Source organism: Amycolatopsis sp. PS_44_ISF1 (assembly GCF_032335455.1).
In the GTDB taxonomy this organism is placed as follows: Bacteria; Actinomycetota; Actinomycetes; order Mycobacteriales; family Pseudonocardiaceae; genus Amycolatopsis.
The window spans coordinates 740,458-970,224 of record NZ_JANUXO010000002.1 but is presented as its reverse complement, the minus strand read 5'-3'; the positions used below and the strand labels follow the sequence as shown (position 1 = coordinate 970,224).

Sequence of the window (229,767 nt, the reverse complement as noted above, 5' to 3'; positions counted from 1 at the left end):
TGGCCGTACCCCTCGGCCACGGCGGGCTGCCCCTGGCCGCGGCGCGCAACGCGGGCGCGCGCGCCGCCATCGACCAGGGGGCCGAACTGCTGGTCTTCCTCGACGTCGACTGCATACCCGGCCCAGGTTGCCTGGCCCGGTACGTCGCCGCGGCGGGCCGGGTCCCGCCGGCCACGCTGCTGTGCGGGCCGGTGGCCTACCTTCCCCCACCCCCGTCCGGTGGGTACCCGGAGCCGGGCGGGCTCGCCCGGCTCGCCCGTCCGCACGAGGGCCGACCGGCACCCGAACCGGGCGAGATCACGCTGGAGGAGCAGCGCTTCGAACTGTTCTGGTCGTTGTCCTTCGCGCTCACGCGCGAAGACTGGGCCCGCTTCGGCGGGTTCTGCGAAGAATTCGTCGGCTACGGCGCCGAAGACACCGACTTCGCGCTCCGAGCGGCCGAGCGCGGTGCGCGGCTCGCCTGGGTCGGCGGCGCCACCGCCTACCACCAGCACCACCCACCCAGCCGGCACGAACCGCGGCACGTCCGCGAGCTGGTGGCCAACGCCCACCGGTTCCGCCGCCGGCACGGGTTCTGGCCCATGGCCGACTGGCTGGCCGAACTGGACCGGGCGGGCGCCGTCCGGTTCGACCGCGCCCGCGACACCCTCCGCCTGCTCCCCGGGTCCGGCGCCCGGCTCGCCATCCGCCAAGCCTTGTGAGGAAACACCATGCGCGCTCGACACGTCGCCGTCATCGGCACCGGATACGTCGGACTCACCACCGGGGCCTGCCTGGCCTCACTCGGCCACACCGTGGTCTGCGCCGACACCGACCGGGCCAAGATCCAGCGGCTGCGTGAGGGCCGGGTCGGGATCCTCGAACCGGGGCTGGCCGACCTGGTCGCCGACGGCACCGCCGCGGGCCGGCTCACCTGGGCCACCGGCACCGGGGCGGTGTTCGCTCCGGCGGCCCGCCCGGTGGAGCTGGTCTTCCTCTGCGTCCCGACCCCGATGGGGGCCGGTGGCCTGGCCGACCTCGGCATCCTCGAAGCGGTGGTGGACGAGATCCGGCTCCTGGTGCCCGCCGGGTGCGTCGTGGTGACCAAGTCCACCGTGCCGGTGGGCACCGCGGAGCGGCTGACGCAACTGCTGGACCGGCCGGACGTGGCGGTGGTGTCGAACCCGGAGTTCCTGCGCGAAGGCACGGCCGTGCAGGACTTCCTGCACCCGGACCGCATCGTGGTCGGCTCGGACCGGCGCGAGGCGGCCGAGCAGGTCGCCGGGCTCTACGCGCGGCTGGGCGCGCCGACCGTGCTGACCGACAGCGCCTCGGCCGAGCTCGTCAAGTACGCGGCCAACTGCTTTCTGGCGATGAAGCTGTCCTACGTCAACGCCGTCGCCGAACTCTGTGACCGCGTCGGAGCCGACATCGTCGACGTCACCGAGGGAATGGGGCACGACCGCCGCATCGGCCAGGAGTTCCTGTCACCCGGTCCGGGCTGGGGCGGTTCGTGCCTGCCCAAGGACACCTCGGCGCTGCTGCAACTGGCCGACTCCGCCGATTTCGAGTTCCGGCTCGTCCGGGCGGCCATCGACACCAACATCCGGCAGCACAAGCGGATGGTCGACAAGATCCGCGTCGCGGTCACCGGGCGCCAGGCCGGATCGCTCAGCAAGGTGCGCCTGGCGCTGCTGGGCCTGACCTTCAAGGCCGGCACCGACGACCTGCGGGACTCGCCGGCCCTGGCGGTCGCGGCGCTGCTGCGCCAGGCCGGAGCCGAGGTGATCGCCTTCGACCCCGCGGTGCCCCCGGCCGGTGAGCAGGCAGCGCGGCTCCCGTTCGCCGTGGCCGGTGACGCCTACCAGGCCGCGGACGGCGCCGACGCCGTGGTCGTCCTCACCGAATGGCCCGAGTTCCGGCACCTGGACTGGGCCCGCCTGGCCGGGACGCTGCGCACCCGGGCCGTCGTCGACACCCGCAACCTGCTCGACCCCGCCGTCCTGGTCCGAGCGGGTCTCACCTGGACCGGCCTGGGCCGTCCGGTCCGCTCCGCGCTCCCGGAGGAGGAAGCACCGGAGGCCGTTTCGTCGCCGGCGCCGGTGGGTGCGCATCCGTGACTCGCCCGCTGCCTGAAGGGTTAGCAGGTCCAGCAGGTCCAGCAGGTCACTGAGCCACGAGGCCGGTGACGGGATCGCCGAGACCGGATCGGGCGGCTGCGATCACCCGGGCGGACACTCGGCCGTGGTCGCGGCCCTGCCATTCGGTGATTCTATGGCAGCGGCCCGAAACCTTCATGGCGCGACGGGATTAGCCGGGGAGCTCCCCGCGCTGAACCCGGTGACACCACATCGTCAGGAGGTACTCATGACAGTCTCGATCACCGGGAAGAAGCTGCTGATCGTCGGCGGCAGCTCGGGCATCGCGCGACAGCTGGCCGAGGACGCGTCCGGTCAGGGCGCGAGCGTCGTCCTGGCCGGACGGCGGCCGGTCGACGTCCCGGGAGTCACCGCCGCCCGCGTCGACCTCGCCGACGAGTCGTCGATCCGGGAGCTGGCGGCCGAGGTCGGCCCGCTGGACTACTTGGTCTCGCTCGCCGCCGACCACGCCAACGGCCCGGTCGGCGAACTCGATCGCGACGCCGTCCACCGCGCGTTCGACGCCAAGGTCGTCGGCCCGATCCTGCTGGCCAAGCATCTCGCACCGCAGTTGCGCGAGGGCGGCGCGATCCTGCTGTTCTCCGGCGTCGCGGCCTGGCGCCCCAGCCCGGGGCTGGCCGTCATGGCCACCACCAACGGGGCGGTCAGCTTCCTCGCGCGGGCCCTGGCGGTGGAGCTGGCACCGATCCGGGTCAACGCGTTGTCGCCGGGCATCGTCGACTCCGGCTCCTGGGACCGGATGGGCGCCGACCGGGACGGATTCTTCGAGGAGGTCGCCACCGGCAACCCCGCCCGGCGGGTGGGCCGGCCCGAGGACATCGCCTCGGCCGCGCTGCTGGCCCTGACCAATCCCTTCCTCACCGGCACCACCCTGCACGTCGACGGCGGGGGCCGGATCGCCTGATCCCCCCACGCCGCATCGAGACCCGGAGCGAGCGGCGGCCCGGGTCTGGGGCTCGATGCGGTGAGCCGCGCGGGATGGAGGGTGCCGGCCGTGTCGTGGAGGGGCCGCGACCCGGCCGGCACCCCCAGGGTGTCCCGTGGGGTGCCGCGGTAAACCGGCGGGACCGGCCGGGTTCGGGCGGCCGGTCCGTCCGAGCCGGTCCCGCGAGCCGGTCCGCGAAGGCGGATCCACGGTCGGCGGGCTCCGCCGTCCCGGTCCGGGCCACCGCGGGCCCGGCGGTTCCCCGGACCCGGACGGAGACCGGTCAGCGGGTGGTGTAGCCGCCGTTGGCGAAGATCGTCTGCCCGGTGATCCACCAGCCTTCGGTGGCCAGGAAGGTCACGATCGGGGCGATGTCCTCGATCCGGGTGAGCTGACCGCCCATGGCCTGCGACTTGTGGAACTCGACCCGCTCGGGGGTTTCCTGCCCGTAGAAGAACGGCGTGTCCATCGGGCCGGGGGCGACGGCGTTCACCGAGATCCGCCGCTCGGCGAATTCCTTGGCCGCGGCCCGGGTGAAGTGCTCCACCGGGCTCTTGCCGCCGGCGTAGGTGGAGTAGCCGTCGGTGAAGGCGGCCAGCAGCGCGGTCACGATGGTGATGATCTTGCCGCCGTCGTTGAGCTGCCGGCCGGCCTCCTTGATGAAGAAGTAGGCCGCTTTGGCGTTGATGTCGAACATCGAGTCGTACTCGTCCTCGGTGGTCTCGACGATCGGCTTGCGCAGCACCTTTCCGATGGTGTTGACGGCGATGTCGATCCGGCCGAGCGCGGCGGCGGCGTCGGTGAACAGGGCGGCCATGGCCTCCGGCGAGGTCAGGTCGCCGGTGAGCAGCACCCCTCGGCCCCCGGCGGACTCGACCGCGGCCAGGGTCTCCTCGGCCTGGGGCCGGGTGGAGCCGGAGTTGTAGTGGATCGCCACGTTGGCGCCGGCTTCGGCGGCGCGGCGGCTGATCAGGCCGCCCAGGTTCTTGGCTCCCGCCGCCACCAGCACGTTCTTGCCCTCGAGGGACTGGCCCGTCATCGGTGCTCCTAACAAAGATATATGTACATGTATCACTTGTCAGGATCTACTATAGCGGTGTGATGGCCAAAACGCACATCGATACACGGACGAGGCTGGTCGACGCCGCCGCCGAGCTGATCGCGGCCTCCCCGGGCGAGGACTTCTCCTTGCGCGCGGTGTGCGAACAGGTCGGGGTCAAGATGCCGACGCTCTACCACTTCTTCGGCAGCAAGCAGGGGCTGGTCGACGCGGTCGTCGAGCGCGGCTTCGAGCTGTACCTGGCCCGAAAGGACGCGCAAGAGAGCACCGGCGACCCGATCCAGGACCTGCGCGAAGGGTGGGACGCCCACGTCGCGTTCGGGATCGGGTTCCCCGGCTTCTACGCGCTCATGTACGGCAGCGTCCGGCCCGGCCACTCACCGGCCGCGCAGGCGCGGCCGAGCGAAGCCCTCCGGGCGCTCACCCGGGCCGCGGCCGACCAGGGACGCCTGGTGGTGCCCCCGGACCAGGCCGCCGCGCACGTCCTCGCCGCCAACATCGGCGTCACGCTGCGGCAGATCGTGCTCGCCGCCGAGGACCGGCCGCTGTCGGAAGCGGTCCGGGAGGGTGTGATCGCCGCGATCACCGGGACCGCGGGCGATTCCGGCGCCGGCCACTCGCCCCGCGCCGACCTGCGCCGCGTCCTCGAACACGCGGCGGCGCACCCCGGCATCCTCGGGGTGACCGAGACGCAGCTGCTCGGCGAATGGCTGCGGAAGCTGGCCGGGCACCCCTGACTCCTCCCGGGCCGCGGGGGAGCCAGGGGTGCGGGCCGATCAGCGGCCGGACGGGCTCACCGGCCGGCCGAAGCGCTCGTGGGACGGGGACCGGTGGCTCCGCGGACCAGCATGGACAGGTCGACCGCCCGGGCCATCGCCCGGTAGCCGGCGTCGCCGGGGTGGAGGTGGTCGCCGCTGTCGTACTGGGGGTCGTACACCTGCGGGTCCGCCGGGTTCGCCACGGCCGCGGCGAAGTCGGCCGTGCCGTCGAACTCGCCGCCGTGCCGGATCCAGTCGTTCACGGCCGCGCGGGTGCGCTCGCCGTCCTCCGACCAGTAGAAGGCGCCCTTGAACGGCAGCAGGGTCGCGCCGTAGACCCGCACCCCGGCGGCGTGCGCCCGGGCGATCAGCTGCCGGTAGGCGGCGATCAGCTCGTCCGGTGCGAGGTGCGGCCGGGTACCGAGATCGCTGGCGCCGATGTCGTTGACGCCTTCGAGCACGATGACCGCCCGCACCCCCGGCTGGCCCAGCACGTCGCGGTCGAACCTCGCCAGCGCGCTCACCCCGGACAGTCCCGAGTCCTGCAGCACCTGGTTGCCGCCGATGCCCTCGTTCACCACCGACAGCGTCCGGCCCGGGCGTTCGTGCAGCCGCCGGCCCAGCTCGTCCGGCCACCGGTCGTTGGCGTTCACCGCCGAGTTCGCGCCGTCGGTGATCGAATCGCCGAACCCGACGACCGAACCGGCCACAGTGGACTCCGGCTGCACGTCGACCCCGCTGGCGAACAGCCAGCACGGGATGGTGGCCGGATAACCGCCGGAGTCCTCGGCCGCGGACCAGTCGCCGGTCTTGGACACGAAGTTGTCCTGCTGCGCCGACGGGTGCTCGGTGGCCGGGCCGTGCAACTGCGGCACGTACACGCTCACGGCGAGCTCCTGGTGGGCCTGGACCGGCAGGTCCAGCCAATCGCTGAGCACCGAGGAGCCGGGCACGACCGTCACCGCCTTGCTGCCGCCGAAGGTGAGGGGGTGGCTGGACCCGGGCACCAGCCGCGCGCCGGAGAGGACCACGCCGACCGAAGCGGCGGGGACGACGAGCGGCGCGGTGCCGAACTGGTTGCTCAGCCGTACCCGGACCTTCGACCCGCCGACGCTCGGGTAGACGATGTTGCGCACCGTCTGGTCCTGCAGCCCGCCGTCGCCGCCCGGGCAGCCGAACAGGGTCTGCCCGGCGACCGGGGCCGCCGCCCAGGCACCCGTCGCCGCCACCGCGGGCCGGGCGTCAGCCGGACCGGCGACCGCCAAGGACAACGCGGTGACGCCGGCGGTCACGGCCGCGAACGCTCTTCTGCTCATGGTGTTCCTTCGGGTCGTCGAGGACTTCCGGACGGTGGAGCGGGGGTTCAGCTCGTGCGACGCGGGAGGTTGAGACCTTCCGCCACCCAGCGCGGCCGCCCGGAGGCCAGGGCCCGGCCGGGCCACGAGACCGTGACCGCGGCGGTCTCGCCCGGGAGCAGCCACAGGTAGTTTTCGCTGCAGCGCAACGGAAGCACCCGGTGATCGGTGCGCGGGTCGCGCGCCGAGAGCCGGACGCCCGCGGTGACCGCGCGGCCGGTGTTGCGCACGGTGACCACCGCTTCGCAGCGGTCGCCGGTGCGGCGGACCGGGCCGGCGTGCAGGTCGACGTCGGTGGTCGCCCGGGCCAGTTCCCGTGCGTCGGCCGGGGTCCGGTAGCGCCAGTAGGTGTTGCGCGAGAGTTCGGCGCCGTCCGGGCCGGTCAGGCGCAGCCGAAGCAGGTGCAGGGCCGGCAGCGCCGGGGTGAACGGCACGGTGAAGGCGGCCGAGACCGAGGAGGCCGGGACCGCCACCGGCGCGGTCAGCGGAGCCCCCAGCGGCCGGCCGCGCAGGTCGAACAGCTCGGCGTGCACCGTGGCCCCGTCGAGGGGCCGCGCGGTCTGGTTGACCGCGTGGACCTGCCAGTCCGACAGGCGGGCCTGCACGTGCCGGGGTTCGCAGCCCTTGCGGGCGCCGTGGAAGCTGCCGTTGGTGTCGAGGTCGTAGTCGTAGGTCTGCCAGACCGTGCTGTGGTGCGCCGGGTGGGACATCCACAGCAGCACGCCCGACGCGTCGTCCCACAGGGCCGCGTTGTAGGCCTCGAAGATGGCGCGCATGCTCTCGTAGTTGACCAGCTGGGCCTTGGCGCAGAAGTCCTCGAGCGAGGACGCGGGCCCGAACCGGTCTTCGATCGCGGCGCGGTAGGTTTCGGGGTTCTGGCCGCCGCGGGTGCACCAGTCGTGGTGGAACCACACCGGGCCGATCGGCCAGGCCGGCTGGTCACCGGCGAGCCGCCGCAGGCTCTCCGCGACCGGCACGGTCGGCAGGCCGATCTCGGTGTGGAAGCCGTAGCTGCCGATCGAATAGGTGTCGCCGTCGAAGTAGCGGGCCGGGTCGATCCACGAGTACGGGCCGTGCCCGGTGACCACGCCGCCGGCGGAATTGCCCTGGTACCACAGCTCCGGCTGGGCCCGGGCGAGCAGGGCCCGGAGGCCGGTGTCCATGGCCGCCGGCGGGTCGCTTTCGTTGGTGGCGCACCACACCGCGATCGAGGGGTGGTGCCGGTAGCGCACGACGGTGTCCTCGGCGATGGCCAGGAAGACGCCGGTGTCGGGCGGGAAGATCGCGTCGCCGGCCCAGAAGTCGTTCCACACCAGGATGCCGTTCTCGTCGCAGGCGGCGAAGAACTCCTCCCGGTTGCTGGAGCCGACCCAGTTGCGGATCATGGTGAAGTTCATGTCGCGGTGCAGCTCGACGGTGTCGGCCATGCGGTGGGGGAGCACGCGGCGCAGCAGCTCGTCGAAGCCCCAGTTGCCGCCCTTGGCGAACACGCGCACCCCGTTGACGCTGATCTGCAACGGGGTCCCGGCGTTGCTGACCGGCTTGACCTCGCGCCAGGTGGCGCCGTCGTCGGACACCTGCACGGCGAAGGTCAGCGCGTAGGCCGCCTCCCAGGTGAGCACGACCCGGTCGAACGCCGCCGGCCCGCCCAGGTCGACCTGGATCCACTGGCCGTCGGAGTACCCCGAAGACCAGCGCGTGTCGTCGCGGCCGTCCACGGCGTTCGAAGCGGTGTCGTTCGCGTTGTCCTCCGACGACGCGGTCGCGGTGCCGCCCCGGGCCAGATCCGGCCCGGAACCATCCACAACGGACAGTGTCCACAGGGAGATCCCGTACCCGGTGGCGCGTTTGCCGCCGTGGATCCGCACGTACCGGGCGGTGACCCGGTCGAATGCGACCGTCTGCGGCGGCGAGTGGTCGGTGGCCGGGTCGACCACGACCGGCTGGGTCGCGGCGTAGCCGAACTGCCGCAGTCCGGTGCGCACCGCGCGGCGGTCGCTGACCCGGCCGTCCACGGTGGCGGTCATGGTCAGCGGGTGCAGTTTCGCTTCGCCGTAACCGTTGGGCCACCACAGTTCCGGCCGGTGCAGGCGCAGCGACGGCTCGGTCGCCGGGCTGAACGTGACGTCGGCCGAAGCACCCGCCGCCAGTTCCACCCGGCGTCCGGCCCGTGCGCCCGCCAGCTCGATGGCGACGGTCACCGAAAGCGGGCCGGGCGAGGCGTTGCGCACCGGGACGACCACCGTCACCTCGGCCACCGTGGTGTCGGGCAGGCCCGGCAGCCTGGTGTCGACGCGGGGTTCGCCGAGCACGGCGTCGCCGGTCGAGCGCAGCCGGACGTGGTTCCAGATCCCGGCGCCGCGGTCGCGGACCCCGGGCATCCAGTCCCAGCCGCTGATCGAGATGTAGCCGGGCAGGTCCTTCTGCCCGGCGTTGGAGTTCAGCGTCGAGATCCCGTCCGGGCCCTTGTCGCCGGGGTTGCCCGGGTGCGGCATCGGGTCGATCCGCACGGCGAGGGCGTGCGGTCCGTGGCCGCGCAGGGCGGTGGTGACGTCGAAGGCCGCCCGGGCGACGGGGTGGGTCAGCTCGCCGGCGGCGGCCCCGTTCACCCAGACCTGCGCGTGGTGGTCGACGCCGTCGAACTCCAGCCAGACGCGGCGGCTGGTGTCGAACCCGCGGGGGAGCGTGAACTCCCGGCGGTACCACCAGCGGTGCCGCGAGAGCGCCTCCGGAGCGCGCAGGTTGCCGAACCCGCTGGTCGGCTCGGGCAGCTTGCCCTGCTCGACCAGGCTGGCGTGCACGGTGCCGGGCACGGTCGCGGGCAGCCAGTCCGAGGTGTCCGCACCGGCGCGGGCCAGCGCGGGCCCGTCGGCGCTCACGCGGGAGTCCATGGTCAGGGCCCAGCCCGACTCCAGCGGGACGGTGCCGTCGTCGGCGGTGCCCAGCGCGGGCGGGCGGCCGGGGTCGGTCCCCCAGTCGGTCCACCCGGTGACGGCCGGCCGAGGGCGGCCGGAGTGCCCGTAGACCTCGAACGCGTTGACCCCGAGCGGGTTGGCGTTCGCCTGCTCCGTGGCCGAGAGCCGGACCCAGCGGGCGGTGACCGGCCGATCGAGGCCGATCGCCACGCGGCCGCCGGGGCTGCCGGTGGCCGTGTGGACGGTCTGCCAGGTGCGTCCGTCGGCGGAGACGTCGAGGGTGAACGCGGTCGCGGAGCTGGACAGCACCTCCCAGCCGGTGGTGTCGAGGAACGGGTTGATGCCCGAAGCGGGCGTGAAGGGCGGGTCGGTGGCGGTCGCCTCGAACACCAGGACCACCGACTCGATCGTGCAAGGCGCCTGCAGGTCGACCGCGAGCCACTGCGGGTCGCCGGCGCCGGCGCGCCAGCCGGAGCCGCGGACACCGGTCTCGGCCAGCCCGTCCACGGCGAACCACGCCGGGGTCGGCGCGTACGCGGTGGACGAGGCCGACACCGGCCGGTAGCGCGCGAGATCGGTGGCCGGCGGCCGGGCTTCGGCGGGGTCCGCCAGCGCGGCCGGCAGCCCCAGTCCGGCCAGCAGGACGGCGTGGGACTGGAGGAACCGGCGGCGGGAAACGTCGCTCACGGGCGGGGCTCCTTATCGGGAGAGCTGGAGGTCGACGAACCGGGGCCGGTTGTGGTCGATGTCGGCGTAGAGGTCGGCGAGTCGTTCGCTGTTGGTGTTGTAGGAGACGACCAGGTGCCCGGGGCGGCTGATCTCCGGGTGCGCGGCGACGTTGTAGGTGTAGCGGCCGGGCCCGGCTTCGGGCGCGGTGTAGACCGTCTCACCGCCGGTGAACGGCCCGGCCGGGCTGGCGGCGTGGTAGGCGTGGATGGTGTTGCCCAGGCCCGAGCCGAACGTGGTGAGCAGGTACTCGCCGCCGATCGGGGTCACGCCGAAGGAGCTGCCGACGTCGCCGAGCAGCCGTACCGACCCGGCCGGATCGCCGGTCCAGCCGGTCGCGGTGCGGAACTGCCAGGGCCCGTCGAGCCGGCCGAGCGGAGCGCGGGCGAGGTGCAGGTACTTGGTGGGGCCGTCGCCTTCGACGCCGTAGACGAAGGTCCACGCCCCGTCTCGCATCAGCTCGGTGCCCCACTGGACACCGCCGGCGGAAGGCACCTCGGTCAGCTTCTCCACCCGGAACGTGAACGGGTCGAGGGTCGCGAGCTTCGTGCGGGTCCAGGCGAAGTTGAACGGTGGCGGGCCGTCGGTCGGCTCCTGCTCGAACTCGATCACGCGCAGCTTGCCCCCGTCGACCGTGCCGTCGCCGTTCCAGTACCAGTGGTCGTTGGGCCGGTCCGGGCTCTGCGGGGTCGGCCCGACGAGCGACCGCGGGTGCCCGGCCGGGCCCGGCGCGATGGTGGCCAGCGGGTGCCGGCCGTCCACTGTGGACAGCACGGCCGAGTTGTGGGTGAACGCCGCCGACCCCGGCAGGCTGTCGTCGGCGCGCACCGGCCCGAAGAACGTGTCGTTGAACAGCCACACCACCGGCCCGGAAGGCAGCCGGGTCGAGTAGGTGCCGTCCGCGGCCGCCCAGCCGGCCCCGGGGCGGCGCCCGAACTCCTGCCAGCTCCGGGTGAGCGCGGTGTCGGCCCGCGCGCCGGTGATCCTCAGGGGACGACCGGTCGCGGCGGCCGGCCCGGCCAGGGCGAGCGAAGCGGTGAGGACGGTGCACAGCGCCAAGGCGCGGCGGGCGATCATGGGCCGGTCCCTTCCGTGGTCAGCGGTGCCCGAGCAGTTCGAGTTCGGCGATCGAGGTCTTCGCCGCGCCCGGTGCGGCGGCGACGTCGAGCCGGTAGTACCGGTAGGCGCCGGTCCGGGACGGGGTGAACACGCGGGTCTGGCTGCGCCAGGCGAACTCCTGGTCCTGCCGCCGGTCGAGCGTCGTCCAGTGGGTGCCGTCCGCGGAGCCCGACAGCGTCCACGCCGCCGGATCGGTCCCGCCGGCCGGGCCCGCGGTGACCGTGTACTGCTCGACCTGGTGCGCGGCCGGGAGCGTGAAGCCCACGCTCCCGCCCGTCGCGGGTAGATCGGCCACGGTGGCGGAGGTGTTGTCCGTGACCGCAGCGACCGGCGTGGTGCCCGGCGCGGCGAAGTCCTGCTGCGCGGCGCCGCCCGCGGACGGCGGAGCGTCCTGCGGCCCGGTGCCCCACCGCGACGGCCGCGGGCCCATCAGGAAGTCGATCCGGCCGCCGTTCGCGAGGTCGTCGTGGTTCACCCAGGTGCGGCTGCTCGGGCGGCCGTCGACGAACAGGGCCTGCACGTAGACGTTGCGCGCGGAGTTGCCGAACGCGGTGATGGTGAGGGTGCGGCCGTTCTCCAGGTGCAGGGTCGCCCGGTCGTAGAGCGGCGAGCCGATCGCGAAGGTCGGCGCACCGCTTTGCAGCGGGTAGAACCCGAGGGCGTTCATCACGTAGAACGCCGACATCGAGCCGTTGTCCTCGTCGCCGGGGTAGCCCTGCCCGATGCCGCTGCCGGTGAACGACCGCGCGAGCATCGACCGCACGAGCCCGGCGGTCTTCGACGGCTGCCCGGCGTAGTCGTAGACGTAGGGCACGTGCATGGCCGGCTGGTCGTTGTAGGCCCACTGGCCGAACTGGTCGTCCCGGCCTTCGAACATCTCGTGGTAGGGCCCGCCCCAGCCGCCGCCGTACTGCGCGGTCTCCGGCGTGGCGAAGAACTGGTCGAGCTTCTTCGCCAGCCCCGCCCGGCCGCCGTAGAGCCCGGCCAGCCCGGCACCGTCCTGCGGCACGGAGAAGGCGTAGGTCCAGCCGTTGCCCTCGGTGTAGTCACCGGCGTTCCAGTCGAGCGGGTTGTAGGTCCCGGGCGCGTGCGCCCACTCGCCGGCGGTGTTCTTGGGTTGGAAGAAGCCGGTCTTCGGTTCGAAGATCTTCGCGTAGCCGGAGGAACGGTCGAGGAAGTAGTGGTAGTTGGTCAGGTACTCCTCGCGTTTGGGGTCGCCCGGCGCGGCGGTGTCGTAGAGCTTCCGCGACATCTGCGCGATGCCGTAGTCGGCGATCCAGTCCTCCAGCGACGCCGACGCGCTCGATCCCGTTTCCGACGGGGTGTAGCCGAAGAACGTCGTGTGCTGGACGTCCGGCCGGCCGGTCAGCCCGGAGGAGGGCACCATTGCGTCCTTCACCGCGGCTTCGTAGGCCGACGCGACGTCGAAGTCCGTGACCCCGCGCAGGTAGGCGTCGGCGATGGCGACGTCGGAGCTGGTGCCGCTGAAGCCCAGGTAGCCGGGCGCGGTCCACTGGCCGACCCAGCCGCCGTCGCGGTACTGCTGCACGAACCCGTCGATCATCCGCCCGGTCAGTCCCGGGTAGAGCAGCGAGTCGAGCGACCACGCGCTGCGGTAGGTGTCCCAGAACCCTTCGTTGGCGTAGGGCCGCCCGCTCTTGATCGCGGACCCCGTCGCGACCGGGGTGTTCGGCCCGGCGCTGCCGGAATACGGGCTGGCGTAACGGTAATCGGGCCGCCGCGCGTCACCGGTGTTCTCGGCCAGCTCGTTCGGGTACAGGTTGAGGCGGTAAAGGCTCGAGTAGAGCGTGGTGAGCTGGTCCTCGCTGGCGCCCTCGACGGTGATCACGCCGAGCTGCCGGTCCCAGGTCCGCTGGGCGTCGGCGCGGACCTGGTCGAAACCGCGGGCGCCGACCTCCAGCTCCAGGTTGTGCCGGGCCTGCTCGACGCTGAGGAACGACGTCGCGATCCGCATGGTCAGGGTGCGGTCGGCGCCGAGCCCGAAGCCCGCGTAGGCCGCGGGGCCGCCACCGCCGGTCAGCGAGCCGGTGGTGGTCATCGGCCGGTCGAAGGTGGCGTAGACGAACATCCGCGGGGCGCCCCAGAAACCGCTGACGTCGGAGAACCCGCTGACCACCCCGGCCGCGCGGTCGACGGTGATCCCGGAGCGGCCGTCGACGTTGTCGAAGATGAGGCTGTCGCCCCCGGCGGGGAAGCGGAAGCGGAAGACGGCGGCGTGGTCGGTCGGCGTCATCTCAGTGCTCAGGCCGTTGTCGAAGGTCACCCCGTACCGGTCCGGGCGCGCGGATTCGTGGTCGTGGGCGAAGGTGAGGGCCCGCTTCGCGCGGTCGGCGGTCGCGGGACTGTCCGAAGTGGAGGGCATGACCTGGAACGTCTGGTGGTCCCCGACCCACGGACTGGGCTCGTGACTGACCGAGAAGGCCTGCAGGGCCGGGCGTCCGGCCGGGGTGTTGTCGCGGGAGTACTGGTAGAGGGTGCCGGTGGAGGACGCGTCGGTCATCGGCGTCCAGAAGTTGAAGCCGTGCGGCAGCGAGGTGGCCGGGATGGTGGCGCCCCGGGAGTAGTCGCCGGAGGAGTTGGTGCCGCGGGTGGTCACGGCGCACTCGGTGACGTGCCGGGCGGCGCACGAACCGGCGGGGCCGTCCGCGATGACCAGGTCGTCGGCCCAGCCGGCGAAGTGGGCGCGATCGCCCGGCCCGGCCCAGGTGAGCTGGACCCGGGCGACGGTCTTGCCGGCCGCGAAGGCGCCGAGGTCGGCGGTGACCTGGTTCCACTGCCCGGCGTGCAGGGTCTTCGCCGCCCCCTGGGCCTGCGCGGTGAGCCGGACGCCGTTCTGATCGGTGACGGGCAGCCCGCTGAGCCGGGAGCCGTCGGTGAACTGGAGGTCCACGGCCGCGTAGGTGCTGGGGAAGGTGGTGTCGTTCCCGGTGAACTCGGGGAAGAGGACGTACGACAGCCGCGTGGTGCGTCCCACCGGCACGCGGACGTCGTAGAGCCGATCGGTGACGGTCCCGCGGGCGCCGGTCTGCCAGCCCTCGTAGTGCAGGGAGTGCGTGCCGCTGAACCCCTGGTGCGGCCGGACGGCCGGCCCGGCCGCGGGCCCGTCGCCGACCGCCGCGGTCATCCCGGGGGCGCCGCCCCGGCCGCCCAGCGCGAGCTCGGCCAGCTGGAGGTGCGCGTCGCCGTGGTTCGCGGTGACGGCGAGCCGGTAGCGCCGGTAGGCCCCGGGCTGCGCGACGGCGAACGCGCGGGTCTGGCCGCGCTGGGTGAAGTCCTGCTCGCGCCGTTCGTCGACGGTCTGCCAGCGGTTCCCGTCGGCCGAGCCCTGCAGGGTCCAGGTCTTCGGGTCGCGCGCCGGGGTGTCCCCGGCCGAGGTCAGGGTGTAGGTGACGACCGGCGTCGCGGCGCCGAGCGTCAGGGCCAGGCTGCCGTGCCCGGCGGGGACCTGCCAGCTGGTGGCGGGGTCGTGGTCGATCGCGGATCCGGGCGCGGTCCCGTCTCCGCTCACCTCGACGGGCGTGGCCGCCGCGGGCAGCGCCGCGCCCGGGACCACGTCGTGCGCCCCCGGTTCGGGAGTGCTTTCCCAGGACAGCGCCGGATCTCCGGCCTCGAACGAGGACCGGAAGGCAGGGCCGGCCGGGCCGGCCGCGCCGGCCGGGGCCGCGGCGAGCAGGCTCGCGACGATCACGACGGCCAGGGTGAGGACCGGGGTTCGGTGGGGGACAACGGCCACGGCGGGCTCCCTCGTGCGTCAGCCGGGCTGTTCGGCCCGCTGGCTTGACAACGTTGGCATCTCGGCGCCCAGTGTCGGCGCCGGTTGTCAGCGTTGTCAACGCGCTGAACAGGACAGAATCCCGGTCAACCGCCCGGTCCCGAATCCCGGACCGAGCGGATCAGCGCAGGAGGGTGCCGCGGCCTTCCCCCGAGCCGCGGGGGACGAGCGTGGTCGGCAGGACCACGCGCCGCGGCCGCGACCGGTCGCCGTCCAGCCGCGCGAACAGCAGCCGCGCGGCCTGTCCGCCCAACTCCCGGACGTCCTGGGCGACCACCGTCACGCCCAGGACCTCGGCCAGCTCGGAGTCGTCGAAGGCGACGAGCGCCGTCTCCGGCGCCCGGGACGCCGCGATGGCCCGGGCCACGCCGCCGATGATCCCGGGGTTGTCGGCGAAGATCGCGGTCGGGGCGGGGCGGCCGGCGAGCAGTCCGGTGGTCACCCGCAACGCCGCCGCCGAGTCGATCGCGTCGGTGTGGACGGCGTGCGGCTCGAGCCCGGCCCCGCCCAGCGCGGCGCGGAAGCCCCGCAGGCGTTCGGCCGCGGTGTGGACCGCGGGGGAGTGCCCCACGTAGGCGACGGCCGTGTGCCCCTGCCCGAGCAGGTGCCCCACCGCCTGCGCGGCTCCGGCCGCGTGCCCGGTGAGGACGCAGTCCACCGGCAGCCGGCGCGGGGGCCGGTCGGCGAACACGATCCGGGTCCCGACGTCGAGGTAGGGGCGCAGGTGCTCGTGGGCGCGGTCGGCCGAGACGACCACGAGCCCGTCGAGCCGGCGTTCGACGAAGGAGGCCAGCAACGCCCGTTCCCGCGCGGGATCCTCCCCCGAGCCGGCCACCAGCGTGGTGAACGACCGGCCGGTGCTGACTTCCTCCACGGCGCTGACCATCGCCGCGTAGAACGGATCGGCGAGGTCCGCGGCGAGCACGCCGATCCCGCCGCCGATCCGGTCGGTGCGGCGCAGGCCCACCGCGTACCCGTTGGGCCGGAACCCGAGACGGCGGATCTCGGCTTGGACCCGGCCCCGGACGTCGTCGCTGATGAAGGGGTAGTTGTGCACGACCCGGGAGACGGTCTTCACGCTGACCGACGCCGCGCTCGCGACGTCACGCATCGTCGGCCGCCCCGTGGGCGCGGGGCCCCGGCGGCCGGTCTCCTTCGCCGCGTCGGCCATGGCCGGACGGTACCGCAGCGGGACCGATCAGGACTCTTCATCCCCGGCTGGTGATTCTCGGCTGTGCCCCTCGTCCCGCACGAGTGCGCTGAGGCGGCCGTGGGCGGCGACGAGGTCCGAGCGGGCGGCGTCGTCGCGGAGCTCGACGGCGTGCCGCTGGGCCTGGTCCAGGAGATCGAGGACGTGCGGGGCGTGGTCGAGCAGGTGGGGACGCGCCGAGCCGGTCGTGTGCGCGAGCACGCTCATCATGGTGGCCACTTCGGCCGAGCCCGCGGCGCACGTCATCGTGACCGCGGCGATCTTCACCTGGGTCATCAACGTGCGCAGCGCTTGGTCCGACATGCATGCTCCCCGCTCGGTGGAGGGAAGACGGCCGGCAGCGAACCACCGTCGGCCGTTTCCCGTCCGGCCCCGACCGATATCACCTGGGCCGTTTCCTCGTGCCACCGAAACGCCGGGGCGAAGCCGTTCTTACGCGATCGCCGTGCATTTCCCCCGCCCGGGTGGTTTGCCCGTGGTTTGGAGCTATTCGAGGCCGGAACGCGAATTCGTCGTTTCCGGTGCATCCGGCCACGCGATCCGGCCGTCCGGCCGGGCGGGGAATGGTTTTCCGTCCGGGCCCGGCCGTTCGGGGGCCCGGTGGCCCAGCCGGGACAGGTCGAGCGGTGCTCCGCGCCGGCCGCCGAAGTGCTCGACCCAGGACCGGTCCATCCGGTGGGGACGGTTGCCCTGGAGGGCCAGGTACGGCGCGAACAGGGGGCCGGAGCGGCGATCGAGCCACGCCGGGGGGTCCGGCAGCCGGTGCACCCGGCGCAGGGGCCGGTCCAGCAGCAGCAGGAGCGCGGGATCGGCGAACCGGCCCAGCGGACCGGGAAACCACCGGGTCCGCCAGTCCCCGAACAGCGCGGCCACCACCGCGCACCCGCCCTCGGTGGTGGCCGAGTGGCGGCGTTCGTAGTCCAGGGTCCAGGCCCGGAACGCCTCGGCGGTGGTGGGTACCGGCAGCCCCATGTACTCGCCCACGCCGCGCCAGAAGTGGTAGTGCGCGACCTTTTCCGCGTGCGTGAACAGCCGCAGGCCGAGGTGGTCCAGGATGCGGGTGGGCTCGAAGGCCAGTGACGCCAGGGTGTAGAGCTTGTCCTCGTCGGTGATGCCGAAGCGGGAATGGATCCGCTCCATCCGCTCGATCGCGGCGCGGCCGGCCTCACCGCTGTGGCCGCTGCGGATCATCTCGCCGAAGAACAGAAGGGTGTGATCGTTGCGCCGCCGTGCGTCCACCACCAGGTCGCCGGTCCCGCGCCGGTGCACCACCCGGGAGATCGACGGGATGGACATCTGCCGGGCGAAGGCGACGGTGTAGGCGGCGTGCACGAAGAACGCGTCCGCGTAGAGGACCCCGAAGCTCAACCGGGTCACTTCCTCGTTGTCCCGCACCGGATCCAGGTCGGCGATGCGCCGGCGGATCGACCACGCCGTGCGCACCCCGCGCTCCCCGGGGCCGGTCCGGGGCATCCGGTGCGCGGCCGGTCCGGGTGCCGCTGCCGTCGTGTCTCGTCGCATGGGCCGGCCCTCCGGAGCGGGAACAGAGTAGGAACGCTGCCGTGTCAGAAGCGACTATGAATCGGGAACGGTGGTGTGTCAAGATCTCGGGGTGGCCGAGGTGGTTCGCCCCTATCGGGGAGTCGGGGCCCGGCAGCGCCAGGAGCAGCGGCGGGCCCGGCTGCTTTCGGCCTGCCGCGAAGTCGTCGGGTCCGCCGGAGTGGAGGGCGTGACCGTCGAAGCGGTCTGCGCCGAGGCCGGTCTGACCAAGCGCTACTTCTACGAGAGCTTCACCGACCGGGACCTGCTGCTGACCGCGGTCTACGACGAGATGGCCGGTGGTCTCCGCGAAGCACTCGTCGCCGCGGCGGCGACCGCGCCCGCGGACACCGCCGCACGGGTCGAGGCCGGTGCGGCCGCGCTCACCGACACCCTCACCGCCGATCGTCACGCGGCCCGGGTGTTCGCCGAGGCGGCGCGCAACCCGGCGCTCGCACGGCGGCAGACCGCCGCGTACGACGAGTTCGCGCGGGTGGTCGACCACCACCTCCTCGGCCAGGACGCCGGCCGCCCGGCCGGGCACGTCGCCGCGGTGCTGGTCGTGGCCGGCGCCACCGAGGTGCTCGGCCGCTGGCTGCGCGGCGATCTGGGCCTGACCCGCGACGAACTGGTGCCCATTCTCGCGAAGCAGGTCCTCGCTTTGCGGCGAAGCTCCTAGTCCGCGCCGGAGGCCGGCCGCGGCGAAGCGGTCCGATGACGGGCCTCGCCGGCCGGACGCGCCGATGGGTCCCAACCCGCAGGGCGTCGGCTCCGAAGGACTTCATGCGGACCGGGAGACCCGGTGCGCCCGGGCGGCGGCCCCGGACCGGCGAGAGAGCAGGCGGCGATGACCAGCGACGATCCGATCGACCCGGCTTCGCCGCACCGGCGGGTTCTGGCGCGGTGCTCGCTGGTCCCGCCGGACGGCCCGGACGGTCTGCGGCAGGCTCGGGCCTGGATGCGCCGGACCGTGCACCGCCTGGTGCCCGGGGCCGGTCTGAGCTGGATCTGCGACGTGGTGATGGTGCTCGACGAGCTGGTCTCCAACGCCCTGCTGCACGGCCGCGGCTGCCGCGGGGTGCTGGTCACCCTGGACGACTGGTGCCTCGTGGTGCAGGTCACCGACGCCACCACCACCCCGGCCCGGCTGCTCGACACCGCGACGCGCGCGGTCAGCGGACTGCGGCTGATCGAGCGGGCCTCCACCCGCTGGGGCCAGAGCGCCACCGCGGGGGGCAAGACCGTGTGGGCCGAGGTGCCGCGCCCCCGAACGGCCGTTCCGGTGGCCCGCCCGATTTAGTCAGCCAAGACTTGCAAGTTGAGGCTGCGTATATCTAGAGTGGCGGGCATGCCCCCGAAGCCCCCGCCGGACGCCGCCGCCGTTTCCCGTGAGTTGCGCAGCCTGGTCGGCCGGCTGCGGCGCCGGCTGCGGGAGTTGCACGGGCCGGAGGACCTGGCCCCGGGGTTGCTGTCGGTGCTGCTGCGCCTGGAGCAGGACGGCCCGGCCACGGCGTCGGTACTGGCCGCCGCGGAGAAGGTGCGGACGCAGTCGATGGCGGCCAAGCTCGCCGAGCTGGAGCAGCGGGGGCTCATCGTGCGCCGCCCGCACCCTTCGGACGGGCGGCAGCGGGTCGTCGACCTGACCGCGCCGGGCCGGGCCCGGGTCGAAGGTGATCGTTTCGCGCGGCGCGAGTGGCTGGCGCAGGCGCTGCAGGACCGCTACAGCGAGGCCGAACGCGCCCGCCTGATGGCAGCGTTCGCCTTGCTGGAGCGTCTCTTCGAGGACTGAATCCCGGAATTCTGCCGTCGTACGGGAAAGGCCAGGGGGAAAGGAGGCGGGATCGGTGAACTCCGCTGCCACGGCACCGGAAGCGCGGTCCGGGGAGGCGCGTTTCGACCGTCGCCTGTACGCGCCGCTGGTGCTCGGTTCGGTGCTCAACCCGATCACCTCGACGATGATCGCGGTGACGCTGGCCCCGATCGGCCGCTCCTTCGGGGTCGGGCCCGCGGACACGGCCTGGCTGGTCTCCGGGCTGTACCTGGCCACGGCGATCGGGCAGCCCGTGGTGGGCCGGCTGGTCGACGCCTTCGGTGCCCGCCGGGTCTTCCTGATCGCGACCTCGGTCGCGGGACTGGCCGGGCTCGCGGGTGCGTTCGCGCCCGACCTCGGCCCGCTGATCGCGGTCCGGATCGGGCTGGGCCTGGCCACGTGCGCGGGCTATCCGGCCTCCATGCACCTGATCCGCCGCGAAGCCGACCGCCAGGGCCTGGGCACCCCCGCCACCGCCCTGTCGGTGCTGTCGCTGGCCGGGCAGGCCACCGTCGTGCTCGGCCCCACCATCGGCGGTCTCCTGGTCGGCCTCGGCGGCTGGCGGGCGGTGTTCGCCGTCAGCGTTCCCCTGGCGCTGGCCGCCCTGGTCCTGGGCGCGCTGATCCTGCCCCGGGAGCACCCCGTCCGCTCCGGACCGCTGAACCTGGACGTGGCGGGCATGGCGGCCTTCGCCGCCACGATCGTGACCCTGCTGCTGTTCTTCGTCCGGCCCGCCCCCGGCCGGGTCTTCCTGCTGGTCATCGCCGCCGTCGCCGCCGTCGCGTTCGTCCTGCGGGAGGTGCGGGCCGATGATCCGTTCATCGACCTGCGGCTGCTGCGGGCCACCCCGGCCCTGTCGCTGGTCTACGCCCGCGCGCTCATTTCCGGGGTGTTCCAGTACTCGTTCCTCTACGGCTTCACCCAGTGGCTCCAGGACGGCGCGCACCTGTCCGCCTCGCACGCCGGGCTGCTGCTCCTGCCGATGTCGATCCTGGCCCTGGTCCTCACCCTGGTCACCGGCCGCTCCCCGCGGATCCGCGGGAAGCTCGTGCTCGGCGGCCTGACCCAGCTCCTGGCCGCCGGACTGATGCTGCTGTGCACCCCCGCCGGCCCGGTCTGGCTGTTCCTCGCGGTCTCCCTGGCCGCCGGGGTCCCCAACGGGCTGATCAGCCTGGCGAACCAGAACGCCCTGTACCGGGTCGCGCCCGCCGGCCGCACCGCCAGCTCGGCCGGTCTGCTGCGGACCTTCCTCTACGTCGGCGCGATCGTCTCCTCCACCACCAACGGAGCCCTCCTCGGCGCCGGTGCCACCGGCCCGCACGACACCGGCCTGCACGACATCGCCGTGCTCCTGCTGGTTCTGGCCGGGGTGTTCGCCGCCCTCACCCTGCTCGACCGCACCCTGCGCACCGGCACGAAGGAAACCCGACCGGCATGAGCATCACCACCCTCGACGCCCGCACCACCCTGATCGTCGTCGACCTCCAGCGGCTGGTCATGGGCATCGGCACCCGGCCCCACACCGCCGCCGACGTCCTCGGCCGCACCGTCGCCCTCGCCGGGGCCTTCCGCGCCCGCGAACTGCCGGTCATCCTGGTGCGCACCACCGGCCGGCCACCGGGCCGCTGCGAGCACCCGCACCCGCGCACCACCCCGCCCGAAGGCGGGGACACCCTGGACCCGGCCCTGACCGAGGGCCGTCACCACGTGGTCACCAAGCAGTCCTGGGACGCCTTCGCCGGCACCGGGTTGCAGGCCCTCCTGCGCGAACTCGCCGTCACCCAGGTCGTGGTCACCGGGATCGCCACCACCATGGGCGTGGAATCCACCGCCCGCACCGCCCACGCCCACGGCTACCACGTCACCCTCGTCACCGACGCCATGGCCGACCGGGACCCGGCGCACCACCACCACAGCCTCACCCACGTCTTCCCCCACCTCGGCGAAACCGGCTCCACGGCCCAGCTCCTCGCCCGGCTCGGCTGAGCCACCCGGGCCCACCCCGCCGGAAATTCCTGCCACGAAAGGGAAAACGACTTTCAGGCGTCGGCCCCGGAGCGCGCCGAGCGAGTGCGGGTGCGGCGGAACAGCGCTGCTTCGAGCGCGCGGGCAACCTCGCGGCGGGTGTCGCGGGCGAAGGTGGTGGCGACGTCGCCGGGACGGTTGCGTGGATCGCGCAGGGCCGCAGCCGTCCACCGCAAGGCGTTGCGGGCGTTGAACACCTCGGCGGGCCGGTCGACGCGCGCGAAGATCCGGGACAGTTCGGTCGCGCCGGAGCCGTCGGGCTTGCGCTGCAACCACCGGTAGGCCGCCTGCTCGATCGGGGAGACCGGGTCGGCGCGGCCGAGGAGGTTGGCCCACTGGTACATCGGCAGGCACTGGGCGTCGCGATCGTCCTCCCACCGGGCCAGGGCGGCGTCGAGGCCGGCGGGCCGGTCCAGGTGGGCGGCGACGGCTTCGCCGAGCAGCCGGCCGAAGCGCAGCGCGTCGCGGATGCCCTGCGCGGTCACCGGGTCCTTGAAGTGCCCGGCGTCCCCGGCCAGGGCCCAGCCGGGACCGTGGGAGTGCCGGAAGTAGGACGGGTGCTCGTAGGAGGCGCGCAGGCGCGAGACCCGGGTGCCGCCGTCCAGCCGCTGCCGCACTTGAGCGAACCGGTCGAGGGTCGCCTCGAACTGCCCTTCCGGATCGGCGCGGAAGGCGGCGGCCCGGGCGGCCGGTGGCATCAGCAGCACCAACGCCTGACCGCCATCGCAGGGGAAGACCGAGACCAGGTCGTCCTCCCGGCGCGATTGCACGGCGAGGTGCCGGGCCTCGGGTCGGGGGTCGGCGTAGTAGGCCCACACCATCGCGCGCTGGTTGTCCCGGTGGTGGTGCCGCCGGGCGCCGACCAGCTTGGCCACCGTCGATCGGCGTCCGTCCGCGCCGATCACCAGGGCCGCGTGCAGCTCGCCCTCGGTCCCGTCCCGGCCTCGGTGGCGCACGCCGTGCACCCGCCCGGCCCGGTCGCGCAGCAGGCCGGTGACGCGGACCCGCTCCCGCACCTCGGCGCCGGCCGCTCGCGCGGTCTCGACCAGGGCGAGGTCCAAGCCGGGGCGCCGCACGCAGCTTCCGGCCGCGATGCCCTCGTAGTCGCACATCCGCCCGGCGATCTCGGTGTCCGGCGTCCCGATGACCCCGTGGGTGTGCAGGGGCGGATCGAGCCGCAGCACGCGCTCACGGGCCCCCAGCCGCTCCAGCTCGGCCCAGTGGTGCGGGAAGAACAGGTGGGTCGAGAGCGTGTCGGACGGGAACGCCGCCGAGTCGAGCGCGATGACCTTCCGGCCCCGCCGGGCGAGGGTGATGGCGGCGGCCGATCCGGCACACCGGCTGCCGACCACGACGACGTCTGCGCTTTCGGTCATCGCTTCAGCGTGCCCCGCCGCGGAGTGTTTTACAAGTCCGTTCATTTTGTTCCGGGGCGGGGGGTAGGCTGCGGTGGTGCCGGTCGACACCAGCGACACCACCGCCGCCGCGCGCGGGGAGCGCCGCCGGGCTCGCACCCGCGAATCGCTGCTGGACGCGGCCGAGTCCGCGTTGCTCCGGCACGGTTACGACGCCGCGCGGGTCGACGACATCGCCGCCGAGGCCGGGGTGTCGGTCGGCTCGATCTACGTGCACTTCGGCGGAAAGCGCGGCTTGCACGCCGCGGTCGTCGAGCGCGTGCTCGAGCTGTTCGCGGCTTATGCCCGCCGCGCCGAGGATCCCGAGCTGACGCCGCTGCAAAGGGTGCTCGCCGGGGGCGAGGCCTATCTGCGTTTCCACCTCGAGCACCCGGGCGCCTTCCAGTTCCTCGCCCGCCACGACGATCCGGGCTGGGACGACGAGACCGAGGCGCGCATCCGCGACCGGGTCGGCCGGCTGCTGGACGGCTTCGCCGGCACCATCGAGGAAGCGGTGGCGTGCGGTGAAGCACGCCCCGTCGACGCGAGGCGGCTGACGCACTTCCTCTGGGGTTCGTGGAACGGCGTGATCGCGCTGCGCCGGCAGCCGGAGGGAATCCGGTTGTCCGAGCGGGAAATCGCCGAAACCCTCGAACTCGGCCGGTGGCTGCTGCGCGAGGCGCTGGCCGCGCCCGGCCTGCGCGACGAAAACGGTGAGGTCGGCGATCGGGTACCGCTGCCCCCGCCAGCCCCGCCAGCCCCGCCCGGCTGACCGCGCTGGTAGGAACGGCGGGGCCCGGCCCGGGGCTCCACGGCAGTGCGCGGCGACCAGGCCGCCGGGGCTCACCCGCGCGACGATGCGAGCGCCTGGTCCACGGCCGAATCGACCAGCCGGGCCAGGCGTCGCCCGGACAGCCGCCGCGGTTCGGTGATCGCCCCCAGGGCCAGCCCGTCCAGGGTCGCGAGCAGCAGCGCCGAGTTCGCTCGATCACCCGCTCCGGCGGCGGTCCGGCCCGACGCCCGGGCCAGCAGATCGGCGACGTGCGCTTCCAGCAGCCCGCCGGTCTTGCGGTGCTCGGCGGCGAGGTCCTCCTCGACCGCCGCCCGGGCCGTGAACGCCAGCCAGACCCGGACCTCCTCGGTGCCGGCCTCGGTGAGCGGAACGATCTTGCGGGCGGTCTTGCGCACCGCCACCTCCGGCGGCAGGTCCCGGTGGTAGGCGCGGACGGTGGTGGTGACCCGCGCGGTCACCTCGGCCATGGCGGCCCGGAGCATCGCCTGCTTCGTGGGGAAGTAGTACTGGACGGTGCCGGCGCTGACCCCGGCCCGCGTGGCCACCTGGCGGACGCTGACCGCTTCGAAACCCAGTTCGGCGACCAGGCCGACCACGGCGCCCACCAGCCGTTCGCGCGCTTCGGCGGCATCGGATGCTCGAACCATGGCCTCATCATACGTCTGTATGAGACAGTGGGTGGGTGAGACCGCGAACTCTTCGGGTAATTTTCGTCCTGGTGGGCCTGCTGGCCACCGCTGCCTGCGCTCCGGACCCCGCGAAACCGGGGGAGCCCGTGGCCCGGAACGTCCTGGTGCACGTCGAGGACGTGGCCACCCCCGCCGGTCTGCCGGCCGGTAGCCGGGTTCACCGGGTGACCTACCGGTCGGCGAACGCCGGGGGAGCCGCGATCGAGGTGACCGGGCTCGTCCTGCGGCCCGCCCGGCCGGACCCGGGCAAGCCCCTGCTCGCCTGGGCGCACGGGACCACCGGGCTCGACGACCGGTGTGCCCCGTCCACCGATCCCGGACTGGCCGGATACACGCCGCTGCTCCGCGGCTTCCTCGAAGCCGGGTACCCGATCGCCGCCACGGATTACGAAGGACTCGGCACGCCCGGCGACCACCCCTACCTCGTCCCCGGCTCCGAGGCCCGGTCGGTGCTCGACTCGGTCCGGGCCGCCCGGGCGCTGGACCCCGCCCTGGGCCCGGACTGGGTCGCCGTCGGCCATTCCCAGGGCGGCCAAGCCGCGCTGGCCGCCGCCGAGCTCGATCCCGAAGCACCGCGGGAGACCAGGCTGCTCGGCGCGGTGGCTTACGCCCCGGCGCCGAACATGACCGGCGAAGTCGCGCAACTGGGCCAGGCCGCCGCCCCGGCCGAGCAGGCGCTGTACACCATGATGCTGATCGGACTGCGGACCCAGCACCCCGAGCTGGACTACTCCGATTTCCTCACGCCCCGCGCCCGCGAACTGGTGAGCGCGGCCCGCACCGAGTGCATCGACGACCTCATCGAACGCTTCCGCTCGGCCGGGCTCGCGGGTTCCGACTTCGTCCCGCGCGACCCCGCCTCCGCGGACCGGCTGCGCCGGTGGTTCGCCGCCAACGAGCTCGGCCACCGGCCGATCCGGGTGCCGGTGCTCGTCGCCCAGGGCGACGCCGATCCGGTCGTCCGACCGGAACTCACCAACATGACCGTGGCGGCTCTGCGCTCCCACGGCGGCACGGTCGAATTGCGCAGCTACCCCGGCGCCGACCACGGGAAGGTGCTCACCGCTTCGCGCGACGAGGTCTCACGGTTCCTCGGTGGGCTTCGCTGACGCGCCGGTGAGGGTGGAAACGGCGGGTCCCCGGCGAGGTCTGCGGCCGGGGGCCCGCCGCTGCTCAGGCGCCGGGCGGACGGCGATGGGGTTCGGCGGGCGGGTAGGTGGCGACCGGCGGGGCGTCGGCCGGGTACCCCGCCATGGCGCCGGGCTTGGGGCCACGGCGCACGAGACCGGCCAAGCCGACCAGACCCAGGAGGCCGAGCAGACCCCACAGCCCGTTGTCCCCGTTGCCGTCCCTGCTGTTGCCGCCGTTCGTGCCGTCGCCCTGGTCCTGGGCCACCGGGATGACAGGGGAAGGTGCGGCCTGGGCGGAACCGGCCGCGGCCAGCGGGATGACAGCGGCGGCGAAGAGGGCACCCACGGTTCGACGAATTCCTTGCTTCACTTCGTGTTCTCCTTCCGGGACTTCAACGGGGTCCAGCGAGGACGCCGCTGGGCCAGCCGGGTGGCCGAAGCGCTCAGGCTCCGGACGGTCTCCCGCGCCCGGCGAATCGGGTTCGGCGGGGTGGGTTCGCCTGGTCCGGCGGCGCTTCGAGGGGCTGCTTCGCGGACTTCCGTGTCGACGGAAGGCATCGGGGCGAGGTCGTCCAGACCGGACCGAGACTCCGGGACGTCGTGGTCGGCGGCGACCGGCGCGCGCTCAGTGACCTCGGTGACCGGTGCGGCCGACCGCATTCGTGGGGTCGAGGCGGGATGCCGGACGACCGCTGGTGGCGCGGCCACCGGCGCGGCCAGGGCGGGGGCCGCTTCGGGCGGCGCTGCGGCCGGTCCGGTGGGCACCGGCTCGTCGTGGTCGCTGCGGCGGGCCCGGGGCACGGCGACGAGATCCGCTTGCTGCCAGCCTTCGCCGTCGTTGTGCAGCATTTCCGGGGTGATCCGGGGCAGCATGAGCGGGGTGTGCGCCGCGTCGGCGTTGGGACGCGCGGGTTCGCGCGCTTCGGGGTAACGGGCCAGCGGGTCACCCAGCACTCGCGCTTCCGGACGGCGGAGCCGTGACAGACCGAGGACGCCGATGAGGCCCAAGAGGCCGGCCAATCCCCACCACGCTGTCATGGCGACCTTCTTTCCTCGTCCCGGGCTCGTGGGCACTGGATAACCGGTGCCGTGGCGGGTAACCGCGATGGCACCCGCGTGAGTGACGCACCGAAGTGGAGTGGCCGCAGCGCTGCGCCGGAACCGCGGCTTCCGGAACGGGTGAACGGGTGCGGGCCGCGATTGCCCCCGCACCCACGGGGTAGCCGGGGAACACTCGAAGCGGAAGAGGAGCGGGCTATGACCACATCACGGGCCTTGGTGACCGGCGCATCGCAGGGGGTCGGGCTGGAGGTGGCCCGCCAACTCGCCAAGCGTGGTTACGACGTGGTGCTGACCGCGGAGGACGACGCCCTGGAATCCGCGGCCGCCCGGACGCGCGCTTATGGCACCCGGGTCAAGTCCGTGCGGCTCGACCTGCGCCGCGAGGAGGGCGTGGAGGAGCTTCTCCATCGCGTGCCCGAAGATCTGGTCGATGTGCTGGTGGGTACCGCCACCGCCTTCGACGCGACCCCGGCGGGGGCGGGCGGGCCCGCTGCGGTGGACCCGGGCGTCCGCTCGGCGGTGCGGCTGGCCGAGCGGGTGTTGCTGTCGATGCTGGCCCGCGGTTCGGGGAAGGTCCTGTTCGCCCTGCCGGTCGCGGAAGCCGTGCCGGAATCCCGCCGGGGCGACCACCGGGCCACGGAAGCCTTCCTCCTCGCTTCGGCCGACCGTCTGCGCGCGGCGGCCGGGGAACAGGGTGTGTCGGTGACGGTGGTGCGACCGGAGCCGCAGGACACCGCGCTGGCCGTCGCGAGGCGCGGTTGCGAAGCGCTGGTCCGGGGAGAGGCCGAGGTCCTACCGGGGTGACCGGGCCGGCCGGGAGGTCCGGATCCGCTCGCGCGGAAGCATCACGGCGCGGCGTTCAGTAGGCGAGGGCTTGGCTGGTGAGGTCTGGGGCGAGGGTGGTTTCCGAGCGGGGGTAGGTGATGGTGGTGGGGTCGCCGTCGGAGGTGTAGAGGTGGCTTCCGGGTTGGGCGAGGAGGTCGAGCCAGTGGGTGGAGCCGTATTGGGATTCTTTGCCGGTGGTTTGGGAGCGGATGCGGGGGATGGATTGGGGGGTGAAGCGGGTGGAGTAGGGGGAGGGTGCGGGGCCGGCGCCGACGAGGAGGGCTCCGGTGTAGGTGTAGGTGCTGCCGTGGAGGGTGAGGTTTTCCTGGTGGGGGTGGGCGCCGTAGGGGAGGGCGAGGGTGGTGGGTTGGTAGCCGGGGATGGCGTGGCGGATGAGGGTGTCGCCGTCGCTGATGGCGGTGTCGGCGGCGGCAGGGGTGACGGTGCGGAGGTTGGTGTGGGTTTTGGTGTGGTTGCCGATTTCGAATCCGTGGTGGTGGAGCCAGGCGAGTGCGGGTCCGCCGTCGGGTTCGCCGTAGGGGTGCTGGTTGACGTAGAGGCTGGCGGTGGGGGTGAAGCCGGGGTGGGTGGCGGCGGTGTCGAGGAGGATGCGGATGGCGGTGCCGGGGGCAGGGTCGCCGTGGGGGGTGAGGGTGAAGATGGAGGGGTCGCCGTCGTCGAAGGTGAGGACGACGGGGTGGGTGCCGGGGGGGAGGTCGAGGTGGCGGGTGGTGAGGGCGGCGGTGGTGGTGGGGATGTAGTGCTCGTTGGCGAGGCGGGTGAGTTCTGCGGTGAAGTCGGCGGGGGTGCGTTCGTAGACGGAGGTGGGGTGGGGGGTGAGGCGGTGGTACATGAGGATGGGGATGTGGCCGAGTTCGTTGGCGTGGAGGGCGCGGGCGGTGTCGGCGGTGATGCGGGCACGGGTGGTGGTGGGGTGTGGGGGTGTGGTGCCGGGGCTCGCAGCGGTGGAACTCGCCGGAGTCGCCGGGCCGGGACGCGCCGGGGGCGCTGCCGGAGTGCTGCAAGCCGTTGCGGTGAAAGCGATCGCGGCCGCGAGGGCGAGGCGGGAGGGTAGGCGCATGGCGGTGATCCTGGGGCCGGGTTGGACGGGGCGACGCCGGAATGCGCCACTTCGCGTGAACAGTCTGCCGTGGACGGTGGCGGGAAAACCGGAGTTCGCCCTGGCCGGACGGCCGCCTGCCCACGATACGGTGATCGTCGCAGATCGCGTTTGCCGGTGATCTTCCGGGGTAACTCCGGGCCAGATCCCCGGAATCGCCCCCTGGCAGCGAGGCGGGGCGCAGTTCAGGAGGAGCCTCGGTGCGAGAAATCCAGACCCTGACCCGTCGTGTGGCGTTGCTCGTCGCGTTGGTCGGGTTGTCCGTGAGTGCGTGCGGGGTGTCGGCGGGGGAGACGCCGGTGGCCGCGCCCGTACGCCCGGCGCCGCGGCCGGTGGTCACCGCCCCGCCGAGCCCGCCGCCGAGCCCGCCGCCGAGCCCGCTGGCCACCAGCCTGCTGGTCGGGTTCTCCGGCGCCCCGGGCACCCAGGCCCTCGGGGAGATGACCGGCGACCTGGACGCGGCCGGGCAGAAGCTACGCCGGCAGATCGCGGACTTCCCCCACGACCGGGCCGTCACCCCCGTCGTGGAACTGATCGCCACCACCGCCCACCGCGAACCGGGCGCGGACGGGATGTACCGCAGCCGCGCCTCGGACACCACCATCCGCGCCTACCTCGCCCAGGCCCGGGCCCTGCACGGGCTGCTGCTGCTCAACATCCAGCCCGGCCGGGCCGACTTCCTGCCCGAGGTCCAGGCCTACCGGCAGTGGCTGACCCAGCCCGACGTCGGCGTCGCGCTGGACCCCGAATGGGCCGTGGACCCCGGAGTCGTACCCGGCCGCACATTCGGCCACACCACCGGCGCCGAACTCGACACGGTCGCCACCTACCTCGGCGACCTCGCCCAGCACGCCCACCTCCCGGACAAAGTCATGGTCTACCACCAGGTCGCGGCCACCGTCGTCCGGGACGAAACCGGCCTCACCCCCCACCCCGGGGTCTCGGCCGTGAAAGTCGTCGACGGCATCGGCAGCCCCGCCGCCAAAACCGCCACCTGGAAAACCCTGATGACCACCAAACCACCCGCCGTGCTCCCCGGCTTCAAACTGTTCTTCCACGAAGACACCCGCCACTCCGCCCCCCTCATGACCCCCACCCAAGTCCTCGACCTCACCCCCCACCCGGCCTACATCCTCTACGAATAAACCACCGCCCCACGCCGGACCACCCGGGCGGTCGAGGCTCGGGTGGGTCCGGCTCGTGGTGCCCGGGCGTGTGATGGCGGCCCAGGTGAACCCCCGGATCCGTCCCACGGAAGGGGCACTCCGGCTCCGCCGGGCCCGCCCAGGTGTTACCAAGGTCGTTCACGACCGCACTCCGGGACCGCCGTGCTGCGGGCGGAGCAGGTGGCTGCCGCAGCGCGGATCCGGAGCCGTTCCGCGGCTCCGGACCCGGAGCCGCCTCCGCGGCTTCACCGACAGAAAAGGGAAACCAGTCCGGTGTCCAAACGTCTCGCCACCCTCGCCACGATCCTCGCCACGACGGGCCTGCTCGCGGCCCCGCCCGCCCTGGCCGACACCAGCACGATCACCATCGACGCTTCGGGTCCGCTGACCGTCGCCTCGGCCAAGGTCTCCGGTACCTACCGGTGCGACCGGCCGGTGACCCCGCAGACGGTCTTCGTGAGCACCAGCCTCGGGCAGAACGGCATCTCCCGGACGATCGGCCACGGGACGTTCGCGAACTGCGACGGGCAGCCGCACAGCTACACCGCCTCCGGGACCTTCACCGAGCCACCTTTCGTCAGCGGTCCGGTGAAGGCGACGTCGCTGCTGATGTCGCTGGCCGCCACGGGCCTGCCCCTGCCGAATTTCCTCGCCACGGCCACCCGGGACCTTTCCTGGCAGCAGTGAGGGCCGCCTCGCCGCACCACCGCCTGGCCACCACCTGAGCGACCCGATCAGGTGGTAGTCCGGCCGGGTCCGCTTCGACGGGTCCGCTGCGGGTATGCGCAGGAGGACGACGAGGAGATCAGTATGTCCAATGAGCAATACACCACCTTCCTGCTGATCGGGGTCCTGGCGGTGCTGGTCGACGGGCAGATCCTGTACCGCGGTGGCCGGCGGTACCTCAGCGGGGCCAGGGGCGACTCCGAGGCCGACGGCTCCATGGGGCGCATGGTCGCCGTGGTGTTCCACCTGGTCTGCCTGGGCCTGCTGGCGCTGCTGTCCGTGGTGAACCTCGGGGGCAGCGGCACCGCCGCCGTGGTCGCCAAGATCGGGCTCTTCCTGCTGCTGATGGCCGTGGCGCACGCGATCACCCTGTCGGTGCTGGGCCGCCAGCGGGAGAGCACCGCGCTCGAGTCCCGCATCGGCCGCCAGCGGCCCGCTCCCGTGGACGAACGCCTGCAGCAGCCGGGGCCGGGCGTCCGCGTGTCGCCGGTGCAGCCGGACGGCTCGTACCCCGGCGCGCCGGTCGACCCCGTTCCGGGACAGCCGGGCGTGGCCCCGCAGGTGAGCCCCGATCTGGAACAGCGCGGCCCGTACACCACCTGAGACGGCGGTGGCGGGGGCCGCTCGCGCACCGGGTGGCCATTCCAGGGCGGGGGTGGCTTGCCCGGCCGGGTAGCCCGGTGGTGTGGCGGAGGTCCGGCCGCGCGCGGGAGATCCTCTGCGGCGCGATGGTCTCGGGTGTGGTGGTTCAGGGTGAGGGCGGGGACCAGACCAGCCGCGGGTCGGTCTGGATGAAGCTGCCGAGCAGCTCGTCCACCTGGGTGAGGGTGTCGTAGCCGAGCACGGTCCCGCCGGCTTTCGCGTTCTCCCGGATCTGGTCCGGGGTCCGTGCTCCAGTGACCGTGGCCGAGACGCTCGGGTTCTGCAGGGTCCAGGCCAGCGCCAGCTGCGCCATGGTGACGCCCGCTCCATCCGCGACCCCGCGCAGCAGGCCGACGCGTTCGAGCAGGTCCGGCCGCAGCACCGGGGCGACCGGACCCGGCCGTTCGGCGCGGGAGCCGGGCGGGACGGCGGCGCCGGCGTACTTGCCGGTGAGGACTCCCTGGGCGAGCGGGATCGAGGCGAACTGCCCGAGGCCGATCCGGTCGCAGGTGGGCAGCACCTGCGCCTCGGGCACCCGCCAGAGCATCGAGTAGTGCGGCTGGTTCGAGACGAGCGGCACGTCGAACCGCGTGGCTTCGGTGTGCGCGTCGAGCAACTGGGTGGCGGTCCACTCCGCGGTGCCGGTGTAGCGGATCTTGCCCTGGCGCACCAGGTCGGACAGGGCCAGGAAGGTTTCGGCCAGCGGGGTGCGGTGGTCGTAGCGCATGAGCTGGTACACGTCGATGTGGTCGGTGCGCAGCCGCCGCAGCGACGATTCCACCGAGGCGTAGAGGTGCTTGCGGCTCAGGCCGGCGTCGTTGGGGCCGGGGCCGTCGGGCCAGAACACGCCGGTGCACAGGACCAGGTCGTCGCGGCGGAGACCGGAGAAGGCCCGGCCGTAGGCTTCCTCGGCCGCGCCGCCGCCCCAGGCCGCGGCGGTGTGGAAGGTCGTGATCCCGGCGTCGAGCGCGGCCGTGACGCAGCCGGGCTCCTGGTGGGTCAGCCAGTTGCCGTAGGCGATCTCGCTCACCGCGAGACCGCTGGCCCCGAGCCTGCGGTACTCCATGGTTCAGCCCTTCCGGTTCGCCGCGTGCGCGATCCACGCGTCGGGTGCGGCCGCCTTGCGGGCGAAGTCGTGACGCACCGATTCGTGCGGCAGGATCAGGAACTCGTCCGCGGCCAGGCCCCGGACCACGGCGGCGGCGATCTCCTCGGGCTCCAGCAGCGGGGCGGCCCCGGCGATGGCCAGCGCGGTCGGGTGCCGGGCGGCGATCCCCGGTTCGAGCATCGCGGTCCGGACCCCGAGCGGGCACAGGGCGCTGACCCGGATCCCGCGCGTCCGGTAGGTGGTGGCGAGCCACTCGGCCAGCCCGATCACCGCGTGCTTGGTGACGGTGTAGGGCGCGTCCCCGGGTGCGCCGACCAGCCCGGCGCCGGACGCGGTGATCAGCAGGTGGCCGTCACCGCGGGCGAGCATCTCCGGGAGCACGGCCTGCGCCGCGTGCACGTGCTGCATCACGTTGACCGCCCAGGACTGCTCCCACTGCGTGTCGGCCGCGTGGACGCCGGTGCCGAAGGCCACGCCGGCGTTGGCGCAGAACAGGTCCACCGGGCCGAACGCCTCCCGGGCCAGGTCGACGACCATTCGTATGTCCTTTTTGGACGCCGCGTTCGCGGTGACCGCGATCGCCCGGCCACCGCGCCCGGTGATCTCCTCCGCCACCCGCCGCGCGCCCTCGCCGTCGAGATCGGACACCACGATCCCGGCGGTCCGCTCCAGGGCGAACCGGCGCGCCATGGCGGCCCCGATCCCGTGCGCGGCCCCGGTCAGGGCGACCACCCGTCCGGTCAGTTCCATAAGGTCCTCCACTGTTTTCCCGGCCATTGTCACGCCGGTGACCAAAACCTTTTCCGCGACTGCGACGAGCGTGACAAAACTACTGGTAGGGACGGTATCCGTTGCTGCTCAAGGCTTTCCGACCCTAGCATCGATCCGGCAGTTCGAGTCCCCGGTATTGCTTTTCCCGCCGCGGATGCGTTATTCCTGGGAAACCGGTCGGCGTTGCAGGAGGTCGTTGATGAACATGCTGGTTCCCCCGCCGCACGCCCGGCGGGCGCGGTGCCTGGCCGTCGGCGATCCCGGCACCGTCGCCGCGGCCGCTCGCGGCGGCGGGCTCGGCGTCCTCGACGGAGCCGGCCCGGCGGCGCTGCGCGTGGTCGCGGCCCGGGTGAAGGTGCCCTACGGGGTGCGCACGGACGCCGAGCTGCCCTCCGGGACCGGGGCGGCCTTCGTGGTGCGCACCCAGGCTCCGTGGTGGGGCGACCGGCCGGTGCTGGCCGAAGTGGACGATCCGCGGGTCGCGGCCGAAGCCGTGGCGGGCGGGGCGGCCGGACTGGTGGCCCGGGGCGCCGGGGAGATCAGCGGTTTCGTTCTGCTGCAAAAGCTTCTGGAGATGTTCGAGGTGCCGGTGTGGGGCTGGGTGCCGGGGGTGCGGACCGCGGTGGGCGCGCTCGCCGGCGGCGCGGCCGGGGTGGTCCTGGCGGCCGAGCCGGCGCAGCGGGTGCCCGGGACGCAGGCGCCGCCGGGGCCGGTGACCGGCGCGGGCGGGACCGAGGCGCTGGTGCGGCGGGTGCTCGGCGCCGGGCGGCCCGAGGTCCGGCCGGGCGGGCCGGGCGGCCCGCTGCTCCGGACGTTCGGGTGCGCGCTCCCGGTGGCCCAGGGACCGATGACCCGGGTGAGCGACCAGCCCGGTTTCGCCGCGGCCGTCGCGGCCGAGGGCGGGTTCCCGTTCGTCGCGGTCGCCATGGCGACCGGGACCGGGACGGCGGACCTGCTGGCGCGCACCGCGACCCGGCTCGGTGACCGGCCCTGGGGCGCCGGGCTGCTGGGGTTCGTCCCGGACGAATTGCGGACCGAGCAGCTCGAGGCCGTGCGGCGGGCGCGGCCGCGGTGCGTGCTGGTGGCCGGTGGCCGTCCGGGGCAGGCGAAATCGCTCGAGGCCGAGGGGCTGGCGACCTTCCTGCACGTGCCCTCGCCGATCCTGCTGCGGCAGTACCTCGACGCCGGGGTGCGGCGGTTCGTGTTCGAGGGCGCGGAATGCGGCGGCCACGTCGGCCCGTCCTCCAGCTTCGCCCTGTGGGAACGCCAGCTGGAGGTGCTCGGCGACGCCGGTGACGTGGAGGTGCTGTTCGCCGGCGGGGTGCACGACGCGCGCTCGGCCGCCATGGTCGCCGCGATGGCGCAGCCGCTCGCCGCGGCCGGTTCCGGGGTGGGGGTGCTGATGGGGACCGCCTACCTGTTCACCCGGGAGGCGGTCGAGCACGGGGCGATCACCGGTCTGTTCCAGGACCAGGCCCTCGCCGCGTCGAGCACGGTGACGCTGGAGACCGCGCCCGGGCACGTGACCCGGTGCCTGCCGAGTCCCTACGCCGCGGAGTTCGCATCGGTCAAGGCGGGCCTGTCGGGGATCGCGCCGCAGGAAGCCTGGTCACGGCTGGAAGAACTCAACACCGGGCGGCTGCGGATCGCCAGCAAGGGGCTCCGCCGCGAAGGCGCGCACCTGGCCGAGGTGGACGCGGACGGCCAGCTCGCGCAGGGGCTGTTCATGGCGGGCCAGGTCGCGGTCCTGCGCTCCGAGCGCACGACGATCGCCGCGTTGCACCGGGCGGTCACCGAGGAGGCGGCGGGGTTCGCGCGGGCGGTGGGGCCCGACGGGGCGGAGCGCGGTGGCTCGGCCGCCGCCACGGGCACCGGTGACGGGGAATCCGGGGCCGCGGCGGCGGATCCGGACCGCGACGTGGCCATCATCGGCATGGCCGGCGCCTTCCCCGGGGCCCCGGACCTGGCCGCGTTCTGGTCGAACGTGCTGCGCGGGGAGGACTCCGTCACCGAGGTCCCGCCCGGGCGGTGGGATCCGGAGGTCTACTTCGGACAGTCGGCGTCGAAGTGGGGCGGATTCCTGCCCGGGCTCGCGGTCGACCCGCTGGCCTTCGGCATCCCTCCGAAGGCGATGGGCAGCATCGATCCCGCCCAGCTGGTCTCCCTGGAGGTCGCCACCCGCGCGCTGGCCGACGCCGGCTACGCCGACCGGCCGTTCGACCGGGCGGGCACCAGCGTGGTGTTCGGCGCGGAGGCCGGCGGGGACCTGGCCAACGCCGGCACCCTGCGTTCCCTGCTGGCCGGGTACTTCGAGGAGGTACCGGCCGAACTGCTGGACCAGCTCCCGGCCCCGACCGAGGACACCTTCCCGGGTACGCTGGCCAACGTCATCTCCGGCCGGATCGCCAACCGCCTCGACCTCGGCGGCGCGAATTTCACCGTGGACGCGGCCTGCGGTTCGTCACTGGCCGCGCTGGACGCCGCGGTCAAGGAGTTGCGCGCGGGGACCAGCTCGCTGGTGCTGTGCGGGGCGGTCGACCTGCACAACGGCGTCCACGACTACCTGATGTTCACCTCGGCGGGCGCGCTCTCGCCGACCGGGAAGTGCCGCCCGTTCGACTCGGCGGCCGACGGCATCGCGCTCGGCGAGGGCGTGGCGTGCCTGGTCCTCAAGCGGCTGTCCGACGCCGAGCGTGACGGTGACCGGATCTACGCCGTGGTGAAGGGAGTGGGCGCGGCCAGCGACGGGCGCGCGCTCGGCCTCACCGCGCCCCGGCCCGACGGCCAGCACCGCGCCCTGGCGCGCGCCTACCACGACGCCCGGGTTTCCCCCGCCGACGTCGGCCTGGTCGAAGCGCACGGAACCGGCACGGCCGTCGGCGACGCGACCGAACTGCGCACCCTGACCGGCTTCTTCACCGGCGCGGGAGCCGAGCCCGGGGCGTGCGCGCTCGGTTCGGTCAAGAGCCAGATCGGGCACACCAAGTGCGCCGCCGGGCTGGCCGGGCTGATCAAGGCGGCGCTGGCGCTGTGGCACGAAGCGCTCCCGCCGACCCTGCACCTGACCCGCCCGAACGCCGAATGGGACGCGGCCACCAGCCCGTTCTCCTTCACCACCGCCGCCCGGCCGTGGCCCTCGCCCGCCCGGTTCGCCGGGGTGAGCGCCTTCGGCTTCGGCGGCACGAATTACCACGCCGTGCTCGCGGCGGGCCCGGTCGCCCCCGACCGCGCCCACGGACTGCGCGACTGGCCGCCGGAGGCGGAGGAACTGGTCGCCGCCATCCGCCACGCCCGGGCGGAGACCGGCCCACGGGCTTCGGCCGGAGAACCGGGGGAGGGCCCCGGCCGGGTGGCGTTCCTGTTCCCCGGCCAGGGCAGCCAGCGGCCCGGCATGCTCGGGGAGCTGATGGTCTGCTTCCCGGAGCTGGCCGAGGTGCTGCGCCTGGCCCCGGAGGTGGCGGCGGTGGCGTTCCCGCCCCACGCGTTCAGCCCGGAAGCCGGGCAGCGGCAGGAGGACGAGCTGACCGACACCCGGTTCGCGCAGCCCGCGCTCGGCCTGGTCGAGTTCGCCCTCACGAGGTTGCTGGAGCGCTTCGGCGTCCGCCCGGACCTGCTGGCCGGGCACAGTTACGGGGAGCTGGCCGCGCTGGCGGCCGGCGGGGCGTTCGGCCTCGACGCCCTGCTCCGGCTGAGCCGGGCCCGCGGCCGGCTGATGGCCGAGGCGGCCGGGCTGTCCGAACCGGGCGGGATGGCCGCGGTGGCGGCGGCGCCGGCGGCGCTCACCCCGGACCTGCTCGGCCCGGACGTGGTGGTGGCCAACGACAACGGGCCCCACCAGGTGGTCCTCTCCGGCCCGGTGAGCGCCCTGGAGGACACCGTGCGACGGGTGCGCGAGCACGGCTTCTCCGCCCGGCGCCTGCCGGTGGCCTGCGCGTTCCACAGCCCGCTGGTCGCCGGGGCGGCCGGGCAGTTCGCCCTCCGGCTGGCCGAGGAGTCCATTGTGGACCCGCAGCGGCCGGTGTGGGCGAACCGCACCGCGCGGCCCTACGACGGGGACGTCCGCGCCGAACTGGCCGCGCAGCTCGTGTCGCCGGTGCGGTTCGCCGACCAGATCGAGGACATGTACGCGGCCGGGGCCCGCACGTTCGTGGAGGTCGGCCCCGGCCGGGTCCTGACCGGGCTGACCGGGCAGATCCTGGACGGGCGCCCGCACACCGCCGTGGCGTGCGGTCCGGACCTGCGGGGGTTCCTGACCGCGTTGCGCGCACTGGCCGAGGCCGGGGTGCCGGTCGAGGACGCCGAACTGACCCGCGGCCGGGAGCGTCCGGTGGTCTCGGCCACGGCCTGGACGGTGGACGGGCGTTCGGTGCGGGCTCCCGGGGCCGCCGAGCCCGCGCTGCCGGTGGCCCGGCGGATCCGGACCGCCCGGCCCCCCGGCTCCGCGCCGGCGACCCCGCCGCTGCTTTCCGCCCCGGGCGCGCTCGCGGCTCAGGCGGGCGGGCCCGAGGCCGGTCCGGTGCCGCCGTCCGACCGCCGGACCGGCGCGGTCGCCGACTTCCTGCGCACCACCCGCGAACTGGTCGCGGCCCAGCGCGAGGTGCTGCTGGGCTACCTCGGGGCGACGGTCCCCGCCGCCCCGCCCGCCCCGGTGCCCCTCGGGGTGGCGGAACCCGCCCCGGCGCCGGCGAAACCGCGGGCCGCCGCCGCGGAACCGCAGCCCGTGCTGTCCACCGTGCTGGGGGTGATCAGCGACCGCACCGGCTACCCGCGGGCGATGATCACCGCCGACCTCGACCTCGAGGCCGACCTGTCCATCGATTCGATCAAGCGCACCGAGATCGCCGGCACCCTGCTGTCCGCACTCGGCTTGCCCGCCGACGACCGGACCGACCGGCTCAGCCGGGACCGCACCGCCCAGGCCCTCGCCTCCCACCTGGAAGAACTGCTCACCCCCGCCGCCGCCGCACCGGTGCGGTACCGGATCGGCCGCACGCCCGTGCCGCTGGAACCCGGCACCGACGGGGTGCGCGGCAAGACCGTGGCCATCCGGTCCGAGCCCGGTCAGGAGGAACTGGCCGCGGCCGTGCGGACCCTGTTCGCCGAGGCCGGCGGCGAGGTACTGGACCTCGGGCCCGATGACCAGGCCGCCGCCGGTGGACCGGGGGCCGGTCCGGCGCCCGGCCACCCGGGCACCGATCCGGACGGCACCGATCCGGACGGCACCGATCCGGACAGCACTGACCCGGACGGCGCTGATCCAGACGGCACCGACACGGGCGGCATCGGCGCGGGCGGCATCGGCGCCGAGGGCACCGATGCGGAGGACGCCGACGCGGATGGCACTGAGCCGGAAGGCATCGACACGAGCGGCGCTGATCCGGATGACACCGATTCGGCCGGGACCGATCCGGAGGGCACCGGTACGGCTGCGGCCGGGCCGGACCTGACCGTTTCCCTGTCCGCTCTCCGGGGGCCCGGCCGGTCCCTCGCCCCCGAGCTGTTCGAGCTGCTGAAGACCACCCCCGGAGCGGTGGTGATCGCCGCGGCGCCCGGGACGACTTCGGCCGCCGGGCTGCGGGGGCTGGTCCGGGCCGCCGCCCTCGAACGGACCGTGACGACCCGGCTGGTCGAGGTGACCCAGGACGTGCCCAAGACCCTGCTCGACGAAGCGCTCAGCGCCGGGCCCGCGGTGGTCGCGCACGAACGGGACGGTCGCTACACCTTCGTCCCCCGGCCCGAAGAACTCGGCCCCCTGGCGTTTTCCGGGGCCGGGCCGGGCGGGGGCGAGCTGGCCGCACTGGGCCTCGGTCCGGACTCGGTGGTGCTCATGATCGGCGGCGCGCGGGGGGTGGCCGCGCACACCGCGGTCGCGCTGGCCGCTTCGGGCTGCCGGGTGGAGCTGGCCGGGCGCACGCCGTGGCCCGCCGAACCCGGCGACCCGGACGAGTCCGCCGACCCGGCCGGGCTGCGGACCGCCCTGGCCGGGCAGGGTCTCCCGATCCGCGAGATCGAGCACCGCGTCCGCGCGGCGGCCGCGCGGAAGGAGATCGGCCGGACCCTGGACGCCGTCCGCGCCGCCGGGGGACAGCCGGGCTACCACGCCCTCGACGTCCGTGACCCCGCGGCCGTGCGGGCTCTCGTCCGCCGGCTCGCCGAGCACCACGGCCGTCTCGACGGGGTGGTCCACGCCGCCGGGGTCCTCGACGACAAACTCATGCGGGAAAAGGACAAAGCCGCGTTCGCCACGGTGTTCGAGACCAAAGTGGACGGGGCGGAGGCCGTGCTCGACGCGCTCACCGAGGCCGGGGTGGAACCGGGTTTCGTGGTGTTCTTCGGCAGTGTCGCGGGCGTGCTCGGCAACCGCGGGCAGACCGACTACGCCGCGGCGAACGACGCCCTCGAAACGCTCTCCGGCCGGTGGCCCGGACGGGCCCTGACCGTCCACTGGGGACCCTGGGCGCCGCTCGGCGACCACCCCGGCATGGTGACCCCGGAGCTGGCGCGCCACTACCGGGAGCGGGAGATCGGGCTGCTGGACCCGGCGGAAGCGACCGCTGCGTTGCTGCGCGAACTCGCGTACGGCACCGCCGGCGTGGTGGTCTACACGGCGTCACTGTGGTGAACCGGCCGGCGGTGCCTCGGCCGGGGACGGACCAGGCGGGCGTCGCGATCGTCGGCATGGGGGTGCTGCTGCCCGGGGCGGCCACGCTGGGGCAGTTCTGGCACAACCTCGAGACCGGCGCCGACACCATCACCGAGATCCCGGAGCACCGCCGCGACCCCGGTTTCCACGGCCGGCCCGGGACCGCGCCCGACCGGACGCACGGGCGGCGGGGCGGGTTCGTCGGCGAACGCCTGGAACTCGACGCGACCGGGCTCGGCGTGCTGCCCGCGGCGCTGCCCGGCACCGAGCCCGACCAGATCGCCGCGCTCGCCGTGGCTTCGGCCGCGATCGACGACCTCGGTGGTCCGGGGCGGCTCGGGGACCGGGAGCGAGTGGGTGTGGTGCTGGGGCGCGGTGGGTACCTCTCGCCCGGGCTGCGCGCGTTCGACCAGCGGGTGCGCACCGTCCGGGAGGTCACCGGCGTGCTCGCGGACCTGGCCCCCTCGGCCGGGCCGGAGCTGGTGGCTGAGGTCCGGCGGGCGCTGCTGGAACCGCTCGGCCCGTTCCGGCCCGAGGCCGCGGCCGGGCTGGTGCCCAACCTGGCCGCCTCCCGCGTGGCGAACCGGCTGGACCTGGGCGGCCCGGCGTACACCGTGGACGCGGCGTGCGCCTCGTCGCTGCTCGCGGTGGACCAGGCGATCGGCGAACTGGCGCGCGGCCGCTGCGACGCGGTGCTCGCCGGCGGCGTCCACCACACCCACGACGACACGCTGTGGTCGCTGTTCACCCAGCTCGGCGCGTTGTCCCCGAGCCAGCGGATCAGCCCGTTCTCCCGCCACGCCGACGGGATGCTGATCGGCGAGGGGACCGCGATCGTGGTGCTGAAACGGCTCGAGGACGCCCGTCGCGACGGCGACCGGGTGTACGCGGTGGTGTGCGGCAGCGGCACGTCCAGCGACGGCCGGGCCGCCGGCCTGCTCAGCCCCGCCTCCGCCGGTCAGGTCCGGGCCCTGCGGCGGGCCTGGCGCGGCGCGGACCCGGCGCGGATCGGACTGGTGGAGGCCCACGGCACGGCCACGCCGGCCGGCGACGCGGCGGAGCTGGCCACCCTGGCCGAGGTGTTCGGCCCCGCCGCCGGGCCGAGGGCGGTGCTCGGCTCGGTCAAGTCCATGATCGGGCACACCCTGCCGACGGCCGGGGCCGCCGGGCTGGTCAAGGCGGCTTTGGCGCTGCACCACGGAGTTCTGCCCCCCAGCCTGCACTGCGAAGAGCCGAACCCGCTGCTGGCCGGCACCCGGTTCGAGGTGCTGGCCGAAGCCCGGCCGTGGACGGGGCTGCCCCGGGTGGCGGCGGTGAACGCGTTCGGCTTCGGCGGGGTCAACGCGCACGTCGTCCTCACCGGTGCCGACCGGTCCGCCCGCCGCCGCGCCCGGGTCGAGGAGCCGGAACGGGTGCTGCGGCTGGCCGCGGCCTCACCGCGGGAACTGCTGGACCGGCTCGAGGACCGGGACGGGGAACCGGGGGCGGGGCCCTGCCGGATCGCCGTGGCCGGGCCGGGGGAGCGGAAGCTGGGGCTGGCGCGGCGGGTGGTGGCCGAGGCCGCGCGGACCGGACGGCCGTGGCACGGCGCCGGCGACGTCTGGTGCAGCGTGGACCCGCTGCTGCCGGGCGGCCGGACCGTGTTCCTCTACCCCGGCCTCGAAGACACCGCCGAACCGCGCTGCGACGACGTCGCGCGCCGCTTCGGCCTGGACCGGCCCCGCTGGTCGGCCGGCACGGTGCTGGAACGGGCGGCCGCGGTGACCGCCACCGGGCGGGTGCTGGGCGCGGCCCTGCGCCGGATCGCGGTCCGGCCCGACGCGCTGGCCGGGCACAGCGTCGGCGAGTGGACCGCGATGCAGGAGGCCGGGATGTACCCCGGCGCCCCGCTGAGCGAGCTGCTGGGCCGGTACTGGCCGGACGGGTTCGAGCTGCCGGAGGTGGACTACCTGGTGCTCGGCTGCCCGGCGGCGCGGCTGGCCGAGGCGCTCCCGGCGGAACTGGTGATCTCCCACGAGAACGCGCCCCGGCAGACGGTGGTGTGCGGGCCGCCTCCGGCGGTGGCCGGGTTCGCCGAATCCTGCCGGGCCGACGGGATCGTCACCCGGGCGCTGTCCTTCCGGTCCGGGTTCCACTCGCCGTTCCTGCTGGCCCACCTGGAACCGTTCGCCCGGTTCGTCGGCGAGCTCCCGCTGGTGGCGCCCAGCGTCCCGGTGTGGTCGGCGACCACCGCGCGGCCCTACCCGGCGGACCCCGATGGCGTGCGCGAGCTGTACCTGGCCCACCTGCTCGAACGGGTCCGGTTCCGCCAGCTCGCCGAACAGCTGCACGAGGCCGGGTTCCGGGCGTTCGTCCAGGTCGGGGCCGGGCAGCTCGGTTCGTTCGTGGCCGACACGCTGGGGCAGCGGCCCCACCTGGCGGTCGCGGCCGCGTCGACGACCCGGGCCGGGCTCGCCCAGCTGCGGCGGGCCGCGGCCGCCCTCTGGGCCGAGGGCGCGGAACCCGACTTCGCCGCGCTGGAGCCGGAGCGGGTCCGGCTGAACCCCGGCCCCGGACTGCTGCGGCTCGGCGACGCGGCCCGGGGACTGCTCGACCGCCCGGCCCCGGCCGCCCTACCGGTGGTGTCCGCCGGAGTTCCGGCGGTGGTGCCGGAGGGAGGTCCGTCGGTGGTGTCCGCCGGAGTTCCGGCGGTGGTGCCGGAGGGAGGTCCGTCGGTGGTGTCCGCCGGAGTTCCGGCGGTGGTGCCGGAGGGAGGTCCGTCGGTGGTGTCCGCCGGAGTTCCGGCGGCGTTGTCCGAGGGAGGCTCGCCGGTGCTGCCTGCCGGAGTTCCGGCGGTGGTGCCGGAAGGAGGTCCGCTGGTGGTGCCTGCCGGAGTTCCGGCGGTGGTGCCCGCCGGAGGCCCGCCGGTGGTGCTCGAAGGAGGCCCGGCGGCGTTGCCCGAGGGAGTCCCGGCGGCCGTCGTGGCCGAGTTCACCGCGTTGCTGGAGGAGATCCGGCGGGCCGCGGCGGAGGTGGCCGCCGCGGCCGCATCGGGGTCCACTGTGGAGGTCTCGCTGGAGGCCATGCCGCACCTGCGCGACCACCGGTTCTTCCGCCAGCGCGAGGGCTGGCCCGACGAGTCCGACTTCCGCCCGGTCGTGCCGGCCACGGCCCTGGTCGGGCTGGCCTGCCGGGCGGCCGAACGCCACGCCCCGGGCACTCGGGCGATCGAGGTGCGCGACGCCGTGTTCTCCCGGTGGCTGATCGCCGAACCGGCCCGGCGGGTGCCGGTCACCACCAGCCGGTCCGGGGCGCTGGTCAGTGTCCACATCGGAGCTTTCGCCCGGATGGACGTGCGGCTGGGACCGGGTTTCCCGGCCGCGCCCGAACCGTTCCCGCCGCCGGGGGAGGAGGGGCCGCCGCCGCTGGCGGCGGCCGAGGTCTACCGGCAGCGGGAGATGTTCCACGGACCGGCCTACCAGGGGCTGGCCCGGATCGACGCGCTGGGGGCGCGCCACATCCGCGGGGAGCTGGTGGTGCCCCCGGCCCCCGGCGGGCTGCTCGACAACGTGGGGCAGCTGCTCGGCTGCTGGCTGATGGCCGGGGAGTCCGACGGCCTGCTGGCCTTCCCCCGCTCGATCGGCCGGATCACCTGGTACGGGCCGGAGCCCGGTCCGGGCACCCGGGTCGGCTGCCTGGTGCGGATCCGCCACCTCGATCCCGACCTGGTGGAGATGGACGCCGAACTGCGGCACGAGGGCCGGGTCCTGGCCCGGATCGGCCGGTGGGCCGACGTGCGGTTCCCGTGCGACCGGGCCGCGCACCGGGTGCACGCCTTCCCCGAGCGGAACCTGCTCTCGCGGCGGCACGAGGAGGGCTGGGTCTGGGTGGCCGACCGCTGGCCCACGGTGGCGGCCCGGGACCTCTACGCCGGCATGTACCTCGACGCCGAGGAGCGGGCGGCGTTCGAGGCGTGCGAAACCCGGCGCCGCGGGGCGTGGCTGCTGGAGCGGATCGCGGTCAAGGACGCGGTGCGCGCCCGGCTGGACGAGCCGGTGTTCCCGGCCGAGATCCACGTGCACGAAGACGGCTCGGTCTCCGGGCGGCACGGCCGGGTGCTGCCGGAGCTGGAGGTCGCGCTGGCGCGGGACGGCAACGTCGCGGCCGCGCTCGCGCTGGAGCGGGCCGAGGGCTGCCCGTCGATCACCCTGCGCCGGGACGGCCCCGGCGCCCCCATCTCGGGCCACGTCGTGGCCTGGCACGTCAAGGACAGGAGCACGTCATGACCCTCGACCGCGCCGCCGCCGGAACGGTCTTCGAGGTGGTCGCCGGGCTGCTCGGCGAACTGGCCGGCGACCCGCGGGTACTCGGCTTCGCCATCACCCCGGAGACGACCTTCCACGAGGACCTCGGCCTGGAGAGCATCGACCTGGTCACCTTCGCCGGCATCCTGGCCGAGCACTTCGGGCCGGGGGTGAACCTGGCCGAGTACCTGGCCGAGCAGGAGCTCGACGAGGTGATCGGCCTGACCGTGGGCGAGCTGGCCCGGTTCGTGGCGCAGCGGAGCGGCCCGTGCCCACGCTGACCGTCAACGGACTGCGCACCAACGTGCAGCTGCTCACCCCGGGGGGCAGCGAGACCGTGGTGTTCCTGCACGGGATGGGCACCGACAGCCTGGCCAGCTTCCACCTGACCCTGGCCCCGCCGGTCGCGGCGGCGGGCGTCGACGTGGTCAGCTACGACCTGCGCGGCCACGGCCGCACCGACCGGCCCGCGACCGGCTACCGGCTGTCCGACTTCGTGGCCGATCTGCGCGGGCTGCTCGACGCGCTGCGGATCGACCGGCCGGTGCACCTGGTGGGCAACAGCTTCGGCGGCACGCTGGCCTACAGCTTCGCCGCGGCGGCGCCGGAGCGCGTGCGCAGCATCGTGTGCATCGAGTCGGAGCCCGCCACCGAGGACTGGGCGGCGAAGATGGGCAGCATCCTCGGGTACACCATGGACTTCTTCCGCCGCGAGGAGAGCTTCGCCTGGATCGAGGCGAACTTCGGCGCCCACCACCGTCGGCTCGCCCGGATGGCGGCCGAGCGGATGACGGCCACCACCATGGCCGAGGAGGTGCCGCTCGGGCCGTGGCTGACCCGGGCGCAGGTGGCCGCGATCGAGTGCCCGGTGCTGTCCATCCTCGGCAGCCGGGGCTACCAGGCCGACGATCTGGAGGCGCTGACGTCGGTGCTGCCCCGGGGCGAGCTGCACGTGTTCGAGGGCCAGGGGCATTCGGTGCTGGTCGAGCGCCACCGCGCGGTCCGCGCGCTGGTACTGGACTGGATCGGCCGGCACGCGGGATGAGGTTCCTGCTGGTGGTGCCGCCGCTGGCCGGGCACGTGGCGCCCCTGCGGGGAGTCGCGGCCGAACTGACCGCCCGGGGGCACGCGGTGGCCTGGTGCGGGGCCGAGCCCGGGGTGTCGAGGCTGGTCGGTGCAGGTCCGGCCGTGGCAGCGGTCCCGGCGGTTCAGGCGGTCCCGGCAGTCCCGGCGGGTCCGGGGCGGCCCGGATCCCCGCCGGAACCCGCCGCGCCGGTGTGGGCCGCCGGGGACTCGGCCCCGTTCGAGGTGGGGCTGAGGCCACCCGGGTTGCGCGGGTTCGCGGCCCTCAAGCACCTGTGGGAGCAGTACCTGGTGCCGCTGGCCGAAGCGATGGTGCCGGGCGTCGCCCAGGCGGTCGCGGAGTTCGGGCCCGACGTGGTGGTGGCCGACCAGCAGGCTTTCGCGGGCGCGCTGGTGGCGGCCCGGACCGGGGTGCCGTGGGCCACCTCGGCCTCCACCTCGGCCGAGCTCGGCGACCCGCTCGCGGTGCTGCCGAAGATCGCGAGCTGGGCCGACGGGCTGCAGGACGGGCTTCGCCGGCGGCACGGCGTCGAATCGGGGGACCTGCGGTTCTCGCCCCGGCTGGTGCTGGCGTTCACCACGCGGGCGTTGGCGGGGCCGCCGGCGGCGAAGGCGGGCCCGGCGGTGCGGTACGTCGGTCCGGTCCCGGCCGCGGCGCCGCCCTGGCCCTTCCCCTGGTCCCGGCTGGACGGCCGCCCGCTGGTGCTGGTCACCCTCGGCACGGCGAACGCCCCGGCGGGGCGCCGGTTCCTCCGCGAGAGCGCGGTGGCCCTCTCGGCGCTGCCCGGGGTCCAGGGACTGGTGGTGGACCCGGGCGGCACCGTGGCGGTGGAAGGAATCCTCACCCGGGCCCGGATTCCGCAGACCGAGGTGCTGCGGAACGCGGCGGCGGTGGTGTGCCACGGTGGCCACAACACGGTGTGCGAAACGCTTTCCGCGGGCCTGCCGCTGGTCGTCGCCCCGATCCGTGACGACCAGTCCATCCTGGCCGGCCAGGTGGTCGACGCGGGGGCCGGGCTCCGGCTCCGGTTCGACCGGGCGACGGCCGCCGACCTCGCCGTGGCGGTGCGGACCGTGCTCGACCGGCCCCGCTACCGCGCCGCGGCCCGGGGCATCGCCGAGTCCTTCCGCGCCGCCGGTGGCGCCGGACCGGCGGCCGACCGGCTCGAGGCGCTCGGCGGCCGCTGATCGACGGGAAGGGGTGCGGGGGCGAGCGACGCGCGTCCCCGCTACCCGCCGCGCGCCGGAACAGTGGCCGGGACCCGGGTCCCGTCGATCCGGACCCGTACGAGTGCGTCCCGGCTTTTCCCCGCCGCCAAGGAAAATCTCGGCGAACGGGTCTACGGCACCCGCCCCCGGGTCCGAGGATCCCGGAACCGGCACTGGCCCGGATGACACTTTCCCCGCCCGGCCCGCTGGCGCGCGTGACAAAGAACCGCCGGGCGTCGCGCCGGACCGGTTTTTCCCTGTCCTGAAGGGAAAACGCTCGGTAGCTTGGCGGGACCGAAGCGAAACGAGGCCCGCACATGCTCAGGCGATCACGAGTGCCGCTGGCGCTGCTGCTGCCGGTGGCCGCGACCGCGTTCGCGCTGGGCCCGGCCGCCGCCACGCCGGGCCCGCCGACCACGCCGACCACACCGGCGATACCGGTCCCGCCGGCCCGGCCGGTCGCGGCCGGGGGGATCAGCTTTCCCTTCGGCTTCGTCGTCGGGGACAGCGCGCATCCGACCACCAGCCGGGTCGCCAAGCTCGGCTCCGAGCTGGCTTTCCCGCCCGGCCGGTTCGACGGCGCGCTGCTGGGGCTGAACGGCACGGTGCCGATCACCGGCAAGCTCGCCGTCCCGGCGGCGTCGAGCTACTTCGTCACCTTCCGCTTCATGCCGGCCACGGCCACCGTGGCGCTGATCCCCAGCGGCGACGCGACCGGCGCAGTCACCGTCCACACCGGACGGAACGGCGACTGCGCCGCGGTGGGCACCGACATCTGCGCCGACACCGACGTGGTCAACTCGGTCTCGGTGAAGCTCTCCGACGCGCGCGTCGACGGGCGCGCGCTCGACGTCGGTCCGGACTGCCGCACCGCCGAACCGGCCCGGGTCGAGATCAAGGGCCTGCTGCCGCTGGCGTTCCCGGCCCAGCCGCGGAAGGTGTCCACCACCTTCACCCTGCCCGCGTTCACCGGGTGCACCGGGCACGAGGACTTCAGCCGGCTGTTCAGCGGCCTGGTCTCCGGACCGGGCAACACCCTGGTGACCGACCTGGTGCTGCGCTGCGTCGGCAACGGCGCGCCGCCCAACGGCTGCGGGGCCCCGTGACCACGCTGCTGGCCGAGGTCCCGCGCCGGGCGGTGAACGGGCTGCGCGAATTCGGCCGGATGTGCGCGCTGGCCCTGGACATCCTGGTCGCCATGGGCCGGCGGCCCTACCAGGTCCGCGAATTCGTCCTGCAGTTCTGGTTCATCGCCAGTGTCTCCATCTCCCCGGCGATCCTCGTCGCGATCCCGTTCGGCGCGGTCATCTCGCTCCAGCTGGGCTCGCTGACCAGCCAGATCGGCGCGCAGCAGTTCAACGGCGCGGCCAGCGTGCTCGCGGTGGTGCAGCAGGCCAGCCCCATCGTGACCACGCTGATCATCGCCGGAGCTGGCGGCAGTGCGATCTGCGCCGACCTCGGCGCCCGCACCATCCGCGAGGAGATCGACGCGATGGAAGTGCTCGGGGTCTCGCCGGTGCAGCGGCTGCTGGTCCCGCGGGTGCAGGCGGCGGTGGGCGTTTCGGTGCTGCTCAACGGCTTGGTCAGCGTCGTCGGCGTGCTCGGCGGCTACTTCTTCGCCGTGATCGTGCAGGGCGGCACCCCGGGCGCGTACCTGGCCAGCTTCAACGCCCTGGCCCAGCTGCCGGACCTGGTGGTCAGCTCGATCAAGGCGGTCGTCTTCGGCTACCTGGCCGGGGTGGTCGCCGCCTACCGCGGACTGCACCCCCGGGGCGGGCCGAAGGGCGTCGGCGACGTGGTCAACCAGTCCGTGGTCGTCACCTTCCTGCTGCTGTTCTTCGTCAACACCGTGCTGACCGCGCTGTACCTGCAGCTCGTCCCGGCGAAGGGAACCTGAATGAGCCACCTGCGCAGCGTGGCCGCCAAACCGGGGGACCGGCTGTTCGCGCTCGGCGATCAGCTGCTGTTCTACGTCCGCGCGCTGGCCGCGGTGCCCACGGCCCTGACCCGCTACTCCCGCGAGGTGCTCCGGCTGCTGGCCGAGGTCACCTTCGGCAGCGGGGCGCTCGCGGTGATCGGCGGGACGATCGGCGTGATGGTCGGGATGTGCGTGTTCACCGGCGTGACCGTCGGCCTGCAGGGGTTCAGCGCGCTGAACCAGATCAACATCTCGGCCATGACCGGCTTCCTCACCGCCTACTTCAACACCCGGGAGATCGCGCCGCTGGTGGCCGGGCTCGCCCTCTCGGCCACGGTGGGCAGCGGGTTCACCGCACAGCTGGGGGCGATGCGGATCTCCGAGGAGATCGACGCGCTCGAGGTGATGGCCGTGCGGAGCCTGCCCTACCTGGTGACCACCCGGATCGTGGCCGGGTTCGCCGCGATCATCCCGCTGTACGTGATCGGGCTGCTCATCTCCTACCTCGGCTCGCGGGTGACCACGGTGGTCTTCTTCGGCCAGTCCGGCGGCACCTACGACCACTACTTCACCCTGTTCCTGCCGCCCGGGGACGTGCTGTGGTCCTTCGGGAAGGTGCTGGTGTTCAGCGTCGCGGTGATCCTCACCCACTGCTTCTACGGCTACCGCGCCGGTGGCGGCCCGGCCGGGGTCGGCGTCGCGGTGGGGCGCGCGGTGCGCACCTCGATCGTGCTGATCAGCGTGCTGGACCTGTTCCTGTCGCTGGCCATCTGGGGCGCCACCACCACGGTGAAGGTGTCCGGGTGAGCCGGCTCGGCACCCAGCTGGCCGGGGTGGCGTTCCTGGTCGTGCTCGTCCTGCTGGGCCGGCTGGCCGTGGCCGTCTACGACCAGGACTTCGACCACTCCGCCCTGGTGCGCCTGGAAACCGGCCGGGCCGGCAGCCAGCTCGCGCGCTCGGCCGAGGTCAAGGTCCGCGGCGTGCCGTTCGGCGAGGTCCGCGAGGTGCGCGGCACCCCCGGCGGCGCCGAACTCGAACTGGCGCTGGACCCGGCGAAGATCGGCGCGCTGCCCCGGAACGTCTCGGCCCGGCTGCTGCCGAAGACGCTGTTCGGTGAGCGCTACGTCGATCTCCGGCTGCCCGCGGTGGGCCGGGGGAGCCTGCGTGCGGGCGACGTGATCGCCCAGGACGACTCCGCCGGCGCGATCGAGGTGGAGCGGGTGCTCGACGACCTGCTGCCGCTGCTGCGCGCGGTGCAGCCGCAGAAGCTCAACAGCTCGCTCGGTGCCATCTCCCAGGCACTGGACCACCGCGGCCGGCCCCTCGGCGACAGCATCGTGCAACTGCAGGACCTGCTCGCCCGGGTGAACCCGCTGCTGCCGGAGCTGCGCCAGGACCTCACCGGGCTGGCCGGGGCCGCCGATCTCTACACCACGGCCGCGCCGGACATCCTGCGCGCGCTGGCCGACCTGGCCACGACCTCGAAGACCGTCACCGACGAGCAGGACGGGTTGCGCGCGCTGTTCGCCACCGTCACCGGCGCTTCGCAGGACCTGGGCGACTTCCTGCGGAAGAACAAGGACAACCTGATCGGCGTGTCCGCGGAAAGCCGCTCTTCGCTGGAGCTGCTTTCCCGCTACTCCCCGGAGTTCCCCTGCCTGTTCGACGCGGTGAACCGGCTGAAGCCGCTGATGGAGAAGGCCCTCGGGGCCGGGACCGGCGAGCCCGGGCTGCACGTGGTGCTCTCGGTGCAGGACCCGCGCGAGAAGTACGTGCCCGGGCGGGACACCCCGGCCTTCACCGCGACCGGCGGCCCGAGGTGCTACGGCGGCGGGGGCGGCGGCGCGCCCGCCGGGGACGACCTGGGCCCGGCGAACTCGCCCGGGGAGCGGGCGCTGGTGGCCGAACTGCTCCGGCCCCGGCTGGGCGAGGTACCCGGCTGGAGCAGCGTGCTGATCGGGCCCGCGTTGCGGGGCAAGGAGGTCACTGTCCGATGAGGAGCGTTCTCGCGCCGGCGGTGAAGGGCCTGGTCTTCTTCGTCGTGACGGCACTGGCGACGGCGATGCTGGCGCTCACCATCGCCAACACCGGGACCCCGGACACCGTGGGCTACACCGCGCGGTTCACCGACGCGACTTCGGTCAACTCCGGCGACGAGGTGCGCATGGCCGGGGTCCGGATCGGCCAGGTCGACTCCGTCCGGGTCGTCGACCACCGGGTGGCGGAGGTGGGTTTCTCGGTCGATCGAGCCCACCGCCCGAGCGCCGCGACCACGATCGCCATCCGGTACCGCAACCTGGTCGGCGGGCGGTACCTCGCCGTCGATCCCGGTCCGGCCGGGGCCCCGCTGCCCGGCGGGGCCGGGATCCCGCTGGCGCGGACCACCCCGGCGCTGGACCTGACCACGTTGTTCAACGGCTTCAAGCCCCTGTTCCAGGCCCTCTCGCCGAACGACGTGAACCAGCTCTCGTTCGAGCTGGTGCAGGTGCTGCAGGGGGAGGGCGGCACGGTCGAGAGCCTGGTGCGGCACACCGCTTCGCTCACCTCGACCCTGGCCGGCCGGGACCGGGTGATCGGGCAGGTGATCGGCAACCTCAACTCGGTGCTGGACACGGTGAACGCCCAGGGCGACCAGTTCGACGCACTGGTCGCCACCACTTCCCGGCTGGTCGGCGGGCTCGCCGCGGACGCGGTCCCGATCGGCCGCGCGACCGCGGGCCTGGGCGAGGTGGCCACCGCGACCGCCGGGCTGCTGGAGCAGGGCCGCAAACCGTTGTCCGACAGCATTTCCGCGCTCGGCGACCTGTCGCGCAACCTGGCCGACAACACCCCGGTGTTCCAGCGGTTCCTCGACCACCTCCCGGCCAAGTTCGACCGCATCGGCACGGTGTTCTCCTACGGCTCGTGGGCGAACTTCTACCTCTGCGCGGTCCGGACCGACGCCAAGCCCGCGCCGGGCGGCCCGCCGCCCGGCATCCCCGTGACCGCCGAGAGGTGCCGATGAACCCGCGACTGCCCCGGGCCCGCGGCGGCCACCGCCGCTCCCGGGCGCCACGGCTCAAGCCGTTCCGCTCCCGCAACCCGATGGCGGTCGGCCTGGTCACCGCGGCGGTGATGCTCGCGTTCGGCCTGCTCACCTTCTTCTCCGGCGAGCTGCCCCTGATCGGCGGCGGCACCGCCTACCGGGCGGAATTCCGCGAGGCGGCCGGGCTCCGGTCCGGGGACGAGGTCCGCGTCGCCGGGGTGAAGGTGGGCGAGGTGACCGGCGTCGACCTGGCCGGGGACCACGTGGAGGTGCGCTTCCGGGTCCGGGACACCTGGGTCGGCGACCGCACCACCGCCGCGATCAAGATCAAGACCCTGCTCGGGCAGAAGAACCTGGTGCTCGACCCGGTCGGCGGCGGCGAGCTGGACCCGGACCAGCCGATCCCGCTGCCGCGCACCAGCTCGCCCTACGACGTCACCACCGTGTTCAACGATCTGGCCGGCACCGTCGGCGCGATCGACACCGACCAGCTGGCCCGGGCCTTCCGCGCGCTCTCGGGCACGCTGGGCGCCTCGGCCCCGCAGGACGTGCGCGCGGCCTTCACCGGTGTCGCGGCCCTTTCGCAGACCTTGGCCTCGCGCGACGAGGAGCTGGTGAAGCTGTTCCAGAACACCCGGGCGGTGTCGGGCACGCTCGCGGACCGGTCGGGGCAGATCCAGTCCCTGATCCGCGACGGCAACACCCTGCTCACCCAGCTCAACGCGCGCAAGGACGCGATCGCGAAGCTGTTCGCCGGGATCCGGAGCCTGTCGGTGCAGCTGCGGGGCCTGGTGGCGGACAACGGCAAGACGCTGGGCCCGGCCCTGGAGCAGCTCGACCGCGTCGCCGGGGTGCTGCAGCAGAACCAGGCGAAGCTCGCGGACAGCCTGCGCCTGGCCGGGCCGTTCTACCGGCTGCTCGGCAATGCGGTCGGCAACGGCCACTGGATCGACACCTATCTGTGCGGGCTCGTCCCGGACGGATCCACCCCGGGCCGCTGCGCGCCGCCCCCGAACGGAGGCCGCTGATGTCCCCCGACCTCGCCGATTTCACCGACTTCACCGGACCGGGGGACCGCGTCCGGCGGCGGGCCCGCCTGCGCCGCCTCGCCCTGGGCGTGGCCGCCGCGCTGGTGCTGTGCGCGGTGTGGCCGCTGGCCACCGCCCCGTCCGACCGGATCGTGACGGCGTACTTCGCCGCCGCGGTCGGCATCTACCCGAACTCCGACGTGCGGGTGCTCGGGGTGCCGGTCGGCTCGGTGACCGCGGTGCAGCCGCAGGGCACCGAGGTGAAGGTGACCATGCAGGTGCGGCCCGGACTGCGGCTGCCCGCCGACGCCGGGGCGGCGGTGATCACGCCGAGCCTGGTCGCCGACCGGTACGTGCAGCTCACCCCGCCCTACACCGGCGGCCCGGAGTTCACCGGCGGGCCGATCCCGCGGCAGCGGACCGTCACCCCGGTCGAGGTGGACCAGCTGCTGGCCAGCCTGAAGCAGCTGATGGGCGCGCTCGGGCCGAACGGGGCGAACAAGGACGGCGCGGTCAGCGAACTGCTCACCACCTCGGCCACCGCCCTGGACGGCAACGGCCGGCTGGCCGGGCAGGCGATCCGGAACCTCGGCGAGCTGGCGCGCACCGCGGGCGATTCGAAGGACGACCTGTTCTCCACGGTGGACGACACTGGCCGGTTCACCGCCATGCTGGCCGCGAACGACGACCAGGTGAAGCAGGCGGCCGGGCAGCTCGCCTCGATCAGCCAGGTGCTGGCGGGCCAGCGGGACCAGTTCCCGGCCGCGCTCGACGAGCTGACCCAGGCCCTCGGCGTGGTGCAGGGGTTCATCAAGGACAACCGGGGCCGGGTCCGGTCCGATGTGGACAAGCTGGCCGAGGTGACCAGGACACTGGCCGCCCAGAAGCAGTCGCTGTCCGAAGCGCTGAGCGCCGCGCCGAACGCGCTGACCAACCTGCTCGGCGCCTACGACCCGGCGGCCGGGACCCTCGACGGCCGCGGCAACCTCCTCGAATTCCCGGGGCCGAAATGAGCGGGCGCACCGGAATGACCAGGCGTACGGCCACGATCAGGCGTACGACCCAGTGGCTCGCCGTCCTCTCACTGGTGCTCGCGACCACGGGGTGCGGCGGCGGGTTCTCCGTCTACGACCTCCCGCTGCCCGGCGGCGCGGCGCTGGGCCCGCACCCGATCCGCGTGACCGCGAGCTTCGCCGACGTGCTGGACCTGGTCCCGCAGTCCGGGGTCGAGGTCAACGACGTCGCCGTCGGCCGGGTGACCCGGATCGACCTGGCGCCGGACGGGCGCACCGCGGTGGCCACCCTCGCGGTCGACGGGGACGTGGTGCTGCCCGCGAACGCCGTCGCCCGGCTGCGGCAGGCCAGCATCCTCGGCGAGAAGTTCGTCGAGCTGGCCGCACCCCCCGACGCCGCCCCGGCCGGGCGGCTGGCCGACGGGGCGGTCATCCCGCTGGACCGCTCCAGCCTGACCCCGCAGATCGAGGAGGTCTTCGGCGCCCTGTCCCTGCTGCTCAACGGCGGCGGGGTGGCCCAGGTGCAGAACATCAGCCACCAGCTCAACCTGGCGCTGGGCGGCAAGGAGTCCGCCGCCCGCAGCCTGCTCTCCAGCCTGGACACCCTGATGACCGGGCTCGACCAGCAGCGCGGCGAGATCACCCGGGCGCTCGATTCCGTGCAGAAGCTTTCGGCCACCCTCGACGCCCATCGCGCGGACATCACCACCACGCTCACCGGACTCACCCCCGGGATCAAGGTGCTCGACGACCAGAAGGCCGCGCTGACCGGCCTGCTCGACTCCCTCGACGGGCTGAGCTCGGTGGCCGTCGGCACGGTCGAAAAGAGCCAGGACGACCTCGTCGCCGACCTGAAGGCGCTGGCCCCGCTGCTGCGGCGGCTCGCCGATTCCGGCGCCGCGCTGCCCCAGGCGATGGAGCTGCTGTTCACCTTCCCGTTCCCCGACGCCGCGCTGGACACCATCCGGGGCGACTACCTCAACACCTTCGTCCGGAAGGGGAACTGATGCTCTCCCGGCTGGTCCGGGCCCAGGTGGTGGCCTTCGGGGTGCTGGCGGTGACCGGCACCGCCTACGTCGGTGCCACCTACGCGGGCCTGGACAAGGTGTTCTTCGACCGCGGGTACACCGTGACCGCGCAGTTCGCCTCCGGGGGCGGGATCTTCACCAACGCGGAGGTGACCTACCGCGGGGTGCCGGTGGGCCGGGTCGGGGCCCTGCGGCTGACCGCCGCGGGCATGGAGGCCGAGCTGCGCATCGACTCCGGCACGGCGCCGGTCCCGGCGGACACCGAGGCGGTGGTCGCCGACCGGTCGGCGGTCGGCGAGCAGTACGTCGACCTCCGGCCCCGGGTCGACGGCGGAGCGGTGCTGCACGAGGGCTCGGTCATCGACCGGCGCGACACCGACATCCCGCTGCCGATCGACGCGGTACTGTCCACAGTAGACGATTTCGCCGATTCGGTGCCGAAACCGGCGCTGCGCACCGTGGTCAACGAGCTCTACGACGCCACCTCCGGCGCCGGACCGGCCCTGGACGAGCTGGTCGGGCGGGGCATCGAGTTCGTCCAGGCGGCGAGCGCGCACGTCGGGCCGCTGACCCGGCTGGTCACCGACGCCGGCACGGTGCTCGACACCCAGGTCGGGCAGGCCGACGCGATCCGCGCGTTCGGCGCGAACGCGCGGCTGCTGGCCGCGACGCTGAAGCAGTCGGACGGCGACCTGCGCCGGCTCATCCCGGCCGTGCCCGCGGCGGCGGAGCAGGTCGCGGAGCTGATCCGGGAATCCGGGCCGGGGCTCGGGATCACCCTGGCGAACCTGCTCACCACCGCGCAAGTCCTCGACCACCGTCAGGACGGCTTGCGGCAGCTGCTGATCACCACGCCGCAGGCGGTCCGGGCCGCCGGTTCGATCGTGCGCCCGGACGGCGTGCACGTGGGGCTGTCGCTGAACTTCTTCGACCCGCCGCCGTGCACCACCGGCTACCGGGCCACCTACCGCGACGGGCTCGACACCTCGGTGCGGCCGCTCGACACCTCCGCGAGGTGCGCGCTGCCCGAAGGCGACCCGACGAGCGTGCGCGGCTCGCAGAACGCACCGGGAGGACGACCGTGAAGATGCCGGCTTCGCTGCCTTACGCGGCGGTCGCCCTGGCGGCGGTGGCCGCGGCCTGGGGCGGGTTCGACTGGTGGCAGGCCGCGCACGACGACGGACCGGCCCGCGCCGGGTTCCGGGATTCGGCCCTGCAGGCGGGCCGGACCGCGGTCGCCGGGCTGACCTCGCTGGACTACCGCCAAGCCGCGGGCGGCTACCAGCACTGGCTCGACGTGAGCGGCGGCTCGCTGCACGACGAGCTGGTGCAGGGCCGTCCGGCCAACCTCGAGCGGGTCGCGCAGGCGAAGACCGTCACCACCGGCACGGTCACCGACGCCGCGGTGACCGGGCTGGACCCGGCCGCCGGCACCGCCGAGCTGATCGTCTCGGTCGAGCTGGTGGTCACCCCGGACGGCGGACCGGCCGTGGCGAAGCACAACCGGTTCAAGGCCGGGCTGGCCCGCGGCGCCGGGGGCTGGCTGGTCACCGGGCTCGGCCAGGTACCGGTGGAGGAGGGCCCGTGACCAGGATGACGGTGCAGCCGAAGAAGCCGCCGAGGCGGCCGGTGCGGGTGGTGCGGGTGGCCGGGCGCGGCCGGACCCGCGGGCGCCCCCCCTCCCGGGACCTCGGTGCGGAAGGGGCCCCGCAGGTCGAAGTCCCCGCGCCGGAAACGGCTCCCCGGGCGCACCGGCACCGGGTCCGCCGGGTGCTGCCGATCGCGCTCGTGGTGGTCCTGGCCGGGACGGCGGCCTGGGGCTTCGCCGCGGCGCACCGGGACCGGGCCGCGGCGGCCGGGAACTCCGCACTGGTCGACACCGCCGCCACCGAGGACGCGGCCCGGGGGATCGGCGCCGCCCTCGGCACGGTTTTTTCCTACCGCTACGACGATTCCGGCCGGAGCCGGCAGGCGGCCGAGGCCGTGCTCAGCGGCGCGGCGCGAGGCCAGTACGAGCAGCTCTTCGGCCAGGTCGGCCGGCTCGCCGCCGGGCAGCAGCTCGTCGTGACCTCGCACGCGGTGGCTTCCGGGATCAAGCTGCTCGACGGTGGGCACGCGGCGGCTCTGGTGTTCCTCGACCAGACCGGGGTCCGCGGCGACGGCAGCCGGAGCACCGGGGCCGCCCAGCTCAGCGTCACCGCCGAGCGCGACGGCGGGAAGTGGCGCGTCACCGGCATGTCCGCCGTGTGACGCGCCGGCCGCGGCGGCGGTGCGGTGCCTCAGGAGTCGAGCAGGGCCTCGGCCCGCAGCGCGATCTCCAGGTCCAGCCGGTCGTCCGGGTTCTCGAGCCGGTCGCCGAACAGCTCGACCAGCTGCCGCATGCGGTAGCGCACGGTCTGCGGGTGCACCTTCAGCCGCTTGCCGATCTCGGGGGCGCTGCCGCCGCGGGTCTGGAGCCAGACCAGCAGCGTCTCGCCCAGCCGGGCGCGCTGTTTCGGGGTCAGGCCGGCGAACGGCTCCAGGCTCTGGGCGCACAGCTCCCGGATGAGGAACTGGTCGGCCAGCAGCCACAGCGTGGACAGGTGATCGGCGCACAGGGTGAGCTGCGCGTCGGGCAGCACGCCGCGCTGGACCAGGCGCAGGGTGCGCTGCGCCCACTGCAGCGAGCGGGCGGCGTCGGCGGTCGGGACGGTGGGGCCGACCACGGCCCGGCGGCCGGGGAACAACGAGCCGAGGTCGCGCAGGTCCCGCTGCGGGGCCCCGGTGACCAGGCAGGGCCGGTCCCCGTCGAGCACGGTGAGCACGTCCGGGTGCAGATCGCCGGGGTCCTGGGCCCGGCCGGGACGGGTCTCCAGCGCGACCACCGCGACCTCGGCCGGCAGCACCCACTCGGCGGCCACGGCCTGGGCCGCCACCGCGCCCGGGGCGGGCGGCGGATCGGACAGCAGCAGTTCCAGCAGCCGCTGCCGCCGCCGGACCCGGGTCCCCGCGGCCCGGTCGCGGGCCGCGGTGTACCCCTCGATCGACAACGCGGAAATCTCGTTGACGTAAGCGAAAGTCGCCTCCGCGCCGATGCACAGCGCGTCCGCGGAGATGCCGGTCGCCCGGGCGAAGTCGGAGATGTGCTGCCAGGCCACCTGACCGCCCACCCGGTAGGCGGTCTGCAGGCAGTCGAGGCTGCGCCCCTCCTGGAACTCGATCTTGCCGAGGTTGCGGAACACCGCGGCCCAGGCCTCGGCCGGCGCGGCCGCGTGCGCGGGTTTGCCGACACTCTCGAGGCACTGCAGGATCGACTGGCGGACACCCTGCGTGATCACCCGGCCGAAGCCGCCCTCGAGCGGGCGCCGGTATTCCGGCACCGCCCGCTGGACCTCCCGCAGGATCGCCCGGGCCAGCGGGTTGACCCGGGGCTTGAACCGGATCGCCAGCTCGCGGGGGAGCGCGGCCCACAGCCGCGCCGCCTCGTTCCCGGCCGGGGCCGCGCCGTCGGCGGACGGCAGGGGCCGGCGCGGGCTCGGGGCGCCGCCGGCGGCCGGCGGGGTCCCGGCGATCTTCGGACCGCTGTCCACGTAGGTCATGGCTGATGTCCTCATCGACAACGAGGTCGGCCTCTTCACCGAGGAAACCGACGCGGATTTCGGGGCCTGGGAAACATAAATTCGGGCGAACGAGACTGTCAACCGGCTGAGGTCGGCTGTGGGGGTCCTCCATCCGGACTACACCCGATCGGGTGGTTCGCGGTCATCGTGGGTGACACTTCCCCGGCGCCGGGATGGCCTGGTTATGACAACTTTTCCGCCGGGCCCGGGGTTTCGCCGGCGGCCAGCAATCGCGCCGCGACGTCGTGCACGTCGACCCGGGCCGCCTCGGTGCCTTCGACGAATTCGGTCAATTCCCCGCAGAATCGGCCGGGGTCGAGCACATGTGGAAAATGCTTCGCGTTTTCCATTACGGTCAGCCGGATTTCCGGAAAACGCCCGGCCGCCCGCCGCCCGTGCGCGACCGGGATGAGCGGATCCCGTGCGCCCCAGAGGATCCGGATCGGCACCCCCGCGGAGAGGTACAGCTTCTCCAGCGCGCTGCCCCGCTGCCCGCGCAGATCGAGCAGTCCGCGGGTGATCGCCAGGAAGGCGCGGCGCCGGCCGGGGTCGGCGAGCGAACCCAGGTGCCGGGCCAGCTCACGGCTTTCCGGCGACAGCCGGCCGCCGAGCGCGCGGGCCGTCCGGGCCAGGGCGCGGCTCAGCGCCAGCGTGCCGCGGTTCACCGTGAGGGTCAGGAAGGCGCCCGCCCCGGGCAGCGTCGCCGCGCGCAGCGCGAAGCCGACTTCGCGGCCGAGGCCGCCGCTGCTGACCAGCATCAGCCGGTCGCACAGGTGCGGGAACTGGTAGGCGAACTGCATCGCGATCCCGCCGCCGAGCGAGTGGCCGACCACGGTCGCGTGCCGCACCCCGGACAGGGCCAGCAGGTCCCGGACCGCCGAGGCGGTGGTCCCGAGGCCGTAGTCGGCGCGCGGGGAGTCCGAGCCGCCGTGCCCGGGCAGGTCGGGGGCCAGCACCCGGTGGGAGAACCCGCCTTCCTCCAGCCGCCGCAGCACCGGCGACCAGGTCTGCGCGCAGCCGGCGATGCCGTGCAGCAGCACCACCGCCTCGTCCGGCCGGTGCCCGCCGGGGCGGTGCTCGCGGACCCGGACCCGGCGTCCGTGCAGCGTGAGGGAGAAGGTCTCAAGGGGCATCGGTGGCCTTTCGCATCAGGCCACGGTAAGCCGTACCCGGAGGATTTCCTTGTGCTCCAAGGAAAAATCCGGAAATCCGCGCGCCGGTGACAGTGGCGGCCCGCGAAACCCCTTCCCCGGGTGAGAACTCAGCGCGGCTCGTCCCCGTGCCGCTGCGCCTGCATGAGCCGCTGCGCGCGCAGCGCGAGCTGCAGGCCCAGCCGGTCGTCGGCGTCGCGCAGGCGGTCGCCGAACAGCTCCTCGAGCTGCCGGAGCCGGTTGCGCACGGTGTGCGGGTGCACGCCGAGCTGCGCGGCGATCTCCGGCGCGCTGCCCCGGGACTCCAGCCAGACCAGCAGGGTCTCGCTCAGCCGCTCCCGCTGCTTGTCCCCGAGCGAGGCGAACGGGTCCAGGGTGCGCCGGGCCAGCTCGGCGGCCAGGAAGTCCTCGGCCAGCAGCCACAGGGTGGCGAGGTGGTCCCGGCACCAGATGAGCGGACCGGGCACTTCCGCCGCCGACAGCCGCAGCGCCCGTCTCGCGGTGCGCAGCGCGGCCGGGGCGTCGGCCAGCGGGACGAGCGGGGAGACCGCCGCGCGCCAGCCGTCCAGCCGGGCGGCCAGCGGCACGAGGTCGGCGTCGGGCTCGCTGGTGAGCAGATGCGGCTCCGGCCCGTCCAGCTCGGCCAGCACGCCGTCGCCGAGCAGTTCCAGCGGGAACGGCGGCGCCCCGGGCCGGTGCTCCAGCGCCACCATGGCCGCGGTCTCCGGCAGCGGCCAGCCGGCGCCCCCGGCCAGTTCGGCGATGCTGCGCGCGGACCCCTCGGGGGCCTTGGCGATCAGTTCGAGCAGCCGCCGGCGCCGCACCGGCACGGTGCCCTCGGCTTCGGCCTGCGCGCGCTGGTAGCCCTCGATCGCCGTGGCGCACAGTTCGTCCACGTAGGCGAAGATCGCCTCGGCCGTGGTGGACACGACCACCGGGTCGACCCCGGCATCGACCACCGCCTGGTGCATGGAGCGCCAGGCCACCCGGGCCCCGATGGTCGCGCTGTCCTGCAGCGCGTCGAGGTTGCGCCCCTCGGTGAACTCCATCCGGCCGCGCCCGCGGTAGAACTCGATCCAGTGCTCGTGCGGCTGCTCCGGCGTGCCCATCGAGTCGACGCAGTGGCGCACCGCGTACTCCACGCTCTGCACGAGCACCTTGCCGAAAACGCCCCGCAACGGCTGGGCGTAGCTCGGGACCGAGCCGCGCACCTCCTCGATCATGGCGGCCGCGGCGGAGGCGACGTGCGGCCCGAGCGCCGCGCCGAGCGCCCGCGGCACTGAGGCGAGCAGGTGGAAACTGCGGTACTCGACCACGAAAACCTTCCCTTCGGCGAGGACGGGGAGCGCGAGCGTAGCGGAACCGCGAACCCCGCGGTGCGAACGATTCCCGGCGGGCCGGGGCCGATGCGTGCTTTGACGAGAAAGCGCAGAAGTCCTAAGCTCCTCCCTGTTCCGCTTTTTGCCCGTGACGGCGGACGCAATTACTTCGTGGCGCCGATTATCGAGCGGGGAGAGTCCGGTCTTGTCAGTGTCGTGCGCGTGGTCCAGGCTTCCCCGGGAGATCGGTGCCGCCGTGCGCCTGAGGGCGCCGGGGATCGCGCTCGCGTGCATCGAAGCGCTGGAGCGGGAAATTCCGGAATACGCGGAAAAATGGCTGACCCCGGCGCAGCGCGCCGCGGCCGTCGAATCCGCGCGCCGGGCGATCGAACGTGACGTCGGACGGCTCGGTGTCACCGAAACGCACCAGGCCGCCCGGCTCGCCGATTTCCGCCACCGGGGCCGCCTCGCCTGCCGGCGCGGGCTGTCCCGCGAGTCGGTCCAGGCCGCGGTGCGCGTGGCCAACCGGGTGGTCTGGCGCGAAATCGCCGACGCGGCCCGGGAATGCGGCTGTTCCGCGGACGTGCTGTACCAGCTCGCGGAGGGCATGTTCGCCGATGTGGAGACCTCGATGGCCGCGATCGCCGAGGGTTACACCGCGGCCGAGCTGGCCGCGTCCGGGGACGGCCAGCGCCACCGGGCGCTGCTGCGCGCGCTGATCGACGGCCGCGTTCCGGCCGATGTGGACGGTTTCGCCGCGGCCGCCGGGCTCACCCTGCCCGATCGCGTCGCCGTGGTCGCGTTCCGCGCCGGTCCCGGCGCCCCGGACTTCCCGGCCGGGCTGATCCCCGCGCACGTGCTGGCCGATCCGGGCGGCCCGGGTCCGGTGCTGCTGAGCGCGGACCCGGAGACCGACCTGGCCGGGCTGGGCCGGCTGCCCCGCGGCTGGATCGCCGCGGTGGGGCCGCGGGTCGGTTTCGCCGAGGCCGCGGAGTCCTACCGGATCGCGCTGCGCGCGGCCGAACTGGCCGAGCGCGGTCTGCTCGGCGGCACCGGGCCGGTGGTCTGGTGCCGCGAGCACGTCACGAAACTTCTGCTGCTGGCCGACGAGTTCCTCCTGGCCCGGCTGGCCGAGCAGACCCTGGCCCCGCTGGCCGGGGTGGGCGGGCACCGGCGCGAGCAACTGGCCGACACCCTGCTGGCCCTGGTCCGCACCCGCGGCAGCGCCCCGGAACTCGGCCGGCAGCTCGACCTGCACCCGCAGACCGTCCGCGGCCGGCTCAAGAAGCTCGGCGAGCTGTTCGGCGACCGCCTCGAGGACCCGGACGAGCGGCTGCGGCTGGAACTTTCGCTGCTGGCGGAGAAAACGCTGGCGATCTGACCGCCGGAGCCGGGCCGCCCGGCTCGGCGGTTCGGCGGGCGGGCACCGCGGGTTTCGCGGTGCCCTCCCGTATCCCGGGACCGGCCCGAGCGCCATCGGACCGGCCGCCGCGGCGGCGGTCCGCGAGGGGCCGTCGCCGCGAAAGCAGGCGGATTCAGCAGTTCGAGGTGGCGGGACGCCCGGCCAGCCGGTCCTTGATGAAGGCCAGCACGTCGGCGTTGCCGGTGTAGACCAGGGTGATGTGGTCGGTGTCGTAGGTCTTCCAGGTTTCCTGCACGTGCGCGGCGCAGTAGGCCCGGTGCAGGGTGTCGGCCTGGCCGAACTGCACGAGCTGGTCGGCGGTCGCGTGGTAGAGGAACAACGGCACCTTGATCGGTTCGCCGCCGAGCTTGTTCTCGTTCAGCCGGGCCACCCAGGGCGGGGCGATGTACCCCGGGCCGGTGGTGTAGTCGGCGATCTTCTGGTTCGCGTAGGTGGTGAGCAGTTCGAAGGTGCAGGCGCTCCTGCGCATCTCGGCCAGTTTCGCCCGCCCGTTGTCGTTCAGGAACGAATCCAGCTTGAGTTCGGGATAAGCCTGGTCCAGGCCGATCAGGGCGTAGGCGAACACCCCGAACCCGAAGCGCCCGTCCAGTTGCAGCGTCACCTGCACCAGGTCGGCGGGCACCCCGCCGGCGGCGACCCCGACGAGGTTCAGCTCGGGGGCGTAGGCGGGCTGGAGCTGGCCGGCCCACGCGGCCGCGCCACCGCCCTGGGAGTAGCCGCGGAACACGACTTTCGCGTCCGGGGACAGGTGCGCGGCCCCCAGGCGCTGCGCGGCCCGGACCGAATCGATCACCGCCGGGCCCTCCGAGCGGCCGACCACGTAGGTCGTCCTCGGCTCGGGCTGGTAGCCCTCGTAATCGGTGACCGCGACGGCGTAACCGGAGTCGAGCAGGTCGTCGAGCCCGGGCTGCTCGTAGAACGCGCCGGCGCCGATCATCGAAGACGGCGCGCAGGAGAACGCGGGCCCGTGGGTGCCGGGGGCGAACGCGACGATCGGCGCGGTGGCCGGATCGGCGCGCCGGGGCACCAGCACCGTCCCGGTCACCGCGTCCGGCTGCCCGAGTGCGTTGGTGGACAGGTACATCACCTGCCAGGCGTCGACCGAATCCTTCCGCGGACCGGCGATCGAGGGCCGCCAGCGGATCACGTCGCCGGGGTGCCCCGCGGGCAGCGGCGAGGGCGGCACGTAGAACGAGTCGTCGGACGGGCCGGTCCCGTCGGCGGCGGCGGGCGCGTGCACCGCGGCGGCGGTTCCGGTCGCGAGGACCGAGGCCAGCAGGACGGCGAGCAGCCGGCCCCTCACGAGCCGCTCCCGTAGACGCGGCGGCACACGGCGGACTCGTCGAAGGCCGGCCGCAGCCCGGGATCGGTCTTGAGGTCCTTGACCGGCCCGCCCGGATCGGACAGCCCGTTCATGGTCGTGTCGGCCGCCGACACCGCCCGCGCCAGACCGGCCCGGTCGGTCACCTCCGCCCGCGCCATCTGCGCCCGCACCGCGCTCACCCGGCTCCGGGTCTCCCGCAGCGTGGCCGCGGCTTTGTCTACTGTGGACTCGGCGTTGGGCACCGGCGGGCGGCCGGCGGTGGTGAGCCCGCGGCCCATGTCGTCCAGGGCCGAGCCCAGCCGGTCGAGGAAGCCGACCATGGCGTCGCGGTCGGAGGCCGGGCCCGCGCCGAGCGCCGGGGGAGTGCCGAGTTTCGCCGATCCCGCGGCGACCCCGCCGCAGACGGTGTCGGCCCACCGCACGGCGGCGGGGTCGGCGTGGCGGTCCGGCGCGGCCGGGGCGCCGCAGCCGAGAACGGCGCCGGAGAGGCAGGACAGGAGTGCGGTCACCGCGAAAACGCTTTTGCGCGTACGGTTCAGGGGCATTCTGGTCATGGCCGACCACGCTAGGCTCGGTGTTGCGATCCCGGCAAGAACGGCCGTGGCCGAAGAACTGCGTTGCCATCGGCGTACGGGGCGCCCGGGCCATTCTTGTCACCCCGGTGAACCTCCCGCGGAAGCGGGCCGGTCCGGGGAAACCGCAGGAATGCCACCAGGACCGCGCACCGGCGTGACAAGTTTCGCATTCGGGCCCGGCCGCCGCCGCCGGGGTGTTGAACCCGTTCTCCCGGCTGATTAGCTTGATGATCGGTAGCGATCACTTCGGCACTACCTTCGTGGATTCGCCCGCATTTTCCGTGAACGGGGCGGGCGCCGTTCGTATCATCGCCGATACCCGGAAGGACCATCGTGAGGCACCCTAGAGGGAACAGGAAAACGGCGGTGGCGGCCGCCACCGCCGGGGCGGTCGGACTGGCCGCCGTGGCGCTGGTCGCCGCGGCCCCGACCAGTTCGGCCGACCCGGTTTCGCTGACGCTGAACTACCACTGCACCTACCCGCTGGTGGGTTCGCAGCCGTTGAAGGTGGTGATCAACACCGACCTGCCCAAGACCATCGCCACCGGGCAGCCCACCGGCGCGTTCGACATCAAGGCGATCTCGACGATCAACGCGGACACCGTCAGCGGGCTCAACCTGATCGGCGCCAAGACCATCGAGGGACAGGCCATCGCCCAGGCCGCCGTGGCCGCACCGGGGATCAACCTCCCGGTGAGCGTTGCGAACACCGTGGCCAAGACCGACATCCCGGCCTCGGGCGACTTCACCGTCAACGCCTCGGGCCGGACGCCGTCGCTGACCTTCGACAAGCCCGGCGAAGCGAAGATCACCGTCGGGGACCTGGAACTGAAGGTCACCCCGCGCAAGGCGGACGGCTCGGTCACCGGGATCACCCCGGACGGCACCATCGACGCGCCGTGCACGCAGGACCCGGGGCAGTCCAACACCCTGGCCACGTTCACCATCACCCAGGGCGGGGGCACCACCCCGCCGTCCTCCTCGGCCGACAACCCGCCTTCCTCGTCGGCCGACAACCCGCCGTCCTCCTCCGCCGACAACCCGCCCTCTTCCTCGGCACCGCCCGGGGACGGGATCAAGTACTCCTTCGCCATCAACGGCAGCACCACGTTGAAGTCGCTGGGCAGCACGGCGCCGATCAAGGGCTCGTTCGACGCCAAGGTGGACCTGGCGGCGAAGACCTTCACCGGTGACCTGAACCTGGACCCGACCCACACCGACTTCAAGCTGTTCGGGTTCCTGCAGGGCGGTTCCGACGTGAAGGTGGTGCAGCACGGCCAGCAGAGCGGGACGCTGGAGGGCACGGGGTTCAAGGCGAACATCGCCTTCGACACCTTCCTGACCTCGGTCACCCTGTTCGGCATCCCGATCAGCTCGGACCCGAAGTGCGGCACGGTCGCCCCCTCGACCAGCGCGATGACCACCGCCCCGGACTTCGACCTGCTCAAGGGCGGCAAGCTGACCGGCACCTACGCGTTGTCGGACTTCGCCAACTGCGGACCGTTCAACGACTACATCAGCGCGTTCGCCAAGAGCTCCGGCAACAGCCTGGATCTCGACCTCACCAAGAAGTGACCCCCGCTGCCGGCCCCCGTCGCGCCGCGGCGGGGGCCGGTGCCAGGCCCGAAGGAAAGGTGACCCGCCGTGCTCAGGACGCTCTGGGTTTCACTCGTGGTGGCGCTGACGGCCCCGGCGGCCGGACTCGGCGGCACCCCCGGCGCTGCGGCCCCGTCCGCCGGCACCCCGGCGCCGGTGGTCCGGAAGCTGGCCTTCACCTGCCCGTTCCCGTTGCTCGGCCGGCAGCCGGTGGCGGTGGAGATCCGGACCTCGTTCGACGTGCCGGTCGCGGCCGGGGGCACACTGACCACCGGCCCGATCGAGGTGACCGTGACCGTGCCGGACCAGGCGGCCCGCGGGCTGAGCCTGGTCGGGGCGGCGAGCGTCGAAGGCACCGCGGCGGCCTCGGTGGGGCTGGTCAACGGGCCGCTGAACCTCCCGCTGACCCTGCCGCTGACCGTGGCGAAGACGGCGGTGCCGGGCTCGGGCCCGTTCAGCCCGCACGCGACGGGCACCGTGCCGCCGATCCAGCCCCCGAACCCGGGCCGCACCACGCTGACCGTCGGTGACTTCAGCACCCGGCTGACCCCGAAGAAGGCCGACGGCGGTTTCACCGGGCTCGGTTCGTTCACTTCGGACTGCACCCTGGACCCGGGCCAGGACCCGGTCCTGCTGGACGTCGACCTGGCCGCCGCCTCCCGGTGAGTTCTCCCGGTCGTCGCCGGGGGAGGCCGACAACGGTCTCGCGGCGACGCCGGTCGGCTACCTCGGCGCGGGGTGGTTCACGGCGTGGCCCGCCGCCACCGTCGTCCGGCAGCGGTCCAGGGCCGAGGTGATGTCCTCGTCCTCCGGGGCGGATTCCTCGGCGACGAGCAGGTCGGCCACGGCGTCGGCCCACCGGGACGCCGCCTCGTGCACCATCGCCCGGTTGAACCGGACCGCGGGATCGCCGGGGGCGAGCCGCACGGCGCGGTCGAGGTCGGCCAGCGCCGCCGCGAACTCGCCCGCCTCGTGCGCCAGGGCCGCCCTTCCGGCCAGCGCGCCGATCGAGTCCGGATCGAGCTCCAGCGCGCAGTCGAAGGCCGCTCCCGCGGCGGCGCGGTCGCCGGTCTCGGCCAGGATCTGGGCCACGACGAGGTGCAGGTGGGCGTTGTCCGGTTCGATCGCCAGCCCGTGCTCGGCGTCGGCGCGGGCGGCCTCGAGGTCCCCGCGGTCGAGCAGCAGCCCCGCCCGGTTGACCCGCGCGTCGACGAGCTCCGGGTCGAGTTCCAGGACGTAGCCGAGCACGGCCAGCGCCGCGTCGGTCTCGTCCTGCTCGATCAGCAGCTCGGCCCGGTTGTACTGCGCTTCGGGGAACGGCGGCCCGATGCGGATCGCGGTGTCGTAGTCGGCCAGCGCCTCCTCGTCCCGGCCGAGGGCGTGGCACAGGTTGCCGCGGTCGAGGTGGTAGTCGGGGTGGTGGGGGTCGGCGGCGATCACCTGGTCCAGGCAGGCCAGCGCCTCTTCGGTCCGGCCGAGCTTGGCCAGCAGCTGCGACCGGTTGTGCACGAGCACCGACCGGTGCAGGGCGTGCGCGCCGGGGGCGATGGTCCGGTCCAGCCACTCGGCGCCCTCGGTGACCAGCCGCAGCGCCTCCTCCAGGTGGCCCAGGTGCATTTCGACCAGCGCCAGGCCGTTCTGGTGGAAGACGGTGGTGAACACGCTCGCGTCGGTGTCGTCGGCCAGCAGCCGCGAGAACGCGATGGCCTGCTTGATCAGCCCCTTGGCCCGCACGTGGTCGCGGCGGTCGCGGTGGCGGGTGTGGATCATCGCCCGGGCGTAGGACGCCTGCATGTGCCCCCGCGGCGATTCGGTGGCCGCGATCAGCTCCTCGTAGAAGACCTCGGCCTCGTCCGCGCGGCGCAGCATCATCAGGGACGTGGTCATCTTCGTGGTGAACACCCACCAGGTGGTGAACGCCGCCGCCGGATCGATCAGCGCCCGGCCGCGCTGCGAGAGGTCGATCGTGGCGTGGTAGAAGCCCATGTCCAGGCAGCGGTTGAGGGCCTTTTCGAGGGTGGCGAGCCCGAGACCGCCCGGGTCTTCGCCGCGCTCCCGGTGGAACGGGATCGCCCCGAGGACGGGAGCTCGCTCACCCAGCGCGCCGAGCGCGTCCGCCCGGCGGTCGTGCAGCCCGGCCCGCGTGGCGGCGGGCAGCCCCTCGTAGGCGGCGACCAGCTCGGGCCGGTCAGCCGTGCAGTCGCTCTCGACGTAGCGGGTGGCGGCGGCGATGTCGTCGAGGCCGAGCGGAGCGGGCAGGGCCGCGGGCACGGCGGTTTCCTCGGCGTGCTCGCGCAGCACCGCGCTCAGCGGCGCCCCCGGATCGGTCCCGTCGTCGCAGATCACCACGCTCAGCAGCGCCGGATCGGTGCGGCGGACGAGGGCGGCGAGGAACTCCAGGTCCGTGTGGTCGGCGTCGGACAGCCGCACCACCAGCGACCGGGGCCCGCACCCCCGTTCGCGCAGCCGGGCGTGGACGAACTCCACGACACCGTGGCCGAGGCGCTCGGTGCGGACACCGGCGTAGAACCGGGTGCGCTCGGACGGCACCGCCAGCGAAGTCAGCGTTTCCCGCGGTGCGCCCAGCTCGCCGCGCAGCTCCGGGGCGACCGAGAGCAGCTCGACCTGGTGGCGCTCGAGCAGCGCGCCCGACGCGCCGGGGGCCAGCGCCAGGACGAGCTGCCCGGCCGCGGTGAACGGGCCGCGCAGCCGGCGCGCGGTGTCCACCGGCGCGGTCAGCGGCTCCGGGAGCGGCCCGGGCCGGCCGGCGGCGAGCAGGGCGGGCAGCTCGGCGGGATCGACGGCGCGGGGGAGCCGGACCCAGAGGTGTCGGACCATGGTTGTCTCCAGGCGGTGGTCGGATCAAGCGGAGCGGGCGGAACGGGCGGAGCGCTCGCGCCGGGCGAGGAAACCGGCGAGGGCGAACTGGCCCAGGGTGAGGACCAGGAACAGGGCGCCGTCAAGGACGCCGGCCGGGCTGGCCCCGTCCGCGACCCGGGTCACGAGGATGCCGACGGTGTAGATCGCGGTGGGGACCACGGCCAGCACCACGCTGCCCAGCACGAACGCGTAGCCGGCCAGCACGAGCCAGCTGTACCAGCGGGCGACCCGGCGGTCGCGCGGGTGCCAGCCGGACTCGTCCACGGCCGGGGCCGCCACCGGCAGGACCCGGGCGATCCGGGCCCGCAGCATCGCCAGCGCGACCGTGTGCAGGTCGACGCAGCCGAGCGCGGTGCACACCAGGTAGTACAGGTCGGTGCGCAGGAAGAAGTAGAACTGCCAGACCAGGCGCATGAGGGTGTAGAACGCCAGCGCCAGGCAGGCGCGGGCGAACAGGCCGAGCGCACCGGTGGCCGGGTCGCGCAGCGCGGCGGCCACCAGTGTCAGGGCGGCGACGAACACGGCGTCGGCGAGCATGCCGGCGAGCATCGGGAGGTAGCGCTGGCGCCGGGGGACCGCGACCAGCCCGTCGAGGGAGGTCTCGAAGACCACGAAGATCAGCCGGCGCCCCACCCGCAGCGAGGACGGGATGCCCAGCCGCCGCCCGGCCAGCGCGTGGAACGTTTCGTGCACCAGGATCAGCGGGATCTGCCCGAACAACGCGAACAGCTGAATGGCCACCAGCGACGGCACGAAGAAGACCGCGGAATAGTGCGGCGCCATTCCCGGAACGGTCGCCATCACGAAGATTCCGGTGGCGATCACCGCCGCGTAGAGCAGCCAGGCCGGCGGGGAAAAGACGGCGGCGCCCAGCCGGCGCCACCGCACGGTGACCGGTTCGGTGACCGCCTGGCCGTCGTGGACGATCATCCCGAATTCGTCGAGCACCTCCAGGAACTCGCCGATGTCGACGGTTTCCCCGTATTCGCGTTCGTACCAGGAGACCGCGTCGCCGAGGGGCCCGCCTTCGGCCAGCCTCGACAGCAGCGCGGCCCCGTCGGCCGGGAACACGCCGAACTCGCCGGTGTCGGCCCGGCCGATGGTCACCTCGCCCTCCGGCCCGTCCTCGGCGTGGAAAGTCAGCCGGTGCAGGGGAAGCGGGCGACGCAGGTCGAACTCGGTGGACGTCATGGCAACCTCGCGGGTCCGGGGTTCCCCGGGCGGCGCGGCCCGGGGAACCCGTGGTCAACCTGATCTGCGTGCGCCCGGGATCAGCCGAGGCCGCAGAACGGGTCGCTGTAGCCGGCGGCGGCGGTGGTCAACCGCACGGTGCCGGCCTTGCGCACCTTGATCTTCTTCATGGAAGCCTCCTGCACCCTAGAAGGAACCGCCCCGGGAAGAAATCGGAAAGACCCGGGCGCGGAATGAGACACAGCCCGCGGAAGAAATTGATCGATGTAAAATCGGTAAATGATCGACATCTTTCGAGTTCTCGACCACCGCTGCGCAGATCAGTTTTCAACCCCGGGTGCCGTCCGGTCAATGACCCACCCGAGTGAAGGAATCGACGGTTTCCGGCGTTCAGCGACGGTAATTTTACCTCCATGGAAGGCGCATTGACCTGATGGTGAAAAGCGTTTATACCGGGCGATCTTGAAATTCGGCCGGGCGGGAGGGCGGCCGACCGGTGTGCACGCCCCGTGAGCGGTCGTGCCCGCGGTGTCCCGGCCGCCGCGGGTGGCGGACCCGGCGGGGGCCGGAACCGGAATCGGCACCGGCCGGCCCGCGAAGCCCTCCGTCGTCCGGTAATCGGCGGCCGTCGGGGAATGGTGGAGTTTTTGTCGCGGCAGAGCTTTCCGGTTAATCACCACCAGCACGCTCCGCGGTTCTCCGGTCACGCATTCCGCGACGGGTGACGACTCGATCACCGCATTAATCCGGATCGATTCCGGTGATTGTGCGACTTCATTGTGTGGTGGCGAATCGGCAATGTCGGTAATCGCGGAGCGACCATGACGCCGACGATCGGCGCAGCGGAGGCTGCGCTGTTCGGCGGCGCGATGACCCGCAGGACGCGGCGGTGGGGGCGCACGGGGCGGATCCCGCCGTGGGCCGTTCGGCGGCGGAGTGCGCGGTCAGCCGATCCAGCCGCGCCGGGCCGCGATGACGCCGGCTTCGAAGCGGCTGGCCGCGCCCAGGCGGTCCAGCAGATCGGCCACGTGGCGGCGGCAGGTCCGCACGGACATGCCGAGGCGGCGCGCGATCGTTTCGTCCTTGAGGCCCAGGGCCAGCAACCGCAGCACCGAGCGGACGACGACGTCGAGCCGCTCCAGGTCGTTCTCCGGCTCCTCGTCCCCGGTGCCGTCCAGGGGCAGGCCGGTGCCCCAGAACAGCTCGAACTCCCCGATCAGGTGGGCCACGACGCCCGCGTCCGACACCAGGGACGCGTCCCCGCCGCGGCCGGGCACGGGCATCAGGACCTGCGCGCCGTCCACGGCGATCATCCGGCTGGGCAGTTCGGCGACCGTGCGCACCGCGCCGCCCGCGGCGCTGAGGCTGCGCGCGTAGGACCGCATGAGCAGCGTCGATCTGCTGGTGTGCTGGAACAACGAGCGGATCGACACCCCCCGGCCCAGGGCCTCCAGATCGCGCGGCACGCTCTCTTCGATGGCGCCCGGACGCGGCGTCCCCCCGGGCTGCATGGCGAGGACTTCGCGCTCGGCGCCGTGGAGCAGTTCCTCCAGCTTCGCGCGGACGGCCGTCACGCCGTGCACGTGCTCGATGTAGTTGTCGTCGGCGTCGGCCTGGGACTGCAGGTACGCCGAGGTCAGCCGGTTCATCGTCTGCTGGACCCCGGCGACCTGCTGCCGGATGCGCAGCGCCGCCAGTTCCGCGGAGGCGGTCAGCCGCACGCCGATCGTGTGCGGGCTGTCCCCGGCCACCAGCCGGTGGCCGGCGTGGTCGCGGTGCAGCAGACCGGTGGAAACGAGCTGGCCGATCGCTTCGGCCACCGCCGGCTCGGGCAGGGCCAGGAGCCCGGCGACGTCTCCGGGATCACTCATCCGGTTCAGGAGCACGGCTTCGTAGACCCGGGTGATGGTCTCGTCGGTGACCGAGGCCGCGTCGAGGTCGCTTTCGCGATGGTCGTCGTAGGCCATGTGCAGCATGCTCACCAGCACTCCTGGCGTAATCGGGAGGCGCAGCCCGCTGTCCGGTTGCTGCCAACGTAACTCTATGCAGCTTCGCCGCCGTTGTAGTGCCTCCGTTGGTGTGATTCCGTTTTCCTGCGTTGAAGAAACGGGATGGTGCCGGGGAGTCCGGAACATGCCGTCGGAGTCACCGAATCTGTTACCAAAGGACATCCGATGAAATACCGCTCCGGAACCATCTGGGATCGGGACTGACCGTCCTCTTTCCCATTTGTTTCACCGTATCGGGGTATTGACCGATACTTCTCTTTCCACTGGTAACCAAGCAAACACAAGGAGTTCCGACATGACGAAGACCTTCGCCACGAAGTCGCTGGCCGCCAAGTCGCTCGCCGCCAAGGCGCTGGCCGCGAAGTCCCTGGCCGCGAAGGCGCTGGCCGCGAAGTCGCTCTGATCCGAGCCGGCGGCCGGCCGCGCTCCAGCGGCCGGCCGACCCGGTTCCCCTTGCCCCGGCGGAGGAGGTCACCATGGTCACGGCGGGACTGACCGTCGAAGCGGTCGTCAGCCACACCCCGGACGCCGAGGTGTCCATCGACGACCTCGCCCCCCGGCTCGGCCTCACCCGGCCGAAGGTCAAGCTGTTCCGCAAGATCCACGGGCTGGACCGGTTGCGCCTCGGTGACGGCGGGGTCGAGGACCTGGTCGCCGAACCGGCGCGACGGCTGCTCGCCGGGGTCGACCGGGACCGCGTCCGGTTCCTGGTCTACGCGCACACCATCCAGGAGGTCGCGCCCTTCGGGGTGCCGGTCGCCCAGCGGCTGGGCGAGCGCCTCGGCCTGGCCAACGCGATCGCCTTCGCCCTCACCCAGCAGAACTGCGCGGGCGGGCTCGCGGCGATCGACGTCTGCGGGGAACTGCTCGCCGACCTCGGCGAGCCGGACGCGCTGGCCGTGGTCGTCACCGGGGAGAAGGCGTTCTCCCCGCTGGCCCAGCTGATCCCGAACACCGCGATCATGGGCGAGGGCTCGGCCGCCTGCCTGGTCCGGCTGGCCGGCGACGGCGAGGCGTCCGGCGACCGCGTCGTGTCCTACGCCGCGCGCACCGACGGCCGGTTCGCCGACGGCCTGCGGCTTTCGCCGGAGCGGCTGCGCGAATTCGGCGACGAGTACGCCCAGCAGCTCACCGGTGTCGTGCAGACGGCGCTGGACGGGGCCGGGCTGAGCCTGGCCGAGGTCTCGGTGATCGTGCCGCACAACGTGAACCGCTCGTCCTGGCGCCGCGCGATCGAGCTGCTCGGCGTGCCGGAGCAGGCGGTGTTCCTCGACAACATCGCCGAGTACAGCCACTGCTTCTGCAGCGATCCGTTCCTCAACTACACCCGCCTGCGCGCCCTGGGCCGGCTGCAGCCGGGCGACCACTACGTGCTGACCGCCGTCGGGCTCGGCGCGACCTACGCCGCGATGGTGCTCCGGCACGGAAAGGGCTGATCATGACCGGCTATCTCGAAGCCCTCAAGGAAGGGCTGACCGGGGACCCGCGCACGCCGCTGGTGTTCCTCTGCAACTTCGAGGTCGAACAGCACTGGGCGAGAGGCTTCCCCGGACTGCCCGCGGCGCCGTTCTCGCTGACCGGTTCCCTGGTGACCCGGATGGAGGAGCTGGGCGCGCTGCTGGCCGGGCCGGACGACCACCTGGTCGTCCAGCACCCGCTCGACCCGGAGTACCTCGGCTACGTCCGGTCGCTGGGGATGCCGCCGCCCACGGTGCTGGTCGCCGACGGCGGCGAAGCCGGCGCGCCCACCGCGGCCCGCGCCCTGGAGTCCCCGCGGCTGCTGGCCCGCCTGCGCGAACTGGGCGCGGCTGGGGCCCGGCTGGTGCCGATGGGCCTCTCGGCGCACGAGGTCCGGCTCAGCGAAGCCGCCGGCCTGCCGGTGGCCACCCCGGACCTGGCCACGGTGGTCGCCGTGAACAGCAAGATCTACAGCCGCCGGCTGGTCGAGCAGGCCGGTCTGCGCGCGGTGCCCGGCTGGTGCTGCGAAACCGTGCCCGAGCTGGTGGAGCTGCTGGGCCGGATCGGTCCGGACTGCTCGCCCGAGGCGCCCGTGGTGGTGAAGGATGCCTACGGGGTGTCGGGCAAGGGCCTGGTCGTCGTGGACGCCCCGCGCAAGGCCGAGCGGATCGTGCGGCAGGTCGAACGCGCGGCGCAGCGCCGCGGCGACGACCGGCTGCACGTCGTCGTCGAGACCTGGCTGCCCAAGCGCGCCGACCTGAACTACCAGCTGACCGTCCTGCGCGACGGCGGCGTCCGGCTGGACTTCGTCAAGGAGGCCCTGACCGTCGGCGGCGTGCACGCCGGGCACCTCAGCCCGCCGGAGCTGACGGCCGGGCAGCTCGGCGAAGTCGAGAACGCTGCGGCCGTGGTCGGCAAGCAACTGCACGCCGACGGCTTCCACGGCATCGCCGGCGTCGACGGGCTGGTGACGCGCGAGGGCACCGTCCACCCGGTGCTGGAGATCAACGCGCGGTTCAACATGTCCACCTACCAGGGCCGGGTGCTGGAGACGGCCGGCGCGGGACTGCCCGCCTCGCTCGCCGGGATGCAGCCGCTGCGCCTGGACCGGCCGCTGCCCTTCGCCGAGCTGCGCGCCGCCCTCGGCCCGCTGCTGGAGATCGACCCGGTGCGCGGCGGTGTCGTGGTCACCTGCTTCGGCACCGTGAACACCATGGCGGGCCACGGTTCGCCGTTCGAAGGCCGGCTCTACACCATCGCGCTCGGCCCGGACCGCGACGCCGTCACGGCCCTGGCCGCCCGAGCCCGCGGTGCGCTGGACGCGCACCTCACCGAGAGGACCACCCGATGACCGGGCACCACGTGCAGGGCGTGCCGATCGCCGAGATCGCGGCGACCCACGGCACCCCGCTCTACGTCTACGACGCCGACGTCCTCACCGAGACCTACCGGGGCCTGCGGGAGGCGCTGCACCCGGCGCTGGAGCTGTACTACTCGCTCAAGGCCAACCCGAACGTCAGCGTCTGCGCCGAACTGGTCCGCCTGGGCGCCGGGGCCGAGGTCTCCTCCGGGATCGAGCTGCGCACCGCCGCCGCCGCCGGTGCCGCCCCCGCGGACACGATCTTCCTCGGCCCCGGCAAGAGCGACGACGAGCTGCGGGCCTGCGTCGCCGCGGGGATCCGCGCGGTCGTGGTCGAATCCGAGGGCGAGCTGCGCCGGCTCTCGGCGATCGCCGGTGGCGGCGGGCCGGTCGAGGTCCTGCTGCGGGTCAACCCGGCCTTCACCAGCAAGGGCTCCGGGCTGTCCATGGGCGGCAAGCCGCGGCAGTTCGGCATCGACGAGGAGCTGGTGCCCGGGGTGGCCGAGCTCGCCGCGTCCCTGCCCGGCGTGCGGGTGCGCGGCCTGCACGCCTACATGGGCACGCGGATCCTCGACCCGGCCGACGTCGTCCACAACACGCGCGGAATCCTCGAGATGGCCGTGCGGCTGCACGAGTCCTGCGGGATCGAGTTGTCCACAGTGGACGTCGGCGGCGGGCTCGGGGTGGCCTACTTCGAGAACGAGACCGACTTCTCCGTCGCCGAGCTCGCCGCCGGGCTGAACCCGGTCGTCGCCGGGTTCGCGGCCGGGCACCCCGGCACCCGGCTGATCATGGAACTGGGCCGGTACCTCGTCGGGTTCGCCGGCACCTACGTGGTCGGGGTGCGCGACGTCAAGAGCTCGCGCGGCGAACGGTTCGTGGTCGCCGACGGCGGCACCAACCACCACATGGCCGCGGTCGGCATCGGCAGCTTCGTCAAGCGCAACTTCCCGATCCGCTCGCTGACCCGCCCGGACGAGCCGGCCACCGGCGCGTGCACCGTCACCGGTCCGCTGTGCACGCCGAACGACGTGGTGGGCAAGAAGGTCCCGCTGCCCGACGTGCGCCCGGGCGACCTGCTCGGGGTGGACCGCTCCGGCGCCTACGGACCGACCGCGTCGCCGGTGCAGTTCCTCAGCCACGGCTACCCGGCCGAGGTGCTCGTCCGCGACGGCGTCGCCCACCTCGTCCGCCACCGCGACACCGACGACGAGCTGCTCGGCCGGCAGGTCCTCGCCGTGCAGCCCGCCGCCCAGCCCGCCTGACCCCCATCCGATCGATCGAGGAGACCACCATGGACCGCGTTTCCACCGTCAAGGCCATCGACGTCGCCCTGCGCGAGGTCCTGCAGCGCGAGCTGCCGCCGCTCGACGAGACCACCCGCCTGTTCGACGAGCTGCACCTCGACTCCACGTCGGTGCTGGAGCTGCTGATGGCGCTCGAGGACGCCGTGGGCATGACGGTGAACCCGGAGGACCTGCGCGCCGAGGACTTCACCACCATCGGGGCGTTGGCCGACTTCGTGCTGGCCAACACCGACGAGCTCGCGGTCGGCTGAGGCGGGAACCGTGGCACTGGCGCTGACCGCGTCGGCCGGGCTGCGCAGCACCGCGCGGAAGGTGGTCGAGCCCGACCGGGAACTCTTCGACTACCAGCGTGACCTGCTCGAGCCGTTCGACGTCGAATACGACGAAGACCGGTTGCTCGGCGGCGGCAACGTCGGCCACTCCGACCTGGCCGAGGCCCTGCTGGAGCGGCCCGGCGTCGCGGGCTGCCGGCCCGACCTGGTGCTGCTGGCCTACGCGGTCCCCGACGTGCACCCGCTGCGCTCGGTGTCCGCGCACGTCAACCACCTGCTCGGCGGGGGCGCGCGGAGCATGGCCATCTCGGAGCAGGGCCTGGCCGCGCCCTACACCGCGCTCCGGCTGGCGCGGGCGTTCCACCGCTCGGGCCGGTGCGAACGCGCGCTGGTCCTGGTCCTGGAGCAGACCACCCTGCCCTACCACGATCCGCTGGTGCACGACACGCCGTTGTCGGACACCGCCGCGGCCCTGGTGCTCGACCGCGGCGGCCCGGTCTTCGGCGTCCCGTGGTCGGGCCCCGGCGGGGAGCTGGCCGGGCTGGTGGCGGTCTCGCACCCGGACACCCACGTGGTGGCCGGGCCGTGGGTGCCGCCGCTCACCGGGCGGAACGTGACCCGGTGCCCGGCCGGCACCTACTGCACGAGCGTGTGGCTCGCGCTGGCCGACCGGGACCCCGACCGGCCCCTGCTGCTCTGCGACCTCGACCCCCGCACCGGCACCGCCCACGCGGTGACCGTCCACCCCGCAGGGAAGGATCCCCGATGACCTCGACCGCCACCGGCGCCGGCTACGCCGCCGAGCTCGACGCCGCGCACGACCGGGCCACGCCGGACGGCGCGGGCCAGGCGGTGCTGATCGGTCCCGGCGGCTACGCCTACGCGTCGCCGTTCCGGCTGGCCGCGGCCGACGCCTGGGTGGACGCCCGCACCGGGGCGCTCCGGACGGGCTCCACCACCGCGGTCCCGGACCGATCCCTGGCCCGCCTGGGCATCGGCGGACTGCGGCTGACCGGACCGGCGGCCGCGGACCCGGTCGCGGGTGCGCCGGCGCTCCTGCGCCACCAGTTGCTGCTGGCCCACGCGAGGCTGCTCGGGGCCGTGGTCGAGCACGCGATCACGGACCTGGACACCCGGACCGCCGAGGGGAAACCGTTGCTGAACCGGCAACTGGTGCAGGCGGCGATCGCCGACACCCACCTGGTGGTGAGCCAGGCCCGCGGCCAGCTGGACGTCGGCGCCGCGGTGGACCCCGCCGTGTGCGCGGCCGTGTTCGGCCGGCTCCTGCGCGGCGGCCGGGTCCTGCTGCGCCTGCTCGGCGCGGCCGGCTTCCTCGCCGACGGACCCGGTGGGGCCCTGCTCGCGGCCGAAGTCGTCGGCACCCTCTACCTGACCGGTGGGAGCGAGTCGTGACCGAGCTGCTGACCGATGAGCTGCACCTGCTGGAGCGCCACTGCCGGGAGATCGCGCCGGAGCTGCGCGAGCCGGGACTGGCCGTGGACCGCGACCCCGATTCCATCGTGGACTACCTGCACCTGCCCGCGGTGGAGCTCCAGCAGGCCATGGTGATCCCGCCCGAGTACACCCGTCGTCCGTACGAAGTGGACGGTCACGTGTTCCGCGGCGGCTCGTGCCTGTCCCGGGTGATCGTGATGGACCGGCTCTCCTACGGCGACCCCGGCGTGTTGCTCGCTTCGCCGGGGCCGAGCCTTTCCGGCGTCGCGGTGCTCGCCCTCGGCGACGAAGCCCAGCGGGAACGCTACTTCACCCGGCTGACCGCCGAGCCGACGTGGACGTTCTTCGCGCTCACCGAGCACGGCCGCGGCTCGGCCGCGGCCGAACTGACCACCCGGCTGGCCCCGGCCGGGGACGGCTACGTCCTGCGGGGGGCCAAGAAGTACATCGGCAACGGTGCCCGCGCCCAGCTCGGCGTGGTGTTCTGCCGCCGCGCGCCGGGGCCGTTCGGCATCGAGGCGGTGCTGGTCGAGACCACCGCGCCCGGCTTCCGCGCGGAGCTGCTGCCGATCGTGGGCCTGGGCGGGGTCCGGATCAGCGAGCTGTGGTTCGACGACCTGCCGGTCTCACCGCACGACGTGCTCGGCGCGCACCTGAGGCCCTCGCGCCGCGGGCTGCTCGGTGCGCGGGAGACGCTGCTGCGATACCGGCCTTCGCTGACGGCGATGGCGGTCGGTGTGTCCGACGCCGTGGTCGGCTACGTCGGCGAGCAGCGCACGTCGTTGTCGCACGGGGACCAGGCCGACGTCGCCGACCTGGCGAGCCGGATCGCGGTGGCCCGGCACGCGGTGCGCGAGGTCGCCGTGGCGCTGGACGCCGGGGGTTCGGACCTGCACGCGGTGTCCGCCGCGAAGTTCACCGCCGTCCGGCTGGCCGAGGAGGCGACGCTGCTCGCGGTGCGGCTGCTCGGCCCGACGGCGCTGCTGGAGCACCCGTGGCTGGCCAAGACCTACCGGGACGTGCGCGCGTTCGAGTACATGGAGGGCGCCGGCGACGTCCACCGGCTGCTGGTGTTCCAGGGCGTGCTGCGCGGCGGCGGGAGCGCGCGGTGAGCGTGGTGGAGACCGCCGGTCCGGGGCTGAGCCGGATCGCGCGGCGGCTGAGCGGCGGGCTGATCGCCATGACCACGGCCGGGACGCTGCTGCAGGTCGTGGTGATCGCCTTCCTGGGGCACCTCGGCGGGGCCGCGCTGTACGCCCGTTCGGTGTACCTGCCCTTCGGGTTCCTCGCCCTGGCACTTACCGAGGGCCTGGTCATCGGGGTGCAGGTGAGCACCGCCCGGGCCCGCCGCGAAGGCCGGACCGGTGACGCCGGCGGGGTGCTCACCGTCGCCGCCGGGGCCGGGGTGGCCGGGATGCTGGGGCTCGCGGGCCTGACCGCGGCCTGCGCGGGTCCGCTGTCCGTCCTGTTCGCGGTCCCGGCGGCCGAACGGGCCGCGGTGTGGACGTTCGTGGTCGCGACGCTGGCCGCCGGGGCGATCGCCCTGCTGCCCACCCTGGTCGGCGCGTCGCTGCGCGGGTGCGGCCGCACCCGGACCGCGGGCGGCCTGGCCGTCGCCGAGTCCGTGCTGGTCTTCGGTGCGGTGCTGGCCGCGCAGGCGCTGTGGTCGACCGGCCCGCTGAGCGTGCCGGTCGGGTTCGCCGCCGGTTCGCTGCCGGTCCTGGCGGCCGCGGCCGGGCTGAGCGCGCGGGCCGGGATCCGCCCGGCGGTGCCCGCCCGGCTCACGGCCTGCCTCCGTCCGTTGTGGACGATCGCGCTGCCGGTCGCCGGGTCGTTCCTGGTGCTCGCGCTCAGCTCCAGCGGTTACCTGCGGTTGATCGCGGGCAGCGGGCCGGGTGCGGTGGCCGGGTTCGGTCTCGGGCAGTCGGTGCAGACGTTCCTGATCGTGCCGGCCACCGCGATCGGCTCGGCCGCGGCCCTCGCGCTGACGTTGCACGGCGGCCCCGGGGACGACCCGCTGCGGCTGCTGCTGCGCCTGGCGGTGCCCGCCTACCTCGCCGTCGGCGCCGCGGTCTTCGTGCTGCGCGAGCCGCTGGTCGCGCTGTTCGCCGGGGACGAGCGGGTCCGCGCGGTCGCGGTCGACTACCTGGGCCTGATCGGGCCGTCGCTGGCCCTGCTCGGCGTCACCCTCGCCGTGCTCACCTACCTGGAGCAGTCCGGGCACGCCCCGGCCGCGTTGCTGCTCAACGTGACGTTCTTCGCCGCGGTGCTCGCCCTGGGCGCTCTGCTCGGCGGCGGATCGCTCGCGCCGCACACCCTGATCGTGCTGATCGCCGTCGCCAACGTCCCCGGCTGCTGCTGCGTGCTGGCCGCCGCCCGGGCCCTGCTGCGCCGGCCGGAAGGGAGGATCGCATGACCACGACCAGCCTGGCCAAGGTGGCCGCCGACCCGGACGGGCGGCGGGCGGTGGCCGAACTGTTCACCGAACCGGACTTCTTCTTCCGCAGCACCATCCCGGACCTGCTGTGCGCGGCCGAACTGCACGCGCTGGTCCCCGGCGACGCGCTGCTCTGCCGCCGGGGCGCCCGCCCGGCCGGGCTGATCTGGTTCGAACCGGTGGCCGCCGGCTACCCGGCCCACTTCCAGTTGCACGTCCGGTTCTCCCGGGCCTGCGGCACGGAGGTGGCCGCCGAGGCCACCCGCCGGGCGCTGCGCGAGCTCGCCGCGGGCCGCCCGCTGCACCGGATCTCCCACGAGGTCGGCGCCGCGGACCGCTGCGGCGTCGACCTGGCCGGCGCGCTCGGCCTCGACCTCGAAGGCGCCGTGCCCGACCTCGTCGCGGCCGGTGGCGGGCGCGGCCCGCGCAACTACTACGCCAAGCTGTACCGGGAGCACGAGGATGCGTGAGCTGACGGGGTACCGCCCGGAGCACCGGGAACTGGCCGAGCGGGTGTGGCACGGTCCGCTGCTGCTCAGCACCGGCGCGGCCGGCCCGCTCGCCGCGGCGCCACCGGAGCCCGAGGCGGCGCACGGCTGGTGCCGCGTGCTGACTTCACCCGGGCACGGCATCGTCGTGTTCGACGACGTCGACCCGGTGCACCGCCGGGCCCGGCTGAGCGTGGCCGCGCTGACCGGCGCGGGTGAGCTGCTCGCCGCCGCCGTCGGGGTGGCGGCCGGCCGGTTGCGGCTGCACCGGCTCGACGGCCTGCTCGCCGAGCACGACACCGAGGGCGCGAAAGCCGCGTACGAGAACGGGTTCAGCCCGGAGCTGACCATCCCGGACCACCTGTGGTCCGGGGGTCGGGTCGGCGCCGGCGTCGTCTGGGGGAGGTGCTTCGATGCCGCTTGAGTCCACAGTGGAGACGCAGGTGCGGTTGCTGCCGTGCCCGGAGCCGGTCCGGCGGGCGCGGCTGGACGACCTGGCCGACGCCGGTCTCGGCTTCCTCGGCCGCGGCACGGCCACCGAGCCGGCGGCGGCGATCGTGGCGCGGCTCGACCGGGCCGGGGCACAGCTGTTCGAGGTCCGGCACGGGCCCCGCCGGGGACTGTTCGGCGTGCACCCGGCGGGGACCAACCCGTACCAGGCCGTGATCGACGTGGTGCTGCCCGGATCGTCCTGCGTGGACGCGATCCGGACGGTGCTGGCCTTCTGCCACAGCCATCTCGCGCTGCGCTCGGTCCTGCGGTTCGGTCAGGTGGGCGACGGCCGCGAAGCGGATTTCGACGCGGCGGGCCTGCGGCGGCTCGGTTCGCTGCGCGGCGCGCTGTACTACGACGGCGGTTACCACGACCAACCGGTCTGGCTGGGGGAGGCGCGATGAAGGCGTTGCGGGTGCGGTTGATGCGGACCGCGGACATCGACGAGCGGGTGGCGCTGTACTTCGACGAGCGGGTGCAGAGCAACATCACCCACGCGGGCGCGCTGCTCACCGCCGAGCAGGTGCGGGCCGCCCACGAGGGCTGGCTGGAAACCGGGTGGGACGAGCGGCTGATGTACCGCGTCGGCGACGAGTCCGGCGACCTCGTCGGGTTCACCTGGCTGACCGGCCTCGATTGGATCGCGCAGACCGCCGAGCTGTCGATCATGCTGGTGCCCCGGCACCGGCAGCGGCTCGGGCTGCTCGCGCTGATCAGCATGTACGACTACCTCTACGCGACCTTGAACCTGCGGGTCGTGCTCAACCAGGTCCTCTCGGCCAACCAGATGCTGCTGTCCGAGCCGGCCCGCCGGGCCCGGGCCCAGGTCGTCTCGCCCGATCACGTCTACACCGTCGGCGAGCTGCGCACGGCGTACCTGTGGGGACAGACCCGGGCCGACCACGAGGAGTACGCGGCGCGGGCGGCGCAGCGCAACACCCGCGTGCGCGCGGCGCTGGCGGAGAGGGGCTGAGCGCATGCGGATCGGGATCGACCTCGCCCGCGTCGGGGAACTGGACCGGCTGGCCCGCCGCGCGTGGTTCCGCGGGTACGCCTTCGCCCCGGCCGAGCTGAGCCGGGCGGACGGCTACCCGCCGGGCCGCACCGCGGAATTCCTCGCCGGCCGCTTCGCCGCGAAGGAGGCCGTGCTCAAGGTGCTCGGCACGGGACTGTTCGAGGGGGTGCTGCCGAGCGAGATCGAGGTGGAGCGCACCGGCACCGGCGAACCGGTGGCCCGGCTCACCGGGGCCGCGCGGGCCGCGGCCGAGCGGCTGGGGCTGGGCGGGATCCGGGTGTCCATCGCGCACAAGGGTTCCGACGTCGTGGCCGTCGCGATCGGGGAGCCGTCGTGACCGGGCCCGGGGCCGAGGAGCTCTTCGCCGACCCGGAGTTCGCGCTGCCGCAGCTGTCCCCGGACGGGCGGACGGTGTCCTACCTCCGGCCGGAGGCGGGATCGCTGAACATCTGGCTGCGCGACGGCGACGGCGACCGGCCGGTCACCCGCCGCACCGACGGCGGCGTGCGCCAGTACACCTGGGGCCACGACGGGCGCTCGCTGCTGTACCTGGCCGACGCCGACGGCGACGAGAACTTCGTGCTGCACGTGGTGGACCCGGCGGCGGGCACCGACCGGGCGCTGACCCCGTCCGGCGTCGCCGCGGAGGTCGTCGCCCACGAACCCGGCCACCCGCACCACGCGCTGGTCGCCCTCAACCTGGAGCAGCCCGAACGCCACGACCTGTACCGGATCGACCTGCGCACGGGGGAGCGCGAACGGGTCGCGGTCAGCCCCGGCTACGCGAGATGGCTGGTGGACGCCGAGCTGATCGTGCGCGGTGGCGCGCTGCCCACCCCGGACGGCGGGTGGCTGCTGGAGATCAGCCCGGAGCCGGGCCGGGACCCCGAACCCGCGCTGCTGATCGGCCCGGACGACGCCGCGGCCACGGTGCCGCTGGGTTTCGCCGCCGACGGGCGCACCTTCCACCTGCTCTCCTCCGCCGGGCGCGAGTACGCCGCGGTCTGCGCCTACGACACGGTGACCAGCGAGGTCACCCGGCTCACCGACACCGGCGGCGACGTCGTCGCGGTGCTGGTCACCACCGACCGGGTGCCCGCGGTGGCGATGGTCAACGCCGCCCGGCCGTACCCGGTCGACGTGCGGGGCGTGCCGCGGGCCGAGGTGCTGCGCGCGATCGGGAAACGCTGGGGCGGGCTCGGCTGGCTCACCGACGTCGACCGGGCCGACCGCTTCTGGCTCGTGCAGGTCGTCCGCGACGACGGCCCGCCCGGCTACGTCCGCTACGACAGCCGCACCGGCGAGCAGACCTACCTCGGCGACGACCGCCCGTGGCTGCGCGAGGTCCGCACGGCCGCGCGCGAACCGTTTTCCTGCACTGCCCGCGACGGGCTGGCGCTGGCGGGCTACCTGACCTTCCCGCCCGGCCGCCGCCGCGCTTGGCCCGCGGTGCTGCTCGTGCACGGCGGTCCGTGGGAGCACGACGAGTGGGGCTTCGACCGGGAAGCCCAGTGGCTGGCCGCCCTGGGGTACCTGTGCGTGCAGGTGAACTACCGCGGCTCCAGCGGGCACGGCCGCACGCACCTGGCCGCCGGCGACCGCGAATGGGGCGGCGCGATGCAGGACGACCTGCTCGACGCGGTCGACCACGTGGTGGGGCGCGGACTGGCCGACCCGGACCGGGTGGCGATCATGGGCGCGTCCTACGGCGGTTACGCCGCCCTGGTCGCGGCGAGCGGCACGCCGCAGCGGTTCGTCTGCGCGGTCGACGCGTTCGGCCCGTCCGACCTGCGGACGCTGCTGGCGTCGTTCCCCGCCTACTACCAGGCGCTGCTGAGCTCCTACCACCGGCGCATCGGTCATCCCGAGCGCGACGCGGAACTGCTCGCCGAGCGGTCGCCCCTGGCCAAGGCCGCGCGGATCACCCGGCCGCTACTGGTCCTGCAGGGCGCGCAGGACCCGCGGGTGCCGCTGACCGAGTCCGACCAGATCGTCGCCGCGGTCCGCGCCCACGGCGGGACCGTGCGGTACGTGGTGTTCGACGACGAAGGCCACGGCCTGGAGCACGAGCACAACCGGCTCCGCTACTACCGGGAAGTCGAAGACTTCCTGGCCACCCACCTGCCCCCCGAGGACCGCCCGTGACCGCGCTGCTGCCACCGGCGGGCGCGGTCACGAGCGCCGAGTCCTCACTGCGGCTGGCCACCGAAGAGCTCGACCGGTTCGACCCGATCCGCGACGAACGGCTGTGGGCGGCCCGGTGCGCGCTGGAGGCCGCGCGCCTGCTGCTCACCGCCCACAGCCACCCCGGCCGCGAAACCCTGCTCGAAGCGATCGCGGCCACCCGGGCGGCGTCCGCCGCCGCCACCGGCGCCGCGCTCCGCGCCACCGACCCCGAGGAGACCCGACCATGACCGAACGCACAGTGGTTGTCGGCTACAGCGGACTGGACGGCTCGGCCGAGTTCAAGCGCGCGAACGTCCCCGGGCTGACCGCCGCCGAAGCCCGGCTGTTCCAGGGCCTGGACTCCGCCGCCGCCCTGGTGGTCGACGACGAGCTGGTCGCCGCGGTGCAGCAGGAACGCTTCTCCGGCAGCAAGTTCGACCACGCGTTCCCGGCCGACGCGATCCGCTCGTGCCTGGACCTGGCGGGCCTGGAGCCCGGTGACGTCACCGAGGTGCGGCACAACTTCGACTACTCGCTGGCCAAGCTGTTCTCCCAGGGGGACCCCTACACCCGGGACCGCTTCGACCGCGTCTACGACCCGGCGCGCCAGACGTCGTTGCTGCACCGGCACTTCCCGGAACTGGCGGGTCGCCTGGACGTCCTCCCGGTCGCGCACCACCACGCGCACGCGCTGACCGCCGCCATCCCCAGCGGTTTCGCCGAGGCCCTGGTCGTGGTGCTGGACGGCATGGGGGAACTGCACGCGGTGACCTTGCACGAATGGCGCGGCGGCGTGCTGAAGCCGCTGGCGCGGCTGGACTTCCGCAGCAGCCTGGGCCTGTTCTACGCGCTGCTGACGCTGCACCTGGGCTATTGGCCCAACAGTGACGAGTACAAGGTGATGGCGCTGGCGGCATCCGGCGACCCGGAGCGCTTCGCCTCGGTGATGCGCGAAGCCGTGGTCCTCGGCGAAGACGGCCGGTTCGACATCCCGTTGCTGGGCCGCAACCGCGACCAGCGCAGCAAGGAGACGTTCGCGGCCTCGCGGGCGTGGCTGGCCGAGCAGGGCTGCCCGGAAGCGGCGGGCGAGCTGGCGCCGGTGCACTACGACCTGGCCGCGGCGGCCCAGCACCGCCTGGAGGAGGCCCTGTTCCACCTGGTCGGGTACTGGACCCGCCGGACGGGGCTGCGGAAGGTGGCGTTCGCGGGCGGGGTGGCCCTGAACTGCGTGGCGATCGGGAAGCTGGCCGCGTCCGGACTGGTGGACGGGCTCTACGTCCAGCCGGCGGCGGGCGACGAGGGGACCGCGGTGGGGGCGGCCCTGGCCTCGGCCGACCCCCACCGGGCGGCGGCCGGCTACCCGGCGCTGACGTTCCTGGGCCCGGACGTCGACTTCGACCGCGTTCCGGCCGGGCAGCCGCACTTCCGCACGGAGGTGACCGAACGCGAAGCCGAGTCGACCGCGGCCCGCCTGCTGGCGCAGGGGCTGGTGGTCGGCTGGGCCCAGGGCCGCCTGGAATTCGGTCCCCGGGCCCTGGGCAACCGGAGCATCCTGGCCGATCCGCGACAGCGCGACATGCGCGACAAGGTGAACGCGGCGGTGAAGTTCCGCGAGGACTTCCGCCCCCTGGCCCCGGCGGTGAAAGCCGAAGCGGCCGACCGGTACTTCGAGATCCCGGCGGGGACGAACATGCGCCACATGACCGTGGCGGTCCCCGCCCGCCCGGCGGCCTCGGCCATCCCGGCGGTCCTGCACACCGACGGCAGCGCCCGCGTGCAGGCCGTCCACGCGGCCGAGCACCCGCGCTTCTGGCGCGTCCTGGACGAATTCGAGCGGCTGACGGGCACACCGGTGCTGATGAACACCTCGCTCAACGTCAAGGGCCAGCCCACGGCCCGCAGCGCCAGCGAGGTCTACCGGACGTTCGACGAGTCCCGGCTCGACGTCGCGGTCATCGGTGATCAGCTGTACGCCAAGGAATGGGCGATCGGCGACACCCTGGCCGCCCTGGCGACCACGCGGGAATCCCTGCCGCGTTAGAACTTCACTCGGTGCCGGGCGGCCGGGCCGGGCCTGTCAGTCCGCTGCCGGGGCGGCGGCTCGGGCTCCTCCGTGGCCGGACGAGACGATGGCCGATTGCGCACGGGTGAGGGCGGCTCGGTGCCGGTCGAGCCGCTGCGCGGAGCCGGGCGGGTCGGGGGCGAGGGAGCGGAGCGCGGGCGAGGCGTTCGCCCAGGCGGTGGCGGTGGCGATGGTGAGGGCGAGGAGGTCGACGGCGTCGCTGGGGGAGGTGATGCCGCCGGCGGCCTGGGCCTCGGCGACAGCGGCCACTTTCGGGCGGTAGGCCTCGATCTCCGCCGGGCTGGGCTCGGGCCGCTCCAGCTGGGCCCAGGTGGTCAGCCGGAGGACGTGCGGGTGGGTGCGCAGGTGGTCGAACAGGCGCACGGCGTACCCGGGCAGGTCGTCCGCGGTGAACGGGACCTCGGCGGCCATGTCGGCGAGGGCTTTCGCGACGACGAGGTCGAACAGCTCGTCCTTGTTGCCGAAGTGGACGTAGAGGGACCGCTTGTTCGCCGCCGCGGACTCGGCGATCCGGTCGACCCGCGCACCGGCCAGCCCGTGCTGCGCGAACTCCCGCAGCGCCGCTTCCAGGATGCGGGCCTTGGTCGCGGTCGCGTCGGGCGGCATGGACCGATGCTACCAGGAAGGTAACCACATGGTTATTGACGTCCGGCCGCGCCTTCGTCTACGTTCGTAACCAACCGGATAGATTCGAACGCGGCCCGGAGATCCTCCTGGGCCGCGGGACGGGAGGCCGAGGATGAAGGCGATCGTGATGACGGGGGCGAACGAGCCCTGGCAGGTTCGGGAGGTGGCGACCCCGGCGGCGGAGCCGGGTCAGGTGCTGGTGAAGGTGCACGCGTCCGGTATGTGCTACACCGACGTGTGGGCCACGCAGGGCGCTGGCGGGGACATCTACCCCCAGACCCCCGGCCACGAGGTCGTCGGGGAGATCGTCGAAGTGGGCGCGGGCGTGCACGGGCGGGAGGTGGGGGACCGCGTCGGCACCACTTGGGTGCAGCAGGCGTGTGGTCGCTGTGACTACTGCCGCCGGTACCGGCCGCTGACCGGCCAGACCGCGATGAACTGCGCTGCGCCGCGCACCACTGGATTCTCGGCTCAGGGCGGGCACGCGGAGTACATCGCGATCGCGGCCGGCGGCACGGTGCTGCTGCCCGACGGGCTGGATTACGTCGATGCGGCCCCGATGATGTGCGCCGGCTACACCACGTGGAGCGGTCTGCGCGACGCCGGTCTGCAACCGGGGGAGAAGGTCGCCGTCATCGGCATCGGCGGGCTGGGGCACATGGCTCTGCAGCTGGCGAAGGCCTCCGGTTTCGAGACCGTCGCGATCACGCACTCGCCCGACAAGCGTGATCTGGCCAAGGAGCTGGGCGCCGACCACGTCGTCGCCGACGGCGAGGAACTGGCCGAACTGGGCGGGGTGGATGTCCTGCTGGTCACCACCAACGCCTTCGACGCGGCGGAAGCGGCGATGGCCGGCCTGCGGCCCGACGGGCGGGTGGTGCTGAGCGGGCTGGACTTCACCCGGCCGTTCTCCCTCTCCTCGGAGGGGGTGCCGTTCCCCATGATGCGCCAGCGGGTGATCGGCTCCACCCACGGCGGTCAGCAGTACCTGGGCGAGGTCCTCGATTTCGCCGCGAAGGGCAAGGTCAAGCCGATCACCGAGACCTTCACCCTCGACCGGGCCACCGAAGCCTACGACCGGCTCTCCACCGGCAAGATGCGCTTCCGCGGCGTGTTCACCCCGCACCTCGCCTGACCGCCGGCCCGCGATCCCGAGGCGGCCGGGAACCGGCAGGCTCTTGGCGGGCCTCGGTTCCCGACGTGCGCGGGGCCGGAATCTGGCACGATGCCGGAGGGGAGCCCCGGCATGGGAGGTATCGGCGTGACCGAGGGGTGGAAGTTCAGGCAGGCGGTGCCCGGTGATGCCGAGTGGCTGGCGGATCTGAAAGCCGCGGCCATGCGCCCGGATCTCGAACGGCTCGGCTACTGGGACGCGTCGTGGGCGCGGGCCCGGTTCCTGACGTCATTCGTGCCCGCGAACACCCAGGTGATCGTCCACGACGGCGTCGACGCCGGGTGCATCGCGATCCGGACGGAGCCGGACGCGTGGTGGCTGGAGCACTTCTACCTGGCCTCTTCGGTACAAGGACACGGTGTCGGTGGCAGCGTTCTCGCCGCCACGCTGGCCCGGTGTGGTCCCGATCGGCCGATACGGCTGTCCATGAACCGGGGCAGCCGCGTCCGCCCGCTGTACGAACGCCACGGTTTTCGCCATGTGGACAACGATCCGAACGGCGTGGACCTGATCTTCGAGCGCGACACGACGGAGAGCCGGTCATGAGCAGGCCGCGCAACTCCGCACCGACCGGCGGCCCACGAGCGCACGGCCCGGCGTCTGCCGCCCGGTGTCCTGGACGCACGTCACGGCCCGCCCGAGTGGGTTCCTGCGGGCGGGCCGTTGTGCTGTTCGGGTGGCCGCAGCGCGGCCCCGGGTGCCGGCAGGGGCCGCCGGATCAGCAGTTTCCGAGTTGTTTGCGGGCGAGGATCTTCGGGTCGAGGACCATGAAGTCGGGCAGCGTCGGTGCTGCACCGGTGCACAGCACGGAGCCTTCTTCGGGATCGGTGAACACGGTGACGGCGTAGTTGTCGCCGTGCCAGAGGTACTGGCCGGACGACTGCCGCACGCACGTCGAGCTGCCGACGGCCCAGTCGCTGCGGATGGTGCCGCGGTAGAGGCCGTAGAAGCCGGGCGCGTTGAAGTTCCAGGTGACGGCCTGCTGCTCGGTGTCGGTGGTGGTCACCGAGGTGGACACGGCGTGGTTGTAGGTGGCCGAGACCGAGGCCGACGCGGAGACGAACAGCTTGAAGCCGACGGTGGACGAGACCGAGCCCCCGGTGGTGTTGGTGACGGTTTTGTTCACCGTGTTCACGCGGGTCAGGGTCGTGGTCCGCGTGGTCGTGGTCCCCGGGGCGACGTTGATGGCGGTGAAGTCGGTCAGCACGGCGTGGGTTTCCTGGCCGTTGAGCTCCCAGAAGGTCTGCCCGGCCTCGGAGGCCTGGCACTCCAGTCCGGGCAGCCCGATCGAACCCGGGGGACCGAACACGATGGTGTCGTCGGCGTGGGCGGGGGCCACTGCCGCAGCAGTGGCGGTGAGCGCGAGGGCGAGCGAAGCAACCAGCGCTCGGACAGGACGGGTCATGCCGACCACCGTGCAACATCCACGGAATATGTGGTAGAGGTAAAATTATCCTACCGGAGCGGTAATACGGCCTTCGCAGGCGCGAAGGGCCGCGAGACACGAGGCCGTGACCCGCGCGTCCGCCGGAACGCCGAAACCGCCGTCCGGCTGTCGCTGCGCACGCAGGTGAGCCACCGCCGCCGCGATCGTCGGGCCCCGCAGGTCGCCGCGAATCGCCGCCAGCAAGAGCGTGGCGGTTCACTCCGGGGAGTGGACACCATGCCTCTTCGCAGGCGCCGAGCTGGGAATCGACGCGGGCATGTTGAGCTTCTGGGCCAATGACGAACAGCGTCGGATCGGTTGCGTCGGCAGGTCACCCCACGCACGTTCGAGGTGAAGGCGACGGTGGTCGATCCGCCGGCCTCGTTCCCGCCGGATCTGGCCGAATGAGAGTGCGATCAGGCTCGGCTGGGCGCGGTGTGGTTTACCGATATCACGGACCTTACGGGCGGTGAGGGTGACAGGTTCCTGTGTGCGATCCGGGACGGGCGCTCTCGGAAAGTGTTAGACGAAACCGGGATTGCTGGGACAACATCCCGGCGGAGTCGTTCTGGTCGACGTTCAAAATGAGCACTACTACCAACACGTGGGCACCGTCGAAGACGGAACTCGTGGCCGCGGTTGACCAGTGGATCCGTTTCTACAACAGTAAGCGAAGGCACTCCGCGATCGGGATGCGCAGTCCCGACGACTACGAGAAGTCACTGCCTACAGCCGCCTGAACCGTGTAAGCCCCCGTCCGCCATTCGGGGGTGAACTTCGGAGACTTCCGGCCTGGCGATCGACGGCGACCTGGAGGCGGGTTTCTTCCGCATCATCGAAACAGCCGGCGGGGGTGTCCGCTGAGCCGCAGCGTCATCCGCCGCCCCGAGTTGGGCCCGTTGCGTTTCCTCCGCGCAACCGGCCCATCGGAGGTCGATCCCGTTTCATACAACCGTACCTCAGGCGCCATCGAGACCGGTCTCAGGCATGCGCCGAAGCTCATCTAGGCGGAGGGGTTCGAAACGTCCTCGAACTCGGAAAGTGGTTTCGAATGATATCCGAATTTGGCTGCTTTCGTTTCGATCCGTTTGAAATCCGCTTGCGGGAACGGCCGTGGGTAGCCCGTGATCATGCCGCTGGCATCGACGGTCGTCGCCCGGACGCGCCGCAGGGCGGCTGCGAAGGCGACCGTGAAGTCGGCGAGCGCAAGATGGCCACAGATCAGGGGCTTCCCCCGCTCGGCGCTCCAGATCTCGGAGAAATCACTTCCTTCGGGATGGCGGAACTGGTGAACCGCCAAGCTGAGCCCGCCGCCGGGGTCCGCGACGAGGTCGATGAAATGTCCTTCCTGCACTGGACCCTGCCACCGGCAGCTGACCGACTCGGTCCCGTCGAGCAGGATGTTCACGCACCTGACCAGTTCCGAGACCCTGTCGTTCGCCCAGTGGTTCTTGATGCTCACCGTTCGGCCGTCGAGCCCCAAGGCGAGCGTGCACCAGCCGTGAGAGAATTCCATCTTCAGATCGAATTCGGCCATGTCGTGATCCTCCTCGTAGTCGACGTGGCTGCCGATGCTGATCAGCGTAGTCCCCAGGTGGGATCGGACGAACACGTGGGGCCGGCGATTTTTGACCGCCGGCCCCACGTTGAACGCAGCAATGCTCAGCAATTCATCTGTCGGCAGGAATCCCGAGATCAGTGCGGATAGGTCGCCCAGTTGTTGCCGTCGCTGGTGTGCATAGTGATGCGCTTGGCCGAGTTGCCCGGGTTTGCGCCCACCGGCCCACCCAGCCCGACGATGTTGTTCATGCACCGGTCGACGTGTACGTCGTCGGCGCCGTGTTCGTCGATCGGGTGACTGCTGTCGATACGCAGAATTCCCTTCGTCGGGTCCCCGCACTTGAGGTTGATACCTCCGTAGGAGTTCACAATGTCAGCAGGCCCTGAAATTCTTTGCAGACAAGCGCTGGCCGACGTGTGCCGTCGCTCGACGCTTTGGGCGCCGAAACGCCGGTATGGTGAACGGCATACAGGTCGTGCGGGCGCTGTGCCGCTGGCCAGGAGATCCGATTATTCTTTCGGGACGGGTGGTGGTTCTCCGGAAATGTCCTTTGCGGACTCAGTTTCAGCTGGACCTGGTCGGACCACTTGACTCCTTCGCGCAGCGTCTCCAGCTTTGCGCCGAGATCCAGGCGGGCCTTGATGGCGTCATCCGGCGCTTCTGAAATCGGACGCCCAGGTCGGCTGGTACGCGGCGGGTTCGGGGTCAGAGGTAGGTCGCTCCCCGTGAACCCCGGACTGGCCAAGTCCGAGACGGGGTGGGGTGGTGAGCAGGACGGAGTGGCACACCTGGCGCTCCACCGGTTCGGTGATCGAGTCGCTCGCCGCCGCTGTCGCGCGGGGAACCGGTGGTGGAGCGGAGGGCAGCAGGTCAACGCACCGGGGACGGGGGAACTCGTGGGTATCAGGTCACAGCAGGCGCGGACTGGAGATGGGGTGATGCCCCCGGCTGTGTCGGCGTGCCGCCTGCCGAAAGATGGGGGTGTCATACCCATGTGTTTTCGCCCGCCCTCGACGATGCTCGGCCGGACCCTGCTCATGAGCTGGAAGGGAGCGATCCATGACTGCGCTCGCGCTGGTGACAGCCGGTCCCCGCTCACCCACCCCGATCGCCGTCCAGGTGACCGCGGGCGACCCGCTGCTGCAGGCGGGCGTGGAGAACTGCCTGAACGACTATCCGGAGCTGATGGTCGTCAATTCGCCGGTCCCGGGCTCCGTTGCGCTTCTCGTGACCGAAACAGTCGACGAATTCGCAGTGTCCTCTGCCGCCTCGACGCATCCGGTCGTGCTGGTCACCACGGTCTTCGACGCCGCCACTGCCGACCGGGCCAGGGCGGCCGGCGCTGCTGTCGTTGTTCCTCGCCATGAGGCTTCTCCGCCTCAGCTGGTGTCTGCGGTGATGTCGGCTTCCCGGTCGATCGTGCCGCCGGCTTTGGATGCTCGGGAGCGGGCTGTGCTCTCTTTGCTGGCTGACGGCCATGAGACGGCCGAGGTCGCTCGGCGGCTTGCTTACTCCGTGCGCACGGTCACCGGAATCGTCCACGACATCACGCTGCGGTTTCACCTGCGGAATCGAGCACACGCTGTGGCGCACGCTCTGCGAGAAGGGTTGATCTGAGTGCATTGTGACAGGCCTTGCGAGGCGGATGACCTCGGCGCCGACACTTGGCGTAGCGGCCGGCAACTATGAAGGTGGAGGATGCAACGCGTCCAGGTAACTGCGGCCCAAACGTCCCCGGAAAGGTCGTGCCATCTGTCATCAGACGACGAGGCAGGCGGTGAGACGAGTCCTACCTGCCCCTGCCCCTGCCCCTGCCTCTGCCCGGGAACGGATCCGTGGAGCCGGTCTCGCCGGACGAGACGCGGGCGGATCCCGTCGGCTCGCGCTGTCCTGTGGTACTTGCCGTGAGCGCGGTCAACCGGGCTCGGGCTGCTTCCGAGCCTCGCGAGCGGTCCTGGCCTGCGAGAATCGATCACCGGCTCCCACCGGTCCAGCGTCGCCCACCACGAGGCAACATGAATCGTGGTGATGACCGGTTCGACGGCGGAGGCTCGAAATCAGCTCTGGCAGGAACTCTAAGCCAGTCCCGACCTCACGGCGAACGCCGCGGCATGAGTCCGGTTGCGCAAGCGTAAACGGGTCATTATGTCGTGAATGGTGTTCTTCACCGTGTGGGGGGAGCACTTCAGCTGGCGGGCTATGTCCGCATTGCCGTAGCCGTCGGCGACCAGACGGAGCAGGTGGATTTCGCGGGTCGTCAGCGGGGCTGGGGTGATCGCGGTGGGCGCCTCGTCCAGGGGACGGTTCAGCTCACCTTGTAGCCGGGGACCAGGACCGGTGGCGGCGGCGTTGATGATTGTGGCCAGGCGGTCCGGTCGCGCGTCGCCGGTGCGGAGGATGGCCGAGACGCCGGCTCGGAAAGCCTGGTAGATCGCCGAGGGGGACACCGCGTCGGCCACGACCACGACCCGGCCCGGGTTACGGGTGCGACGGCACAGTTCCAGCGCCTCCTCGACGGTGGCGGCCGCGGCCACCACCACGAGGACGGGCGGGTTGGCCGACACGCGGCACCGCAGGTTCGTTCGGCGGACCGGGTCTTCGGCGAGCACGTGAACGGTGGGCATGGATCGAAAATAGGTGGGTTCGGGTCGGTGCACAGTGGGTGCGCGCCCCCATATTCTTTCAGTGCGCCTGGGGTAGCTGTGTGGTGCGAAGGGTGGGGGACTCGGCCGCGGCGGTGACGATCCGGACGTACCAGCCGGCCAGCGCCGCAGCGGTTTCGGCGGTGAACAGGTCGGCCGCGTAGTGCAGTTCGCCCTCGGCGCCGCGGAGCGACACACGGATGTCGAACGGATCGCCGCACTGGCCCGCCGAGTGCGGCGTGGCCGTCACCCCCGGCAGGGCGACCCGGCCGGTCAGCGGCTGCAGCGACTGGAACGCCACCTGCACCACCGGGTTGCGCGACAGGTCACGCGGAGGCCGCATCGCCGTCACCACCTGGTCGAACGGGACCTCTTGGTGCCGGATGCCGTCCGTCGCGGCCATGCGGACCGTCGACAGCAGGTCCTCGAACGTAGGGTCCGTGCCCACCCGCACGCGCAAGGGCAGGGTGTTCACGAACAACCCGACGATGGCCTCCACCTCGACTGCCGGCCGGTTCGCGGCGAACGTGCCGATCACGACATCGTCGGCCGGCGCGGCCTTCGAGAGCAGTGCGGCGAAGGCGGCGAGGCAGGTCATGAACGGCGTCGCCCCGACAGCGCGGGAAGTCACCCCTATCGCGTGCACGGTCGACGGCGGTAGCGTGAACGACGTCGTGCCGCGGTTGTCCGACTGGCGGGCCGGGCGCGGGTGGTCGGCCGGCAGTTCCAGCACCGGCGGCGCACCCGCCAGCTCCCGGCGCCAGTGGTCCAGCTCGTCCGCGAGCAGGCCACCCGACAGCCAGTCCCGTTGCCAAGCCGCGTAATCCACGTACCGCACCGGCAGCGGCGCCAGCTCGGCTTCAGTGTGCGTGACCTGGGCGCGGTAGAACTCGCTGAGATCGCGCCAGAACGCCGTCATCGATTGCTCGTCCGACACGATGTGATGCATCACGACCAGCAGGACGTGGTCGTCGGGACCCAGCGGCCGCACCGCGACGCGCAACGGCGGGTCGCGATCCAGTGCGAATGAGCGACCGATCACCACGTCGAGATCCGCCACCTCTTCGACCACGACGGAGGGCTCGCCGATCACCTGGTGCGGTACCCCACGCGACGACTGGAAGGTCGTCCGCAGCGTCTCGTGCCGGGCCACTGTGCTCGTCACCGCGGTCTGCAGCACGTCGAGGTCCAGCGGGCCAAGCAGCCGGTACGCCTCGTACATGTTGTACGCGATGCTGTCCGGGGCGAGCTGATGGGCGAACCACAGCCGCTGTTGCGCGAACGACAAGGCAAAACCGTCGGCAGTGGAGGAACTCATGAGCCGATCCGCGTGATCGGAGGCGGGCCGGCGGGCGCAGCCGCGACGAGCTGGGCCATCCGTTCCACGGTGACTGCCTCCAGCAGGTCGGCGGCCGACACGTGCCCGCCGAACCGCTGCCGCACCCGCGCGCAGATCCGTGCCGCCGCCAGGGATTGCCCGCCGAGCTCGAGGAACGGGTCCCGGATGCCGACCGGCGCGATCTCGAGCACCTGCTCCCAGACCTCGACCAGCGTGGCCTCCGTCGCTGACCGGGCAGACGCGTACGCGACGCGCAGCTCGGGGCGGGTGCCGCCCGGTGCGGGCAGCGCGGCTCGATCGGTCTTGCCACTGGGGGTCAGCGGCAGCTTCGGCAGGATCAGGAACAACGCGGGCACCATGTGCTCGGGCAGCTGCCCGGCGAGGTGGGCCCGCAACGACGCCACGTCCGCAGGCCCGACGGGCACCACATGAGCGACCAGCCGTGGTTCCAGGTCGCCGGGCCGGTGAACGGTCACGGCCGCCGCGTGCACGGCCGGGTGGCCGCACAGCACCGACTCGACCTCGCCCAGTTCGACGCGGTGGCCGCGGATTTTCACCTGGTGGTCGAGCCGGCCCAGGTAGTCGATCGTGCCGTCGGGACGCCACCGAGCCCGGTCGCCCGTGCGGTAGAGGCGGTCGCCGTCGCCGAACGGGTTCGGCACGAAGCGATCGGCGGTCAGCCCGGGCCGCCCCAGGTAACCGCGGGCCAGCTGCACACCCGAGATGCACAGCTCACCCTCGGGTACCGGGTCCAGGTCCGCGTCGACGATCCGGACGCAGGTGTTCGCGATCGGCCGGCCGATCGTCACGGGCTCACCGGGCAGGCATCGGATCGCGGTGACGTCCACCGACGCCTCGGTCGGCCCGTACAGGTTGTGCACCTCGCAGCCGATGCGTCCGGCCGCGTCGGCCACCAAGCCGGCTGTCAGGGCTTCGCCGGAGCACAGGAGCCGCCGCAGTGAGGGGAGCGCGCCGACGGGCTCCGCCAGGAACGTCCGCAGCATCGACGGTACGAAGTGGATCGTGGTGATCCCCTCCGCCGCGATCACCGAAGCCAGGTACGCCGGATCGCGGTGCCCGCCCGGCCGCGCCACGACCAGCGCCGCGCCGGTGATCAGCGGCCAGAAGAACTCCCACACGGACACGTCGAACGAGTACGGCGTTTTCTGCAGTACGCGGTCGTCGGCGCCGAGACCGTACTCGTCCTGCATCCACCGCAGCCGGTTCACGATGCCGCGGTGGTCGATCACCACACCCTTGGGCCGTCCGGTCGACCCCGACGTGTAGATGACATACGCGGGATGTGCCGGCAGCACCGGCACCGCCGGGTCGTGGTCCGGCCCGTCCAGCGACGCGAACGTCGCGGAGGTGATCACGGTCTCCGCCCGGGAGTCCGCACGCATGTAGCGGATCCGCGGCAACGGGTAGTCCGGGTCCAGCGGGAGATACGCGCCACCCGTCTTGTGGATCGCCAGCAGCGCGACCACCAGCTCCACGCCTCGCTCCAGGGAGACGCCGATCACCGACTCCGGGCCGGCACCGAGTCCGATCAGGTGGTGCGCGAGCTGGTTCGCGCGCCGGTCGAGCGTGGCGTAGCTGACCGAGGTTCCGGCACAGCGCACGGCTACCGCGGTGGGAGTGCGGGCCACCTGCTGCCGGAAGAGCTCCGTGAGCGTGGTCATGACCGCGGTTCCGGGGGCATCTCCGAGGGCAGGAACGGCACCTGGACGCCCAGCTGCCGGCGGACCGCCTCGCGGCGCACGAAATCGGCCAGCGCGAGGTCGAGCACGCCCAGCCCGAACGGCGAGAACAGAGTCAGCAGGTCCTCGCGGCGCGGAGAGCGCGCACCGGGCACCAGCAGGTCACCGAGGGCCGCGGTGACGAAGCGGCGGTCGCCGGTCTCCTGTTCGGCGAGGTGCAGCGACGTCGACGCGCGGCACACGTGATCCGCGTCGTCCACGACGTTCACCGCCGACAGCACAACCGTGGGCAGGAAGTCGCGCAGCGACAAGTGCAACACGAGCGTGCCCGGCCGCAGGTGCTCGCCGGTCAGGTACGGCACGGTCGCCGTGGTGGCGAAGGACACCAGCGTGTGGGCGCCGAGTCCGTCCTGGATCCGCGTCGCCACGGCGACCTTGAGGCGCGGCCAGCTGACCGTCGCCCGCGCGGCGAATGCGGCGGCACGCGCCTCGTCGAGGTCGAACAGCGTCACGGAGTCGATCGCGGGCAGTGCGGCCAGCAAGAACCGCAGCACCTCGAAGTTGATCACACCGCAGCCGACCAGCGACACACCGGTGTCCGGGGTGGTGCCCGTCAGCGTCGACGCGGCGACCGCAGCGCTCGCCGCGGTGCGCCGAGCGGAGATCGTCGACGCCTCGACCAGGGCCTCCGGGTGCCCGGTGGTCATCGAGTTCAGGACCATCGCCGCGGAGGCGCGATCCAGGCCGTTGCCGATGTTGCCGGGGAACGAGGAGATCCACTTCACGCCGGCCACCGGTGCCTCGTCGTCGAGGTACGCGGGCAGCCCGATGATGCGGTTGCGCCGGTCGTCGGGGAAGTTCAGGAACACCGAGTGCGGCACCGCGGTCCGCCCTCGGGCGTGCAGCGAGTACGCCCGCCGTACCGTGTCCAGCACGGCAGCGTCGGCGCCGTCGAGCACGCGCCGCACATCGTGGGCACCCAGGATCAGCATGCCGCAGCCCCCATCATCGGTTCGGGTTCCTTCCACAGGTGGGCGACGTCGCCGAAGTTGCCGGTCACCCAGTCGTCGTCGTAGATCGTGTCCAGGTAGCGCTCACCGCGGTCGGGGAAGATCAGCGCGCAGGTCGCGCCGGCCGGAACGCGGTCGCGCATGCCCTCCAGCGCGGCGACGACAGCGCCGGACGAGCCGCCGGCGAGGATCGCCTCGCGGGTCGCGATCCGCCGGCACGCGAGCACGCAGTCGAGGTCATCGACGTGCACGACTTCGTCGGCGAGACCAGCGCGCAAGAGCTTCGGCGGTTCCGCCGCGCCGTGCCCGGGGATCAGCCGCCGCGCGGTCGGCGGCGAGAAGATCGCACTGCCCGCCGCGTCCACCGCGACGATCGTCACCGGCAGTTCGTGTGCGCGCACGTACTCCGCACAGCCACGCAGCGTTCCGCAGGAGCTGGTGGCGCAGAACAGGAAGTCGAGCTCGTCGGGCAGGTCGTCGACGATCTCGCGCATGGTCGTGCGGTGCGCGAGCGGGTTGAGCGGGTTCGCGTACTGGTCCGGGCAATAGGCGTGTGGCAGCAGCGCGACCAGCTCCCGCACCCGCGCCTTGCGCACCGGCAAGTACTCGCCGGTGACCGGGTCGGTGCCGGTGACGACCTCGACCTCGGCGCCGAACGCGCGCATGATCGCGATGTTCTGTGAGTTGGTGCGCGGGTCGGCGACGCAGACGAAGCGGATCCCGTGGTAGGCGCACACCTGGGCGAGTCCGATACCGAGGTTGCCCGAGCTCGACTCGACGACCACTGACCGCCCGGGCACGAGTCGCCCGTCGCGGATGCGGCCGAGCAGCATGCCGAGCGCTGAACGGTCCTTGATCGAACCTCCCGGGTTGTGCGCCTCTAGCTTCGCGAAGGCCCGGAACGGACTGTCGCGAAAGAGCGTGGTGAGCTCGACGAGCGGGGTGCCGCCGATCGTGCCGAGCACACCGTCAGCGTGCGACACGGTCACCCCGCGTGGTCCTGGTGCCGGGCACCGGTTCGGCCGGGTCGGAGGTGCAGCCGATCGGCTGGTTCTCGGCGTCGACCATGACCACCTTGGGCACGAGGGACTTCGCGTCGGCGTCGCTGACTCCGGTGTAGCTGATGATGATCACGAGGTCTCCGGGGGAGATGAGCCGGGCGGCGGCGCCGTTGATGCCGATGACCCCGCTGCCCCGGTCACCGGTGATCACATAGGTCTCCAGCCGCGCGCCGTTGTCGATGTCGACGATGGTGACCTGCTCGCCGGCCAGCAGGTCGGCGGCGTCCATCAGGTCCTCATCGATCGTCAGCGACCCCACGTAGTGCAGGTCGGCCTGGGTCACCGTCGCCCGGTGGATCTTGGACTTGAGCATCGTGCGGAACACGGTTGTGCCTCCTGGTTTGTCGCACGGATCGGGACAGGGTTGCGGCGGTGGCCAGCAGGACCATCCAGCCGGTGAAGACGAGCGCCGCGGCGTCGGAGCCGAGCCGGTCCAGGGTGTAGCCGCCGATGAGGGAACCGAGTGGGACCGCGCCGAACGCGAGGACGCCGACCGCTCCGAGCACCCGGCCCTGCAGATGGTCAGGGGTGATCTCGAGCTGGTGGCTCGTGACGGCGACATTCCACAACGGACCGACGAACCACATGCCCGCGTAAGCGGCACCCAGCGCGTACACGTTGCCGGTGGCGACGATGACGACCATCAGGACCGCCCACAGCCAGTTCGCGCCGATGACGATCGTCGCGAGGTCGAACCGGCGCCGGCACCGGTCGGCGGCGAGCGAGCCGAGCAAGCCCGCGCCACCGGCGACGCCGAACAGCACGCCGATCCAGGCGGGCGACGCGCCGAGGTCGCCCGCCATCACGACCACGATCAGGAACATGGCGCGGAACAGCAGGTTGCTGCCCGCGATGAGAAAGGTGGCCGTGCGCAGGAATTCGTTGCGCCACAACCAGCGGATGCCGTCGAGGACGTGGCGCTCCTCGTGCTCCGGCTTCCCGGTCTGGAAGTCCCTGCGGATGAACAGGAGCGTCACGAGCGAGACCACGTAGGTCAGCGCGTCCAGCACGAACGGCACGGCCCGGCCGAGGCCGAACAGGATGCCGCCCAGCGGTGTGCCCAGCATCGTCGCCCCGCGTTCGCGGGCTTCGTTGCGGGACAAGGCCGCCGAGACCTGGCTCTTGTGCACGACGTGGGGAACGGCCGCGCCCGCCGCCAGCTCGTGGGTGACCGACACGGTGCCCTCGACGAAGCCCACCACGAGGATGTGCGGCAGGTACAGCCGGTTGACGGCGAGCGCGAGCACGATGGTCGTGAGGGCCGCGGCGCGGATCGCGTCGCACCAGATCATCACGGTCCGACGGTCCCACCGGTCGACCAGCGCCGAGGCGGGGATCTGCAACAACAGCATCGGGAGCAGGGCCACGAAGCCCACCACGCCCGCGTCCGCGGCGGAGCCCGTGGTCGCCAGCACCAGCAGCGGGTACGCCACCGTGGACGCGGTCGAGCCGAGGACGGACACCGCGGATCCGGACCACAGCAGGAGGAAGTCGCGGTTCTTGCGCAGTGGCGTGATCTCCGGCTCCCGGGTCGCGGTCATCGGGCACTCCCGCGTCGCCGGGCAGACAGGGCCGGCACCCCGGACTCGGCCGTTTTCGGGTAGCCGGGCAGCGCCGCGGCCAGCCCGGCCACGGTGCCGTGGTCGAAGAGCGCGCGGACCGGGACGTCCACGCCCTGCGTGGCCCGCAGCCGGACTGCGACCCGGGTCGCGAGCAGCGAGTGGCCGCCCAGCCGGAAGAAGTTGTCGTGGACGCCCACCCGCTCCCGGCCCAGTACCTCGCACCAGGCGGCGGCGACGGCCTCCTCGACGGGCGTGCGCGGGCCCTCGGCCGTGACCTCGCTGCTCGCGTCGGGCGCGGGCAGCGCCTTGCGGTCGACCTTGCCGGTGGGGGTCAGCGGGAACTCGGCCATCGACACGAACGCGGACGGGACCATGTAGTCGGGCAGCACCCGCAGCAACCGGTCGTGCAGGCCGGCCGGCGCCTCCGGTACGACGTAGGCCACCAGCTGGTCCGCGACGACCTGTACCACGGCCGCGCGCACCGCCTCGTGCGCCAGCAGCGCCGCCTCGATCTCACCCGGCTCGATGCGGTGGCCGCGGATCTTCACCTGGTCGTCGGCGCGGCCGAGGATCTCCAGCGAGCCGTCCGGCCGCCGTCGCGCCAGATCGCCCGTGCGGTAGAGGCGGTCGCCACCGCCGAAGGGGTTCGGCACGAACGCGGCCGCGGTCGACTCGGGCCGGTTGCGGTAGCCCCAGGCGAGGCCCGTGCCGCCGAGGCAGACCTCGCCGACCACCCCGAGCGGCACCGGCTCGAGCCGTTCGCCCAGCAGGTGCACGACCGAGTTGAGGTCGGCGGTCCATTCGGCGACCGCGCCGGTCGCGTCGAGCCTGGCCATAGTGGCCCACACGGTCGTCTCGGTCGGGCCGTAGAGGTCCCACACCGTCGCGCCGCCTTCGGCGAGACGCCGGGCCAGTGAGCCGGGCAGCTTCTCCCCACCGGACAGGACCTTCAGGCCTGCCCGCGGCACCCAGCCGGAGTCCAGCAGCATCCGCAGCGTCACCGGCGTCGCCTGCAGCACCTGCGGGCCGGCCGCGTCGATCAGCGCCGTCATCCGATGGGGGTCGCGGGCCTGCTCGTCGTCGGCCAGCACCACGTGGGCGCCGGTCACCAGCGGCAGGAACAGCTCGATCACCGAGGGGTCGAACGAGATGGTCGTCAGGCCCATGATCGCCTGACCCGCGGCCAGGCCCGGCCGGGCGGCCATGGCGGCCAGGTGGTTGGCGAGGCCGCGGTGGTGGATCAGCACGCCTTTCGGGGTGCCGGTCGAGCCGGACGTGTAGATGACATACGCGAGGTCGTCCAACGTCCAGGTCACCGGTACCGGATCGGCCGGCCCGGTGGCTGCGGCGAGCAGTGCCTGGTCCAGGATCACCGTCGCACCGGCGTCGGCCAGCATGAACTCGACGCGCCTCGCCGGGTAGGCGGGGTCGAGCGGCACGTACGCGCCACCCGCCTTCAGCACCGCGAGGAAGGCCACGACCAGGTCGGGCCCGCGGTCGAGCCGGACGCCCACCCGCGTGCCCGGACCCACGCCCAGGCCACGCAGGTGGCGGGCGACCTGATTGGTCCGCGCATCCAGCTCGGCATAGGTCAGGGAGCCCGCGTCCGACACCACCGCGGGCGCGGCCGGGTTCCGGGCCACGTGGTCCGCGAACAGCTCCGGCACAGTTCGCTCCGGGAGCGGCGCCGCGTGGTCGTTCCACCGCTCCAGCAACGCTGACCGCTCGGCTTCGGGCAGACGGCACGCGCGCGGGTCGCTGCCGGCGCCTACCGAGGCGAGCACGTGCCGGTAGGCCGCCGCGAGCAGGTCCAGGCGCTTGGCGTCGATCCGTTCACTTTCCAGTACCAGGACACCGGGCTCGGTCGAGACCGAGAGCCCGAACTCGTTCGGCGTGGTGTCCTCGATGCCGTCGAGACCGATGCTTTCACCGGCCAGCACGTGCATGTCGGTGTGGTTGAAGAACACGTCGACCAGCGGCGCGCCCCCACCCCATTCGCGCTGCATGGCGGGCAGCGGGAAGTGGCGGTGCGGCCAGAGCGCGACCTCCTCGGCGAAGACCACCCGGGCCAGCGCCGCCCACGTCGGCTGCTCGAGGTCGACCCCGAAGGGCACGGTGTTGAGGAACATGCCACGGACCTGGTCACCGCCGTCGAGCTCTGGCCGGCCATTGCAGACGAGCCCGGTGTGGAACCGGCGTCTGCCACTGACCAGGCTCAGCACCGTCAGGTGAGCGGCCAGCAGGACGCTCTTCAGCGGCACGTCGGCCTCGGTCGCCACCGCGCGCAGGCCCGGTGTCAGGTCGGCCGTGTCGACTCGGACAGCACGCCACTCGGGCTTGGCGGGGGCCCATGTCTGCGGGATGGCCAGTGGCTCCCCGGCGACTCGCGACGCCCAGAAGTCGCGGTCCGCGCCGGAAGCGAGGGAGGCCTGCTCGAGCGCGACCGAGTCGGCGAACCGGACCGCGGGCGGCGGCTCGGGCGTGGGTTCGCCTCCGTCACGGATGGCCCGGTAGTAGCCGAGCAGCTCCGGCACCAGTGAGTTCTGGCTCCAGCCGTCGAGGATCGGATGGCAGTACACGATGGACAGCTGCCAGCCGTGGCCGTCGAGTGGCTCCGCGTGCAGAGCCAGCAGCGAGGGCGTGTGCAGTTCCGGCGTCGCCGGCCCGAACCGGATCTCCGCCTCCGCGTGCACGAGTTGCAGCGGCCGGCTGTAGGCGTCCAGGTCGATCGAGGTGCGCAGGATCTCGTGCCGCCGGGCCAGGAGCTGCGCCGCGGCGACCAGCGCGGGCACCGAAAGCGGGGCGTCGTCGTGGATCGGGTAACTCAGCCGGTTCAGGTAGCGGCCTCGGCCCGTCTGCATTTCGTAGACCATGCCTGCTTGCACCATCGACAGCGGGTACGCGTCGACGACGTCCCCGGGGAGCTCGTCCCGGTCGGCTGCGTCGATCAGCTCGAACGGGGCCGGGCGGTGGTCGGCCGTGGTGCGCGGGGTGACGGCGGCGGCCAGCCCGGCTACGGTCTGGTGCCGGAACACGTCCTGCACGGAGATGTCGAGGCCGTCCTGGCGGAGCCGGCCGACCACGCGGATGGCGCGCATGGAGTCCCCGCCGATGCGGAAGAATCTTTCGTGCACACCGACTTCGGTGGTACCGATGGCCTCGGCCATGGCCCGGGCGATCCGCTGCTCCACCGGCGTGCGTGGCGCGACGCTGCCGGTCGCGGGCCGGTGCGCACCGGGTGTGGGTAGTGCGGTGCGGTTGATTTTGCCGTTGGTGGTGAGGGGGAGGGTGTGGAGGGTGGTCCAGTGGGTGGGGATCATGGTGTCGGGGAGGTGGGTGTGGAGGTAGTGTCGGAGGGTGTCGGGGTTGAGGTGTGCTGGGGTGATGTAGGCGGCGAGTTGTCCGTTGTGGATGGTGATGGCGGCGGTGGTGATGTCGGGGTGCTGGGTGAGGACTGTCTCGATTTCGCCGGGTTCGATGCGTTGGCCGCGGATTTTGATTTGGTGGTCGAGGCGGCCGAGGTAGTCGATGGTGCCGTCGTGGCGGTAGCGGGCGAGGTCGCCGGTGCGGTAGAGCCGGTCGCCGGGGGTGTGGTGCGGGTTGGGGATGAATTGTTGTGCGGTCAGGGCGGGCTGGTTGAGGTAGCCGCGGGCGAGTTGGATGCCTGCGAGCATCAGCTCGCCTGGTACTCCTATCGGCACGGGGCGCAGGTCGGGGTCGAGTATGTAGGTGCGGGTGTTGGCGATGGGGCGGCCGATGGTGACGGGGTGGCCGGGGTGGCATTCGGTCGCGGTGACGTCGACGGCGGCTTCGGTCGGGCCGTAGAGGTTGTGCAGGGGGCAGTGCAGGCGCTCGTGCACCGCGGTGACGAGGTCTGCGGTCAGTGCTTCGCCGGAGCAGATCATCCGGCGCAGCGAGGGGAAGTGATCGACGGGCTCGGTGAGGAACGCCCGGAGCATGGAGGGGACGAAGTGGACGGTCGTGATGTCCTCGTGGGTCATGAGGTCGGCGAGGTAGGCGGGATCGCGGTGCCCGCCCGGTGCGGCGAGGACCAGGGTGGCGCCGGTGATCAGCGGCCAGAAGAATTCCCACACCGACACGTCGAAGGTGTAGGGCGTTTTCTGCAGCACCCGGTCGGTGCCGTCGAGGCCGTACTCGGCCTGCATCCACCGCAGCCGGTTCATGATCGCGCGGTGGTCTATCACCACGCCTTTGGGCCGTCCGGTGGAGCCGGAGGTGTAGATGACGTAGGCGGGGTGCCCGGGCAGTACCGTGACCCCGGGGTCGGTGACCGGCCCGTCCAGCGTGGTGAACGTTTCCGCCGTCACGATCGTGCGTGCGCCGGAGTCGGTGAGCAGGTACTGGATCCGGTCCCGCGGATGGCCGGGATCGATCGGCAGGTACGCCGCACCCGCCTTGTGGATGCCCACCAGCGCCACGACCAGCTCGAGGCTGCGCTCGAGCGAGACACCGACGATGTCCTCCGGTCCGACACCGAGACCGATCAGATGATGAGCCAGCCGGTTCGCCCGCCGGTCCAGCTCCGCGTACGTCAGGCCCGCGCCCCCGAACCGGACCGCCACCCGCTCCGGGGTCCGCGCGGCCTGCTGCCCCACCACCTCCGGCAACACACCCCCCGGAAACGACACCACCGTCCCATTCCACCCCACCAGCTGCTGGTTCTCCTGCTCGGTCAGCAGCTCCAGGCGGGCCGTATCGGAGAGGAGCCGGAGGTAGTGGCCGCCGGCGCGTTCGGCGGTCGCGCGGTCGAACAACGCGGTCGCGTACTCGACGACACCCGCGATGCTTCCATCCGGCTGCTCGGTCAGGTAGAGCGTGAGGTCGAACTTGGCGGAGTGCCAGTCGACCGGGACCGCGGTGCCCGTGAGCGCGCCACTGGTGAAGTCGGCGCGGTCGGTGTTCTGTAGCACGAACATCGCGCTGATCAACGGGTTCCGGGACGGGTCGCGGTCCACGGCGAGGTCGTCGACGATGCGGTCGAACGGGGTGTCCTGGTGCGCGAGCGCGGCGAGCGTGGTCTCGCGGACCTGCGCCAGCAGCTCGGGGAACGACGGGTCATCGGTCAGGTCGGCCCGCAGCACGACCGTGTTGACGAAGCAGCCGAGCACCTCGTGGGTCTCGGGCCGGGCACGACCGGCGACCGGTGTGCCCACGGCGATGTCGGTCTGACCGGAGTACCGGGAAAGCAGCACCTGGAAAGCGGCCAGCAGCACCATGAACGGCGTCGCCCGGTGCGCCCTGGCCAGCTCGCGAACCCGGCCAGCGACGGGCGCGGGGATGGTGAAGCGCGTAGTCGCGCCGCGCGGGTCGAGCACCGGCGGGCGTGGGCGGTCGGTGGGCAAGTCCAGCGGCGTGAGCCCGGCGAGCCGGTCGCGCCAGTAGTCCAGGCCGTGCGCCTGGTCCCGTTGCCACGCGGCGAAGTCGGCGTACTGGACCGCGGGCGCGGGCAGGCTGCCGGGTGCGGTGCAGAGGGCGCCGAGCTCGCGGGCCAGCACCGCGGCGGACTGGCCGTCGAACGCGATGTGGTGGATGACCAGCAGGAGGACGTGCTCGTGCGGCCCGGTCGCGAGCAGCGTCCAGCGGACGGGAGCGTCGGCGGCGAGGTCGAACGGGGTGGTGGTGAGGTCCCGGACGATGGTGTCGAAGGATTTCGGATCGACACTCACCGCGTCCCGGAGGTCGACCGGGGCCGGGGGCAGGACGACCTGTGCGGGTTCGCCCGCCTCCGTCGTGTAGCGGGTGCGCAGGATCTCGTGGCGCGCGGTTATCTCGGTGAGCGCGCGGCGCAGCGCAGACACGTCCAGGGGCCCGGACAGGCGCCACGCGAACGGCATCACGTACTCGGTGGCACCGGGGCGAAGCTGGTCCAGGAACCACAGCTGTCTCTGGGAGGACGACAAAGGCAGTGTGTGGTTCCTGGGGACGGTGGGGATCTCGGCCTGCTTCGGCGCGGGATTCGCGCCGGACAGCAGCCGGTCCAGCAGTTCCTGCCTGCGGGACTCAGTCGTGGTCATCGGTCGGACCCCTCGGCCAGCATAGTGTCCACATCGGACTCGGACAGGGTGGCCACGTGCGCGGCCACCGCCTCGTGCACCGTCGCGGCGAGCGTCGCGACGGTCGGACGCTCGAACAGCGCGGTCACCGGCAGATCGACCGGGAAGCGCTCGCCGAGCAAGGCGACCACCCGCGTGACCAGCAGCGAGTGGCCGCCACGGTCGAAGAAGTCGTCCTGCCGGCCTATCCGGTCCACACCCAGGACCTCGGCCAGCACCTCGGCGATGACCTCCTCGACCGGCCCGGTGGGCGGCTCGTAGGTCACTTCCTCCCACTCGGGCGCATCGGTGGGCAATGCCTCGCGGTCGGCTTTGCCGCTGGCCGTCACCGGTACCGTCTCGAGTGCGTGCCAGCGGGCCGGGACCATGTACTCGGGCAGCGACCGGGACAGGAACTCGCGTAGCTCCGCCACCGGCGGCCGGGTGCCGCGCGGCACCAGGTGCGCGGCCAGCTCTCCGGACCTGAACGTCACGACCGCCGCCGCGAGCGCCGGATGGGCCGCCAGCGCGGCCTCGATCTCGCCCGGCTCCACCCGGTTGCCGCGCACCTTCACCTGGTCGTCGAGCCTGCCGAGGTAGGTGATCAGCCCATCGGTGCCGCGCCGGGCCAGGTCACCAGTGTGGTAGAGGCGGTCGCCCGAGCCGAAAGGGTTCGGCACGAAACGCTCGGCCGTCAGCGCGGGCCGGTTGAGATAGCCGTGGGCCAGCTGGATCCCGCCGAGCAGCAGCTCGCCGGACTCGCCGTCCGGCACCTCTCGCAGCGAGCTGTCCACGATGTGGCAGGTCACGCCGGGCAGTGGCGAGCCGATGGTCACCGGTTCACCCGGCCCGCACTCCGCGGCGGTGACCTCGATCGACGCCTCGGTCGGACCGTAGAGGTTGTGCACCGGCAGCGACAACCGCGTGTGGACGGCATCGACCAGGTCTGCGGTCAGCGCCTCGCCGCTGCAGAACAGGTACCGCACCGACGGCAGGGCCTCGAACGGTTCGGCCAGCAGTTGCCGCAGCATCGATGGCACGAAGTGGATGCTCGTGATCCCCTCGGTGCGGATCAGCGATGTCAGGTAGGCCGGCTCCCGGTGCCCGCCCGGCCGCGCCATCACCAGGGTGGCGCCGGCGGCCAGGGGGCAGAACAGTTCGGGTACCGAGACGTCGAAGCTGAACGGCGTCTTCTGCAGCACGCGGTCCGCCGCCGTCAGCGGGTACCGGTCCAGTCCGAACCGCAGCCGGTTCACCACACCGCGGTGACCGACCACGACGCCCTTGGGCCTGCCGGTGGACCCGGACGTGTACATCACGTACGCGGGATCGTCCGGTGAACCGGCCGGCCCCAGGTCCTCGGCCGGACCGCCGGCCGGGAACCGGGTCAGCACCGGTACGTCCCCGAAGGACGTGCCGGGCGCGGCGAGCACGAGCGAGGCGCCCGAGTCGGACAGCATGAACGCCAGCCGTTCCTCGGGCAGTCCCGGGTCGAGCGGCAGGTAGGCGGCGCCCGCCTTCAGCACCGCGAGCAGCGCCACCACCAGGTCGACCCCGCGGTTCAGGCTCACGCCGATCACGGCACCCGGGCGGGCGCCCCGCCCGCGCAGGTCCGCGGCGAGGCGGTTCGCCGCCGCGTTCAGGTCCGCGTAGGACGCCGAAGCGCCATCGGCGGTCACCGCCCGCGCCCGCGGGGTCCGTCGGACCTGCGCCTCGACCAGCTCGTGCACCCGCATGGCTACTTTCCCGCCGCCATGCGCTCGCGGAGGCTGCGCGGCCGCATGTCCGTCCACACGGCACCGATGTGCTCGAGGCACACGTCGCGTGGGCCCTCGGTGCCCTCGGCACGCCAGCCCGCGGGCAGTTCCCGGTCGGCCAGCCAGATCGAGTACTGTTCCTCGTCGTTCATGACGACGCGGTAGATCCGCGTGTCGGTCTGCTCTTCGCTCATGCCAGGTCCTCTCGGAGGGTGCTTCGGCCACCGAGCATGGCCGCAGCGGGGTCCCGGGCAGCAGAGAAGATCCGGCAGAAAGACGGGCACCGGCGCGACGGGCATCGCTGCCGAAACGTCTCTGCCCGCCGACCGTGCCGGTGGCCAGGCTGAACGGCATGACCGCGACAGCACCGGTGCCGGCGGCACGAGGAGACGAGACGCTGCCGGTCGTCCTCGCTGCGGACAGGCCCGGTGCCCGCGGGACCGGCTGCGTCGCGATCGAGCGGGAGGCGATCTGCGCGACGGCGCGCACCGCCGGCACGGACCTGCTGAACGGTTTCGGCATCGGCGGTGTCGGCGGCCGGCCCGGGGGAGGCGCCGGGTACGGCACCGCGGCGGTCAGCCGCGGAATCCAGGACCCGATCGGCCCGGAGGTGGGTGGTGTGCCGGCCCGGCCGGTCGGCCGTCCACGGCTTCACCGACGCGTTCGGCGCGCGATGAATGCGGACCCGGAGCGACAGCGAGCCGATCCCGAGCGAGGCGGTGGCGCCCGGCCGGGAGCCGGTCACCGGCGGCCGCGGGATCGCGGTCGTCACGGCCCCTTCGAACTCCCAACCCGACGCATCACCGCCCAGGAGGCGCTCCGATGACATCCGACGGCTTCCCGCTGTCTTTCGCGCAGGATCAGCTGTGGTTCCTCGACCAGCTCCGGTCCGGGGCGACGGAGTACCTGCTGCACCGGGCGCTGCGGCTACGCGGGCCATTGGACGTCGCCGCGCTCGCCGCCGCGCTGACCGAGCTTTCGGCGCGGCACGAGATCCTGCGCACCCGCTACCGCATGGTGGGCGAGCGGTCGGAGCAACTGGTCGACGAGCCGGGCCCGGCGCCGCTCACGGTCGTCGACCTCAGTGCCGTGCCTGCTGCGGACCAGGAGCGGCGGGTCGACGAGCTGGTCGCCTCCGACCTGCGGGCGCCGATCGACCTGACCACCGGCGCGCCGTGGCGGGTGATGCTGGCCCACCTCGGCCCGGACGACGCGGCGCTGCTGATCGCGGTGCACCACATCGCGTTCGACGGCTGGTCGTGGGGGGTGCTCGCCCGGGAGCTGTCCACTTCGTACTCATCGTTCGCGGCCGGGGAGCCGTCGCCGCTGCCGGAGCCGGAGCTGCAGTACGCGGACTACGCGGACTGGCTGCACGAGTGGTGGGACCGCTCGCCGGTGCTGCGGGAGAACCAGCTCGGCTACTGGCGTGAGCGCCTGACCGGCCTGGCCCCGTTGGAACTGCCGGCGGACCGCGCCCGGCCCGCCGTATGGGACGCCACCGGCGGCAGTGTCGACCTCACCGTGCCCCCGGCGCTGGCCGCGGACCTCGCCAAGCTGGGCGCGGACGCGCGAGCCACGCCGTTCATGGTGTACCTGGCCGGGTTCCAGGTCCTGCTCTCCCGGTACTCAGGGCAACAGGACGTCGCCGTCGGAGTGTCGGTGGCCGGCCGCAACCAGGTCGAGCTCGAAGACCTGATCGGCCTGTTCGTCAACACCATCGTGATGCGGACCGACCTGAGCGGCACACCGTCGTTCACGCAGTTGCTCGGCCGGGTCCGCGACACCACGCTCGATGCCTACGAGCGCCAGGACGTGCCGTTCGAGAAGGTCGTCGCGGAGCTGGCGCCCGAGCGCGACCTGTCCCGCAACCCCCTGTTCCAGGTCGGGTTCGGCCTGCACAACTGGGATCGGGGCGCGTTCGAGCTGCCTGGCCTCGCGGTGTCCGAGCTGCCGACGAACTGGACCAGCTCGGCGTTCGACCTGTCGCTGCACCTGCTCGAGCACGACGACGGCACGGTCACCGGTCAGCTCCTGTACCCGGCCGCCCTGTTCGACCGGTCGCGGGTCGAGCGGCTCGCCCATCACTTCCTGGAGCTGCTGACTGGCATCGCTGCCACCCCGGATGCCCCGGTCGAGACCTTGGGCCTGCTGACGAAGGCGGAGCACGAGCAGCTGGCCGGGTGGAATGAGACGGTGCTGGCCCGGCCCGGTGAGCAGCTGCCCGCACTCGTGCGGGCACAGGCCGCCGCCACACCGGACACCGTCGCCGTGGTCGCCGATGACCGGGAGCTGACCTACGCCGCGTTGCTGTCCGATGTGGACTCCTTGACGGACTACCTGGTCGCACGAGGGGTTTCGGTCGGCACGCCGGTCGGTGTGAGCATGGCCCGGGGCGCGGACCTCGTGGTCGCGCTGCTCGCGGTTCTCGAGTCCGGCGGGGTGTACGTGCCGTTGCCACCCGACCTGCCCGCCGAGCGCCGTGCCTTCATGGTGCGGGACGCCGGCGTCACGCTGGTCCTCGACGAGGTCCGGGGCAAGATCGGCACCGCGCCCCCTGCGGCCCGGCCCGCGCTCGACGGCCGGGACGCCGCGTACATCCTGTACACGTCGGGTTCGACCGGCAAGCCCAAGGGTGTGGTGATCACCCACGAGGGCATCTGCAACCGCGTGCTGTGGTCGGTCGAGCGGTACGGCATGACCGCGGCCGACCGCGTCCTGCAGAAGACCTCGCTCGCCTTCGACGCCTCCGTGTGGGAGTTCCTGTCGCCGCTGGTGTCCGGCGGGGCGGTCGTCATGGCACCGGAGGGCGCCCACCACGACCCGGCCGTAATGGTCCGCGCGGTCGCCGAGCACGACGTCACCGTGTTGCAGCTCGTCCCGTCCGTGCTGCGGCTGGTCGTGTCCGTGCCGGAGCTGGCGGCGTGCACGAGTCTGCGTGCCGTGTGCTCGGCGGGCGAGCCGCTGCCCTCGGACCTGTGTGCCGAGCTGCTCGCGGCGGTGCCGGGGCGGATCGAGGTCGTCAACACCTACGGTCCCACCGAGTGCTCGATCGACTCGACGGCCTGGACCTACGACCCCGGCGCTGGCTCGGAGATCGTGCCGATCGGCGTGCCGCTGCCCAACGCGACGGCCTACGTCGTGGACACCCGCGAACAGCTCGTCCCGGTCGGTATCCCCGGTGAGCTGTGCGTCGGCGGCGTGGGTCTTGCCCGTGGTTACCTCGGCCGCGGCGATCTGACCGCCGAGCTCTTCACGCCGAACCCGTACGGGACACCCGGCGAGCGCTGGTACCGGACGGGTGACGTGGTCCGCCGCCGCGCCGACGGTTCACTGGAGTTCGTCGGCCGGGTGGACGACCAGGTCAAGATCCGCGGTGTCCGCGTCGAGCTGGACGAGGTGGCCGCGGCCGTCCGCAGCCACCCGGCGGTCGACGCGTCGGTCGTCGTCACGCGCCGTTCCGGGCCGGACGGCCTGGAGCTGGTGGCCTACGTCGTACCATCGGTACCCGAGGACCTGCGGGCGCACCTGCAGGCCCGCCTGCACCCGGCCATGGTGCCCGTGACGTTCACCGGTGTCGAGGCGCTGCCGCTGTCCGCGAGCGGGAAAGTCGACCGGGCCGCGCTACCGGACCCGGCCGGCGCGGCCGTCGCGGCCGGGTTCGTCGAACCGAGGACCCCGGCCGAGGCCACCGTCGCCCGCATCCTCGCCGAGGTGCTGGGCATCGAGCGGGCCGGGGCCGAGGACGATTTCTTCGGGCTGGGCGGGCACTCGTTGCTGGCCATCCGGCTGGTGATGCGGCTGCGGCGGGAGTTCGACGTCCAGATGGGCATCAACGACCTGTTCGCGGAGCGGAGCGTCGCCCGGCTCGCCGCGTTCGTCGCAGGTGAACCGGAACAGGTCACGGCCATCGCGGCGATGACACCCGCGGACCGCAGCGGCGATCTGCCGCTGTCGTTCGGCCAGGAACGCATGTGGTTCCTCGATCAGCTGGAGCCGGGCAGCGTCGAGTACCTGATCCCGCTCGTAGTGCGGTTGCGCGGCCCGTTCGACGTCAGTGCGTTCCGCCGTGCCGTCGAGACGGTCGTCGCGCGGCACGAGGTCCTGCGAACCCGCTACACCAGCTCCGGCGGTGACCCGGTGCAGCTCGTCGACCCGGCCGGCCCAGTGCCCTTCGAACTGGTCGAAGCATCCGAGGCGGACGCGGTCGCGCTCATCGACGAGGCGTCGAGCCACCCCTTCGATCTGGGCGCCGAGCAGCCGTTGCGGGTCACGGTCGCGCGTATCGCCTCCGACGAGCATCTCGTCGCGCTGACCATGCACCACATCGCCTTCGACGTGTGGTCGATGGGCATCTTCTTGACCGACCTCGACGCGGCCTACCGGGCTGCGGTCGCGGGTGAGGACTCGCCGCTGCGCCCGCTCGCCGTCCATTACGCGGACTTCGCGGTGTGGCAGCGTGAGCAGGAGGCCAATGGCTCGCTGGTGAAGCAGCTGGACTATTGGCGCACCCAGCTCGCCGGCCTCGTCCCGGTCGAGCTGCCCACCGACCAGCCCCGGCCGGCCGTCCGCGACTCACAGGGCGAGACACTGGCCGTGGACGTGCCGGCCGAGGTCGCGGGAGCCGTTGCCGCACTGGGCCACGAGCACGGCGCCACCCCGTTCATGGTGCTGCTGGCCGCCTTCCAGGTGCTGCTCGGCCGCTACACCGGCCGCACGGACGTCGCCGTGGGCACGCCGGTCGCCGGCCGCATCCGCGAGGAGACCGAGGAACTGCTCGGCTTCTTCGTCAACAACCTGGTGCTGCGGACCGACCTGTCGGCCCGGCCGACGTTCACCGACCTGCTCGCTCAGGTGCGCACCACCGTGCTCGACGGGTTCGCCAACCAGGACCTGCCGTTCGAGCACCTGGTGGACGCGCTGCGCCCGGACCGCGACCTGTCCCGCCACCCGCTGTTCCAGATCATGTTCGAGCTGCAGCACCTGGAGCGGCTGCCCGCCACCCTGGGTGACGCGGCGATGGAGCTGGTCGGCTCGGGCCCGCCGGTCGCCAAGTTCGACCTGACGCTGTCGGTCGAGCAGCACGCCGACGGCCGGCTGCGCTGCTGGTTCGAGTACGCGACCGGCCTGTTCGACCGTGCCACCGTCGAGGGCCTGGCCGCGCACTACCTCCAGGTGCTCGCGAGCATCGCGGCCGACCCGGCCACCCGGGTGGACGAGCTCGAGGTCGCGCCATCGGCCGAACGGGAGCGCCTGCTCACCCGCTGGGCCGATCCGGCGGGCGGCCGGCTCGCCGCGCTCGACCCGGCCGGCCGGCACAGCCTGACGGTGCCACAGCTGTTCGAGCAACGGGTGGCCGCGACCCCCGACGCCGTCGCCGTCGTTCACCGCACCGACCGGCTGACCTACACCGAGCTCAACGAGCAGGCCAACCGGCTCGCCAACCACCTGCGGTCGCTGGGCGTCGGCCCGGAGGTCGTCGTGGCTTCCTGCCTGGAGCGCGGTCCGCACGCGGTCGTGGTGCTCCTGGCGGTGCTCAAAGCGGGCGGCGCGTACGTGCCGTTCGATCCGAATCACCCGGCCGAACGCCTCGGGTTCATGCTGGCCGACGCGGGCGCCCGGCTCGTGCTCACCACAGCCGAGTTCGCGGACCGTCTGGCCGGCCACCAGGTGATCACGGTCGACGGCGTGTTCGACGGCTCCGCCGAGAACCCGGAATCCGTGGTCACACCGGACAACCTGGCCTACATGATCTACACCTCCGGCTCCACCGGGCGGCCGAAGGGCGTGCTGGTCGAGCACCGCTCCTATGCCCACCACTGCCACGTCATCGCCGACGCGTACGACATCGGCACGGACGACCGCGTGGTGCTTCTGTCCGCGCTCACGTTCGACGTGGCCATGGACCAGATCGCGGCCACGCTGATCGCCGGCGCGGCGATCGTGGTGGCGGAGCCGCTGTTCTGGACGCCCGCCGAACTGCCGGACCGGCTCGCCGAGCACGGCGTGACGATCATGGAGATCACCCCCGCCTACTACCGCGAACTGCTCGCCATCGGCGACCTCGGGAAGCTGAGGGCGCTGCGGCTGATGAACGTCGGCAGCGACGTCGTCACGGTCGCCGACGCGCGGCGCTGGGCCGCGACTGGCCTGCCCGGCCGGTTCCTGTGCAATTACGGGCCGACCGAGGCGACTGTGACCTGCGTGCTCCACCGCGTGTCCGGGCCACTGCCCGGGGCGCGGGAGGAAGCCACGATGCCGATCGGCAGCCCGGTGCCCGGCACCCGCGCGTACATCGTGGACGAGGACCTGCGGCTCCGGCCCGCCGGTGTGCCCGGCGAGCTGGTGCTCGGTGGTACCCGCGTGGCCCGCGGCTACCACGACCGGCCCGCGCTGACCGCGGAACGGTTCGTGCCCGACCCGTTCGGTCCGCCCGGCGGCCGCCTCTACCGGACCGGCGACCTGGCCCGGCACCGCCCGGATGGCGCGATCGAGTTCCTCGGCCGCATCGACCAGCAGGTCAAGGTGCGCGGGTACCGCATCGAGCTGGGCGAGATCGAGGCCGCGCTCGCGGGGCACGACGGCATCCGGTCGGTGGCCGTGGTCGCGCGGCACACCGGTCCGGGTGAGCGGCGCCTGGTCGCCTACCTGGTGCCCGAGCCCGGCCGGGAGCCGGAGGTCGCCGCCCTGCGGGCGTTCCTGCTCGACCTGCTGCCCGAGTACATGGTGCCCGCACACTGGGTGGCGCTCGACGAGCTGCCACTCACTCCGAGCAAGAAGGTCGACCGCAAGGCGCTGCCCGAGGTGGCCGCGTCCGGCTTCGGGGCCGAGTACATCGCGCCGGCCGACGGGACCGAGGCCGCGATCGCCTCGATCTGGGCCGACGTGCTCGGCGTGCCGGGTGTCAGTGCCCACGACGACTTCTTCGTCCTGGGCGGGCACTCCCTGCTCGCCACCCGTGTCCTCGCCCGCCTGCGGGACGCGTTCGCGGTCGAGCTGCCGCTGCGGCGGCTGTTCGAGGCCACCACCGTCTCCGCGCTCGCAACCGAGGTGACCGCGGTGATCGAGGCGGAGATCGCCGCCCTGTCCGACGCCGAAGTCGAAGACCTGCTGTTCCGAGAAGGTGCGTGATGACCGAGACCCTGCCCTCCACCCCCGACCGCGCGAAGCTGCGCGCCGAGTTGCTGCGCCGCAGGCTGGCGGGCCGGCCGGGACCCGAGAAGACGGCCATGGCCGAGCGCGCCGACCGCACCGGGGTGCTGCCGGTGTCGTTCGCGCAGCGCCGGATGTGGCTGCTCGACCAGCTCACACCGGGCGGCACCGACTACCTCATGACCACGGCGCTGCGGCTGCGCGGCGAGCTGGACCGGGCTGCGCTGGCCACGGCGCTGGACGGGGTGGTGGCGCGGCACGAGGTGCTGCGCACCCGGTACGTCGTGGCCGAGGGTGAGCCGACGCAAGTGATCGACGCACCCGCGCCGGTCGAACTGGCCGAGGTGGACCTGACCGGCCTGGAGCCCGCGGCGCGCGAGGCCCGGCTCGCCGCGCTGACCACGGTCGAGCGCCGGCCGGTCGACCTCGCCACGGGCCCGGTGTTCCGGCCGGTGCTGGTGCGGCTGACCGGCACCGAGCACGTGCTGGTGCTGACCGTGCACCACATCGCGTCCGACGGCTGGTCCGAAGAGGTGCTGCTGCGGGAGCTGAGCGCCGGGTACGCGGGTACTCCGGTCGCCGAACCACCGCTGCAGTACGCCGATGTCGCCGCCTGGCAGCGCCGGCACTGTGGTGCCGACTCGTTGCCGGGGCAGCTGACCTACTGGCAGTCCCGGCTCGCCGGGCTGGCCCCCCTCGAACTGCCCACGGACCGGCCGCGCCCGCCGGCGCGGGACACGGCGGGGGACCGCGTGGTGTTCACCGTGCCCGCACCGATCGCCGCTGTGCTCGGCCGGCTCGGCCGCGTGCACGGGGCCACGCCGTTCATGGTGCTGCTGGCCGCTTTCCAGGTGCTGCTTTCCCGGTACTCCGGTCAGACCGACATCGCCGTGGGCACGCCCGTCGCCGGTCGTGACCAGCCCGGGGTGCAGGATCTCGTCGGGCTCTTCCTCAACACGCTCGTACTGCGAACCGACCTCTCCGGTGAGCCTTCGTTCGTGACAGTGCTAGACCGGGTGCGGGTCGCCGCGCTCGACGCCTACGACCACCAGGAGCTGCCGTTCGAGCAGGTCGTCGACGCGCTGGCACCCGAGCGCGACCCCGCGCGGAACCCGTTGTTCGAAGCCATGTTCCTGTGGCAGGACGCACCGGGCCCGATCGCGCCGATGGGCGGGCTGACCGTCGAGGAGGGTGAAGTCGGCGAGGTCTCCGCGAAGTTCGACCTCACGATGGCGGTCACCGAACAGGCCGGCGGCTCGCTCTCGGGCGGGATCGGCTACGCGACCGCGTTGTTCGACCGCGTGAGCGTCGAGCGCATGGCCGCCAACTTCGTGCAGCTCCTCACCAGCATCGCCGCCGCCCCGGACCAGCCGATCGCCGCCCTGGCCCTGATACCTCGCGCCGAACGGCAGCGGATGCTGGTGGGGTGGAATGGGACGGTGGTGTCGTTTCCGGGGGGTGTGTTGCCGGAGGTGGTGGGGCAGCAGGCCGCGCGGACCCCGGAGCGGGTGGCGGTCCGGTTCGGGGGCGCGGGCCTGACGTACGCGGAGCTGGACCGGCGGGCGAACCGGCTGGCTCATCATCTGATCGGTCTCGGTGTCGGACCGGAGGACATCGTCGGTGTCTCGCTCGAGCGCAGCCTCGAGCTGGTCGTGGCGCTGGTGGGCATCCACAAGGCGGGTGCGGCGTACCTGCCGATCGATCCCGGCCATCCGCGGGACCGGATCCAGTACCTGCTCACCGACTCCGGCGCACGCACGATCGTGACGGCGGAAACGTTCACCACGCTGGACGGGCCGGTCACCGACCCCGGGGTCACGGTACTGCCCGGGCACCCCGCCTACGTCATCTACACCTCCGGCTCCACCGGACGGCCCAAAGGCGTGGTGATAGACCACCGCGCGATCATGAACCGGCTGCGGTGGATGCAGGCCGAGTACGGCCTCGACGGCACCGACCGGGTGCTGCAGAAAACGCCCTACACCTTCGACGTGTCGGTGTGGGAATTCTTCTGGCCGCTGATCACCGGCGCCACCCTGGTCCTCGCCGCACCGGGCGGGCACCGCGATCCCGCCTACCTCGCCGACCTCATGACCCACGAGGACATCACGACCGTCCACTTCGTCCCCTCCATGCTCCGGGCGTTCCTCACCGAGCCCGTCGATCACTTCCCCTCGCTGCGCCGGATGATCTGCTCCGGCGAAGCACTGACCGCAGACCTCGTCACCGCGGTGCACGAGCGCCTGCACTGCCCCCTGCACAACCTCTACGGCCCGACCGAAGCCGCCGTCGACGTCACCGCGACCGAATGCCACCCCGGCCACCCCGTCACCATCGGCCGCCCCATCGCCAACACCCGCACCTACATACTCGACCCCGACCTGCGCCCCGTGCCGATAGGAGTACCAGGCGAGCTGATGCTCGCAGGCATCCAACTCGCCCGCGGCTACCTCAACCAGCCCGCCCTGACCGCACAACAATTCATCCCCAACCCGCACCACACCCCCGGCGACCGGCTCTACCGCACCGGCGACCTCGCCCGCTACCGCCACGACGGCACCATCGACTACCTCGGCCGCCTCGACCACCAAATCAAAATCCGCGGCCAACGCATCGAACCCGGCGAAATCGAGACAGTCCTCACCCAGCACCCCGACATCACCACCGCCGCCATCACCATCCACAACGGACAACTCGCCGCCTACATCACCCCAGCACACCTCAACCCCGACACCCTCCGACACTACCTCCACACCCACCTCCCCGACACCATGATCCCCACCCACTGGACCACCCTCCACACCCTCCCCCTCACCACCAACGGCAAAATCAACCGCACCGCACTACCCACACCTGTCCCGCGGGAGAGCACCCACGAGTACCTGGCACCGCGCAGTGACCTCGAGCTTTTCGTCGCCACCGCCGTCGCCAAGGCCGTCGGCCGCGGCAAGGTCGGCGTGCACGACCGGTTCTTCGACCTCGGCGGCGACTCCATGCGCGCCATCCGCGTGGTCGGCCGGCTGCGCGAGCAGGGCTTCGGCATCACGGTCACCGATCTGTACACCCACCAGAGCGTCGCTGAATTGGCCGCGTTCGTCGCCACCGGAGACGCCACGCCCGAGACACTGGCCGAGCCGTTCGCCCAGATCCCGGCGGAAGACCGTCGGCTACTGCCGGACGGGCTCGTCGACGCGTACCCGATGGCGCAGACGCAGGCCGGCATGGTCTACGAGATGCTGGCGGCGGCCGGTCGCGCGGTGTACCAGAACGTCTCCTGCTACCGCGTCCGCGACGAAAAGCCGTTCGACCTCGACACGTTCCACCGCGCCGGCGCGATTCTCGTGCACCGCCACGAGATCCTGCGCACCTCGTTCGACCTGTCGACGTATTCGACCACGATGCAGCTGGTGCACGCGCAGGCCGAGCTGCCGATCGGCTTCGACGAACTGCGCGGCGCCGCCGACCCGCGCGCGGAGGTCGACGCCTTCCTCGTCGCCGAACGGTCCCGCCGGTTCGACATCGCGACCCCGCCACTGCTGCGTTACCACGTGCACGTCATCGGCGGCGAGGAGTGGTGGCTGACCCACATCGAGTGCCACGCCATCCTGGACGGCTGGAGCCACACCGGAGTCGTCACCGAGCTGCTGGACATCTACCGCATGCTCCGCGACACCGGCACGGTCGACCTGGCGCCGCCGCCGACGGTCCGGTTCGCCGACTTCGTCGCGCTGGAGCAGCAGGCGCTGGCCTCGGCCGACACCAAGGCGTACTGGGCGAGCCGCCTGACCGGCTACGAGCGGTTCGAACTGCCCGAAGCGTGGGGCGGAAACGGCGCCGACGAGCGGTCCACGATCATCGAGGTGCCCTACGAGGACCTGCTGCCGGGCCTGCGGACTCTGGCCTCCGCCGCGCACGCGTCGATGAAGAGCGTCCTGCACAGCGCCCACCTGACCGCGTTGCGGATCGCGACCGGCCGCCGCCGGTTCTTCGGCGGCCTGGTCTGCAACGGCCGGCCCGAGCGCCTGCGCGGTGACGAGGTACGCGGCATGTACCTCAACACGGTGCCGTTCGCCGCCGACCTGACCGCACCGACCTGGCGCACGCTCGTCGCCGACGTGTTCGAGGGCGAGGCTCTGCTGTGGCCACACCGCCGCTACCCGATGCCCGCCCTGCAGCGCGAGTGGGGCGGCTCGACCCCGCTGATCGAGGTCGCGTTCGGGTTCCTCGACTTCCACATGCTCGACTGGGAGGCCGGCGACGTCGGCATCGTCGACGACTTCAGCCCGAGCGAGCTGCCGCTGGAGGTCTGGACGTTCCCCGGGGTGTTCCGCCTGGGCGGCCGGCCGAGCCGGATCGGCCGGCCGCAGCTGGAGCTGCTGGGCCGCGTGTACCGCCACGTCCTCGAGGCGATGGCGGCCGACCCGGACGGCAGCACGACGCTCACGCTGCCCGCCGCCGACGCGGCCGCGGCGTTGCACAACGACAGCGACCGCGCCTACGACACCGAGGTGCTGGTGCACGAGCTGATCGGGCTGCACGCGGTGACGACACCGGACGCCGTCGCCCTGCGGCGTGGCGACGAGACCGTCAGCTACGCGGACCTGAACGGGCGGGCCACTGCCCTGGCCGGTCGTCTCGCGGGGATGGGGGTCGGGCCGGATGTCGTGGTCGGCCTGCAGCTGCCCCGCGGGATCGACGTGGTCGTCGGCATGCTCGCCGTGCTCAAGGCGGGCGGTGCCTTCCTGCCCATCGACCCGGACTACCCGGCCGACCGGATCCAGTACATGCGTGAGGACTCCGGGGCCACGGTGGTCCTCGACGGCCCGGTGCCCGAGGGCCCGACCGCCACGCCGGTCGCGCCTCGCCTCGACCACCTCGCGTACGTCATCTACACCTCCGGTTCGACCGGCCGGCCCAAGGGCGTCGCCGTCCCGCACCGGGGGGCGCTGAACCTGCGGCACGCCCAGGGCGAGCACCTGGACCTGCGGCCCGGCGACCGCGTCCTGCAATTCGCGTCGCCGAGCTTCGACGCTTCGGTGTGGGAGCTGCTGATGGCCCTCACCCGCGGCGCCGAGCTGGTCCTGCCGCCCGTGGGCACCGACCAGAGCGACCTGCGGCAGCAAGCGGCGCTCGTCACGCACATGACCCTTCCACCGTCCATTCTGGACAAGCTGGATCCGGCGTCCTTCCCCCACCTGCGAGTGCTCGTCTCGGCGGGCGAGGCCTGCCCGGCCGAGCAGGCCAACCGCTGGGCTGAGCACACGCGGTTCATCAACGCCTACGGGCCCACCGAGGTCAGCGTGTGCGCCACCCTGGCCGAGGTCGCCCCGGGCACCGAAACGCCCCCCATCGGCAAGGCCATCGGCGGTGCGCGAGCCTACGTGCTGGGCCCGGACCTGGACCCGGTCGCCCCGGGCGTGCCCGGCGAGCTGCACGTCGGAGGTGCGGGCCTCGCCCGCGGCTACCTGAACCGGCCGCGCCTCACCGCGGAGCGGTTCCTGCCCGATCCGGGCGCCGGCACCCCAGGCGCGCGGATGTACGCGACCGGCGACGTGGTGTCCCGGGCCGGCGACGGCACGATCCACTACCACGGCCGCGCCGACCACCAGGTGAAGGTGCGTGGCTTCCGTGTCGAACCGGGCGAGATCGAAGACGCGCTGCTGAGTCACGCCGCTGTCGTGGCCGCGGCCGTCACCGTCCACAAGGGACCTACCGGCGACGCGTCGCTGGTCGCCTACACCCGCGGCACGGCGGTCGCGACCACGGAGCTGCGCGAGCACCTGCGGACCCGCCTGCCGGGGCACATGGTGCCGGTGCACTTCGTCACGATGACCGACTTTCCGCTCACCCCGGCGGGCAAGATCGACCGCGCCGCGCTGCCCGACCCCGGGGCCGCCCGGCTCGAGGGAGGCTACGTCGCGCCGGCCGGGGAGCTGCAGGTCGCGATCGCGGCCGCGTGGCAGGAGGCACTCGGCGTAGAGCGCGTCGGCGCGCATGACGACTTCGCAGACCTCGGCGGGCACTCGCTCGCGATGATGCGGATCATCGCGACCTTGCGGGCGAGCCACCGCCTTGAGCTGAGCTTCCGGTCCTTCGTGGAGCGGCGCACGGTCGCGGGCCTCGCCGAGGCCGTCGCGCTGCCCAAGACCGAAGGCGCCATGCTGTGGCTGCGGCAGACCGGCACGCGCCCGCCGCTGTTCTGCGTGCACCCCGGCGGGGGCAGCGCCCACTGGTACCTGCGGCTCGCCCCGCACCTCGACGACGACCAGCCGGTCGCCGCGTTCGAGTGGCCCGGACCGCATGAGCCCGGTGTCGACACCAGCGCCGGAGCCGTCGCGGAGCGGTACCTCACCGAGCTGCGGGCCGCGCAGCCCGCGGGCCCGTACCGGCTGTTCAGCTGGTGCGGGGGCAGCGGCGTGGCCAGCGAGATGGCCCACCGCCTGCGCGCGGCGGGCGAGGAGGTCACCTTCGTCCTGCTCGACCCGGGCCTCGACGCCCACCGGCGGGACGAGGCGTGGCGAGAGCTGTCCTACATCCAGCGCCTGTCCGAGTTGTTCGACACCGGCGGGGAGACCGGCGACGACCGCGCCGAGATCCTGCGCCTGCTCGACCATCTCGTGGACGACAAGGAGGAGGAGATCACCTTGCCGCCGCGGGGCGTCGGCGACGTGTGGCCGCAGGCGGCCCGTGTGTGGCGCGAGGTGATGGAGATGGATCTCGCCTATCGGCACCGGCCCTACGACGGGCACCTGCACCTGGTCGTCAGCGACGAGCTGGCGGGCGGCGCGCACGAGGTCGCCTCCGGGCAGACGTTCTCCGAGTACCGCGACCGCTGGGCCGAGCTGGCTGAAGGGGTGTCCGTGCACCGTGTGCCGGGCGACCACTTCGGCGTGATGAAGCCGCCGCACGTCAGCCGTCTCGCGGAGATGATCACCACTATCCTCGAAGGGAACCCGACGACATGACCGCTCGGATCGCGCCACCGCTCCCGCGCCCCAACGACGTTGCCGTCTTCGAGCACCTGGAGTCCGAGGTCCGGCTGTACTGCCGGAAGTTCCCGGTGGTGTTCAACCGGGCCCGCGGCGCCGAGCTGTACGCCGAGGACGGCCGGATGTTCCTCGACTTCTTCTGTGGCGCGGGCAGTCTCAACTACGGTCACAACCACCCGCACATCAAGCGCCGGATCGCTGCCTACCTCGAGGCGGACGGGCTCATGCACGGCCTGGACATGCACACCGCGGCCAAGCGCGCGTTCCTGTCCCAGTTCTCCGAGGTCGTCCTCGCCCCGGGCGGCCTCGACTACAAGATCCAATTCACCGGGCCCACCGGCACCGACGCGGTCGAGGCGGCGCTCAAGCTCGCCCGCAAGGCCACCGGGCGCAGCGGGGTCGTCTCGTTCACCGGCGCTTATCACGGCATGTCACGCGGCTCGCTCGCGGTGACCGGTGGTCGCCGGGCGCGGGCCGCCGGCGGGGTACGGTCCGCGGACGTCACGTTCGTCCCGTACGAGGACGGCCCGTTCGGCCCGTTCGACTCCATCGGTTACCTCGAACGGCTGATCGCCGACACCTCGGCCGGGATGGATGTGCCCGCCGCCGTGATCGTCGAGCCGGTGCAGATGGAGGGCGGGGTCTACCCGGCGTCCCAGGAGTGGCTGCGCGGCCTGCGCGAGCTGACCAGCAGGCACGGCATCCTCCTGATCTGCGACGAAATCCAGGTGGGCTGCGGCCGCACCGGGACGTTCTTCTGCTTCGAGCAAGCGGGCATCCAGCCCGACATCGTGACGGTGTCGAAGTCGATCAGCGGCTACGGCCTGCCGCTGTCGCTCACGCTGTTCCGCCGCGACCTCGACGTGTGGGCGCCGGGCGAGCACACCGGCACGTTCCGCGGCAACCAGCTTGCCTTCGTCGCCGCCTCAGCCGCGCTCGACGTGTGGCAGCGCTCCGACTTCCGTACCGGCCTCGCCGTTGCCGCGCGGGCGCTGACCCGCTTCGGCGAGAACCTCGTCACCCGTGAGCCCGCGGTCCGGGTGCGCGGCCGGGGCATGGCGCTCGGCATCGACCTCGGCGCGGCTGGTGGCGCCGAGCGGGCCGGTCTGCTGCAGAAGCAGTGCTTCGACGCGGGGCTGATCGTCGAGCTGTCCGGCCGCTCGGACGAAGTCGTGAAGGTGCTGCCGCCGCTGACCATCGACCCGGCCCGGCTGCAGCGCGGGCTGGAAATCCTCGGCAACGCACTCGCCACGGCCCGGTGAAGCGGCCCCGACCTGACAGGAGAACCGCCGTGCCGTCGCTGCTCACAATCGACGACCTGGACGACAACGACCTGCGCCACCTCGTCGCCCGCGGCGCCGAGTTCAGCGCCGGTGCCACCGCGCGGGAGGTACTGTCCGACAAGGTGGTCGGCATCTACTTCCGGAAGACGTCGACGAGGACACGGACGGCCTTCTCGGCCGGTGCGCTCCGGCTGGGCGCCCAGATCGTCAGCTACGGGCCGGACGACCTGCAGGAGAACACCGGGGAGACGACCGGGGACACAGCGGCTGCGCTGTCGGGGATGCTCGACGTCCTGGTCGCGCGCACCGCCGGGCCGCAGGCCGAGCTTGTGTCGTACGCGGCGCAAGGACGCATGGCGGTGGTGAACGCGATGAGCGAGGACGAGCACCCGACACAGGCGTTGACGGACCTCACGACGATGCACCGGCATTTCGGCGCTGTCGAGGGCCTGCGCGTGCTGTACGTGGGAGAGGGGAACAACACCACGTCCGCACTGGCGCTCGCACTGTCGCGGTTCGCCGGCGTCGAGTTGCACCTGCGCACTCCCGAGGGTTACGGGCTGGACCCGCGGTTTCTGCACCGAGCCGAGGTGTCGGCCAAGCACAGCGGCGCAAAGGTGGTCGAGTGCCACGACATGCGCGACCGGCCGACAGTCGACGTCGTCTACACGACGCGCTGGCAGACCACCGGCACAGCCAAACCGGACCCGCATTGGCGCGCTGCGTTCGCACCGTTCCAGGTGGACGAGCGGGTACTGGGGGACGCGCCGGTGTTCATGCACGACCTGCCCGCCCACCGGGGCGAGGAAGTCACCGCCACCGTGCTCGACGGGCCGCGCAGCATCGCGTTCGCCCAGGCCGAGAACAAGTTCCACAGCGCCCGCGCGGTGCTCGAGTGGTGTGCGCGCTGACATGGAACGAGCCGTCGTGCACGGGATCGCGTGTGTCCGGGGGTCGTCGGGGGTGACGGTGTCCGTGCCGGACCGGCCCGGAGTCGCGGCGCGGTTGTTCGGCGTGGTCGCTCTGGTCGGTGAGCCGGTCGGCGCGGTCGCGCAGTACCCGGCCGCCACCAGGGCGACGTTGACGTTCACCGTGCGGACCGACGCCGTCACGGACGTGCTCGCGGCCCTGGTCGCGTCGGGGTACGAGCCGTCGGCGGAGTCGCTGGCGGCGGTGTCGTTGCACGGCGCGTCCCTGCGCAGCGACTCGGCCATCCCGGCGATCTTCCTCGAGGCGCTGGCCCGGGCCGGGGTGCCGCTGCGGCTGGTGTCGCTCGCCAACCACCGGCTGACCGCCCACTGTGCGGAAGCTCTGGCCGACGCGGCGATGGCCGCGCTGGCCGAGGCGTTCGAGGTGGTCACCGGGCAGGGTTTTCATCGGAGCCCGGCTCGCGAACTGGGCGCACCGGACCGGGATGGGGCCACACCGGCCGGCTCGTTCGGCAGGCCATGACCGCGCAGCCCCTGGAGCACGACTCGATCTACGCGCACGCCGCCGCGCTCGTGCGCGGCAACCACGGCCGAGCAGATCGCCAGCCACATCCCCGGCGCGTTGCTGCCGGGCAACGGGCGCGATCCGCACGATCCTGGCCAACCCCCGCTACACCGGGCGGCAAGTGCGGAACAAGCAGCGCAAGGACGAGGTCCTCATCGACGACGTCGCCCTTGGCCCATGTGAGCAGGATGCGCCGCAACGACCCCGGCCAGTGGCTCTGGTCCGATACCCTCGTGCACGAACCGCTGATCGACACCGGCACGTTCGATCACGCCCAGCAGGTGGTAGCCGCCAGGGGAGCGGGCCGCACCACCCGTTGAACGGCACCGCACCCGCAACCGATACACGCTGCGCGGCCTGCTGTATTGCGGACTGTGCGCCGGCGGATGCAGGGCCAGCAGAGCAGGGAGCGCTGTACTACCGGTGCAAATTCCCCACCGAGTACGGGCTGGCGAACAAAGTCGAGCATCCACGCAACGTCCACCTCGCCGAGCGGGAACTGCTCAGCCCTCGGGATGGCCGGCTGAGCCGCTGCTTGGCGCCGCACCGGCTCGACGAGACCGTCACCGCGCTCCACGTGCCCAGGCCGACCTGGACATAGACCCCGCTGCGTTGGCCTCCGCACGCGTGACCGGAAAGCGCGACCAGAACCTTGCCCGCTACCGCGCGGCACTGGACCCGGTGCCGACCCGGTGCCGGTCGCCCGGTGGATCGCCGACACCCAGACCTGCCGCGCCAAAGCGGCGGCACGACCGCAGACGGCCGGCGAGAAGCGGCGAATGACCGTGGAGGGAATCCAGACGCTCGTTGCAGCGCTGGGAGACATCCGAGACATACTGGAGAGGGCGGACCTTACCGACAAAGCAGAGGTCTACCGCCAACTCGGCGTTCGGCTGATCTACCATCCTGGGAAACGAATTGTGCGGGACGAGACGAATCTCGACTCGCACAATTAGGATTATGGTACGTGTCCGAGGATCGAGTTGATCCATAACCCCACCTTGAAGTTTGCGGTTGACCCACAGCTGTAGTCACGGCTGCGCTGGGCCTGACGAAGCCCTCTGCCCCCACGCGAATCGGCGAACGACATACAAGCCGCTCGAACAACCGCAGTTGCCAGATCGCCTGCGGCAGACCGACCCTGCCTGGTCCTCGCTTCCGGTGCGAGCGGAAGCGGCTAATTCTGTCGGACCTTGCTGAGAGAGTCCTCGTGTGTACCGACACTTGGACCCCGGCCCCGCACCGCCGGCGTCATCTGCAGCCACTTCAACCGTGATGCGCCGGACCAAGAGGTCGGGCACCCGCCCGGAGATCGAGCTCCGGCGTGAGCTACACCGCCGAGGTCTTCGGTTCGTCGTCGATCAGCCGGTTCCGGGCGGGAATCGGCGCCGGCGGGTCGATGTGCTCCTGCGAGGCACGCGCATCGCAGTCTTCGTCGACGGTTGTTTCTGGCACTCCTGCCCCGAACACGGTCACCTTCCCGTTGCGAACAGGAGTTGGTGGCGGCTCAAACTCCGCGGTATCGCCAGGCGTGACCGGGATACCGACGCTGTCTTGGCTGCGATGGGGTGGTTGGTCGTCAGGATCTGGGAGCACGAAGACGCTGCCGAAGCCGCAACACGTTTGGAGCATGTCGCCCGCGCGAGAAAGCTGATGGTGAAGCGAAGCACCCGCAGCCGCCTCGCAGCGGCATCTGCCGAAGATTAGCCAGCGACCTCGCGCAGCAAGAGCTCGCCCGGCTTCTCAAAGCGTCACGCCGAAGAGTCGTTTGGCCAGGCGACCGGTCCTCGTGAGGCGCAATACTCCGCGCACCACAAGGAACCGGTCATCCGCTACAACCCGACTCACTCTGGCCAGCACCCGACCAGCGTCGGCTCGGGCGAGCTGCTGAGCCCCCTCCGCTGCCGAAAGGTCGGCCAGCAACGGGCCGGTGAACAGGTCCATGATCGCCCGGTGTTCGGCGGACAGGCGGGTCGTCAGGTAGACGAACAGGCTTGTCCGCCCTGCTGCCTCACCGCCATCGAAGTCCTCACTGTTCGGCACGACTCCTCCCTTCAGAGGGGATCGCTCGGAAGATCACCGGTGCAACAGAACTGCTCACTCTTTCTCCGCCGATCGCCGAAATTCACCGAAACGGCGCAAGCGCCACGTCCTCGCGCGGAAGGCGCCCAGTTGAACTCGAACTCCCGCTCGTTCTCATCTCGGAGATCGTGCTCGAAGACCGCACCGCACTGGCCTCGCGCACCGGCTGCAGCTGCCAGTGGCGTTCTGCGCGAACCAGCAGGCCACAGGCGAAGCGCGCAAGCGCTCCAACCCGGTGGCCATCGCAGACTGGGCCACCATGGCTCATAGTGCGCTTTCTCCACGTCGTCCTCCGGCAGCGCCGGGAGAGGACTTGCTCCCCACCTGGTCGCGAGAGCTGCCCACTGCATGCGGAGGTCGGTCGCAGATGCGGCCATTCGGGCGCAGACTCGCTCTCCATTCATCATCGGCGCCGGGGTGGCTGCGTTCCGCCCTTACCCGAACCCACCTCAACCATCGAGGTTCACGATGATCAGCCCTGCCCGACCAGCGACTCCGTCAGACGCGGTGTCGCCGCGTCGGGCCGGCGGCCGACGTCGCCAGCGAACCGGCGGAGGTCACGGGCTGAGGTTCGCGTTCTACGGGCGGATGTCCACGGTCGAGTTCCAGGATCGGGAGACGTCGTCGGGGTGGCAACGGGAGGTTGCTGAGGAGACGGTCCGCGGACGCGGCGTGATCGTGGCGGAGTACTTCGACGAAGGATGCTCACTCCGGCTGCCCTGGCGCGAGCGCCCGGCCGCGGCTCAGCTGATGGCGGCTGCGGAGCACCCGAACCGTCCGTTCGATGCTGTCGTCATCGGAGAGTACGAGCGCGCGTTCTACGGAGACCAGTTCAACGCCGTGCTGACCACGCTCCGGGAGCAAGGCATCCAGCTGTGGCTGCCCGAAGCGAACGGCCCGGTAAACCTCGACGACCCCGTGCACCAGGCGTTGATGCTGCTGCTCGGGTCCCAGTCACGTCGCGAGGTGTTGCGGGCTCGGCATCGAGTGCTGGCAGCGATGCACGTTCAGGCCCGTGTTCAGGGCAGGTTCCTCGGCGGCCGACCACCCTACGGCTACCGCCCCGCCGATGCCGGCCCACACCCCAACCGCGCCCACGCAAGCTGGGGTCGCCGCATGCACCGCCTGGAACCCGATCCGGCCACCGCACCGTGGGTGCGGTCGACCTTCCAGCAACGAGCCACCGGACGAAGCGTGGCCGGGATCGCGCGGGAGCTGAACGACCGCGGCATCCCATGCCCGTCGAGCGCTGACCAGGTTGGGAACCGCTACCGGACGAAGCACGAGTGGATCGTCCGGACCCTCGTGGGCATCCTTGAGAACCCCCGCTACACCGGCCAGCAGATATGGAACCGGCACGGCGCCAGAACAACCGGCCCGGACCACCACGGTGCTCCCACTCGACCACCGGCGGCACGAGGGTGGGCCGAGTCGGACAAGGTGACGCATCCGGCGCTCGTGGACGAGGCGACGTTCCTGGCGATCCAGGGCCTACGCGCGGCCCGCCCCACCCAGGACGGCGGGAAGAGGACGTACGTGCTGGCGGGACTCGTGGGATGTCGGTTGTGTGGCCGCCGGCTGGACTCGCACTGGGTGAACGGCCGACCGGGCTACCGGTGCCGCCACGGCCACACCAGCGCCCGCAACCGCCCACCAGAACTCGCGAAGAACATCTATGTCCGCGAAGACCACTTACTCGACGATCTCTGCGTGCGATCAGCCGAGACTGTTGGTGCCGATGACGCGGCGATCGCTGACTACCTGGGATCGAACAACCTGGCGATCATCTGTGGCGGCCCGACTCGAGAAGTCAGGGCGTGCAGTTCACAATCTGTACTTGCCGCGGTAGACGAGACCGCCGGAGAGCAACTGCTGATACTGTGAACTAGCCGCGACACGCTACTCTTAGAGTAATTGTGTGTCCGAGGGGGGACTTGAACCCCCACGCCCATTAAGGGCACTAGCACCTCAAGCTAGCGCGTCTGCCATTCCGCCACTCGGACCTGCTGATGAAGAGACTATACGACCCATCCCACCCCCGTTCAGGGGGGTGCCGGCAACCTGGCCGGTGGCGGCTGGCTACTTTGCTCGGTTGATCATCGCGAGGTGCCGGGGGGTCAGTTCAGGCCCAGGTGGTCGCGCAGGGTGGGGCCGGTGTAGTCCGTGCGGAAGACGCCGCGGTCCTGCAGGAGGGGGACCACCGTGTCGGCGAAATCGTCGAGGCCGCCTGGGGTTACGTGGGGGACCAGGATGAAACCGTCGCTCGCGTTGCGTTGGACCAGGTCGTTCATGCTGGTGGCGACGGTGGTGGGGGAGCCGATGAAGTTCTGGCGGCCGGTGACTTCGATGATCAGCTCCCGGGTGGAGAGGTTCTTCGCCTCGGCGAGTTCGCGCCAGTCGCGGGCGGTGGCGATCGGGTCGCGGTACATGCGGACGCTGGCCCGGCCCTGGGCGATCGGGTTCTCGCCGACGACGGGGTCGGTGGCGGGCAGCGGGCCGTTCGGGTCGTGGGTGCTCAGATCGGTGTTCCAGAGCTGCTCCAGGAACTTGATCGCGGTGGCCTCGCTGACCTGCTGGAGCCGGACCTCGTGGGCCTTCTCCTGCGCGTCCGCGTCGGTGTCGCCCAGGATGAAGGTCGCGGCGGGCAGGACCACCAGCTGCTCGTCGGTGCGGCCGTACTTCGCCAGGCGGGCCTTCACGTCGCTGTAGAAGGCCTGACCCGCCTCGAGCGTGCCGTGGCGGGTGAAGATGGCGTCGGCGGTGGCGGCGGCGAACTCGCGGCCCTCGTCGGAGTCGCCGGCCTGGAGGATCACCGGGCGGCCCTGCGGGCTGCGGGGCACGGGGAAGCGGCCTTCGATGTCGAAGTGCTGGTCGTGGTGGGAGAAGGCGCCCGCCCGCGGGTCCGACAGGAAGCGGCCGCTCGCGCGGTCGGCCAGCACCTCGGCGCCGCGCCAGGAGTCGAACAGCTCCCACGCGGTGCGCATGAACGTTTCGGCCCGCGAGTAGCGCTGGTCCTGGGGCAGGAAGCCGCCGCGGCGGAAGTTCTCCCCGGTGAAGGCGTCCCACGAGGTCACGACGTTCCAGGCCGCGCGGCCGGCCGAGAGGTGGTCCAGCGACGCGAACTGCCGCGCCACCTCGAACGGCTCGTTGAAGGTCGAGTTGATCGTGCCCGCCAGGCCCAGCCGCGAGGTCACCGCGGCCAGCGCGCTGAGCACGGTGAACGTGTCCGGGCGGCCGACCACGTCCAGGTCGTAGATCTCGCCGTTCTGCTCGCGCAGCCGCAGGCCCTCGGCCAGGAAGAAGAAGTCGAACTTCGCGCGCTCGGCGGTCTGCGCGAGCTTGACGAACGAGCTGAACTCGATGTGGCTGCCGGCCTCCGGGTCGCTCCACACGGTGGTGTTGTTGACCCCGGGGAAGTGCGCCGCGAGGTGGATCTGCTTCAGGGGCTTCGTCATCAGGGGTCCTCCTCAGGCGGCGTAGCGGTTGGTGGGCCTCGACAGGCCGAGTAGCCCGCGAAGCGTGTCGGCCTCGTACTCGCGGCGGAACGCGCCGCGCCCGCGAAGCTCGGGCACCAGGCCCCGGGTGATGGCCGTCAGGTCGTGCGGCACCGTGCCGGGGCGCAGCCGGAAGCCGGACAGGCCCGCTTCGTGCCAGTCGAGCAGCAGGTCGGCCAGGCCGGCGGGGGTGCCGGTGAACACCGTGGCGTCGGAGCTGTACTCGGCGCCCGCCCGCTCGTCCAGGCGGGCCTTGCGGTCGGCGGCCGCTCGCTCGGTCTCGTCCAGGAACACCACGAGGTCGCCGAAGACGTGCAGTGGGTCCTCCGCGCGGCCCGCGTGCTCCTGCTCGGCCCGGACCCGGCCGACGATCGCGGCGGCGTCGGCGCGCTCGGACGGCGTCACGTACACCAGGTCGGTCGAGCGGGCGGCCAGCCGGTACGGCTCGGCGGAGTGCGCCAGCGCGCTGACCAGCGGCTGGCCCTGCGGCGGCCGCGGCGTGATGGACGGGCCCTTCACCGAGAACCAGCGGCCGGTGAAGTCGATGTAGTGCAGTTTGCCGCGGTCGACGAACCGGCCGGTGGCGACGTCGCGGATCTCGGCGTCGTCCTCCCAGCTGTCCCAGAGCCGGCGCAGCACCTCGACGTAGTCCGCGGCCTCGTCGAACAGGTCCGTGAGCGCGCCCGGCTCGGTGCGGCCGGCACCGGGTTCGCGGCGGCCGAAGTGCCGGTACTCGTCGCCGTGCCCGGAGACCTGCACCCGCACGCCGGCGCGCCCGCCGCTCACGTAGTCGAGCGTGGCGATGGCCTTGGACAGGTGGAACGGCTCCGTGTGGGTGACCACGGCGGTCGGGACGAGGCCGAGGTGCGAGGTCAGCGGCGCGACCCGGGAGGCGATCAGCACCGCGTCGAGCCGGCCCTGCACGATGTCGTCCCGGTCCTCGACCGTCTCGGCGCGGGAGTCCGTCCGCAGCGAGAGGGAGTCCTCGAACGTGACGAAGTCCAGCTTGGCCGCCTCGGCCTCACCGACCAGGTCCGCCCAGTACCCGGCGGTGAACAGCTCGCCCGGCCGGGCGTCCGGCTCCCGCCAGGCCGCCGGGTGCCAGCCGGCTCCGTCCAGGGCCACGGCGATCCGCGGTCCGCTCACCCCTGCCATGCGCGCCGTCCTTTCCCGTGGGCCAGTGCCCGCAGTGTGCGCCGGTTCGGCGGGTGCGGACAGCGGTTACCAGCCGGTGGGAAACTCGCGGGAGCGGGAATACCGGCCGAAGCCGGTGCAGCACGGCCGGCGGGGCCGAGGTGCACGGGAAGCCCGCCCGCAGGAAGGCCCGGGCGGGCGATATCCACTGTGGACGGGAAACCCGGTGTTCCCCTCCGCCGGTGCCGTGGAGATCGGCGACCGCGCAACCCCGGCGCGGGCCGCGCGTCGTTGTGGGTGAGGGGCAAGATCGAAAAAGCGGAACAGGGGTGTGATGGTGAGCAGGGGAATGCTGTCCCGGCGCGGGGTGCTCGCGGCCGGTCTGGGACTGGTGGCCGCGGGCTGTGCGGGGAAGACGGCCGCCGCCGCACCGTCCTCCCCGTCGCGGGCTCCGCGGCCGGACGTGCGGCCCGAGCTGGCGGCGCTGGAGCGGCAGTTCGGCGGCCGCCTCGGCGTGTCCGCGATCGACACCGGCTCCGGCGCCACGGCCGGGTACCGCGAGGACGAGCGGTTCCTGCTCTGCTCGACGCACAAGGTGCTGGCCGCCTCGGCGCTGCTGCGCACCCGGCCCGAAGCCCTGGCCAAGGTGATCCACTACGACCGGTCGCAGCTGGTCGACTACTCGCCGGTGACCTCGCTGCACGTGGCCGACGGGATGACCGGCGCGGCTCTCTGCGAGGCGGCGATCACCGTCAGCGACAACACGGCGGCCAACCTGATCGTCGGCGAGGTTGGCGGACCGCCCGCGGTGACCGCGTTCGTCCGCACCCTGGGTGACCCGCTCACCCGGATGGACCGGATCGAGCCGGACATCAACGTCGGCGCCCCCGGCGACGAGCGCGACACCACCACCCCGGCCCGGATGGTCGGCGACCTGCGCGCACTGGTGCTGGGCCAGGGTCTGGACCCGGCCGACCGCGACCGGCTCACCGGCTGGATGGTGGCCAACACCACCGGGGGCAAGCAGGTGCGCGCGGGCGTGCCGGCGGGCTGGCGGGTGGCGGACAAGACCGGTTCCGGCGCGAAGGGGGAGAGCAACGACATCGCCGTGGTCTGGCCGACCGGCCGGGCCCCCTGGGTGATCGCGGTCTACACCGCGCCGTCCGACCCCAAGTCCACCGCCGGAGCGGCCACCATCGCCGAGGCGACGCGGATCATCGTGAAGGCCTTCGGCTGAGCGGTCCGGGAAACCACCGCTGGTCCGAAACCTCGGCGGAATCCTGGCGAGGGGGAGCAGGTCGCCGCGCAGCGGGCCGAGCCGCCGGTGGCGGTGACCGCCCGCCCGCCGTCCGCAGCGGACGGCGGGCGGGGGGTGGTCAGGCCTTGTGCTGCATGGACGAACGGGCCGGGTTGCCCTGCTCGGCCTTCTTCGGGTCCTTCCCGCCGGCCTTCTCCCGGACGCCGGACTCGATCCGGTCACCGAGGTCCTTGTCCACCTGGCGCCAGTACTCGAAGGCGCGCTGGAGCACCGGCTCGGACACGGCGTTGAGCAGGTGGCCGACGATGTTGTCGACCAGCCGGGTGCGGGCGTCGTCGTCGAGCACCTCGCGGACCAGGGTGCCCGCCTGGCCCCAGTCGTCGTCCTCGGCGTGGTCGACGTAGGCGCTGCGGACGATCTCACCGTCGGCGTGCCAGCTCGCGGGCGAGCCGTAGCGGGCGGTGTCGGCTTGCGGGCCGCCCTTGGAGTTCGGCGCGTACACCGGGTCGGAGACCTTGGTGAAGCGCATCGCGCCGTCCTTGCTGTAGCTGTGCACCGGCGAGGTGGACGCGTTCACCGGCAGCTGCTTGTAGTTGGCGCCGATGCGGTAGCGGTGCGCGTCGGCGTAGGCGAACAGCCGGCCCAGCAGCATCCGGTCCGGGCTCGCGCCGATCCCGGGCACCAGGTTGTTCGGCTCGAACGCGGCCTGCTCGATCTCCGCGTGGTGGTCGGTCGGGTTGCGGTCCAGCGTCATCCGGCCGACCTCGATCAGCGGGTAGTCCGCGTGCGGCCACACCTTCGTCAGGTCGAACGGGTTGAAGCGGTACTGCTCGGCATCGCTGAACGGCATCAGCTGGACGTGCAGGGTCCAGCTCGGGTGGTCGCCGCGCTCGATCGCCTCGAACAGGTCGCGGGTGTGGTAGTCGGTGTCGGCGGCGGCCATCTGGTCGGCCTCGTGCTGGGTGAAGTACTCCAGGCCCTGGTCGGTCTTGAAGTGGTACTTGACCCAGTGCCGCTCACCGTCGGCGTTGATCCACAGGTAGGTGTGCGAGCTGTAGCCGTTCATGTGCCGCCAGGTGCGCGGGATGCCGCGGTCGCCCATCAGCCAGGTCACCTGGTGCGCGGACTCGGGCGAAAGCGTCCAGAAGTCCCACTGCATGTCGTGGTCGCGCAGGTTGTTGTCGGCGCGGCGCTTCTGCGAGCGGATGAAGTGCTGGAACTTCATCGGGTCCTTGACGAAGAAGACCGGGGTGTTGTTCCCGACCATGTCGTAGACGCCCTCGGTGGTGTAGAACTTCAGCGCGAAACCGCGCGGGTCGCGCCAGGTGTCGGGGCTGCCGCGCTCGCCGGCGACGGTGGAGAACCGCGCCACCAGCTCGGTCTTCGCCCCCGGCTGGAACACCGCGGCCTTGGTGAACGCGCTGACGTCGCCGGTCACCTCGAACCGGCCGAACGCGCCGCTGCCCTTGGCGTGCGGCTGGCGCTCCGGCACGCGCTCCCGGTTGAACTGCGCCATCTGCTCGATGAGGTAGTGGTCCTGCAGCAGGATCGGGCCGCCCGGGCCGACGGTGAGCGAATGCTCGTCGCTCTCGACCGGGATCCCGGCGTCGGTGGTGGTCGGGGGGCGCTGGCTTTCGGTCACTTCTTCATCTCCTCGTGGTGGTGTGGTTCCGCGGCACAGCAGTCCGGGCAGAAGCCCCAGAACACGACTTCCGCCTCGTCCACGGTGAAGCCGTGGTGGTCCGACGGGTCCAGGCAGGGGGCCCGGCCGTGCACGCAGTCGACGTCCTCGGTGCGGCCGCACCGGCGGCAGACCACGTGGTGGTGGTTGTCGCCGGCCCGCCGCTCGAACCGGGCCGGCTGGCCCGGCAGCTCGATCCGCCGGACCAGCCCGGCCGTGGTCAGCGCGGCGAGGACGTCGTAGATCGCCTGCGTGGACACCGAGTCGAGGCGCCGGCGAACAGCGCCCGCGATGGCGTCCACGGTGGCGTGCGGGTGATCGTCGAGCCAGGTGAACACCGCCTGGCGCGGCCGGGTCACCCGCAGACCGGCTCCACGCAGGGTGGCCACCGCTTCGCTGTCCTCCACGCGCGCCGCCCTTCTGGAACCGTTCAGTTCTCGGCGGGTACCCGGTCCGGCGCTCCTCACACGCGCCGGCGTTCAACCTTTGGGGCGGAATCGTGTCCCGGCCACCCGCTGCCGCACGCGGATCGACCGCTACGCTGGGCGTCCTCCCATCCCCACGCACGCCGAGGTGAGCCCCGAAGATGGCCGACGCCGCGCCGAAATCGCCCAGCACCACCCCGGTCGGGGTCGACATCACCCGGGCCAGCATCGCCCGGGTCTACGACGCGGCGCTGAACGGGACCAACAACTACGAGATCGACCGCGAGGTGCTGCGCCAGGTCGCCACCGTCGCCCCCGAGGTGGCCGACCTGGCCTGGGCGAACCGGAACTTCCTGATCCGCGCCTGCCGGTTCCTGGCCACGCAGGGCCAGGTCACGCAGTACCTCGACTGCGGTTCCGGCCTGCCCACCGCGGAGAACACCCACCAGGTGGTGCAGCGGCTGCAGCCCGACGCGCGCGTGCTCTACGTGGACAACGACCCCGTGGTGCTCGCGCACGGCCGCGCGCTGCTGGAGGAGAACCCGCAGACCCGGTTCCTCGAGGCGGACATCTTCGACGCCCGGCAGGTGCTCCACAGCGACCTCGCGCGGACCTTCCTGGACTGGGACCAGCCGATCGCGCTGATCCAGAACGGCACCCTGCACCACTACCTCGGCCAGGACTACGCCGAGGTGATGGCCGCCTACATCGACGCGCTGCCGCCGGGCTCCTTCGTGGTGGTCGCGCACTTCCTCGACCCGCAGACCACCGCGCACAGCGAGATCGCGCGGCGGATGGAGGAGAGGTTCACCCACAGCCCGATGGGCAGCGGCGTGTTCCGCACCCGGGAGGAGATCCGCAGGCTGTTCGGCGACACGGAACTGGTCGAGCCCGGGCTGGTGCTGTGCGAGGACTGGTGGCCGGACGGCCCGCGCTACACCCCGCTCAACCAGGTGCAGGAGTGCATCGCCGGCGGGATCGGGCGCAAGGGCTGAGCGGGGCCTGATCCGGCCGCGACCGGCCCCGGCGCCGCCACCGGCCCGGACCGCGGCTACCTCAGCCGGGTCCGGGCGCTCCCGTCCCGTCAGGTGGAACGGTGGCGGGCGCCTCGGGAGGCTGGCTAGGTTCGGGCGTGAGCGGTCCGGCGGGCCCCGCGGCTGGTTCAGGGCGGCCGGTCCAGGGGGTCGGTCCCTGAGCCCCGGTGGCCGGGCCGCCGCGGACGAGGAGGAACCGCCGTGCCGTCACGAACGGAGCCGCTGCGGAAGCTGGGCTTCCTGACCATCGGCCTGTTCGACGAGGCCGACCCGGCCCGCGGCCACGAGTCGACGCTGGCCGTGATCGAGCTGGGGGAGCGGCTCGGCTTCGACAGCGCCTGGGTACGCCACCGGCACCTGCAGTTCGGCATCTCCTCGCCGGTCGCGGTGCTGGCGGCGGCCACCCAGCGCACCCGCCGGATCGAGCTGGGCACCGCGGTGATCCCGCTGGGCTGGGAGAACCCGCTGCGGCTGGCCGAGGACCTGGCCACGGTCGACATCCTCTCCGGCGGACGGCTGAACCCGGGGCTGAGCGTCGGCCCGCCCTGGCGCCCCGGCCACCCGCAGGCCGACCACCTCAAGGTCGCGCTCTACCCGGGCACCGCCGACGCCGAGGACTTCGGGTACGGGCGCGTGCAGCGGCTGCTGGACCACGTGCGGGGCAAACCCGCGACCGGCTTCAGCGGGGTCGAAGGGTTCGAGGTGTTCGCCGACCGCGTGCAGCCGTTCTCCCCCGGGCTCGGCCGCCGGATGTGGTACGGCGGCGCGAGCCTGCGCTCGGCGCGGTGGGCGGGGGAGCAGGGGATGAACTTCCTGACCAGCAGCGTGGTGCGCGCCGAGGAGTCCGAGGATTTCGCGCAGATCCAGCACTCCCACGTGCGGGCGTTCCGGGAGCACCACCCCGAAGGCGGGAACGCCCGCGTTTCGCAGGGACTCGTGGTCGTCCCGACCGACAGCGCGACCCCGGCGCAACGCGCCAAGTACGAGGCCTACGCGCGGGAACGGACCCCGCGCACCCGTTCACCGCAGGGCCCGGCCCGGATGCTGTTCGCCCCCGACCTGGTGGGCCCCTCGGCGGAGATCGCCGAACGCCTGTACGCGCAGCTGGCGTTCCGGGAGATCCACGAGGTCGCTTTCGCGCTGCCGTTCACCTTCGAGCACGAGGACTACGTGCAGATCCTCACCGACATCGCGACCGGGCTGGGCCCGGCTCTGGGCTGGCGTCCCGCCGGCTGAAATTCCGCTGCCCGCGGAGGCGGACCGGGACCACCGGAGTGTCCGGTGTGGACAGTGCCGGTAGTGCCAACGGCGGGGGAGGGTGCGCAGGGCATGGCTGACTCCGGGTGAGTCGGCCCCTGGGCGGGTGGTGGCGCCACGCAGAGGGTGGGCTGGTGCGTCCCCGAATATCGCCCGCCGGCGGGGATGCTGTCAAGGCTTGACAGTCCGGGCCGGTGGTATAAACCTTTTCTTCGAACGCCCCCGCCCGGTCCCGGACTCCGCCGGTCAGGGGGCGAGCCGGACGACGCCGTCCCCTGACCGGCGGCGGGTCCGCCCCTCTTTCCCGGCCAGGGAGGAACCATGCCCGCACCTGCTCCGCCGCGGCCCCGTCGCCGCGGGCCCGGTCGAAGACTGACGACACTGGCGGCGGCCCTCGCGGTGGCCGCGCTCGGCCTCGCCGTCCCCGCGGCGCACGCCGAGGCCGCCCTGATCTCCCAGAACCGGCCGGCCACGGCTTCCTCGGTCGAGAACGCCGCCACCCCCGCGAGCGCGGCGGTGGACGGGAACACCGGCACCCGCTGGTCCTCGCAGTTCAGCGATCCACAGTGGATCCGGGTCGACCTCGGCGCGGCCGCCACGCTGAACCGGGTGGCGTTGCGCTGGGAGGCCGCGTACGCCACCGCGTTCCAGATCCAGGTGTCGGACAACGGATCCACCTGGTCCACTGTGTACCAGACCACCACCGGGACCGGCGGTGAGCAGAGCCTGGGCGTGTCCGGCACCGGCCGGTACGTGCGGCTGTACACGACCGCGCGAGCCACGCCCTACGGGGTTTCGCTGTTCGAGTTCCAGGTCTTCGGCACCGGTGGCGGCACCGGGCCGGCGGAGCCCGGCGGGGGCGCGCCGCCCGACTCGTTCTGGGGTGACACCGCCGGCATCCCGCCGGCGCAGAACGTGCTGACGGTCAAGGTGCTCAACCGGACCAACGGCAAGTACCCCGACGACCAGGTGTTCTGGAACTTCGGCGGGCAGACCCACTCGATCGCCGAGCAGCCCTACCTCGACATGCCCGCCAACTCGGCCGGCCGGATGTACTTCTACCTCGGCTCGCCGAACAGCCAGTACGCCGACTTCATCGAGTTCACCGTCGGCCCGGACGTGTTCAACGGCAACACCACCCGGGTGGACGCGTTCGGGCTGAAGCTGGCCATGCGGCTGCACGCGCACGACGGCTTCGACACCCAGGTGGGCGACGACTACGCGACCTTCCAGGAGGACCGCGCGGCCACCTTCGCCAAGTTCCAGTCCGAGGTGCCGGCCGAGTTCAAGGGCCTGGCCACGGTGGACGCCCCCTACCGGATCCCGGCGCCGGGCAGCGCCCCGGACTTCCGCGACGGCGGGCGCTACGCGAACTACTTCACCGCCTACGCCCAGTCGGTCGGGGTGAACGAGCCGACGTCGAACATCACCGGGTGCGCCGGCTCGCTGGCCCAGAACGCCGACCTGTGCGCGGCGCTGAACCGGCACACCGCGCAGCTCCCGCAGTCGCAGTGGCAGGACCCGGCGAACTTCTACCAGGCCGCCCCGGCCAACTACTACGCCAAGTTCTGGCACGACCACGGCATCGACAACCTCGCCTACGGCTTCCCGTACGACGACGTGGCGGGCCAGTCGTCCTTCGTCTCGCACGGGGACCCGCAGTGGCTGGAGGTGGCCGTCGGCTGGTGATCGGGCCCGCCCCGCCTCGCGCCCGAGCGGTTGCGAGGCGGGGCGGCTCGGGCCGGGTCGGGGAGAGAACCGCGCCCGGTGGAGGTCAGTGTTCGAGGAACTCCAGGCGGTTGCCGACCGCGTCGAAGGTGTGGAACCGGCGCCGCCCGGGGATCTCCGCGGGGTCGGCCCAGTGCACGGGTGAGCCGGCGCGTTCGAGGGCCGCCGCGAGGGCGTCGACGTCGGCCACGAAGGCCGGGTGGGCCTTGCGGGCGGGCCGGAAGTCCGGTTCGACCCCGACGTGCAGCTCGGCCGCCGGCCCACCGGCCCCGGGCACCCGGAACCAGCAGCCGCCGCGGGCCGCCAGCAGCGGTGGTTTCGGCAGCTCGGTCCAGCCGAGGACGCCGGAGTAGAACGCGCGGACCCGGTCCTCGCTGCCGGGCGGGCAGGCGACCTGGACGTGGTGCAGCATCACCGATCCCCTCGCCGATCGGCCACCAGGGTAGTGCCGGTGGCCGCGTTCAGAGCAGGTCCAGCACCAGCGCGAGCGGCGGCCAGTCGGCGCGGCCGCGGCGGGTGCAGGCGAACGAGCGCAGCCGCACGTCCGGTCCGGTCAGTGGGAGCAGGGCGACCTCCGGGCGCCGGGGCCGGCCCAGGGGCAGCAGGCCGACCCCGGGGCCCGCGACGATCAGGTCCTCGACCAGCTCGAGGCTGTCGGCCTGGTGGGTCACCCGCGGCACGAACCCGGCCATCGAGGCCAGGGTGCGCACGACGTCCTCGTCGGCGCGGTTGCGGGAATTGCCGATCCAGTCGTGGTCGCGGAAGGCGCGGAACACCGTGAGCGTGTCGCCGCCGGTCGCGGCCGGAGCGGGCACGCCGAGCCCCCACGGCGCCGTCCACAGGGCGGTGACCTCGATCGCGCGGTCGACGGTGGCCGGGGCCAGGTCGTAGTCGTAGACCAGGGCCAGGTCGACCTCGTCGGCCAGCAGCCGGGCCAGTGCCTCGGCCGGCTCGTACTCCTGGATCATCAGCCGCACCCGGGGGAACCGCTCGGCCAGCCGGTCCGCGGCCGGCAGCAGCGAGCGCCGGATGGCGGTGGCGAACCCGGCCACCCGCACGGTCCCGTCGGGCTCGGCGTCCGGGTCGAGGTCGGCGCGCGCGGCTTCGACGGCGGCCAGGATCGACACCGCGTGCCCGGCCAGCCGCTGTCCGGCCGGGGTCAGCCGCACGCGGCGCCCGTCCGGCTCCAGCAGCGGCGCGCCGGTTTCCCGGGCCAGTGCGGCGATCTGCTGGGAGACGGTGGAGGTGGTGGTGCCCAGCCGCCCGGCCACCGCGTGCATCGAGCCGAGCCGGGACAGTTCCAGCAGGTACCGCAGGCGCCGGGTCTCCACCCGGTCATTGTCCACGATCGCTGAACGGTACGTCCAGCATCGGCACGTGGACACGAACGGTGGCGGTGGGCTTACCTGGACCCGTGCTCCCCTCCTCCGCCCGCGCGGGTGCCTCGCTCGCCGTCGCCGCCATGCTCTGCGTCCAGCTCGGCCTCGCGGTCTCGGTCGGCCTGTTCGACCGCATCGGTCCCGGTGGCGCGGCGTTCCTCCGCCTGGCCTGGGCCGGGGTCCTGCTGCTCGTGCTGGTGCGGCCGCGGCTGTCGTCGTTGCGCCGCCCGACGCTGCTGGCCTGCGTCGCGCTCGGCGTGGTGACCGCGGGCATGACCATGATGTTCATGGCCGCCGTGGCCCGGATCCCGATGGGCACGGCCAGCGCACTGGAGTTCCTGGGCCCGCTGACCGTCGCGGTGGTGCGCGGGGCGGGCGGGAAACGGCTGTGGGCGGTGCTGGCCGCGGCCGGTGTGGTGCTGCTGACCGAGCCGTGGCGGGGTGGGGTGGATCCGGCCGGGGTCGGCTACGCGCTGGCTTCGGCGGTCTGCTGGGCGGCCTACATCCTGCTGACGCAACGGGTCGGCGACGAGGTGGCCGGCGTGCGCGGGCTGGCGGTTTCGATGCCGGTGGCGGGGCTGGCCGCGACCCTGGTGGCCGGGCCCTCGGTCTTCGCGCACCTGAGCTGGCCGCTCGTGCTGGCCGGGCTGGGGCTGGCGCTGCTGGTGCCGGTGATCCCGTTCAGCTTCGAGATGCTGGCCCTGCGGCGGCTGACCGCCTCCGCCTTCGGCACGCTGATGAGCGTGGAGCCCGCGCTGGCCCTGGTGATCGGATTGCTGGTGCTGCACCAGGTCCCGGCTCCCGGCGCCGTCGCGGGGGTGGCGTTCGTGGTCGTCGCGGGCATCGGCGCGGAGCGGACCGGGGCGCGGCCGGTGGCCGCCGCCGCGGGACCTCGGCCGGACATCCACCGATGAGGGCGTACTTCTCCGGCCGCGGGCGTCCACGGTGGACACCCGGCGGCGGGCCACCCGGTCGCGGGCCCGGTTCGTCCACTGTGGAGCCGGAGTTGCGGTGGAGCCGCGTCCACGGCCGGCTCAGCCGGACCAGCCGCTGAGGCGGTTGAGCAGGCGTTCCAGCACCTCGGGGTCGGCGGCGACCGGGTCGCCGGAGACCGGTTCGTCGACCAGGGTGCGGCGGTCCTGGCGCCGGGGGAGGCGGACCTGGCCCGCGGACAGGCCGCCGGGCAGGGGGACCTCGCACCAGGTGGTGCGGCCGCCGCGGTGGGGCTCGACGCCCATCCGCTCGCCCGGCGCGGGCCTCGGCGGCCTGGGGTCGGGCAGGTCGTCCTCGACCTCCACCACCAGCACGTCGCCGCGCAGCTGCAGCCGCACGGTGACGAACGCGGGCGCCGCGGCGCGGCTCTGGTCCACGACGTCGCCGACCAGGCGCGCGGTCGTGGCGGTGATCTGCTCCACCATGGGCAGCAGCGACCAGTCGGTCAGGAGCAGGCGGACGAACAGCTCGGTGCACGGAACTGCACTGGGCTGCGCCACCAGTCGGAGATCGTCCACCTGGGTGGTGCGCGCGCTCAAGCCTCACCTTCCTCGTCGGCTCACGGGCCCGGCCGAGCGGGACCGTGCGGGCATCATGCCACCGCCGCCCCACCGGGATTCGGCGGGAGGGCGGTCCGGGAACCCGGCCGCTCGCCCCCGCCGCGCCGCCCGGGGAACGGCGCAGGTCAAAGCTTTCCGGCCGAGGTCTGGACCAGTGGTTCGCGCACCGGCGCGTTGCGGCGGGCCCGAATCACCGGCCGGGCCCGGTCACCGGGCGCCCGGGGTGCGGCTCGGATGATCCGGGCGGGCCCGCGCGCCGGGGCCGGTCCACGAGGGGCACGGGCGCCCTTCGCCGGTCCGGATCGGCGGCTGTCCCCCTGCCGGGGGTCGCCCGCCCGTGGGACGGGGCTTCAGTGTCCGCCGGACCGGTGCCAAGGTTGCCCGTATCAGGGAGGGGAGCCGATGGCGCAGGACGATTTTCCCGGGCCGATCGCGGCGGGCCTTGCCGTGACCTACCGCTCCGGGGGGTGCCGCTCGCGGCTGCCGTGCCGGCGGGGCGTGGTCGCCGGGGGAGCGGTGTTCGACCGGTACACCGACATCACCTGGGTCCCGGTCCGGGGGGACGGGCGGGCCCTGGACACCGAGCCGGAGTGGGTGCGCGCGGAGAACATCATCGAAGTGAGCGCCGGCGCGTGACGGCCGCCGGCCACGTCACCGCGGTCTGCGACCGAGCCGGGCCGCCGACGGCCCGAAGAATCGGGAACTGAACGGACTGTCGCGATCGGACAGTCCTCGGGGGAGTACCGGCGAGGGAAGGACAGCGCCCGGCCCGGGTCACGGGCCGGGCGCGTTTCACTTCCGGCGGCGCTGCTTCTTCCGCTGCCCGGAGTTCTCACGCATCCGGCGGCCGAGGACCACCGTGGGCACGGACAGGGCCGCGCCCACGCCCAGCGGGAGGCCCTGCTGCCAGCCGGGCGCCCCGAGGGCGACCGGGGTCGCGCTCTCCTGGGCGTTGTGGTCGCCCACCCCGCCCCAGCGCGAAGGCGGCAGCACGATGAGCCGGGCTTTGCCGATCACGTTGCCGATCGGCACCGTGGCCTTCGCCCCGCCGCCGCCCTGGCAGCGGGAGTCGCAGGAGTTTTCGCGGTTGTCGCCCATCACCCAGAGATTGCCCTCGGGGACCTTGACCGGGGCGAACGGCATCTCGACCGGCTGGCTCGGGTCCTCCGAGTGCACGTACGGCTCGTCGAGGGCCTTGCCGTCCACCACCACCCGGCCCTGCGGGTCGCAGCACTGCACGGTCTGGCCGCCGACGGCGATCACGCGCTTGACGAAATCCTCCTCGTCCGGCGGCGCGAAGCCGATCAGCGAGCCGATCTCGCGCACGGCCTTGGCGAAGAAGTTGCCCGACTCCTGCGGCGCGATCTCGTGCTCGCTCCACGAGGGCGGGCCGCGGAACACGATCACGTCGCCCGGGCCGGGGTCGGTGAAGTCGTAGGTGACCCGGTCGACCAGCACCCGGTCGCCGAAGCAGCCGGGGCAGCCGTGCAGCGTGGTCTCCATCGACTGCGAAGGGATCATGAAGACCTTGCCCACGAACTGCTGGATCAGGATCGTGAGCACCAGGGCGACCACGATCAGGATCGGGAGTTCCTGCCAGAACGGGCGTTTTTTGCGTTGCCTGCGACCGCGTCCGGCCGGGGCGGAGGATTCGCCCGGGTCGTCCGGATCCGGACGTTCGGGGTCACTTCCGGCGTGCTCACGGGGAATGGGGTCGGCCACCGGGCCAGGCTACCGGTGCCTGGCGGGTCCCCGTCGCAGCGCCGCCGGTCTCGATCGGGGGTGTCGCGGCGGCCGGTCAGCCGCCGGGCCGATCGCGGCGGGTGGTGAACCGCTGGGCCCCGGCCAAGGCGCCGCTCGCCAGCGCAATCCGGCCATGGCGGAATTCGTTGGCCAGCGCCGATTCCTCGTCCAGCCCGTCCTGCTCCAGCACCGAAGCGCGGTCTTCGCGCAGGCAGGTCTGGGGCAGCGCGGCCAGCTCGAGTCCCAGCCGCACCGCGGCCTCCAGCGCGCCGCCGTCCGGGACCACCCGGTTCGCCAGCCCGAGGCGCAGCGCCTCGGCCGCGCCGACCGGGCGGCCGGTGAGGATCAGGTCCAGCGCCGGGCCACGGCCGATCAGCCGGGGCAGCCGCACCGTGCCGCCGTCGATCAGCGGCACCCCCCACCGGCGGCAGAACACCCCGAGCACCGCGGACTCCTCGACCACGCGCAGATCGGCCCACACGGCCAGCTCCAGCCCGCCCGCGACGGCGTGCCCGCCGATCGCGGCGATCACCGGCTTCCCCAGCTTCAACCGGGTCGGGCCCATCGGCCCGTCGCCGTCGGCCTCGGTCCGGTTGCCCGCGCCGGAGCCGATCGCCTTGAGGTCCGCGCCCGCGCAGAAGGTGCCGCCGGCGCCGTAGAGCACCGCGACCGAGCCGGCCGGGTCGGCGTCGAAGGCGCGGAACGCGTCGGCCAGCGCCGCGGCCGTGGCCCGGTCGACGGCGTTGCGGCGCTCGGGGCGGTTGATGCCGATGGTGGTCACCGGTCCTCGGTGGCCGACGAGCACGGTCATGGGCGTTCCTCCCGGGGTGGACCGGGCCGAGATTTTCACAGTCCGTCCGGACTGTCAACGGGGGCGGTGGTTCGCGTCGGGTCGCAGCGGGGTCGCGGTAGGGTCGGCCGGTGAGCTCGATGCGTCAGGCCCAGCACACGCGCACGCACCGGAACCTGCTGGACGCGACCGTGCGCTGCCTGGTCGAATTCGGCTACGCCGGGACCACCACCCAGCGCGTCCAGGAGCGGGCGGGGGTGTCGCGCGGGGCGCTGTTGCACCACTTCGGTTCGAAGCAGGAGCTGTTCGTCGCCGCGATCCACCACGTCGCGGAGGCGCAGCTCGCGCGCCTGCGCGAAGAGGGCCCGGCCCGGTCGTTGCCGGACCTGGTCGCGGCCGTGCGCGCGGCGATGTCCGGTCCGTTGTACCTGGCCGGGCTGGAGCTGTGGATGGGCGCGCGCACCGACCCGGCCCTGCACGCCTCGCTGGTCCCGGCCGAGCGCGAGGTGGGCCGGGAGCTGCGGACCGCGTTCGCCCGGGCCCGGTCCGGCCGGCGGGTGTCCGAAGAGGACAGCCGGCTGGCCGTCGACTCGCTGTTGATGCTCCTGCGCGGCCTCGCCCTGACCAGCGTGCTGCGGGCGGACGAGGCCGCGGCGGACGCGCTCGTGGAGCAGTGGGTGGCCGCGCACGGGTGACCTGTCCTTTTCGGACATCCGTGCGCGCGGGGGCCGAAGGGAAGCCGCGGCGGTTCTGACCGGCCTGGTCACCCACGGGCCCTAGGGTGAGCGGTGCCCCTCCGCCGTCCACTCCGGGAGCCACTTTGTCCGACGTTTTCGACGCCACCGACGCGCTGGTCGCCTTCGGCTTCGAGCTGGGGGTGCTCAAGCGCGTGCGCCGCGCGGGCTGGTGGCAGGCCGGGGTCCGGGACCCGGAGTCGGTGGCCGAGCACACCATGCGCACCGCGCAGCTGGCCGCGCTGATCGCCGCGCAGGAGGGGGCGTCGCCGGAGCGGGCTTCGTTCCTCGCGCTCTGGCACGACACCCAGGAGACCCGCACGGGCGACCTGCCGCACACCGCCGCGCCGTACCTGGCCAAGCCGGACCCGCGCGCCATCACCGCCGACCAGACCGCCGGGCTGCCCGGCGCGGCCCGAGCCGTGGTCCGGGCTGCGGTCGGCGAGTACGAGGACCGGGAATCGCCGGAATCCCGCTGCGCGAAGGACGCGGACAAGCTGGAGATGCTGCTGCAGGCGCTGGAGTACCGGGACCTGGGAGCGTCCTCAGTGGACGAATGGCTGGCCTCGGGCCGGCGGGACCTGTACACCGGGACCGCTCGTGAGCTCGCCGCCGCGGCGTTGGAGCTGTCGCCGCTGGCCTGGCGCCGTCGTTAACCCGTTCGGCCGCGGTGTGGTTGGAAAGTCACCGGCCGGGGAATTCTGCCCTCCAGTGGGACTACTCGGGAGGCGCACGATGAAACGGAGCATCACAGCGGTAGTGGCCAGTGCGGCCGCGGTGGCGGCGACCCTCGGCTTCGGCGCGAGCGCGGAGGCGGCGGCCGGACCGCCGTGCAGCGTCCAGGCCAAAGCCTGCGTGCAGTTGCACACGAACACGGCGTGGCTGATGACCCGGGGCTCGGTGAGCCGGGGCGGGGTGCCGGTGACCGTCGGCCTGGCCGCGTTCCCGACCCCCGCGGGCACGTTCCGCGTCCAGTACAAGGACATCGACCACTACAGCAAGCAATTCCACGGGCCGATGCCGTATTCGGTGTTCTTCACCAATACCGGCGTCGCCTTCCACCAGGGCAGCCTGAAGGTGCAGTCGCACGGCTGCGTGCACCTCTCCCACGCCGACGCGGTGGCGTTCTTCAACGCGTTGAAGCCGGGGGACGTCGTCGAGGTCGTGAAGTAGCCGGGCCGGATCGAGCCGCCGGCTCAGTCCTTGGTGCGCGCGTAGTGGCGGGCGGCCTTGGCGCGGTTGCCGCAGGTGGCCATGGAGCACCAGCGGCGGCTGCGTTTCGGGCTGGTGTCGTAGAAGTACAGGACGCACTCGGGATGCGCGCAGTGCCGGACCCGGGTCGGGTCGGCGGTGAGCAGCTCCAGGTAGCCGACCGCGGCGAGCCAGCCCGCGCGCCGATCGGGACTGGCCACCTCGGCCACCGCCGCCGGACCGGACGGGCCCAGCTCCGGACGATGCCTTCCCCAGGCGAGCACGGAGTTGAGACCTTCACGGGCCGCATCGAGGCTGACGGTCGCGGTGATGCCGGAAGTCGTGGTAACCGGCCCACCGGTCCCGGTGGCCAGGGTGTGGGCGCGGATCGCTTCGCGGGCGGTGACCAAGGCCGACCGGGCGGCTTCGGTGACCGGCAGGTCGAGGTCGTTCTGCCGCAGCCAGAGCCGCATCCCGGCCAGGTCGGTGAGCAGGTCGGCGGGACCGCCGCGCTCGATCCACGTGGTGTTGAGCAGGTCGAGGCCGAGGGGTTCGCCGAGCAGGGGCCGGTCCATACCGGTCATTCTAACCCATTAAGGGGCGTCGACCGGTTGCCGGACTTGTCGCGGTGACTTCGGCAGGTGGTGCCGGTTCCCCGCGCGGGGGTGACGGGCCGCCGGTGGTGAACCACGGTCACGCCGGAGCGGACCGCGTCACTGCGCGCCCAGGACCCGCCGGTGCAGGCCCCCGTCGAGCTCGGCCGCCGCGGCGAGGTCGATGCGGACGGTGTGGATCAGGCCGGTGAACGTGGTGTCCGGCGCCGGGTAGTCGTCGGTCACCGGGGTGCCCAGGTCCACGCCGACGTCCAGGGTCTCGTCGAAGGAGAAGTAGTACGGGATGGTCCGCTCGACCCGGCCGGTCGCCTGCTTCTCGCCGTCGACGGTGAGCACGGCGGTGCCGCCCCGGCCGAGCCCGCCGCCGTCGTAGTCGAAGTCCAGCCGGACTTCGTGGCGTCCGGGCGCGAGCACCGCGGAGGCGGCGACGGTGAACCGTTCCAGCCCGAAGTAGTTGTAGACGTACGCCGGGCGGCCGCCGGTGAAGTACAGCGCCCACCCGCCGAACCGGCCGCCCTGCGCGATCACGACTCCGCTTGCGGGCCGGGCGGGTGCTGCCAGGTCGGCGGTGACCGAGTGCGAACGGTTCTTGACGTTCGGCGTCGTCTCCTCGGTGAAGCGGCGCATCCCGCCGCGGTAGGTGACCGAGGTCCGATCGCCGAGCAGGTCGATCCGGCCGGCCAGCACCGGGTTCTCCCGCTCGGTCACGCGGTCGTCGAGCGGGAACACCCCGTGCTTGGCCGCTTCGACCAGGAACAGCTCCTGCAACGCGCGCAGCCGCGAAGGGTGCTGCGCGGCGAGGTCGTGCGCCTGGCTCCAGTCGGTGGCGAGGTCGTAGAGCTCCCAGACGTCCTCGGTGAACGGCCGCCGCCCGGTCGGCACCATCTCCCACGGCACGCCGTGGCGGGTGACCGCCATCCAGCCCCGGTGGTAGATCCCGCGGTTGCCGCACATCTCGAAGTACTGCGTGTGGTGCAGTTCCGGCGCGTCGGCGGCGGCCAGGGTCGCGCGCAGGCTGGTGCCCTCGATCGGCTGCTGCGCCGCGCCGTCGACGCTGAACGGCGCGGGGATCCCGGCGCAGTCCAGCACCGTCGGCAGCACGTCGATCACGTGGCCGAACTGGTGGCGCAGCCCGCCGCCGGTCGCGCCGCCGGCCGGCCAGCGCACGATCAGCCCGTCGCGCGTGCCGCCGAGGTGCGAGGCGACCTGCTTGGTCCACTGGTACGGGGTGTTGAGCGCCAGCGCCCACCCGGCCGGCGCGATCGGGTAGGTGTCCGGGCCGCCGATCCGGTCGAGGTGGCGGATCATCTCCTCGGGGTCGTCGACGATCCCGTGGCCCAGCCGGTGCTCGACGGTGCTGCCTTCGAGGCCGCCCTCGCCGGAGGCGCCGTTGTCGCCCAGCAGGTACAGCACCAGCGTGTCGTCCAGGACGCCCAGCTCTTCGAGCGCGTCGACGAACCGGCCGACCTGGGTGTCGGCGTGCTCGGTGAAGCCGGCGAAGGTCTCCATGAAGCGGGCGCCGAGCTCGCGCTGGGTGCCGGTCAGCTCGTCCCAGTGCGGCACCCCCTCGGCCCACGGGGCGAGTTCGGTCTCCGGCGGGACCACGCCGAGCTCCTTCTGCCGCGCCAAGGTCAGCTCGCGCTGCCGGTCCCAGCCGTGGTCGAACCGGCCGCGGTACCGGTCGCGCCAGCCGGGCCCCACGTGCAGCGGCGCGTGCGCGGCGCCGAGCGCGAGGTAGGTGAAGAACGGGCGGTCCGGGGTCAGGGTGTGCTGCGTGCGCACCCAGTCCACAGCGTGGTCGACCAGGTCCTCGGACAAGTGGTAGCCCTGCTCCGGGCGCCGGGACGGCTCGACCGGCGTGGTGCCTTCGTAGAGCAGCGGGTACCAGTGGTTCATCTCCGCGCCCATGAAGCCGTAGAAGGTGTCGAAACCCTCACCGGTGGGCCAGCGGTCGAACGGGCCGACGGCGCTGATCTCCCGCGGCGGGGTCTGGTGCCATTTGCCGAACGCGGCGGTGCTGTAACCGTTACCCTGCAAAATCTGCGCCAGGGTGGCCGCGCTGCGCGGGCGGAAGCCGTGGTAGCCGGGGGCGGCCGTGGCCATCTCGGTGGTCCCGCCCATCCCGACCGAGTGGTGGTTGCGCCCGGTCATCAGTGCCTGCCGGGTGGGGGAGCACAGCGCGGTGACGTGGAAGCGGGTGTAGCGCAGACCGTCGGCGGCCAGGCGATCGGCCGCGGGCATCCGGCACGGTCCGCCGAACGCGCTGGAGGTGCCGAACCCGAGGTCGTCCAGCAGCACGATCACCACGTTGGGGGCCGAGGGCGGCGGCGGCACCGGGCCGATCGGGGCGAACGGCTCCCGCTGCTCCCGCGCGTCGAGCGCGACCGTGAAGGGACCGGCGGCGTCCGGGCGCGGCAGCACGTGCCGGCCGGCGGGGAAGGCGGGCATGGTGGCGGATCCTTCCGAAGTGGACGGACGGAAAACCCCGGGGGAGAACGAATTCCGGAGACCTGCGCAGCGTCACACGGCGGGGCCCGGCCGGGCAACGGGCGCGAGGGGCGGACCGAGACCGGAAGTGGATCCGGCCGGTAGGCGATGGCTATCGGGGCCGGCTCCGCCACCGTCGCGGGCGGTTCCACGAGAACGCGACGACGGCCGGCCGCGAGGGGGAAAAGGGGCCCGCCTGACCACTGTGGACATCCCGCCGGTGGCGGTGCTCGCGTGGCGGCCGCGGCGCCGGTCCTCGCCGTCCTGGCCGCTCAGGGGACCAGCGCGATGAATTCCGCCGCGGCCGGGGAGAGCGGGCCCGCCCGCCAGACCAGGCGCCCGCGCCGGACCAGGCGGGGTAGCAGCGGCACGATCACCGCGCCTTGGCGGCGGGCGTCCTCGGCCATGGCGCGGGGCAGCAGCGCGGCCCCGGCGCCGGCGAGCACCAGCGGGACCATCATGGCGCGGTGCTCGGTCTCGACGACGATCCGCGGCCCGCTCCCGCCGCCGCGCAGCGCGTCCTCGACCAGCCGGCGCGTGGCGGTGCCCCACGGCGTGGTGACCAGGTCCAGCCCGGCCAGCTCGGCCCGGGGCAGGGGCCCGGTGCGCGGGCTGTCCGCGGGCAGCACCGCGAACACCTCCTGCTCGGCCAGGTCCACCCCGGCCAGCCCGGCGGTGTCCGAGCCGGACTCGACCAGGCCGACCTCGCTCTGCCCGTCGCGCACCCGGTTGACCACGTCGGACCCGGTCTCCGGGGCCCGCACGCGCACCCGCACCTTCGGGTGCGCGGCGCGGAAGCGGCCCAGCAGTGCGGCCAGCGGGTCGACCGCCAGGGTGGTCTGCGAGGCGATGTCCAGCGATCCGCCGCCGAGCCCCAGCACCTCGCGCACCGCCGCGTCCGCGGTCCGCAGGTCCCGCAGGATCTGCCGGGCCGGGGCGACCAGCGCGGTGCCCGCGGCGGTCAGCTCGGCGCCGTGCGGGAGCCGGTGGAACAGCAGCCCGCCGAGCTGCTTCTCCAGCGTCCGCACGGCTTGGGACAGCGAGGGCTGGGCCACGTGCAGCCGCCGCGCGGCGTTGGTGAACCCGCCGTGGTCGACCACGGCGAGGAAGTACTCCAGCTGGCGGCGCTCCATCCCCGGCGGCGTCAGGCCACCGAGGCCGGGCGGCGCAGGGCCTGACGGCGCAGCCGGGTGAACTGCTTGGCGCGGTTGAGCGCGAACACCCCGACGGTGGCCCCGGCCCGCCGGTAGGTCGCCACGAACGCGTCGTCCCCGGCCGAGCCCTCCACGAACACCACCTCGTCGCCGGGCTCGGGGTGACCGGCGAGCTGCAGGGTGCCGGAGTACTGGTCGGACCAGACGTAACCGCTGGGGACGTAGGGCCGGACCACCTTCCCGGCCAGCAGGTTCGCCACGGCCACCGGCGCCTGCTCCACGGCGTTGGTCCAGTGCTCGTGGCGGTGGCGGGCCCCGGTTTCCGCGTGCGCGTACGCCGCGACGTCGCCGACCGCGACGATGTTCGGCCGGCTGGTGACCAGCCCGCCGCAGGTGTGCACGCCGTTGCCGAGCTCCAGTCCGGAGCCGGCCAGCCAGCCGGTGGCCGGGACCATGCCGATGCCGACGACCACCACGTCCGCGGGCAGCCGCTCACCCCCGGCCAGCCGGACGCCGGTGACCCGGCGGCGCGGGCCGTCGCCCGCGGTCAGCAGGGTCTCGACCACCGCGCCGCAGCGCAACGTCGTGCCGTGCCGGGCGTGCAGCCCCGAGCAGGCCCGCGCCAGCTCCGGGCCGAGCACGCGGGCCAGCGGCGTTTCCAGCGCCTCCAGCACGGTGACGTCGAGGCCCAGGGCCCGGGCGGTGGAGGCGACCTCGGCCCCGACGAACCCCGCGCCGACGATCACCGCCCGCGCCCCCGGCACGAGTTCTTCCCGCAGGGCCACCGAATCTTCGAGGGTGCGCAGCACGTGCACACCGGCGACGCCCGCCGCCGCGGGCAGGGTCCGGGCGCGTCCGCCGGTCGCGATCACCACCCCGTCCACGGCCAGCTCGCCGTCGGAGAGCACCACCCGCCCGGCGGCCGGGTCGAGCCGTTCCGCGCGGGTGCCCAGCCGCAGCTCCAGCGAGGCGGCGTCCTCTTCGTCGAGCAGGTCCAGCGACTCACGCTCCGCCGTGCCGGCCAGGAACGCCTTCGACAGCGGCGGCCGGTCGTAGGGCCGGTGCGGCTCCTCGCCGACCAGCACCACCCGCCCGTCGAACCCCTGGGCCCGCAACTCTTGCGCGGCGCGGGCCCCGGCGAGCGAGGCGCCGATGACGGCGACACTCTTCACGCGGCGTTCTCCCGGGCGCCGGACTGCACGTAGATGACGCCTTCCTCGACGGACACGGCGTAGGTGCGCACGGGCTTCTTCGCGGGCAGGCACGAGGGCACCCCGGTGCGCAGGTCGAACAGCGCCGCGTGCAGCGGGCACTCCACGAAGCACCCCTCCAGCCAGCCCTCCGACAGCGACGCGTCCTGGTGGGTGCAGGTGTCGTCGATCGCGTAGAGCTCCCCATCGGCGTTGAACACCGCGATCGGCTCGGGTCCCGCGATCCGCACGGATTCGCCGGGGGGCAGTTCGTCCACTGTGCACGCGCGTCGCATCGAGGCCTCCGGGAGAAACGGGGAGTCTGTGAGGTTGTTGCGCAATACGGAACGCAGAACGCGATACGCAACAAGTCTGCGGGTGGCGCCCCGGGTCCGTCAAGGGTTACGAACCGGTAGCCCCACCGGGATCCCAGTCCAGGATCTGCTCGTCGGTCCGTACCCTGGGCCCGGCGTTGTAGGGGGCCGGCCGAGGATCCTGCGCGCCACCCGCACCGCCTCGACCCAGTCGCGGCGGTCGTTCTCGGTGGGCAGGTAGTCGAACTTCAGCGCCGGGTGCTGCCGCGGGTCGGTCGAGGTGATCTTCACCGTGCCGCGGGTGTCGGCGTACATCGGGCCGACGTGCACCTGGTAGCCGTGCCCGCCGTCCGGCACCGGGCCGTCCTCGATCACGTCGATGCCCAGCCGCTCCAGCTCGGCCGCGGGCGCGTCGGCGAGGCAGTTCTCCCGACACTGGAAGTGGGGCAGGCAGTGGGCGTGGTCCCCAGTGGACATCCCGGGGTCGCCGACCCAGTGCTCGTAGTCGAGCGGGTTGCTGCGATGACGAAGCCGTACTGTCCGGAACCTCCCGGTCCTCCTGTGGTCATCCGGTCACCGGTCCGGGGCCGGAGTGCCCGGCCGCCCAGCGCCGCCGCACCAGCAGCAGCACCCCGCCGGCCACGACGATCAGCGCGGTGATCAGCACCGCCCCCCACTGGAAGTACCAGTGGTCGCCGCCGTAGACCTCGGCGCGCGGCCAGAGCAGGTTGACCGTCATGCCCGCCCCGTAGAGCACCGCGACCAGGTTGACCACCACGCCCCAGCGGCCGAGCCGGAAGTACGGGCCGTGCCCGGGCCCCGGCCACTGCCCGCGCAGGCGGCGCAGCAGCATCGGCGCGGTGACCATCAGGTAGGGGATGTAGAACAGGATGATCGCGGTCGAGGTGAGCACGAAGAACGCGCGCTGGTTGCCCAGGTTGATCAGCAGCACCACCACGGTCAGCCCGCCGGTGACCAGCGCGGGCACCACCGGGGTCTTGGACCGCTCTGACACCTTCGACAGCGCCCGGGCGAACGGCAGGCGCCGGTCGCGGGCCATGGCGAAGGTCATCCGGATCGCCGCCGTCTGCACCGCCAGGCAGCACACCGTGATGGCGATGGCCGAGCAGACCAGGAAGGCGTCGCCGAGGCCGGGGCCCAGCGTGCTCTTGAGCAGGTACGGCATGCCGGACGTGCTCAGCTCCTGGGCGTCGAGGTTGCCGACCGCCATCATGCCGGCCAGCATCATCAGCCCGCCGACCAGGAACGCGGCGGTGATCGCGCGCAGGATGGCGCGGGGCGCGTGCCGCCGCGGCTGCGTGGTCTCTTCGGCGAGCGAGCCCGCGGTGTCGAAGCCGTAGAACACGTACGCGCTCATCAGTGAGGCCACCAGGAAGGCGCCGAGGTAGCCGAGCGGCCGGCCGGCGCCGGTGCCGTGGGTGTCGAACACCAGCCCGGGCCCGCGCTTGACGTGCACGGCCAGCGCGACGATCAGCAGCACGCTGGCGATCAGCTCCACGGCCACGCCGAAGTTGTTGATCTTCGCCATCAGCTTGACCCCGATCAGGTTCACGATGGTCGCGAACACCACGAGCACGAGGGCGAGGATGATCGCGTTCCGCGCGCCGCCGGGGGTGGAGGTGAGCCCGGCGTCGGCGTCGCTGCCCACGAGCTGGAACACCGTGGACACCTGCGGCAGGATGATCTGGTAGGCCACCGCCACGGCCGCGGCGGTGACGATCGCGCCGATGATCATGATCCAGCCGGCCAGCCAGGAGGTCACCGGCCGGGCGATCTGCTTGGCCCACTGGTAGACCGAGCCGGCCAGCGGGAACTGCCCGGCCAGTTCGGCGAAGCACAGCGCCACGGCCAGCTGCCCGGCGAAGACCAGCGGCCAGGTCCAGATGAAGGCCGGGCCGCCGGAGCCGAAGCCGAAGAAGAAGAGCTGGAACACGCCGGTCATGATCGAGATGTAGCTGAACCCGGCGGCGAAGCTGGAGAAGGAGCCGAGGGAGCGTTCGAGTTCCTGGCGGTAGCCGAACTTCGCGAGTTCGGAGCTGTCGGACCCGTCGCCCCCGCCCGCCGGTTTTTCCGTTGTGGTCATGATTCGTCCTCGTGGTGGGGGACAGGGGACGCTGCGAAGTCAGGACGCTGTGACGTCGGGCACTTCGAGTGCGTACATTTGTACGCGAAGCATGTACACCTGTCCACAACGAGTGTGCGGGTTGCGCCGGCGGACCGGGAAGGAGCAGCGGGGGCGATGGCGGCGAAGGGGACGGCCGAGCGCCGGCTGCGCGGTCCGAACGACCCGGAGCGGCGCGCGCGCATCGCGAAGGCGGCCATCCGGGTGGTCGCCGAGCGGGGCATCGACGGGCTGACCCACCGCGCGGTGGCGGCCGTGGCCGGGGTGCCGCTCGGCTCGACCACCTATCATTTCGCCACCCTCGACGACCTGCTGGAAGTCGCGCTGCACGAGGCGGCCGAGAACAACGTGCGCGAGCTGCGGGAGTGGGAGGGCTCGCTCGCGCCGGACGCCGATTTCGCCACCGAGCTGGCCACGCTGGTGATGGGGTACATCCACGAGCTGTACCCGCACACCGTCGTCGAGTACGACCTCTACGTCGCCGCCCTGCACCGCCCGCGGCTGCGCCCGGCCAGCGCGGCCTGGGACGACGCGCTGATCGAGCTGTTCCGCTCCCGCACCGACGCGGTGACCGGACGGCTGCTGGCCGGGCTGTTCTGCGGTCTGCTCATGCAGGCGGCGCTGGCCGAGCCGCAGCCGGAGCACGCCGAGATCGAAGCCCTGTTCCGGCGGGCCATCGCGGGGCCCGGGGCCTGACCCGGGCCCGGCGACGGCCCGCCGGAAACCGTGATCACGCCCCGGTTTTCCCCGGCCTGCCGGTAATCGGGTGACGCGGGAACCCGTTCTTGACACCGGCCCCGGCGCGCCCGCACAGTGTTCCGGAAAGAGCAACCCGACGCGTAATGCGCAACTGCGGTGCTCTTGCTGGCTCCCCCCGAACCGAACCGCCCGGAGAGGAATTCCGCCGGTGACCACCACCGATCTGCCGCAGAGCCTGCTGCCCACGCTGCCCGGCCGGCACTACACCGATCCCGGGATCTTCGCGCGGGAGCAGGAGAAGATCTTCGAAACCGACTGGTTCTGCGCCGTGCGCTGCGCCGACCTGGCCGCGCCCGGGGCGTTCGAGACCGTGCCGATCGGGCGGGAGAGCGTGCTGGTCGCGCGGGCGCGCGACGGGAAGCTCAACGCCTTCCTCAACGTCTGCCGCCACCGCGGCGCCCGGCTGTGCACCGGCGAGGCGGGACAGGTCAAGCGGGCGTTCCAGTGCCCGTACCACGCCTGGACCTACGGGCTGGACGGCAAGCTGATCGCCGCGCCGAACCTCACCGGCATGCCCGATGTGGACCGCACCGAGTACGGGCTGACCCGGGTACACCTGCGTGAATGGCTCGGTTACGCCTGGGTCAGCCTGGCCGGTGAGCCGCCTTCGTTCGAGGGCACGGTGATGGCCGACGTCGCCGACCGGCTCGGCGGGACCGCGGAGCTCGACGCGTACGGGATCGAGGACCTGGCGCTGGGCCGGCGCATCGAGTACGACGTGCAGGCGAACTGGAAGCAGATCGTCGAGAACTTCATGGAGTGCTACCACTGCGCCACGATCCACCCGGAGCTGACCGAGGTGCTGCCGGAGTTCGCCGGTGGGTACGCCGCGCAGTACTACGTGGGCCACGGCGCCGAATTCGGCGAGGAGGTCGCCGGGTTCACCGTCGACGGCAGCGCGGGCGTCGAGCGGCTGCCCGGGGTGGGGGAGCACCAGGACCGCCGGTACTACGCGATCACCGTCCGGCCGCAGGTGTTCGTGAACCTGGTGCCGGACCACGTGATCCTGCACCGGATGTTCCCGCTCGCCCCGGACCGCACGATCGTCCGCTGCGACTGGCTGTACCTGCCGGGGGTGGTGGAGTCCGGAGTGGACCTGAGCCGCTCGGTCGAGCTGTTCCACCGGGTCAACCAGCAGGACTTCGAGGCCTGCGAGCGCTGCCAGCTCGCGATGGGCTCGCGCTCCTACGCCCGCGGCGGGGTGCTGGTGCCGAGCGAGCACCACATCGGCGCGTTCCACGACTGGGTCCGCGCGCGGACCGGGGACTCGTGAGCGGCCCGGGCCGGGGGGAACCGCCCGGGGCGCGGCACGGCTAGATCAGCGCGCGGATGGCCTGTTCGAAGCCGCTCACGTGGGCGAGCGTGAGCTCCGCGGCCTTCTCCGCGTCGCCGTCGATGATGGCGGTGAGCAGGGGGGCGTGCTCGTCCACGTGGCCGGCCATCCCGCGCAGGCGGGGCAGGAACACGCACCAGATCCGGGTGGCGAGGTTGTCGTAGTGGATCAGGGTGTCTTCGAGGAACGGGTTGTGCACGCAGGCGTACACGGCCCGGTGCAGTTCGAGGTCGATGCGCAGCAGGTCGGCGTTCCCCGCGGGCTGACCGGTGTCGAGCCGCCCGCGCAGGGCGCTCAGGCGCTCACGGTCCTCGTCGGTCGCGCGTGCGGCGGCCGCCGCGGTGGCGGCCGGCTCCAGCGTGCGGCGGACCTCGGAGATGTGCGCGAGGTCGGAGATGTTGACGTCGGTGGCGAACGTGCCCCGCCGCGGGTAGGCGACGACCAGGCGCTCGGTCTCCAGGCGCTTGAGCGCTTCGCGGATCGGCGTGCGGCCCATGCCGAGCGAACCGCCCAGCCATTCCTCGTTGATCGGCTCGCCCGGTTTGATGTCGAGCACGACCAGGCGGTCGCGGACGAACAGGTAGGCCTGCTCGGCCAGCGAAGGCCCGGTGACCGGCATCGAAGCGGCCGATCGCCCGGTGGCGGCCGGTGGAGTGTTGACCCGTGTGCTCACCGGGCCTAGCCTACAGCGAAGGTTGATATATCAGTAGTCGACCAGCCCGTGTCCGACGGAAGCAGGCAGGAATGACCACGACCATCGAGGGGGCGGGCGCCGCGCTCGCGTCCTTCCCGCAGGATTCCGGCCTGCCCGGGATGATTCGCGGCTGCGGTGAAGCGTTCTTCGGCGCGAAGTTCGCCGACGTGCCGCCTCATCCGGGCGGCCGGGGAGCCGGCCGATGACCCGTACCCCCGGCGCCGCACTGCCGGAGCACCCGGATTTCCTTTGGCACGACCCGGATCCGAAGCGCGCCTACGACGTGGTGGTGGTCGGCGGCGGCGGGCACGGACTGGCCACCGCCTACTACCTGGCGAAGGTGCACGGCATCACCGACGTGGCGGTGCTGGAGAAGGGCTGGCTCGGGGGCGGGAACATGGCCCGCAACACCACGATCATCCGCTCCAACTACCTGTGGGACGAGAGCTCCGGCATCTACGAGCACTCGCTGAAACTGTGGGAGGGCCTGGAAGAAGACCTCGGCTACCCCATCCTGTTCAGCCGGCGCGGGGTGCTCAACCTGGCGCACAGCCTGCAGGACGTGCGCGACAGCAGGCGCCGGGTCGAGGCCAACCAGCTCAACGGCATCGACGCGGAATGGGTGGACGCCGCGCGGGTCAAGGAGATCTGCCCGATCGTGAACACCGCGCCCGAGGTGCGCTACCCGGTGCTCGGGGCGACCTTCCAGCCGCGGGCGGGCATCGCCAAGCACGACTACGTGGCCTGGGGCTTCGCCCGCGCCGCCGCCGCGATGGGCGTCGACCTGATCCAGAACTGCGAGGTCACCGGGATCGAGCAGCGCGACGGGCGGGTCACGGCGGTGGAGACCGGCCGCGGCCGGATCGCCGCGGGCAAGGTCGCGCTGTGCGCCGCCGGGCACTCCTCGGTGCTGGCCCGGATGGCCGGGATCGACCTGCCGCTGGTCTCGCACCCGTTGCAGGCGCTGGTCTCCGAGCTGCTGGAGCCGGTGCACCCGACCGTGGTGATGTCGAACGCCGTGCACGTCTACGTCTCCCAGGCGCACAAGGGCGAACTGGTGATGGGCGCGGGCATCGACAGCTACTCCGGGTACGGCCAGCGCGGCTCGTTCCACATCATCGAGGAGCAGATGGCGGCGGCGCTGGAGCTGTTCCCGGTGTTCGCCCGGGCGCACCTGCTGCGCACCTGGGCCGGCATCGTCGACGTCACGCCGGACGCGTCGCCGATCGTCGGGCTGACCCCGGTGGAGAACCTGTTCCTCAACTGCGGCTGGGGCACCGGCGGCTTCAAGGCCACGCCCGGGGTCGGCGACTGCTTCGCGCACACCGTCGCGAAGGGCGAGCCGCACCCCTACGCCGCGCCGTTCACCCTCGACCGGTTCACCACCGGCGCCCTCGTCGACGAGCACGGCGCCGCCGCCGTCGCGCATTAGGAGCCTCGATGCAACTCATCCCCTGCCCGTGGTGCGGGCCGCGTGAAGAGGCCGAATTCCACTACGGCGGCCAGGCCCACGTCGCCTACCCCGCCGACCCGTCGGCGCTTTCGGACCAGGAGTGGGCGAAGTTCGTCTTCTTCCGGGCCAACCCGAGCGGGCCGCTGGCCGAGCGGTGGAGCCACCGCGCGGGCTGCCGCCGCTGGTTCAACGCCGTGCGCGACACCCGCACCCACGATCTGCTGGCGGTCTACCGCCTCGACGAGCCCCGGCCGGTGACCCCGTGACCGAGTTCCGGCTCCCCGCGGGCGGTCGCGTCGACCGCGGCACGACCCTGAACTTCACCTTCGACGGCCGGGAGCTGACCGGTCACCCCGGGGACACGCTCGCCTCGGCGCTGCTCGCGAACGGGGTCCACCGGGTCGCCACCAGCATCCGCCTCGGCCGCCCGCGCGGCATCATGGCCGCCGGGGTCGAGGACCCCACCGCGCTGGTGCAGCTGGACGCACCGTTCCCCGAGCCGATGCTGAGCGCCACCACGGTGGAGCTGTTCGAAGGACTCGCCGCGCGCGGGCTGCCCGGCCGGGGTCGTCTGGGCCCCGAGCCCGACCCCGCCCGGTACGATGCCCAGCACGTGCACTGCGACGTGCTGGTCGTCGGCGCGGGCCCGGCCGGCCTCTGCGCCGCGCGCACGGCGGCGCGGTCCGGGGCGCGGGTGGTGCTCGTGGACGACCAGCCGGAGCCGGGCGGTTCGTTGCTGGGCTCCGGCGAGCACGTCGGCCGCCGGCCCGCGGCCGAGTGGGCGCAGGCGGTCGCGGCCGAGCTGCGGGAGACGCCGGACGTGCTGGTGCTGGACCGCACGACGGCGTTCGGCGCCTACGACGACGGGTTCGTGCTCGCCTTGCAGCGCCGCACCGACCACCTCGGCGCGGCCGCGCCGGGACACCGGGCGCGGCAACGGGTCTGGCGCATCCGGGCGAAGCAGACCGTGTTCGCCACCGGTGCGCACGAGCGGCCCGTGGTCTTCGCGGACAACGACCGGCCCGGCATCCTGCTCGCCGGGGCCGCGCGCACCTACCTGCACCGCTACGGCGTGCTTCCCGGCCGCCGCGCGGTGCTGTTCACCACCGGCGACAGCGCGTACGCCGCCGCGGTCGACCTGGCCGACGCCGGGGTGGAGATCGCGCTCGTCGCCGACGCCCGTCCGCAGGCCCCGGACCGGTGGGCCGCCGCCTGCGCCGAGCGCGGGATCGAGGTCCGCACCGGCAGCGTGGTGACCGGCACCGAGAGCGGCGCCGGGGGGACCGGCCGGGTGGGCGCGGCGCTGGTCGGGCCGTCCGGGGAAGCGGTCACCTGCGACGTCCTGCTGGTTTCCGGGGGCTGGAACCCGGCCGTGCACCTGTTCAGCCAGGCGCGCGGGAAGCTGCGGTACGACGCCGGGCTGGGCGCCCACGGGCCCGACGGGGAACTGCCGACGGCCCGGGTCGCGGGTTCGGCCACCGGCACGGCGGACTTCGCGGGCTGCGTCCGCGAGGGCCGGTCCGCCGGTGCCGCGGCGCTGGCCGCGGCCGGGTTCACCCCGGTTGGTGAGCCGCCGTTGCCCGTCTCGGACGCGCCGCCCCCGCAGCGGCCGTCCGCGGTGCGGTGGCTGGTGCCGGGAGGCGAGTCCGAAGTGGACACACGCTTCGTCGACCTCCAGCGCGACGCCACGGTGTCCGACGTGCTGCGGGCCACGGGCGCCGGGCTGCGCTCGCTGGAGCACATCAAGCGCTACACCACCATCGGCACCGCGCACGACCAGGGCAAGACCTCCGGCTCGCTCGCCGCGGGCATCACCGCCGAAGCGCTCGGGCTGGACCCGGCCGGGCAGCGGCCGACCACCTACCGCCCGCCCTACACCCCGGTCGCGTTCGCCGCGCTGGCCGGGCGCAACCGCGGCGAACTGCACGACCCGGTCCGCGTCACGGCGCTGCACGCGTGGCACGTCGCGCACGGGGCCGAGTTCGAGAACGTCGGCCAGTGGAAGCGCCCGTGGTACTACCCGCGCCCGGGGGAGGACCGGGCCGCCGCGGTGCTGCGGGAGTGCCGGGCCGCGCGCACCGGAGTGGCCCTGATGGACGGGTCCACCCTCGGCAAGATCGACGTGCAGGGACCGGACGCCGCGGTGTTCCTGGACCTGCTCTACACCACCACGATGAGCACGCTCAAGACCGGCCGCATCCGCTACGGCGTGCTGTGCGGGGTCGACGGGATGGTGATCGACGACGGCACGGTGCTGCGGGCGGCCGAGGACCGCTTCCTGGTCACCACCACCACCGGCAACGCGGCGATGGTGCTGGAGTGGATGGAGGAGTGGCTCCAGACCGAGTGGCCGCACCTGCGGGTGTTCGCCACCTCGGTGACCGAGCACTGGGCGACTCTGCCGCTGGTCGGGCCGCGCTCGCGGGACGTGCTCGGCGCGCTGGCCCCGGGCCTGGACGTGGGCAACGCGGCGTTCGGCTTCATGACCTGGCGCGACGCCGAGGTGGCCGGGATCCCCGCGCGGATCGGCCGGATCAGCTTCTCCGGCGAGCTGGCCTACGAGGTCACCGTGCCCTCCTGGTACGGGACCGCGCTCTGGGAAGCGCTGATGGCCGCCGGCGCCGAGCACGGCATCACGCCCTACGGCACCGAGACCATGCACGTGCTGCGCGCCGAGAAGGGCTACCCGATCATCGGCCAGGAGACCGACGCCACGGTCACCCCGCAGGACCTCGGCCTGGACTGGGCGGTGTCGAAGAAGAAGCCCGACTTCCTCGGCAAGCGCTCGTTCGCGCGGCCGGAGAACCGCCGGCCCGACCGCAAGCAGCTCGTCGGCCTGCTGCCGGTGGACCCGGCGGTGCTGCTGCCCGAGGGCGCGCAGCTGATCGAGACCGCGCACGTGCCGGAGCCGCCGGTGCGGATGCTCGGCCACGTGACCTCCAGCTACCGCAGCGCGGCGCTGGAGCGGACCTTCGCGCTGGCCCTGGTGCGGTCCGGGCGCGAGCGCGTGGGCGAGACGCTGTACGTGCCCGTCGGCGATGAAGTGGTGCCGGTGACCGTGACCGGTTCCGTGCTCTTCGACCCGGAAGGAACCCGCCGTGACGGCTGAAAGTCTGCGCCGCCCCCCGCTCGGTGAGTGGGCGGCCCGGCTCCCCGAGGTGCTCGGCGCCCGGGAGGAGCCCTTCCTGACCCAGCTCACGCTCCGGGTCCGTGAGGGCCACGAGGCGGTGGGCGCGGTGCTCGGGGTCCCGCTGCCCGCCGCGTGCACCTTCGTCTCCGGCCCGGGCGAGTCCGGTGCGGTGGACGTGCTGTGGCTGGGCCCGGACGAGTACCTGGTGCTGGCCGCGCCCGGTGTGACCGCGCTGGAGCCCGCGTTGCGGGAGGCGGTGGTGGTGGGCGCGGTGACCGACACCTCGGCCCAGCGCACCACCGTGGAACTGGCCGGGCCGGCGGTGCGGGAAGTGCTGGCCCACGGCTGTTCGCTCGACCTGCACCCGAAGGCGGCCCCGCCCGGCACCTGCGTGCAGACGCTGCTGGCGCGGACCGGGGTGATCCTGCTGGTGCGCGGCGGGCAGCGGTACACGGTGCTGGTGCGGCAGTCGTTCGCGCCCTACTTCGCCGCGTGGCTGGCCGACGCGGCCGAAGAACACCGGGAGCGGGCATGACCGAGCCCTTCACCCTGACCCTGCGCTGCCCCGAGCGCTCGGGCCTCGGGCACGCGGTCACCGCGTTCCTGGCCGGGCCCGGCTGCGACCTCGTGGAGCACCAGCAGTTCGACGACGACGTACGCGGATCGCTGTTCCTGCGCACCGGGTCCCGCTGCGGCGAATCCACTGTGGACGAACTGGCCCGGGCCTCCGCGCCGGTGGCGGGCGAGTTCGGCAGGGAGTTCCGGATCTGCGGGGCCGAGCCGGACCGGGTGCTGGCGCCGGTCTCGAAGGTCGGGCACTGTCTCGACGACCTGCGCTTCCGCTGGCGCTCGGGCAGCCTCGGGGCGCGGATCCGCGTCCTGCTCACCGGCAACAGCACCGTCGTCTTCCGCTGACCAGCAAGGAGTTCTCATGACCCGTGTCGTGATCATCGGCGCCGGAATCGTGGGCGCCAACCTCGCCGACGAGCTCACCGCCCGCGGCTGGACCGAGGTCACCGTGCTCGACCAGGGCCCGCTGCCGCTGACCGGCGGCTCGACCTCCCACGCGCCCGGTCTGGTGTTCCAGACCAACGCCTCGAAGGCGATGACCGAGTTCGCGGGCTACACCGTGGAGAAGCTGCGCGGGCTCGAAGTCGACGGCCTGCCCTGCTTCGACCAGGTCGGCGGCATGGAGGTGGCCAGTACCCCGGCGCGCTGGGCGGACCTGAAGCGCAAACAGGGCTGGGCCACGTCGTGGGGGGTCGAGGCGCGGCTGATCGACGCGGACGAGTGCGTCGAGCGCTGGCCGCTGCTCGACGGCTCGGCCGTGCTGGGCGCGCTGTACGTGCCGACCGACGGGCTGGCCGCGGCTTCACGCGCGGTGGTCGCGCTGGCGCGGCGGGCGGAATCACGCGGCGCCCGGTTCATCGGGGGCACGCGGGTGACCGGCCTCCGGCAGTCGGGCGGGCGGGTCACCGGCGTCGAGACCGGCCAGGGCGAGTTCGCGGCGGACGTCGTCGTGTCGTGCGCCGGGTTCTGGGGTCGGGAGATCGGCGCCATGGCGGGCCTGGACGTGCCGCTGCTGCCGCTGGCGCACCAGTACGCCAAGACCGGGCCGCTGGCCGAGCTGGCCGGCCGGACGGGGGAGGCGAGCCGGCCGATCCTGCGCCACCAGGACCAGGACCTGTACTTCCGCGAGCACGTCGACCGGATCGGCATCGGCTCCTACGCGCACCGGCCGATGCCGGTGGAGCCGAGCGCGCCCTCGGAAACGGTGACCGAGGCGTCGATGCCCTCGATGCTGCCGTTCACCGAAGCGGACTTCGCGCCTTCGTGGGAGCAGAGCCGGCTGCTGCTGCCCGCCCTGCGGCGGACCGAGATCGAAGAGGGCTTCAACGGGATCTTCTCCTTCACCCCGGACGGCCAGTCGCTGGTGGGGGAGTCGCCCGAGGTCCGCGGCTTCTGGATCGCCGAGGCGATCTGGGTGACGCACTCGGCCGGCATCGCCAAGGCCGTGGCCGAGCTGCTGGTGCACGGCCGGTCCGAAACCGATCTGCACGAGCTGGACCTGCACCGGTTCGAGGAGGTGCAGCTCGCGCCGGAGTACGTGAGCGAGACCTCGCAGCAGAACTTCGTGGAGATCTACGACGTGCTGCACCCGCTGCAACCCAGGCTCTCCCCGCGCGAGCTGCGGGTGAGCCCGTTCCACCGGCGGCAGCGCGAGCTGGGCGCGGTGTTCCTGGAGGCGGGCGGCTGGGAACGGCCGCACTGGTTCGAAGCGAACGCGCCGCTGCTCGAGCGGCTCCCGGCCGGCGCCCGGCCGCCCGAGCGGGACGACTGGGCCGCCCGGTTCCACTCGCCGATCGTCGCGGCGGAGGCCTGGCACACCCGCAACGGCGTGGCGCTCTACGACATGACCCCGCTCAAGCGGGTCGAGGTGAGCGGGCCGGGGGCGCTGGGGTTCCTGCAGCGGCTGACCACCAACCAGCTCGACAAGTCCGTCGGCTCGGTCACCTACACGCTGATGCTCGACGAGGCCGGCGGGGTGCGCAGCGACGTCACCGTGGCGCGGCTGGAGCCGGAGCTGTTCCAGGTCGGGATCAACGGCGCCATCGACCTCGCCTACCTCGACGCGCAGCGGGCCGGTGGTGTCACCGACGTGCGGGTCCGCGACATCACCGGGGCGACCTGCTGCATCGGGGTGTGGGGCCCGCTCGCGCGGGACCTGGTGCAGCCGCTGTCGCGAGAGGACTTCTCGCACACCGGGCTGAAGTACTTCCGCGCGCGCCGGGCGCGGATCGCCGGGGTGCCGGTGACCGCGATGCGGCTGTCCTACGTGGGCGAACTCGGCTGGGAGGTCTACACCGGGGCGGACAACGGCCTGCGGCTGTGGGACGCGCTGTGGGTGGCCGGGCAGGGGCTGGGCGTGATCGCGGCCGGACGGGCGGCGTTCACCAGCCTGCGGCTGGAGAAGGGCTACCGGCTGTGGGGCACGGACATGACCACGGAGCACGACCCGTACGAGGCCGGGGTCGGGTTCGCCGTCCGGCCGGCGAAGGGGCCGTTCACGGGCCGGGAGGCGATCGACGGCCGCAGCGGGGAAACCGCGGCGCGGCGGTTGCGCTGCCTGACCGTGGACGACGGCCGCACCGTGGTGCTCGGGAAGGAGCCGGTGTTCGTCGGCGGCGCCGCGGCGGGGTACGTGACCAGCGCGGCCTACGGCTACACCGTGGGGCGCCCGATCGCGTACGCCTGGCTCCCGGCCACTGTGGACATCGGCGATCCGGTGGAGATCGAGTACTTCGGGCGCCGGGTCGCGGCCACGGTGGCGGCCGAGCCGCTGGTCGACCCCGGGATGGCGCGGATCCGGCGCTGAGCCGGTCCGGGCCGCCTCCGGCCGGGACGGGCCCACCGGTGAGCTAACTAACCAACCGGTTGGTTGACTCGCTGGCGGCGCAGGTGTCTGATGGACGGTGAAGATCGCCTCCCTCAGAGAAGGTTTCCATGGCCAAGACCTGGCTCATCACCGGTAGCTCCCGCGGTTTCGGCCGTGAGCTGGCCCGCGCGGTGCTCGAGAACGGCGACCGGCTGGTCGCCACCGCGCGGCGGCCGGAGCAGTTGCACGACCTCGTCGGCGAGTACGGCGAACGCGTGCGCGCGGTCGCCCTCGACGTCACCGACGCGGCGGCGGCACGGGCCGCCGTCCGGACCGCGGTGGCGGAGTTCGGCTCGCTCGACGTGGTGGTGAACAACGCCGGTTACGCCGCCTCCGCGCCGATCGAGGAGATGTCCGACGAGGACTTCCGCGCGCAGATCGACGCGAACTTCCACGGCGTCGTGAACGTCACCAAGGCGGCGCTGCCGGTGCTGCGGGCCCGGCGTTCGGGGTACATCGTGCAGTTCTCCTCGGTCGGCGGGCGGGTCGGCGGGTCGCCCGGGATGGGTGCCTACCAGGCGGCCAAGTTCGCCGTCGAGGGTTTCTCCGAGGTGTTGTCCACCGAGGTGGAACCGTTCGGGGTCAAGGTGCTGATCGTGGAGCCGGGCCCGTTCCGGACGGACTGGGCGGGCTCGTCGATGGCCGTCGCGCCGGTCGGCCCGGACTACGAGCAGACCGTGGGCGCGATGAACCGCCGCCGCCGCGACGCCGCGTCCTGGCCCGGCGACCCGGCGCGCGCGGCGCGGATCATCCTCGAGGTCCTCGCCCATCCCGAGCCGCCGCTGCGGCTGCTGCTGGGCGCTTCGGCGGTGGAGCTGGCGGCCCGGTCCTCGGACTCGCGGGCCGCGGAAGCGCGGCAGTGGGCCGAGGTCAGCCGGGCCGCGGACTTCCCGCCGGGGCAGTGACCGGCTCGCGGGGGAGCGGGCCGGTGGGAACCGTCGCGCACCCGCACGGGGGCACTAGCATCGGGCGGGTGCGGGCGTTCGTGGTGTACGGGCCGGGTGAGGCCGGGGTGGCCGAGGTCCCCGAGCCGGAACCCGGCGCGGGCGAGGTGGTGGTGGAGGTCGAACGGGCCGGGGTGTGCGGCACCGACGTCGAGTTCTTCACCGGGGAGATGCCGTACCTGGCCGAGGGCCACGCGCGCTACCCGATGCGGCTCGGCCACGAGTGGTGCGGCACGGTGGTGGCCGCCGGTGAGGACGTGCACCCGGGCTGGTGTCGGCCGGCGTGCGGTCGGCGACACCATGCTCGGCTGCGGGCGCTGCCGCCGGTGCCGCGGCGGCCACCAGCACACCTGCGAAGCCCGCGAGGAGGTCGGCATCCGCGGCGGCCGCGCCGGGGCGCTGGCCGAACGCCTGGCCGTACCGGTGAGCTCGCTGCACGAGCTGCCGCCCGGGCTCTCCCCGGAACTGGGCGCGCTGGCCGAACCGGGCGGCAACGCGATCCGGGCCGCCCGGGCCGCCGTCGGGGCACGGTCCGGGGCTCCCGGCGAGCGCTCCGGGGCCCGGGTCCTGGTCCTCGGCCCGGGCACGATCGGCCTGCTGACGGCCCTGTTCGCCCGCGCGGCGGGCGCCGAGGTGCACCTGGCCGGGACCACGCCGTGGTCGCTGGAGTTCGCGCGCTCGCTGGGTTTCCCGGCGACGGCGGAGGGGCCGGCCCCGCCGTTCGACGCCGTGGTGGACGCCACCAACGACCCGGCGGCCCCGGCCCGGGCGCTGGAGCTGGTCGAACCGGCCGGCCGGCTGGTCTGCATCGGACTGGCCGGCTCCCCGAGCCCGGTGGACAGCCGTTCGCTGGTGTTCAAGGACGTGACCGCGGTCGGCATCCTGAGCGCGTCCCCGGGCCTGGCCGGGGCGATCGGCGCCTACACCCGCGGCGAGGTCGACCCGCGCCCGCTGGTGGCGGCGACGGTCGGGCTGGACGGGGTCGCGGCCGTCCTCGCCGGGGAACGGCCGCCCGGCGCCCTGGCCGGACCCAAGATCCTGGTCGACCCGCGGCCGGGCTGACCCCGGATCCACGGCCGGCCGGAAGCTCTCGGTCCCTGCGATGGGGGTCTACCGCACCCCGTACCGGGAGAACGTGATTCCCGATTCGAACGCCTGGCTCTCCAGCAGCCGCAGCCGGGGCAGGGCGAACCCGTCCGGGAACAACCGGCGGCCGTGCCCCTGGACCACCGGGTAGGTGACAGCCGGTACTGGTCGACCAGCCCGGCCTCGATCAGCGCGTGACTCACCGCGATGCTCCCGGTGACCACGATGTCGCGGCCGGGCCGCTGCTCGAGCTCCCGGATCCAGCGGACCGGGTCACCCGGCCGGACGGTCGAGTCGGCCCAGGCCGGATCGGTCAGCGTGGCGGAGACGACGTACTTGCGAACCCGGTTCAGGTGCTCGGCCACGCCGGTGGCGTCGTCCACCTGGTCCGGCCAGTAGCCGCGCAGGTCTTCGAAGGTCCGGCGGCCGAGGACCAGCGCGTCCGACGCCCGGCTGTCGGCGCCGAGGGTTTCGATCAGGCCGGCGTGGCCCGGCCCCGGCCCTGGGCGTCGAACCAGTCGCTCAGCATCTCGATCGAGCCGTCCACGGTGATGTTCTGCGTGATCGCCAGTGTGCGCACCCGGTCCTCGCCTTCCCTCCGGACGTGGTTCAGGGCCCAAGCTACCGGTGGGGGAGCCCACGGGCCCGGTTTCGGCGCGCCGCGCCTGCCCGCCGGTTCAGGAAGCCAGGTACTCCGCCGCCGCGCGCAGGCTGACGTGCGAGCCGCCGAAGGTGTCGATCCGGTCGCCGGTCACGGGACCCGGCCCCGGCACGCCGGTCTCGACCCGGATGTAGTCCACATCGGACAGTTCGGCGAGCAGGGCCAGCACCGCCGGGTGCCGGTGCGCCTCACGGGTCACCACGACCACGCGCCCGGTCTCCCGGGCGGCCGAGCGGACCAGCGCGGCGTCGTCCGGGCCCGCGGTCAGCACCCGGGTGCCCGGCACCAGCGCGCGCAGGTGCGGGCCGAGCCCCCACGGCATCGGGCCGGCCGCGATGGTCGGGTCCGTGTGGACGTCGACCACCAGCGGCGGGCCCGAAAGCCGCGGCGAGCCCTGGACCCGCAGGGCGGCCCGCGCCGCTTCCAGGCCCAGGGTGTCATCGACCGGGCGCAGCGGCGCCGGGACCGGCGAAGTGCCCAGTGCCGCGGTCCGGGCGGCCGCGTCGGCGAGGCGTTCCCACGGCAGCGTCCCGTCGGAGACCGCGGCCACGATGGCCGCGGTGATCCGGTCGAGGGTGCCGGCGTCGAAGGCCGCGCCGCCGATGCACAGCGCGTCGGCGCCCGCGGCCAGCGAACGCACCGCCGCCCGGCCCAGGCCGTCGTGGCGGCCGTAGGCGCCCGACACCGCGCCCATCTCCAGCGCGTCGGTGATCACCGTGCCGGTGAAGCCCAGCTCACCGCGCAGCACCGTGGTCAGCGCGGTGTGGTTGAGCGTGGCCGGCTCCTCGCCCCACGCCCGCACCACCAGGTGCCCGGACATGACCGAGCGCACCCCGGCCCGGATGGCCGCGGCGAACGGGACCAGTTCGATCTCCCGAAGCTGCTCGACCGTCCGGGGCAGCACCGGCAGCGCGACGTGCGAATCCTCCGTCGCCGCGCCGTGCCCGGGGAAGTGCTTCGCGCACGCCGCGACCCCGTACTGCTGCATTCCCGTGACGTAGGCCGCCACGTGCGGCGAAGCCTTCGCCGGGTCCGAGCCGAACGCCCGGACGCCGATGATCGGGTCCTGCTCCGCCAGGGTCAGGTCCGCGCACGGCGCCAGGTTCACCGTGACACCGCACGCGGCCAGCCGTTCGCCCAGCGCCGCGGCGACGGCGGTGGTCAGCTCCGGGTCGCCGGCCGCGCCGAGGGCCAGCGGCCCGGGCACGAACGAACCGGTGGCGACGTCGAGCCGGGTGACGTCGCCACCTTCCTCGTCGATGCCGACCACGACGTCGTCGCGCTCGGCGCGCAGGGCCGCGGTGAGCGCCGCGACCTGCTCGTCGTCGACCACGTTGCGGCCGAACAGGACCACTCCGCCCAGGCCCTCGCCCAGGCGCCGCCGCAGCCAGTCCGGCGCCGTGGTGCCGGCGAAGCCGGGCAGCAGGACGGCTTCGGCCAGTTTTCCGGGATCGGACAAGGGTTATCCCTTCACCGCGCCGGCGGTCATGCCGGACACCAGCTTGCGTTGCACGATCAGGAAGAACACCAGCGCCGGGATGGCGTAGACCACCGAAGCCGCCATCACCCCGCCCCAGTCCACCGAAAACGCCGTGCGGAAGGAGGACAGCCACACCGGCAGCGTCTGCTTGGACTGGTCGCGCATGAACACCAGGGCGAACAGGAACTCGTTCCACGCGGTGATGAAGCTGAACACCGAGGTGGTCACCAGCCCCGGGCCCAGCAGCGGCAGCGTGACCCGGCGGAACGCGCCGGTCCGGCTGCAGCCGTCGATCATCGCCGCCTCTTCGAGGTCGTACGGGATGCCGTTGACGAAGCCGTAGAGCATCCACACGGTGAACGGCAGCGACGTGGCGAAGTACACCAGCAGCAGCGAGGGCAGGGTGTTGAGCAGCCCGATGTCGCGCATCAGCAGGTACATCGGGATGAACAGCGCCGAGAGCGGGGCCAGCTGCGCCATCAGGATCAGCAGCAGGAAGCCCTTGCGCCCGCGGAAGCGGAACCGCGCCAGCGGGATCGCCGCGAGCACCCCCACCACCAGCGCGGCGAGCACCGCGCCGAGGGTGACGATCAGGCTGTTGCCCAGGTAGGTGACGAACCCCGGCTTGGTCAGCGCCGACGCGAAGTTCGCCAGCGTCGCCGAGGTCGGGATCAGGTCGTACTTCGGCGAGAGCACTTCGCCGGGCGTCTTCAGCGACGTGGTGAACATCCAGTACGTCGGGAAGAAGAACACCAGCGCGACCAAGGTGCCGACGACCGCCAGGGTGACCCGCTGGGTCAGGGACTTCTTCACGCGATCTCCCCGTCCTTCGTCCGGACCAGCAACTGCACGTAGCGGGCGGTGACCGCCAGCAGGAGCACCAGCATGATGGTCGCGATCGCCGCGGCGCTGCCGAAGTGGCTGCCGGCGACGCCCTTGAGGTACTGCAGGATGGCGAGCGTGGTGCTCTGCCCGTCCGGCCCGCCCTGGCGGATGGCCCAGACCTGGCCGAACATGTTGAAGTCCCACAGCACCGACAGGAACGTCACCATGGTCAGGATCGGCCGGATGGCCGGCCAGCTGACCGCGCGGAAGGTCTGCCACGGACCGGCGCCGTCGATGCCGGCCGCCTCGTACTGCTCGCGCGGCACGCCGATCAGGCCGGCGTACAGCGTGAACGCCACGAAGGGCACGGCCTGCCACAGCACCAGCAGCCCGATCACGGTCAGCGTGCTGCCCCCGGTGGAGAACCAGGAGTAGCCGATGAAGGAGTGGAAGCCGAGCCGGTCCAGGGTCTTGTTCAAGATCCCGTACTGCTGGTCGAAGATCCACTGGAACACCGTGGTCGTGGCGATCACCGGCACCGCCCAGGCCAGCACCAGCGAGACCTGCACGCAGATGCGCAGGAACGGGGCGAGGTGGCGCATCAGCACCGCGATGCCCAGCGCCACCAGCAGCGTCGCCGCGACCAGGGCCGCGGTGAACAGGACGGTCCGGACGGTGACCGACCAGAACTCCGGGTCGGACAGGGTGCCGGTGTAGTTCGCGAGCCCGACCCAGACCATCTTCCCGGTCACCAGCTCGCGCAGGTCGAGCTTGCGCAGGCTGATGGCGAGCATCTGGATCGTGGGCCAGCCCAGCAGCACCAGCACGGCGACGAGGGCGGGCAGGAGCAGCAGGTAGGGCGTCAGCCGCTCACCGAACCCGGCCCGGTGGCGCCGCTTCGCGGGACTGACGCGCGCCGACGCCGGCGGGGTGGCCCCCGCCGGCGTCGGCGCCTCCTGGGTCGCTGTCATCCGCCGATGATCTTGTCGAGCGCGGCGTTCGCGTCGGCCGTGGCCTGGTCGACGGTCTTCTTGCCGGTCAGGTACGCGGTCAGCATGTCCTTGAGCGGGTTCTGGCCGGACTCGACCTCCCCCCACTTGGGGCTGGTGGGCACCGCGCGGCCGTTCTTCGAGGCGGTGGCCATGACCGCGCCCAGCGGGTCCTTGGCCAGGGCGCTGACGTCGGACGAGGTGCCCGGCACGTACCCGGCGGCGGCCATCTGGGACATGTACTTGGTGCCCGAGAGCAGCTTCAGGTACTCCTTGGCCAGGTCCTTGTTCTTGCTGTTGACCGGGACGATGAGGTTCGAGCCGCCGAGGAACACCGGGGCCGGCCGGCCCGCGGCGTGGCCCGGGATCGGGAAGGCGCCGGTCTTGCCGGTGATGCTCGGGTCGGTCTTGGCGGCGGTGGCCACCTCGCCCGGGGTGCCGATGAACATCGCGACCTTGCCGCCGCCGTAGATGCCGGCCTGCGCCGGGTTGGCCTCGTCGTTGTCCTTCGGCGCGGTGGTGGCGGAGGCGTCCACGAGCTGCTTGTAGAACTCCAGCCCGGCCTTCGACCCGGGGCTGTCGAGCGTGGACTTGAACGACTTGCCGTCGGCCTTGGCCACGTCGCCGCCGTTGTCCCAGACGAACGACAGCAGCGAGTACCAGTACTGGCCCGGCAGGTAGAGCGGCTGGAAGCCGGGGTCGCTGCCGAACTTCGCCTTGAGCTTGGCGATGGCGTCGAGCCATTCGGCGTTCGAGGCCGGCGGCGCGGTGATCCCGGCCTGCTCGAACAGGTCCTTGCGGTAGAGCACCTCGCGGTTGGCGGCGTAGAACGGCACCCCGTAGGTCTTGCCGTCGTACTCGCCCGAAGCCTTGAGCCCGGCCAGCCACTGGGCGCCGTTGAGGTCGTTCACCGAAGGCGTCAGGTCCTCCAGCACGCCCTGCGCGGCGAACGCCGGGGTCTGCGTGTTGCCGACCTCGATCACGTCGGGCGGGTTGTCGCCGGCCAGCGCGGTGGTGAGCTTCTGCTGGATCCCGTTCCACTGCTGGATCTGGTAGTCGACCTTGACCCCGGAGTGCGCGGCCTCGAACTCCTTGTTCAGGGCCGTGGTCAGGTCCGTCGGCGCGGAGCCGGTCATCAGCCAGACGGTCAACGTGCCCCCCTGGGCGGAACCCCCCGAGCCCGAGGCGTTGTCACCGCCGCCGGAGCCGGCACAACCGGCTGTCGCGAGGGTGATGGCGGCGGCGCCCGCCACCAGCTTGAGCCAGCGCTTCACTTGTCTCTTCCCTTCGGTGCCCGGCCCCCAGGCCGGTGAATGACAAATGGTGTAGACCAATGTGGAGCAGCGTGGTCCGGACCACAGCCGGTGTCAAGGCGGTTGCCAAGACGTTGTAAACGCGGCCGTGGGTTTGACTCTGCGTGTACCCCTGGTTACCGGCGGCGGGCGGGCCGGGGCCGGGCCGGAGGGGAAACCCCTGGCGGACAGCATCTGCCCGGGCGGCGGTGTTGTCCGTGAACCGCCCGCCGGAGGGCCCGGATTTCCGCGGGTCCACCCCCGATCGGCCGCACCGGGACCGGTCCAGTGGTCCGGGGTGGTCCGCCGGGGCGCGCGAGCGCCGGGACCGGATCCGGCCGGAAGTGGACAACGCGGCGGCCCGGGCGGTCGCGTTCCGCTCGCCCGCGCGCCCGGGATCTGCGTCCGCCGCCCGACCGGTGACGAGCCGGTTCAGCACCGGCTACCAGGCAAAGGGCGTGATCCCCGCCGGGCATCTCGCCATCCACTGGGCCGGTGTCTCCGTGGTCTTTCCTCTGGGGTCCTTCGCCGGGGGCGATCCCCGCACCGCCGGCCGCTACGCTGCGGGGCATGACCACCTCGGCTCCGGTTCAGCGCGGTTTCGCGGGTTTCGTGCTCGTCGCCCGGTTCGTCACGGAGCTGGCCCTGCTCGCCGGGCTCGCCCTGGCCGGCGCGCGGCTCGGTGGCGGGGTTCTGCTCGACATCGTCGGCGCGGTCGTCTGGCCCGCACTGGCCGCGGTGATCTGGGCCCTAGTCGTCGCGCCGAAGGCCAAGCGGCGCGCGCCCGAGCCGACCCGTTTCATCCTGGAGTTCGCCCTCTTCGCCACCGCGGCCCTGGCCCTGAGCGCCGCCGGGCTGCTCCTGACCGGTGTCCTGCTGGCCGTCGCCGGGGTCGCGGCGGCGATCGCGGTGCGGGTGTCCGCCAAGGACGGCTGAACCGGTCCGGTCCGCCGAGGGGCACAGCTCGGTGCCGGGCCACCGGCGGCGGCTCAGCTTTCCGGCCGGGCCAGCTTGTCGAGGTCGCGCACGCAGAAGCGGTGGTGCTCGAACTCCTCGGTGAGCACCGTGCCCAGGCACTGCCGGACGCGACGGCCCCTGGCGTAGGGCGGCCACCGCTGGTCTTCCGGCACCGGCGCGGTGCGGGCGAGCTGCTCCGGTGTCACCTGCGCCAGCCAGGCTTCGAGCTCCGCGCCCTGCCGGTCGCGCACGGCGAGCACCTCGTCGAAGCTCGGGCCGGTCCGGTGGAGCTCGTCGCCGGGCCCGTCCGCGGGCCCGAGGCCCAGCGCCGTGAACGGCTCGGTCAGCCCGAGCACGCAGCGCCGGAACCACGAATCGTGCACGAACACGAGGTGCCGCAGGGTTTCGGTGATCGACCACTCGCCGTCGACGCGCCGGTGCTCACTGCCCGCCGGCCGGCGCCGAACCCGTTCGGTGGTCGCGATCCAGTCCTGCCGCAGCCGGCGCCAGGCTTCGATGAGCTCGGCCGGATCGCCGGAGCGCAGCAACGGCCGGACCGGGTACCGGCGGTCGAGCTCGGCCTCCACGTAGGGCATCACCTCGACCCCGTTGACCACCGGCCCGGTGACCAGCCCGTCGATCTCGGCGTCCCGCATGACCACGCCGACCAGCCGGGTGCGGCTGAGGTCGCATTCGCGGAATTCCGCACCGGTGAGGTCCTCGTCCTCGAAGCGTCGCACCGGCACAGGCTAGCCAGCGGCGGTCACCGGGCACCGGCACGCCGGACTTCCCGGACGGCGCGTCAGTCGGCCGCGGACACCAGGTACCGCTGCGCGACCGCGCGGTTGTGCCGGTTCAGCAGGTGGGCGAAGGTGCGCAGGTCTTCGGGCGTCCAGTCGCCGAGCAGGGCGGCGGTGGTGTCGCGGCGGCGGGTGCGGGTCGCGTCCATCAGGCGGCGGCCCCGTCCGGTCGGGGTGATGATCGAGCGACGGCGGTCCGAGGCGGCCGGACCGCGCTCGACCAGGCCCTTGCCCAGCATGGCCGAGGCCTGGCGGCCCGCGGTGGACGGGTCCAGGCCCAGCGCGCCGGCCAGCGTGCCGATGTCGGCCGAGCCCAGCTCGTCGAGGGTGCGCAGCAGCAGGTACTCCGATTGGTCCAGCTCGGCGTACACGCCGGTGCGGCGCCGCAGCAGCTCGAAGTTGCGCACGAGCACGGCCGTGGCCAGCTCCAGCACGTCCAGCGCGTCGCCGGTCCCGGCCGGCCGATCGGCCGGCTCGCCGGCGGGGGCGGTGCGCTCCATGGCCGAGTCCTCCGCAACACCTGTATGACACCGATAATTACCGGTATCATACCGAGGATCAGGCATTTCGCCGGGAAAGGTGGGTTCGGTGCTGCCCAGGGGGACCGATGTCCGGGACCGGGTCATCGCTTCGGACCCGGGGCTGAGTCGGCTGCGCAGTGCCGGTTCGGCCACCGTGTCGATGGGCAGCGCGCTCGGGGTCGAGTACGCCTTCGCCGAGTTCAGCGGCGCCGGCGCCATGGGCACCGTCATTGCGATGCTGCTCGGCGCCATCGTGGCGATGATGGGCTCGATGGCGCTCGGCGACGGCAGCGCGTGGGTGAAGGCCCGCACGGCGGCCTTCTTCCCGGTGTCGCTGGGGCTCGGCCTGCTGCTCGGCGTCGCGGTCGGCCCGCACGCCCGACTGATGCTCGCGGTCTTCGTCGGGGTGATGTTCGTGGCGGTGTTCGTCCGCCGCTTCGGCCCGGCCTTCTTCTTCTACGGCTTCATGGGCTGGATGGGGTACTTCTTCGCCTCCTTCCTGCACGCGACGCTGGAGATGATGCCCGCGCTGCTGCTCGCCGTCGTGCTCGCGTCGGCGTGGGTGCTGCTGCTCTCGGTCACCGTCCTGCGCACGAACCCGACCCGCACGCTGCGCCGGGTGCTGAGCGCGTTCGACGCCCGCGGCCGGGAGCTGGCCCGGACCTGTGCCGATCTGCTGGCCACCACCGATCCGCAGCGCGAGGGCCGGCTGCGCCGCCGGTTGCAGGCGCGCCAGGCCCGGCTGGCCGAGGCCGGGCTGATGGTGGAGGGCTGGTCGGCCCAGCCGGGCGCGCTGCCCGCCGGCCGCTCGCCCGCCGCGCTGCGCCGGTCCATGGTCGACGCCCACCACCTGCTGGACCAGCTGGCCACGGCGGCCGACGCGCTGGTGCGCAGCGGCTCGGGCCTGAGCGTGCTCGCCGCCGAAGTGGCCGACCGGCTGGCCCGCCGCGACGACCGCGGGGCCGGCGAGGTCGCCCACCGGCTGGCCGCCCTGGCCGAGCACGCGGGCGGCCCGGCGGGGGGCTGGTGGCCGGCCCGGCACTTCGCCGCCGCCGCGCTCGAAGTGGTCGCGGTGCTGGACGAAGCGCCGCGGCCGGAGACGCCGGGGACGGTGGTGGTGGACGACTTCGAGCCCGCGGTCGGCCTCGCCTTCGGCAACCTGCCCGGCTCGGCGGCCACGGCGGGCGACGTGCCGGCCCGCCACCGCGGCTGGAACCCGCTCTCACGCCTGGACTTCGTCAGCCGCCAGGCGATCCAGGGCGCCGTCGCGGGCGGTCTGGCCATCCTGGTCGGCAAGGAGCTGTCCTCGGCGCGGTACTACTGGGCCGTCCTCGCGGCGTTCATCATGTTCACCGGCACGGCCACCCGCACCGAGACCTTCCTCAAGGGCTTCAACCGGGTGCTGGGCACACTCGCCGGCCTGCTGGCCTCCATCGGCTTCGCCGAGCTGACCGCGGGCAGCACCACCGCGGTGCTGATCACCATCTGCGGAGCCATGTTCTGCGGCTTCTACCTGCTGCGGCTGTCCTACGCCTACATGATCTTCTTCATGACCATCATGATCGGCCAGCTCTACACCGTGCTGAACGAGTTCTCCGCGGGCCTGCTGGTGCTGCGGCTGGAGGAGACCGCGGCGGGCGCGGTGGTCGGGCTGGCGGTGGCGCTGCTGGTCACCCCACTGTCCACACGCGACACCGTGCGCGCCGCGCGGGACCACCTGCTGACCGCGCTGGGGGAGCTGCTCACCGCCGCCGCGGGCCGGCTGGAGCACCGCCGCGGTGGCCCCGAGCCGGACTTCGACGCCCTGACCCGGACCGTGGACCACCGCTTCTACCAGCTCGCGCTCATCGCCCGCCCGCTCGGGCGGCCGATCCTCGGCGGCACCAACTCACCTCGGCTGCGGCACCGGATCTCGCTCTACGCCGCGCTGGCCACCCACGGCCGCGCGCTGGCCGTCGCGGTGCGCCGCCCGGGGAACCCCGGTGCCACCCGCCCGGACGGACCGGTCGCCGCCTGCCGGGCCCTGGCCGCGGCCGTGGCCGAACTGGCCGCCGCCCGCCCCGGCGACCCGCAACCGGCCGCAGCGGCCCCGCTGGCCCGGGCCGACGTCGCGCTGTTCGCCCACACCCCGGCTGCACCGGGGGAGCGGGCGAAGGACCCGGTGCTGCGCGCGCTGGGCCACGTCCACCACGTGCTGCGCGAACTCACCGCGACCGGCCCGGTGGATCTGCGGGCCGCGCCCTCCCTGCCCGCGCCGCCGATGTCGCGGCGGCAGCGGCAAGTGCGGGCGGGGGAGAGCTGAAGCATCCCACCCTCCCGTATAACGCCCTATACGGCGCCGCAGTGTTGGTGATTTTGCTGAGACGCCGAAAAACCGGCCGGGAACTGCGGACCCCTTGCCCGAAAAGCCCTTTTTCCCGCAAACCCCGCCTCGGCCGCCCCCTGCGGGGGTTTCCTGGGCAGGGCTGGGGCTACGGGCGAGGGGGAGACGATGACGCGGAATCCGGTCCGGCTGTGCGAGTGCGTGTGTGCGGTGCTCGGCCACCACCACGAGGTCTGCGACGAGCTCGCGGCGCCCGGCGCGTTCGTCGCCCTGCCCGCGCCCCCAGGTGCGCGTCAGATGCCCGCGTGCTTCGGCTGCCACGCCGCCTCTCGGGTCCCGGCCCGGACCGTCGCACGGCCCTGGTGATCCGGTTCCCGGTGTTCGGGCCGGGCTGGTGCCCCGTTCGTGCCGTCCGGCTGCGGGTCCGGTTCCCCGGCAGTACGTTGTCCAGCATGTGAGAGGCACTAGGCCAAGATGGTGAATTCCCTTCGTGTTCTTTAGAGTTCCGTCGTCAAGATCCATCCGGCCGCCGAGCCACCCCGACTGCTAGGGAACCGTTGTCCGACATCCTGTCGCCGGGCGGGCCGCCCGTGCCCGCCGCGGCTTCGCGCACCCTCTGGCCGGCGCTGCGGCGTGATCGCTGGGCCCAGGCCAGCGCGGTGGTCATCGTGCTGATCGTGGTGGCCGCCGTCGCGGCGCCGCTGCTGGCGCTCATCGAGGGCCAGGACCCGTACACCTACCACACCGAACTGCTGAATCCCTCGAACGGCGCCGGGGCCGGCGCGCTCGGCGGGATCAGCGGCCGCCACTGGTTCGGCGTCGAACCGCTGACCGGGCGCGACCTGTTCGCCATCGTCGCCTACGGCGCGCGCACCTCGTTCCTGATCGGCGTCGCGGCGACCGCGGTGTCGGTGGCCCTCGGCGTGGTGCTCGGCGCCAGCGCCGGGTACGCCGGCGGCTGGTGGGATTCCGTGGTCAGCCGGGTGACCGACGTGCTGCTCGGCTTCCCGCAGCTGATCTTCATGATCTCGCTCGGCGCCGTGGCCCCGGCCTCGATCCCGCGCCCGGCGTTGCTGATCACCGTGATCGGGCTGTTCGGCTGGCCGCGGATCGCCCGCGTGGTCCGCGCGCAGACGCTCAGCCTGCGCGGGCGCGACTTCGTCCGCGCGGCCCGGGCGCTGGGCGCGGGCGGGGTGCACGTGTTCCGCCGCGAGCTGCTGCCGAACCTGTGGGCGCCGATCATCGTGCTGAGCACGGTGACCATCCCGGCCAACATCGGGTTCGAGGCCGCGCTGTCGTTCCTCGGCGTCGGCATCCCGCCGCCCACGCCGAGCTGGGGCCGCTCCATCAGCGACGCGATCAACTGGGTGCAGTCCGATCCGATGTTCCTGATCTTCCCCGGCGCCGCCCTGTTCGTGGCGACGCTGGCGTTCAACCTGCTGGGCGACGGGCTGCGCGACGCGCTCGACCCGAAGACGGCGGTGCGCCGGTGAACCGCGCGCTCCGCTTCCTCGGCGGCCGGCTCGGCGGCATGCTCGTGGTGCTGCTGGTGGTCAGCTTCGCCACCTTTGCCGTGTTCTACCTGCTGCCCACCGACCCGGCGCTGATGTCCTGCGGCAAGCCGTGCACACCGGAGAACCTGGCCACCGCGCGGCAGTTCATGGGGTTCGACCGGCCGTGGCTGCAGCAGTACCTGGACTTCCTGGTCGGCATCTTCGGCGGCCGTTCCTTCGGCACCGGCCCGACGGCGATCGTGTGCCACGCGCCCTGCTTCGGCTACTCGTTCCAGCAGAACGAGCCGGTGCTGGCGCTGATCGGCGACCGGCTGCCGGTCACGGTCTCGCTCGCCGTGGGCGCTTCGGTCATCTGGCTGGTCGCGGGCGTCGCCACCGGCGTGTTCTCCGCGCTGCGCCGGGGACGGGCCGCGGACCGGGTGGCGATGACCGTGACGCTGGCCGGCGTCTCGGCCCCGGCCTACCTGGTGGGCCTGCTCGGCATCCTGCTGTTCGGCTTCACCCTCGACGTGGTGCCGGTCAGCGGCTACGTCGAGCTGGCGCGGAGCCCGGTGGACTGGGCCTGGCACCTGGTGCTGCCGTGGCTGGTGCTGGCCTTCATCAACGCGGCGGTGTATGCGCGGCTCTCGCGCGGGCAGATGCTCGAGATCCTCGGCGAGGACTTCATCCGGACCGCGCGCGCGGTCGGGCTGCCGGAGCGGACCGTGGTCGGCAAGTACGCGCTGCGCAACGTGCTGCTGCCGGTGGTCACGGTGTTCGCCGTGGACCTCGGGGCGCTGCTCGGGGGCGCGGTGATCACCGAGCGGGTGTTCGCGCTGCCCGGACTCGGCGGGCTGATGGTCGACGCCGTGCACCAGGTGGACCTGCCGGTGCTGATGGGCGTGACGCTGTTCGCCGCCTTCTTCGTCATCCTCGCCAACTTCGTGGTCGACGTGCTCTACGGGGTGCTCGACCCCCGCGCCCGGCTCAGCTAGCCCCGCTCACGCAAGAAAGGGAAAACACCGTGGACCGCAGAGACTTCCTCAGGGCCGTGGGCCTGACCGCCGGCGCGTCGGGGGCGGCGGCGTTCCTCGCCGCGTGCAACGCCAACGAGCAGCCGGGCAGCGGCGGCCCGGGCGCCGCGGTGGCGGCCGGGGGCACGCTCTACGTGCTGACCGACCAGACCTCCCAGCACCTGGACCCGGCCAAGAGCCAGAACCTGGCCATCACCACCACCGGGCTGATCCACCGCAAGCTGACCGCGTGGCAGACCTCGCCCGACCGCCCGGCCACCGTGGTCCCGGACCTGGCCACCGACACCGGCCGCGCCAGTGCCGACGGGCGGAGCTGGACCTACACGCTCAAGGACGGCCAGAAGCTGGCCGACGGCACGCCGATCACCAGCGCGGAGATCAAGTACGGCATCGAGCGCTCGTTCGACGCGGCGTTCTCCGGCGGCCTCGGCTACCACAAGACGCTGCTGGAGGGCGGTTCCGGCTACCCCGGCCCGTTCAAGGGCGGCGAGCTGGCCTCGATCGAGACGCCGGACCCGAAGACGATCGTGTTCCACCTGGCCCGGCCCTACGGCGACTGGCCGTGGATCGTCAGCATGCCCGCGTTCTCCCCGGTGCCGAAGGGCAAGGGCACGGACGCGGGCTACGACTCGGCCCCGATCTGCTCGGGCCCGTACCAGGTGGCCGCCTACACCAAGGGCGTCGAGGTCCGGCTGAGCCGGAACCCGCACTGGGACGCTCGGGCCGACCAGGCCCGCACCGGGCTGCCGGACGCGATCGTGATCCAGCTCGGCCAGGACACCGGCGTGGTCGCGCAGCGGCTGCTGGCCGGGGCCGGCAACGACGCGTCCGCCTTCGGCGCTTCGTTCGTGAACCCGGCGCAGCTCGCGCAGGTGCGGGGCAACCCGGCGGCGAAGGACCTGCTGGTCACCTCGAAGTCCGGCGCGCTGGCCTACCTGGCCCTCAACACCAGGCGCGGTCCGCTGGCCGACCCCAGGGTGCGCCGGGCCTTCCAGTACGCGGTGGACAAGACCGCCTACCAGATCGCCAGCGCGGGCAGCGCCGAGCTGGCCGGCCCGGTCGCCACCACGCTGATCACCGAGGGCATCGCCGGGCGCGAGGTGTTCGACCTCTACCCGGCGCCGCCCGGTGGTGACGTCGCCAAGGCCAAGCAGCTCCTGGCCGAGGCCGGCTTCCCGAACGGGCTCGACGGCCTGGACTTCCCGGTGTCCACCGCGAACAACGACGCGGACAAGGCGCAGGCCCTGCAGGCCGCGCTGCAGCGGGCCGGGATCCGGGCCAAGCTGCGCCCGCTCGACGACGACGCCTGGACCGCCGTGGTCACCGGCAACGACGGCTCCTACGACCTGACGCTCGGCTCGTGGCAGCCGGACTTCCCCAGCGCCAACGCGAACATCGAGCCGCTGTTCGCCACCTCGGAGATCGGCAACGGCGGGTACAACCAGTCGCGCTACTCGGTGCCGGAGGTGGACGCGCTGATCACGCGGGCGCAGGGCACGGTGGACCCGGCGGCGGCGGGCAAGCTGTGGGCGCAGGCCGACCGGCGGATCCTGCAGGACTCGCCCGTGGTCCCGCTGATCTACACGCGCAACTCGTTCCTGCACGGCTCGAAGGTCGGCGACTTCGCCATCGGCGAGTTCCCGGCCTACCCCAACTACCTCCGGATCGGGCTGGCGAAGTAGGACCGTGACCGAACAGCTGCTCGCCCTGCGCGACGTCTCGATCCGGTTCGGCGACGCCGGGACCGACGCCGCCGTCCGCGGCCTCGGCTTCGAGGTGGCCCCCGGCGAAATCCTCGCCCTGGTCGGGGAGTCCGGCTCGGGCAAGTCGGTGACCGCCCTGTCGCTGCTCGGCCTGCTGCCGCCCACCGCGACGGTGACCGGCTCGGCCGTCCTTTCCGGACGCGAGCTGTACACCTTGGACACCGCGGCGATGCGCGGCGTGCGCGGCCGGGAGATCGGCATGGTCTTCCAGGAGCCGATGAGCGCGCTGAACCCGGTGTTCCGCATCGGCACCCAGCTCGTCGACGCGGTGCGCGCGCACCGCGAGGTGTCCCGGGCGCAGGCGCGGGAGCGGGCGCGGGAACTGCTGGAGCTGGTCGAGCTGGACGCCGGCCGGGTGCTGCGCTCGTACCCGCACGAATTGTCCGGCGGCCAGTTGCAGCGCGTGGTGATCGCCGCGGCCCTGGTGCACGAGCCCGCCCTGCTCGTCGCGGACGAGCCGACCACCGCGCTGGACGTGACCGTGCAGGCCGGGATCCTGGAGCTGCTGCGCTCGCTGCGCGACCGGCTGGGCACGGCGATCCTGCTGGTCACCCACGACATGGGCGTGGTCGCCGACCTGGCCGACCGGGTGGTGGTGCTGCGCGAGGGCCGGGTGGTCGAGCAGAACACCGTCACCGAGCTGTTCTCCGCGCCCGAGGCGGACTACACGCGGGAGCTGCTGGACGCGGTGCTGTCGCTGGGCGGCGGGCACGGGGTGGAGTCCGCTCCGGCGGGTGAGGCGCTGGTTTCGGTGCGAGAGCTGGAAGTCACCTACCGGCGCGGTGGCGGCGCTTCACCGGTGCGCGCGGTCGACGGCGTCACCCTGAGCGTGGCCGCCGACGAGGTGCTCGGGCTGGTGGGGGAGTCCGGCTCGGGCAAGAGCACGATCTCCTCGGTGCTGACCGGGCTGGTGGCCCCCACGGGCGGCTCGGTCAGCGTGGGCGGGATCGACCTGGGCACGGCGTCGGCGCGGCGGTGGCGGGAGGTGCGGCGCCAGATCGGCATCGTGTTCCAGAACCCGGCCTCCGCGCTCAACCCGCGCGCGACGATCGGCGCCAGCATCGCGGAACCGCTGGTGGTGCACGGTTTCGACGGCGACCACCGCGCGCGGGTGACCGAGCTGCTGGCCGCGGTCCGGCTCGATCCACAGTGGACCGGGCGGTACCCGCACGAGCTGTCCGGCGGCCAGCGCCAGCGCGTCGGCCTGGCCCGCGCGCTGGCCCTGCGGCCCCGGCTGCTGATCGCGGACGAGCCGACCAGCGCGCTGGACGTCTCGGTGCAGGCCTCGGTGCTGGCCCTGCTGGCCGAACTGCAGCGGGAGCTGGCCTTCGCCTGCCTGTTCATCAGCCACGACCTCGCCGTGGTCGAGCAGGTGGCCCACCGGGTGGTGGTGCTGCACCGCGGCCGGGTGGTGGAGCAGGGGCCGGTGGCGTCGGTGCTGGGCTCGCCGCGCGAGGACTACACCCGGCGCCTGGTGGCGGCCGCGCCGGTCGCGGACCCGGCCCGGCAGCGGGAACGCCGGGCGGCCTGGCGGGCCCTGCCCCGCTGAGCTTCCGGGCTCCGCTCGGCCGGGACGCGGGCGGCGGGTCTGCCGGTGGTGGAGCGGCCGAAGGCCCGGCGGCTTCGTGAGCTGATCGGCCACTCGATCGCGCGGGGTTTGCGCCCGCGTGGCCGATGCCGGACGGGTGCGGGGGTCCTACCGTGGTCGTCCCCGGGACCCGGGAGGGCGGATGGCCGAATCGGTCGAGCAGATCCTGGCGAACATCGACCTCTACGCCGAGGACCAGCGCGAGAACCTGCTGGCGGCGGTCGCGGCGGCGCGCACCCGGTGCCCGGTCCTGCACACCGGCGCCGACGGCGGTTACCACGTGCTCACCCGCTACGAGGACGTGCGTGCCGTCTGCGCCGACCCCGCGCGGTTCAGCTCGCGTCAGCCGAGTCTGCGCGGCGTGCCGGTGCGGGTGATCCCGATCGACACCGATCCGCCGCACCACCGCCGATACCGCCGGATCCTCAACCCGTACTTCTCCCCGGACTTCCTGCGGCGCTGCGAACCGCAGCTGCGGGAGCTCGCGCGCACCGCGGTGGCCTCCTTCGCCAACGAAGGCGGGTGCGAGGTGGTGCAGGACTTCGCCGTCCCGTTCAGCGCCGGCTCCCTGGCACGGGTCGTGTTCGCGACGGAGAACCGGGACCTGGTGGCCCGCGGGGTCGCGGCGGCGGAGCAGGCGGCGCTGACCAGCAGCCCCGAGGCGTTCCGGGCGCTGGCCGGGCTGGCGGCGGAGGCGCTGGCCGAGGCCGAGGGCGCCACCGGCGAGGACACCGTGCTGCGCGCGCTGGCCACCGCGACCGTCGACGGCCGCCCGCTCACCCCGCAGGAGCGCCTGGGCATGGTGACCACGCTGTTCCTCGGCGGCCTGGACACCACGCGCGGGGTGATCGCGAACATCGCCTGCCACCTCGCGACGCGCCCGGACGTCGAGCCGATCCTGCGCCGGCCGGGGGGCTGGCGGCGCGAGCTGGAGGAGTTCCTGCGGTACGAGACGACGGTCGCGTTCATGGCGCGCACCGCGGTCGAGGACACCGAAATCGGCGGGGTGCCGGTGCGGGCCGGCGACCGGATCGCCGTGCTCTTCGCGGCGGCCAACCGCGACCCGGCGTGGTTCGACCGCCCGGACGAGCTGGTGTTCGACCGCCCGGACGGGCCCCACCTGGCGTTCGGCTTCGGCGTGCACCGGTGCCTGGGCCTGCACTTCGCGCGCCTCCAGCTGGCCATCGCGTTCGAGGAGCTCTTGGCGCGCACCACGAACTTCCGCCTCGCCCCCGGTACCGGGATCCCCCGGCAGGCGGGTCTTTCGCTGAACAGCCCGCACCGGCTGGACGTGGTCTTCGACGCCCGGCCGGTCAGCGGGCGGCGAAGCGGGCCACTGCGGACATGATCGCCTCGCCCATCGCGGGGCTGCCGGTGTGGCCCGAATCGTCGATCACCACCAGTTCGGCTTCGGGCCAGGCCCGGCTCAGCTCCCACGCGGTCTTCAGCGGCACGCTGAGGTCGAGCCGCCCCTGCACGAACACCGCCGGGATGCCGTGCAGCCGGTGCACGTCGCGCAGGATCGCCCCGGGCTCGAGCCAGGCGGCGTGGCCGAAGTAGTGCGCGGCGATGCGCACGAAAGCCACCAGCTCGGCGCCCTCCTTGGCGCTGTACTGGCCCGGTTTCCCCTGCGCTTCGTGCGCGATCACGGCGTCTTCCCAGGCGCACCAGTCACGCGCCGCCCGGAGCCGGACCTGCTCGTCCGGGCTCTCCAGCAGCCGGCCGTACGCGGCGAGCAGGTCGCCGTCGCGCTCGGCCTCGGGCACCGCGTCCCGGAAGGCCGCCCACTCGGCGGGCAGCAGCCGGCCGAGACCGCGGTAGAGCCAGTCGATCTCGTCGGGACCGGAGGTGCCGGCGGCGACCATGACCAGCTCCGTCACCCGCTCCGGGTGCCGCTCGGCGTAGGCCAGCATCAGGGTCGGGCCCCAGGAACCGCCGTACATCATCCACTTCTCGATGCCGAGGTGCTCGCGCAGCTTCTCCAGATCGGCGAGCAGGTGCTCGGTGGTGTTGTGCTCCAGGCCGACCGACGGGTCGCCGGCGTGCGGCCGGCTCTCGCCGCAGCCGCGCTGGTCGAACAGCACGATCCGGAACTTCTGCGGGTCGAACGTCTTGCGGCTGGCGCGCTTCCCGCCCCCGCCGGGGCCGCCGTGCACGACGACGACGGGCTTGCCGTCCGGGTTGCCGCTGGTCTCCCAGTAGATCCGCTGGCCGTCGCCGACGTCGAGCAGTCCGTGGTCGTAGGGCTCGGGCAGGGGGAAGGGGCTGGTCACGGTGGTTCCCTCCGGATCGGGTGGCTGGCCCGCCCACGTTAGCGGCCACCCGGCCCCGTGGCACCGGGGTTTCCCGCGCCGGTGCGTCCACTGTGGAGTCAGCCGAACGGGTCGAGGCCGGTCAGCTCCACGCTGGCCGCCCAGATCCGCGCCGCGGCCCCGTGATCGGCGAGGGACCCGCGCACCGGTTCGGACCGGGGCCGGCCTCGCAGGCCCAGCCCGCGCGGTCCCCAGAGCTGCCCGCCGGTGACCTCCGGTCCGACCACCGCGTGCACCGACGGCCAGGCTCCGGCGTCCTTGCCCTGCAGCAGCAACCCGGCGACGGACGGCCCCGGCTTGCCGGCGGTCAGCGGCGGCCGGGAGGGGGTGAGCGAGTCCAGCGCGCCGCCCGGGTGCGTGACGACGCTGATCGCGTTGCTCCCGTGAGCGCGCAGCCTGCGGTCGAGCTCGAAGCCGAACAGCATTTGCGCGAGCTTCGACCGGGCGTAGGTCCGCTTGCCGTCGTAGCCGGTGCGGCTCTGTAGATCGCCGAAGTCGAGCTTGGCCCGCTTCGCGGTGAAGCTGCCGGTCGTGACGATCCGGCCCCCGTCGGCCAGCAACGGCGCGAGCCAGTGCGTCAGGGCGAAGTGACCGAGGTGGTTGGTGCCGAAGGTCAGCTCGTGCCCGGCCGCGGTCTCCCGGCGCTGCGGGCCTTCGAGCAGCACGCCCGCGTTGTGCACGACGGCGTCCAGGCGGCTCAGTTCGAGCGCGTCCACCGAGCCCTCGAGCGAAGGGAGGTCGGCGAGGTCCAGCGGGATGTATCGGACTCGCGCGCCCGGCACCTGCGCCCGGATCGAGCCGAGCGCCGCTTCGGCCCGATCCGCGCTGCGGCTGCCGATCACCACGGTGACGCCGCGGGCGGCGAGCTGCTCGGCGATGAAGTACCCGATCCCGGCGTTGCCCCCGGTGACCAGGACGGTCGTGGTTTCCATGGGCCCCAGGCAATCAGCTCCGGCGCAAAACCGCAATGACTACGAGTTCGTAGTCACTTCGGGTAAGGTTCCGCGACATGACGCAGACCCCCGGGCGCCGTGAGCGCAAGAAGGCCGCCACCCGCCAGGCCCTGTCCGAAGCGGCGCTGCGGCTGTTCCTGGAGCGGGGCTTCGACCAGGTCACCGTCGCGCAGGTGGCCGAGGCCGCGGACACCGCCGTGACCACGCTGTTCGCCCACTTCCCCGGCGGCAAGGAGGCCCTGGTCCTCGGCGACGGCGCGGAGCGCGCGGCCGCGCTGACCGCCGCGGTCCGGGAACGGGGCCCGGGTGTGTCGATCCTCGACGCGCTTCAGGCTTTTCTGGCCACGCGGGGGCCGTACGAGCCGAACCTGAGCCCGGAATTCCGCCGTCGCACCGATCTCGTGGTGCGCACCCCGGCGTTGCGCGCGCACGCGAGGACGTTGTGGACCGGGAACGAGGCGTTGCTGGCCGAGGTGATCGCGGGGGAGGCGGGCCGGCCGGCGGGCGACCTGTCGGTGCGGGTGCTGGCCCGGTACGTCCTGGAGGTGCCCGACCTGGCGGCGCTGGAACCGGATCCGCGACGCGCCCTGGAGACCGCGTTCGACCACCTCCGGCGGGGGTGGCCGGGTTTCTGAACCGAACGCGGCGAAGCAGCGGCCGGGCCCGACCGGTGCGGTGGCTCATTCAGCGGGCCGGTGCGATGTGCCGGTCCAGCTCCGCGAGGCGCGGCGCGAGCGCCTCGGGGCTGAGGTCCGGGCGGCCCCCGGGCCGTCCGGCGGGGATCTGCGACGCCGCGACGGCCAGCCGAGCCGCGCGACGAGGTCCTTGGCCCCGCGTCAGGCTCCAGGCCAGGGCCGCGGTGAAGGCAGCCGAACCGCCGCCCGAGGGCGGCAGCAGCAAATGCCGGTCCGCCCAGACGAACAGGGTGCCGCGGGCGGCCAGGTCCAACGCGACCAGCGCGGGGCCGAGCCGGAGCAGGCCGTCGGCGGTCTTCAACGCCACGTCGACGGCGTCCAGCGGGCGGCCCGCGAGCCGCGAGCCCGCGGCACGGTCGAGGCACAGCACCTCGGTCGCGGCCAGCAGCCGGACGCGGGAACGCGGGTCTTCGCCCGGGTGGCCGTCCAGGACCACGCGGCGCCCGGCGGAGTGGGCGCACTCCGCGGCGGCGAGCGTCGCCCCGCCCGGCTGCGGCTCGATCACCACGGTCGCGGCCGAGGTCAGCAGCGGGCGCGCGGCGGTGACGTCACGGAGGCTCAGCCACCCGGCGGGCCGGTCTTCCCGGCAACGCCACCGGCCGTCCGCGCCGAGCAGGTCGACCACCAGTCCGGTGGGCGCCCCCCGGCGCCGCAGCACCCAGCCGGTTTCGACACCGGCGGCCCCGGCGCGGTCCAGCAGCCGCTCACCCGGTGCGTCGTCGCCGACCACCCCGAGCAGCGCGACCGGGCAGCCGAGTTGCGCGAGCCCCACCGCGACGTCGGCGCCCCTCCCGCCGAGCCGTTCCCGGTACTGCCCCAAGGGGGAGGACCGGCCGGATCCGAGCACCACCAGGTTCCGCGCGATCGGGCCGATGACGGCCGCGGTAGCTGCCATGGCCGGGGGATAACCGGCCGGGCCGGGGATCAAGCCCCGCCCCCGTCCCCGGACCGGGTGGTTTCCCGCCGGGCGGGGGGTGGGTTTACAAGATCCGGGCGGATCCATAAGATCCGGCGGCCGGACGCGCCGCGGAAGCCCGCGGCCCCGGCAGGGTGGAGGTCCGCATGGCTCGCACGGAGCCCGGCGACAACAGCGACGGCAGTACTGGCCGCGACAGCGGCATGGGCGGCGACCGCAGCACTGGTCCTGACGGCAGTGCTGTTCTTGACGGCAGTGCTGTTCTCAACGGCAGCACCGGCGGCCAAGGCAGCATCGGTCCTGACGGCAGCACCGGCCGTGAAGACCTGGATTCGGTCGCCCGGCTGGTGAGCCTGTCGACGACCGCGCCGATGCCGCGCATCCCCGGGGCGCAGCCGCCGCCCGCCACGGCGCGGGGGGCCGAGTCGGCCGAGTCGCCGACGCGGCCCCAGCCGGCGATCGGCGAACTGCCCTCGGCCCTCGACGCGCTGCTGGCCGGACCGGCGCGGGCGGCGACCGCGCCCCCGGCGACCGGGCGGCGGCCGGCGAGGGCGGTCGTGCTCGCCGGCGCGGCCGTGGTGGCGCTGGCCGGCCTCGGCACCTGGGCCCTGTGGCCCGAGCCGGTGGACGGCACGGCGGGCCGGCCCGCTCCGGTGCCCGTCCCGCCGCCGTCCTCTTCGAGCGCGCCGCCCGCCGTCGCCACGATGAGCGCCACCCCGCAGCCCCCGCCCGCGTCCGACGAGGTCGAGCCCACCACCGTGCGCACCACCCAGCCGCGACGCGCCCCGAGCAAGCCCCCGGTCGTCCCCGCACCCGCGTCCAAGACCACTTCGGACGATCCGCTGGCCGACTACTTCAGCTCGGCCGTGAACTCCTACCTCCAGCAGTGGAGTGACCGGCCGAGGCCACCGCACCACCACCGGTGAACCCGCGAAGGCGCTGGTGCCGCCGGTGCCGGTTCCCCCGGTGCCGCCGAACGGGCGACCACACTCAACCATCGGGTACCGGAGTACTACCCTGAGTGCGCCCCAGCTGCCCGAGCCCGCCCTGCGAGGTCCCCATGCCCACCGCTCCGCCGTCCACGCTCTCGCCCAGCCAGGTCCCGGTCGGGGTCGACCCGAACCGGCCCAGTGTGGCGCGGATCTACGACGGCTTCCTCGGGGGCAACCACTACTACGAGGTCGACCGCGCGGTCATGGACAAGATCAGCACGGCCGTGCCCGAGGCCGTGCACATCGCGCGCGGCAACCGCGGCTTCCACAACCGCGCGCTGCGGATGCTGGCCAACCAGACCGACATCCGCCAGTTCCTCGACTGCGGCTCCGGCCTGCCCACCGCCGAGAACACCCACCAGATCGTGCAGCGCTCGCACCGCGACGCGCACGTGGTGTACGTGGACAACGACCCGGTGGTGCTCGCGCACGGCCGCGCGCTGCTGGCCGAGAACGACTACACGCACATGGTCGAGGCCGACATCTTCCAGCCCTCGAAGGTGCTGGAGGAGGAGACCGTGCGGGAGTTCATCGACTTCTCGCAGCCGGTCGGCCTGCTGCACATCGGCACCATGCACCACTACGAGGGCGAAGGCGCGGTCGAGGTGATGCGCGAGTACATCGACGCGCTGGCCCCGGGCTCGTTCGTGGCGCTCGCGCACTTCTACGACCCGGAGGTCGAGGAGCTGACCGCGGTGGCCAAGCGGATCGAGGAGATCCTGGTCTCCGGCCCGCTGGGCGCCGGGCGCTTCCGCACCCGGGTGGAGATCGAGGCCATGCTGCCGGGCCTGGAACTGCTGACGCCGAACGCGACCTCGGGCCCGGGGCTGTCGGTCGCCGACGAGTGGTGGCCCGACGGCCCGCGGCTGGTCCCGCTGAGCCAGTCGGCCCGGTGCGTGGCCGGCGTGGTCGGCCGCAAACCCTGACCGGCGATTTCCCCGATCCCCGGTGGCCGCGAGCCCCGGGGATCGGCCGTTTCCGGGTGCCTGGGGGAAAAACTTCCGGTGCCGGTGTCGAGAACCCGGGCCCGGCTCCGTCCCCGGTCCGGACGCGGCCAGAATGGGCCGCACCACCACCGAGGAGCCCACGATGGCCAAGTACCTGATGCTCAAGCACTACCGCGGCGCGCCGGCCGCGGTCAACAACGTGCCGATGGACCAGTGGACGCCGGGGGAGATCTCCGACCACGTGCAGTACATGCGGGACTTCGCGGCCCGGCTGGAGGAGACCGGCGAGTTCGTCGACGCCCAGGCGCTGGCCCCCGGCGGCACCTTCGTCCGGTACGACGGTGAGGGCCGCCCGCCGGTCACCGACGGGCCCTTCGCGGAGACCAAGGACGTCATCGCCGGCTGGATGGTGATCGACGTGGACAGCTACGAGCGCGCCCTGGAGCTGGCGGGCGAGCTGTCCGCGGCCCCGGGCGCGGGCGGGAAGCCGATCCACGAATGGCTCGAGCTGCGCCCGTTCCTGACCGAGCCGCCCACCGTCACGGAGTGACCGGGATGCTGGACGAGGCCCGGCTGCGGAGCCTCATCCCGGGCGTGCTGGGCATCCTCGTCCGCCGCGGGGCCGATTTCGCGGCGGCCGAGGACGCCGTGCAGGACGCGCTGGCCGAGGCCGTGCGCACCTGGCCCGAAGGCCCGCCGCGCGACCCGAAGGGCTGGCTGGTCACGGTGGCCTGGCGCCGCTTCCTCGACGCGACCCGCGCCGACGCCGCCCGCCGGCGCCGCGAGGACGTCGAGAGCGCGGAGCCGGGTGGGCCGGACGAGCCGGTGTCCGGAGTGGACGACACGTTGCAGCTCTACTTCCTGTGCGCGCACTCGTCGTTGAGCCCGTCGTCGGCGGTCGCGCTCACGTTGCGCGCCGTGGGCGGGCTGACCACCCGGCAGATCGCCCGGGCCTACCTGGTGCCGGAGGCGACGATGGCGCAGCGGATCAGCCGGGCCAAGCGCACCGTGGCCGGGGTCCGGCTCGACCGGCGGGGCGACGTCGCCACCGTGCTCAGGGTGCTGTACCTGGTGTTCAACGAAGGCTATTCCGGGGAGGTTGACCTGGCCGCGGAGGCGATCCGGCTCACCCGCCGGCTCGCGGCGTCGGTCGAGCACCCGGAGGTGGCGGGGCTGCTGGCGCTGATGCTGCTGCACCACGCCCGCCGGGCCGGCCGCACCGCGCCGGACGGCAGCCTGGTGCCTCTGTCCGAACAGGACCGCAGCCGCTGGGACACCGCGGCGATCGCCGAGGGCGTGGAGCTCCTGCAGGCGGCGCTGGCCCGTGATCGGCTGGGCGAATTCCAGGCCCAGGCGGCGATCGCGGCGCTGCACGCGGACGCGCGCACCGCCGCGGAGACCGACTGGGTCCAGATCGTGGAGTGGTACGACGAGCTGGTGCGCCTGACCGGCAGCCCGGTCGTCCGCCTGAACCGCGCGGTGGCCGTGGGTGAGGCGGACGGACCGCGCGCCGGGCTGGCCGCGCTGGCGTCGGTGCCGGCTTCGCTGCCGCGCCACACGGCGGTGGCGGCGTACCTGCACGAGCGGGACGGGGACGCGGGGACAGCGGCCCGGCTGTACGCCGAGGCGGCGGGGCAGGCGGCGAACCTGGCCGAGCGGGACCACCTGACGCGGCAGGCGGCCCGGCTCAACACCCGAGGCCGTTGAGGGGGATCCGGCGGGGCGGGCCGGTGCGGCTCAGCCGGTGAAGGAGACCGAAGCCGCCAGATCCTTCTGCGCTTCGAGCTGGGCCAGCCGATCGGCCAGCGCGGCGTGGACCGCCTCGTAGGCGTCCGAGCCCAGCGTGAGCCGCAGCGGCGGGGCCGGGTCGCGCGTGGTGTCGTAGACGATGGCGGCGATCTTCGCCGGATCGCCGGGCAGGTCGTCGTCGGTCAGTCCCTGCATCTCGCGCCGCATCTCGCCGACCGGGCCTTCGCGGTAGGGCGCGGTTTCGGCGGTGTAGTTCAGGGCCGAGGCGAAACCGGTGCGGGTGCCACCCGGTTCGACCAGGGTGAAGTGGATGCCGAACCCCGCGACCTCACGGCCGACGCCCTCGGTGAAGCCCTCCAGCCCCCACTTGCCCGCGTGGTAGGCGCTGGAGAACGGCGAGCCCAGCTGCCCGCCCATGCTCGACACCTGGATGAACCGGCCGCCCCCCTGCTCGCGCATCGGCTCCAGGAAGGCCCGGGTGATCCGGATCGGGGCCAGCAGCAGGGCTTCGAGCTGGTGGCCCACCTGCTCGCCGGTCATCTCCTCGGTCGCCCCCACCACGGCGTAACCCGCATTGTTGACCACGATGTCGACCGGCCCGGCCGCGAGGACCCGGCCGATCACCTCGTCGACCTCCGCGGTCCGGGTGAGGTCGAGCAGTTCCACGGCCAGCCGGTCCGGGAACGCCGCGCGCAGTTCGTCCAGGGCGGCCGGGCGGCGGACCGTGGCGGTGACGCGGTCGCCCCGGCGCAGGGCGTGCTCGGCCAGGTGGCGGCCCAGCCCTCCGGAGGCACCGGTGATGAACCAGTGGCGCACGGGCCGGTCCGTGAGTGGGGGCATGCGGTGTCCTTCGGCTAGAGTGGATGCGGAATGTGTTCCGGTTCAGCTTAAGCGGAATACGTTCCGGAAATCAACCGTGGCCCCGGAGCCACCCGGCCCGCAGGAGGGACCCGCATGCCCGCACCGCCCCGCCGGACCCGCAGCGACGCCCGGCAGAACCGGGAACGCCTGCTGGAAGTCGCCGCGCTGGTCTTCGCCGAGCAGGAGCTCGACGCGGCCCCGGCGGTGATCGCCCAGCGCGCGGGCGTCGGGGTCGGCACGCTGTACCGCCACTTCCCGACGCGCGAGGCCCTGATCGACGCGGCCTACCAGCGCCGGCTCACGCTGGTCTGCGAACAGGCGGCCGAGCTGCTGCCCGGGCGGACGGCGGCGGAGGCCATGCAGGAGTGGATGACCCACTTCGTCGGCTACGCCACGGCCAAGCACGGCATGGCCCAGGCGCTGAACACGGTCATCGCCTCCGGCACCGACCCGTACGCCGGCAGCCGCGCCCTGCTGACCGGCGCCGTCGGCACCCTGCTGGCCGCCGGGGCCGAGGACGGCAGCCTGCGCACCGACCTCACCGCGGACGACGTGCTGCTGTTCATGTCCGGCATCGCCCAGTCCGCGGGCCAGGCGGGCAGCCCGGAGCAGTCCGCCCGGCTGGTCGGCCTCCTGCTGGACGCGCTGGTCCGGCGCTGAGCGGGGCCACCCGACCGCAGCCATTCCCATCGCAGCCACCCCGGAGGAGCCCGGTGCCGCACCCCCCGTTCGACCCGCTGATCTCGGCCGCGCTGGTCGCGGTGAACGCCGCCCTGCCCGCCTCGGTCACCCCCGGGCTGATCGGCCGGCTGCGGGAGCTGACCGCGGCCCGGCCCGGCCCCGACCTGGCCGGCCACCCCGTGGACGTCATGGAAACCCAGGTCGGCGAGGTGCCGCTGCTCGTGCTCCGGCCGGCGGGCGCCGACCCGGCGGTCCCGCTGCCCGGGCTGTACTTCCTGCACGGGGGCGGCCTGATGGCCGGCAGCAACCGGACCGGGCTCGACTGGGTGCTGGAGTGGATGGCGGCGGTGCCGATGGTCGTGGTGAGCGCCGGCTACCGCCTCGCGCCCGAGCACCCGCACCCCACCCCGGTCGAGGACGGTTACGCCGGTCTGCGCTGGGTCGGCGACCACCTGGGCGAGCTGGGCATCGACCCGGACCGGCTGGTCGTCGCCGGGGGCAGCGCGGGCGGCGGGCTCGCGGCCGCCACCGCGCTACTGGCCCGCGACCGGGGCGGCCCGGCGCTGCGCGGCCAGCTGCTCGTCTGCCCGATGCTCGACGATCGCGCGGCCACGCCCTCCAGCACGGAGCTGGTCGGCGAAGGGGTGTGGGACCGCATCTCCAACGCCACCGCCTGGTCCGCCCTGCTCGGCGACGCGGCCGGCGGCGAGGGCGTGTCCCCGTACGCCGCGCCCTCACGTGCCATCGATCTTTCCGGACTGCCGGAAGCTTTCGTCGAAGTGGGCGCGGTGGAGACCTACCGCGACGAGGCGGTCGCTTACGCCTCCCGGCTCTGGCAGGCGGGCGGGCAGGCCGAGCTGCACGTGTGGCCCGGTGCCTGCCACGGGTTCGACGAGATCGTGCCGGACGCGCCGATGTCCCGCGAAGCCCGCGCATCCCGGGTGAACTGGCTGCGGCGCCTGCTCACCGGCTGAGCCTCAGCGCCGTGACGTGCGCGCGGCCCGGAGGAACTCCCGGTTGAGGTTCGCGATGCTGGCCAGCGGAATGCCCTTCGGGCAGGACGCGACGCACTCCCCGGTGTTCGTGCAGCCGCCGAAGCCCTCGGCGTCCATCGTGTCCACCATGTCCAGCACGCGCCGGGCGCGTTCGGGCCCGCCCTGGGGCAGCGAGTTCAGGTGCGCGACCTTGGCCGAGGTGAACAGCATGGCCGAACCGTTCGGGCAGGCGGCCACGCAGGCCCCGCAGCCGATGCAGGTGGCGTTGTCGAAGGCGAGGTCCGCGGCCGGCTTCGGCACCGGGGTCGCGTGGGCGTCGGGGGCGCTGCCGGTGGGGGCGGTGACGTAGCCGCCGGACTGGATGATGCGGTCGAAGGCGGTGCGGTCGACGACCAGGTCCTTGATCACCGGGAAGCCGCGGGCGCGCCAGGGCTCGACGTCGATCACGTCGCCGTCGGCGAAGGAGCGCAGGTGCAGCTGGCAGGCGGTGGTCCGCTCGGGGCCGTGGGCCCGGCCGTTGATCACCACGCCGCAGGAGCCGCAGATGCCCTCGCGGCAGTCGTGGTCGAAGGCGACCGGCTGCCCGCCCGCCTCGATCAGGTCCTCGTTGAGCCGGTCGAGCAGCTCCAGGAACGACATGTCCGGGCGGACGTCCGCCACCGGGTAGGCGACCAGCCGCCCTTCGGCTTCCGGGCCGGACTGGCGCCAGACGCGCACGGTGAGTTTCACGTGTAGCTCCTCGTACTCGGGCGGACGTGTTCGAAGGTCAGTTCTTCCCGGTGCAGCACGGGTTTCTCCCCGTACTCCCAGGCCGCCACGTGGCTGAAGCGTTCGTCCTCGCGCCGGGCTTCGCCGTCCGGGGTCTGGAACTCCTCGCGGAAGTGGCCGCCGCAGGATTCCTCGCGCACCAGCGCGTCGAGCAGCAGCAGCTCGGCCAGCTCCAGGAAGTCGGCCACGCGGTTGGCCTTCTCCAGTTCCTGGTTCAGCTCGGCCCCGGTGCCGGGCACGCGGATGTCCCGCCAGAACTCCGCGCGCAGCTCGGGCACGCGTCCGAGCGCCTGGCGCAGGCCCTCGGCGTTGCGGGACATCCCGCAGGAGTCCCACATCAGGTGGCCCAGCTCGCGGTGGAACGAGTCGGCGCTGCGGCGGCCACCGGCCGCGAGCAGCCGGTCGATCCTCGCCCGGACCTGCGTCTGCGCCTCGGTCACGGCGGGATCGGCCGGGCTCACCTCGGCGAACCCGCCGCGGGCGAGGTAGTCGGTCAAGGTGGACGGCAGCACGAAGTAGCCGTCGGCGAGGCCCTGCATGAGCGCGGACGCGCCGAGCCGGTTGGCGCCGTGGTCGGAGAAGTTGGCCTCGCCGATCACGAACAGCCCGGGGACGGTGGACTGCAGGTCGTAGTCGACCCACAGCCCGCCCATGGTGTAGTGGATGGCGGGGTAGATGCGCATCGGGACCCGGTACGGGTCCTCGGCGGTGATGCGCTGGTACATGTCGAACAGGTTGCCGTACTTGGCTTCCACGGCCGGGCGGCCCATCCGCGCGAGGGCGTCGGCGAAGTCGAGGTACACCCCGAGCCCGCCGGGGCCCACGCCCGAGCCGGCGTCGCAGACGTTCTTCGCGGCCCGGGAGGCGATGTCGCGGGGGACGAGGTTGCCGAAGCTCGGGTAGCTCCGTTCCAGGTAGTAGTCGCGCTCGGCCTCGGGGATCTCGCCGGGCGGGCGGGGGTCGCCCGGTTGCCGGGGGACCCAGATGCGGCCGTCGTTGCGCAGCGACTCGCTCATCAGCGTGAGCTTCGACTGGTGCTCGCCCGAGCGCGGGATGCAGGTCGGGTGGATCTGGGTGAAACACGGGTTGGCCAGGTAGGCGCCGCGCTTGTGGGCGCGCCAGAGCGCGGTGGCGTTGGAGCCCTTGGCGTTGGTGGACAGGTAGAACACGTTGCCGTAGCCGCCGCTGGCCAGCACCACGGCGTCGGCCAGGTGGGTGGTGACCTCGCCGGTGACCAGGTCGCGCGCCACGATCCCGCGGGCCCGCCCGTCGACCACGACCAGGTCCAGCATCTCCGTGCGGGCGTGCAGTTCGACGTGCCCGGCGTCGATCTGGCGGGACAGCGCCTGGTAGGCGCCCAGCAGCAACTGCTGGCCGGTCTGGCCGCGGGCGTAGAACGTGCGCTGCACCTGGACCCCGCCGAACGAGCGGGTGTCGAGCAGCCCGCCGTACTCCCGGGCGAACGGCACGCCCTGCGCCACGGCCTGGTCGATGATCTGCGCGGAGACCTCGGCCAGCCGGTACACATTGGACTCCCGGGAGCGGAAGTCGCCGCCCTTGACCGTGTCGTGGAACAGGCGGTACACCGAGTCGCCGTCGTTGCGGTAGTTCTTCGCCGCGTTGATGCCGCCCTGCGCGGCCACCGAGTGGGCCCGCCGCGGCGAGTCCTGGAAGCAGAACTGGACCACGTGGTAACCCTGCTCGGCCAGGGTGGCCCCGGCCGAGCCGCCGGCCAGCCCGGTGCCGACCACGATCACCCGGTGCCGCCGCCGGTTGGCCGGGTTCACCAGCTTCGCGGAGAACTGGCGGGCGGCCCAGCGGCCCTCGATCGGCCCGCCCGGCGCCCGGTCGTCGGCGATCGGCTCGCCCACGGTGTAGTCGGTGTAGTCGAGCATGTCAGCCCACCCATCCGGTCATGACGGCGATCGGCACGATCATGAAACCGCCGGTGATCACCACGGCGAGCACGGTGCCCGCGACCTTGATCGCGCGGCCGCGCGAAGCGCTTTCGAGGCCCAGGGTCTGGGCCGCGCTCCAGAACCCGTGGTTGATGTGCAGCCCCAGCATGAGCAGCGCGACCAGGTAGACCAGGTTGACCCACCACACCTGGAAGTCCGCGACCACGGTGTGGAACGGCCGGTCGGCCACGAAGTCCTGGCTCACCACCCCGGCGGTCAGGTCGAGGATGTGCCAGACGATGAACACCGCCAGCGTCGCCCCGCCCCACCGCATGGTGTGCGTGGCGAAGCTCGCACGCGGCCGAGGCCGGTGGGCGTACCGCACCGGCCGGGCCTTCCGGTCCCGGGCGGAGAGCTGGACCGCGGCCACCACGTGCAGCCCCAGCGCGAGGATCAGGACCGCCCGCTGGATCCAGAGGAACCAGGCGTGCGGCAGCACCGGCTCGCCGATCGTCCGCAGCCAGCCCGCGTAGTGGTCGAAGGTGCCCGCGCCGAAGAAGATCTTGAGGTTGCCGGCCATGTGCGCCAGCAGGAAGACGACGAACAGCAGCCCGGTCACCGCCATCACGGCCTTCTTGCCGATCGTCGAATCCCAGAACAGCCGCAGGGCCGGCCGGGTGCTTCGCGTCGTCGCGGGTTCACGTGCCACGTCTTCGACGGTAGGGGCGGCTCGATCAGAGGGCAAACACATGATTTCTCTGCTGACGACAGTCTGAGACTATGATGAACCGGTGCAGTTCCAGCAGCTCGCCTACTTCGTCGCGGTCGCGGAGACCCGGCACTTCACCCGCGCGGCCGAGCAGGCGCGGGTCGCGCAACCTTCGCTGTCGCAACAGGTGCGGGCGCTCGAACGCGATGTCGGGGCCACGCTGTTCCACCGCATCCGCGGCAACGTCACGCTCACGGAGGCGGGGGAGACGCTGCTGCCGATCGCGCGCCGCATCCTGGCCGAAACCGAGACGGCGTACCGGGCCATCCGGGAGCTGGACGAGCTGGGCCGGGGCCGCGTCCGGCTGGGCGCCACGCCCAGCCTGTGCACCGGCCTGCTCCCGGCCATGCTGGCCGCGTTCCGCCGCGCGTACCCGGGGATCGAGCTGGTGCTGCACGAAAGCGGCTCGCGCGACCTGCAGACCGAGCTGTCCGAGGGCGCGCTGGACCTGGCGATGCTCGTCGACTCGCGGGTGCACGACGACCCGCGGCTGTCCAGCACGCCGCTGTTCGTGGAGGAGCTGGTGGTGATCTCGCCGCTCTCGGCGCGGCCGCCGGTGCGCGGCCGGCTGGCCATCGGCGAGCTGCGGGACCGGCCGCTGGTGATGTTCCGGCGCGGCTACGACCTGCGTGAGACGACGGTGAACGCCTGCCGGGCCGAGGGTTTCGACCCGGTGTTCGCGATCGAAGGCGGGGAGATGGACGCCGTGCTGGAGCTGGTCGGGGCGGGTATCGGGCTGGCCGTGGTGCCGAGCACCGTGGTCGGCGACCGGTTCCGGATGACGCAGTTCACCGAGCCCGGGCTCAGCCGGGTGGTGCGCCTGGCCTACCGCCGCGACGTCGAGCAGCCGCGCGCGGTCCGGGCGCTGCAGGAAGCCATCGTCCGGTTCCTGCGCGGGGACGGCGGGGTTGGCCACCTTCCCCCGGGCACGCGGTCCTTGGTGGACGCGAAGGGCACCGAGGCCACCGAGGGCGCGTGATCGAGGGCCGGGGCAGGACGCGGTGCCAGACCCGGGATCGCTGAACCGGCCGTACGGGTGCGGAAACCGGTCACCTACGCGGCGGACGGGACTCAAACCGACCGGATTCCCGTCGGCCCGCGGCGAGACGATCCCGGACGCGCAGTCGCGTGAGGCGGTGATCGGCCCGTTCGCCGCGCTGCGCACGGAAATCGCGGCGGTGAGGAAGTCTTCCCGGCCGTGCTCGCACTGGTGACCCCCGGGCCACGCCTCGCACGCGATCGAGGCGGGCCGCTGTCCATTGTGGATCTGTAAGCACCGCACCCGGAAGGCTCGACCACCCCCGGCGCGAGACCTGAAGGCCGCGCGAACTCGCCCCGGCCCGTTGACCGCACCCAGCCTCGGCGGCTATTCTCGAAATACGGAAGAAGTCTTCCACGATACGAAATAAGAGATCTCCGGCTCGGTGAAGAGCCGGTGATCGAGGGCTGCGAGGTATTTCGATGACTGGTCCTGACGGCGGGCGGCATTCGCTGCCCTACACCGCCAACCTGTCGATCCTGTTCACCGAGCTCCCGCTGCTGGAGCGGGCGCCGGCCGCCCGGGCGGCGGGCTTCACCGACGTGGAGTTCTGGTGGCCGTTCGACGCCGCTGACCCGCGGCCGGAAGAGGTGGAGGCGTTCGTCCGCTCGATCGAGCGGGCCGGTGTACGGCTGACCGGCCTGAATCTCTTCGCCGGCGACATGGCGGCCGGCGAGCGCGGGCTGGTCTCGTGGGTGGGCCGCGAAGCCGAGTTCGCGGTCGGCCTGACCAGCGCGCTCGGCATCGCCGAGCGGCTGGGCTGCCGCAGCTTCAACGCGCTGTACGGCAACCGGATCGAGGGCGTGGCACCGTCCGAACAGGACGAACTGGCGCTGGTCCAGCTGGCCGCCGCGGCCGAGGCCGCCGCCGGGATCGGGGCGCAGGTGGTGCTGGAGCCGCTGTCCGGCGCGCCGAGCCACCCGCTGAAGACGGCCGCCGACGCGGTCGCGGTGCTGGACGAGCTGGGACTGGCCAACGTCCGGCTGCTGGCCGACCTCTACCACCTGGCGGTCAACGGCGAGGACCTCGACGCCGTGATCAGCGAGCACACCCCGCGCGTCGGGCACGTGCAGATCGCGGACGCGCCGGGGCGCCACCAGCCGGGCACCGGGGAGCTGGACCTCGGCCGGCATCTGGAGAAACTGCAGCTCGCGGGTTACGCGGGGCACGTGGGGATCGAGTACCGACCGGACGGCCCCACCGCCGGATCGCTGGCCTGGCTGCCGTTCGAGCGAAGGGGAAACTGATGGGCAAGCTGGGATTCATCGGCCTGGGCGTGATGGGCGCGCCGATGGCCGCGCACCTGGCCGCCGCCGGGCACGAGGTGAGCGGGTTCGACCTGAACGCCGGGGCGCGGGCCGAGCTGGAGGCCGCGGGCGGGCGCGCCGCCGCCGACGTGGCCGACGCGGTGGCCGGGGCCGAGGTGGTGATCACCATGCTCCCGGACCACCCGCAGGTCGAGCAGGTCGTGCTCGCCCCGGGCGGGGTGCTGGACGCCGTCGCGCCGGGCACCCTGCTGGCCGACATGAGCACGATCCGGCCGGAGACCTCGATCGCCGTGGCCGAAGCCGGTGCGGCGAAGGGGATCCGGGTGCTGGACGCGCCGGTGTCCGGCGGGCAGGCCGGGGCCGAGCAGGCTTCGCTGTCCATCATGGTCGGGGGCGAGGCGGCCGACTTCGCCGCCGCCCGGCCGGTGTTCGAGGCACTCGGCCGGACCGTCGTGCACGTCGGCCCGCACGGCGCGGGCCAGGTCGTGAAGGCGGCCAACCAGCTCGTGGTCGGCGGGATCTACGGGCTGGTGGCCGAGGCGATCGTGCTGCTGGAGGCGTCCGGGGTGGACGCGGGCACCGGGCTCGACGTGCTCGCCGGCGGGCTGGCCGGCAGCCGGATCCTGGAGCTGAAGCGCGAGTCGATGGTGGCGCGCGAATTCCGGCCCGGCTTCCGGATCGACCTGCACCACAAGGACATGGGCATCGCGCTCGCCGCCGCCCGCCAGGCCGATGTGGCGCTGCCGCTGACCGGGCTGGTCGCCCAGCTCGTCGCCGCCGGGCGGTCCATGGGCCACGGCTCGCTGGACCACTCGGCACTGCTGAAAGTCGTCGAAGAACTGTCCGGCCGATCGTCTCAGGAGGTTTCGCCATGACCAGGGTCCCCGCGATGCAGGCGGTCGTCGACGTGCTGATCGACGAGGGGGTGGACGTCGCCTTCGGCTGCCCGGGCGCGGCGATCCTGCCGCTGTACCAGGCCATGCAGGGCCGGGCCATCGAGCACCTGGTGGTGCGTCACGAGGAGGGCGCCACGCACATGGCCGACGGCTGGTCGCGCACCACCGGCAAGGTGGGCGTCGCGATCGGCACCTCGGGCCCGGCCGGCACCAACATGATCACCGGCCTCTACACCGCGCACGCGGACTCGATCCCGATCCTGTGCATCACCGGCCAGGCCGACTCCTCGAAGCTGCACCAGGAGGCGTTCCAGGCCGTCGACATCGTCGAGATCGCCAAACCGGTGACGAAGTGGGCGGTGCAGGTCAAGGAAGCGGCGCAGCTGCCGTGGATCTTCCGCGAGGCGTTCCGCGTGGCGCGCTCCGGCCGTCCCGGCCCGGTGCTGATCGACCTGCCGATCGACGTGCAGAAGCGGCTGATCGAATGGGACTCCAGCATCGATTCGGCGCTGCCGGTCACCCCGGTGCGGCCCGCGCCGGCCCGCGTCGAGCGGGCGCTGGACCTGCTGCTGGCCGCCGAGCGCCCGCTGATCCTGGCCGGCGGCGGCGTGGTGCTGGGCGAAGCGAGCGCGCAACTGCGCACGGTGGCCGAGCGCCTCGGGATCCCGGTCGGCGTCACGCTCATGGGCAAGGGCAGCTTCCCGGAGGACCACGAGCTGTTCGCGGGCATGGCGGGCATCCAGACCTCGCAGCGCTGGGCCAACGCCGCGTTCCTGGAGGCCGACCTGGTGCTCGCGCTGGGCGCCCGCTTCGGCGACCGGCACACCGGCGAGCTGTCGGTCTACCGCGGCGAGCGGAAGTTCATCCACGTCGACATCGAACCCACGCAGCTGGGCAAGGTGTTCGGCCCGGACCTGGGCGTGGTGTCCGACACCGGCGCGTTCCTCGACGCCCTGCTGTCCGCTGTGGACGGCCGGACGGTGTCGGCCGGCCGGGCGTGGGTCGAGCGGATCGGCGCGTTGAAGGCCGAGCTGCCGCGGCGCGAGGACTTCGACAGCACGCCGATCAAGGCGCCGCGGGTGTTCAAGGAGCTCAACGAGTACTACGGCCCGGACACCTACTTCGTCACCGCGATCGGGCTGTACCAGATCTGGTCCGGGCAGTTCCAGCGCGCGCACCGGCCGCGCCACTACCAGGTCTGCGGCCAGGCCGGCCCGCTCGGCTGGGAGATCCCGGCCGCGATCGGGGTCAAGAAGGCCCGCCCGGAGGCCGAGGTGGTGGGCGTGGTCGGCGACTACTCGTTCCAGTTCCTGGTGGAGGAGCTGGCCGTGGCCGCGCAGTACGACGTCGGCTTCGTGCTGGTCATGCTGAACAACGAGTACCTGGGCCTGATCCGCCAGGCCGAGACCGGCTACGCGATGAACTTCGAGGTCGACATCCACTACGACGAGTCCGGCACCGACAACGTCAAGATCATGGAGGCCTACGGCTGCTCCGGCACCCGCGTGGTCGACCCGGCCGAAATCCGCGCCTCGCTGGACTGGGCCCGCAAGGAGGTCGGCCGCACCAATCGGCCGGTGCTGGTCGAGATCATGATCGGCCGCGAGGACAACGCGGCCATGGGCGCGGCCCTGGACGCGGTGAAGGAGTTCGAGAGCGCGGTCTGAGCCCGGGGGTGCGGCGGACCTGCTGCCGCACCCCCGGGGCCGGGCGAGGAGTCCGAAGTGGACGCCGTCGCTCGTCACCGGGACCGGCCGCGACCACGGCGCGGCCCGAGATCTCGAGCTTCGGCCCGGAGGTGACGCCCAGCGCCACCACTGGCTCGGCCGAAGTGCGCCACCGAAGACGACGAACCCGGCGGCCAGTGAGGCGCAGCAGAAAGTGAGCGGCAACCGGTCGGCGATGTGGTGGCCGTCATCGTGCCCCGGCCCCGGCCCACGATGACGGCCATCGGGACCAGCGACCCGGCCCACCCGCCGCAGCGCCGACCCGGCCACGCCGCCACCGATGCCGACCTGGGTACACCAGCTACCGGCGACGACCCGGCCCCACCGCCACCGGCGTCAGCCCGTGCGCAGACACCCACGGGCCCGGCGTCCCGGTAAGCCAGCCTCGCCGCCGCGATGCGGTCGCCGGTGGCGGCCCGAGCGGCCACACCCACGGCGCCCCGGTCACGATCCGGCCAGCAGCCAGCAGCCAGCAGCCAGCAGCCAGCAGCCAGCAGCCAGCAGCCAGCAGCCAGCAGCCAGCCGCCAGCCGCCAGCCGCCAGCCGCCGGCCGCTCCAGCCGCCAGCTGTTCCAGTCGCCAGCGGCCAGCCGTTCCAGCCGCCAGCGGCCAGCCAGCCGTCCGACCAGCCAGCTAACCGGCCGCCAGCTAGCCAGCTGCCTGCTGTCCGTTCGCCAGTCGCCAGCCAGCTGCCTGCCGTCCGTTGGATGGGCGGACAGCAGTGCTGGTCCTCCTCGGCTCGGGGCCGGGTGACCTACCGGGACCGGGCGGGAGCGGTCGCGGGGTCGGCGCGGCCGTGCTCGTCCAGCCGGACGAGCCACCACTGCAGCACCCGCAGCACCAGCGCGAACAGCACACACAGGCCGACCAGCAGCAGCGACCAGGCGAAGTCAGTCATCCACAGCCTTCTCTCGTGAGGGACGAGGGCCAGCCTTCCGCGGCCGGGGGCGGTGGGGCGGTGGCGCTCACGCTTCCTTGACTGCCGGGGCGGCGATGCTGACGCTTTCCGCCGGGTGGGCGTGGATGAGCGCGCGGGCCAGCCGGGGGAGCGCGGCCGAAAGCCCGTGCTCGGCGGCGTGCGCGATGTCGTGCGCTTCCGCCAGCGAGCGGCCCGGGTCCACGCGAACCCGGGCTTCCGCGGCGAGCGAGTGCCCGATCCAGCGCAGCCGCAGCTCGTCCACGCCGAGGACACCGGGGGTGCCGGTCAGGGCGTGCTCGGCGGCGTCGACCAGGCGCGGGTCCACGGCGTCGAGCAGCCGGCCGAAGACCTCGCGCGCGGCGTCGCGCAGCACGAGGACGATCGCGGCCGTGATCAGCAGGCCCACCACCGGGTCCGCCCAGGTCCAGCCGGCGAGCGCGCCGCCCGCGGCCAGCACGACGGCGAGGCTGGCGAACCCGTCGGTCCGGGCGTGCAACCCGTCCGCGACCAGCGCGGCCGAGCCGATCCGCCGCCCGGTCCGGATGCGGTAGCGGGCGACCAGCTCGTTCCCGGCGAAACCGATCACCCCGGCGAGCGCCACCCAGCCGGGCCCGGTCATCGCCCGCGGGTGCAGCAGCCGGTCGACCGCCTCCACCCCTGCGAGCACCGCGGACCCGCCCATCACGAGCAGGATGACCAGCCCGGCGAGGTCCTCCACCCGGCCCAGCCCGTGGGTGAACCGGCGCGTTTCCTTCCGGCGCCCCAGCAGGAACGCGACGGCCAGCGGCACCGCGGTCAGCGCGTCGGCGAAGTTGTGCAGCGTGTCGCCGAGCAGCGCGACGGAGCCGGTGAACCCCACGACCACCAGCTGGACCGACGCGGTGCCCAGCAGGGCCGCGAACGACAGCCACAGCGCCCGCATCCCGGCCCTGCTGGCTTCGAGCGCGTCGTCGACCAGATCGCCGGAGTCGTGGCTGTGCGGGGTCAGCGCGTGGCGCAGCTTGGCCCAGCGGCCCGGCGGGTGCCCGTGTCCGTGCCCGTGAGTGGTCATGCCGGAACGGTAGCAGAACGAATGAAGACGTGTTCATGTGTGGCGTGCACTAGGCTGTGCGTCCATGGGACACGGGGTCGAGGGCCGGCATCACCCGGCGGGGCCGCTGGACGCAGCGTCCGCGGCGATGGTCGCGACGACGCTGCAAGCCCTCGCCACCCCCAGCCGGCTCCTGATCCTGAGCGCACTGCGCCAGCAGCCCTTGGCCGTCGGCGAGCTGGTGGAGGCGGTCGGCATGGAGCAGTCCGCGGTGTCGCACCAGCTGCGGCTGCTGCGGAACCTCGGTCTGGTGGTCGGCACCCGCAACGGGCGCAGCATCGTGTACAGCCTGTACGACAGCCACGTCGCGCAACTGCTCGACGAAGCGGTGTACCACAGCGAGCACCTGCGCCTCGGCTACGCCGACCGGCCGGAGGAGACGGGTTAGCGCCAGTCCGGGCACCGATCCCGGTCACGCTGGCGTTGCCGGAGCGCCGCGGGTCTGGAACGGCCGGGGGCGGTCAGTCGAGGCAGAATTCGTTGCCTTCGACGTCCCGCATGACCAGGCAGGATTCGTTGTGGTCGTCGGCGGGCAGGAGCTGCACGCGGACCGCGCCGAGCGCGACCAGTCGAGTGCACTCGGCTTCGAGGGCGGCCAGACGCTCGGCGCCGACCAGGCCGGTGCCGATGCGCACGTCGAGGTGGACCCGGTTCTTGACGGTCTTGCCCTCGGGCACCCGCTGGAAGTACAGCCGCGGGCCCGCCCCCGAGGGATCGACGCAGGCGGACGACCCGCCCCGTTCCTCGGGCGGCAGCGTCCGGTCGAACTCGTCCCAGCCGTCGAACCCCTCGGGCGGCGGCGGGAAGACGTAGCCGAGCACGGCGCACCAGAAACGGGCGACCCGCTCGGGCTCGGCGCAGTCGAAGGTGACCTGGACCTGCTTGACCGACGGCATCGGCCCACCCTAGCCGCGTCCAGGGGTGGAAGTCGCCGGGGTTTTGCCAGGCCGAACCAGCCGGTGACGGTGCGGTCATCGAGCACAACGCGGAGGCATCCGTCGAGCCCATACAGCCAGCAGTAGCCCTCCTTGCCCCGTCCCCCGTCCCACGGCCCACGGCCCGTCGATCAGACCGACCACGACGAGGTGCCCGGACCCTTGCAGCACGCCGGAGTTCCGGGTCAGCAGGACGACTGCCGTCGAGGTCGAGCAACCGAGGTCGAGCAATCGCGGGGTGCCGCAGCCGCAGCAGCCGCGAGCCGATCCACGGCCGTCCGCGCACCGGCCCGGCTCCCACGCCACTCGCCTGCGGTCCGAAAGCTCAGGTGAGGTCGGAACCCGCACCCGGGTCACGGAAGCTCGGCGCCAGCATCATGATCCGGAGTGCCCGGCAGCGTGTTCTGACGTTTTCACGAGCGCACTCAAGCGGCTTCGTCAGACGGCCTCGGACCGCACCTCCTCCCTCGGTCCATTGTGGACAGTTTCACCGACGCCCCGGCCGGGTGGCGGGGTTCAGAACGGCGGATCCCCGGCGCCGGATCCGGCGCTGACCGGGGCCGGACTGGTCGACCACGTGCCGTCCGCGCCCGGCGCGGCGGCGGAATCGGCCCGGGCCACCCGATTGACCGTCGTGGTCGCATAGCGCAGGGACGGTCCGATCTCGTCCACCTGAAGCTCCACCACCGTGCGCTTCTCGCCTTCCTTGGTCTCGAACGACCGCTGGACCAGCCGCCCCTGCACGATCACCCGGGTGCCCCGGGTCAGCGACTCCGCCGCGTTCTCCGCGGCCTGGCGCCACAGGCTGCAGCGCAGGAACAGGGCTTCGCCGTCCTTCCACTCGTTGGTCTGGCGGTCGAGGGCGCGCGGGGTCGACGCGACGGTGAAGCTCGCGACCGCGGCGCCGCTCGCGGTGAACCGCAGCTCCGGATCGGACGTGAGGTTTCCTACGACGGTGATGACGGTGTCTCCGGCCATGGCTCTTCTCCTCGGCAAGGGCGGCGCGCCTGGGTGCGGCCGCGGTCGGGAACCAGCAGACCATCCGGGCCCGACAATTTCGGGCCGCCGTCGGTCACCCCTTCAGGTGGTTCACCGGAGCGGACAGCCGCTACCTCGATCTTGTTACCATCGGAATCATGGTCACACCGCAGACGTCCCGTGAACGGGTGCTCGCCGCCGCAGCCGAACTGCTGGTCAGCGAAGGGCGCGAGGGGCTGTCGACCCGGGCGGTGAGCGCTGCGGCCGGGATCCAGCCGCCGACGCTGTACCGGTTGTTCGGGGACAAGGACGGGCTGCTGGAGGCCGTCGCGGCGTACGGGTTCGAGCGGTTCCTCGAAAGCAAGCGGGCGACCCCGCCGAGCGCCGACCCGGTCGAAGACCTTCGCCGCGGCTGGGACCAGAACTGCGACTTCGGGCTCACCCAGCCCGAGTTCTACGTCCTGATGTACACCGAATCCCGGCCGGGACAGGCCAGCCCGGCGTTGCGGGAGGGCATCGGGATCCTCCGGCGGAAGGTGGCCAAGGTCGCCGAAGCCGGACGGCTGCGGATGAGCGTTGAGCGCGCCGTCCGGCTGGTGCACAGCACCGGGATGGGCGTGGTGCTCTCGCTGATCGCCACCCCGCCGCCGGAGCGCGACCTCGAACTGTCCGCCATCGCCCGGGAGAACGTGCTCGGCCTGATCGTCTCGGACGAGCCCTCCGCGCCGGTCACCGGACCGGCCGCCCGCGCCGCGGCCCTCCGCGCCTCGCTGGCCGGGACGAAGGTCCTCAGCGAGGGCGAGCGGCTGCTGATGCAGGAATGGCTCGACCGGATCGCCGACGCGCCCAGCGCCTGATCCGGCCACCGACACCCGGGTCATCCCGACCGGGCCGGTCACGCCGACCGCGCCCCCGTGCCGGGCCGGAAACCGCTCCGGGCCGGCACGGGGGCGCAGGGGTGCAGCGGGTCAGACCTCGACGTCGGCGGCCGGGCGGCGGCGGGAGACGAACCGCCAGCCGAGCACCAGCACGACCACGATCGCCGGGATCGAGTAGAACGCGATCTTCTCGGCGCCGTCGGAGAAGCCCATCAGCGCGACCACCAGCACCAGGAACCCGAGCGTGGCCCAGTTCGTGTAGGGCGCGCCGGGCATGCGGTAGCTCGGCCGCTCCAGTTCGCCGCGCAGCGCGGCCTGCCGCATCCGCAGCTGCGAGTAGATCAGCGTGGCCCAGGTGGCGACCACCCCCAGCGAGGCGATGGCGATCGCGATGTCGAACGCCTCCGACGGGACGATGTAGTTCAGCACCACGCCGAGCACGTAGGCGATCGAGGTGAACAGGATGCCGCCGTAGGGCACGTGGCGGCTGTTCATCCGGCCGACGAACTGGGGCGCCTCGCCCTTTTCCGCCAGCGCGCGCAGGATCCGGCCGGTCGAGTAGAGGCCGGAGTTGCACGAGGACAGCGCGGCGGTCAGCACCACGGCGTTCATCACGTCGCCGATGCCGCCGATGCCCAGCCGCGAGAACACCGTGACGAACGGGCTCTCGTCGCCGCTGTAGAACGGCCAGGGCAGCAGCATCGCGAGCATCAGCACCGAGCCGACGTAGAACACGGCGATCCGCCACACCACGCCGTTGATCGCCTTCGGCAGCACCGAGGCCGCGTCCTTGGTCTCGCCGGCGGCGATGCCGACGACCTCGATCGCGGAGTAGGCGAAGATCACCGCCTGCAGGGTCATCAGCGCGATGCCGATGCCGGCCGGGAAGAAGCCGCCGTGGTCGGTCAGGTTGTGCACCCCGGCGGTGGTGCCGCCGATGTCCGCGCCGGTGAAGACCAGCCCCAGCGCGGTGACCAGGAAGACCACGATCGCGAGCACCTTGACCACGGAGAACCAGAACTCCAGCTCACCGAACAGCTTGACGCTGAGCAGGTTCACCGTCACCAGCACGCCGAGGGCGACCAGCGCGGTGATCCACTGCGGCAGGTCCGGCAGCCACTTGTGCACGTAGATGGCCACCGCGGTGATCTCGGCGATCCCGGTCATCGCCCAGTTCAGCCAGTACATCCAGCCGGAGACGAAGCCGGCCCACGGTCCGATGAACTCGCGGGCGTAGGTGACGAAGCTGCCGGAGGACTGCCGGTGCATGACCAGCTCGCCCAGGGCCCGCATGACGAAGTACGCGGCGATACCGCAGATCGCGTACGAAAAGACCAGCGACGGGCCCACCTGGTGGAGCTTGCCGCCGGCGCCGAGGAACAGCCCGACGCCGATCGCGCCGCCGATCGCGATCATCTGCACCTGGCGCTTGCCGAGGGCCTTGGTGTAGTTGTCACCCTTCTCGGTGACCACTGGGGAATCCATGGTTGCGAGACGCTAGCGGGCAAGGGGCTAGTGACCAAGCACACCAAGGTAGAATTAAGGTGTGCGGGAAATCACGTCAGGATAATGACTCGTTAGCCCGTTCTCGATTTGACAAAACGGCAAACGATCCGGGCGGATGATCTTGGTTCGTTCGGGAACGTTTCCGTGGCCGTTCGGACAGCACCTCGAGGCCCGGCCGGACCGGCCCGCGTCACCGGATCGAGCGGCTATCCACTGTGGACATCGGGACCTACGGTGAAGCCGAGGGCGAGGAGGGCGGCATGACGGCGACCGCTGAGGTCACCCCGGAGCCGGTGCCGGCGGGGGCCGGGATGTCGCGGCGGAAGATCAACGCCGTGTTCGGCGCGGTGCTGCTGGGCATGCTGCTCGCCGCACTGGACCAGACCATCGTGGGCACGGCGCTGCCCACCATCGTCGGGGACCTCGGCGGCGCCGGGCACCTGTCCTGGGTGGTCACCGCCTACCTGCTGGCCGAGACCATCATGACCGTGGTCATCGGCAAGCTCGGCGACCTGTTCGGCCGCAAGCTGATGTTCCAGCTTTCGGTGCTGGTCTTCGGGGCCGGCTCGTTCTTCTGCGGGTTCGCCGACAGCATGACCTGGCTGATCGTCTGGCGGGCGGTGCAGGGACTGGGCGGCGGCGGGCTGATGGTCACCTCCACCGCGCTGATCGCCGACGTCGTCCCGCTGCGCGAGCGCGGCAAGTACCAGGGTGCGCTCGGCTCGGTGTTCGGCGTGGTCACCGTGGCCGGGCCGATGCTGGGCGGCTTCTTCGTCGACCACCTGTCCTGGCGGTGGGCCTTCTACGTCAACATCCCGCTGGTCGTCGTGGTCCTGGTGGTCGCCACCGCGGTCATGCCGAACGCGCGCGCCGTGGTCAAACCGGTGATCGACTACCTCGGCATCCTGCTGATCGGCCTGGCCGCGACCGGGCTGACCCTGGTCACCAGCTGGGGCGGCACCACCTACCCGTGGGGCTCGCCGGCGATCATCGGAATGGCCCTCGGCTCGCTGGTCCTGCTCGGGCTGTTCGTGCTGGTGGAGCTGCGGGCGAAGGAGCCGATGCTGCCGATGCGGCTGTTCCGCAACCCGGTGTTCACCGTGGGCGGGATCATGAGCTTCGTCGTCGGCTTCGCCATGCTGGGCGCGCTGTCCTACCTGCCCACCTACATGCAGTACGTCCAGGGGGCGTCGGCCACCTCCTCCGGGGTGCGGCTGCTGCCGATGGTGCTCGCGCTGCTGTTCGCCTCGATCCTGTCCGGCAACCTGGTGAGCCGGACCGGGCGGTACAAGATCTTCCCGATGCTCGGCGCCGTCGGCATGACCGGCGGGCTGTACCTGCTCTCCCGCCTCGGCCCGCACACCGGCTTCTGGGAATCGGCGCTGTACATGGCCGTGCTCGGGCTGGGGATCGGCCTCGGCATGCAGGTGCTCACCATCGCCGTGCAGAACACCGTGGACTACCGCGACCTCGGCGTCGCCACCTCCGGGGTGACGTTCCTGCGGTCCATCGGCAGCTCGTTCGGCGCCGCCATCTTCGGCACGGTGTACTCGAACCAGCTCGCGCCGAACCTGGGCCGGGCGCTGGCCACGCACCCGCTACCGCCGGGGGCCGACCCGCGGGCGATCCAGGTGCCGCAGGCGCTGCACCGGCTGCCCGCCGACGTGGCCGGGCCGGTCATCGGCGCTTACAGCCAGTCACTGCACGTGGTGTTCCTGTCCGCCGCGCCGGTCGGGCTCGTGGCGCTGGCGTTGTCGTTCTTCCTCAAGGAGGTGCCGCTGCGCGACACCTCCCGCGCAGCGGCACCAGATCTCGGCGACGGCTTCGGCATGCCCGAGGCGCGCGACCACGACCGCGAGCTGGAACGCGCGATCGCCACCCTGTTCTTCCGCGAACGGCGCCGGGCCGCCCCGGCCATCGCCGAACGCGCCGGCTCCGAACTCGACCACGGCGGGCTGTGGTGCCTGGTGCAGGTCGCCCTGCGCCGCCGCCGCGGCGAGCCGGCCACCCTCCAGGCGATCGGCGAGCACTACCGCGTGCCCGCCCCGGTCCTGGAACCGGCGTTCGCCCGGCTCGAGCTCACCGGGCACCTCAGCTACGGCGGCGACGGCTGGTCGCTCACCGAGACCGGCCAGCGCGAGTTCGGCCAGCTCGCCCGCGCGTGGCGGGACTGGATCGCCGAGCGGCTCGCGGACTGGGGCCCGGGCGGGCGCGAGGAGCTCGACGCGGCCATCGGCCGGGTCGCGGCGCGGATGCTCGACCAGAGTCGCGACACCGAGCGCGCAGGCCGTCACGCGCTGGTGTGAGCCGGGCGGGGCGTTTCGGGGTGGCGGACGCATACCGGTCGACGAGCCAGTGGCCACGTCGCCGGAGGAAGCGAGCGGTCGCGTCGGATCCCGGCCGCAGCGTGCCGGTGAACTGGCCCATCGCGCCCCGTGGGCGGGCCGGGCGGTGCTGTACCCGGGTTCGCGTCTGATCGCGCGCGGACCGTCCGGCGGCTACCGTCACCGGCATGGCCAAAGACTCGGCGGTGGAGATCGAGGTGGGTGCGCGGTCGGTGCGCGTCTCGAACCCGGACCGCGTGTACTTCCCGGCACGGGGCGAGACGAAGCTCGACCTGGTGCGCTACTACCTCGCCGTGGAGGACGGGATCGTCCGCGCGCTGCGGGAGCGGCCGTGCATGCTGCACCGGTTCCCGTCCGGGGTGTCGGGGGAGAAGGTGCACCAGAAGCGGGTGCCGAACGGGGCCCCGCCGTGGCTGGAGACCGTGCGGGTGGATTTCCCCCGCTACGGCCGGCACGCCGACGAGCTGTGCGTGACCGAGCCGGCCCACGTGGTCTGGGCCGTGCAGATGTCCACTGTGGAATTCCACCCGTGGAACTCGCGCCGGGCCGACCCGGAGAAGCCGGACGAGTGGCGGATCGACCTGGACCCGATGCCGGAGTGCGGCTTCGACACGGTCCGCCGGGTCGCGCACGTGGCCCACGAGGTGCTCGACGAGCTGGGCGCGGTGGGCTGGCCCAAGACCTCAGGGGGCAGTGGACTGCACATCTACGTGCGGATCGAGCCGCGCTGGGGTTTCACCGAGGTGCGCCGCGCCGCGCTGGCCTTCGCCCGCGAGGTGGAGCGCCGCGCCCCCGACGAGGTGACCACGACCTGGTGGCGCAAGGACCGCGACCCGAAGAAGCTGTTCGTGGACTACAACCAGAACGCCCGCGACCACACGATCGCCAGCGCGTACTCGGTCCGCGGCGTACCGGAGGCGACCGTGTCGACCCCGATCCGCTGGGACGAGGTGGACGACGTGGAACCCCGCGACTGCACCATCGCCACCGTCCCTGCCCGCTTCGCCGACCTGGGCGACCTGCACGCGGGCATTGACGATACGGCTTACTCGCTCGACACCCTGCTGGAGTGGGCGGACCGCGACGGACTGGATGTGGAAGAGCCCTGAGCCGCTCCGGCTCCGAGCCGACAAGCCCGGCTGGGCGTTGCTGCCGCCGCCGTGGGACCTGCCCGCGATCGCCGGGACCACCTGGGTCGTTGCGAACCGTCGGCGAACTGGGCCACTGTCCACTTCGGAGTATCACACCCGAGCCGACGTGGTTCGCGTCCCCGTCTCCGACCTGCCGCCGAGCCAGGTGGGCCTGGCCTGGGTGGCGTCGCGGCTGATCCACGACTTCGCCGAGACCGTGACCGCCTGAGCGTCAGGCCCGGCGAGCCTCCGCGGCGGAGACCGGGGGAGTGGCCTCGGCCCCGTGCAGGATCGACGCCAGGATCTCGGCGCCGCGCACCACCCGTGGGCCGGGGCGGTTGAAGTAGGACGGGCCGTCGAGCAGCCAGACCTCGGCCGACAGCGTGCCCCAGCCCGGCAGACCGGTGAGCAGGGGCAACTCGGCGGCGGTGCGGTCCGGGGTGAAGCCGCAGGGCAGGACCAGCAGCACGTCGGGGCGGGCGGCGAGCACGGCGTCCCACGGCATCGGGCGCGTGTGCTCGCCGGGCTCGGCCAGCAGGGGGGTGCCGCCGGCCGCGGTGATCTGCTCGGGCACCCAGTGCCCGGCGGGCCAGAGCGGGTCGAGCCACTCCAGCGCGACCACCCGGGGTCGCGGTTTCCCGGCGACGCTCGCGCGGACGGCGTCCAGCCGCGCGGACAGGGCGCCGACCCGTTCACGGGCCAGGCCGGGGACACCCAGAGCTTCGCCGAGCGTCGTGACGCAGCCGAGCACCTCGTCCAGCCGCCGGGGTTCGAGGCTCAGCACGCGCGGCCCGGCGTCGAGCAGCCGCACGGCCTCGGCGACGCGGGTGTAGGAGACGGCGCAGACCTCGCACAGGTCCTGGGTCAGGACCAGGTCCGGGGCCAGCCCGGCCAGCCGCGCGGTGTCCACGGAGTACAGGGACGAACCACGGTGCGCCGACCCGCCCACGGCGTCGGAGATCTCGCGGCTGGTGAGCACCGCGTCGTCGACCCCGGCCGCGGTGACCACCGGGACCGACTCGACCCCGGGTGGCCAGTCGCACTCGTGCGTGCGCCCGACGAGGTCGCCGAGCCGCCCCAGTTCGGCCACGAGGTCGGTCGCGGCGGGCAGGAGCGAGACGATCCGCATGGGTCCACGGTAGACCGGAGCCGGATTAGTGTATAACGATATATACGTCTTGGCTGGTTTGAGAATTGTTTTTGCAGTAACAACCCGAAAACTGCAAAGAAGTCAGTCGCCGATCGCGCCGACGGTGGCGTTCGCGGTGGCCACACCGTAGCCGCTGGCGTCGGCTTCCTTGAGCACCTTGCCGTCCACCTCCACGCTCACGTGGATGGACCCGCTCCCGCCGCCCTGGGCGAGGATGCTGACCAGCTGGAACGCCTTCCCGCCGGGAAGCTCGATGCTCTTCTGCCAGGGCAGCTTCACGTCCGAGTCGCTGCTGGTCGAGGTTCCGCCGTCGACGGTGTAGCTGATCGAACTCGCCTTACCGGTGCCGGTGATCCGGTAGACCACAGTGTGCTCGGCGGCGGCCTGGCCCTGAGCGGCGGCCGCGCCCGGCGACACCGCGGCCGGGGCGGCCGGCGGCGTGCTCGCGGAGTCCGAGACGGCCTGGCCGAACGCGGCCACCCAGAAGATGCACACGAGCAGGCCGATGCCCGACAGGATGATCCCGGTCAGCGCGAGACCCTTGTTCGTCGCCCCGCCGTGGTTCGCGCGGGCGAAGCCGACGATCGAGAGGACCAGTCCGACGAGCACCAGGGGCCAAGCGATCACGCCGACGAACGGGATGGGGGAGAAGATCAGGCCGATGAGTCCGGTAACGAACCCGGCGGTGCCGAGGCCGTTGCGCGGTATCACGGGGACGGAGTAGCCGCTCGCGGGCGGATGGGGCTGGTGGCTGGTCATGGTGATCCTTTCGGACGGGTTGAGGGATCAGTCGCCGCCCGAACCGTCTTGTTACGTTCCGTTGCTGATCTGTTTCCGGAGTCTCGGGTTTTCACGTCCTCGGCCTGCGGTTCGTCGGTGGTGAACGTAAAACCATCCGGCGTGGCAGACACGCTCCGCGATTGCGGGAGTGGCCGTCCACAGTGGGCACTGAGCGGTGAGGACGGACGCGTTCGCCGGGTTGTCCGCCACCGGGGGCGGCTGCGCCCGAGGGGCCGTGAACTCCGGCGGTCAAAGGGAAGTGCGTACGCGCCCTGCCGGGCTCGACCGCGGGGCGTGGATTGCCACCGCGTCCCGGTGGGGCTAGCGTCCCCGATGTCCGGTCCTCCGCCGCGCCACCAGGAACACCATGACCGCCGCGTCCTCGAGTCCCGTCCGCACCGAAGTCGTCGGCGGCGTGCTCGTCACCACCATCGACCGTCCGGGCGGCAACGCCATGGACCTCCAGGTCAGCCGGGAGCTCTACGCCGCGCTGAAGCGGCTGCGCGACGACCCCGGCCTGCACGCCGGCGTCGTCACCGGTGCGGGCCGCGAGTTCTTCTGCGACGGCTGGGACCTGACCCCCGGCACGGGCGGGTTCGCCGGGGTCTACGACCTGTTCCGCGTCGGCAAGCCGCTGGTCGCCGCGGTGAACGGCCTGGCCCGCGGCGGCGGGTTCGAGCTGGCGCTGGTGGCCGACCTGATCGTCGCCGCCGAGCACGCCGTGTTCGCACTGCCGGACCCGCCCGCGCGGGTCCCGGACGCCGTCGGCGAGGAGCTGGCCGACGCCCTGCGGCGCGGCGCCGGCCGGCTCTCGGCCGCGGACGCCACGCGCTGGGGACTGGTGCACCGTGTCGTCCCGGCGGGCCGGGAACTGCCGGCGGCGATCGAGCTCGCGCGCGAGCTGGGTGCGGCTCCGGCCGTGGCCGCGGTGGTGAAGAAGCCGGGCCGCGGGGTGGGGGTGACCGAGGACGCCGCACAGTAGGCCGCAGCTTCGGCGCAAGGGGCCCGGAAAACCCCTGCGCGAGTCCGCGCACCGCGCTGCGCCCGGCTCGACCGGATGTCCACTGTGGAACCTCCGGGGCGGTTACGTCATCGGCACCCAGGTCGGACTGTCCTCTCCGGACCGGCACCCGAGAACGCAGCACCCGGGCAATCAGCGCGCGACGACCTTGAACCGCCGCAGCTCCAGCGCCGGGTTCCTGGCCCGGACCTCGGCGATGCGCGAGGCCGTCAGCTCGGCGACCGCGGTCCCGGTCTGCTCGCCCATCGCGGCGACCGGCACGCCCATCGGGTCGACCACCAGGCTCGAACCGCTGCCGGTGGGCGCGGTCTGGCCCGCGGCGGCGACGTAGACGGTGTTCTCGATCGCGCGGGCACGGACCAGCGTGCCCCAGTGGTACTCCTTCAGCGGGCCCGGCACCCACTCCGCGGGCAGCAGCACCACCTGCGCACCCGCGTCGGCCAGCCGCCGCGTGACTTCCGGGAAGCGCAGGTCGTAACAGGTCTGCAGGCCGAAGGTGAGACCGCCGGCCTCGAACGTCTGCGGCTCGGTCAGCTCCCCGGGCTCGAGCACGTCGGATTCGCGGGCACCGAACGCGTCGTAGAGGTGGATCTTGCGGTACAGCGCGCTCACCGCGCCGTCCGGGCCGGCGGCGACCAGCGTGTTCGAGATCCGCGCGCGGCCCGGCCGGGCCTCGTTCATCCCGGCGACCACGGTGACCCCGCGATCCCGGGCGAGAGTGCGCAGGCCGGTGACGAAGGCGCCGTCGAGGTCTTCGGCCGAGGCGGCGAACCGCCGGTCCACCACCGGCACGGTGAACACGGAGTACTCGGGCAGCACCACCCGGGCTCCGCGGCCTGCTCGACCAGCCGCGTCACCGCGGCCAGGTTGGCGGGCTTGTCGTCGGTCGAGGCGAACTGCGCGACGGCCACGTGGACCATGATGGGGATTCCTTCTCCGGAGCGGGCGAACGGCTTCCGCCGGGATTGAGCTCGAGCACCTGCGCACCATTTGTGTGCACTGTGTATACATCGCGGATATCACCGGGCCCAGCCGTGTAGGCTCGCCCGGGGCGCCGAGGCGGGCGCCGGAGGAGGGACAGGGGCATGGCGACCACCGCACCGGTACCGGTCAAGGGCGACGGCCCGGCCCGGGACCGGGTGTACGCCTGGCTGCGCGACGGGATCATCTCGGGTGCGCTGGAGGGTGGGCGGTTCCTCGACGAGCTGTGGGTCTCCGGAGTGGTCGGGGTGTCCCGGACGCCGGTGCGCGAGGCGTTCCACCGGCTGGAGGCGGAGCGGTTCATCAGCCTGCTGCCGCGCAAGGGCGCCCAGGTCCGCACGGTCACCGCGCGCGAGCTGGAGGAGGTCTACCAGAGCCGGCGGCTGATCGAGGGCCACGCGCTCGGCGAGGTCTGCGCCGCCCGGGCGGGCGCGCCGGAGGAGCTGGCCGGGCTGATCGAGGAGATGGACCGGGCCGGGCGCGAGCGCGACTGGTTCGCCGTCTCCGGACTGGACCGCCGGTTCCACCGTGCGATCGTCGACGCCGCGGGCAACAGCGTGCTCACCGAGCTGTACGACACCCTCCGCTCACGCCAGCAGCGCGTCGCCGTCCGCGCGCTGGAGGCCCGGCCGGAACGGCTGCCGATCATCGCGGCCGAGCACCGGCGGCTGGTCGACGCGATCGCCGCGCACGAGGGCGAGTCGGCGCTGCGCCTGCTCGACCAGCACCTGCGCCCGGTGCCCGAGGTGGTCTCCGCGCTCGGCCGCGGCTGAAGCCCGGCGGTGGCGCGGTGCGGTCCCGCGGTGCGGGACGGGGGCGTGCGGCCGGGCCGGATGATAGGAATGGCCGGTGACCGAACCTGACCTGACCGAACCGAACCCGATCGACGCCGCCGCGGCCGAGGCCGTCACGCTGACCAGCGAGCTCATCCGCATCGACACCACCAACACCGGCGACGCCGAGACCCTCGTGGGCGAGCGCGCCGCGGCCGAATACGTCGCGGAGAAGCTGACCGACGCCGGCTACGAGATCACCTACGTCGAGTCCGGTGCCAAGGACCGGCACAACGTCGTGGTCCGGCTGCCCGGCGCCGACCCCTCGCGCGGCGCCCTGCTGATCCACGGCCACCTCGACGTGGTCCCGGCCGACGCGTCGGAGTGGTCCGTGCACCCGTTCTCCGGCGCGGTGCAGGACGGGTACGTGTGGGGTCGCGGGGCCGTCGACATGAAGGACATGGTCGGCATGACGCTGGCCCTGGCCCGGCACTACAAGATCAACGGCATCGTGCCCCCGCGCGACCTGGTCTTCGCCTTCCTGGCCGACGAGGAGGCCGGCGGCAAGTTCGGCGCGCAGTGGCTGGTGGAGCACCGGCCGGACCTGTTCGAGGGGGTCACCGAGGCGATCAGCGAGGTCGGCGGCTTCTCGATCACGTTGAAGGACGACGTCCGCGCGTACGTGATCGAGACGGCCGAGAAGGGCATCCGCTGGATGAAGCTGCGCGTGCGCGGCACCGCGGGGCACGGCTCGATGATCCACCGGGACAACGCCGTGACCAAGCTGGCCGAGGCGGTCGCGAAGCTCGGCCGGCACCGGTTCCCGCTGGTGCTGAGCGATTCGGTGCGGGAGTTCCTGGCCGGCGTCACCGAGATCACCGGCTGGGACTTCCCCGAGGACGACCTCGACGGCGCGGTGGCCAAGCTCGGCAACATCTCCCGGATGATCGGCGCGACCCTGCGCGACACCGCGAACCCCACGATGCTCACCGCCGGCTACAAGTCGAACGTGATCCCCTCGTTCGCCGAGGCCGCGGTGGACTGCCGCATCCTGCCCGGCCGGATCGAGGCGTTCGACCGCGAGCTGGAGGAACTGCTCGGCCCGGACATCGAGAAGGAGTGGATGGAGCTGCCGCCGGTCGAGACCACCTTCGACGGCGCGCTGGTCGACGCGATGACCGCCTCGGTGCTGGCCGAGGACCCGGGCGCTCGCACCCTGCCGTACATGCTCTCCGGCGGCACCGACGCGAAGTCGTTCCAGGAGCTGGGCATCCGCAACTTCGGCTTCGTGCCGCTCAAGCTGCCCGCCGACCTGGACTTCTCCGGGCTCTTCCACGGCGTGGACGAGCGGGTGCCGGTCGAGTCGCTCGAGTTCGGCGTCCGCGTGCTGGACCGGTTCCTGCGCTCCTGCTGATGCCGGACTTCACGCTCGCCGACGGGACGCCCCTGCACGTCGTGCGCCGGGGCGCGTCCGGGGCGGGGGTGACCGTGCTGCTGCTGCACGGCTACGCGCTCGACCAGCGCAGCTGGGACCGGATCGCGCCGGTGCTCGAGGCCGCGGTCGACGAGCCGCTCGCGGTGGTCAGCTACGACCACCGCGGGCACGGCCGGTCCGGGCGCGCCCGGCGGGGCACCGCGAAGATGGCCCGCCTCGGCGACGACCTCGCCGAGGTGCTCGAGCGCGCCGTGCCGGAGGGCCGCGTGGTGCTGGTCGGCCACGACATGGGCGGGCTGGCGATCATGTCGCTGACCCAGCGCCACCCGGAGCTGTTCGCCCGCCGGGTGGCCGGGCTGGTGCTGCTCGCGACCTCGTCCGGGCGGCTGGCCACCGAGGCCTCGGCCGCCTGGCCGAACGCGCTGGGGAAGCTGGCCCAGGACCTGGAGCTGGTGCTCGGCGGCAAGCTCTACGGGCTGGTCCGCGAGCACACCAGCCGCGCGGTGAGCGCGGGCCTGCGCTGGTGGCTGTTCGGCGACGACCCGGACCCGGAGCTGGTCGAGCTGACCGTGAAGATGATCCGCGGCAACTGGCCGCACACCGTCGCCCAGTTCCGCCCGGCGCTGGACGCCTACGCGCGCGAAGCGGCGCTGTCGCGCGTCGGCGGGCTGCCGGTCACGGCCATCGTGGGGGAGCGGGACCGGATCGTCGCGGCCGAGGACGTGGAACAACTGGTCGGGGGACTGGCCAACGGCACGGCGGTGGTGCTACCCGGGATCGGCCACGTCGTCCCGCTGGAGGCGGCGGCGCAGGTCGTGCCCCGGATCGTGGCGCAGGTGCGCGCGACCCACCGGGAGGGTCGGTGAAGCGGGCGATCACGGCGGTCGCCGGTTCCGGCGGGTCCCGGGCCGATCAGGTGGACAGCCCGGGCAGCCGGTCGGCGGCGGTGCGCTTGCGGCGCAGCCAGATCCGCCGGGTGCCGTCGGCGTAGAGGCGCACGTTGCGCAGCTCCCAGCCGGCGAACTCGGCGTGGATGGACAGCTGCACCATCGCCGCCTTGCGGGACACCCCGGGGGGCAGCCGCAGGCGGCGGTACTCCCAATCCCCTTCGACCACCGCCTCGCCGACCGATGTCATGGCTGGATCACCTGGGTCCCTTCGCCGGCGGCCGAGCCCACGATCACCCGGCCGGTCTGCTGGTCGACGCTCACCGAATCCGGCTGGCGCACGGTCGGGAAGCGGTACTTCTCGGCCGGCTCGCCGCCGCGGACGTCGAACCCGACCACCTGGTTCGCCCCGGTCAGGGTGACCCAGGCCAGGCTGCGCCGCCGGTCGTAGGCGATGCCGTAGACCCCGCCCGGGACCGGGTAGCGCTGCCGCAGGATCAGCGGGCCGACGGAGAACGCCAGCAGCGCGCCCGCGCGGGCGTCGGTGACCAGGACGCGGCCGTAGGAGTCGGCCACCGCGTTCGCCGCGCCGTCGCCGGCCCGCAGCCCTTCGCCCATCGTCCCGGCGTTGACGTCGACGCTGAACACGGCCGTGCGCAGCCGGTCCAGCACGACCACGCCCTGGCCGGTGTCGACCACGCCGTCGGCGCTGTAGAGCTGTCCGGTGATGGTCTTGGTCACCGCGCCGCCGGCCAGCACCTCCACCGCCTTGCGGTCGCGGACGGCGACGATCGTGTCCGGCCCTTCGGTGACACCGGCGGCGGGCCGGCCGGACACCGGCTCGGTGCGCACCTGCCCGCCGGGCAGCGCGATGCGGGCCAGCACGCCCTGGGCCGGGATGCTCGCCAGCACCTGGCCACCGGAGGCCGAGAGGCTTTCGGCCGGGCCGGGCAGCGGCACGGTGACCTCGGGCGCGGTGATCTTCGGCGCCCCGGCCGAGCTGAGGTCGTAGACCTGCACCGACGGCGGCTGCGCGAGCGCGACCACCAGCGTGTGGGTCTGCTCGTCGGTGGCCAGCGCCGAGACCGCCGAGGTGGCCAGCACCTGGCCCGCGGGGTGCACGCTGACCGCGGGGGAGGCGGCGGGCTGCACCGCGACCGGGTTGTTCACCACCTGCAGCGAATCGGTGTCGCCCGGCCCGGCCGACGAGCACGCCGACAGCGCCAGGGCACCGGCCAGCGGGATCGCGATCCGCGAAGCGGCGGTGAGCCGACGCACCTTGCAGCCTCCTGCTTTCCCTCGGTGAGGTGTCCCCACCAGCATCCCCCACGACTCCCGTGGCGTCACGTCGGTGTCACTCACCCGACACCGTCTTGTCAATGCGGCCCCCGCTCCGGGTAACCGGCGTCGGCGGCGCGGACGGCGCTGACGTCGTCGAGGGCGCTGCGGATGGCTGTCGGCAGGCGCAGGCCCTCGGCCGAGAGGGAGCCGGTGAGCTGCCCGGTGTCCCGGGCGCCGACCACGGGCGCGACCACCCCCGGCCGGTCCCGCACCCAGGCCAGCGCCACCACCAGCGGCGAGGTCCCCAGTCCCTCGGCCGCGGTGGCCACGGCCTGCACGATCCGGGCCGCGCGATCGGTCCGGTGGTGCTCGACGTACCCGGCGAACACGCTGGACGCACCGCGCGAGTCGGCGGGCGTGCCGGTGCGGTACTTGCCGGTCAGCACGCCCCGGCCGAGCGGCGCCCAGGGCAGCAGCCCGATCCCGTGGTGCTGCGCGGCGGGCACGACCTCGCGCTCGATCCCGCGTTCCAGCAGCGAGTACTCGTACTGGCCGGCCACGATCGGCGAGACCGGGCCGGACCGGGACGCGGCGGTGGCGAGCTGCCAGCCCGCGTAGTTGGAGACGCCGACATAACGGGCTTTTCCGCTCTTCACCGCGTAGTCGAGGGCGGCCAGGGTCTCGTCGACCGGCACGCCGGCGTCCCAGGCGTGCAGCTGCCAGAGGTCGATGTGGTCGGTGCCGAGCCGGCGCAGCGAGCCCTCCAGCGCCGACAGCAGCGCCCCGCGGGAGGCGCCGCCGCCGAACGGGCCCTCGGTGCGGCGGGCGACCGCCTTGGTGGCGACCACGACGTCGTCGCGCGGCACCAGGTCGCCCAGCAGGCTGCCGAGCAGCTTCTCGGACTCGCCCTCGGCGTAGATGTCGGCGGTGTCCACGAGCGTGCCGCCCGCGTCGACGAACGCGACGAGCTGGCTGGCCGCCTCCTCGGCGTCCGTGTCGCCACCCCAGGTCATCGTGCCGAGGGCCATCCGCGATACCCGCAGACCCGATCGGCCTAGCTGTCGCTTCTCCACGAAGGCCGAGCCTAGTGGTCGCGCCCGGCCGGACTCGACCAAGGTGACACCGTGTCGCGGCCGGGCCCCCGTTAGAGTCCGGTCCGTGCAAATCGGACTCAGCCTGCGCTACGCGGGCCCGGCCGGGTTCGCCGGGGACCTGGCGCTGGCGCGCCGAGCCGAAGAGCTGGGGTACTCGGTGGTGTGGGCGGCCGAGGCCTACGGCACGGACGCGGTCACGGTGCTGAGCTGGATCGCCGCGCACACCGGGCGGATCGGCGTCGGCAGCGCCGTGCTGCAGATCCCGGCGCGCACCCCGGCGATGACCGGGATGACCGCCGCCACGCTCGACACGCTCTCCGGCGGCCGGTTCCGGCTCGGTCTGGGCGTGTCCGGCCCGCAGGTGTCGGAGGGCTGGCACGGTGTGCGGTTCGCCGACCCGCTCGGCCGGACCCGGGAGTACGTCGAGATCGTCCGCGCGGTCCAGTCGCGCCGCCGGGTGCGGTTCGCGGGCGGGCACTTCACCCTGCCGCTACCGGATGGGCCGGGCACGGAGCTGGGGCTGTCGTTCCGGCCGGAACGCCGGCAGGTGCCGGTGTACCTGGCCGCGATCGGCCCGGCCAACCTCGCGCTGACCGGCGCGATCGCCGACGGCTGGCTGCCGGTGTTCTTCTCCCCGGAGCACGCGGGCGAGCAGCTCGCGCGGATCCGCGCGGGTGCCGAGCGGGCCGGCCGGACCCTGAGTGGCTTTGATGTCGCCCCGCTGGTGCCGCTGGTCGTGGGGGAGGACTGGCGCACCTGCGCGGACGAGGTGCGCGCGCACGCGGCGCTGTACCTCGGCGGCATGGGCAGCCGCGAGCAGAACTTCTACAACGGGCTCGCCGCGCGGATGGGCTTCGAGGGCGCGGCGGCCGAGGTGCAGGAGAAGTACCTGGCCCGGGACTACGAGGGCGCGAAGGCGGCCGTGCCGCTGGAACTGCTCGACGCGACGTCGCTGCTCGGGCCGGTCGACCGGATCGTCGGGCGGATGGCCGAGTTCGCGGGGGCGGGCGTGACCACCCTGTCGGTGACCCCGTTCGGGCGAGCCGGCGGGCACGGGGCGGCGCTGACGGCGGCCGCCGAGGCATACGAGCGAGCGGGAGTGGCTTGATGGGCTGGTTCGAGGCGCTGGTGCTGGGCCTGGTGCAGGGACTGACGGAGTTCCTGCCGGTCTCCTCCAGCGCGCACGTGCGGATCGTCGCCGCGCTGGCCGGCTGGGACGATCCGGGCGCGGCGTTCACCGCGGTCACCCAGATCGGCACCGAGCTGGCCGTGGTGCTCTACTTCGCGGCGAAGATCGGCCGGATCCTGCGGGCCTGGTTCTTCTCCCTCTTCCGCCGGGACTGGCGCGGCGACCCGGACGCCCGGCTGGGCTGGCTGATCATCGTCGGCTCGCTGCCGATCATCGGGCTCGGCCTGCTGCTGCAGGACCAGATCGACAGCGCCTTCCGCGATCTGCGGATCACCGCGGCCACGCTGATCGGGTTCGGCCTGATCCTGCTGGTGGCCGACCGGGTCGGGCAGCAGCGCCGAGAACTGGACGAGCTGACCGTGCCGCACGGCCTGGGCTTCGGCTTCGCCCAGGCGCTGGCGCTCATCCCCGGGGTCTCCCGCTCCGGCGGCACCACCAGCGCCGGGCTGCTGATGGGCTACACCCGCGCGGAGGCGGCGGAGTACTCGTTCCTGCTCGCCCTGCCCGCGGTGTTCGGCTCGGGCCTGTACAAGCTCACCGACATCGGCGAGCACGGCGAGACCGCGCAGTGGGGCCCGACCATCCTGGCCACCCTGGTGGCCTTCGGCGTCGGGTACGTGGTGATCGCCTGGCTGATGTCCTACATCAGGACGCGCAGCTTCGTGCCGTTCGTGATCTACCGGCTGGTGCTCGGCGTGGTGCTGTTCGGGCTGGTGCTGGGCGGGGTGCTCGACCCGGGCGCGGGCCCGGCCGGGAGCTGAGCCGGTTAGGGTGGCGGGGTGAGCACGGTCATCTTGCTGCGGCACGGGAAGTCCACCGCCAACGGCTCGGGGGTGCTGGCCGGGCGCACCCCCAAGGTCGGCCTCGACGAAACCGGCCGGGCCCAGGCCGAGCGGCTGGTGGAGCGGCTGGCCGGGGTGCCGGTGGCCGAGCTGGTGGTCTCGCCGATGCTGCGCTGCAAGCAGACCGTCGCCCCGCTGGCCGCCGGTCGCGGGCTGGACCGGACGGTCGAGCCGCGGTTGTCCGAAGTGGACTACGGCGAGTGGACCGGGCGCGAGCTCAAGACCCTGGGCAAGGAGCCGCTGTGGCGGGTGGTGCAGGGCCACCCGTCGGCCGCGGTGTTCCCCGGCGGGGAGGGGCTGGCCGCGATGCAGGCCCGCGCCGTGGCCGCGATCCGCGCGCACGACGCCCGCATCACCGCCGAGCACGGCGACCACGCGGTGTGGATCGCGTGCAGCCACGGCGACGTGATCAAGGCCATCCTGGCCGATGCGCTGGGCCAGCACCTCGACGCGTTCCAGCGGATCGTGGTGGACCCGGCCTCGGTCTCGGTGGTCCGCTACACCGAGACCCGCCCGTTCGTGCTGCGGGTCAACGACAACGGCGGCAGCCTGGCCGGCATCGCCCCGCCGCCGCCGAAAGCCAAGCGCGGCCGCTCCAAGGCCGGCGAGAGCGACGCGGTGGTGGGCGGCAGCACCGGTCCCTGAGACCGGTGCGGCGGCTGGTTCCGCCCTTCCCGCGCGGCACCGCGCCCCGGTCGCGGGGTCGTCTGCCGGTATCGATGCGCACCCGGCCATGAGCGGCGCGCGGGGGTGGGCGAAGTGGTCCTTTCGTCGGTCGGCGAACCCGTAGGGTGGGCGGGACCGACGTGAAGAACCAGGAGCACAACCCCATGATGTCGCCGGAGAACCCGTTCGCTGTCCCGAGCGAGCTGCCGTACGCCCTGCCGCCCTTCGACCGGATCGCGGTGGAGCACTACCGCCCCGCGTTCGAGGAGGGCCTGAGCCGGCACAGCGCCGAGATCGAGGAGATCGCGGGCAACGCCGAAGAGCCCACGTTCGAGAACACCGTCGTCGCGCTGGAGCACGCGGGGGACCTGCTCGAACGGGCCGGCGGCACGTTCTTCAACATCGTGGGCTCCAACGCCACCGACGAGGTGCAGGACATCCAGGCCGAGCTGGCCCCGCGGCTGGCCGCGCACGCCGACGCGATCCACCTGAACCCGCTGCTGTTCGCCCGGCTCGACGCGCTGTACGAGCGCCGCGAGAGCCTGGGTCTCGACGCGGAGTCGCTACGGCTGCTGGAGCGCCGTCACACCGACTTCAGCCGCGCCGGTGCCGGGCTGCCCGAGCCGGAGCAGGAGCAGCTGCGCAAGCTCAACGGCGAGCTGTCCACCCTGCAGACCCGCTTCCAGCAGAACCTGCTGCGCGACACCAACGAGCTGGCCGTGGTGCTCGACGACGCGGCCGAGCTGGCCGGACTGGACGCGGGCACGATCGCCACGGCCGCCGAGACCGCCGCCGACCGCGGCGAGGCGGGCAAGTACGTGCTGTCGCTGACCTTGCCGACCGCACAGGCGGCGCTGGAGTCGCTGGAGGACCGCGCGGTGCGCGAGCGCATCTTCACCGCGTCGGTCTCCCGGGGCAACCGCGGCAACGAGCAGGACAACAACGCCGTGGCCGCCGACATCGTGCGGCTGCGGGCCGAGCGCGCGGCCCTGCTCGGCTACCCGAACCACGCCGCGTACGTGATCTCGGACGAGACGGCCAAGACCGCCGAAGCCGCCGCCGCGCTGCTGGAGCGGCTGGCCCCGGTCGCCGTGGCGAACGCGCGCACCGAGGCGGCCGAGTTGCAGCGCCACCTCGAGGCCGACGTGCCGGGCGCGACCCTGCAGCCGTGGGACTGGGCGTTCTACGCGGAAAAGGTCCGCCGTGAGCGCTTCCAGGTGGACACCGCCGCGCTGCGCCCGTACTTCGAGCTGAACCGGGTGCTGCACGACGGCGTCTTCTTCGCCGCGAGCCGGCTGTACGGGCTGAGCTTCACCGAGCGCCACGACCTGCCGAAGTACCACCCCGAGGTGCGGATCTTCGAGGTCTTCGACGCCGACGGCAGCGGCCTCGGGCTGTTCCTGATGGACTACTACGCCCGCGAGTCCAAGCGCGGCGGCGCGTGGATGAACAACTTCGTGGACCAGTCCCGGCTGCTGGGCCGCCAGACGGTCGTGGTGAACGTGCTGAACGTCAACCGGCCGCCGGCGGGGGAGCCGACCCTGCTCACCTTCGACGAGGTCACCACCGCGTTCCACGAGTTCGGGCACGCGCTGCACTCGCTGCTGTCCGGGGTGCAGTTCCCCACTTTCTCCGGCACCAACGTGCCGCGGGACTTCGTCGAGTACCCCTCCCAGGTCAACGAGATGTGGATGCTGTGGCCCGAGGTGCTGGCCAACTACGCGAAGCACCACGAGACCGGCGAGCCGCTGCCGGCCGAGCAGATCGAGAAGCTGGAAGCCGCCGCGCAGTACGGCGAGGGCTTCAAGACCACCGAGTACCTGGCCGCCTCGCTGCTCGACCTGGCCTGGCACCGCCTGGGCGTGGACGACCGGGTGGAGGACACCCAGCGCTTCGAGGCCGAGGCGCTGGAGAAGGCCGGGGTGGCGCTGGAGAGCGTGCCCCCGCGCTACCGGACGACGTACTTCAACCACATCTTCGGCGGCGGCTACAGCGCCGGGTACTACTCCTACATCTGGAGCGAGGTGCTCGACGCCGACACCGTCCTGTGGTTCACCGAGAACGGCGGCCTCAAGCGCGAGAACGGCGACCACTTCCGCGCCACCCTCCTGGGCCGCGGCGGCAGCGTCGACCCGATGGCGGCCTTCGCCGGCTTCCGCGGCCGCGAACCGGAGATCGCCCCGCTGCTGAAGCGGCGCGGCCTGGGAGCGGCCTGAGTTCCTGAGCCGGCCGACCCGGGTCCTTTGTGGACCCGGGACGGCCGGCGGGTCAGCCGGGCCGCCGGTCCAGCGACACCGGCGCCGGAGGGGGTAGCACCGGGACGTCGGCGCAGGAGCCGGTGCCGAAGGCGCGCAGCAGGTGGGCCACGAGCCGGCGGGAGGTGGCCAGTGCGGTGGCCGGGTCCGTCCCGGTGGTGACGCCGCAGTTGGCCAGCAGGACCACGGTCAGGTCGCTGGGGTGGAAGTCCGTGCGCAGCCGACCCGAAGCCTGGGCGCGCCGCACGAGCTCGGCGAAGCCTTCCTCGGGCCGGCGGCGGACGCGGTCGAACTCGACCGCGTCCGGAAAAGCGGTGAGGAATGCCTCGGTGAAGCCGCGGCCGACGGCGTGGGGAACCGCCGGTACAGGGTGGCCACGCCCACCCCGGCGTGGCGCGCGATCGTGCTCATCGGCACGTCGATCCCGCGCCGGGAGAACATCTCACGGGCCGCTTCGAGCACCCGGGCCCGGTTCTCGCGTGCGTCGGCTCGCAGGGGTTGCGTGGGCATCGTCCTGCTTCCGCCGGGAGTGGGGCGCTGGAATCGGGCCCCAGTCTGGCGGGGTAAGTGGACGATGTGTTCCACATCCGGCGGCGCACCGGAGTCATCTTCTTCTGCTTACTGTGCACCTCTTCAGGTGTATAACGCCCTATACTGCTCAGGTGTGAAATGAAAAAATCTGCGGAAAAATACGAAACCAGCAATGAAAAAGCAAGGCTTGACCTGGAGTGCGCTCCAGAACCTAGTTTCGGAGGTGATCGTCAACCGTCGAAGCAGGGCCCGGCCGGGCCGGAGGAGCGTCCGCACATGATCACCCGAACCACACTCGGCTCGCCCGGTCTCACCGTCAGCGCGATGGGCCTGGGGTGCATGGGGATGAGCGAGAACTACGGGGCCGCCGACTGGGACGGTGGGCTGGCCACCATCGGCCGGGCGCTGGAGCTGGGCGTCACCTTCCTGGACACCGCCGACGCCTACGGCACCGGGCACAACGAGGTGCTGGTGGGCCGGGCCGTCCACGGCCGCCGGGAGGCGGTGCAGCTGGCCACCAAGTTCGGCATCGACCGCAGCGCCGGTGACCGGGCCCGCCGCATTCGCGGGGCCCGGGACTACGTGCTGCGCGCTTGCGACGCGTCGTTGCTGCGGCTGGGCGTCGAGGTGATCGACCTGTACTACGCGCACCGCCCGCCGCAGGACGTGGAGATCGAGGAGACCGTCGGGGCGATGGCCGAGCTGGTCGCGGCGGGCAAGGTCCGTCATCTGGGCCTGTCCGAGGTCGACGGCGAGCTGCTGCGCCGGGCGCACGCGGTGCACCCGATCACCGCGGTGCAGAGCGAGTACTCGCTGTGGACCCGCGACGTCGAGGCGGTCACCCCGGTGATGGCCGAGCTGGGGGTGGGGCTGGTGCCGTACTCGCCGCTGGGGCGGGGGTTCCTGACCGGCGCCCTGGACCGTTCCACGCTGGGCGAGAAGGACTTCCGGCGCACCAACCCCCGCTTCTCCGGTGAGGCGGGCCAGGCCAACGAGGAGATCGCGCAGACCGTGCGGGCGGTGGCCGGCCGGCTGGGCGCCACCCCGGCCCAGGTGGCGCTGGCCTGGGTGTACGCCCAGGCCGAGCGGCTGGGGGTGGGGGTGGCGGCCATCCCGGGCACCCGCAGCCCGGCCCGGCTGGAGCAGAACGCGGCCGCGTTGGAGCTGACCTTGGACGCCGAGGCGCTGGCCGTGCTGGACCCGCTGGGCGACCGGGTGGCGGGCGAGCGTTATGCCCCCGCCCACGCCGCCGAGGTCCCCCGGAGGTAGCCGGGCCGGCTCCTCGTTCACGCTCGCGCTCAGCGGGGTCCTTCCCGATTCGCTCCGGTGACGCAGGAAGGCCGCCCGGAACGGTTCCGGGCGGCCTTCCTGTGAGTGGGATCGGGCTCAGATGAGGCCGAGCTTCTTCACCGCGTCGCGCTCTTCGGCGAGCTCCGCGACGGAGGCGTCGATGCGGGTGCGGGAGAACTCGTCGATCTCCAGGCCCTGGACGATCTCGTACTTGCCGCCCTTGGCGGTGACCGGGAAGGAGGAGATGAGGCCCTCCGGGACGCCGTAGGAGCCGTCGGAGACGACGCCCGCGGAGGTCCAGTCGCCCTCGGGGGTGCCGGTGACCCAGGTGTGGACGTGGTCGATGGCGGCGGAGGCGGCGGAGGCGGCCGAGGACAGTCCGCGGGCCTCGATGATCGCCGCGCCGCGCTTGGCGACGGTGGGGATGAAGGTGTCGGCGAGCCAGGCCTGGTCGTTGACGGCCTCGACGGCGCTCTTGCCGGCGACCTCGGCGTGCGCGATCGACGGGTACTGGGTGGCGGAGTGGTTGCCCCAGATGGCGACCTTCTTGAGGTCGGTGACGGGCACGTCGAGGCGCTTCGACAGCTGCGCGAGGGCGCGGTTGTGGTCGAGGCGGGTCATCGCGGTGAAGCGGTCGGCGGGCACGTCGGGGGCGTGGGCCTGGGCGATGAGGGCGTTGGTGTTGGCCGGGTTGCCCACGACGAGCACGCGGATGTCGTCGGCCGCGCCGGCGTTGATGGCTTCGCCCTGGGGCTTGAAGATGCCGCCGTTGGCTTCGAGCAGGTCGCCGCGCTCCATGCCCTTGCTGCGCGGGCGGGCGCCCACGAGCAGGGCGATGTTGGCGCCGGAGAAGGCCTGCCGGGGGTCGTCGAAGATGTCGATGCCGGACAGGAGGCCGAAGGCGCCGTCGTCGAGTTCCATCGCGGTGCCCTCAGCCGCCTTGACCGCCTGCGGGATCTCGAGGAGCCGCAGTTTCACCGGGGTGTCCGGGCCGAGGAGCTGGCCGGACGCGATGCGGAAGAGCAGCGCGTAGCCGATCTGGCCGGCCGCACCGGTGACGGTGACGTTGACAGGGGCTTGGGTCATAGCGGGTTCTCCAGCTTGAGACGACTTTGGCTTGTACCTGGATGCTAGCCTCCCCGGCCGCGGCGGTTCGGGTGCGTCCAGTCACTGTCCGGGGCCTGGAAGCCGCCGGTCCGGGGTTCGAGCAGTTCGGCCAGCCGCAGGGGGGTGCGGTCTTCGAAGAGCGGGCCGATGAGCTGGACGCCGACCGGCAGGCCTTCGGGGGAGCGGCCCGCGGGGATGGCGGTGGCGGGCAGTCCGGGCAGGGTGGCGAGGCCGGCCCAGACGACCTGGTCGAGGTCCGGGTGGTCGGTGCCGTCGATGTCGATGCGCCGGGCCAGCAGGTCGGGGTGGTGGTCGTGGGGGAAGGCGGGGGTCGGGGTGATCGGGCAGGCCACGGCGTCGAACTCGGTGAAGAGCCGGCGCCAGCCGTGGCGGTGGAGTTCGCGGCGGTCGTTCGCGTCCAGCCAGTCGTGGTGGCTGGGCACCATGGCGCGTTGCCGTATGGCGTCGAGGGTCTGGTCGTCGGCGTCGAGGGCGGCGATGCGGGCTCGCAGCCGCTCGGGTGATTCGGTGGGGAAGCGCGCGCGGGAGCCCGCGATCAGCATTTGGGTGTAGACCCGTGCGGCGTCGGTCAGGTCGGGCAGGTGGGGGCTGTGCCAGGCGACGCGGGCGCCGCCGTCGGTCAGGGCGTCGGCTACCCGGTGCACGGCCGCGCGTACGGCGGCGCCGGTCGGCAGGAGCGGGTGTTCGTCGATGACGAGGACCCGGAAGTCCTGGAGTCGCTGGTGCCGGGCGGGTGGGAGTCGCAGGTGGTAGGCGAGGCCGAGGGTCAGCGGGTCCGGGCCGGCCAGGACGTCGAGCAGGAGGGTGAGGTCGCGG

General features: G+C 73.0%; 198 protein-coding genes, 1 tRNA gene and 2 pseudogenes (2 of these 201 cut by a window edge). 117 read left to right on the top strand and 84 right to left on the bottom strand.

Features of this window, described 5'->3' with window-relative positions; translation table 11 throughout:
- From NYF13_RS19150 to NYF13_RS19140, 3 genes are all read left to right on the top strand, one after another.
- On the top strand, positions 1–701 hold the 3' portion of the coding sequence (locus NYF13_RS19150) for a galactosyltransferase-related protein (protein ID WP_315658535.1). Its footprint begins 181 nt before the window's first position; only the last 701 of its 882 coding nucleotides appear in the window; the start codon falls outside the window, past its left edge; the stop codon is at positions 699–701.
- A gap of 9 nt (positions 702–710) precedes the next feature.
- The gene (locus NYF13_RS19145; RefSeq protein WP_315658534.1) at positions 711–2,099 is read left to right on the top strand and encodes a UDP-glucose/GDP-mannose dehydrogenase family protein; all 1,389 of its coding nucleotides are present in this window, start codon (positions 711–713) and stop codon (positions 2,097–2,099) included.
- A 247-nt stretch (positions 2,100–2,346) separates the two neighbouring features.
- Entirely contained in the window at positions 2,347–3,042 is a 696-nt protein-coding gene (locus tag NYF13_RS19140; RefSeq protein ID WP_315658533.1) for an SDR family oxidoreductase, read from the top strand.
- Between the two features lie 304 nt (positions 3,043–3,346).
- Here NYF13_RS19140 and NYF13_RS19135 read toward each other — a convergent pair whose 3' ends face one another.
- Entirely contained in the window at positions 3,347–4,102 is a 756-nt protein-coding gene (locus tag NYF13_RS19135) for an SDR family oxidoreductase (RefSeq protein ID WP_315658532.1), read from the bottom strand.
- Between the two features lie 62 nt (positions 4,103–4,164).
- On the opposite strand from NYF13_RS19135, the gene NYF13_RS19130 reads away from it, so the two are divergent.
- Positions 4,165–4,860: a TetR/AcrR family transcriptional regulator gene (locus NYF13_RS19130; protein WP_315658531.1), complete on the top strand. Its 696-nt coding sequence runs from the start codon at positions 4,165–4,167 to the stop codon at positions 4,858–4,860.
- 56 nt (positions 4,861–4,916) lie between these two features.
- On the opposite strand, the gene NYF13_RS19125 is transcribed toward NYF13_RS19130, so the two are convergent.
- The 7 genes from NYF13_RS19125 to NYF13_RS19095 all read right to left on the bottom strand — a co-directional run bounded on the left by NYF13_RS19125 (position 4,917) and on the right by NYF13_RS19095 (position 17,520).
- Positions 4,917–6,197, bottom strand: coding sequence for an SGNH/GDSL hydrolase family protein (locus tag NYF13_RS19125; RefSeq protein ID WP_315658530.1), 1,281 nt, complete (start codon positions 6,195–6,197; stop codon positions 4,917–4,919).
- A 47-nt stretch (positions 6,198–6,244) separates the two neighbouring features.
- Positions 6,245–9,838 carry a discoidin domain-containing protein gene (locus tag NYF13_RS19120; protein ID WP_315658529.1) on the bottom strand — a complete coding sequence of 1,198 codons (3,594 nt, stop codon included), beginning with the start codon at positions 9,836–9,838 and terminating at the stop codon, positions 6,245–6,247.
- Positions 9,839–9,850: 12 nt separating this feature from the next.
- Positions 9,851–10,954: a DUF5005 domain-containing protein gene (locus tag NYF13_RS19115; protein ID WP_315658527.1), complete on the bottom strand. Its 1,104-nt coding sequence runs from the start codon at positions 10,952–10,954 to the stop codon at positions 9,851–9,853.
- 19 nt (positions 10,955–10,973) lie between these two features.
- Positions 10,974–14,750 (bottom strand): GH92 family glycosyl hydrolase, encoded by a 3,777-nt coding sequence (locus tag NYF13_RS19110; protein ID WP_315658526.1) that lies wholly within the window; start codon positions 14,748–14,750, stop codon positions 10,974–10,976.
- A 160-nt stretch (positions 14,751–14,910) separates the two neighbouring features.
- Positions 14,911–15,960 (bottom strand): LacI family DNA-binding transcriptional regulator, encoded by a 1,050-nt coding sequence (locus tag NYF13_RS19105; protein ID WP_315658525.1) that lies wholly within the window; start codon positions 15,958–15,960, stop codon positions 14,911–14,913.
- Between the two features lie 27 nt (positions 15,961–15,987).
- The gene (locus NYF13_RS19100; RefSeq protein ID WP_315658524.1) at positions 15,988–16,302 is read right to left on the bottom strand and encodes a hypothetical protein; all 315 of its coding nucleotides are present in this window, start codon (positions 16,300–16,302) and stop codon (positions 15,988–15,990) included.
- 183 nt (positions 16,303–16,485) lie between these two features.
- On the bottom strand, positions 16,486–17,520 hold the full coding sequence (locus NYF13_RS19095; RefSeq protein ID WP_315658523.1) for an oxygenase MpaB family protein: 1,035 nt from the start codon (positions 17,518–17,520) through the stop codon (positions 16,486–16,488).
- Between the two features lie 91 nt (positions 17,521–17,611).
- Here NYF13_RS19095 and NYF13_RS19090 point away from each other — a divergent pair, with 91 nt between their 5' ends.
- The 5 genes from NYF13_RS19090 (at position 17,612) to NYF13_RS19070 (ending at position 21,334) form a co-directional block, all read left to right on the top strand.
- Positions 17,612–18,217, top strand: coding sequence for a TetR family transcriptional regulator (locus NYF13_RS19090; protein WP_315658521.1), 606 nt, complete (start codon positions 17,612–17,614; stop codon positions 18,215–18,217).
- A gap of 168 nt (positions 18,218–18,385) precedes the next feature.
- Entirely contained in the window at positions 18,386–18,838 is a 453-nt protein-coding gene (locus NYF13_RS19085) for an ATP-binding protein (protein WP_315658520.1), read from the top strand.
- A gap of 48 nt (positions 18,839–18,886) precedes the next feature.
- The gene (locus tag NYF13_RS19080) at positions 18,887–19,327 is read left to right on the top strand and encodes a MarR family transcriptional regulator (protein ID WP_315658518.1); all 441 of its coding nucleotides are present in this window, start codon (positions 18,887–18,889) and stop codon (positions 19,325–19,327) included.
- A 55-nt stretch (positions 19,328–19,382) separates the two neighbouring features.
- Entirely contained in the window at positions 19,383–20,786 is a 1,404-nt protein-coding gene (locus tag NYF13_RS19075; RefSeq protein ID WP_315658516.1) for an MFS transporter, read from the top strand.
- Positions 20,783–21,334, top strand: coding sequence for an isochorismatase family cysteine hydrolase (locus tag NYF13_RS19070; protein WP_315658515.1), 552 nt, complete (start codon positions 20,783–20,785; stop codon positions 21,332–21,334). The genes NYF13_RS19075 and NYF13_RS19070 overlap by 4 nt, the downstream gene beginning before the upstream one ends.
- 53 nt (positions 21,335–21,387) lie before the next feature.
- On the opposite strand, the gene NYF13_RS19065 is transcribed toward NYF13_RS19070, so the two are convergent.
- Entirely contained in the window at positions 21,388–22,749 is a 1,362-nt protein-coding gene (locus NYF13_RS19065) for an NAD(P)/FAD-dependent oxidoreductase (protein ID WP_315658514.1), read from the bottom strand.
- Between the two features lie 76 nt (positions 22,750–22,825).
- On the opposite strand from NYF13_RS19065, the gene NYF13_RS19060 reads away from it, so the two are divergent.
- Positions 22,826–23,539: a TetR/AcrR family transcriptional regulator gene (locus tag NYF13_RS19060; RefSeq protein ID WP_315658513.1), complete on the top strand. Its 714-nt coding sequence runs from the start codon at positions 22,826–22,828 to the stop codon at positions 23,537–23,539.
- Between the two features lie 71 nt (positions 23,540–23,610).
- On the opposite strand, the gene NYF13_RS19055 is transcribed toward NYF13_RS19060, so the two are convergent.
- Entirely contained in the window at positions 23,611–24,207 is a 597-nt protein-coding gene (locus tag NYF13_RS19055; protein ID WP_315658512.1) for a TetR family transcriptional regulator C-terminal domain-containing protein, read from the bottom strand.
- 128 nt (positions 24,208–24,335) lie between these two features.
- Between NYF13_RS19055 and NYF13_RS19050 the strand changes: the two genes are divergently transcribed.
- The gene (locus NYF13_RS19050) at positions 24,336–25,358 is read left to right on the top strand and encodes a lipase family protein (RefSeq protein WP_315658510.1); all 1,023 of its coding nucleotides are present in this window, start codon (positions 24,336–24,338) and stop codon (positions 25,356–25,358) included.
- A gap of 64 nt (positions 25,359–25,422) precedes the next feature.
- Here the strand turns inward: NYF13_RS19050 and NYF13_RS19045 are convergent, their stop codons facing one another.
- Together NYF13_RS19045 and NYF13_RS19040 are read right to left on the bottom strand one after the other, a co-directional pair.
- On the bottom strand, positions 25,423–25,725 hold the full coding sequence (locus tag NYF13_RS19045; RefSeq protein ID WP_315658508.1) for a WGxxGxxG family protein: 303 nt from the start codon (positions 25,723–25,725) through the stop codon (positions 25,423–25,425).
- 20 nt (positions 25,726–25,745) lie between these two features.
- On the bottom strand, positions 25,746–26,417 hold the full coding sequence (locus NYF13_RS19040; protein ID WP_315658507.1) for a hypothetical protein: 672 nt from the start codon (positions 26,415–26,417) through the stop codon (positions 25,746–25,748).
- A gap of 219 nt (positions 26,418–26,636) precedes the next feature.
- On the opposite strand from NYF13_RS19040, the gene NYF13_RS19035 reads away from it, so the two are divergent.
- The gene (locus NYF13_RS19035; protein WP_315658506.1) at positions 26,637–27,245 is read left to right on the top strand and encodes an SDR family NAD(P)-dependent oxidoreductase; all 609 of its coding nucleotides are present in this window, start codon (positions 26,637–26,639) and stop codon (positions 27,243–27,245) included.
- Positions 27,246–27,300: 55 nt separating this feature from the next.
- On the opposite strand, the gene NYF13_RS19030 is transcribed toward NYF13_RS19035, so the two are convergent.
- Positions 27,301–28,347 (bottom strand): polysaccharide deacetylase family protein, encoded by a 1,047-nt coding sequence (locus tag NYF13_RS19030; RefSeq protein ID WP_315658505.1) that lies wholly within the window; start codon positions 28,345–28,347, stop codon positions 27,301–27,303.
- A gap of 239 nt (positions 28,348–28,586) precedes the next feature.
- Between NYF13_RS19030 and NYF13_RS19025 the strand changes: the two genes are divergently transcribed.
- From NYF13_RS19025 to NYF13_RS19015, 3 genes are all read left to right on the top strand, one after another.
- A complete protein-coding gene (locus tag NYF13_RS19025) occupies positions 28,587–29,531 on the top strand; it encodes a hypothetical protein (protein WP_315658504.1) in 945 nt (314 codons plus the stop codon).
- Positions 29,532–29,825: 294 nt separating this feature from the next.
- The gene (locus tag NYF13_RS19020) at positions 29,826–30,239 is read left to right on the top strand and encodes a DUF6299 family protein (RefSeq protein ID WP_315658502.1); all 414 of its coding nucleotides are present in this window, start codon (positions 29,826–29,828) and stop codon (positions 30,237–30,239) included.
- A gap of 123 nt (positions 30,240–30,362) precedes the next feature.
- A complete protein-coding gene (locus NYF13_RS19015) occupies positions 30,363–30,881 on the top strand; it encodes a hypothetical protein (protein ID WP_315658501.1) in 519 nt (172 codons plus the stop codon).
- Positions 30,882–31,026: 145 nt separating this feature from the next.
- Here the strand turns inward: NYF13_RS19015 and NYF13_RS19010 are convergent, their stop codons facing one another.
- A complete protein-coding gene (locus NYF13_RS19010; RefSeq protein ID WP_315658499.1) occupies positions 31,027–31,986 on the bottom strand; it encodes an aldo/keto reductase in 960 nt (319 codons plus the stop codon).
- A 3-nt stretch (positions 31,987–31,989) separates the two neighbouring features.
- A complete protein-coding gene (locus tag NYF13_RS19005; protein ID WP_315658498.1) occupies positions 31,990–32,778 on the bottom strand; it encodes an SDR family NAD(P)-dependent oxidoreductase in 789 nt (262 codons plus the stop codon).
- Positions 32,779–32,998: 220 nt separating this feature from the next.
- On the opposite strand from NYF13_RS19005, the gene NYF13_RS19000 reads away from it, so the two are divergent.
- The 16 genes from NYF13_RS19000 (at position 32,999) to NYF13_RS18925 (ending at position 56,279) form a co-directional block, all read left to right on the top strand.
- Positions 32,999–39,421 carry an SDR family NAD(P)-dependent oxidoreductase gene (locus tag NYF13_RS19000; protein ID WP_315658497.1) on the top strand — a complete coding sequence of 2,141 codons (6,423 nt, stop codon included), beginning with the start codon at positions 32,999–33,001 and terminating at the stop codon, positions 39,419–39,421.
- 11 nt (positions 39,422–39,432) lie between these two features.
- Positions 39,433–43,707, top strand: coding sequence for a beta-ketoacyl synthase N-terminal-like domain-containing protein (locus NYF13_RS18995; RefSeq protein ID WP_315658496.1), 4,275 nt, complete (start codon positions 39,433–39,435; stop codon positions 43,705–43,707).
- Positions 43,704–44,006: a phosphopantetheine-binding protein gene (locus tag NYF13_RS18990; protein ID WP_315658495.1), complete on the top strand. Its 303-nt coding sequence runs from the start codon at positions 43,704–43,706 to the stop codon at positions 44,004–44,006. Before NYF13_RS18995 ends, NYF13_RS18990 begins: the two co-directional genes overlap by 4 nt.
- Positions 43,994–44,770 (top strand): alpha/beta hydrolase, encoded by a 777-nt coding sequence (locus NYF13_RS18985; protein ID WP_315658494.1) that lies wholly within the window; start codon positions 43,994–43,996, stop codon positions 44,768–44,770. Before NYF13_RS18990 ends, NYF13_RS18985 begins: the two co-directional genes overlap by 13 nt.
- Positions 44,767–45,996, top strand: coding sequence for a nucleotide disphospho-sugar-binding domain-containing protein (locus NYF13_RS18980; RefSeq protein WP_315658493.1), 1,230 nt, complete (start codon positions 44,767–44,769; stop codon positions 45,994–45,996). Before NYF13_RS18985 ends, NYF13_RS18980 begins: the two co-directional genes overlap by 4 nt.
- A 338-nt stretch (positions 45,997–46,334) precedes the next feature.
- Positions 46,335–47,123, top strand: a complete 789-nt coding sequence (locus NYF13_RS18975; protein WP_315658492.1) for a hypothetical protein — start codon at positions 46,335–46,337, stop codon at positions 47,121–47,123.
- Complete coding sequence (locus tag NYF13_RS18970) at positions 47,120–47,914, top strand: ABC transporter permease (protein ID WP_315658491.1); 795 nt, start codon at positions 47,120–47,122, stop codon at positions 47,912–47,914. The genes NYF13_RS18975 and NYF13_RS18970 overlap by 4 nt, the downstream gene beginning before the upstream one ends.
- Complete coding sequence (locus tag NYF13_RS18965) at positions 47,915–48,742, top strand: ABC transporter permease (protein WP_315658490.1); 828 nt, start codon at positions 47,915–47,917, stop codon at positions 48,740–48,742. It begins immediately after the preceding gene.
- Positions 48,739–49,932, top strand: a complete 1,194-nt coding sequence (locus tag NYF13_RS18960; protein WP_315658489.1) for an MCE family protein — start codon at positions 48,739–48,741, stop codon at positions 49,930–49,932. Before NYF13_RS18965 ends, NYF13_RS18960 begins: the two co-directional genes overlap by 4 nt.
- Positions 49,929–50,939: an MCE family protein gene (locus tag NYF13_RS18955; protein WP_315658488.1), complete on the top strand. Its 1,011-nt coding sequence runs from the start codon at positions 49,929–49,931 to the stop codon at positions 50,937–50,939. The genes NYF13_RS18960 and NYF13_RS18955 overlap by 4 nt, the downstream gene beginning before the upstream one ends.
- The gene (locus NYF13_RS18950; RefSeq protein ID WP_315658487.1) at positions 50,936–51,988 is read left to right on the top strand and encodes an MCE family protein; all 1,053 of its coding nucleotides are present in this window, start codon (positions 50,936–50,938) and stop codon (positions 51,986–51,988) included. Before NYF13_RS18955 ends, NYF13_RS18950 begins: the two co-directional genes overlap by 4 nt.
- The gene (locus NYF13_RS18945; protein ID WP_315658486.1) at positions 51,988–53,001 is read left to right on the top strand and encodes an MCE family protein; all 1,014 of its coding nucleotides are present in this window, start codon (positions 51,988–51,990) and stop codon (positions 52,999–53,001) included. The genes NYF13_RS18950 and NYF13_RS18945 overlap by 1 nt, the downstream gene beginning before the upstream one ends.
- Positions 53,002–53,015: 14 nt before the next feature.
- Positions 53,016–54,008 (top strand): MCE family protein, encoded by a 993-nt coding sequence (locus NYF13_RS18940; RefSeq protein ID WP_315658485.1) that lies wholly within the window; start codon positions 53,016–53,018, stop codon positions 54,006–54,008.
- A complete protein-coding gene (locus tag NYF13_RS18935; protein ID WP_315658484.1) occupies positions 54,008–55,114 on the top strand; it encodes an MlaD family protein in 1,107 nt (368 codons plus the stop codon). Before NYF13_RS18940 ends, NYF13_RS18935 begins: the two co-directional genes overlap by 1 nt.
- A 2-nt stretch (positions 55,115–55,116) precedes the next feature.
- Positions 55,117–55,617 (top strand): hypothetical protein, encoded by a 501-nt coding sequence (locus tag NYF13_RS18930; RefSeq protein ID WP_315660368.1) that lies wholly within the window; start codon positions 55,117–55,119, stop codon positions 55,615–55,617.
- Positions 55,618–55,622: 5 nt separating this feature from the next.
- Positions 55,623–56,279, top strand: coding sequence for a hypothetical protein (locus NYF13_RS18925; protein ID WP_315660367.1), 657 nt, complete (start codon positions 55,623–55,625; stop codon positions 56,277–56,279).
- A 29-nt stretch (positions 56,280–56,308) separates the two neighbouring features.
- Here the strand turns inward: NYF13_RS18925 and NYF13_RS18920 are convergent, their stop codons facing one another.
- The 3 genes from NYF13_RS18920 to NYF13_RS18910 form a co-directional block, all read right to left on the bottom strand.
- Positions 56,309–57,607 carry a helix-turn-helix domain-containing protein gene (locus tag NYF13_RS18920; RefSeq protein ID WP_315658483.1) on the bottom strand — a complete coding sequence of 433 codons (1,299 nt, stop codon included), beginning with the start codon at positions 57,605–57,607 and terminating at the stop codon, positions 56,309–56,311.
- Between the two features lie 203 nt (positions 57,608–57,810).
- Positions 57,811–58,761, bottom strand: a complete 951-nt coding sequence (locus NYF13_RS18915) for an alpha/beta hydrolase (RefSeq protein WP_315658481.1) — start codon at positions 58,759–58,761, stop codon at positions 57,811–57,813.
- Between the two features lie 128 nt (positions 58,762–58,889).
- Positions 58,890–60,095 carry a helix-turn-helix domain-containing protein gene (locus tag NYF13_RS18910; RefSeq protein ID WP_315658480.1) on the bottom strand — a complete coding sequence of 402 codons (1,206 nt, stop codon included), beginning with the start codon at positions 60,093–60,095 and terminating at the stop codon, positions 58,890–58,892.
- Positions 60,096–60,354: 259 nt separating this feature from the next.
- Between NYF13_RS18910 and NYF13_RS18905 the strand changes: the two genes are divergently transcribed.
- Positions 60,355–61,479 carry a helix-turn-helix domain-containing protein gene (locus NYF13_RS18905; RefSeq protein ID WP_315658479.1) on the top strand — a complete coding sequence of 375 codons (1,125 nt, stop codon included), beginning with the start codon at positions 60,355–60,357 and terminating at the stop codon, positions 61,477–61,479.
- Positions 61,480–61,633: 154 nt separating this feature from the next.
- On the opposite strand, the gene NYF13_RS18900 is transcribed toward NYF13_RS18905, so the two are convergent.
- Together NYF13_RS18900 and NYF13_RS18895 are read right to left on the bottom strand one after the other, a co-directional pair.
- Positions 61,634–62,824, bottom strand: coding sequence for a lipase family protein (locus NYF13_RS18900; RefSeq protein ID WP_315658477.1), 1,191 nt, complete (start codon positions 62,822–62,824; stop codon positions 61,634–61,636).
- Positions 62,821–63,354, bottom strand: coding sequence for a hypothetical protein (locus NYF13_RS18895; protein WP_315658476.1), 534 nt, complete (start codon positions 63,352–63,354; stop codon positions 62,821–62,823). Before NYF13_RS18895 ends, NYF13_RS18900 begins: the two co-directional genes overlap by 4 nt.
- A gap of 399 nt (positions 63,355–63,753) precedes the next feature.
- Here NYF13_RS18895 and NYF13_RS18890 point away from each other — a divergent pair, with 399 nt between their 5' ends.
- Together NYF13_RS18890 and NYF13_RS18885 are read left to right on the top strand one after the other, a co-directional pair.
- Positions 63,754–64,995: a DUF6801 domain-containing protein gene (locus NYF13_RS18890; protein ID WP_396287618.1), complete on the top strand. Its 1,242-nt coding sequence runs from the start codon at positions 63,754–63,756 to the stop codon at positions 64,993–64,995.
- 69 nt (positions 64,996–65,064) lie between these two features.
- Positions 65,065–65,682: a DUF6801 domain-containing protein gene (locus tag NYF13_RS18885; RefSeq protein WP_315658473.1), complete on the top strand. Its 618-nt coding sequence runs from the start codon at positions 65,065–65,067 to the stop codon at positions 65,680–65,682.
- Positions 65,683–65,739: 57 nt separating this feature from the next.
- On the opposite strand, the gene NYF13_RS18880 is transcribed toward NYF13_RS18885, so the two are convergent.
- From NYF13_RS18880 to NYF13_RS18870, 3 genes are all read right to left on the bottom strand, one after another.
- Positions 65,740–67,854, bottom strand: a complete 2,115-nt coding sequence (locus NYF13_RS18880; RefSeq protein ID WP_315658471.1) for a tetratricopeptide repeat protein — start codon at positions 67,852–67,854, stop codon at positions 65,740–65,742.
- Between the two features lie 24 nt (positions 67,855–67,878).
- Positions 67,879–69,087 (bottom strand): hypothetical protein, encoded by a 1,209-nt coding sequence (locus NYF13_RS18875; RefSeq protein WP_315658470.1) that lies wholly within the window; start codon positions 69,085–69,087, stop codon positions 67,879–67,881.
- Between the two features lie 944 nt (positions 69,088–70,031).
- Positions 70,032–71,063: a LuxR C-terminal-related transcriptional regulator gene (locus tag NYF13_RS18870; protein ID WP_315660366.1), complete on the bottom strand. Its 1,032-nt coding sequence runs from the start codon at positions 71,061–71,063 to the stop codon at positions 70,032–70,034.
- A gap of 509 nt (positions 71,064–71,572) precedes the next feature.
- Between NYF13_RS18870 and NYF13_RS18865 the strand changes: the two genes are divergently transcribed.
- The 16 genes from NYF13_RS18865 to NYF13_RS18790 are packed head-to-tail and all read left to right on the top strand — an operon-like array spanning position 71,573 to position 85,587.
- Positions 71,573–72,532 (top strand): ketoacyl-ACP synthase III family protein, encoded by a 960-nt coding sequence (locus tag NYF13_RS18865; protein ID WP_315658469.1) that lies wholly within the window; start codon positions 71,573–71,575, stop codon positions 72,530–72,532.
- A gap of 2 nt (positions 72,533–72,534) precedes the next feature.
- Positions 72,535–73,905 (top strand): hypothetical protein, encoded by a 1,371-nt coding sequence (locus NYF13_RS18860; RefSeq protein ID WP_315658467.1) that lies wholly within the window; start codon positions 72,535–72,537, stop codon positions 73,903–73,905.
- A complete protein-coding gene (locus NYF13_RS18855) occupies positions 73,902–75,179 on the top strand; it encodes a type III PLP-dependent enzyme (protein WP_315658465.1) in 1,278 nt (425 codons plus the stop codon). The genes NYF13_RS18860 and NYF13_RS18855 overlap by 4 nt, the downstream gene beginning before the upstream one ends.
- Positions 75,180–75,208: 29 nt before the next feature.
- Complete coding sequence (locus NYF13_RS18850) at positions 75,209–75,472, top strand: phosphopantetheine-binding protein (protein ID WP_315658464.1); 264 nt, start codon at positions 75,209–75,211, stop codon at positions 75,470–75,472.
- Between the two features lie 10 nt (positions 75,473–75,482).
- Positions 75,483–76,262 carry a hypothetical protein gene (locus tag NYF13_RS18845; protein WP_315658463.1) on the top strand — a complete coding sequence of 260 codons (780 nt, stop codon included), beginning with the start codon at positions 75,483–75,485 and terminating at the stop codon, positions 76,260–76,262.
- Complete coding sequence (locus tag NYF13_RS18840; RefSeq protein ID WP_315658462.1) at positions 76,259–76,906, top strand: hypothetical protein; 648 nt, start codon at positions 76,259–76,261, stop codon at positions 76,904–76,906. The genes NYF13_RS18845 and NYF13_RS18840 overlap by 4 nt, the downstream gene beginning before the upstream one ends.
- Complete coding sequence (locus NYF13_RS18835) at positions 76,903–78,060, top strand: acyl-CoA dehydrogenase family protein (protein WP_315658460.1); 1,158 nt, start codon at positions 76,903–76,905, stop codon at positions 78,058–78,060. The genes NYF13_RS18840 and NYF13_RS18835 overlap by 4 nt, the downstream gene beginning before the upstream one ends.
- Entirely contained in the window at positions 78,057–79,364 is a 1,308-nt protein-coding gene (locus NYF13_RS18830) for a hypothetical protein (RefSeq protein WP_315658458.1), read from the top strand. The genes NYF13_RS18835 and NYF13_RS18830 overlap by 4 nt, the downstream gene beginning before the upstream one ends.
- On the top strand, positions 79,361–79,855 hold the full coding sequence (locus NYF13_RS18825; protein WP_315658457.1) for a hypothetical protein: 495 nt from the start codon (positions 79,361–79,363) through the stop codon (positions 79,853–79,855). The genes NYF13_RS18830 and NYF13_RS18825 overlap by 4 nt, the downstream gene beginning before the upstream one ends.
- Complete coding sequence (locus NYF13_RS18820) at positions 79,848–80,297, top strand: hypothetical protein (RefSeq protein ID WP_315658456.1); 450 nt, start codon at positions 79,848–79,850, stop codon at positions 80,295–80,297. Before NYF13_RS18825 ends, NYF13_RS18820 begins: the two co-directional genes overlap by 8 nt.
- A complete protein-coding gene (locus NYF13_RS18815; protein WP_315658455.1) occupies positions 80,287–80,769 on the top strand; it encodes a hypothetical protein in 483 nt (160 codons plus the stop codon). The genes NYF13_RS18820 and NYF13_RS18815 overlap by 11 nt, the downstream gene beginning before the upstream one ends.
- Positions 80,766–81,338 carry a GNAT family N-acetyltransferase gene (locus NYF13_RS18810; RefSeq protein ID WP_315658454.1) on the top strand — a complete coding sequence of 191 codons (573 nt, stop codon included), beginning with the start codon at positions 80,766–80,768 and terminating at the stop codon, positions 81,336–81,338. The genes NYF13_RS18815 and NYF13_RS18810 overlap by 4 nt, the downstream gene beginning before the upstream one ends.
- A 4-nt stretch (positions 81,339–81,342) precedes the next feature.
- Positions 81,343–81,717, top strand: coding sequence for a holo-ACP synthase (locus NYF13_RS18805; protein WP_315658453.1), 375 nt, complete (start codon positions 81,343–81,345; stop codon positions 81,715–81,717).
- The gene (locus tag NYF13_RS18800) at positions 81,714–83,525 is read left to right on the top strand and encodes a S9 family peptidase (RefSeq protein ID WP_315658452.1); all 1,812 of its coding nucleotides are present in this window, start codon (positions 81,714–81,716) and stop codon (positions 83,523–83,525) included. The genes NYF13_RS18805 and NYF13_RS18800 overlap by 4 nt, the downstream gene beginning before the upstream one ends.
- Complete coding sequence (locus NYF13_RS18795) at positions 83,522–83,794, top strand: hypothetical protein (RefSeq protein ID WP_315658451.1); 273 nt, start codon at positions 83,522–83,524, stop codon at positions 83,792–83,794. The genes NYF13_RS18800 and NYF13_RS18795 overlap by 4 nt, the downstream gene beginning before the upstream one ends.
- Positions 83,791–85,587 carry a carbamoyltransferase C-terminal domain-containing protein gene (locus tag NYF13_RS18790; protein ID WP_315658450.1) on the top strand — a complete coding sequence of 599 codons (1,797 nt, stop codon included), beginning with the start codon at positions 83,791–83,793 and terminating at the stop codon, positions 85,585–85,587. The genes NYF13_RS18795 and NYF13_RS18790 overlap by 4 nt, the downstream gene beginning before the upstream one ends.
- A gap of 36 nt (positions 85,588–85,623) precedes the next feature.
- Here NYF13_RS18790 and NYF13_RS18785 read toward each other — a convergent pair whose 3' ends face one another.
- On the bottom strand, positions 85,624–86,235 hold the full coding sequence (locus NYF13_RS18785; protein ID WP_315658449.1) for a TetR family transcriptional regulator: 612 nt from the start codon (positions 86,233–86,235) through the stop codon (positions 85,624–85,626).
- Positions 86,236–86,368: 133 nt separating this feature from the next.
- On the opposite strand from NYF13_RS18785, the gene NYF13_RS18780 reads away from it, so the two are divergent.
- Entirely contained in the window at positions 86,369–87,391 is a 1,023-nt protein-coding gene (locus tag NYF13_RS18780; protein ID WP_315658447.1) for an alcohol dehydrogenase catalytic domain-containing protein, read from the top strand.
- A 111-nt stretch (positions 87,392–87,502) separates the two neighbouring features.
- Positions 87,503–87,976, top strand: coding sequence for a GNAT family N-acetyltransferase (locus NYF13_RS18775; protein WP_315658446.1), 474 nt, complete (start codon positions 87,503–87,505; stop codon positions 87,974–87,976).
- Between the two features lie 172 nt (positions 87,977–88,148).
- Here NYF13_RS18775 and NYF13_RS18770 read toward each other — a convergent pair whose 3' ends face one another.
- Positions 88,149–88,835, bottom strand: a complete 687-nt coding sequence (locus NYF13_RS18770; protein ID WP_315658445.1) for a hypothetical protein — start codon at positions 88,833–88,835, stop codon at positions 88,149–88,151.
- Between the two features lie 509 nt (positions 88,836–89,344).
- On the opposite strand from NYF13_RS18770, the gene NYF13_RS36750 reads away from it, so the two are divergent.
- Positions 89,345–89,596, top strand: a complete 252-nt coding sequence (locus NYF13_RS36750) for an integrase core domain-containing protein (RefSeq protein WP_396287617.1) — start codon at positions 89,345–89,347, stop codon at positions 89,594–89,596.
- Positions 89,597–89,859: 263 nt separating this feature from the next.
- Here the strand turns inward: NYF13_RS36750 and NYF13_RS18765 are convergent, their stop codons facing one another.
- Positions 89,860–90,669 (bottom strand): hypothetical protein, encoded by an 810-nt coding sequence (locus tag NYF13_RS18765; RefSeq protein ID WP_315658443.1) that lies wholly within the window; start codon positions 90,667–90,669, stop codon positions 89,860–89,862.
- Positions 90,670–91,476: 807 nt separating this feature from the next.
- Here NYF13_RS18765 and NYF13_RS18760 point away from each other — a divergent pair.
- On the top strand, positions 91,477–92,034 hold the full coding sequence (locus tag NYF13_RS18760; protein ID WP_315658442.1) for a LuxR C-terminal-related transcriptional regulator: 558 nt from the start codon (positions 91,477–91,479) through the stop codon (positions 92,032–92,034).
- A gap of 458 nt (positions 92,035–92,492) precedes the next feature.
- On the opposite strand, the gene NYF13_RS18755 is transcribed toward NYF13_RS18760, so the two are convergent.
- From NYF13_RS18755 to NYF13_RS18710, 10 genes are read right to left on the bottom strand one after another with little or no spacing between them, the layout of a single operon-like run.
- Positions 92,493–93,041: a response regulator transcription factor gene (locus NYF13_RS18755; RefSeq protein WP_315658440.1), complete on the bottom strand. Its 549-nt coding sequence runs from the start codon at positions 93,039–93,041 to the stop codon at positions 92,493–92,495.
- Positions 93,042–93,099: 58 nt separating this feature from the next.
- A complete protein-coding gene (locus tag NYF13_RS18750; RefSeq protein WP_315658439.1) occupies positions 93,100–94,377 on the bottom strand; it encodes a condensation domain-containing protein in 1,278 nt (425 codons plus the stop codon).
- Positions 94,374–96,080, bottom strand: a complete 1,707-nt coding sequence (locus NYF13_RS18745) for an amino acid adenylation domain-containing protein (protein WP_315658438.1) — start codon at positions 96,078–96,080, stop codon at positions 94,374–94,376. The genes NYF13_RS18750 and NYF13_RS18745 overlap by 4 nt, the downstream gene beginning before the upstream one ends.
- Entirely contained in the window at positions 96,077–97,090 is a 1,014-nt protein-coding gene (gene sbnB, locus NYF13_RS18740; RefSeq protein ID WP_315658437.1) for a 2,3-diaminopropionate biosynthesis protein SbnB, read from the bottom strand. The genes NYF13_RS18745 and sbnB overlap by 4 nt, the downstream gene beginning before the upstream one ends.
- Positions 97,084–98,091, bottom strand: a complete 1,008-nt coding sequence (sbnA, locus tag NYF13_RS18735; RefSeq protein ID WP_315658436.1) for a 2,3-diaminopropionate biosynthesis protein SbnA — start codon at positions 98,089–98,091, stop codon at positions 97,084–97,086. Before sbnA ends, sbnB begins: the two co-directional genes overlap by 7 nt.
- Complete coding sequence (gene panD, locus NYF13_RS18730; protein WP_396287616.1) at positions 98,078–98,494, bottom strand: aspartate 1-decarboxylase; 417 nt, start codon at positions 98,492–98,494, stop codon at positions 98,078–98,080. The genes sbnA and panD overlap by 14 nt, the downstream gene beginning before the upstream one ends.
- Entirely contained in the window at positions 98,406–99,710 is a 1,305-nt protein-coding gene (locus NYF13_RS18725; protein WP_315658434.1) for an MFS transporter, read from the bottom strand. The genes panD and NYF13_RS18725 overlap by 89 nt, the downstream gene beginning before the upstream one ends.
- Positions 99,707–105,766, bottom strand: coding sequence for a non-ribosomal peptide synthetase (locus tag NYF13_RS18720; RefSeq protein WP_315658433.1), 6,060 nt, complete (start codon positions 105,764–105,766; stop codon positions 99,707–99,709). The genes NYF13_RS18725 and NYF13_RS18720 overlap by 4 nt, the downstream gene beginning before the upstream one ends.
- Positions 105,763–107,520, bottom strand: coding sequence for a non-ribosomal peptide synthetase (locus NYF13_RS18715; RefSeq protein WP_315658431.1), 1,758 nt, complete (start codon positions 107,518–107,520; stop codon positions 105,763–105,765). The genes NYF13_RS18720 and NYF13_RS18715 overlap by 4 nt, the downstream gene beginning before the upstream one ends.
- Positions 107,521–107,522: 2 nt before the next feature.
- Positions 107,523–107,735: an MbtH family NRPS accessory protein gene (locus NYF13_RS18710; RefSeq protein ID WP_315658429.1), complete on the bottom strand. Its 213-nt coding sequence runs from the start codon at positions 107,733–107,735 to the stop codon at positions 107,523–107,525.
- Positions 107,736–107,875: 140 nt separating this feature from the next.
- On the opposite strand from NYF13_RS18710, the gene NYF13_RS18705 reads away from it, so the two are divergent.
- The 9 genes from NYF13_RS18705 (at position 107,876) to NYF13_RS18665 (ending at position 126,163) form a co-directional block, all read left to right on the top strand.
- A complete protein-coding gene (locus NYF13_RS18705; protein ID WP_315658427.1) occupies positions 107,876–108,367 on the top strand; it encodes a hypothetical protein in 492 nt (163 codons plus the stop codon).
- Positions 108,364–114,669 (top strand): non-ribosomal peptide synthetase, encoded by a 6,306-nt coding sequence (locus tag NYF13_RS18700; RefSeq protein ID WP_315658426.1) that lies wholly within the window; start codon positions 108,364–108,366, stop codon positions 114,667–114,669. Before NYF13_RS18705 ends, NYF13_RS18700 begins: the two co-directional genes overlap by 4 nt.
- Complete coding sequence (locus NYF13_RS18695) at positions 114,669–121,655, top strand: non-ribosomal peptide synthetase (protein WP_315658424.1); 6,987 nt, start codon at positions 114,669–114,671, stop codon at positions 121,653–121,655. The genes NYF13_RS18700 and NYF13_RS18695 overlap by 1 nt, the downstream gene beginning before the upstream one ends.
- Complete coding sequence (gene ectB, locus NYF13_RS18690; protein WP_315658422.1) at positions 121,652–122,941, top strand: diaminobutyrate--2-oxoglutarate transaminase; 1,290 nt, start codon at positions 121,652–121,654, stop codon at positions 122,939–122,941. The genes NYF13_RS18695 and ectB overlap by 4 nt, the downstream gene beginning before the upstream one ends.
- Positions 122,942–122,970: 29 nt before the next feature.
- Positions 122,971–123,873, top strand: a complete 903-nt coding sequence (locus tag NYF13_RS18685; RefSeq protein WP_315658421.1) for an ornithine carbamoyltransferase — start codon at positions 122,971–122,973, stop codon at positions 123,871–123,873.
- A 1-nt stretch (position 123,874) separates the two neighbouring features.
- On the top strand, positions 123,875–124,414 hold the full coding sequence (locus NYF13_RS18680) for a hypothetical protein (RefSeq protein WP_315658420.1): 540 nt from the start codon (positions 123,875–123,877) through the stop codon (positions 124,412–124,414).
- A gap of 230 nt (positions 124,415–124,644) precedes the next feature.
- Positions 124,645–124,776: a hypothetical protein gene (locus NYF13_RS18675; RefSeq protein WP_315658419.1), complete on the top strand. Its 132-nt coding sequence runs from the start codon at positions 124,645–124,647 to the stop codon at positions 124,774–124,776.
- Between the two features lie 372 nt (positions 124,777–125,148).
- Complete coding sequence (locus NYF13_RS18670) at positions 125,149–125,412, top strand: hypothetical protein (protein ID WP_315658418.1); 264 nt, start codon at positions 125,149–125,151, stop codon at positions 125,410–125,412.
- Between the two features lie 319 nt (positions 125,413–125,731).
- A complete protein-coding gene (locus NYF13_RS18665; protein WP_315658417.1) occupies positions 125,732–126,163 on the top strand; it encodes a very short patch repair endonuclease in 432 nt (143 codons plus the stop codon).
- A 36-nt stretch (positions 126,164–126,199) separates the two neighbouring features.
- Here the strand turns inward: NYF13_RS18665 and NYF13_RS18660 are convergent, their stop codons facing one another.
- A complete protein-coding gene (locus NYF13_RS18660; protein ID WP_315658415.1) occupies positions 126,200–126,499 on the bottom strand; it encodes a hypothetical protein in 300 nt (99 codons plus the stop codon).
- Positions 126,500–127,126: 627 nt separating this feature from the next.
- Between NYF13_RS18660 and NYF13_RS18655 the strand changes: the two genes are divergently transcribed.
- Positions 127,127–128,422, top strand: a complete 1,296-nt coding sequence (locus NYF13_RS18655; protein WP_315658414.1) for a recombinase family protein — start codon at positions 127,127–127,129, stop codon at positions 128,420–128,422.
- Positions 128,423–128,457: 35 nt separating this feature from the next.
- On the opposite strand, the gene NYF13_RS18650 is transcribed toward NYF13_RS18655, so the two are convergent.
- From NYF13_RS18650 to NYF13_RS18640, 3 genes are all read right to left on the bottom strand, one after another.
- Positions 128,458–128,541 (bottom strand) — tRNA-Leu (locus NYF13_RS18650).
- A 114-nt stretch (positions 128,542–128,655) separates the two neighbouring features.
- The gene (locus NYF13_RS18645; protein WP_315658412.1) at positions 128,656–129,993 is read right to left on the bottom strand and encodes an NtaA/DmoA family FMN-dependent monooxygenase; all 1,338 of its coding nucleotides are present in this window, start codon (positions 129,991–129,993) and stop codon (positions 128,656–128,658) included.
- Between the two features lie 12 nt (positions 129,994–130,005).
- On the bottom strand, positions 130,006–131,187 hold the full coding sequence (locus tag NYF13_RS18640) for an LLM class flavin-dependent oxidoreductase (protein WP_315658411.1): 1,182 nt from the start codon (positions 131,185–131,187) through the stop codon (positions 130,006–130,008).
- Between the two features lie 316 nt (positions 131,188–131,503).
- Between NYF13_RS18640 and bla the strand changes: the two genes are divergently transcribed.
- The gene (bla, locus tag NYF13_RS18635) at positions 131,504–132,403 is read left to right on the top strand and encodes a class A beta-lactamase (RefSeq protein ID WP_315658409.1); all 900 of its coding nucleotides are present in this window, start codon (positions 131,504–131,506) and stop codon (positions 132,401–132,403) included.
- 139 nt (positions 132,404–132,542) lie between these two features.
- On the opposite strand, the gene NYF13_RS18630 is transcribed toward bla, so the two are convergent.
- Positions 132,543–134,066: a catalase gene (locus NYF13_RS18630; RefSeq protein WP_315658407.1), complete on the bottom strand. Its 1,524-nt coding sequence runs from the start codon at positions 134,064–134,066 to the stop codon at positions 132,543–132,545.
- Entirely contained in the window at positions 134,063–134,512 is a 450-nt protein-coding gene (locus NYF13_RS18625; RefSeq protein WP_315658406.1) for a Fur family transcriptional regulator, read from the bottom strand. The genes NYF13_RS18630 and NYF13_RS18625 overlap by 4 nt, the downstream gene beginning before the upstream one ends.
- Before the next feature lie 179 nt (positions 134,513–134,691).
- On the opposite strand from NYF13_RS18625, the gene NYF13_RS18620 reads away from it, so the two are divergent.
- The 3 genes from NYF13_RS18620 (at position 134,692) to NYF13_RS36745 (ending at position 138,510) form a co-directional block, all read left to right on the top strand.
- Positions 134,692–135,525, top strand: a complete 834-nt coding sequence (locus tag NYF13_RS18620) for an SAM-dependent methyltransferase (protein WP_315658405.1) — start codon at positions 134,692–134,694, stop codon at positions 135,523–135,525.
- Between the two features lie 240 nt (positions 135,526–135,765).
- A complete protein-coding gene (locus tag NYF13_RS18615; protein WP_315658404.1) occupies positions 135,766–136,800 on the top strand; it encodes an LLM class flavin-dependent oxidoreductase in 1,035 nt (344 codons plus the stop codon).
- Between the two features lie 342 nt (positions 136,801–137,142).
- Complete coding sequence (locus NYF13_RS36745) at positions 137,143–138,510, top strand: beta-1,3-glucanase family protein (protein WP_396287615.1); 1,368 nt, start codon at positions 137,143–137,145, stop codon at positions 138,508–138,510.
- A gap of 85 nt (positions 138,511–138,595) precedes the next feature.
- Here NYF13_RS36745 and NYF13_RS18600 read toward each other — a convergent pair whose 3' ends face one another.
- Positions 138,596–138,961, bottom strand: coding sequence for a VOC family protein (locus NYF13_RS18600; RefSeq protein WP_315658403.1), 366 nt, complete (start codon positions 138,959–138,961; stop codon positions 138,596–138,598).
- 49 nt (positions 138,962–139,010) lie between these two features.
- Complete coding sequence (locus NYF13_RS18595) at positions 139,011–139,880, bottom strand: LysR family transcriptional regulator (RefSeq protein WP_315658402.1); 870 nt, start codon at positions 139,878–139,880, stop codon at positions 139,011–139,013.
- 83 nt (positions 139,881–139,963) lie between these two features.
- On the opposite strand from NYF13_RS18595, the gene NYF13_RS18590 reads away from it, so the two are divergent.
- A complete protein-coding gene (locus tag NYF13_RS18590; RefSeq protein WP_315658400.1) occupies positions 139,964–140,842 on the top strand; it encodes an EamA family transporter in 879 nt (292 codons plus the stop codon).
- A 120-nt stretch (positions 140,843–140,962) separates the two neighbouring features.
- Here NYF13_RS18590 and NYF13_RS18585 read toward each other — a convergent pair whose 3' ends face one another.
- Entirely contained in the window at positions 140,963–141,460 is a 498-nt protein-coding gene (locus NYF13_RS18585) for an ATP-binding protein (RefSeq protein WP_315658398.1), read from the bottom strand.
- A 423-nt stretch (positions 141,461–141,883) separates the two neighbouring features.
- Here NYF13_RS18585 and NYF13_RS18580 point away from each other — a divergent pair, with 423 nt between their 5' ends.
- On the top strand, positions 141,884–142,117 hold the full coding sequence (locus tag NYF13_RS18580) for a hypothetical protein (protein ID WP_315658396.1): 234 nt from the start codon (positions 141,884–141,886) through the stop codon (positions 142,115–142,117).
- Positions 142,118–142,273: 156 nt separating this feature from the next.
- Here the strand turns inward: NYF13_RS18580 and lepB are convergent, their stop codons facing one another.
- Both lepB and NYF13_RS18570 read right to left on the bottom strand, forming a co-directional pair.
- Positions 142,274–143,203: a signal peptidase I gene (gene lepB / locus NYF13_RS18575; RefSeq protein ID WP_315658395.1), complete on the bottom strand. Its 930-nt coding sequence runs from the start codon at positions 143,201–143,203 to the stop codon at positions 142,274–142,276.
- 76 nt (positions 143,204–143,279) lie between these two features.
- Positions 143,280–144,035 carry a crotonase/enoyl-CoA hydratase family protein gene (locus tag NYF13_RS18570; protein WP_315658394.1) on the bottom strand — a complete coding sequence of 252 codons (756 nt, stop codon included), beginning with the start codon at positions 144,033–144,035 and terminating at the stop codon, positions 143,280–143,282.
- A 119-nt stretch (positions 144,036–144,154) separates the two neighbouring features.
- Here NYF13_RS18570 and NYF13_RS18565 point away from each other — a divergent pair, with 119 nt between their 5' ends.
- The 3 genes from NYF13_RS18565 to NYF13_RS18555 all read left to right on the top strand — a co-directional run bounded on the left by NYF13_RS18565 (position 144,155) and on the right by NYF13_RS18555 (position 145,921).
- Complete coding sequence (locus NYF13_RS18565) at positions 144,155–144,709, top strand: helix-turn-helix domain-containing protein (RefSeq protein ID WP_315660364.1); 555 nt, start codon at positions 144,155–144,157, stop codon at positions 144,707–144,709.
- 125 nt (positions 144,710–144,834) lie between these two features.
- A complete protein-coding gene (locus NYF13_RS18560) occupies positions 144,835–145,404 on the top strand; it encodes an HD domain-containing protein (RefSeq protein ID WP_315658392.1) in 570 nt (189 codons plus the stop codon).
- Between the two features lie 79 nt (positions 145,405–145,483).
- Complete coding sequence (locus NYF13_RS18555; protein ID WP_315658389.1) at positions 145,484–145,921, top strand: L,D-transpeptidase; 438 nt, start codon at positions 145,484–145,486, stop codon at positions 145,919–145,921.
- A 23-nt stretch (positions 145,922–145,944) separates the two neighbouring features.
- Here the strand turns inward: NYF13_RS18555 and NYF13_RS18550 are convergent, their stop codons facing one another.
- From NYF13_RS18550 to NYF13_RS18520, 7 genes are all read right to left on the bottom strand, one after another.
- Positions 145,945–146,514, bottom strand: a complete 570-nt coding sequence (locus NYF13_RS18550; RefSeq protein WP_315658387.1) for a CGNR zinc finger domain-containing protein — start codon at positions 146,512–146,514, stop codon at positions 145,945–145,947.
- Positions 146,515–146,652: 138 nt separating this feature from the next.
- Positions 146,653–149,001: an arylsulfatase gene (locus NYF13_RS18545; protein ID WP_315658386.1), complete on the bottom strand. Its 2,349-nt coding sequence runs from the start codon at positions 148,999–149,001 to the stop codon at positions 146,653–146,655.
- Between the two features lie 311 nt (positions 149,002–149,312).
- The gene (locus tag NYF13_RS18540) at positions 149,313–150,173 is read right to left on the bottom strand and encodes a LysR family transcriptional regulator (protein ID WP_315658385.1); all 861 of its coding nucleotides are present in this window, start codon (positions 150,171–150,173) and stop codon (positions 149,313–149,315) included.
- Between the two features lie 11 nt (positions 150,174–150,184).
- A complete protein-coding gene (locus tag NYF13_RS18535) occupies positions 150,185–151,366 on the bottom strand; it encodes an FAD-dependent oxidoreductase (protein ID WP_315658383.1) in 1,182 nt (393 codons plus the stop codon).
- Positions 151,363–151,680 (bottom strand): bifunctional 3-phenylpropionate/cinnamic acid dioxygenase ferredoxin subunit, encoded by a 318-nt coding sequence (locus tag NYF13_RS18530; RefSeq protein ID WP_315658381.1) that lies wholly within the window; start codon positions 151,678–151,680, stop codon positions 151,363–151,365. Before NYF13_RS18530 ends, NYF13_RS18535 begins: the two co-directional genes overlap by 4 nt.
- A 99-nt stretch (positions 151,681–151,779) precedes the next feature.
- On the bottom strand, positions 151,780–152,175 hold the full coding sequence (locus NYF13_RS36740; RefSeq protein ID WP_396287614.1) for a GMC oxidoreductase: 396 nt from the start codon (positions 152,173–152,175) through the stop codon (positions 151,780–151,782).
- 88 nt (positions 152,176–152,263) lie between these two features.
- Positions 152,264–153,802, bottom strand: a complete 1,539-nt coding sequence (locus NYF13_RS18520) for an amino acid permease (protein ID WP_315658379.1) — start codon at positions 153,800–153,802, stop codon at positions 152,264–152,266.
- A 156-nt stretch (positions 153,803–153,958) separates the two neighbouring features.
- Here NYF13_RS18520 and NYF13_RS18515 point away from each other — a divergent pair, with 156 nt between their 5' ends.
- Both NYF13_RS18515 and NYF13_RS18510 read left to right on the top strand, forming a co-directional pair.
- Positions 153,959–154,537 (top strand): TetR family transcriptional regulator, encoded by a 579-nt coding sequence (locus tag NYF13_RS18515; RefSeq protein WP_315658378.1) that lies wholly within the window; start codon positions 153,959–153,961, stop codon positions 154,535–154,537.
- A 211-nt stretch (positions 154,538–154,748) separates the two neighbouring features.
- Positions 154,749–155,873 carry an aromatic ring-hydroxylating dioxygenase subunit alpha gene (locus tag NYF13_RS18510; protein WP_315658377.1) on the top strand — a complete coding sequence of 375 codons (1,125 nt, stop codon included), beginning with the start codon at positions 154,749–154,751 and terminating at the stop codon, positions 155,871–155,873.
- 40 nt (positions 155,874–155,913) lie between these two features.
- Here the strand turns inward: NYF13_RS18510 and NYF13_RS18505 are convergent, their stop codons facing one another.
- Complete coding sequence (locus NYF13_RS18505) at positions 155,914–156,552, bottom strand: GntR family transcriptional regulator (RefSeq protein WP_315660363.1); 639 nt, start codon at positions 156,550–156,552, stop codon at positions 155,914–155,916.
- 125 nt (positions 156,553–156,677) lie between these two features.
- Here NYF13_RS18505 and NYF13_RS18500 point away from each other — a divergent pair, with 125 nt between their 5' ends.
- From NYF13_RS18500 to NYF13_RS18455, 10 genes and pseudogenes are all read left to right on the top strand, one after another.
- Complete coding sequence (locus tag NYF13_RS18500) at positions 156,678–156,833, top strand: hypothetical protein (RefSeq protein ID WP_315658376.1); 156 nt, start codon at positions 156,678–156,680, stop codon at positions 156,831–156,833.
- Complete coding sequence (locus tag NYF13_RS18495) at positions 156,830–158,059, top strand: sarcosine oxidase subunit beta family protein (RefSeq protein WP_315658374.1); 1,230 nt, start codon at positions 156,830–156,832, stop codon at positions 158,057–158,059. The genes NYF13_RS18500 and NYF13_RS18495 overlap by 4 nt, the downstream gene beginning before the upstream one ends.
- Positions 158,060–158,067: 8 nt before the next feature.
- Positions 158,068–158,346: a sarcosine oxidase subunit delta gene (locus NYF13_RS18490; protein ID WP_315658373.1), complete on the top strand. Its 279-nt coding sequence runs from the start codon at positions 158,068–158,070 to the stop codon at positions 158,344–158,346.
- The gene (locus NYF13_RS18485) at positions 158,343–161,189 is read left to right on the top strand and encodes an FAD-dependent oxidoreductase (protein WP_315658372.1); all 2,847 of its coding nucleotides are present in this window, start codon (positions 158,343–158,345) and stop codon (positions 161,187–161,189) included. Before NYF13_RS18490 ends, NYF13_RS18485 begins: the two co-directional genes overlap by 4 nt.
- Positions 161,179–161,745, top strand: a complete 567-nt coding sequence (locus NYF13_RS18480; protein ID WP_315658371.1) for a sarcosine oxidase subunit gamma family protein — start codon at positions 161,179–161,181, stop codon at positions 161,743–161,745. Before NYF13_RS18485 ends, NYF13_RS18480 begins: the two co-directional genes overlap by 11 nt.
- Positions 161,742–162,125, top strand: a complete 384-nt coding sequence (locus tag NYF13_RS18475) for a hypothetical protein (RefSeq protein ID WP_315658370.1) — start codon at positions 161,742–161,744, stop codon at positions 162,123–162,125. The genes NYF13_RS18480 and NYF13_RS18475 overlap by 4 nt, the downstream gene beginning before the upstream one ends.
- Before the next feature lie 16 nt (positions 162,126–162,141).
- Positions 162,142–164,586, top strand: a complete 2,445-nt coding sequence (locus NYF13_RS18470; RefSeq protein ID WP_315658368.1) for an FAD-dependent oxidoreductase — start codon at positions 162,142–162,144, stop codon at positions 164,584–164,586.
- A 128-nt stretch (positions 164,587–164,714) separates the two neighbouring features.
- Entirely contained in the window at positions 164,715–165,551 is an 837-nt protein-coding gene (locus NYF13_RS18465; RefSeq protein ID WP_315658366.1) for an oxidoreductase, read from the top strand.
- Positions 165,506–165,793: pseudogene (locus tag NYF13_RS18460) on the top strand (hypothetical protein); the annotation flags it as partial. The gene NYF13_RS18465 and the pseudogene NYF13_RS18460, both read left to right, overlap by 46 nt.
- A gap of 46 nt (positions 165,794–165,839) precedes the next feature.
- Positions 165,840–166,652 (top strand): zinc-binding dehydrogenase, encoded by an 813-nt coding sequence (locus NYF13_RS18455; protein WP_315658364.1) that lies wholly within the window; start codon positions 165,840–165,842, stop codon positions 166,650–166,652.
- A 239-nt stretch (positions 166,653–166,891) separates the two neighbouring features.
- Here NYF13_RS18455 and NYF13_RS18450 read toward each other — a convergent pair.
- The 5 genes and pseudogenes from NYF13_RS18450 to NYF13_RS18430 all read right to left on the bottom strand — a co-directional run.
- Positions 166,892–167,083: pseudogene (locus tag NYF13_RS18450) on the bottom strand (dihydrofolate reductase); the annotation flags it as partial.
- 270 nt (positions 167,084–167,353) lie between these two features.
- Positions 167,354–168,796, bottom strand: coding sequence for a glycoside hydrolase family 3 N-terminal domain-containing protein (locus NYF13_RS18445; protein ID WP_315658362.1), 1,443 nt, complete (start codon positions 168,794–168,796; stop codon positions 167,354–167,356).
- Positions 168,797–168,799: 3 nt separating this feature from the next.
- Positions 168,800–169,630 carry a carbohydrate ABC transporter permease gene (locus NYF13_RS18440; protein WP_315658361.1) on the bottom strand — a complete coding sequence of 277 codons (831 nt, stop codon included), beginning with the start codon at positions 169,628–169,630 and terminating at the stop codon, positions 168,800–168,802.
- Positions 169,627–170,613, bottom strand: a complete 987-nt coding sequence (locus NYF13_RS18435; RefSeq protein ID WP_315658359.1) for a sugar ABC transporter permease — start codon at positions 170,611–170,613, stop codon at positions 169,627–169,629. The genes NYF13_RS18440 and NYF13_RS18435 overlap by 4 nt, the downstream gene beginning before the upstream one ends.
- Complete coding sequence (locus tag NYF13_RS18430; protein ID WP_315658358.1) at positions 170,610–171,905, bottom strand: extracellular solute-binding protein; 1,296 nt, start codon at positions 171,903–171,905, stop codon at positions 170,610–170,612. The genes NYF13_RS18435 and NYF13_RS18430 overlap by 4 nt, the downstream gene beginning before the upstream one ends.
- Positions 171,906–172,493: 588 nt before the next feature.
- Here NYF13_RS18430 and NYF13_RS18425 point away from each other — a divergent pair.
- Positions 172,494–172,859 carry a DUF2568 domain-containing protein gene (locus tag NYF13_RS18425; RefSeq protein ID WP_315658357.1) on the top strand — a complete coding sequence of 122 codons (366 nt, stop codon included), beginning with the start codon at positions 172,494–172,496 and terminating at the stop codon, positions 172,857–172,859.
- A gap of 53 nt (positions 172,860–172,912) precedes the next feature.
- On the opposite strand, the gene NYF13_RS18420 is transcribed toward NYF13_RS18425, so the two are convergent.
- Positions 172,913–173,620, bottom strand: a complete 708-nt coding sequence (locus NYF13_RS18420; protein WP_315658355.1) for a DinB family protein — start codon at positions 173,618–173,620, stop codon at positions 172,913–172,915.
- A gap of 62 nt (positions 173,621–173,682) precedes the next feature.
- Positions 173,683–174,180, bottom strand: coding sequence for a MarR family transcriptional regulator (locus NYF13_RS18415; protein ID WP_315658353.1), 498 nt, complete (start codon positions 174,178–174,180; stop codon positions 173,683–173,685).
- Between the two features lie 88 nt (positions 174,181–174,268).
- Between NYF13_RS18415 and NYF13_RS18410 the strand changes: the two genes are divergently transcribed.
- From NYF13_RS18410 to NYF13_RS18380, 7 genes are all read left to right on the top strand, one after another.
- A complete protein-coding gene (locus NYF13_RS18410) occupies positions 174,269–176,503 on the top strand; it encodes an FUSC family protein (RefSeq protein ID WP_315658351.1) in 2,235 nt (744 codons plus the stop codon).
- Positions 176,504–176,692: 189 nt separating this feature from the next.
- Complete coding sequence (locus tag NYF13_RS18405; RefSeq protein ID WP_315658349.1) at positions 176,693–176,890, top strand: hypothetical protein; 198 nt, start codon at positions 176,693–176,695, stop codon at positions 176,888–176,890.
- Between the two features lie 191 nt (positions 176,891–177,081).
- Positions 177,082–178,017, top strand: coding sequence for an ABC transporter permease (locus NYF13_RS18400; protein WP_315658347.1), 936 nt, complete (start codon positions 177,082–177,084; stop codon positions 178,015–178,017).
- Positions 178,014–179,012, top strand: a complete 999-nt coding sequence (locus NYF13_RS18395; protein WP_315658345.1) for an ABC transporter permease — start codon at positions 178,014–178,016, stop codon at positions 179,010–179,012. The genes NYF13_RS18400 and NYF13_RS18395 overlap by 4 nt, the downstream gene beginning before the upstream one ends.
- A 29-nt stretch (positions 179,013–179,041) precedes the next feature.
- Positions 179,042–180,733: an ABC transporter substrate-binding protein gene (locus NYF13_RS18390; protein WP_315658343.1), complete on the top strand. Its 1,692-nt coding sequence runs from the start codon at positions 179,042–179,044 to the stop codon at positions 180,731–180,733.
- Between the two features lie 4 nt (positions 180,734–180,737).
- A complete protein-coding gene (locus NYF13_RS18385) occupies positions 180,738–182,363 on the top strand; it encodes an ABC transporter ATP-binding protein (protein WP_315658342.1) in 1,626 nt (541 codons plus the stop codon).
- Between the two features lie 181 nt (positions 182,364–182,544).
- Positions 182,545–183,750, top strand: a complete 1,206-nt coding sequence (locus tag NYF13_RS18380) for a cytochrome P450 (RefSeq protein ID WP_315658340.1) — start codon at positions 182,545–182,547, stop codon at positions 183,748–183,750.
- Here NYF13_RS18380 and pip read toward each other — a convergent pair.
- Positions 183,716–184,675, bottom strand: a complete 960-nt coding sequence (pip, locus tag NYF13_RS18375; protein ID WP_315658339.1) for a prolyl aminopeptidase — start codon at positions 184,673–184,675, stop codon at positions 183,716–183,718. The two genes, NYF13_RS18380 and pip, sit on opposite strands and share 35 nt — an antisense overlap.
- Positions 184,676–184,773: 98 nt before the next feature.
- The gene (locus NYF13_RS18370) at positions 184,774–185,646 is read right to left on the bottom strand and encodes an SDR family NAD(P)-dependent oxidoreductase (RefSeq protein ID WP_315658338.1); all 873 of its coding nucleotides are present in this window, start codon (positions 185,644–185,646) and stop codon (positions 184,774–184,776) included.
- Between the two features lie 77 nt (positions 185,647–185,723).
- Here NYF13_RS18370 and NYF13_RS18365 point away from each other — a divergent pair, with 77 nt between their 5' ends.
- Positions 185,724–186,302 carry a TetR family transcriptional regulator gene (locus NYF13_RS18365; protein ID WP_315658337.1) on the top strand — a complete coding sequence of 193 codons (579 nt, stop codon included), beginning with the start codon at positions 185,724–185,726 and terminating at the stop codon, positions 186,300–186,302.
- 49 nt (positions 186,303–186,351) lie between these two features.
- Here NYF13_RS18365 and NYF13_RS18360 read toward each other — a convergent pair whose 3' ends face one another.
- Positions 186,352–187,257, bottom strand: coding sequence for a PfkB family carbohydrate kinase (locus NYF13_RS18360; RefSeq protein WP_315658336.1), 906 nt, complete (start codon positions 187,255–187,257; stop codon positions 186,352–186,354).
- Positions 187,258–187,424: 167 nt separating this feature from the next.
- Between NYF13_RS18360 and NYF13_RS18355 the strand changes: the two genes are divergently transcribed.
- From NYF13_RS18355 to NYF13_RS18340, 4 genes are all read left to right on the top strand, one after another.
- Positions 187,425–188,204: a hypothetical protein gene (locus NYF13_RS18355; RefSeq protein ID WP_315658335.1), complete on the top strand. Its 780-nt coding sequence runs from the start codon at positions 187,425–187,427 to the stop codon at positions 188,202–188,204.
- Between the two features lie 134 nt (positions 188,205–188,338).
- On the top strand, positions 188,339–189,196 hold the full coding sequence (locus NYF13_RS18350) for an SAM-dependent methyltransferase (RefSeq protein WP_315658334.1): 858 nt from the start codon (positions 188,339–188,341) through the stop codon (positions 189,194–189,196).
- A 163-nt stretch (positions 189,197–189,359) separates the two neighbouring features.
- A complete protein-coding gene (locus NYF13_RS18345; protein ID WP_315658333.1) occupies positions 189,360–189,767 on the top strand; it encodes a YciI family protein in 408 nt (135 codons plus the stop codon).
- 8 nt (positions 189,768–189,775) lie between these two features.
- Positions 189,776–190,924, top strand: coding sequence for a DUF6596 domain-containing protein (locus NYF13_RS18340; RefSeq protein ID WP_315660362.1), 1,149 nt, complete (start codon positions 189,776–189,778; stop codon positions 190,922–190,924).
- 30 nt (positions 190,925–190,954) lie between these two features.
- On the opposite strand, the gene NYF13_RS18335 is transcribed toward NYF13_RS18340, so the two are convergent.
- Positions 190,955–191,806 (bottom strand): SDR family oxidoreductase, encoded by an 852-nt coding sequence (locus NYF13_RS18335; RefSeq protein ID WP_315658332.1) that lies wholly within the window; start codon positions 191,804–191,806, stop codon positions 190,955–190,957.
- 114 nt (positions 191,807–191,920) lie between these two features.
- Between NYF13_RS18335 and NYF13_RS18330 the strand changes: the two genes are divergently transcribed.
- Positions 191,921–192,487, top strand: coding sequence for a TetR/AcrR family transcriptional regulator (locus NYF13_RS18330; protein WP_315658330.1), 567 nt, complete (start codon positions 191,921–191,923; stop codon positions 192,485–192,487).
- 53 nt (positions 192,488–192,540) lie between these two features.
- Positions 192,541–193,482: an alpha/beta hydrolase gene (locus tag NYF13_RS18325; RefSeq protein ID WP_315658328.1), complete on the top strand. Its 942-nt coding sequence runs from the start codon at positions 192,541–192,543 to the stop codon at positions 193,480–193,482.
- A 3-nt stretch (positions 193,483–193,485) separates the two neighbouring features.
- Here the strand turns inward: NYF13_RS18325 and NYF13_RS18320 are convergent, their stop codons facing one another.
- The 3 genes from NYF13_RS18320 to NYF13_RS18310 are packed head-to-tail and all read right to left on the bottom strand — an operon-like array spanning position 193,486 to position 196,878.
- Positions 193,486–194,232, bottom strand: coding sequence for a succinate dehydrogenase/fumarate reductase iron-sulfur subunit (locus tag NYF13_RS18320; RefSeq protein ID WP_315658326.1), 747 nt, complete (start codon positions 194,230–194,232; stop codon positions 193,486–193,488).
- A complete protein-coding gene (locus NYF13_RS18315; RefSeq protein ID WP_315658325.1) occupies positions 194,229–196,166 on the bottom strand; it encodes a fumarate reductase/succinate dehydrogenase flavoprotein subunit in 1,938 nt (645 codons plus the stop codon). The genes NYF13_RS18320 and NYF13_RS18315 overlap by 4 nt, the downstream gene beginning before the upstream one ends.
- 1 nt (position 196,167) lies before the next feature.
- Positions 196,168–196,878 (bottom strand): succinate dehydrogenase cytochrome b subunit, encoded by a 711-nt coding sequence (locus NYF13_RS18310; protein ID WP_315658324.1) that lies wholly within the window; start codon positions 196,876–196,878, stop codon positions 196,168–196,170.
- Between the two features lie 82 nt (positions 196,879–196,960).
- Between NYF13_RS18310 and NYF13_RS18305 the strand changes: the two genes are divergently transcribed.
- The 4 genes from NYF13_RS18305 to gcl all read left to right on the top strand — a co-directional run bounded on the left by NYF13_RS18305 (position 196,961) and on the right by gcl (position 201,808).
- A complete protein-coding gene (locus NYF13_RS18305) occupies positions 196,961–197,917 on the top strand; it encodes a LysR family transcriptional regulator (protein WP_315658322.1) in 957 nt (318 codons plus the stop codon).
- Between the two features lie 482 nt (positions 197,918–198,399).
- Positions 198,400–199,224 carry a TIM barrel protein gene (locus NYF13_RS18300; RefSeq protein ID WP_315658321.1) on the top strand — a complete coding sequence of 275 codons (825 nt, stop codon included), beginning with the start codon at positions 198,400–198,402 and terminating at the stop codon, positions 199,222–199,224.
- Positions 199,224–200,120, top strand: coding sequence for an NAD(P)-binding domain-containing protein (locus NYF13_RS18295; protein WP_315658320.1), 897 nt, complete (start codon positions 199,224–199,226; stop codon positions 200,118–200,120). Before NYF13_RS18300 ends, NYF13_RS18295 begins: the two co-directional genes overlap by 1 nt.
- Before the next feature lie 14 nt (positions 200,121–200,134).
- The gene (gene gcl / locus NYF13_RS18290) at positions 200,135–201,808 is read left to right on the top strand and encodes a glyoxylate carboligase (RefSeq protein ID WP_315660361.1); all 1,674 of its coding nucleotides are present in this window, start codon (positions 200,135–200,137) and stop codon (positions 201,806–201,808) included.
- A gap of 813 nt (positions 201,809–202,621) precedes the next feature.
- Here the strand turns inward: gcl and NYF13_RS18285 are convergent.
- Together NYF13_RS18285 and NYF13_RS18280 are read right to left on the bottom strand one after the other, a co-directional pair.
- Positions 202,622–202,765, bottom strand: coding sequence for a hypothetical protein (locus NYF13_RS18285; RefSeq protein WP_315658318.1), 144 nt, complete (start codon positions 202,763–202,765; stop codon positions 202,622–202,624).
- A 67-nt stretch (positions 202,766–202,832) separates the two neighbouring features.
- The gene (locus NYF13_RS18280) at positions 202,833–203,837 is read right to left on the bottom strand and encodes a cation diffusion facilitator family transporter (protein WP_315658317.1); all 1,005 of its coding nucleotides are present in this window, start codon (positions 203,835–203,837) and stop codon (positions 202,833–202,835) included.
- 64 nt (positions 203,838–203,901) lie between these two features.
- Here NYF13_RS18280 and NYF13_RS18275 point away from each other — a divergent pair, with 64 nt between their 5' ends.
- Positions 203,902–204,264, top strand: coding sequence for a metalloregulator ArsR/SmtB family transcription factor (locus NYF13_RS18275; RefSeq protein WP_315658315.1), 363 nt, complete (start codon positions 203,902–203,904; stop codon positions 204,262–204,264).
- 73 nt (positions 204,265–204,337) lie between these two features.
- On the opposite strand, the gene NYF13_RS18270 is transcribed toward NYF13_RS18275, so the two are convergent.
- Together NYF13_RS18270 and NYF13_RS18265 are read right to left on the bottom strand one after the other, a co-directional pair.
- The gene (locus NYF13_RS18270) at positions 204,338–204,772 is read right to left on the bottom strand and encodes a VOC family protein (protein WP_315658313.1); all 435 of its coding nucleotides are present in this window, start codon (positions 204,770–204,772) and stop codon (positions 204,338–204,340) included.
- Between the two features lie 555 nt (positions 204,773–205,327).
- A complete protein-coding gene (locus NYF13_RS18265) occupies positions 205,328–205,789 on the bottom strand; it encodes a single-stranded DNA-binding protein (protein ID WP_315658311.1) in 462 nt (153 codons plus the stop codon).
- Positions 205,790–205,947: 158 nt separating this feature from the next.
- Here NYF13_RS18265 and NYF13_RS18260 point away from each other — a divergent pair, with 158 nt between their 5' ends.
- Positions 205,948–206,646, top strand: coding sequence for a TetR/AcrR family transcriptional regulator (locus NYF13_RS18260; RefSeq protein WP_315658310.1), 699 nt, complete (start codon positions 205,948–205,950; stop codon positions 206,644–206,646).
- Between the two features lie 111 nt (positions 206,647–206,757).
- Here the strand turns inward: NYF13_RS18260 and NYF13_RS18255 are convergent, their stop codons facing one another.
- Positions 206,758–208,152, bottom strand: a complete 1,395-nt coding sequence (locus tag NYF13_RS18255) for an amino acid permease (RefSeq protein WP_315658309.1) — start codon at positions 208,150–208,152, stop codon at positions 206,758–206,760.
- A gap of 281 nt (positions 208,153–208,433) precedes the next feature.
- Here NYF13_RS18255 and NYF13_RS18250 point away from each other — a divergent pair, with 281 nt between their 5' ends.
- Positions 208,434–210,479 carry an MDR family MFS transporter gene (locus tag NYF13_RS18250; RefSeq protein ID WP_315658307.1) on the top strand — a complete coding sequence of 682 codons (2,046 nt, stop codon included), beginning with the start codon at positions 208,434–208,436 and terminating at the stop codon, positions 210,477–210,479.
- 206 nt (positions 210,480–210,685) lie between these two features.
- Complete coding sequence (gene ligD, locus NYF13_RS18245) at positions 210,686–211,627, top strand: non-homologous end-joining DNA ligase (protein WP_315658306.1); 942 nt, start codon at positions 210,686–210,688, stop codon at positions 211,625–211,627.
- A gap of 253 nt (positions 211,628–211,880) precedes the next feature.
- Here ligD and NYF13_RS18240 read toward each other — a convergent pair whose 3' ends face one another.
- Both NYF13_RS18240 and NYF13_RS18235 read right to left on the bottom strand, forming a co-directional pair.
- A complete protein-coding gene (locus NYF13_RS18240; RefSeq protein ID WP_315658304.1) occupies positions 211,881–212,777 on the bottom strand; it encodes a cobalamin-binding protein in 897 nt (298 codons plus the stop codon).
- A gap of 102 nt (positions 212,778–212,879) precedes the next feature.
- On the bottom strand, positions 212,880–213,557 hold the full coding sequence (locus NYF13_RS18235; protein WP_315658302.1) for a DUF4190 domain-containing protein: 678 nt from the start codon (positions 213,555–213,557) through the stop codon (positions 212,880–212,882).
- A gap of 388 nt (positions 213,558–213,945) precedes the next feature.
- On the opposite strand from NYF13_RS18235, the gene NYF13_RS18230 reads away from it, so the two are divergent.
- On the top strand, positions 213,946–214,560 hold the full coding sequence (locus NYF13_RS18230) for an enoyl-CoA hydratase-related protein (protein WP_315658300.1): 615 nt from the start codon (positions 213,946–213,948) through the stop codon (positions 214,558–214,560).
- Between the two features lie 171 nt (positions 214,561–214,731).
- On the opposite strand, the gene NYF13_RS18225 is transcribed toward NYF13_RS18230, so the two are convergent.
- Positions 214,732–215,421 carry a carbon-nitrogen hydrolase family protein gene (locus tag NYF13_RS18225; RefSeq protein WP_315658299.1) on the bottom strand — a complete coding sequence of 230 codons (690 nt, stop codon included), beginning with the start codon at positions 215,419–215,421 and terminating at the stop codon, positions 214,732–214,734.
- Between the two features lie 263 nt (positions 215,422–215,684).
- Between NYF13_RS18225 and NYF13_RS18220 the strand changes: the two genes are divergently transcribed.
- The 3 genes from NYF13_RS18220 to NYF13_RS18210 all read left to right on the top strand — a co-directional run bounded on the left by NYF13_RS18220 (position 215,685) and on the right by NYF13_RS18210 (position 218,654).
- Positions 215,685–216,353: a GntR family transcriptional regulator gene (locus NYF13_RS18220; RefSeq protein ID WP_315658297.1), complete on the top strand. Its 669-nt coding sequence runs from the start codon at positions 215,685–215,687 to the stop codon at positions 216,351–216,353.
- A 91-nt stretch (positions 216,354–216,444) separates the two neighbouring features.
- Positions 216,445–217,767, top strand: coding sequence for a M20/M25/M40 family metallo-hydrolase (locus NYF13_RS18215; RefSeq protein ID WP_315660360.1), 1,323 nt, complete (start codon positions 216,445–216,447; stop codon positions 217,765–217,767).
- Positions 217,767–218,654: an alpha/beta hydrolase gene (locus NYF13_RS18210; RefSeq protein ID WP_315658296.1), complete on the top strand. Its 888-nt coding sequence runs from the start codon at positions 217,767–217,769 to the stop codon at positions 218,652–218,654. The genes NYF13_RS18215 and NYF13_RS18210 overlap by 1 nt, the downstream gene beginning before the upstream one ends.
- A 46-nt stretch (positions 218,655–218,700) precedes the next feature.
- Here the strand turns inward: NYF13_RS18210 and NYF13_RS18205 are convergent, their stop codons facing one another.
- The 3 genes from NYF13_RS18205 to NYF13_RS18195 all read right to left on the bottom strand — a co-directional run bounded on the left by NYF13_RS18205 (position 218,701) and on the right by NYF13_RS18195 (position 221,029).
- Positions 218,701–218,925: a DUF5703 family protein gene (locus NYF13_RS18205; RefSeq protein WP_315658295.1), complete on the bottom strand. Its 225-nt coding sequence runs from the start codon at positions 218,923–218,925 to the stop codon at positions 218,701–218,703.
- Positions 218,922–219,953, bottom strand: a complete 1,032-nt coding sequence (locus NYF13_RS18200) for a hypothetical protein (protein WP_315658294.1) — start codon at positions 219,951–219,953, stop codon at positions 218,922–218,924. The genes NYF13_RS18205 and NYF13_RS18200 overlap by 4 nt, the downstream gene beginning before the upstream one ends.
- Positions 219,954–220,051: 98 nt before the next feature.
- Positions 220,052–221,029 (bottom strand): aldo/keto reductase, encoded by a 978-nt coding sequence (locus tag NYF13_RS18195; protein ID WP_315658293.1) that lies wholly within the window; start codon positions 221,027–221,029, stop codon positions 220,052–220,054.
- An 85-nt stretch (positions 221,030–221,114) separates the two neighbouring features.
- On the opposite strand from NYF13_RS18195, the gene NYF13_RS18190 reads away from it, so the two are divergent.
- The 4 genes from NYF13_RS18190 to NYF13_RS18175 all read left to right on the top strand — a co-directional run bounded on the left by NYF13_RS18190 (position 221,115) and on the right by NYF13_RS18175 (position 225,963).
- Positions 221,115–222,158 carry an LLM class F420-dependent oxidoreductase gene (locus tag NYF13_RS18190; RefSeq protein WP_315658292.1) on the top strand — a complete coding sequence of 348 codons (1,044 nt, stop codon included), beginning with the start codon at positions 221,115–221,117 and terminating at the stop codon, positions 222,156–222,158.
- Positions 222,158–223,000 carry an undecaprenyl-diphosphate phosphatase gene (locus NYF13_RS18185; RefSeq protein ID WP_315658290.1) on the top strand — a complete coding sequence of 281 codons (843 nt, stop codon included), beginning with the start codon at positions 222,158–222,160 and terminating at the stop codon, positions 222,998–223,000. Before NYF13_RS18190 ends, NYF13_RS18185 begins: the two co-directional genes overlap by 1 nt.
- 18 nt (positions 223,001–223,018) lie before the next feature.
- Positions 223,019–223,726: a histidine phosphatase family protein gene (locus NYF13_RS18180; protein ID WP_315658289.1), complete on the top strand. Its 708-nt coding sequence runs from the start codon at positions 223,019–223,021 to the stop codon at positions 223,724–223,726.
- 185 nt (positions 223,727–223,911) lie between these two features.
- The gene (locus NYF13_RS18175; protein WP_315660359.1) at positions 223,912–225,963 is read left to right on the top strand and encodes a M3 family metallopeptidase; all 2,052 of its coding nucleotides are present in this window, start codon (positions 223,912–223,914) and stop codon (positions 225,961–225,963) included.
- Between the two features lie 52 nt (positions 225,964–226,015).
- Here NYF13_RS18175 and NYF13_RS18170 read toward each other — a convergent pair whose 3' ends face one another.
- Positions 226,016–226,249 (bottom strand): hypothetical protein, encoded by a 234-nt coding sequence (locus NYF13_RS18170; RefSeq protein ID WP_315660446.1) that lies wholly within the window; start codon positions 226,247–226,249, stop codon positions 226,016–226,018.
- Positions 226,192–226,413 carry a hypothetical protein gene (locus NYF13_RS18165; RefSeq protein WP_315660358.1) on the bottom strand — a complete coding sequence of 74 codons (222 nt, stop codon included), beginning with the start codon at positions 226,411–226,413 and terminating at the stop codon, positions 226,192–226,194. Before NYF13_RS18165 ends, NYF13_RS18170 begins: the two co-directional genes overlap by 58 nt.
- A 396-nt stretch (positions 226,414–226,809) precedes the next feature.
- On the opposite strand from NYF13_RS18165, the gene NYF13_RS18160 reads away from it, so the two are divergent.
- A complete protein-coding gene (locus tag NYF13_RS18160) occupies positions 226,810–227,802 on the top strand; it encodes an aldo/keto reductase (protein ID WP_315658288.1) in 993 nt (330 codons plus the stop codon).
- A gap of 117 nt (positions 227,803–227,919) precedes the next feature.
- Here the strand turns inward: NYF13_RS18160 and NYF13_RS18155 are convergent, their stop codons facing one another.
- Positions 227,920–228,909 carry a malate dehydrogenase gene (locus tag NYF13_RS18155; protein WP_315658286.1) on the bottom strand — a complete coding sequence of 330 codons (990 nt, stop codon included), beginning with the start codon at positions 228,907–228,909 and terminating at the stop codon, positions 227,920–227,922.
- 44 nt (positions 228,910–228,953) lie between these two features.
- Positions 228,954–229,767, bottom strand: partial view of an amidase gene (locus NYF13_RS18150; RefSeq protein WP_315658285.1) — the 3' portion only. 677 nt of this gene lie beyond the right edge of the window; 814 of the gene's 1,491 nt are visible here — the last part of the coding sequence; its start codon lies off the right edge, out of view; its stop codon occupies positions 228,954–228,956.

Excerpts from the sequence above, each read along its gene's own strand:
- NYF13_RS19145 (WP_315658534.1), top strand. The coding sequence starts at position 711 with ATGCGCGCTCGACACGTCGCCGTCATCGGCACCGGATACGTCGGACTC.
- NYF13_RS19140 (WP_315658533.1), top strand. The coding sequence starts at position 2,347 with ATGACAGTCTCGATCACCGGGAAGAAGCTGCTGATCGTCGGCGGCAGC.
- NYF13_RS19135 (WP_315658532.1), bottom strand. The coding sequence starts at position 4,102 with ATGACGGGCCAGTCCCTCGAGGGCAAGAACGTGCTGGTGGCGGCGGGA.
- NYF13_RS19130 (WP_315658531.1), top strand. The coding sequence starts at position 4,165 with ATGGCCAAAACGCACATCGATACACGGACGAGGCTGGTCGACGCCGCC.
- NYF13_RS19125 (WP_315658530.1), bottom strand. The coding sequence starts at position 6,197 with ATGAGCAGAAGAGCGTTCGCGGCCGTGACCGCCGGCGTCACCGCGTTG.
- NYF13_RS19115 (WP_315658527.1), bottom strand. The coding sequence starts at position 10,954 with ATGATCGCCCGCCGCGCCTTGGCGCTGTGCACCGTCCTCACCGCTTCG.
- NYF13_RS19105 (WP_315658525.1), bottom strand. The coding sequence starts at position 15,960 with ATGGCCGACGCGGCGAAGGAGACCGGCCGCCGGGGCCCCGCGCCCACG.
- NYF13_RS19100 (WP_315658524.1), bottom strand. The coding sequence starts at position 16,302 with ATGTCGGACCAAGCGCTGCGCACGTTGATGACCCAGGTGAAGATCGCC.
- NYF13_RS19095 (WP_315658523.1), bottom strand. The coding sequence starts at position 17,520 with ATGCGACGAGACACGACGGCAGCGGCACCCGGACCGGCCGCGCACCGG.
- NYF13_RS19085 (WP_315658520.1), top strand. The coding sequence starts at position 18,386 with ATGACCAGCGACGATCCGATCGACCCGGCTTCGCCGCACCGGCGGGTT.
- NYF13_RS19080 (WP_315658518.1), top strand. The coding sequence starts at position 18,887 with ATGCCCCCGAAGCCCCCGCCGGACGCCGCCGCCGTTTCCCGTGAGTTG.
- NYF13_RS19070 (WP_315658515.1), top strand. The coding sequence starts at position 20,783 with ATGAGCATCACCACCCTCGACGCCCGCACCACCCTGATCGTCGTCGAC.
- NYF13_RS19065 (WP_315658514.1), bottom strand. The coding sequence starts at position 22,749 with ATGACCGAAAGCGCAGACGTCGTCGTGGTCGGCAGCCGGTGTGCCGGA.
- NYF13_RS19055 (WP_315658512.1), bottom strand. The coding sequence starts at position 24,207 with ATGGTTCGAGCATCCGATGCCGCCGAAGCGCGCGAACGGCTGGTGGGC.
- NYF13_RS19040 (WP_315658507.1), bottom strand. The coding sequence starts at position 26,417 with ATGACAGCGTGGTGGGGATTGGCCGGCCTCTTGGGCCTCATCGGCGTC.
- NYF13_RS19035 (WP_315658506.1), top strand. The coding sequence starts at position 26,637 with ATGACCACATCACGGGCCTTGGTGACCGGCGCATCGCAGGGGGTCGGG.
- NYF13_RS19030 (WP_315658505.1), bottom strand. The coding sequence starts at position 28,347 with ATGCGCCTACCCTCCCGCCTCGCCCTCGCGGCCGCGATCGCTTTCACC.
- NYF13_RS19015 (WP_315658501.1), top strand. The coding sequence starts at position 30,363 with ATGTCCAATGAGCAATACACCACCTTCCTGCTGATCGGGGTCCTGGCG.
- NYF13_RS19010 (WP_315658499.1), bottom strand. The coding sequence starts at position 31,986 with ATGGAGTACCGCAGGCTCGGGGCCAGCGGTCTCGCGGTGAGCGAGATC.
- NYF13_RS19005 (WP_315658498.1), bottom strand. The coding sequence starts at position 32,778 with ATGGAACTGACCGGACGGGTGGTCGCCCTGACCGGGGCCGCGCACGGG.
- NYF13_RS19000 (WP_315658497.1), top strand. The coding sequence starts at position 32,999 with ATGAACATGCTGGTTCCCCCGCCGCACGCCCGGCGGGCGCGGTGCCTG.
- NYF13_RS18990 (WP_315658495.1), top strand. The coding sequence starts at position 43,704 with ATGACCCTCGACCGCGCCGCCGCCGGAACGGTCTTCGAGGTGGTCGCC.
- NYF13_RS18980 (WP_315658493.1), top strand. The coding sequence starts at position 44,767 with ATGAGGTTCCTGCTGGTGGTGCCGCCGCTGGCCGGGCACGTGGCGCCC.
- NYF13_RS18975 (WP_315658492.1), top strand. The coding sequence starts at position 46,335 with ATGCTCAGGCGATCACGAGTGCCGCTGGCGCTGCTGCTGCCGGTGGCC.
- NYF13_RS18965 (WP_315658490.1), top strand. The coding sequence starts at position 47,915 with ATGAGCCACCTGCGCAGCGTGGCCGCCAAACCGGGGGACCGGCTGTTC.
- NYF13_RS18955 (WP_315658488.1), top strand. The coding sequence starts at position 49,929 with ATGAGGAGCGTTCTCGCGCCGGCGGTGAAGGGCCTGGTCTTCTTCGTC.
- NYF13_RS18950 (WP_315658487.1), top strand. The coding sequence starts at position 50,936 with ATGAACCCGCGACTGCCCCGGGCCCGCGGCGGCCACCGCCGCTCCCGG.
- NYF13_RS18945 (WP_315658486.1), top strand. The coding sequence starts at position 51,988 with ATGTCCCCCGACCTCGCCGATTTCACCGACTTCACCGGACCGGGGGAC.
- NYF13_RS18940 (WP_315658485.1), top strand. The coding sequence starts at position 53,016 with ATGACCAGGCGTACGGCCACGATCAGGCGTACGACCCAGTGGCTCGCC.
- NYF13_RS18935 (WP_315658484.1), top strand. The coding sequence starts at position 54,008 with ATGCTCTCCCGGCTGGTCCGGGCCCAGGTGGTGGCCTTCGGGGTGCTG.
- NYF13_RS18930 (WP_315660368.1), top strand. The coding sequence starts at position 55,117 with ATGCCGGCTTCGCTGCCTTACGCGGCGGTCGCCCTGGCGGCGGTGGCC.
- NYF13_RS18925 (WP_315660367.1), top strand. The coding sequence starts at position 55,623 with ATGACGGTGCAGCCGAAGAAGCCGCCGAGGCGGCCGGTGCGGGTGGTG.
- NYF13_RS18920 (WP_315658483.1), bottom strand. The coding sequence starts at position 57,607 with ATGACCTACGTGGACAGCGGTCCGAAGATCGCCGGGACCCCGCCGGCC.
- NYF13_RS18915 (WP_315658481.1), bottom strand. The coding sequence starts at position 58,761 with ATGCCCCTTGAGACCTTCTCCCTCACGCTGCACGGACGCCGGGTCCGG.
- NYF13_RS18880 (WP_315658471.1), bottom strand. The coding sequence starts at position 67,854 with ATGGTCCGACACCTCTGGGTCCGGCTCCCCCGCGCCGTCGATCCCGCC.
- NYF13_RS18875 (WP_315658470.1), bottom strand. The coding sequence starts at position 69,087 with ATGACGTCCACCGAGTTCGACCTGCGTCGCCCGCTTCCCCTGCACCGG.
- NYF13_RS18870 (WP_315660366.1), bottom strand. The coding sequence starts at position 71,063 with ATGCTGCACATGGCCTACGACGACCATCGCGAAAGCGACCTCGACGCG.
- NYF13_RS18865 (WP_315658469.1), top strand. The coding sequence starts at position 71,573 with ATGGTCACGGCGGGACTGACCGTCGAAGCGGTCGTCAGCCACACCCCG.
- NYF13_RS18860 (WP_315658467.1), top strand. The coding sequence starts at position 72,535 with ATGACCGGCTATCTCGAAGCCCTCAAGGAAGGGCTGACCGGGGACCCG.
- NYF13_RS18855 (WP_315658465.1), top strand. The coding sequence starts at position 73,902 with ATGACCGGGCACCACGTGCAGGGCGTGCCGATCGCCGAGATCGCGGCG.
- NYF13_RS18850 (WP_315658464.1), top strand. The coding sequence starts at position 75,209 with ATGGACCGCGTTTCCACCGTCAAGGCCATCGACGTCGCCCTGCGCGAG.
- NYF13_RS18840 (WP_315658462.1), top strand. The coding sequence starts at position 76,259 with ATGACCTCGACCGCCACCGGCGCCGGCTACGCCGCCGAGCTCGACGCC.
- NYF13_RS18825 (WP_315658457.1), top strand. The coding sequence starts at position 79,361 with ATGACCACGACCAGCCTGGCCAAGGTGGCCGCCGACCCGGACGGGCGG.
- NYF13_RS18820 (WP_315658456.1), top strand. The coding sequence starts at position 79,848 with ATGCGTGAGCTGACGGGGTACCGCCCGGAGCACCGGGAACTGGCCGAG.
- NYF13_RS18815 (WP_315658455.1), top strand. The coding sequence starts at position 80,287 with ATGCCGCTTGAGTCCACAGTGGAGACGCAGGTGCGGTTGCTGCCGTGC.
- NYF13_RS18810 (WP_315658454.1), top strand. The coding sequence starts at position 80,766 with ATGAAGGCGTTGCGGGTGCGGTTGATGCGGACCGCGGACATCGACGAG.
- NYF13_RS18805 (WP_315658453.1), top strand. The coding sequence starts at position 81,343 with ATGCGGATCGGGATCGACCTCGCCCGCGTCGGGGAACTGGACCGGCTG.
- NYF13_RS18790 (WP_315658450.1), top strand. The coding sequence starts at position 83,791 with ATGACCGAACGCACAGTGGTTGTCGGCTACAGCGGACTGGACGGCTCG.
- NYF13_RS18785 (WP_315658449.1), bottom strand. The coding sequence starts at position 86,235 with ATGCCGCCCGACGCGACCGCGACCAAGGCCCGCATCCTGGAAGCGGCG.
- NYF13_RS18780 (WP_315658447.1), top strand. The coding sequence starts at position 86,369 with ATGAAGGCGATCGTGATGACGGGGGCGAACGAGCCCTGGCAGGTTCGG.
- NYF13_RS18775 (WP_315658446.1), top strand. The coding sequence starts at position 87,503 with ATGGGAGGTATCGGCGTGACCGAGGGGTGGAAGTTCAGGCAGGCGGTG.
- NYF13_RS18770 (WP_315658445.1), bottom strand. The coding sequence starts at position 88,835 with ATGACCCGTCCTGTCCGAGCGCTGGTTGCTTCGCTCGCCCTCGCGCTC.
- NYF13_RS18760 (WP_315658442.1), top strand. The coding sequence starts at position 91,477 with ATGACTGCGCTCGCGCTGGTGACAGCCGGTCCCCGCTCACCCACCCCG.
- NYF13_RS18755 (WP_315658440.1), bottom strand. The coding sequence starts at position 93,041 with ATGCCCACCGTTCACGTGCTCGCCGAAGACCCGGTCCGCCGAACGAAC.
- NYF13_RS18750 (WP_315658439.1), bottom strand. The coding sequence starts at position 94,377 with ATGAGTTCCTCCACTGCCGACGGTTTTGCCTTGTCGTTCGCGCAACAG.
- NYF13_RS18745 (WP_315658438.1), bottom strand. The coding sequence starts at position 96,080 with ATGACCACGCTCACGGAGCTCTTCCGGCAGCAGGTGGCCCGCACTCCC.
- sbnB (WP_315658437.1), bottom strand. The coding sequence starts at position 97,090 with ATGCTGATCCTGGGTGCCCACGATGTGCGGCGCGTGCTCGACGGCGCC.
- NYF13_RS18725 (WP_315658434.1), bottom strand. The coding sequence starts at position 99,710 with ATGACCGCGACCCGGGAGCCGGAGATCACGCCACTGCGCAAGAACCGC.
- NYF13_RS18720 (WP_315658433.1), bottom strand. The coding sequence starts at position 105,766 with ATGACCACGACTGAGTCCCGCAGGCAGGAACTGCTGGACCGGCTGCTG.
- NYF13_RS18715 (WP_315658431.1), bottom strand. The coding sequence starts at position 107,520 with ATGCGGGTGCACGAGCTGGTCGAGGCGCAGGTCCGACGGACCCCGCGG.
- NYF13_RS18710 (WP_315658429.1), bottom strand. The coding sequence starts at position 107,735 with ATGAGCGAAGAGCAGACCGACACGCGGATCTACCGCGTCGTCATGAAC.
- NYF13_RS18700 (WP_315658426.1), top strand. The coding sequence starts at position 108,364 with ATGACATCCGACGGCTTCCCGCTGTCTTTCGCGCAGGATCAGCTGTGG.
- NYF13_RS18695 (WP_315658424.1), top strand. The coding sequence starts at position 114,669 with ATGACCGAGACCCTGCCCTCCACCCCCGACCGCGCGAAGCTGCGCGCC.
- ectB (WP_315658422.1), top strand. The coding sequence starts at position 121,652 with ATGACCGCTCGGATCGCGCCACCGCTCCCGCGCCCCAACGACGTTGCC.
- NYF13_RS18680 (WP_315658420.1), top strand. The coding sequence starts at position 123,875 with ATGGAACGAGCCGTCGTGCACGGGATCGCGTGTGTCCGGGGGTCGTCG.
- NYF13_RS18675 (WP_315658419.1), top strand. The coding sequence starts at position 124,645 with ATGCGCCGCAACGACCCCGGCCAGTGGCTCTGGTCCGATACCCTCGTG.
- NYF13_RS18665 (WP_315658417.1), top strand. The coding sequence starts at position 125,732 with ATGCGCCGGACCAAGAGGTCGGGCACCCGCCCGGAGATCGAGCTCCGG.
- NYF13_RS18655 (WP_315658414.1), top strand. The coding sequence starts at position 127,127 with ATGTCCACGGTCGAGTTCCAGGATCGGGAGACGTCGTCGGGGTGGCAA.
- NYF13_RS18645 (WP_315658412.1), bottom strand. The coding sequence starts at position 129,993 with ATGACGAAGCCCCTGAAGCAGATCCACCTCGCGGCGCACTTCCCCGGG.
- NYF13_RS18640 (WP_315658411.1), bottom strand. The coding sequence starts at position 131,187 with ATGGCAGGGGTGAGCGGACCGCGGATCGCCGTGGCCCTGGACGGAGCC.
- NYF13_RS18620 (WP_315658405.1), top strand. The coding sequence starts at position 134,692 with ATGGCCGACGCCGCGCCGAAATCGCCCAGCACCACCCCGGTCGGGGTC.
- NYF13_RS36745 (WP_396287615.1), top strand. The coding sequence starts at position 137,143 with ATGCCCGCACCTGCTCCGCCGCGGCCCCGTCGCCGCGGGCCCGGTCGA.
- NYF13_RS18600 (WP_315658403.1), bottom strand. The coding sequence starts at position 138,961 with ATGCTGCACCACGTCCAGGTCGCCTGCCCGCCCGGCAGCGAGGACCGG.
- NYF13_RS18580 (WP_315658396.1), top strand. The coding sequence starts at position 141,884 with ATGGCGCAGGACGATTTTCCCGGGCCGATCGCGGCGGGCCTTGCCGTG.
- NYF13_RS18570 (WP_315658394.1), bottom strand. The coding sequence starts at position 144,035 with ATGACCGTGCTCGTCGGCCACCGAGGACCGGTGACCACCATCGGCATC.
- NYF13_RS18565 (WP_315660364.1), top strand. The coding sequence starts at position 144,155 with ATGCGTCAGGCCCAGCACACGCGCACGCACCGGAACCTGCTGGACGCG.
- NYF13_RS18555 (WP_315658389.1), top strand. The coding sequence starts at position 145,484 with ATGAAACGGAGCATCACAGCGGTAGTGGCCAGTGCGGCCGCGGTGGCG.
- NYF13_RS18550 (WP_315658387.1), bottom strand. The coding sequence starts at position 146,514 with ATGGACCGGCCCCTGCTCGGCGAACCCCTCGGCCTCGACCTGCTCAAC.
- NYF13_RS18545 (WP_315658386.1), bottom strand. The coding sequence starts at position 149,001 with ATGCCCGCCTTCCCCGCCGGCCGGCACGTGCTGCCGCGCCCGGACGCC.
- NYF13_RS18540 (WP_315658385.1), bottom strand. The coding sequence starts at position 150,173 with ATGGAGCGCCGCCAGCTGGAGTACTTCCTCGCCGTGGTCGACCACGGC.
- NYF13_RS18530 (WP_315658381.1), bottom strand. The coding sequence starts at position 151,680 with ATGCGACGCGCGTGCACAGTGGACGAACTGCCCCCCGGCGAATCCGTG.
- NYF13_RS36740 (WP_396287614.1), bottom strand. The coding sequence starts at position 152,175 with ATGTCCACTGGGGACCACGCCCACTGCCTGCCCCACTTCCAGTGTCGG.
- NYF13_RS18520 (WP_315658379.1), bottom strand. The coding sequence starts at position 153,802 with ATGACCACAACGGAAAAACCGGCGGGCGGGGGCGACGGGTCCGACAGC.
- NYF13_RS18515 (WP_315658378.1), top strand. The coding sequence starts at position 153,959 with ATGGCGGCGAAGGGGACGGCCGAGCGCCGGCTGCGCGGTCCGAACGAC.
- NYF13_RS18505 (WP_315660363.1), bottom strand. The coding sequence starts at position 156,552 with ATGCCGGTCACCGGGCCTTCGCTGGCCGAGCAGGCCTACCTGTTCGTC.
- NYF13_RS18500 (WP_315658376.1), top strand. The coding sequence starts at position 156,678 with ATGACCACGACCATCGAGGGGGCGGGCGCCGCGCTCGCGTCCTTCCCG.
- NYF13_RS18495 (WP_315658374.1), top strand. The coding sequence starts at position 156,830 with ATGACCCGTACCCCCGGCGCCGCACTGCCGGAGCACCCGGATTTCCTT.
- NYF13_RS18490 (WP_315658373.1), top strand. The coding sequence starts at position 158,068 with ATGCAACTCATCCCCTGCCCGTGGTGCGGGCCGCGTGAAGAGGCCGAA.
- NYF13_RS18475 (WP_315658370.1), top strand. The coding sequence starts at position 161,742 with ATGACCGAGCCCTTCACCCTGACCCTGCGCTGCCCCGAGCGCTCGGGC.
- NYF13_RS18470 (WP_315658368.1), top strand. The coding sequence starts at position 162,142 with ATGACCCGTGTCGTGATCATCGGCGCCGGAATCGTGGGCGCCAACCTC.
- NYF13_RS18465 (WP_315658366.1), top strand. The coding sequence starts at position 164,715 with ATGGCCAAGACCTGGCTCATCACCGGTAGCTCCCGCGGTTTCGGCCGT.
- NYF13_RS18435 (WP_315658359.1), bottom strand. The coding sequence starts at position 170,613 with ATGACAGCGACCCAGGAGGCGCCGACGCCGGCGGGGGCCACCCCGCCG.
- NYF13_RS18425 (WP_315658357.1), top strand. The coding sequence starts at position 172,494 with ATGACCACCTCGGCTCCGGTTCAGCGCGGTTTCGCGGGTTTCGTGCTC.
- NYF13_RS18415 (WP_315658353.1), bottom strand. The coding sequence starts at position 174,180 with ATGGAGCGCACCGCCCCCGCCGGCGAGCCGGCCGATCGGCCGGCCGGG.
- NYF13_RS18405 (WP_315658349.1), top strand. The coding sequence starts at position 176,693 with ATGACGCGGAATCCGGTCCGGCTGTGCGAGTGCGTGTGTGCGGTGCTC.
- NYF13_RS18380 (WP_315658340.1), top strand. The coding sequence starts at position 182,545 with ATGGCCGAATCGGTCGAGCAGATCCTGGCGAACATCGACCTCTACGCC.
- NYF13_RS18370 (WP_315658338.1), bottom strand. The coding sequence starts at position 185,646 with ATGGAAACCACGACCGTCCTGGTCACCGGGGGCAACGCCGGGATCGGG.
- NYF13_RS18365 (WP_315658337.1), top strand. The coding sequence starts at position 185,724 with ATGACGCAGACCCCCGGGCGCCGTGAGCGCAAGAAGGCCGCCACCCGC.
- NYF13_RS18360 (WP_315658336.1), bottom strand. The coding sequence starts at position 187,257 with ATGGCAGCTACCGCGGCCGTCATCGGCCCGATCGCGCGGAACCTGGTG.
- NYF13_RS18355 (WP_315658335.1), top strand. The coding sequence starts at position 187,425 with ATGGCTCGCACGGAGCCCGGCGACAACAGCGACGGCAGTACTGGCCGC.
- NYF13_RS18350 (WP_315658334.1), top strand. The coding sequence starts at position 188,339 with ATGCCCACCGCTCCGCCGTCCACGCTCTCGCCCAGCCAGGTCCCGGTC.
- NYF13_RS18345 (WP_315658333.1), top strand. The coding sequence starts at position 189,360 with ATGGCCAAGTACCTGATGCTCAAGCACTACCGCGGCGCGCCGGCCGCG.
- NYF13_RS18335 (WP_315658332.1), bottom strand. The coding sequence starts at position 191,806 with ATGCCCCCACTCACGGACCGGCCCGTGCGCCACTGGTTCATCACCGGT.
- NYF13_RS18330 (WP_315658330.1), top strand. The coding sequence starts at position 191,921 with ATGCCCGCACCGCCCCGCCGGACCCGCAGCGACGCCCGGCAGAACCGG.
- NYF13_RS18315 (WP_315658325.1), bottom strand. The coding sequence starts at position 196,166 with ATGCTCGACTACACCGACTACACCGTGGGCGAGCCGATCGCCGACGAC.
- NYF13_RS18300 (WP_315658321.1), top strand. The coding sequence starts at position 198,400 with ATGACTGGTCCTGACGGCGGGCGGCATTCGCTGCCCTACACCGCCAAC.
- NYF13_RS18295 (WP_315658320.1), top strand. The coding sequence starts at position 199,224 with ATGGGCAAGCTGGGATTCATCGGCCTGGGCGTGATGGGCGCGCCGATG.
- gcl (WP_315660361.1), top strand. The coding sequence starts at position 200,135 with ATGCAGGCGGTCGTCGACGTGCTGATCGACGAGGGGGTGGACGTCGCC.
- NYF13_RS18285 (WP_315658318.1), bottom strand. The coding sequence starts at position 202,765 with ATGACTGACTTCGCCTGGTCGCTGCTGCTGGTCGGCCTGTGTGTGCTG.
- NYF13_RS18280 (WP_315658317.1), bottom strand. The coding sequence starts at position 203,837 with ATGACCACTCACGGGCACGGACACGGGCACCCGCCGGGCCGCTGGGCC.
- NYF13_RS18275 (WP_315658315.1), top strand. The coding sequence starts at position 203,902 with ATGGGACACGGGGTCGAGGGCCGGCATCACCCGGCGGGGCCGCTGGAC.
- NYF13_RS18270 (WP_315658313.1), bottom strand. The coding sequence starts at position 204,772 with ATGCCGTCGGTCAAGCAGGTCCAGGTCACCTTCGACTGCGCCGAGCCC.
- NYF13_RS18265 (WP_315658311.1), bottom strand. The coding sequence starts at position 205,789 with ATGGCCGGAGACACCGTCATCACCGTCGTAGGAAACCTCACGTCCGAT.
- NYF13_RS18260 (WP_315658310.1), top strand. The coding sequence starts at position 205,948 with ATGGTCACACCGCAGACGTCCCGTGAACGGGTGCTCGCCGCCGCAGCC.
- NYF13_RS18255 (WP_315658309.1), bottom strand. The coding sequence starts at position 208,152 with ATGGATTCCCCAGTGGTCACCGAGAAGGGTGACAACTACACCAAGGCC.
- NYF13_RS18250 (WP_315658307.1), top strand. The coding sequence starts at position 208,434 with ATGACGGCGACCGCTGAGGTCACCCCGGAGCCGGTGCCGGCGGGGGCC.
- ligD (WP_315658306.1), top strand. The coding sequence starts at position 210,686 with ATGGCCAAAGACTCGGCGGTGGAGATCGAGGTGGGTGCGCGGTCGGTG.
- NYF13_RS18240 (WP_315658304.1), bottom strand. The coding sequence starts at position 212,777 with ATGCGGATCGTCTCGCTCCTGCCCGCCGCGACCGACCTCGTGGCCGAA.
- NYF13_RS18235 (WP_315658302.1), bottom strand. The coding sequence starts at position 213,557 with ATGACCAGCCACCAGCCCCATCCGCCCGCGAGCGGCTACTCCGTCCCC.
- NYF13_RS18230 (WP_315658300.1), top strand. The coding sequence starts at position 213,946 with ATGACCGCCGCGTCCTCGAGTCCCGTCCGCACCGAAGTCGTCGGCGGC.
- NYF13_RS18220 (WP_315658297.1), top strand. The coding sequence starts at position 215,685 with ATGGCGACCACCGCACCGGTACCGGTCAAGGGCGACGGCCCGGCCCGG.
- NYF13_RS18210 (WP_315658296.1), top strand. The coding sequence starts at position 217,767 with ATGCCGGACTTCACGCTCGCCGACGGGACGCCCCTGCACGTCGTGCGC.
- NYF13_RS18205 (WP_315658295.1), bottom strand. The coding sequence starts at position 218,925 with ATGACATCGGTCGGCGAGGCGGTGGTCGAAGGGGATTGGGAGTACCGC.
- NYF13_RS18185 (WP_315658290.1), top strand. The coding sequence starts at position 222,158 with ATGGGCTGGTTCGAGGCGCTGGTGCTGGGCCTGGTGCAGGGACTGACG.
- NYF13_RS18175 (WP_315660359.1), top strand. The coding sequence starts at position 223,912 with ATGATGTCGCCGGAGAACCCGTTCGCTGTCCCGAGCGAGCTGCCGTAC.
- NYF13_RS18165 (WP_315660358.1), bottom strand. The coding sequence starts at position 226,413 with ATGAGCACGATCGCGCGCCACGCCGGGGTGGGCGTGGCCACCCTGTAC.
- NYF13_RS18160 (WP_315658288.1), top strand. The coding sequence starts at position 226,810 with ATGATCACCCGAACCACACTCGGCTCGCCCGGTCTCACCGTCAGCGCG.
- NYF13_RS18155 (WP_315658286.1), bottom strand. The coding sequence starts at position 228,909 with ATGACCCAAGCCCCTGTCAACGTCACCGTCACCGGTGCGGCCGGCCAG.